This window comes from Nocardioides mangrovi (assembly GCF_020073815.1).
In the GTDB taxonomy this organism is placed as follows: Bacteria; Actinomycetota; Actinomycetes; order Propionibacteriales; family Nocardioidaceae; genus Nocardioides; species Nocardioides mangrovi.
Map to the genome: position 1 here is coordinate 56286 of NZ_JAIQZJ010000008.1, position 227089 is coordinate 283374.

Genomic DNA, 227089 nt, shown 5'->3' on the forward strand with positions numbered 1-227089 from the left:
TTCGTGCTGGGACCGCTGACGTGGGCGCCGCGCGTCGTGCTGGCGGCCGCCTGCTCCGGGCACGGGTTCAAGTTCGGACCGGCCGTCGGCGAGGCGGTCGCAGACTGGTGCCAGGGCGCCGAACGCCACGACCTGGACTTCGTCGGCGTCAGCCGCAGGACCGAGCCGGACAAGGAGGGCGCTGATGCCTGAGGTCGCGATCGCCGCACCGCACCCGGCGGCGGTGGCCGCCGCCGAGGACGCCGTCGCCGCGGGCGGCAACGCGCTGGACGCCGCGCTGGCCGCCGCCGTCGCGCTCACCGTCGTCTACCCCCACCAGTGCTCGCTCGGGGGAGACCTGATCGCCGTGGTCCAGCGACCCGGGGAGGAGGTGCCGCGCGCCGTGGTCTCCGCCGGCACCCTGCCGGCCGGGCTCGACCTCGCCGCGCTCGCCGGGGCGCCGATGCCGAGCCAGGGCACCACGCCGGTGACCGTTCCCGGGGTGGTGGCCGGCTGGCTGGCCCTGGGCGACCTCGGCGCCCGGCTGCCGCTGACCCGGGCGCTGACCCGGGGAGCCGACCTGGCGGCGAGCGCACCGCCGGTCTCGGCCGGGCTGGCCCGCGCGATCGTCGAGCGGGCCGACGCGGTCGCCCAGGACCCGGGCCTGCGCGAGGTCCTGGGGGAGCTGGTCGAGGGCGACCCGCTGCGCCAACCGGCCCTCGCCGCGACCCTGCGCGCCCTGGCCGACGACCCGCGCTCGTTCTACGACGGCGAGGTCGGCCGCGCCCTGGTCGCCGGCCTGGCCGCGCTCGGCGGCGCGCACACCACCGCCGACCTCGCCGCCCACCGGGCCGAGGTGGTCGATGCCCTCGGCGCGCCGTACGCCGGCGGCTCGGTCTGGGTCGCGCCGCCACCCTCCCAGGGCGCCGTGCTGCTCGGCGTCCTCGGCGCGGCGGACGGCACGGTCCCCGGCGCGGTGGCGGCCGCCTGGCTCGGCATGCAGGTGCGCGACCGGGAGCTCGGCGACCCCCGCACCGGCCCCGTCGACGTCGCGGCCCTGACCGGCCTGGCCCTGCAGCCGACCGCCGCCGCCCCGCCGACCGGCCGCGCGCTCGGCGACACCGTGGCCGTCACGGCGGTGGACGGGACCGGCCTCGCGGTCACCCTGATCCAGAGCGTCTTCCAGACCTTCGGCGCCGGCATCCTCGAGCCCACGACCGGGATCGTGCTGCACAACCGGGGTTCGGCCTACAGCACCGACCCGGCCGGCCCGGCCCGTCTGCACCCCGGGGCCCGTCCGCCGCACACCCTCTGCCCGGCAGTGGTCCGCACGCCCGAGCGCACCGTCGCCGTCGGCTGCCAGGGCGGCCGAGCGCAGGCCTGGATCCTGTCGCAGGTCGTGCCCGATCTGGTCGCGGGCGCCGACCCCGGGACCGTGCTCGGGCGGCCGCGCTGGGTCGTCGGCGCCCGCGACCTCGGGCACCCCTTCCCGGTCGTCGTCGCCGAGCCCGGGGCCGAGGCCGCGCTGGTCGCCGCGCCCGCGCTCGGCCTGGCCACGGCGGCGTACGACGGCCTCCACGACGACGCCGGCCACGTGCAGGCGGCCGTCCTTGAGCACGCCGACGGCCGGCTGGCCGTCGCGAGCGACCCGCGTGCCGACGGCCGCGGATCGATCACGTCCCCCACCTCCACCGAGAGCCCAGGAGCGCCCGCATGAGCAGCCCCACCCACTGGTCCGACCCGCTGACCGAGGCGGAGATCGCCGAGGTCGTCGCGCTGGTGCGCGCCGACGAGCGCATCGGTCGGCGGCCGCGGTGGTGGGGGATCGCGACCGAGGAGTCCCTGGCCCGGAGCCTCGCCCCCGGCCAGGGCCGGCCGGTGCGGCTGGTCGTCATGAACCCCGACGCCCACGCCGCCTGGGAGGTCTCCGCCTGGACCGCCGGCACCGACCGCGCGGCGTCGGTGGCGTCGTGGCGACCGGTCGACGCCCGCCGTCCCGGCGTCTCGAGCGAGGAGGCGCGGATGGTCGCCCAGGCGTGCCGCGACGACGCCGGCTTCCAGGCCGCGCTGCGGCTGCGCGGCATCGACGACGTCTCCCTGGTGTGGGTCGACCCCGAGTCGATCACCGGCTTCGAGCCCGAGGACCTCGCCGACCGCCGGCTCTCGTGGGGCACGGTCTGGCACCGCGAGAGCGAGGACGACAACGGCTACGCCCGCCCGGTCGCCGGGCTGGTGCCGATCGTGGACCTGGAGACGCTCGAGGTGGTGCGGATCGAGGACCACGGCGTCATCCCGATGGCCTCCGAGCACGGCAACTACCGCGAGGGCGCCTGGGGCCCCACCCGCGAGGTCTCCGACCTCGTCATCAGCCAGCCCGACGGCGTCGGGTTCACCGTCGAGGGCCAGCTGGTCACCTGGCAGAACTGGTCCTTCCGCGTCGGCTTCACGCACCGTGAGGGGCTGGTGCTCCACGACATCTGCTACCGCGACGGCGACGAGCTGCGTCCGGTGCTCAAGCGCGCGGCGATCAACGAGATGTACGTCCCCTACCTCGACAGCGACCCGACGGCCTACCGCAAGAACTTCTTCGACTGGGGCGAGTACGGCGCGGGCCCGCTCACGGCGTCGCTCGAGCTCGGGTGCGACTGCCTCGGCGAGATCCGGTACCTCGACGCCGCGGTCGTCAACGGGCACGGCGAGCCGCGCACGATCACCAACGCGATCTGCATGCACGAGGAGGACCACTCGATCCTCTGGAAGCACGTCAACACCCGCACCGGCTACGCCGATGTGCGCCGGAGCCGTCGCTTCGTCGTGTCGTTCTTCGCCACCGTCGCCAACTACGACTACGGCTTCTACTGGAACTTCTACCAGGACGGCATGATCGACCTGGAGATCAAGCTGACCGGCATCCTGTCGGTCTCCGGCGTCGCGGACGACACGACCCCGCCGTACGGCCGGCTGGTCAGCCCCAACGTGCAGGCCCCGAACCACCAGCACTACTTCGGGCTCCGGCTCGACACCGCGGTCGACGGCCCGCTCAACCGGCTCTACGAGGTGCACGCCGAGGTCGAGGAGGACGACGACCTCAACCCGTGGGGCAACGCCTGCACTATGGTCCGCACCCCGATCCGCTCCGAGGCCGAGGCGGCCCGGAAGGGCGACCCGAGCCGCGCCGTCCACTGGCTGGTCGAGGGCACGACGCGCACCAACCGCTTCGGCGACCGCACGGCCTACCGGCTCACGATGCCCAACACGACCCGCCTCTTCGCCAAGCCGGGCAGCGTCGTCGAGCGCAAGGCTCCCTTCGTCGCCCAGCACCTGTGGGCGACGCCGTACGCCGCGGAGGAGCGCTTCATCGCGGGGGAGTACCCCAACCAGGCCCCGCTCGGCGAGGACGGCGTCAGCGCCTGGCAGCAGGCCGACCGCTCGCTGGACGGCGCCGAGCTGGTCCTCTGGCCGGTCGTCGGCGTCCACCACGACCCGCGACCGGAGGAGTGGCCGATCATGGCCGCGCACCGGATCGGGATGCGGCTGGAGCCCGACGGCTTCTTCGACCGCAGCCCCGCCCTCGACCTGCCCGCGCCGATGCGACGGCACGCCGCGGCCGACGACTCCTGCTGCCACTGACCCGGGACGAGAGGACGGACCCCCCGATGAGCGAGACGCCCCTCCACCGCCGGAGCGCCCGCGACCTGGCCACCGGCATCGCCCGGCGCGAGATCTCGGCCGCCGAGGTGATGCGCGCCCACCTCGACCGGATCGCCGAGGTCGAGCCGGACCTCGCTGCGTTCGTGTCGATGGTGCCCGAGGCGGAGGCCATGCGGATGGCGGACGAGGCCGATCGTGCCGTCGCCGCCGGTGACCCGGTCGGCCCGCTGCACGGACTCCCGACCGGCGTGAAGGACCTCATCGACGTCGCCGGGCTGCCGACCTCGCACGGCTCGGCCGCCTACCTCGACGCGCCGCCCGCCGTCACCGACAGCGTGCTCGCCGAGAACCTGCGCCGCGCCGGTGCGCTGATCATCGGCAAGACCAACACGCCCGAGGTCGGGCTGGGCACCCTCACCTTCAACCCCGTGCGCGGCGTGTGCCGCAACCCCTGGGACCTGACCCGGCACGCCGGCGGGTCGAGCGGCGGCGCCGGCGCCGCGCTCGCGGCCGGGATGCTGCCCATCGCCGACGGCTCGGACAGCGGCGGCAGCATCCGCTACCCCGCCTCGTTCTGCAACGTCGTCGGGCTCCGGCCCACGCCCGGGACCGTGCCGACCGGCCGGCTCGGCAACGGCTGGGACCCGCACGGGGTGCTCGGTCCGATGGCGCGCGACTCGGCCGACCTCGCCCTCATGCTCACCGGCATCTCGGGGACGGACCGCCGGGCGCCGCTGTCCTGGGTCCCCGACACCCAGGTCTTCCTCGGTGCCGACGTCCCCGCCCCGGAGGGTCTGCGGCTGGGCTGGAGCCCGGACGTGGGCGGCCTGCCGATCGACCCCGAGGTGCGCGCGGTCCTCCGCCGGGCTCGGGAGCTGCTCGAGGCCGCCGGGGTCGAGGTGGTCGACCTGGAGCCCGACCTCGCGGGCGCCGACGAGTGCTGGCAGGCGATCGAGATGTTCGGGTTCGGGACCGACGGCGCCGCCCGGCTCGGCGAGGGTCGCAGCGGCTTCCGCGAGGACTACCTGCGCAACGTGAGCGAGGGCCGGGCCCTCACCGCGGACCAGTACGCCGCGGCCCTGGCGCAGCGGACCCAGATCTTCCGCCGGACGGCCGAGGTGCTCACCGAGGTCGACGCGGTGATCTACCCCGCGACCCCCGTCGCCGCGCCCGACGCCGACCTCGAGTGGGTGCCCGAGGTCGACGGGGTGGTCTTCGACCGCTACTTCCTGTGGCAGCGCGCGGCGTGCCGCCTGACCGTGACCGGACACCCGGTCCTGGCGACCCCGGCGGGCTTCACCGAGGCCGGCCTGCCCGTCGGGATGCAGCTGCTCGGCGCCTCGCGCCGGGACGCGCGGCTGCTCGCGATCGGGATGACCGTCGAGTCGGTGCTCGGCCACGTCGGCCGGGCGCCGACGGCCATCAAGCCCTGAGCTCCTGCGCCGCCGGGCGGTCCAGGAGCCGGGCGGGGCGCCCGACCAGCATGTCGTCGAGGCGCTCGGCCGCGACCCCGGCGCGGGCGAGCGCGGGGACGACGCGCCGGAGGACGTGGGCGTAGCCCATGCCGCCGTGTCGGGTGAGCTGTCCCTTGGTCCACACCGAGCAGGACAGGGTGATCGGGCAGTCGGGGCGCGCGGCCAGGAGGTCGAGCAGGAAGCGGATCCGGTCGTCGTCGTTGGCATCGCGGGCGTCGTCGCCGAAGTGGTTCTCGCTGCCGAACGCGAACTCCACGACCGCGCCCCGGTCCACGATCTCGGTGACGTAGGCCAGCTCGCGCACCTTGTCGATGTTGCAGAAGAGGATCCGCTCGGGGGCCAGCCCGGTCGCGGTCAGGATGTCGGCGACCTCGGGGCCGCGGCGCGCCGCGGCGTCGAGCCGGATGCTCACCGAGCTCCCGGTGGCCGCGGCGGCACGCCCGGCGGCGTGCAGGGTGCGCAGCTCGGCGGGGGTGATCTCGGCGCTGGTGCCGAGCAGCCCCAGCAGTCCGGCGCGGAAGTCGGTGCCGGGGATCGCGGTCTCGAGGGCGGCCCGGAACTCGTCCTCCAGGGCCGCCTCGCTGCGCTTGCGCCACCAGGCCGGAAGGGTCTTGTCGATGTAGCTGCCGTAGGCGGCGACGATCGTCATCCCGCTGCGCCGGGAGACGGCGGGCAGGTCGGCGTGCCGTGGTCCCATGCCGTGCGAGGTCGCCTCGACGACCGTGCCGAGCCCGGCGTCGACCGCGAGCCGCAGCTCGTCGGCGGCGTCGTCGGTGGAGTCGAGCGTGAGGTTGTCGGCCAGGGAGAGCCAGCTCCACCTCAGGTCGCCGAGGATCTCCGGCCGCACCGGGCCCTCGAGCCGCCCGCCCTCGCGGGTGGGCCGGAGCAGGACCGTGCTGTCGGCCAGCACGTGCTCGTTCGTGGAGACGCGGCCGAGCCGCGCGGCGGGGATGGGGCCGAGGACCGTCTCGATCATGAGATGTATCCTAAATCATTAACTAGGGATCCAATCTGAACGGCGAGAGGTGAGCGGCGTGATCATCGATGCGTACAACACGACCCAGGACGTGCGGGGGCGGTCGGACTACCTGACCGGCGTCCGGCCCGGCGAGGAGCCGCCCGCGCACACGCCGTTCGACCCACGGCGGATCCTGGACCGGATGGACGCCGCGGGCGTGGACATGGCGATGGTGTGCTCGCTGGCGCAGCGCATCGAGAACGACTTCATCATCGGGATGCAGGACGCGCACCCGGACCGCTTCATCGGCTTCGGCCAGGTGATGCCCCAGGCGGACGACGCGCTCGCGGAGATCGACCGGCTCGCCGAGGCCGGGATCCGCGGTCTCAAGCTCCACCCGAGCATGCACGGCTACCACGTCGCCGATCACGGACTGCTGGACCCGGTCTTCCGGGCCTGCGCCCGGCACGGCATGACGGTGCTGATCAACGCGCTCGACGACGCCTTCTGCGCGCCCTTCGCGATCGAGGAGATCGCCCAGGGCCACCCCGACGTGCCGACGATCATCGCCCACATGGGTGCGGTGTGGAACGTCCCCGAGGCGATCATCGTGGCCGAGCGCCGCGACCACGTCTACCTCGAGACCAGTGCGACGCTGATGGCCGACGTCAAGCGCGCGTATGCCCGCCTCGGCGGCGAGAAGATCCTGATGGGCTCGGAGTGGCCGGGCTCCGACTTCGACCTGGAGCGGCTCAAGATCGCGAAGGCGATCCCCGACGCGGGCGACCGGGCGCTGGTCGAGGGCCTCAACATCGCGCGTCTGTTGCGGATCGAGGTCGACGCGTGAGCACGCCGCGCCCGCCGCTGGCCCGTCCCGCCGCGATGGGCGACGCGGACGCCGAGCTGATGAGCGTCGCCCGCGAGCTGCTCGGACAGTGGTACCGGGAGGGCCGGCACGAGGTCGCCACCGCATGGCGGCTCGCCGACGGCGGCGTCGTGACCGGCCTGCACGTCGACGGCTCGGCCCGGCGCAGCGCCGTCTGCGCCGAGGGCGTCGCGGCCGGCAACGCGATCGCGGCCGGGGCCGGGCTCCGCGACGGGTCGGGCGTGGAGGCGATCGTGAGCGTGCTGCGACGCCCCGGGGGCACCTGGCACGTCATCGAGCCCTGCGGCGTGTGCGCCGAGCTCGTCACCGACTACTGGCCGCGGGCCCGGGTCTGGGTCGGCCGGGGCGAGGAGGTCGTCGCGCTGCCGGCGGCGGACCTGTTGCCGGCGAAGTACGAGCGAATCTGGTGATGTAATCCAAAGGAAACACGACTGGATGCATACTGACTCACATTGGATCCTATTTTGGTCGTGCGGCCCCACCCCGCGCATCCCGTCGTGAACAGAACCCCTGAGGAGACCACGTGACCGTCAAGAAGACCGTCGCCGGCCTGGCGCTCGCCGGCGCCGTCGGCCTCGTGCTGAGCGCCTGCTCCAGCAGCGACTCACCGCTGACGTCGGGCGGTGGCGGCGCCGCCACCGGCACGATCAACACCGAGCTCTGGTACGCACCCACCGTGTTCGATCCGTCCCAGGCCTCGGCCGACGCCGACACCGACGTCGCGCGGCTGGGCTTCGACACCCTCCTGCGCAAGGGGGAGTCGTCGGGCTACATCGGCGGCCTGGCGACCTCCTGGAAGGCGGACTCCAACACCGAGTACACCTTCGACATCCGCGACGACGCGACGTGCTCGGACGGCACCGCGATCACGCCCTCCGTGGTGGCGGCGTCGCTCGACTACCTCGCCACGTCGAAGAACTCCTCGGCGGCGACGAACAAGATCTCGATCTTCGGGTCGGGCACCCCGACCTTCACCCCGGACGACGACGCCGGCACGCTCACCGTCAGCCTCAGCGAGCCCTACTCCGAGCTCTTCGCCGGCCTGACCAACGCGACGTCCGGCATCATCTGCCCGGCCGGCCTCGACGACCCCAAGGGTCTCGCCAAGGGCACGGTCGACGGCGCCTGGTCCGGCCCCTACACGCTCACCGGCCTCAAGGCCGGCGTGAGCGCCACCTACACGCTGCGTGACGACTACGACGCCTGGCCGGACTGGTCCGACGTGACGGGCACGCCCGCCAAGACGATCAACATCACCGTCTCCACGGACTCCAACACCAGCGCCAACCTGCTGACCTCGGGCGGCATCGACGTCACCCGCTTCTACGACTCCAACGCCGAGCGCTTCACCAGCGGCAAGGGCTACACCTACGTGACGATGCCGAGCTCGGCGTACACGCTGATCCTCAACGAGCACCCGGGCGCCCTCTTCGCCGACGACCAGGACCTGCGCACCGCCGTCGCCCAGGCCATCGATCCGGACGGCTTCAACTCCGCGGGCCTCGACGGCCTCGGTACGTCGCTGACCAGCGTCGACCCGTCGACCGTCTCGTGCACCATCGACGGCTCGTCCATCCTGCCCGGAGTCGACGTCGACGCCGCCGAGGCGAAGCTCTCGGGCACCACGATCCGCCTGCTTGCGATGTCCAACTGGGACCCGGCGATCGACTACCTGGCCGAGGCGCTGCGCGCCGCCGGCGCCACCGTCAAGGTCTCCACGCCGGACGCCGCCGAGTGGCAGACGCAGATGCGCACCGAGCCCGACAAGTGGGACATCGCGCTCAACGCCACCTCGGTCAGCAACCCGCTGAGCGAGACCATCGCGACCTACGTCGGACCGACCTCCGACCAGGGCGGGCGCAACATCGGCGGCGCCGACAACACCGAGGGCTACCAGCACCTCCAGGCCGCGCTCGCGGCCTCCGACGAGGACACGCAGTGCTCGGAGTTCGAGGCGGCGCAGACCTCGATCCTGACCCGCGCCGACATGGTGCCGCTCATCACCGACACGCACTACGTGATCGCCCGCGACGGATTCGCCACGTCGGTCTTCTCCGGCTACTGGGACATCTCGTCGATGCGCATCACCAGCTGAGCACGCCGGACCGGACGAGGCAGGAGGCACGTCGGATGAACAGCTCCGTCGACGCGAGCATCGCGCCGTCCGGTCCAGGAGCGCCCGGGGGGCCGCCATCGGCGGCCTCCCGGGAGCCCCGGGCGAGCAGCCTCGCCGGCGCGTGGCGCCGGTTCCTGGTACGCCGCCTCGTCGGACTGGTCGTCAACCTCGCCCTGCTCGTCGTGGTCACGTTCGTGATCGTGCGGCTCATCCCGGGCGATCCGGCCGCCGCGATCGCGGGGGAGGACGCGAGCCAGTCGCAGGTCGACGCCGTCCGCGTCGAGCTCGGGCTCGACGAACCCCTGCCCGAGCAGTTCCTCCACTACGTCGTGGGCGTGCTGCACGGGGACTTCGGCACCTCGTTCCACTACCAGATGCCGGCGCTGGACCTCGTCCGCGCGGCGGCGCCCTACACGATCACGATCGCCTTCGCGTCGCTGGTGGTCTTCCTGGTCCTCGGCCTCGCCATCGGGGCCGCCGTCGGCATCATCACCCGCGGGGACCGGCACCGGTGGCTCGACCACCTCTTCAACGTCGGGGCGGGCCTCGTCGCGTCGGTCCCGGCCTACGTCCAGGCCACGCTGCTGATCGCGGTCTTCGCGGTCTGGCTCGCCTGGCTGCCGCCGGCCTACTCGCCCGCCTACGGCCTGGGGGAGTCGGCCGTGCTGCCCGTCGCGGCGCTGAGCCTCGGCTGCATCGCGTCGGTCGCACGGATCACCCGGCGCGAGGTCGCGGTCGTGCTGGAGCAGGACTACATGCGCAGCGCCCGCGGCTGGCGGCTCCCGTCGCTCCGGCTCTACGCGAAGCACATGATGCCCAACGTCCTCACGACCGCGCTGACCCTGTCGGGCATCATCCTCACCGCCCTCCTCGGCTCCGCGCTGATCGTCGAGGCGGTCTTCGCCTGGCCCGGCCTCGGGACCACGACGGTGCAGGCGATCGCGCAGTTCAAGGACTACCCGGTCATCCGCGCCGCCGTCTTCGTGATCGGCGCGATCTCGCTGCTCTTCACGCTCGTCATCGACATCGTCCTGGGCATCCTCGACCCCCGCACGCTGGGAGACAGCCGTGGCTGAGCCCGTCGCTCTCCCCCGACGGCGGGCCGCGGCCGCCCGCGGTCGCCGTGGCCGGTCGCCACTGCTCTACCTCGGCTACGGGATGCTCGGGGTGCTCGTGGTCGTCGCCGTCGTCGCGCCTCTGGTGCTGCACGACGCCGCGACCGGCCTGAGCGGCGACGCCAACTCCGGGTCGACCGGCGCGCACCCACTCGGCACCGACGGACTGGGCCGCGACATGCTCGCCCGCACCCTCGTGGCCACCCGGCAGACCCTCATCGCCGCGACCCTCTCGACCGCCCTCGCCGCCGTCCTGGGCATCGGGCTCGGCGTCGCCACCTGGCTCGCTCCGCGACGCGTCCGCGAGGTGGGGCTGCGGCTCATCGAGTTCTGGGTCTCCTACCCCACGCTCCTCGTGGCGATCATCGTCGCCGCCGTCCTCGGGCAGGGCCTCGGGCCGGCCGTGGTCGCGATCGGCATCGCCAACGCCGGCGGCTTCGCCCGCCTGACGGCCAACCTGGTCGCCGGCCTGGCGGCCCGGGAGTACGTCGTGACCGCGCGGCTGATGGGCGTTCCACCGGGCCGGATCGCCGTCCGGCACCTGATCCCGAACATGGCCGAGCCCCAGCTCATCCTGGTCGCCCAGGCCTTCGCCGGCGCCCTGGTCGAGCTCTCGGGGCTCTCCTTCATCGGGTTGGGCGCGCAGAGCCCGGCCTTCGACTGGGGCGCGCTCCTCAACGAGGGCGCGTCGAAGATCTACACCAACCCCGTCCTCATCGTGGGTCCGTCGGTCGCCCTCGTCTTCGCGTCCCTCGCCGCGCTCTTCGTCGGCGACGGGCTGGCCGCCGCCGCCAACCCCCGGACCAACACGTCGCGGTCGCGGCTGGTGCGGCGGGCGGACGCGGCGGCGGAGCCCCTGGAGGCCGACGTCCTCCTGGCCGTCGACCACCTGACCGTCCGGCACGACGCGAGCGGTCGGGACCTGGTCTCCGACGTGTCGCTCCGGATCCGGCGCGGCGAGATCCTGGGCATCGTGGGGGAGTCCGGCTCGGGCAAGTCGGTCACCGCCTCGGTCGTCTCGAAGCTGCTCGCCGAGGGTCTCACCGCGACCGCCGCCCGGGTCGAGCTGTCCGGGGCGGACCTGCTCGGCCGGGTCCCCGGCCCCGAGCTCGCCCGACGCGTCGCGATGGTCTACCAGGACCCCGGCACCGCTCTCAACCCGGCGCTGACGCTGGGCAACCAGCTCACCGACGTCCTCACCTCCACGCTGGGCTCGTCGCGCCGGGACGCGCGGGAGAACCTGGTGGGCCACTTCCGCGACGTCCTCCTCACCGACCCGGAGGGACGGATGCGGCAGTACCCCCACCAGCTCTCCGGCGGGATGAAGCAGCGGGCGATGATCGCCTCGGCGATGAGCACCCGGGCGGAGCTGCTCGTCGCCGACGAGCCCACGACGGCCCTGGACGTGACCGTGCAGCGGGAGGTGCTGGGCCTGATCAAGCGCATGAACACGACGGCCGGTACGTCGGTGCTCTTCATCTCGCACGACCTCGGGGTGGTCCGGGCCCTGTGCGACCGCGTGCTGGTGATGAAGGACGGAAGGATCGTGGAGACCATCGACGACGTCGCCCACATGACGACCGAGGCCGTCCGGCACCCGTACACGCGCCAGCTGCTCGCCGCGACCCCGGTCGTGCACACGTCGCGGCCCGAGGTCGAGGGGGCGGACCGATGAGCGGCCCGATGATCGACGTCGTCGACCTCGGGGTCTCCTTCGGCTCGACCCGGGTGCTGCACGACGTGTCCCTCCGGCTCGAGACCGGGCAGACCGTCGGGGTGGTCGGCGAGTCCGGCTCGGGGAAGTCCACCCTCGCCAAGGTCCTGGTCGGCATCGTCGAACCCGACGCGGGCGAGGTGGTCGTCGCGAACACCGACGTCCGCCGGCTCGGTCGCCGCAGCAGGCGAGCGGCCCAGGACTACCGGCGCCGCGTGCAGATGGTCCCGCAGGATCCCTTCTCCTCGCTCTCGCCCCGGCGCACCATCGGCCAGACCCTGGCCGAGGCCCTCGACCCGGCCCGCGCGAGCGTCCGCCGCCACGAGGACCGCATCGCCGCGTGGCTGGAGCGGGTCGGGCTCCCTGCGGACGCGATGGGCCGCTACCCCCACGAGTTCTCGGGGGGCCAGCGCCAGCGCGTCGCGATCGCCCGCAGCCTGATCGTGGAGCCGTCGGTCGTGATCGCGGACGAGATCACCTCGGCCCTCGACGTCTCGGTGCAGGCGCAGATCCTGGACCTCATCGCGGAGATCAAGGCCGGTCTCGGCCTCACGATGGTCTTCATCTCCCACAACCTCGCGGTCGTGCAGCGGGTGAGCGACGTGGTCGCCGTGATGTACCGCGGCGAGGTCGTGGAGGCCGGCCCGGTCGAGCAGATCTACGCCGACCCGCGGCACTGGTACACCCGGCAGCTGCTCGACGCGGATCCCGGTGCACCGGGCTTCAGCCTGGGCTGACGGCCGCCCCGCCGGAGGTGCGGGGTCAGCCGTCCAGCCGCCACAGACCCCGGGCCAGCCGGGACAGCGGGGTGAGACCCGAGGTCGTCATCACGAGCGTGTCGATCGCGGACGCCTCGGCGCCGCTGTCGGGGACGACCGTGATGGTCTCGAAGTTGGTGACGTAGCCCGGCGCGAGCCGGAGGCCGTCCGACCCGTCGTCGGAGAGGTAGCGGTGGCCGGTCCAGCTCGGGGGGAAGGAGACGCCGAGCGAGTAGCCCCCTACCCACCAGGTGTGGTCGGCGGGGACGTCCTCGGCGACCGTCGCCTGCGCCGCGGCCAGCGCGGCAGCGGGCGCGGCGTCCGGAACCGCTCGCGCGCAGAGCACCCCCTGGCCCCGCCGGCCGGCGTCCAGGTAGTCGGCGGCGCGCTGGTCCCAGTGGCCGAGCGCGAAGGTGCGCTGGAGGTTGACGTGGTAGCGGTCGACGACGGCGCAGGCGTCGACCGAGACGATCTCGCCGCGCTCGATCACCCGCGCCGACGGGAAGGCGTGGACATCGGCCCAGGCGGTCGGGCCGGAGGAGACGAGCGGGTGCTGGGCCGGGACCTCGGACCCGCGCTCGGCGAGCAGCGAGGACAGGGTCGCGGCGACCTGGAGCTCGGTGGCGCCGGGCCGGAGCAGCCCGGCGAGGGCCTCGAAGGCGTCGTCGAGGATCGACGCGGCCCGGCGTACGACGGCCAGCTCGGCCTCGGACTTCACCAGGCGCAGGTCGTCGACCAGCCGGTCGCCGCGGGTCAGGGCGGCGCCCCGGGAGCGGAGCTCGTCGGCCAGGGCGACCATCGTCCCCGGGACCGGCGTGGTCTCGTGCCACTCGAGGGCGACCCGGCCGCCGAGCCAGCCGCGTCGGTCCAGGGCGGTGGCCACCTGTGCGGGCGCCCGGCCGTCGTCGAGCAGCTCGAGCTCGTCGTGCAGCGCGACCAGCGGTACGTAGTCGCGATGCCGGCTCCAGTCGGCGATCACCAGCTCGGGCGCCTCACGATGGAGGAGGAGCGAGACGGGGAGGCGGGGCGGGTACCAGCTCGCGGCGTACCCGGTGAGCCAGCAGAGGTTCGCCGGCGAGGTGACGACCAGGACGTCGAGCCCGCGCCGGGTCATGGCCGCGCGCACCCGGGTGTGCCGGTCGCGGTACTCCTCGACGGGGAAGGGCAGCGCGTCCGGAACGTGAGTGGATCCAATCTGGATCACATTGCGTACTATATGGTCGGGGTCATGGACCTGCTCGACGACGCTCGCGGTCTCGCCGACGACCTGGTGGAGCTCCGCCGCCGCCTGCACCGCGAGCCCGAGGTCGGCCTCGAGCTGCCGCGCACGCAGGCGGCGGTGCTCGACGCGATCGACGGCCTCGGGCTGGAGGTGACCACCGGCACGGGCGCCACCTCGGTCACCGCCGTGCTGCGCGGCGGCCGACGACCGGCCGAGGGCGCGCCGGTCGTGCTGCTGCGCGGCGACATGGACGCGCTGCCGATGGAGGAGAAGACCGGCCTCGGCTTCGCGGCGGTCAACGGCGCGATGCACGCGTGCGGTCACGACCTCCACACCGCGAGCCTGGTCGGGGCCGCCCGGCTGCTGCACCAGCACCGCGACCGGCTCCGCGGCGACGTCGTGCTCATGTTCCAGCCCGGCGAGGAGGGGTACGACGGGGCGGGCGTGATGGTCCGCGAGGGGGTCCTCGACGCCGCCGGCCGGCGCGCCGACGCGGCGTACGCCACCCACGTCTCGGCCGCCGAGGTCCCGCTGCACCGGGTGACCGGCCGGGCCGGCCCCTTGCTCGCGGCCTCCCACGGCCTGACGGTCACCGTCCGCGGCGTCGGCGCCCACGGCTCGACGCCGTTCCGCGGCCGGGACCCGATCGTGGCCATGGCGGAGATGATCACCTCGCTCCAGGCGATGGTCACCCGCCGCTTCGACGTGTTCGACCCGGTCGTGCTCACCGTCGGCGTGGTGCACGCGGGCACGCGGCGCAACATCATCCCGGACACGGCGCAGTTCGAGGCGACCGTGCGCCGCTTCTCCGACGCCAACGAGGCGCGGCTGACCGAGGCGATCCACGAGACGCTGCACGGCGTCGCGCGGGCGCACGGGGTGGAGGTCGAGATCGAGTACGTCGCGGGCTACCCGCTGACGGTCAACGACCCGGCCGAGGCCGCGTTCGCCGCCCGGGTCACCGAGGACCTGCTCGGCCCGGGGAGCTACGAGTCGCTGACCGAGCCGAGCACCGCCTCCGAGGACTTCTCGCGCGTGCTCGCCGAGGTGCCGGGGGCGATGATCTTCCTCGGCGCGACCCCCGCCGGGGCGGACCCGCAGGCGGCCCCGTCCAACCACGACCCCCGCGCGGTCTTCGACGAGGCCGCCCTGCCCGACGGTGCGGCGCTCCTCGCGACGCTCGCCCACGCCAAGCTGGAGGACCTCGCCCGATGACCGGCTCGCCGATCCCGCCCCCGTCGTACCGCGTCGTCGTCGGGCGGCTGCGCACGATGGACCCCGAGCGGCCGACCGCCGAGGCGATGGCGGTGCGCGACGACACGATCGTCGCCGTCGGCACTCGCGCCGAGGTGCTCGCCGCCTGTCCGGAGGGCACTCCCGTCGAGGACCTCGGCGAGACCTGCGTGCTGCCCGGCTTCATCGACACCCACCTGCACCTGCTGCGGGGCGGTCTCAAGGTCATCCACGACCTGGGGCCCGGCCCGCACGACGCGGACACGGTCGTCGCGAGCATGCGGGAGCTCGGCTTCGAGGCGGAGTGGGGTGAGGAGCCGCCGACGCTCGAGCAACGGGTCGAGGGGATGCGGGTCTTCCAGCCGGCGCTCCACGAGCTCGGCATCACCGCGGTGATCGACCCGGCCGCGACGCGCGACGAGCTGGCGGGCTACCAGGAGTGCTGGCGCCGCGACCTGCTCACCCTGCGGGTGGTCGCGATGCCGTACGTCGACGTCGGCCAGCCGGAGGGCAGCGGGGTCGACGACGCGATCGTGCGGCTGGAGAACGTCGGTCTCGGCACCGGGTTCGGCGACGACCGGCTGCGCGTCGGCGGCATCAAGGTCTACCTCGACGGCGAGGGCATGAAGAGCCAGGCCCTGCTGCGCGACCCGTGGCCGGACACCGGGGAGCCGGGCGTCCAGCGGATCCCGACCGAGGCCTTCCAGCGGCTCCTCGACCACTGCGCGCGCAGTGGCTGGACGGTCGGGGTCCATGCGGTCGGCGGCCTCGCGGTCGAGCGGCTGCTCGAGTGCTACGCCGCCGCGGACCGGGTCGCGTCGATCCGCGGCCGGCAGTGGCAGATCATCCACGGCTACCTGGAGACGGCGGCGGCCTCGATGAGGCGCGCGGCCGAGCTGGACGTGGTGATGGCGGCGCAGCCGTCGATCATGCTCCGCAACGGTGCCGCGCTCGCCGAGCTGCTCGGCCCCTGGGCGGAGCGGATGTGCGCGCTGCGCTCCTGGCTCGACGCCGGCGTCCGGGTCGCGCTCGGCTCCGACGGCCCCTACTTCCCCTTCGATCCCCGCGAGCTCATGTGGTCGGCCGTCACCCGACGGGTGCGCGACCGCGAGGAGCCGCTCGATCCCGCCGAGGCGATCACCGTCGAGGAGGCGCTGGCGGCGTACACCCGCGAGGCCGCGGTCGCCGCCTTCGCCGAGGGCCGGTACGGCGTCCTCGCTCCTGGCCTGCTCGCCGACTGGGTGGCGCTCGACCGGGACCCGCTGACCATCGACCCGATGGAGCTGCGCGACCTGCGGGTGCTGCGCACCGTGGTCGGCGGCGAGACGGTGTGGTCGGCGTGAGCACCGCCGAGCAGCGCGTGACGGAGCTGGGGCTGGTGATCCCCGACTACGCCGACCCGCCGTACGGCGGCCGCTTCGGCACGGTCAAGGCGTTCCACCGGGTGGGGAGCCTGGTCTTCCTCGGCGGCATGACCGCCGAGTCGCGCGACGGTGTCGTGCTGCACCCGGGCCACCTCGGCGCGGACGTGTCGGTCGAGCAGGGGTGCGAGGCCGCCCGGCGGGCGGCGACCAACGTGCTCGGCATGCTGCGGCTCGCCGTCGGCTCGCTCGACGAGGTCGCCGGGCTCGTCCAGCTGCTCTGCCACGTCGCCGCGACGTCCGACTTCGACGCGCACCACCTCGTCGGCCAGGCCGCGAGCGACGTCTTCGTCGACGTCTTCGGACCCGCCGGCGTCGCCACCCGCGCGACCGTCGGCGTCCCCAGCCTGGCCGGCCGGAACTGCGTCGAGCTCGTGGTCACGGCCGAGGCAGCGTCTCCAGCCAGCTGAAGACGTCGTCGGCGGTGACCAGGGCGTCGCGCTGGAGGTAGGCGATCGCCGTGAGGGCCGCGTCGTGGGCCTCCTGGCTGGACCCGCCGATGCAGTCGGTGAGCACCCGCACCCGGTAGTCGTGCTGGTGGGCGTCGACCGCCGTGTAGTGGATGCAGACGTCGGTGAGCCCGCCGATCAGCAGCACGGTCTCGGCGCGGTAGGCCTTGAGCACGATCTCGAGCTCGGTGCCGAAGAAGGCGGAGTAGCGGCGCTTCCGGATCAGGAACTCCTCCGGCAGCGGCCGCACCCAGGGCGCGAGCTCGGTCTCGGGCCAGCCCTCGACGCAGTGCGGGCCCTCGGCGCCGTCCAGCTCGCGGCCGATGTCGACCAGCGAGGGCTTGTGCACCTCCTGGATGAAGACGACCGGGACGCCGTGCGCGCGGCACTCCTCGATCAGCCGTTCCACCCGGCCCGCCCGCTCGGCGCGGCCACCCATGGTCGGGATCTCGGAGCGGGACTCGTCGCTCGGGACGTCCCCGCCCTGGATGTCGACGACGATCAGGACGGCGGTGCCGACGACCGCGGGGGCCCCGGCCGGAGTGCTGGTCATGGACCGCATGATAGACCTGTGGATGCGAAGCCTTTGACTTTGGATCCACTTGTTACAAGCAGATGACGTTTCGGTGGCGCCCGCCGGATGTGATCCCAAGCGGCCTAGATTGGATCCACGCTCGTCGACCGCCGAAGGACGTCAATGCCGATCCACACCGTGCTGGGCCCGATCGCCCCGGAGGACCTGGGGCCGACGTCCATGCACGAGCACCTCCTCAGCGACCTGCGGATCTGGGCCAAGCCGCCGGTCGAGCCGCCGCCGCCCGGGCCGATCGGGCCCGAGACGATGGGCTACCTGCGCTGGAACGCGCTCGCCGTCCCCGAGAACCTCGTGCTCGACGACCCCGACGTCGCCGTGGCCGAGCTCGCCGACGCGCGGGCAGCGGGTGCGAGCGCCGTCGTCGACCTGACGCTGCCGGGCATGGGTCGCCGGCTCGAGGAGCTCCCGGAGATCTCGCGCCGCAGCGGCGTGCACGTCTGCGTCGGCACCGGTTGGTACGTCGAGGAGACGATGCCCACCGACATCCGGACCGCCGAGGTCGACGCGATCGCCGAGGGACTGGTCCGTGACCTCACCGAGGGCATCGACGGCACCGGCATCCTCCCCGCGCTGCTCGGCGAGATCGGGACCAGTCATCCCGTCACCGACGCGGAGTGGCGGGTGCTGCGGGCCTGCGGGATCGCCGCCGCCGAGACCGGCGCCGCGGTGTCGGTGCACTGCTCCTTCCGCGGCCAGGTCGGCCTCGACGCCCTCGACGTGCTCGAGAAGGAGGGCGTCGCACCGGACCGGGTGATCGTCGGCCACCTCGACGAGCGCTTCGACCCCGACTACCACGCGGAGGTCGCCCGCCGCGGCGCCGTCCTCGCCTACGACACGTTCGGCTCGGACTTCCTCTACGGCGACCCCTCGCTGCGCAACCCGACCGACCCCGAGCGCTTCGCGATGGTCGCCTGGCTGATCGAGCAGGGATACGCCGGCCAGCTCGTCGTCGGCGCCGACGTCTGGAGCCAGACCAACCTCAAGCGCAACGGCGGGAACGGCTACGACCACCTCTTCCGCCGCATCCTCCCCGGACTCCTCCGCCTGGCCGACAACGACGTCGAGCTGCTCCACACCATCGCCGTCGGCAACCCCCGCCGGCTCCTCGACCGTCCCTGATCCACCCGAAAGGCCGAACCGTGTCCCTGCGTCCTCTCGCCCTCTCCGCCTCGGCGGTCGCGCTGCTGACCGCCCTGACCGCCTGCTCCGGTGGCGCCACGCCCGGCGCCGACGCCGACACCCCGTCCTCGGGGAGCGCCACCCTCAAGGTCGCGTTCCTCGGCGGCATCTCGACGCCCGACCCGGACACGGCGTACGACGGGCCCGAGCTCAACCTCGTCAACAGCGCCTACGAGGGCCTGCTCGCCTACAAGCCGGGCCAGGCCGACCCCGAGCTCGAGGGGGTGCTCGCCACGGACTGGTCGGCCAACGACGACAACACCGTCTTCACGTTCACCCTGCGCGACGGCGTGACCTTCCACGACGGCACGCCCTTCACCTCCGCCGCGGTCGCGGCCTCCTTCCAGCGGCGCACCGACGTCGGCGAGGGGCCGTCGTACATGGTCGCGGGCGTCAAGAAGGTGGCCACGCCCTCGGACGACGAGGTGGTGATCACGCTGAAGTACCCGAACAGCTCCTTCCTGGCACTGCTCGCCTCGCCGTTCGGGCCGAAGATGATCAGCCCGACCGCGCTGAAGGAGCACCCGGTCAGCGACCAGGGCACCGACTGGTTCGACAGCCACGACGCGGGTACCGGCCCCTACACCTACGGTGACTTCCACGAGGGCGTCTCCTACGAGCTCGATGCCTACGACGACTACTGGGGCACGAAGCCGGGCTACTCCGAGATCGACTTCCCGGTCGTCGCCGACATGTCCACCGTCCAGCTCCAGATGAAGAGCGGCGACCTCGACGCGGTGATCGGCTACGCCGACGACACGACGTACGACGACTTCACCCAGGACTCCGACCTCGCGACGTACGCCTTCTCGAGCATGCAGACGCCGACGATGTTCGTGAACCCGCAGAGCGCGGCGCTCGGCGACGACGCGACCCGCAAGGCGTTCGTCTCGGGCATCGACTTCGCCGACCTGGCCACCTCGTCGCTGGGCAGCACCGCGGAGCCGACGACCGAGGTCTTCCCGAAGAACCTGCTGCCCTCGGACGTGGACCAGCAGGTGATCCAGTACGACTCGGGGGCGCTCGCCTCGCTGGCGGACGGTGCGTTGTCCGGCAAGACGATCACCATCGGCTACCCGGCGTCGAGCCCGTCGGGCAAGTCGTTGAGCGACCACCTCGCGGCCACCCTCAACGGCGCCGGGATCGACGCCAAGAGCGTCAGCTTCGGCTCCGGCACCTACTACTCCGCGCTCGCCAAGGGCGCCGACGCCCCGGACATCACCTTCTTCTCCGGCTTCCCCGACACCGCGCACCCCGACTCGTGGGGCTACGTCTTCTACACCCCGGACGGCGGCCTCGACCTCTTCGGCGCCGAGGTGCCCGAGGCGACCAAGCTGCTCGGCGAGGCGGTCGAGGACGACGACATCGCGAAGTACGGTCAGGCGGCCGAGCTCGTGAGCGAGTCGGCGTACTGGTACTCGGTCGCGACCAGCCTCGGCACGGTCGTGACGCAGAAGGACGTCGGCGGCGTCGAGGACTCCTGGAACCCGGTCATCACCGGGGTCCTCGACCTCGACCTGCTGCACCCCGAGTCGTGACCCGGACGGACCGGCCGGCCCTGCGCGTCGACGGCCTCACCGTCCGCTACCTGACCAAGGGCGGTCCGGTCGTGGCGGCCGCCGACGTCGACCTGCGCGTCGCCCCCGGCCAGTGCCTCGGCCTGGTCGGCGAGTCCGGCTCGGGCAAGAGCACCCTGGGCCTCGCGGTCCAGGGGCTCCTGACCCGCGAGGAGCAGGTCGCGACCGAGGGCGTCGTGGCGATCGCCGACCGGGAGCTCGACCCCGGCGATGAGCGCGGATGGGGCCAGGTGCGCGGGCACCTCGTCACCACCGTGTTCCAGGACCCCATGGCCTCCCTCGACCCGACGATGACGGTCGGGCGGATGCTCACCTGGGTCACCCGCGACAAGCAGGAGAGCCTCCGGTGGCTGGAGGAGGTGGAGATCCGGGAGCCGAAGGTGGTGCTGCGCTCCTACCCCCATCAGCTCTCCGGCGGCATGCGGCAGCGGGTCATGATCGCGATGGCGCTGGCCCGCAGGCCCGCGGTGCTGGTCGCGGACGAGCCGACCACGGCGCTCGACGTCAGCGTGCAGGCCCAGATCCTCTCCCTGCTGCGCCGCGAGCAGGACCGGCTGGGCTGCGGCCTGCTCTTCGTCACCCACGACCTCGGCGTGGCGCGCACGATGTGCGACGACGTCGCCGTCATGCGGCACGGCCGGATCGTCGAGCGTGGCCCGTCGGCCCAGGTCTTCGACGCGCCGCAGGACGAGTACAGCCGCCGCCTCGTCGCGTCGCGGCTCACGCTCGACACCGACCGGGCCCGCCCCGTCGGACCGCCCGAGCCGACGGTCGTCGCGTCGATGTCCGAGGGCCTCGCGCAGCCGGAGCCCGAGAGCCTGACCCGTCGCTGGAGCGCCGGCGAGCTCACCTGGGCCTCCTTCGCGGCACCCGAGCCCGAACGTCGACGACCACCGGCGCTCGAGCTGGTGGCCGTGACGAAGAGCTTCCGGACCGGCGGCCTGCTCGGCTCGCGCGAGAAGCAGGTGCTGCACGGCATCGACCTGACCGTCGAGCCGCGGCAGAGCGTCGCCCTGGTCGGCGAGAGCGGGTCGGGCAAGTCCACGATCCTCCGCATCGCCGCCGGGCTCGAGCAGGCCGACGGCGGGGACGTCGTGATCGACGACCGCGGCGGTGCCGGGGTGCAGGTGGTGCCGCAGGACGCGGGCGCCTCGCTCACCCCCTGGCGCACGGTCGAGCAGCTGCTCCTGGAGCGGCTCGGCAACACCCCCGAAGGCACCGGTCTCACGGATGCGGAGCGGTCGGCCCGCATCCGGCTCGCCCTCGAGCGCGTCGCCCTCGACCCCGACCAGGTGCTCCGGCGCAAGGCCGGTCAGCTGTCCGGCGGCCAGCGCCAACGGGTGGCGATCGCCCGCGCCGTCGTCGTCCCGCCTGCGCTGCTGCTCTGCGACGAGCCCACCAGCGCCCTGGACGTGTCGGTCGCGTGCACCGTCCTCAACCTCCTCAACCTGCTGCGCCAGCAGCTCGGCCTCTCGATCCTCTTCGTCACCCACGACCTGGCGGCCGCGCGGGTGATCGCCGACCGGGTCGACGTGATCAGCGACGGCCGGATCGTCGAGCGGGTGGACGCCGGCGACCTCTCCGACTCCATGACCAGTGCCTACGGCAGGAGGTTGCTCGATGCCGTCCTCCCCTGACGCGACGACGGTGCCCGCACCCACGGCGGCCGCGCCGGCGCGCCGGCGGATGCTGCCGCTCCCGAGCCGGCCCGGTCGACGTGGGCACGAAGCGCGCCCGGTCGGGGCGGTCGTCGCGCTGACCCTGCTCGGGGTCGTCGTCCTGGTCGCCCTGCTGGGTCCGGCCCTCTCGCCGTACAGCTCGATCACGGTCTCCGGTCCACCCGACCTGGCGCCCTTCAGCGCCGGCCACTGGCTGGGCACCGACCACCTCGGGTTCGACATCGCCACGCGGGTGGTGGAGGGCGCGCGGACCAGCCTGTACGCCGCCTGCGTCGTCACCCTGGGCAGTGCGGTGTTCGGCCTGGCGCTCGGCACCCTGGCCGGGATGGCCGGCGGGTGGGTCGACCAGGTGCTGATGCGACTCACCGACCTCTTCCTCGCCTTCCCGGCGACCATCGTCGCGATGGCGGTCGCCATGGGCCTCGGCCCCAGCCTGAGCAGCTCGATGATCGGCATCGCGGTGATCTGGTGGCCGCTCTACGCGCGGCTGACCCGCGGCGAGGTGCGCCGGGTCGCCAGCAGCCCGCACGTCGAGGCCGCCCGGCTCAGCGGCACCCGCGGCCTCACGCTCGTGCGGCGCCACGTCGTCCCGTCCGTGCTGCCGACGGTCGTGGTCACCGCGAGCATGGACATCGGCGGGGTCATCGCGATGCTCGCCGGCCTCGCCTTCATCGGGCTGGGGTCCCCGGAGCCGGCGCCCGAGCTGGGGCTGATGGCCTCCTCCGGCATGCAGTACATCCTCGGCTCCTGGTGGATCGCGGTCATCCCGGGCATCGCGGTGGGGCTGCTCTCGCTGCTCTTCACCTACACCGGCGACGCGCTGCGCAGCCTGCTGCGTGGAACGGGGGCCTGATGCTGCGCTTCGCCGTACGGCGCCTGGGATCGCTGGTCCTGGTGCTCCTGTGCCTCTCGATCCTCGTCTTCGTGCTCAGCCGGTACGGCGGCGGCGACCCGGTGCGCTCCTACCTCGGCAACAACGCCTCGGCCTCGGCCGTCGCGGCGATGCGCGAGAAGCTCGGTCTCGACGACCCGATGCCCGTGCAGTTCTGGGACTACGTCTCGCGGCTGCTCCACGGCGACCTCGGGATGAGCCTGAGCACCCGTCGCCCGGTGCGCGCCGAGCTCGCCGACCGGCTGCCCGCCACGCTCGAGCTCGCGATCGCCACGCTCCTCTTCTCGGTGGTGATCGGGGTCGTGCTCGCCCGGGTCTACGCGCTGCCCGGCTGCTTCGGCGGGATCGTCCGGTTCACGCTGCTGGGTGCGGCGAGCGCGCCGGCCTTCCTCGTCGCGACGGCCGGCGTGCTGATCTTCTTCGTCCAGCTCGGCTGGCTGCCCGTCTCGGGACGCACGTCGTACGGCCCGAGCGAGGGGCTCTCGGGCATTTACGTGCTCGACGGCCTGCTCACCGGCAACCTGGCCTACTCGTGGGACGCGTTGCAGCACCTGCTGCTGCCGGCCTTCGCCGCGAGCCTCGGCCCCGGCGTGGCGCTCGCGCGGGTCCTGGCCGACGGGCTCAGCACCAGCATCGGGTCGGCGTACGCGCGCACGGCTCGGTCGTTGGGCGAGTCCGAGCGCAGCGTGCTGCGGCGCCACGGGCTCCGCAACGCGGCCAGCCCCGCCCTGAGCATGCTCGGCGTCCAGTTCGGGATGATGCTGTCGAGCCTGGTCGTCGTCGAGCAGATCTTCTCCTGGAACGGGCTCGGCCAGTACCTCGTGATGGCCATCGACCGCGCCGACACCAATGCCGTCGCCACGATCAGCCTGCTCCTCGGCGCCTTCTACGTCGTCATCAACGCGCTCGTCGACATCGCGCTCGCGGCGATCGACCCGCGCGTCCGCCTCAGCTGACCCACCCCCGGAAGGAATCCCCGTGCCCCAGGAGTTCTCGCCGCTCCAGGTCCTCGACTGGACCCCGTCGGCCGACCTCACGCCGGTCGGCGAGGTCGTCCTCGTCGTCCTCGACGTGGCGCCCGGTCCCGACCACGACGCGCAGGTCGCGCGGGTCGAGGCGCTCGTCGCCGGCTGCCGCGACGCCGGTGTCCCGGTCGTCTTCGCCCGCACCATGACCGGTCCGGCGGCCTCCGTCCCGGCCGCCCCGGGCCTCGCCGACCGCCCGGAGGAGTACGTCGTCCGCCGCCACCGCCACTCGGCCTTCTACGGCACCGAGCTCGACCTGGTCGTGCACGGCTACGGCGCGCAGACGGTCCTGCTGGCCGGCGGCACCACGGACGTCTCGGTGCACTACAGCCTGGTCGACGCGCACCAGCTCGACCACCACATCCGCTGCGTCGCCGACCTCGTCACGGGCACGAACCCCGAGCTCCACGAGGCCGCCCTGCGCGCCATCAAGTACCTCCAGCGCGACGCGCTCGTCACCACCGCCGCCGTCGAGACGTGGCTCGCCGGCCGCCGTACCCCCGAGGAGCAGACCGCATGAACACCCAGGGCCGGACGGCGCTCGTCGTCGTCGACTTCCAGGGCGGCGACCTGTCGTCGTCGACCTCGGCGTACGCCACCGACCAGCTCGAGAAGGCCAAGGCGATCGTCGCCGGCTGTCGCGCCGCGGACCTGCCCGTCGTCTGGATCCAGGAGGTCCACAAGCCGCACCTGACCGACATGGGCCGGGAGCTGGACGGCTCGGAGGGGCAGCACTGCATCGAGGGGTGGGCCGACACCGAGATCGCCCACGGCCTCGACCCGCTGCCCACCGAGCACCACGTCCGCAAGCGCCGCTACTCGTCGTTCTTCGCCACCGAGCTCGACATCGTGCTCAAGCAGTACGCCGTCGACAGCCTGGTCCTCATCGGTGGCTTCACCGACATCTGCATCCTCTACACCGCCATGGACGCCGATCAGCGCGACTTCCGGATCAGCGTCGTCTCGGACGTCGTCTCGGGCTCGTCGCGGCAGGCCCACGACGACGCGCTGCTGATGATCGCCCAGCTCCAGGACGGTGCCCTCGTGACGTCCGAGGAGGTCCTGGCCTGGCTCGCGCCGGCCGAGGGGGCGGTCTCAGCCTGAGAAGACCGTGGAGGAGCGCTGCTCGTACCAGCGGGCCAGCGCGTCGCCGGCCTTGATCACGTGCACGCGCATCTCCTCGGCGGCGGCGTCGGCGTCGCCGGCGCGCAGCGCGGCGACGATCCGCTCGTGCTCGGCGAAGTTCTCGTCGCGGTGCCGGCTGTCGGTGACGATCAGCTGCGAGGAGACGTTGCGTGGGAAGGCGCCGTTGAGGTCCTCGATCGTGCGCCCGAGCCGGGCGTTGCCGGAGATCTCGGTGATGAGCGTGTGGAAGGCGTCGTTGGCGCGCCGGTGGGTGGGCGCCTGCTCGCCGGCGCTCTGCGCGGCGGAGTGCTCGTACATCTCCCGGTTGCTGACCTCGAGCTCGTCGAGCTGCTCGCGGGTGATCCGGGAGACCGCGCGGCGCGCCGCGAGCGCCTCGAGCTCGGCGCGGACCTCGTAGGCCTCGCGCACCTCCCACGGGGCGGGCACGCGGACGACCGCGCCCCGGTTGGGGTGCACGGCGATGAGGCCGCCGCTCTGGAGCTGACGGATCGCCTCGCGCACGGGGGTGCGGCTGACCCCGAAGGTGGCGGCCAGGTCGGCCTGGCGCAGCTGCCCGCCGATGGGGATCTCGCCGGCCATGATCAGGTCGCGGATCTTGGCGGCCAGGTCGTCGACCAGGGTCGCTGGCGACAGTGCTTCCTCGTCTGCCTGGTCGGGCATCCCGTCCCCTCTCGATGTCGCGCGGCGGTGCGTGTCCGGACTCTAGCGGAGGATACGGCGTGGCGCTTGAAGGATCCGAACATGTACTCTTTGGATCCAATAGTTCGAAGAGGAGGCGTCGCCGTGCTGCTGATGGGAGCCGCGATGGTGGTCGGTTGTGCCGTCCACCTCGTCCTCGTCGCCCGGTCCCACGACTGGCATCCGCTGCACGTGGCGTGCCCCGCCCTGGTGCTGCTGGCGATGGTCGACACGTGCCTGCTCGGGTCCGGCCTGCTGCCGGGCGCGGTCTGGGCGGCACTGGTCGCGCTGGCGGCGGTCGCCGCCGGGGTCTTCGCGCCGAGCGGTCGGCGCGCCGGCCACTCGTGGGGCGTGGTGGCGGCGCTGGTCGCGCTGCTCGCCCTGCCCTCGGCCGCGAGCGCCACCCCTGCCGAGGACGGCGCGGCCGACCTGCACGGCATGCACGACGCGGCCGGGATGTCCGACATGAGCGGCATGACCGGCATGACCGGCATGAGCGGCATGCACGACATGGCCGGCAGCCACGCCGCCGCCGACGTGCCGGGCTGGCTCTGGTGGGGCGTGCTGGCGGGGGTCGTCGTCATCGTGACCGTCCTGGCCGTGCGGGTCGTCCGCGCGTCCGGCCACCGGGCCCGTTCCCGCCGCGTGCTCGCCCTCGCCGGCCTCGTCGAGGTCGGCCTGATGGCGGCGATGGTCCTCCCCGCGACCGCCTGACACCCACCGAAGGAGTCCGCAGGTGCTGAAGAAGGAAGACAACGACCGGCTCACCCAGACCGGGCCGGGCACCCCGCTGGGCCGGCTGATGCGCTCCTACTGGCAGCCCGTGGCGCTGGTCTCGGAGATGCCGAGCGACCGTCCGGTCAAAGCCGTGCGGATCATGGGCGAGGACCTGGTGCTCTTCAAGAGGCCCGACGGCTGGGGCCTGGTCTCGCGCTTCTGCGCCCACCGCGGCGTCGACCTCTCCTACGGCCGGCTCGAGGACGGCGGCCTGCGCTGCCTCTACCACGGCTGGCTGTACGACGGGGAGGGTCGCTGCGTCGAGCAGCCGGCCGAGCCGGAGCACAGCCAGTTCCTCCACAAGGTGCGGATCAGCAGCTATCCCTGCGTCGAGCGCAACGGTCTCGTCTTCGCCTACCTGGGCGCTGGCGACCCGCCGCCGTTCCCGCACTACGACTGCTTCACGGCGCCGGAGCAGTACACCTTCGCCTTCAAGGGGCTGTGGGAGTGCAACTGGCTCCAGGGTCTCGAGGGCGGCATCGACCCGAGCCACGTCTCCTTCCTGCACCGCTTCATCCAGGAGGACCCGCGCGACGTCTACGGCCAGCAGTTCAGCGAGGAGGTCGCCGGGACCGGGCAGAAGCTGTCGAAGCTGGTCGGGGACCACTTCCGTCCCGACATCGAGGTCGAGACCGTCGACCACGGCCTGCGCGTCTTCGCGATCCGTCAGCTCACCGAGCATCTGCGGCACGTGCGCGTCACGAACCTGATGTTCCCCAACGCCTTCGTCGTGCCCTTCGGCAACAGCAAGGTCTTCACCCAGTGGCACGTGCCCATCGACGACGAGCACCACTACTGGTACATGATCTTCTACGACTTCGCCGAGCCCACCGACCAGGAGACGCTCCTGCAGCAGCGGCTCGAGGGCGTCTCGCTCCCGGACTACCGGCCGCTGCGCAACCGCTCCAACAACTGGGGCTTCGACGCACGCGAGCAGCAGGAGCTCACCTACACGGGCATGGGCCTCGACATCAACGTCCACGACCAGTGGGCCGTCGAGAGCATGGGCCCGATCCAGGACCGCACCCTCGAGCGGCTCGGCGTCTCCGACCGCGCCGTCACCGCCAACCGCCGCCTGCTCCTGCGCGCGCTCGACACCTTCGCCGCCGGTGGTCCGCTCCCCTCGCACCCCGTCTCCGAGGAGGAGGCGGCCGCGCTCGTCGGCCCGTACGCGGTCGACCTCGTCACCGACCACGACGGCTGGGAGCAGCGCTGGCTGGCCAGCGAGGCCGAGCGCCGCGCCGCATCGCCGTGGCACCGGGCGACCGTGGAGTCCGAGGAGCCCGTGGATGCGTAACGTCGACGAGCGGCCGGTCGCCGAGGCCGGCGGCGGTGCCAGCGCCCGACCGATGCTGAGCAGCGACCGGGGCGGCTTCGTCGACGTCCACGACCTCTGGTCCGAGCGGCAGTACGCCGCAGCCGCCCAGCTGCGCCGCGTGGTCGACGAGCTCGGCATCGAGATGGTGCGCCTCGGCTTCGTCGACCAGCACGGCATCGTACGCGGCAAGACCGTCGCCCGCGCCGCGCTCGCGGGCGCCCTGCGCAACGGCATCACCGCCCCCAGCTCGCTCCTGCTCAAGGACACGTCCGGTTCGTCGGTCTTCCCCGTCTTCCGCTCCGAGGTCGGCGTCGGCGTGGAGGGCTTCTCGGGCGCGGGCGACGTCGTGCTGGTGCCCGACCCGACGACCTTCCGCGTGGTGCCCTGGGCCGAGCGCACCGGCTGGATCCTCTGCGACGTCCGCTTCCCCGACGGCTCGGCCGTCCCCTTCTGCACCCGCTCGCTCCTGCGCGACCAGCTCGCCGCGCTCGCCGAGCGCGGCTACGCGATGACCGTCGGCGCCGAGCTGGAGCTCCACCTCTTCCGTGGCGACAGCGATCCGACGACGCCCGGCTCCCAGCTGCTCCACGAGGAGACGCTGGACGGGCTCGACGACGTCGTCCAGCACCTCTACTCCGGCCTCACCGCGCTCGACCTTCCGGTGCGCACCCTCGAGCTCGAGTTCGGCGCCAGCCAGATCGAGCTCACCCTCGACGCTGCCGACGCCGCCACCACGGCCGACGCCGTCGTGGTCTGCCGGACGGCGATCCGCCAGATCGCCCGGCGGCTCGGCTACCACGCCACGTTCATGTCGCGGCCCCAGGGCGCCGCCAGCGCGTCGACCGGCTGGCACCTCCACCAGTCGCTCCGACACCTCGCGACCGGACGGGCGGCGTTCGTGCCGGACCCCGACGGCGGCGACGAGGCGCTGTCGGTCACCGGACGCTCGTGGCTCGAGGGCCTGCTCGCCAACGCACCGGCCGCCGCGGCGTTCACGACCCCGACCGTGAACGGCTACAAGCGCTACCAGCCCTACTCGCTCGCCCCCGACCGGATCGCCTGGGGCCTCGACAACAAGGGTGCGATGGTCCGCGCGGTCCGGGCCGCGGACCCGTCGGCGACCCGTCTGGAGAACCGCAGCGGCGAGCCGGCCGCCAACCCCTACCTCTACGTGGCCGCCCAGGTCGTCAGCGGCCTGGACGGCCTGAGCCGTCGCCTCGACCTGCGCCCGCCGACCGAGAACCCCTACGAGGACACCGCCCCGCGGCTGCCGCGATCCCTCGGCGAGGCCGTCGACGCGCTCGCGTCGTCGACCGCCTTCCGCGCCGGGCTCGGGGACACCGTCGTCGACTGGTACACCCGGATCAAGCGGGCCGAGTGGGAGCGCTACCTGGCCCACGTGTCCGACTGGGAGCAGCGGGAGTACGCCGATCTCTTCTGAGCCGGCGACTGCTAGTTTCGCCGCATGCCACGCCTGGGCCGGCCTCGGGCCAAGGGCCCGTCGACCTCGGGCCTGACCACCGAGCAGGACATCCTCCGCGCCGCCGCGCAGCTCTTCTGCGAGGTCGGCTACGGCAGCACCAGCACCTACGCGATCGCGCAGGCGGCCGGCATCTCGCAGGCCACGATGTACCACTACTTCCCGGGCAAGCACGCGATCCTGCTCGCCCTGCTCATGGACACGGTGCAGCCCTCCGTCGAGCTCGCCACGTCGCTGGTCACCGGGGCCGGCGCCGACGACCCGCCCCAGGCACGCCTGCGTCGGCTGTGCGAGTACGACGTCCGACTGCTGGTCGAGGGCGAGCACAACCTGGGCTCGCTCTACCTGCTGCCCGAGCTCGGTGACGAGCGCTTCGCGCCCTTCCACGCCGAGCGAGAGCGCCTCTACGCGGCCTACCGGGACCTGGTCGCGGACGTGGCCGGGGTGGACCCGGGCGGGGCGGACGCCCTGGCCAGCCTGGTGTTCGGTCTGGTCGAGTCGGTGATCCTGCGCCGGCGCCGCGAGGGGGAGCTCGCCGCGGACACGCCCGAGTTCATCGCCGACGCGGCCCTGCGGCTGGTGGGAGCGGGCCGGAGGGACTGACCGGAAGGATTAATCCGAGTCTCCATTGGATGTAACATGGATGACATTGGATCCAACTTTCCTTGATCTGTCGCTCGACAGAAAGGTCTCGCCGTGTCCCGGTTCGTCTCCGCCCTGGCGCGTCCGCGACCGGTGGACGGACCGGTCGCCGACCTCGACGGCATGCCCCTGCGGATGCACCCGCTGGTCCTCGGGTGGGAGCCCATCCCGGAGTCGCTGTCCCTGCACGGCGGGTCCGCCTCGACGTTCCTGCTCGAGCCGGTGACCGCGGCCGTCGTGGTGTACGCCGACGGCTGGGTCCTGCTCGACAGCGGCTTCGACGTCGACGCGCTCGCCGACCCCGCGATCCGTCGCGCGCGGTTCGTGCACGGGAGCTACAACCCGGTCGTCCCGCCCGGCGATCCGCTCCTCGAGCAGGTCGCCGCCCTCGGCCTGTCGTGGCGCGACCTGCGCGCCGTCGGCATCTCGCACGTGCACTTCGACCACACCGGCGGTCTGCGACTCGTCGCGCCCGGGATCCCCGTCCTGCTCCAGCGGGCGGAGTGGGAGTACGCCGCCACCGGGGCGGTCGTCGCGGCCAACCCGTCGGAGTTCCGGCGCTCCGGTCTCGACGTCGTCCTCGCCGAGGGCGACACCGAGCTGGCGCCCGGGCTCTGGGCGCTCGACACGGCCGGGCACACCCCGGGCCACCAGTCCTTCGCCGTCAGCCTGCCCGGCCAGCGCATCGTCCTCGCCTGCGACGCCGCCGACCTGCACGTCAACGTCACCGGCCCCACCCGCTGCGGCAGCACGGAGCGCCCGGAGGACGCCGCGGCCGCCCAGCGCGCCATCGAGCGGCTCGCCGAGCTCGACGCCGCCGAAGGCACCACCGTCTGGCCCGCCCACGACCCGGACTGGCCGGGCTGGCGCGAGCACACCGTCGCCTGATCAACCTCGAGAGGACCCCATGACCACCGACCGCCCCGGCATCCTGCTCGTCCACGGCGCCGGCGGAGACCCCGCCGCGTGGCAGGACGTCGAGCCGCTGCTCCAGCAGGCCGGCTTCCGCACCCGCTGTGTGACCAACCCGCTCACCTCGCTCGCCGCCGACCTCGCGCACACCACGGCGGAGCTCGACGACCTGGCCGGCCCGTCGGGCCGGGTCGTCGCCGTCGGGCACTCCTACGGCGGGGCCGTGATCACCAACGTCGGGCGTGACGACCGCGTCGCGGCCCTGGTGTACGTCGCCGCCTTCGCGCCCGACGAGGACGAGTCGATCGACGCCATCTGCGACAGCTACCCACCGGCGGCGATGTCGCAGTTCCAGGTGATCGGCGAGGACGGCAGCTGGGAGATCGAGGACACCGAGGAGTCGCGCGCGGTCCTGTCGTGGGACCACACCCCCGAGCTCCGCGCCCGGCCGCGCGAGACCCGTGTGTGCAACGAGCTGATCTTCACCGAGCCGACCGGGGTGCCCGGCTGGCGGCTGCGCCCCAGCTGGTACGTCGTCGCCGCGGACGACCCGGCGATCCCGCCGGTCGCCCAGCGGGGCATGGCGGCCCGCGCCGGTGCGACCACCTCCGAGGTGCCCGGCACCCACATGACGCCCTGGCTGCACCCCGACCACGTCGCCCGCGTGATCATGGAGGCGGCCGCGGCCGTCGAGGCGGTGACCGCGTGATGCGCGTCCACGACATCACCATGCCGATCCACCCCGACATGCTGCACTGGGGGCGCAAGCCCGAGGTCGAGGTCGTCGAGTCGATCGAGGCCGGTCACGCCTCGAACGTCACCCGCTGGCGCCTCGGCACCCACACCGGCACCCACGTCGACGCCCCCGCCCACTTCGTCACCGGCGCGACACCCGTCGACGAGATCGACCTCGAGACGCTGGTCGGCCCCGCCGTCGTGCTGGACCTGACCGGCGTCGAGGGCGAGATCACCGCCGACCACCTCCTCGCGGCCGGCGCCGCCGGGCACGAGCGGATCCTGCTCAAGACGACCAACTCGGGCACGTCAGGTCCGATCCACGACACCGAGCGGGCCCCGGCCTGGGTCGGCGTCGGACCCTCCGCCGCCGAGTGGGCGATCGAGCACGGCGTCCGGCTGCTGGGCATCGACTACCTGACCATCGAGTGCCACACCCGCACCGACACCTGGGACGTCCACCACGCGCTGCTGCCGGCCGGCGTCATCATCCTGGAGAACGCCCTCCTGACCGACGTCGAGCCGGGCGAGTACGAGCTCGTCTGCCTGCCCGCGAAGCTGGCGGGGGCCGACGGCGCCTTCGCGAGGACGGTGCTCATCGAGCGGTGAACGGTGAGTGGTGCCGGGGACGGTGCGCGGGGGAGGGCGTGCGTGTAACGAGATTGTGCGCCGCGGGGCAGCGCCGCTGTAACACGCGCCGGGCTGAATCGTGCCCACTATCTGTCGAGTGATCGAAAGTCGCTCGCGCCCCGCGCACCTCTCCAGGAGCACCCATGATCATCACCGGTGTCGCGCTGACCGTCCTGGTCGTGCTGGTGGTCGGCATCGCCGTCGCCCGCAAGATCGACGGCGACAGCGCCAACTACCTCGTCGCCGGGCGTCAGCTCGGTGTCCCGCTCGTCGCGGTCGCGCTCACCACCTCCGCCGTCGACAGCAACGCGACGGTCGGCAACACCGACCTGAGCGCGGCGTACGGCTTCTGGGCGGGCGCGTCGCTGGCGATCGGGCTGGCGATCTGCCTGCTCCTGGCCGGCCTCTTCCTCGCCAGGCCGATGAACCGGATGGGGCTCTTCACGCTCGGCGACTTCTTCGCGCGGCGCTACAACCGTCCGGTGGAGGTCGTCGCGTCGGTCCTGATGATCTTCGCCTTCACGATCCTGCTGGCCGGCAACCTGGTCGCGATGGGCTTCCTCGTCGAGTACTTCACCGGGATGTCGTACGACGTCGGCGTCGTCCTCGCCGTGTGCCTGGTGCTCGCCTACACGATCGGCGGGGGTCTCTTCTCCGACGCCTACACGGCGGTCATCCAGGCGATCATCACCGGCGTCGCGACGATCGTGCTCTTCTGCTGGGTGGCGGGGAAGTACGGCATCGCGATCCCCGACGGGCTCGGTCCCTTCGACCTCGGTCAGCTCACCGACTCCTCGCAGGGCGCGCCGATCAACTGGGCCACGCTGGTGTCGTTGGGCATCGGCGACCTGGTCGCCATCGACTTCATGCAGCGGATCTTCGCGGCCAGGACGCCGGAGATCGCGCGGCGGGCGTGCTTCGTCGGCGCCGGGGCCACGGCGATCGTGGGTGTGCTCTGGTCGCTGATCGCCCTGACGTCGGTGGCCAAGCTCGGCCTGGCCTCCGACCCCGCCCCGATCATCTACCAGCTGCTCGACGAGCACGCGCCCACGATGCTCGCGGTCCTCTCGCTCTCCGGCATCGTGGCCGCGTCCTTCTCGACCGCCTCGGGCGCGATCCTCGCCACGTCGGCGGTGGCGGTGCGCAACATCGCGGGCGTCCGCCGGGACGTCGAGCCGGGTCACCACGACCCGCTGCTGCGCTGGACCCGGGTGGCGATGATCCCGGTCGTGGTCGTGGGCATCGTCTTCGCGATCCGGGTGAGCCAGACGGGCATCCTGCTGACGCTCGCCTTCGACCTGATGCTCGCGTGCCTCGCGGCGCCGTTCCTGATCGGGCTGTTCTGGAAGCGTGCCACCTCGACCGCGGCCCTGGTCGGCGCGGGTGTCGGCCTGGTCGTCCGGCTGGTGCTGCTCGCCCTCACCCCGACCCTGTACGGCGTCCCGAACGACCTCTTCCACGTCGACAACGACCTGGTCGGGGCCGGCTTCGACGGGTGGGCGACGCTGGTCTCGGCGGCCGCCGGGACCGCGGCGTTCGTGCTGACCGCGCTGGTGACGCGTCCGCATGCCGACGAGGAGCCCGAGCTGCGGCTGGCCGACCGGACGCTCCCCGAGGAGCCGGAGCTCGCGCCGGCCGGGTGAATCAGGGCGCGGTGACGAAGCGCTGCAGGAGCAGGACGAGACGCCGCGCCTGGGCGGCGTCGATGCCGCCGAGGCGCTCGGCGGCGGTCGACTCGGCGATCCGCGTCGCCTCGGCGAGCACCTCGCCGGCCTCGGGCTGCACCAGGTGGAGGACCTGGGTCCGTCGGTCCGTCTCCAGGCGGCGCCGCTCGACCAGCCCGCGGGCCTCGAGGTCGTCGACCATCTGGACGACGCTCGCACCGCTCACGCCGAGCTGACGGCCGAGCTCGGCCTGCGGCACCGGGCCGAGTGAGGTGAGCGTGGTCAGCACGCCGAAGTGGCGCGGCTCGATGCGCAGGGCCTCGAGCGCCGCGGCGTACGCACGGTGCATCCGCTGGTGGGCCCGGGTGATCAGGAAGCCGAGGCTCTCGAGCAGCGGCTCGGGAGTGTCCGGCGACAGCTCGCCCGCGACGATCCCGAGCAGCAGCCGGCGCAGGTCCTCGCGCTCGGCGGGGGTGAAGCCGGCGGTCAGCGCGTCCTCGAGGTCCTCGGCGTGCCGGCGCCAGCCGCGCGCGGCGGCGGCACCCTCGGGCGTCCGGGTCAGCGCGTAGGAGCGGCGGTCGTCGGGGTTGCGGACGCGCTCGACCAGGCGCTGCTCGGTGAGGTCGGCGGCGACCCGGACCATCGTGGTGCGGCTGACGTCGACCATCGCCGCGATCGCCTGCTGCGAGCGGGTGGCCCCGCCGGCCAGGGCGAGGAGGGCGGCGTACGCGTGGATGTCGACGCCGGCCGGCAGCCGGGTGCCGAGCTCGGCGGTGACCCGGGCGGCGGCCCGCCAGAGCAGGTGTCCCGGCGCGTCGGCGAGCGCCGGGAGGAGCTCACGGCTCGTGGTCGGCTCGGGCAACCCCACCGTTCGGCTCCTGATCGTTAGGCACTTGACGAATCTCCCGACCAGCGTATCGTACTGCAGGTAATCGTTTAGTCCTTGATGATTTGGTGGTTGATGATGGCCGAGACGACGACGCCCGTACCGGGCACCGACCGGGGCAGGTGGTGGACCCTCGTGGCCGTCTGCACCGGTGTGTTCATGCTGCTGCTCGACGTCACGATCGTGAACGTCGCCCTCCCCGACATCCAGAGCGACCTCGACGCCTCGCTGTCCGACCTCCAGTGGGTCATCGACGCCTACGCGCTCAGCCTCGCGGCCCTGCTGCTCACCGCCGGGTCGTTGGCCGACCTCTACGGACGCCGCCGGGTGTTCGTGATCGGCACCGTCCTCTTCACCCTCGGCTCGGTCCTCTGCGGCGCCGCGCCGAGCATCGGCTTCCTCACCTACGCGCGGGCCGCGCAGGGGATCGGCGGCGCGGCCATGTTCGCGACCGCCCTCGCGATCCTCGGGACGGCGTACACCGGTCGCGACCGCGGCGTCGCGTTCGGCGCCTTCGGGGCGACCACCGGTGTCGCCGTGGCGATCGGCCCGGTGCTCGGCGGCGTGCTCGTCAGCGGTCTGTCGTGGCGGTGGATCTTCTTCGTCAACCTCCCGATCTGCCTGGTCGCGCTCGCCATCACCCTCCGCAAGGTCCGCGAGTCGCACGACCCGCGCGCGGGCCGGCCGGACTGGATCGGCTTCGTCACCTTCACGATCGGCCTCGGCGCGATGGTCTACGGCCTGATCGAGGCCGGCCGCACCAGCTGGGGCGACTCGACGGTCGTCTGGTCGTTCGTCGTCGCGGCCGTGCTGCTCGCGGCGTTCGTCGTCGCGCAGCTGGTGCAGGAGCACCCGATGTTCGACCTCGGGCTGCTGCGCAAGCCGACCTTCACTGGCGGCCTGATCGCGGCGTTCGGCATCTCCGCGTCGATCTTCTCGCTCCTGACCTACCTGGTGATCTACCTCCAGAACGTGCTCGGCTACTCCGCCGTCCAGACGGGCGTGCGGGTGCTCTTCCTCTCTGCGGCGGTCTTCGTCACCTCCGCGATCGCGGGTCGGCTGACCGAGCACGTCTCGCCGCGGTGGCTGATCGGCCCGGGCTTCCTGATCCTCGGCGTCGGCCTGCTCCTGATGATCGGCATCGACACCGACTCGTCGTGGACCCACCTGATCCCGGGCCTGATCGTCGGAGGTGTCGGGGTCGGCCTGATCAACCCGCCGCTCGCCTCGACCGCCGTCGGCGTCGTCACCCCCGACCGGGCCGGCATGGCCTCGGGCGTGAACTCGACCTTCCGCCAGGTCGGCATCGCCACCGGCATCGCGACCCTCGGCACGATCTTCAGCCACCAGGTCGCCGACGCCATCACCTCCGGCCTGGCCGGTACGCCGGCGGCCGCCCAGTCCGACCGCATCTCCGAGGCCGTCACCGGCGGCCAGGTCGACGCCGTCCTCCAGGCCGCGCCCGCCGACGTTCGACCCGAGATCGCCCAGGTCGCCGTGTCGTCCTTCGTCGACGCGCTCAACCACATCGGCCTGGTGGCGGCCTGCATCGCCTTCGCCTCGGGCGTGCTGTGCCTGGTGCTGATCCGGGACAAGGACTTCATCCGCCACGGCGCCCCGGCGCCGGCCGCCGTCCCGGCCGCCGAGGACGCCCCCGTCTGAGGACGCCCCGTCTGAGGGGGTCGTCAGCCAGAACCCGCCGACACGCCGTCGATCGAGCGGCGTGTCGGCGGGTTTCCCCGGGCGGCCGGGGAAACCCGCCCCAGAGCCTAGCGCGGCACCCGCACCAGCAGGCGGCCGTGGATGCAGGTCATCCGCAGCTCCTTGCCGGGGCCGATGGAGTCGCCGTCCAGCTGGCGGGGGGTGTCGGCGGCGGCGCGGACCACGATGGTGTGACCGGTCATCCGGTTGACCAGCTCGTCGGTCCGCGGCCGACGCGCCAGCACCCGGTAGGCGAGCGGGATCCAGGACAGGAACTTCCGCGGGTGCAGCATCACCACGTCGAGGACGCCGTCGTCGATGGCGGCGTCGGGAAGCAGCGGCATGCCGGCCTGGAGGTAGCCCACGTTCCCGACCACGATGGTCCGGGCTCGGTGCTTGGTGAAGTCGCCGCCGTCGACGGAGACCTCGACCTTCACCGCCGGGAACATCAGCGACTTGAGCGCGGAGAGCACGTAGGCGAGCCAGCCGACCCGCTTCTTGATGTCCTCGTTGACGCCCTCCATGATCGCGGCGTCGAAGCCCATGCCGGCCATCACCATGAAGTGGGTGTCCTCGAAGCCGTCGCCGCTCACCTCGACGAGGTCGATCGCCCGGTCCTGGCCGTTCAGGGCGACGTCGATCGCGGCCCGCAGGTAGAGCGGGATGTCCAGGTTGCGGGCCAGCAGGTTGCCGGTGCCGGCGGGGATGATCCCGACCGGGATGCCGGTGCCGGCGAGCTCCGCGCAGACCTCCCGGACGGTGCCGTCGCCGCCGCAGACGAGCACCAGGTCGGCCCCGGACACCGAGGCCGCCTCGGCCATGCCGGTGCCGGGGTCCTCGACGGTCGTGTAGTGCCACGACGGCGTGGACCAGCCCGACTCCGTGGCCAGCGCCGTCACGATGGTCTTGAACTGGTCGACGTCCTCGACCTTGATCGGGTTGAGCACGACCGCCAGCTGCTTCTCCGAGACGTAGACCTCGGGCAGCGGTGAGATCGAGGCCGCGTGGCTGTGCGGCAACGGGTTGTAGACGGCGATGCCGAGCAGCACGAAGCCGATCCCGAGCAGCACCCCGCCGGCCACGTCGGAGGGGTAGTGACGGCCGAGCAGCACCCGGTCGAGCCCGACCACCACGACGACCAGGACGACCGCGGCGTACGCGAGCTGTCGCATGCTGCGCTTGCGCACCAGCATCGAGACCAGCACCACGACGATGCCGCCGAGAGCGGTCGCCCCGGACGCGTGGCCCGACGGGAACGCGTTGTTGTGGAGGACCGCCTCGAGGTTCTGCCACGGCGGCCGGTCGCGGCCGACCGCGAGCTTGACGAGGGTGGTCGCGAGCGCCGTCGCGACCATGACGCCCACGGTGTAGAACGCCGCCCGCCGGTGCTTGCGGAGGAGGAGCGCCGCGATCACGACGGTGTACGCCGTCATCGCCCACGTGCCGAACGCGATCTCGACCGCGCGGAGCACGTGGTGGAGCCACTGCTGGTCGGTCGCCCACGCCTCCGAGGACTGGCCGCGGTTGTCGAGGTCGACCAGCGGTCCCCAGTCCTGGACGACCGCGAGCGTGAGCAGCCCGAACGCCACGAAGAAGACGGCGGACCAGGCGAGCACGATGGCGCGAGGTCGGTCGAGCATGGTCGGAAGTATGCCCGGAGCTATCTGAGAGGCGTCGCCCGCGCCGCCCCGGATAACCTTGCCGGCATGATCGACCCGCGCATCCTCCGTGACGACCCCGACCGCGTGCGAGCCGCCCAGGCCAAGCGCGGTCTGTCCGACGAGGTCGTGGACCGCGCGCTGTCCGCCGACCAGGCGCGGCGTACGGCGATCGCGTCGTTCGAGGAGCGGCGGGCCGAGCAGAAGCAGCTCGGCAAGCAGGTCGCCCAGGCCCAGGGCGAGGAGAAGCAGGAGCTGCTCGCCCGCACCAGGGCGCTGGCCGCCGAGGTCAAGGAGCTCGAGGCCGCGCAGGGCGAGGCCGAGGCCGCCTGGCAGGACGCCATCATGAGCATCCCCAACCTCGCCGCCGACGAGACGCCGGCCGGCGGCGAGGACGACTTCGTGGTCCTCGAGACCGTCGGCACCCCGCGCGACTTCGCCGCCGAGGGCTTCGAGCCGCGCGACCACATCGAGCTCGGCCGGATGCTCGGCGCGATCGACCTCGACCGGGGCGCCAAGGTCTCGGGGTCGCGCTTCTACTTCCTCACCGGCGTCGGCGCCGAGCTGGAGCTCGCGCTGGTCAACCTCGCGATGGAGCAGGCCCGCGAGGTCGGCTTCACCCAGGTCATCGCCCCGTCGATGGTCAAGCCGCGCGCGATGGACGGCACCGGCTTCCTCGGCCAGGCCGCCGACGACGTCTACCGCATCGAGGGCCAGGACATGTATCTCGTCGGGACCTCGGAGGTCCCGATGGCGGCATACCACTCGGACGAGATCCTCGACGGCGGCTCGCTGCCGCTGCGCTACGCCGCGTTCAGCCCCTGCTTCCGCAAGGAGGCCGGCTCGCACGGCAAGGACACCAAGGGCATCATCCGGGTGCACTGGTTCGACAAGGTCGAGATGTTCGTCTACACCACGACCGAGGAGTCGTACGCCGAGCACCAGCGGCTGCTGGAGTGGGAGAAGCAGTTCCTCGACAAGCTCGAGCTGGCCTACCAGGTCATCGACGTGGCCGCGGGCGACCTCGGCCTCTCGGCGATCCGGAAGTTCGACTGCGAGGCGTGGATCCCGACGCAGGGCAAGTACCGCGAGCTCACCTCGACCTCCAACTGCACCGAGTTCCAGACCCGCCGGCTCGACACCCGCGGCCGGTTCCAGGCCCCTGAGGGTGGGCAGAGCGTGAAGCCGATCTCGACCCTCAACGGCACCCTCTGCGCGATGACCCGCACCATCGTGGCGATCCTCGAGACCCACCAGCAGGCCGACGGCTCGGTCCGGGTGCCGAAGGCCCTCCAGAAGTGGATGGGTCGCGAGGTCCTGGAGCCGATCGCCCCGTGACCTGGACGCCGCGGCTCGTCGCCCTCGACATCGACGGCACGATCCTCAAGTGGGTCGAGGGCGCCGGGATGACCCACGAGGAGGTCGCGCCGGCGGTCCAGGACGCCGTACGCCGGGCCGTCGCCGCCGGCGCCCACGTGGTGCTCGCCAGCGGCCGGTCGCCGCACGGCATGACCCGGGTGGCCGACCTGCTCGAGCTCCACGAGGAGGGCCGTGAGCGCCTCTGGATCGTGGCGTCCAACGGCGCGGTCGTCTTCCGCTACCCGCCCGTCGAGGTCGTCCACGAGGAGACCTTCGACGCCCGGCCCGCCGTCGAGGCGATCCTGGAGCGGCAGCCGACGGCGATCGTGGCCGTCGAGGACCGCGGCGTCGGCTACCGCGTGAGCCGCGCCTTCCCGGAGGGTGAGCTCTCCGGCGACATGATCGTCACGGAGGTCGAGGACCTCCTCTCCGCCGAGGTCAGCCGCGTGATCATCCGCGACCCGGAGGCGACCGCCGACGAGTTCGTCGCCCTCGCCGAGGAGCTCGGCCTGCACGGCACCAACTACGTGGTCGGGTGGACGGCCTGGCTCGACCTGGCCCCGGTGGGGGTCTCGAAGGCGTCCGGGCTCGACCACGTCGCACAGGCGCTCGGCATCGACCCCGCGGACGCGCTCGCCGTCGGCGACGGCCGCAACGACCTCGAGATGTTCGAGTGGGCCGGCCGCTCCGTGGCGATGGGTCAGGCGATCCAGGAGGTCCTGGACGCCGCCGACGCGGTCACCGGCAGCGTCTACGAGGACGGGCTCGCCACCGAGCTCTCGCAGTGGTTCCCGGCGTGAGCCACCCTCGATCGGCCCTGCCGGTCATGGTGACGACGGAGCGGCTCCGGCTGCCGCTCTGGACCGCCGACGACGTCGCCGCGATCCGGGCCGGCGCCAGCCGCGAGGGCTGGCACCCCGCCTACCCCCGTCGCGACGACGCGGACGCCGCGACCCTGTGGCGCGAGGGCGACACGTGGGCGCCCCGACACATCGTCCGCGGCGTGACGGCGCTCGGCTCGATCGGCTTCTTCGGCCCGCCCGAGGAGGCCGCCGACGGCGTCCCGGAGGTCGAGGTCGGCTACGGCCTGGTCGACGAGGCGCACGGCTACGGCTTCGCCACCGAGGCGCTCACCGGGCTGCTCGTCGAGACCGACACGGTCGGCGTCCGCGTCCGCGCCAGCGTCGAGCCGACCAACAAGGCCAGCATCCGGGTGCTCGCCAAGTGCGGCTTCACCGAGCTGCGCGGCGCCAACGAGGACGGCGAGCTGGTCATGGCGCGACCGCTGTGACCCCTCGACTCGTCGCGACCGACCTGGACGGCACGCTGGTCCGCAGCGACGGCAGCGTGTCGCCGTACACCGCCGAGGTGCTCGCGCAGGTCGAGGAGGCCGGCGTCCCGGTGGTGTTCGTGACCGGCCGCCCGCTGCGCTGGACCGAGGAGGTCTTCGAGCACGTCGGCGAGCACGGCCTGGCGGTCGTCTCCAACGGCGCCCTGGTGTGGGACGTCGCCCGGCACCGGCCGGCGCTCGAGCGCCCGATCGACCCCGGGCTCGGCCTCGAGATGTGCCGGCTGCTCCGCGAGGCGCTGCCCGGCACGGCGTACGCCGTCGAGCACCTGGACGGCATCGGCCTGGAGCCGGAGTTCCTCGAACGGCACGCCGTGCCCGACGGCGCGCGGCGCGCGAGCATCGAGGAGCTCTTCACCACCCCCGCGCTCAAGCTGCTCGCCCGGCACGAGGAGCTCGGTCCCCAGGACTTCTGGGACGCCGCGGAGGAGGTGGTCGCCGGTCGTCTCGTTATCACCTGGTCCTCGGCCACCTCGCTGCTCGAGATCAGCGCGCCGGGCGTGACCAAGGCGTCCACCCTCGAGCTGCTGTGCGCCGACCTCGGGATCGCGGCCGAGGAGGTGATGGCCTTCGGCGACATGCCCAACGACCTCCCGATGCTCGCCTGGGCCGGCACGTCGTACGCCATGGCCAACGCCCACCCGACCGTGCTCGAGGCCGCCACCCACACCGCGCCGTCGAACGACGAGGACGGCGTCGCGCGGGTCCTGGCTGGTGTGTTTTACCAGTGATCTGTTGAGATGGGCGCCGTGATCCGCCGACTCCTCCTCCCCGTGGCCGCCGCCCTGCTCGCGGCGACCGGGCTGGTGACGCTCGGTGCCGGGCCCGCCGCCGCCCGGTGTCCCTCCCTCGGCGGACCCTCGGCCCTCGCCAAGCGCGCCACCGACGTCTTCACCGGCGAGCTCGGCGACCACCGGCGGCAGGGCGGGAAGAAGGACCGGCGCACGATCTGGCAGGTCGACGTCGACCAGATCTACAAGGGCTCGATCGCGGACACCTCGGTTGAGGTCTCGGCGCCCGCGAGCGCGGTCGACTGCGGCCTCACCGGCACGTCCGGCGACGACTACCTCTTCTTCGCCCAGCGCGACGGCGACCAGCTGACCGTGATCCGCGGCGACGGCACCGGGCCGGTGACCGCCAAGAACGTCGCGAAGGTCGAGGACATGCTCGGGTCGCCCCACTCGCCGACGCCGCCCGCTCCGCCCCAGGCGACCTTCACCCTCGTCGCGAAGGACGCGGTGGACCTGCAGCGGCTCGCCGCGCCCGGCGTCGCCCTGGTGGTCGTCGGCCTGCTCGGCCTCGCGCTCGCCTCCTGGCGGGGACGCCGCGCCGCCGAGTAGAGGGTTTCCGCGGGTCGAGTCGAGGTCTTCCGTGGGTTGAGTGGAGGTCTTTCGTGCGCCGTACGGCGGAAACCCTCGACTCGACCGACCGAAACCCTCGACTCGACCGACCGAAACCCTCGACTCGGCGTCAGAGGTACATGCCGCCCGAGTCGCCGGGGGCCGCACCCGGCTGCTGGTCGGGTACGCCGCCGCCGGGGATCCCCGGCCCGGCGGGCAGCCCGCGCCGGATCTGCTCGAACTGCGCCCGGGCGGCCATCTGCTGGGCGTAGATCGCGGTCTGGATGCCGTGGAAGAGGCCCTCGAGCCAGCCGACCAGCTGCGCCTGCGCGATCCGGAGCTCGGCGTCGGAGGGGGTCGCGTCCTCGGTGAAGGGCAGCGAGAGCCGCTCCAGCTCCTCGACCAGCTCGGGGGCGAGGCCCTCCTCGAGCTCCTTGATCGAGGCCTGGTGGATCTCCTTGAGCCGGATCCGGCTGGCGTCGTCCAGCGGCGCGGAGCGGACCTCCTCGAGCAGCTGCCGGATCATGCTGCCGACCCGCATCACCTTCGCCGGCTGCTCGACCAGGTCGGCGACCGAGCGCTCGCCGTCCTCACCGTCCTCGCTGTCCTGGGCGGCCCCGGGGGCGAGCCCCATCGGCTGCCCGTCCGGGCCGATCACGACGACCTGCTGCTGCTCCTCGCTCATGGGGCCACGGTATCCGGCACCGGATGGGGTCAGAGCGTGAGCAGGATCTTGCCGCTGTGGTCGCCGGACTCCATCAGCGCGTGGGCCGCGGCCGCCTCCGCCAGCGGGAAGGTGCCGTGCACCACCGGCTGGACCAGACCCTCGGTGACCAGCGGCCAGACGTGCTCGACGACCGACGCGCAGATCGCCGACTTCTCCTCGGTCGGGCGACCGCGCAGGTTGGTCGCGATCACGGCGCCGCGCTTGCGCAGCAGCGCGTTGATGTCGAGCTCCCCGCGGGTACCGCCCTGCATCCCGATGATGACCAGGCGCCCCTCGGTGGCCAGGGCGTCGACGTTGCGCTGGAGGTACTTCGCCCCCATGTTGTCGAGGATGACGTCGGCGCCGTGGCCGTCGGTCGCCTCGCGGAGCACCTCGACGAAGTCCTGCTCGTGGTAGTCGATGGTGATGTCCGCGCCGAGCGCCGCACACGCGGCGAGCTTGTCGGGCGTGCCGGCCGTCGTCGCCACCCGGGCACCGAGCTGGTGGGCCAGCTGGATCGCGAAGGACCCGATGCCGCCCGCCCCGCCGTGCACCAGGACGGTCTCCTGCGGCTTGAGGCCGGCGACCATGAAGACGTTCGACCACACCGTCGCGGCCACCTCCGGCAGCGCCGCCGCGGTGACCAGGTCGACGCCGGCCGGCACCGGCATCAGCTGACCGGCCGGTACGGCGACCTGCTCGGCGTACCCGCCCCCGGCCAGCAGGGCGCAGGCCTCGTCGCCCACCGACCAGCCGTCCACGCCCTCGCCGACGGCGGCGACCGTGCCGCTGCACTCCATCCCGATCACGTCCGAGGCGCCGGGTGGCGGCGGGTAGAAGCCCTGCCGCTGCAGCAGGTCGGCGCGGTTGAGGCCGGCGGCCGCGACCCGGAGGACGACCTCGCCGGGTGCGGGCGTCGGGTCGGGCAGCTCGCCCACGGACAGGACCTCGGGGCCACCGGGCTCGGCGGCGATCACGGCGCGCATGACCGCCAGCCTAGAGAGGGCCGGTAGCTCAGCTCTCGACGTACTCGTCGTTCGTGTGGTCGACGGTCGAGTCGTCCGGGACGTCGTCGTCGACGTCGTCCGGGTCGGGGGCACCCGCCGGGCGGTCCCAGGACTCCGCCAGCCGTTGGGCACGGGCGGCGAGGGCCTCGACCTGCTCGGCGTCCGCGGCGGCCGCACCGGCCGCGACGCCGAGGAGGTACGCCGTGATCGGCGCCGCCGGCCGCGCCACGTTGTGGGCGGCCACCCGCGCCAGGTCCAGCACGAGTGCCTCGTCGACCTCGGCGTCGACATCGAGGACGTCGCTCAGCTCGTCGATCCAGTCGTGGAGGTTCACGCTGTCCAGATTCCCCGGAATCCTCGGCGTGTCGCAAGACCCTTTCGGGAGCCGGGTCACAGGTCGCGCAGGTCCGCCCAGCTGTCGACGTCGCGCGCCTCGGCGCCCTCGGCCGCGACCTCGGCCAGGTGGAGGCCGGCCAGGAGCCGGTGCAGCGCCATGCCGTGCTGCTCCTCGTGCCCGGGGCGTACGGCGTCGAGCCGGCCGGTCCGCAGCACCAGCGCGAGCTGCCGCCGACCGTCGGGACCCACGAGCGCGGCCCCGTCGACGGCGTCGTCGTCCGCCGCCTCGCGCAGCCGGCGCACCGTCGCATGGGTCAGCCGGGGCATGTCCACGGCGACGACGGCGACCAGCTCGGGAGGCCGCTCGAGGGCGTCGAGCCCGGTGAGGAGGGCGGCGACCGGCCCGCCGTACCGGGGGTTCTCGCGGGTGAACGTCACCGGCCGGGTGGTGCGCACCGGGTCGCCGACGACCACCACCTCGCCCGCGTCGACGAGCGCGTCGATCGCGTGCTCGAGGAGGGTGCGGCCGAGGTACTCGACCGATGCCTTGTCCGCCCCGTCCATCCGGACGGCGCGACCTCCGGCCAGCACGATCCCGGAGAAGTCCACGTGTGGCAGTCTCGCACCGTGACCTCGCTCCGCGTCGCCGTCGTCCAGCAGGCCTCCGGCCTCGAGCCCGAGGCCAACCGCCGGCTGCTCGCGGAGCTCACCCCGGACGGCGCCGACCTGGTCGTCTTCCCGGAGGCCTTCGCCCGCGACTTCGGTGAGGCCGGCTCCGACGTGAGCGCGTACGCCGAGCCGCTCGACGGCCCCTTCGCCCACGAGGTCGCGGCCGCCGCGGCCGAGCACGCGACGACCGTCGTGGCCGGGATGTTCGAGCCCGGGGAGGACCCCGGCCGGCCGTTCAACACGCTCGTGGTGCGCGGGGCCGCGGACGCGGCGTACCGCAAGATCCACCTCTACGACTCCTTCGGCTACCGCGAGTCCGACCGGCTGACCGCCGGCCCGACGGAGCCGGTCGTCGTCGAGGTCGGGGGGTTCACCCTCGGGCTGATGACCTGCTACGACCTCCGCTTCCCCGAGCTCGCCCGCGCGCTGGTCGACCGCGGCGCCGAGGCGATCGTGGTGCCCGCCGCCTGGGTCGCGGGCGACCGGAAGGTCGACCACTGGCGCACCCTGGTGCGCGCCCGCGCCATCGAGAACACCGTGTACGTCGTCGCGGCGGGCCAGCCCGCCCCCCGCTACACCGGCCACTCGCTGGTCGTGGACCCGCTCGGCGACGTGCTCGCCGAGTGCGGCGACGGGCCGGAGGTGCTCACCGCTGTGCTCGACCACACGGTGCTGGAGCGGGCCCGCCGGACCAATCCGTCGCTGGCCAACCGCCGTCTGTAACCTGACCTGCCGTGTCCCGAGCCGCCCCCCGTCGTCGTGCCGAGCGCGCCACGACGCCGCGGCCGGCGCGCCCGCCACGGACCTCCACGCGCGGGGCCGGCTTCGCCCGGTCGCGCTGGCCGGCGGTGATCTGGCTGGTCGTCGTCGCCGCCGGGCTGGGCGCCCTCGGCTCGTGCGTCGCCGAGACCGGCCCGACCTGGCTCTGCTCCGCCGGTGCGGTCACGGTGGCGACGGCGTACGCCTGGGCCCTCGCGGTGCGCACCGGAGGCCGACCCGTCGTGGTCGGGGTGCTCGCCCTCGTGCTCGGCCTGACCGCCGTGATCAGCGACGAGGAATCGCTGCGCACCGGCGCCGCCGTGCTGACCAGCGTCGTGTCCGCCGTCTTCGCGGTGATGGCCACGACCCCGGCGGTCCGCTACGTCCAGGCGGTCCGCGAGGTGGTGGTCGCGCTGGCGATCGCCGCGGGCGGCGCCTTCGCGACCGTCGGCTTCGAGCCCGTGGCCACCGTCGCCCGCTTCGAGTACGTCGTGCTCGGCATGGCCTTCGCCGGCACCTTCGCCCTCGTCTACCGGCTGGGCGCCGGCCTGCACGGCCTCGGCCGACGCGGCGTGGTCATCGTGCTGCTCGGCACCCTCGTCCTGGCCCTCACGCTGGTGTACGCCGAGGCGCTGCGTCGCTACGGCACCCCGGGACTGGTCTCCAGCCTGCTCGACGGCGTGCGCTGGAGCCGGGACCACCTCGGTGCCTTCCCGCGGCCGATCGAGACCGTCCTCGGCGTCCCCGCGCTCGCCTGGGGCACCCACATGCGCGCCCGACGGCGCCAGGGCTGGTGGGTGTGCGCGTTCGGCGTGGCCGCGACCGCCCCCGCCGCCACGGCGCTGGTCAACCCGGCGATCACCCTCACCGAGAGCGCCCTCTCGGTGGCCTACGGCATGGTCGTGGGCCTGCTGATCGGCTTCGTGGTGGTCCGCGTCGACCTGGCGCTGACCGCCCCGCGCGGCAGCCGCGGCCGGCGTGCCGAGGAGGCGTCCGCCGTACGACCGGAGCCGTCGCGGACCCGCGCGCTCCTGTGACCGCTCCGCGACGTCGTGGCCGGTGCCCGGGTACCGCGCGGTAACGGCTAGGTTCGCACCATGCCCCGCGAACAGGTGACCGAGATCGTGGCCGAGATGGTCGCCAACGTGATGACCGTGGCGGTCGGCCCCGGGGACCGCGTCGAGGCGGGCGACACCGTGGTGCTGCTGGAGTCGATGAAGATGGAGATCCCGGTCCTCGTCGAGGAGCCGGGCACGGTCCGGGCGGTCAAGGTCGCCCCCGGCGACGTCGTCCAGGAGGGCGACGTGCTGGTGGAGCTGACGAGCTAGTGTCCTGAGTCGGAAGTTCATGCGCACTGCGCGTGCTCAGCGTGTGTGCATCGCAAGGCGCCGGAGCGAAGCTCTACCCGGTCGTCCGGCGAGCGACGGCAACGCTGCGAGGTGCGTGCGATGTGTGCGCGAAGCGCACACGAGCTTTTGATTCAGGACACTGGAGCAGAGGGGGCGGGATTCGAACCCGCGGTGGGTCTCCCCACGACCGCTTTCAAGGCGGTTCCGATCGGCCACTCCGGCACCCCTCCGAGCCCGGACGCGGTCCGGGGCAGTGATGAGTCTAGGAGAGCGGCCGCGGACCTCTACTCCGAGCCGCCCAGCTCCAGCTCGACCTGGTCGTAGGCGAGGTCGTGGAGGCGCTGCATGTGGCGGCGTACGTCGTCGACCAGTCGCCGGAGGTCGTCGCGGAGCGCGGCGACATCGGCGCGCTCCAGCACCTCGGTGCCGAGGGCGCTGAGCCGGGCGAGCAGGGCGTTGCGCTCACGGAGGGCACCGATCTCGCGGGCCGCGGTCCAGCCGTCCGCGCCGGTGCCGGTCTCGGCGATGAGCGCGTCGCGGAGCCCGGCCATCTGCTGGCGGACCTGCCAGCGCCAGGAGTTGGGGTTCGCGTCCGGTCGGAACGAGCGGAGCACCTGCTCGAGGCCCTGGACCGCGTGAGCCAGGCCGATGGTGGTGACGGTCATGGCGACCTCCCGGCGGTCCGGTGCGGTGGGGACTTCGAGTGTCACCCCGGCGGCGTCCCACCACAACCCGCCGTCGGACCCCAATCCGGTGTCTTGTTCAATCACTCCGTGGCCTCCTCGTCCGTACCGCCGCCCGCAGACTCCGACTACCGGCTCGCCGCGGGTGTCGTCGTGCGGGTGCTCGGGGGGCTGCTGGTGCTGCTGGCCGCGCTGGTCGTGGTCGCGACCCTGCTGGTCGCCGTGGCCGGCCTCGCGACCGCGGTCCTCGTGGCCGTCGTCGTGCTGGGGGTGGCGGGGGTGATCGGGGCGGCCGGCGTGCTGACCCGGCTCTCCGTCGTCCACCTCGGCGCCGAGACCTACCGGGTCCGCCTGGGACTCCTGGCCCGCGGGGCCGGCGTACCGGAGGCGGGCTGGCGCGACGTGGTCGAGGCGGTCACCACGACCACCCCGGCCGGGCTGCCGGTGGTCGTCCTCAAGCTCGCCGGCGAGCGGGCCACCACCATCCCGGTGACGCTCCTCGCGGCCGACCGGGAGGAGTTCGTGCGCGACCTGCAGCGCCACCTCCAGCACGGCCAGGGCCTGCGACCGCTCTCCTGACCCGCCGGTGCGCCCCTGATTGGTACGCCGGCCGCCGGTCCTTGTAGCCTGTCCTGGCTGTCGGGAGGCGTCGCCTAGTCCGGTCTATGGCGCCCGCCTGCTAAGCGGGTTTGGGGCTACAACCCCATCGAGGGTTCAAATCCCTCCGCCTCCGCCAGTGATCAGCCCCCGTGGTGCCTGAGCGCCACGGGGGCTGAGTCCGTGTAGGGTCCTCCGAGGATTGTCTCGGGCTGCACCTTCGCGCACCCTGCAGGAGATTGCAGGAAGTTGCATTGCACTTATCTGAGGCAGCGATCCGTGATGCCCACACCCGCAGATCCCGGAGAATCGTGTCACCGGGCCATCCGTGGGGCCCGATCACTCAGAGGTGGGACATCAACATGAACATTGCGCGCAAGATCGCGTTCGTGGTCGCTTCTGCGGCCCTCAGCGTCGGCCTGCTCGGCATCTCGGCCCCGGCGCACGCCGACTACAGCTGGCAGACCGTCACCCGCCGCTGACGCGGCCCATTGCTCGAGGCGGGAGCCCGCACACACCCCCCACCTTCGCTGGCTCCGAGGCTCACCCCCACAGCCCGCCTCACCCGATCGAGGGCAGTAGTCCGAGGACTACTGCCCTCGATCGTTCTCAGGAGTCCTCGGGGCCGTCGTCCACACCGTCGGCGCCTTGGCCTAGGCGCCCGAGTGAGTAGCCCAGCTGGAAGCGTGTCTCGGCGTCGAACTCGTCCTTCAGGTCGGCCACGTAGCCGGCGTACGTGCGCGGGCTGACCCCGAGCCGCTTCGCCGAGACCGGGTCGGAGTGCCCCTCGATCAGCATCCGCATCGTCATCGCCCGCTGCTCGTCGGCGATGCCCTTGACCACCGAGGCCTCCTGGCTCGTGAAGGGGCGGGCCCGCTCCCACGAGCGCATGAACACGTCGACCAGGTAGGCCACGATCGTCGGCTCGCTGACGGCGAGCGCCGTCTGCATGTCGTCAGGTGACGGGATGACGGCGGTGCGGCGGTCCACGACGATCATCCGGTTGAAGAACTCGTCCTGCGTGCGCACCTCGGCACCGAGCTGGGTGACGGCGGCGACGTACTCGCGCGTCGCGGAGGCTCTCCGGGCGCTGTGCTGGTAGAGGGTGAGGATCCGCACCCCCCGCTCGAGCAGGGCGCGCTCGCCGTCGAGCACGTGCGACATGACCGCGCCGCCTCCCCGGGCAGCCTGTGGCTGGGCGGTCAGCACCTCGTGCTCCGCCTCCGGCACGGTTCCCTGGAGGAAGGAGTTGATCGTCTCGCCGCCATGCAGGTAGCGGAACGGACCCCCTTCGGTGGTCCTCGGCGCGCGACGCCACGCCTGGCCCAGTGCGGCGAAGGCCGACGTCCAGCGCGCCGACTCCTGCAGGAGATCGGCGCCCTGCTGCGTCAGCGGCGCCACGACGCGGGTGTGCACCAGGCTCGGGTCCTCGGCGACCCAGGTGTCCCGCTCGGCGTCGAGCCGGATGAGTCCCATCTCGCGGAGCTGTTCGAATGCGGGGTGCAGCTCACCGTCGGCGACGATCCGCGGATCGCCGGCGACGATCCCGCCCGAGCTCACGATCTCCTCGTAGAGCGCTGTGCCAGCGGACTCGAAGAGCACTCGGTCACTGGGGTCCTGCGTCCCCACATCCCCTCCTGGTCAGTTCACCCCCGTGCCCTTTCCCCGGTCCCGATGATTCCACAGGGCACACAACGACGCCCCCGGTCTCATGGACCGGGGGCGTCGTGGGGTCGAGCAGGGGTACGACGGGCGGTCAGCCGCCCAGGCGGGAGCGCAGGCCGTCGAGCTCGGTCCAGAGCACGGCCGGCAGGTCGTCGCCGAACTTCTCGAACCACTCCTGGATCTGCGGCAGCTCGGCCCGCCACTCCTCGGCGTCGACGTGCAGCGCGGCGGCGAGCGCCTCGTCGGTCATGTCGAGGCCGTCGATGTCCAGCGAGCCCGGTGCCGGGACGTGGCCGATCGGGGTCTCGACCGCGGCGGCCTGGCCGTCGATGCGCTCGACGACCCACTTGAGCACGCGGCTGTTCTCGCCGAAGCCCGGCCACAGGAAGCCGCCCTCGTCGTCGCGACGGAACCAGTTGACGTAGAAGATCTTCGGCAGCTTGGCGGCGTCGTTGTCCTTGCCGACGTTGATCCAGTGGCCGAAGTAGTCACCGGCGTTGTAGCCGATGAAGGGCAGCATCGCCATCGGGTCGCGGCGCACCACGCCGACCGCGCCGACCGCAGCGGCGGTCGTCTCCGAGGAGAGGGTCGCGCCGAGGAACGTGCCGTGCGTCCAGTCGCGGGCCTCGAAGACCAGCGGCACGGTCGTCTTGCGGCGGCCGCCGAAGAGGATCGCGTCGATCGGCACGCCGCGCGGGTCGTCGAACTCGGGCGCGAGGATGTCGCACTGCTTGATGGGGGTGCAGTAGCGGCTGTTGGGGTGGCTCGAGTCGAAGTCCGACTCGGGGGTCCACTCCTCGCCCTTCCAGGACGTCGCCGTGGCCGGCGGGTTCTCGAGACCCTCCCACCAGATGTCGCCGTCCGGGGTGAGCGCGACGTTGGTGAAGACCGAGTTGCCCTTGTTGATGGTCGCCATCGCGTGCGGGTTGGTGTGCTCGTTGGTGCCGGGAGCCACGCCGAAGAAGCCGTACTCCGGGTTCACCGCCCACAGCCGGCCGTCGTCGCCGATCCGCATCCAGGCGATGTCGTCACCGATCGACTCGACCTTCCAGCCCGGGATGGTCGGCTTGAGCATGGCGAGGTTGGTCTTGCCGCACGCCGACGGGAAGGCGGCGGCGATGTACTTCACGACGCCCTGCGGCGAGGTGAGCTTGAGGATGAGCATGTGCTCGGCGAGCCAGCCCTCGTCGCGGGCCATCACCGAGGCGATGCGGAGCGCGTAGCACTTCTTGCCGAGCAGCGCGTTGCCGCCGTAGCCGGAGCCGAAGGACCAGATCGCGCGCTCCTCGGGGAACTGCACGATGTACTTCGTGTCGTTGCACGGCCACGCGACGTCCGCCTGGCCCGGCTCGAGCGGGTGGCCGACGGAGTGGATGCACGGCACGAAGTCCGCATCCAGCTCGGTCATCCGGTCGAGGACCGCGGTGCCCATGCGGGCCATCACGCGCATCGAGGCGGTGACGTACGCCGAGTCGGTGAGCTCGATGCCGAACATCGGCTTCTCGGCCTCGAGGTGACCCATCACGAAGGGGATGACGTACATCGTGCGACCACGCATGCAGCCGGCGTACAGCCCGCGCATCGTGGTCTTCATCGTCTCGGGGTCCATCCAGTTGTTGGTCGGACCCGCGTCGCGCTCGTCGACGGAGCAGATGTAGGTGCGGTCCTCCACGCGCGCGACGTCGATCGGGTCGCTGGCGGCGTAGAAGGAGTTGGGCTTGATGGCCGGGTTGAGCCGGGTGAAGGTCCCGGTCGACACCAGCGCGTCGGTGAGCTCGGTCCACTCCTCGTCGGAGCCGGTGCACCACTGGATCCGGTCCGGCTGCGTCAGCTCGGCGACCTCGGCGACGAAGTCGAGGATGCCCCGGTGGGTGGTCGGCCCGGAGAGTGTGGAAGGGGTGATCGGATCTGCGGTGGCGGTCATGGCTTGCGTCCCTCTCGCGATTCGCGGCCGCCCAGGGTGGAGTGGGCGTCGCCGGCCGTCGAGCGCATCGACGGTGTGTCGTGGAGTAGTGGTGGTTCGCTCGGCGTCGTTGTCGGCGACTGGTGGAGCCGTCCCAGAGGGGCCCGGACCTGCCGCTCCGGATCTGGAATGTGGCGACAGTACCCGGCAGCCTGACAGCGGCACATTGGATCGATCAACGCGTCGTGCTGAGCGTCACATCCCTTGTTTTGAGCCGTTCTGAGCGTCGATGAATGCGTCCACGATCGACCAGGCTTCGGCCCTTTCGAGACCTAAGACGTGCGCGGTTCCGGGGTCGATGTCGAGGGGCGCGAAGGTCGCGAGCAGGTGGCCGTGGACCACCGCCACCACGACTCCGCCGAAGCCGGCCGCCGTGTCGCGCGCGCTGCGTACGGCGGCGCGGTCATTCCGGGCGAACCGCACCGTCGTCGTCCACGCGGTGTGGCCCTCGGCCGGCGCCGTCGTCACCTCGTCGGCGGTGACCGCCTGCGCGGTGCCGAGCGGCCGGAAGGCGTCCTGGTCGTCCGCCGAGCACAACGCGACCATGTCCCGGATCTGGCTGCAGTCGCCGTCGAAGGAGATCCGCAGCGCGGGCTGCAGCTCGAGGTCGAGCGGCTCGTCCATGGTCGGGACCTCCGGGAAGGCGGCGACGCTGCTCGGTCCGGCGTCGGGCTCCGTGGAGCCGCCGGAGCACCCGGTCAGGGCGAGTCCGGCCGCGACCGTGAGGCCCGCGACCAGCGTCCGGCGCTGATTTCGGCAACGTCGACCCATTCGGCTATTCTCTTCCAGTCGCTCGCGAGGGCGGCATGCGCCTGTAGCTCAACGGATAGAGCATCTGACTACGGATCAGAAGGTTTGGGGTTCGAATCCCTACAGGCGCGCAGCACGATGAAGCCGCAGGTCAGCCCGCTGACCTGCGGCTTCGTTCGATTTCACGGACGAACGGGAAGTACTCGCTCATCGCGCCGGGTGGGTCGATCGGGTCCTGGTCGAGGACCAGCCCCGGCGCCAGTCGCACGGTGACCTCGGTCCCCGCGGGCAGGGGCCCGAGCGGGTCGATGGCGTAGGTGCGCGGCCCTCGTCGGCAGGTGCGGACCGGGACCTGCGTCGCGGCCGTGTCGGCCAGGGTGACCGAGTACCAGTTGCGGATGGCCGTCGCCGGCTCGGAGAAGGTCAGGAGGATCGTCGAGTCCGGGAGGACGTCGACCGCGCCGTCCCGCGGGTACGACGACGCGAGCGCGGGCGCCTCGTCGTACGCCGTCACCACGGGCGGTCGACCGGTGATGTCGTCGGGCACGGGCACGCCCTGCGCGACCCGGATCCTCCCGCGGTTGTCCAGGCTTCCGCCCACGTCCAGGTGGCTCGCGACGTCGATCACACCCCGGTTGTAGCCGTGGGTGGCGATGCGCATCGCGCCGATGTTGAGGTCGACCCGGCCGGCCTGGCGGGGACCCGTTCAGGACGGCCGATGCGCCGCCCAGGGCGAGGCCGAGGACGGGCCCGCAGCCCGCGCTACTTAGGCCCTCGAAGGACGAAAGCCCAAGCAGGACTGGGATTTAGGGCACATCGGCCCTACCTCGGGTCCGCACCCCGGACGATCTTGGGTACCGTGCCCACACCGTCGAGGGATCCGAGAGGTTGCGTCAGCATGGTCGATGTCGAGAAGGCGTTGGACGAGGCAGGACTGCAGAACCCGCGTGTGCGGGAGTACGTCGCCCAGTGGGCGGCCGTCACGCAGCCCGACCGGATCGAGGTCGTGAGCGCCGCGGATGACGAACGCCTGCTGAAGGAGGCCGTCGCGGCAGGCGAGCTCCTGCCGGCGGGCGAGGGGCGCTACTACTCGCGCAGCTACTTCAAGGACACCGCCCGCTCGGAGGAGCGGACCGTGGTCGCGACCAGCCGCGAGGACGACAAGGGCGTCTACAACAACTGGAAGCCCGCCGCCGAGATGACCGAGCTGCTCACCGAGCGGATGCGCGGCGCCTCGGCCGGCAAGACGATGTACGTCATCCCCTACCTGATGGCGCCTCCGGGCTCGCCGCTCGAGGCGTACGCCGCGGGCGTGGAGCTCACCGACTGCCGACCGGTCGTGCTGCACATGATCCGGATGTCGCGGGTCGGCGTGGACTACCTCAACGACCTCGAGGACCCGGACAGCTTCGTCCGCGCGGTCCACGTCACCGGCGACCTGCCGAACCTCGGTCAGGGCACGCCGGACGACCAGCGCTACTTCGCGACCGTCGCCGACGACCGGACGATCCTGCACTACGGGTCGTCGTACGGCGGCAACGCGCTGCTCGGCAAGATCGCCCACGGCCTGCGGCAGGCCTGCTACGACGGCCGCGAGTCCGGGATCTTCCTGGCCGAGCAGTTCATGCTGCTCGGCATCACCGACAAGGAGACCGGCAAGCGCTGGCACGTCGCCGGCGGCTTCCCGAGTGCTTCGGGCAAGACCAACCTCGCGATGACGCTGGCGCCGGACGCCCTCGGCGACCGCTACCGCGTCGACTTCTACGGCGACGACATCGCCTGGCTGTGGGTCGGCGACGACGGTCGCGTCTACGCGATGAATCCGGAGTTCGGCGTCTTCGGCGTCGCCAAGGACACCAACGAGAAGACCAACCCGACCGCGCTCGACTCGATCGGCGACGGCTCGGGCGTCATCTTCACCAACGTCGCCTACAACCCGCAGACCGAGGAGGTCTGGTGGGAGGGGAAGACGAAGAACCCGCCCGAGGACGTCACCGGCTGGCAGGACTGGAAGGGCGAGCTCATCTCGGAGCGCGAGGAGGGCGACACCTCCCCGTGGGCCCATCCCAACAGCCGCTTCACCACGACGCTCGCCAACGTGCCCAACGTCGCCGCCGACTTCGAGGACCCGAAGGGCGTCCCGGTCGACGCGATCATCTTCGGCGGCCGCACGAGTGACCGCGAGCCGCTGGTCCGCGCGATCACCGACCTGGCCGAGGGCGTCTACGACGGCCTGACGCTCGGCGCCGAGGCGACCTTCGCCGCCGAGGGCGTGGACGGTCAGCTGCGCTACGACCCGATGTCGATGCGTCCCTTCATGGCCTACGCCGAGGGCGACTACGCCGCCCACTGGCTGAAGATCATCGGCGCCGCGACCGACGGTCCGATCTTCGCGCACGTCAACTGGTTTCAGCGGGGCGAGGACGGCCACTTCCGCTGGCCCGGCTACCGCGACAACCTGCGCGCGCTGCTGTGGCTGTGCCGCTACAAGGACGCCGAGGTCACCGGCCGGCAGACCCCGGTCGGCGTGCTGCCGACGAAGGAGGAGCTCGAGCTCGACGGCGTGGAGATCACGCCCGAGGACCTCGACATCATCCTCACCATCGACCGCGAGCGCTGGCAGCAGGAGATGACCTTCCGCGAGGCCCACCTCAAGCAGTTCGACCGGCTCCCCGAGGAGATCTGGGAGGCGCACCGCCGCGTCTCCGCCGCGCTCGACGCCGACGCCTGATCGCCGAGGTGCGGCATTCACCGGTGCACCGGTGAATGCTGCACCTCTCGGCCGATGCAACGCCTGAGAAGTGCCAGGGTCGCCTGAGAAGTCCGCTCAGCGGCGCGGCCGTACGGCGCCCCAGAGCCCGACGCCGATGCCGACGACGGCACCGCCCAGGCCGATCGCCCGCTGCGACGCCGACATCTGGTCGTGGACGGCCAGGCCGCCCAGCAGGTCGGCCGCGTCGGCGCCGCCGGAGGCGAGGAACCAGCGCCGGGTGTCGCGGCCGCGGATCGAGGTCACGACCAGTGCCCCGCCGATGAGGGCGTCGCGGTAGCCCATCGACCTCAGCAGCAGCCGGGTCGTCGGGTCCGGGTCGGACCGGTCGCCCCAGAAGCGGTTGGCCTTCAGCGGGGAGACGAGGAACGAGACTCCGGACGCGAGCCGGATGGAGCCGGCGAGGAGTCCGGCGCGGTCGAGGTTCGCCATGCCCGGAGACTAGAGGTCGCCGAGCCCCGCGTCAGCCAGAGCGCGGCGAGCACGAGCACCGAGCCGGCGATGCCGTCGAGCCAGTAGTGGTTGGCGGTGCTGACGACCACGAAGACCGTCATCGCCGGGTGCGCGAACCACAGCCAGCGCCACCGGGTCCGGCAGGCGGAGACGAGCACGATCGCGACCAGCAGGGCCCAGCCGACGTGCAGGCTCGGCATCGCGGCGTACTCGTTCGACATGCTGCCGAGCACCGGCGCCTGGTAGATCGAGATCCCCCCGGCGTGGCCGGTGTCGACCATGCCGAGCGACGACATCAGCCGCGGCGGGGTCACCGGCAGCAGCACCGTGACCACCAGCGCGACGCCGGTGGCGAGCAGGAGCGCCCGCTTGGCCCAGTGGTAGGCCGGCCGGCGGTAGCGGTAGAGCCAGACCAGCACCGCGATGGTCAGCGGGAAGTGGACCGCGACGTAGTAGCGGTTGGCCACCTCGACCAGCCAGTCGTGGCCGAGCGCCCAGGTCTGGAGGGTCGCCTCGGCCGGCAGCCGCAGCCACCGCTCGACGTCGAGCACGTCGCTCGCGTGCGCGTCGGCGCGGCCCAGCTCGTGGGTCGCGAGCATCCGCCCGAGGTTGTAGAGGAGGAAGGCGCCGAGGACCTGGGCGAGCTCCCAGGCGCCCGCCGGGAGGTGGGTACGGCGGGGTGCGACCTGAGCCGTCACCCGGGTCACCGTGCTCGTCGCCATCGTCGCCCCTCCTCGATTCTTTACAACTGTAAGATTGTGCCACAGGTCCCCGACAGGCGAAGGTGTGAGCCTGGACGCACCGTGGAGAGGAGGCCCGATGACCGCGTCAGATACCCGTTCCCCGCGGAGCCGGGCCCAGCTCGTCGAGGCACTGCAGGCCCTCCTCGGTTCCACTGACCCGGGCGACATCTCGATCTCATCGCTGTGCGCCGAGGCGGGCGTGAGCCGGCCGACCTTCTACCAGTACTTCGCGACCCTCGACGAGGTCGCCGTCGCCGGCATCGAGCGCCGCTTCGCCGAGCTGCGCTCGGGGCTGCCGACCGACCTCTGCGGCCCCGACGCGGCGCGCGAGCTGCTCACCCGCTTCCTCACCGAGCTCGACGGGGAGCGGCCCGCCTGGCGGCGCACCATCGGCAGCAGCAGCGGGATGATGGGCTCGCGGGACGCCGTCGAGAGCTGGTTCTCCGACCGGCTCGCCGACAAGGTGCCCGACGCCGACCCGGTCGTGCTCCGGTACGCCGCCGCCGGCTTCCTCGGTGCCGTGCGCGCCTGGCTCCGCCAGGACCCCGGCCCCGACCGGCCGACCCCCGAGGAGCTCGCCACCACCCTCGGCGGGATCAGCGAGCGACTGCTCAGCCCCGGGAGCCCTGCGAGCTGAGCCAGGCCAGCGCGCGCGTCGCCGCGTGATAGCCGGACATCCCGTGCACGCCCGCGCCCGGCGGCGTCGCCGACGAGCACAGGTAGACGCCGGGCGCACCGGTCGCGTAGGGGTCGCCGAGCAGCCGCGGCCGGCCGACCAGCTGGAGCGGGTCGTTGGCACCGCCGGCGATGTCGCCCCCGACGTAGTTGGGGTTCTCGGCCGCGTAGTCGAGCGGGGTGTGCACCGAGGTCGCGACGATCCGCGACCGCAGCCCCGGGGCGAACCGCTCGATCTGGTCGAGCACCGCCCCGGTCGCGTCGCCGGCGTACGCCGCGGGGACGTGCGCGTAGGCCCAGACCGGGTGCAGGTCGTCCACGGCGCGGGTCGGGTCGGCCAGCGACTGCTGGGCGACGAGCAGGAAGGGCCGCTCGGGCATCCGTCCCCGCTTCACCTCCGCCTCGGCCGCGGCGATCTCCTCGAACGTGCCGCCGACGTGGACGGTCCCGGCCCGGCGCGCGGGCTCGGCGGTCCACGGCACGCCGCCGCGGACGGCGAGGTCGAGCTTGTAGGCGCCGGGTCCGTAGCGCCACCGTCGATAGGCCCGCGCCGTACGCCGGGGCAGCTCGTCGCCCAGGATCTCGGCCGCCGCCTGCGGCCCGGTGTCGAGGAGGACCAGCGACGCGGGCGGCAGGTCGGCCCGCGACCGGACCGGGTGACCGGTCTCGATGGTGCCGCCGAGCGAGGTCAGCAGCGAGGCCAGCGCGCGGGTGATGGCCGCGGACCCGCCCTCGGCGACCGGCCAGCCCACCGCGTGGCCGGCGGCGTTGAGCATCAGCCCGACCGATGCCGTGGCGGGACCGGACAGCGGGCGGTAGACGTGGGCGGCCGAGCCGGCGAAGAGGGCGCGGGCCGCGGGCGTGCGGAAGCGACGGACGAACACCGAGGCGGGCAGGCCGGCGCCGAGTCCGAAGCGCGCCATCAGCAGCGGGTGGCCCGGCCAGCGCAGCACCGGCCCGAGCACGTCGCCGGCGAGCTCCGGGAAGCGCGCGGCCAGCGGCGCGAAGGTGCGCCGCCAGGCGGGTCCGTCGATCCCGAGGCCCGCACAGGTCGCGTCGAGGTCGCGGACCATCACGGCGGCCGACCCGTCGTCGAGCGGGTGCGCCAGGTCGACCTCGGGCCACCGCCACACGAGGCCGTGCTCGTCGAGCGGGAGCGTGGCGAGGAAGGGCGAGGCGAGGCCGAAGGGGTGCACGGCGGAGCACACGTCGTGGAGCAGTCCCGGGACGGTGAGCTCCTCGGTGCGGGTGCCGCCGCCGATCGTCGCCGCCTGCTCCAGCACCGTCACCCGGACGCCGGCGCGGGCCAGCGCGACCGCGGCCGCGAGCCCGTTGGGGCCGGAGCCGACGACGACCGCGTCCCGACTGGCCACCCCGGAGCTCACGACCCCGAGGATGTCACGTAGAGCGGGACGTCGTGGTCGGTCGGCTGCCGGTCCGCGAGCTCCGCGACCTTGACGTAGCCGCGCTCGATCTCGCCGGTCGCGACGTCGAAGAGGCGGTACTCCTGGATCCACCGGTGGAAGGGCTGCGACTCCAGGAACACCACGCGGACGGTGCCGGGCTCGAACTGGCAGCGCCTCTGCAGCGCTGCCGCGAGCTGCTCGTCGTGGAAGTGGCCGTCGCCGAAGTTCCACCCGAGCACCGTCCCGGCGACCAGCTCGCCGTCGAGGGCGAGGTAGTCGTCGTACGCCGGGTCGCAGACCCGCGGCACCAGCGTGTAGAGCGCCCGCCCCTGCGGGTGGAAGCAGCGGAAGCAGTAGCCCAGCGTCAGCGGGACCATCGCCTCCTGCATGCTGCCGTAGAGCTTCTCCAGCTGCTGGTGCGGCATCTGCGAGGCCTTGACCACGCCCGCGTCCAGCCGGTCGAGGGCGTCGCCGCGGAAGCACCACACCGACGAGCCCCAGTTGCCGGCGTAGTAGCGCATCGCCGGCAGGAAGGAGAACTTGTCGGGCCGCAGGTTGCCCCACACCACGGTCCCCACGACCACGACCATGAGGGCGATGACCGGCAGCGGGTGCTCGAGGTCGGTGAGGCCGAGCTCCGCCTGGCCGACGAAGAGCGTGACGACGCCGATCATCATGAAGACGTTCCACTCCAGCGGCACGCCCATCGGCAGGCTGCTGATGATCCCGAGGTGGAAGGCGATCATCGCGACCGCCGCGACCGTGGTCAGCCAGCCGCCGCCGCTGAGGAAGAGCACCAGCGGGACGCCGAACTCGACGACCGTCGCGACGTGCGCGACCGCCCCCGACAGCCGCGACGGGCGCAGGTCGTCGGGGAAGCCGCGGTGGAAGCGGCGCTTGATCCGGGTCGAGCGCCAGACCGGGCTGTTGCTCTGCATCGTCTGCATGACGAAGGGGAAGTGCAGGTTGATCTTGGACGTCGCCGCGCCCCACCAGATCGCCATCATCACGAGCTTCGCGGCGATGACCTGGTCGCCGGCGACGAAGAGGTAGGTGATCGACAGCGCGCCGTAGACCTCCGAGCGGGCGGCCAGGAAGATCACCTTGTCGCGCAGCCCGAGCACCGCGAGCACGCCGATCACCACGGCGACCTGCCAGCGTGGCAGTGCGCCCCACATCGCGACGACCAGGCCGACGAGCAGCGCGGCGTAGAGGACCACGTCGACGACGGTCCGGGTGTCGCCGCCGGTCAGCGGCACCCGGCGCGGCCAGGGCGCGAGCCGGATCGTGCCGGGCCGGAGCCAGTAGAGGAAGGAGCCCATCGGCGGGCTGAAGCGCAGGTTCAGCGGGCCGAAGCCGCAGCCGAGCCCGAGCACCTCGAAGAGCATCGTCCAGAGCACGAACTTGTAGAAGACGGCCGGGTCGTCCCACCAGGTCGTGACGTCGACGGCGCCGTCGATGCCCGGGGTCGTCATCACCACGCCCCAGCCGACCGCGACGTACGCGACGATCTTGAGGGCGTAGACGACGACCAGCACGTCGGGGGACCCGAAGCCGTGCTCGGCGAAGTGCCGCGCCATCGGCCGGATCTTCTCCTGCAGCGGCTGGTCGTCCCAGGTGTCGTGGTCGACGACCGGGAGGTTCGGCTGGATGAAGCCCATGACAGGTGTCTCCTCAGTCCGAGACGCGGAGCCGGACCTTGACGCAGTCGGCGCTGCGCGCGGCGACCGCCGCGTACGCCGCCGCGGCGTCGTCGAGGTCGAAGGCGTGGGTGAAGATCCCCGAGGTGTCGAGGCGGCCGTGCTGCACCAGGGGGACCAGGTCGGTCCAGCTGCGGTGGACGGGCGCGGTGGTCATCCGCAGCGTGATGCTGCGGAAGACGCCCATCAGCAGCGGGAGCGGGTAGGGCTCGAGGTCGTGGATGCCGATCACCGAGATCGTGCCGCCGGCCCGTACGGCGGCGAACGCGTCGTCCATCGAGCCGTTGGTGGCGACCGCGTCGATGACGGCGTCGGCGCCGCGGCCGCCGGTCGCCTCGAGGACCGCCTCGACGGTCGGTCCGTCGACCGGGGTCGCGCCCGACGCCGCGGCGCGCTCGCGCCGCCCCGCGACCGGGTCGACGGCGAGCACCTGGCCGGCCCCCAGCAGCAGTGCGGAACGGACCGCGCACAGCCCGACCGCGCCGAGCCCGAGCACCACGACCGTGCCGCCGGGCGGGATGTCCGCGCGCTGGGCGCCGGCCCAGCCGGTGCCGAGGTTGTCGGTCAGCAGCAGCGCCGCCTCGTCGTCGATCGCCTCGGGCAGCGGCAGCAGCTGGAAGTCGGCGGCCGGCACGGCGAGGAGGTCGCTCTGCCCGCCGCCGAGCTCGCCGGCGCCGAAGACCTTGCCGCCGGACAGGCAGGTCACGGGGTCGCCGCTCGCGCAGCCGACGCAGTGGCCGCAGCCCGCGACCGACGCGACGAGCACGCGGTCGCCCGGCCGCGTGCGCCGTACGTCGGGGCCGACCTCGACCACCGTGCCCACCACCTCGTGGCCGACGGCCACCGGGAAGAGCGGCAGGTCGCCGTCGTAGAAGTGCAGATCCGAGCCGCAGATCGCGGCTGACCCGACGGCGACGATCGCGCCGTCGGGGCCGGGCAGCACGGGATCGGGGACGGTGTCGACGCCGACCTGGCCGGGTCCGTGGACGATCACACTGCGCATGGCGCTGCAACGTAGACCTGTAGACAGATCTTGTAAAGTGTCTACTACGTCCGTAGGGTGCGGCCGTGCGCAACCCCCACGCCGGCGAGCCGTTCGAGCTGAGCGACGCCGTGATCGCCCGCCACCTCGAGGACCTCTCCGTCCCGGCCCTGCTGCTCTCGTGCGTCCACCTCGGCGAGACCGAGGAGGAGCGCCGCGCGATCCTCGACGGCCCGCTGCGGCCGCAGGGGATCTACCTCAACGAGTACCAGGGCTTCATGTCGGCGGAGGACCAGGCGGCCGCGCGCGAGCTCGCCCTCGGCGTGATCGCCCGGTGGCGCGACCGCGGCTGCCCGGAGCCCGACCCGGTGCCGCCGGCGATGCTCGAGCAGATGATGGACTGGGCTGCCTGCGAGGACGTCGGCGCCGACTACGTGCCGATGATGCTCGAGGAGATGGGCCTCGACGGCCGCGACCAGCGCGCGGTCGAGGCGACCTCCGGCGCCGCCGACTACCCCGTCGTCGTGATCGGCTGCGGCATGTCCGGCCTGCTCGCCGCGATCCGACTCCAGGAGGCCGGCTTCCCCTACGTCGTGGTCGAGAAGAACGCCGGCCCCGGTGGTACCTGGTTCGAGAACACCTACCCGGGTGCGCGCGTCGACGTCGGCAGCCACTTCTACTGCTACAGCTTCGAGCCGGCCGACCACTGGACCGAGTTCTTCGCGCGCCAGCCCGAGCTCGCGGCGTACTTCGAGCGGGTGATGGACAAGCACGACGTACGCCGCCACGTGCGCTTCTCCACCGAGGCCACCGGGGCCACGTGGGACGAGACCACCGCCACGTGGACCGTGCACCTCGAGGGCGCCGAGGACCTGGTCGCCCGTGCGGTCGTCTGCGCCGTCGGCCAGCTCAACCGGCCGTCGGTCCCGGACGTCCCCGGCAGCTTCGACGGGCCGTCCTTCCACACCGCCCGCTGGGACCACGACGTCGACCTCGACGGCAAGGACGTGGTCATGGTCGGCGCCGGCGCCACCGGCTTCCAGGTCGCGCCGACGATCGCCGACCGGGTGCGCAGTCTGACCGTCATCCAGCGGACCGCGCAGTGGATGTTCCCCAACCCCGGCTACCACGACGAGACCGGGCCCGGCGTTGGCTGGGCGATCCGGCACCTGCCGTTCTACGGCCGCTGGTTCCGCTTCCTCATCTTCTTCCCCGGCTGCGACACCGGCCTGCTCGCCGCCAAGGTCGACCCCGACTGGGAGCCGCAGCACCAGTCGGTCAGCGAGATCAACGAGATGGTCCGGGTCATGTTCACCGAGTGGATCACCAGCCAGGTCGACCACGACCCGGAGCTCGTGGCGAAGGTGGTGCCGCCGTACCCGCCCACCGGCAAGCGCACCCTGCAGGACAACGGCAGCTGGCTGCGCTGCCTGACCCGCGACAACGTCGAGCTGGTCCGCGCCGGCGTCGACCGGCTCGAGGTCGACGGGGTCGTCGACACCGACGGCACGAAGCACCCCGCTGACGTCGTCGTGTGGGCGACCGGCTTCCACGTCAACGACCTCCTGCTGCCGCTGCGGGTCGTCGGCCGCGACGGCGTCGACCTCCGCGAGTCGTGGGGCACCCGGCCCCGCGCCCACCTGGGGGTCACGGTCGCCGGCTTCCCCAACCTCTTCCTGCTCTACGGACCGAGCACCAACCTCGCCAGCGGCGGCAGCATCATCCTCGCCAGCGAGTGCGAGGTCGCCTACGCGATGAGCTGCCTGACCATGCTCGCGACGTCCGGCAAGCAGACGATCGAGCCGACGCAGGCGGCGTACGACGAGTGGTACCAGCGCGTCCAGGACGAGGTGCGCACGATGGTCTGGGCCTCGCCGCACATCGAGCACAACTTCTACAAGAACGCCGACGGCGAGGTGCACATCCTCAACCCGTTCCGGCTCGTCGACTACTGGGCCTGGACCCGCGAGGCCGACCCGGCCGACCACGTGCTCGCATGAGGACCTCATGACCGACCGGCCCACGGTCCGCGAGCGGATCCTCGACGCCGCCGAGGCGTGCCTGCGGCGCGACGGCATCCGGCGTACGTCGGTCGCGGCGGTCGCCGAGGAGGCCGGGGTGTCCCGCGCGTACCTCTACCGCTTCTTCCCCGACAAGTCGACGCTGCTGTCGGCGGCGCTGATCCGCCGCGACGAGGAGTTCTGGTCCGACGCGCGCGAGCGGATCGCGGCCGTCATCGACGACGGCGTGGCGACGATGGTGACCCAGGCCGTGCTGCTGTCCCGCAGGGCGCCGCTCGGGCCGCTCGCGCTGGAGCTCGCCGAGGCCGAGCCGGAGGCCTTCGCGGAGGTGGTCGGCACCTACGTGCACGAGATCGTGCCGGGCCTCTCGGACTTCTGGGTCGACATGCTCCGCGCCGCGCGCGACCGGGGCCGGGTGCGCGCCGACCTCGACCTGGACACGGCCGCCGAGTGGGTGATCCGGGTGCTCGTCTCGCTGGTGGGGGTGCCCGGCCGGGCAGTCGACGCCGACGACCACGAGGCCCTGCACGCCTATCTCGGGACCTACCTCGAGCCCGCCTTCCGACCCTGAGCCGCCCGTCCGACAGGAGCCCCCATGGACCCCGCCGAGTTCCCCAACCTCGACCCCGACCTGGTGCCGATGATCGAGCTGCTGCCGGACCTCGGCGACAGCCTCGACGACCTCGAGGGAGCCCGGGCGATGCTGTCCTCGCTCGCGGGCGGCGCGGAGGTCGACAGCACCGGCGTGCTCGTGGAGGACGCGTCCCTCGCGGCGTACGACAGCCCGGCCTCGGTGCGGGTCTTCCGGCCCGAGGGCCGCAGTGGTCCGCTGCCCGGGCTGCTCCACCTCCACGGCGGCGGCTTCTGCCTGGGCAACGTCGACCTCGAGCACGCCGTGTGCGTCGACCTGGCTCGCGAGCTCGGTGCGGTCGTGGTCAGCGTGGAGTACCGCCTCGCGCCGGAGCACTCCTACCCCGCCCCCCTCGACGACTGCTACGCCGGCCTCCGGCTGCTCGCCGACCTCGACGAGGTCGACCCGGCGCGGGTCGCGGTCCACGGCCAGAGTGCGGGTGGCGGCCTCGCCGCGGCCGTCGCGCTGCTCGCCCGCGACCGCGGCGGGCCGGCGCTCTGCTTCCAGTCGCTCGACGTGCCCGAGCTCGACGACCGCCTCGAGACGCCGTCGATGCTGGCCGGCGACGCGATGCCGCTGTGGAGCCGCGGGCAGGCGATCCGGTCGTGGGAGTTCTACCTCGGCGGCCGTCCGGCCGACGGGTACGCCGCCCCCGCGCGGGCCGACGACCTGGCCGGGCTGCCGCCCGCCCACGTGGTCACCTGCGAGCTCGACCCGCTGCGCGACGAGGGCATCACCTACGCGCAGCGGCTGCTGGCCGCCGGCGTCTCGGTCGAGCTGCACCAGTACCCGGGCACGTTCCACGGGGTGCAGATCGTCCAGGACGCCCCCGTCGTACGCCGGATGCGCGACGACACGCTGGCTGCGCTGACCCGCGCCTTCACCCGCGGATCGACCCGGTGATCTGAACACCTGTCCAAAGGATCGGCGATTAGCCTTGCCGCCGACGAGAACACGTTCTACTTTATCTCGGTGTGACCCACGGCACGGGCGGACGGGGAGCTCCGCTGGAGGTCACGATTCGAGCAGATCGTCCGAAAACGTCGCGCCGGCCGCGCCGGAATCGTTACGTTGACGCCGCCCGGAGTGTGGGGTCGGTCACAAGAGGGAGAAGAGATGCGGACTAGCAGGATCGCGGTGGCCGTAGCCGCCCTGGTGTTGCCCACGATGGCAGCCTGCGCCAGCACGAGCGACGGCGGGGACGGCGCCACGAGCGACCCCAACACCATCGTGATCGGTTACCTCGGCGCCGAGAGCGCGATGACCGACGTGATGGCGGCTTCGGTGAAGGCGCTCAACGACGACGGCGGCATCGACGGCAAGACCGTCAAGCTGGTCACGAAGATCACGCCGGAGCCGGCCGACGGCGTCGCCGCGGTCAAGGAGCTGATCGACGACGACCACGTGGTCGCGATCGTCGGCCAGACCAACAACGCCGACCAGCAGTGGCAGCAGTACCCCGCGCAGAAGGGCGTCCCGGTCATCGGTGGCCTGAACGTCAACGTGCCCTACGTGACCAACCCCGACTTCTTCCCGACGGGCGCCAACCTCTACGCGATGGCGTACGGCGTGATGGACCTCGCCAGCACGGTCGGCGACTCCACCGGTGCGCTCTACTGCGCCGAGTCGCCCCAGTGCGCCCAGCTGCCCACCTTCGTGGAGCTGCTCGGCGGCATGCTCGGCGTCGAGACGCCCGTGACGGTGAAGGTGTCGACCACGGGTGGCGACTGGACCGCCGCCTGCCAGGCCCTGATCGACGGCAAGGTCGACAGCTACCAGATCGCCGCCGACGGCCCGGCCGTCGTCAAGATCGCCAACTCCTGCTACGACCAGGGCCTGCGCTCCCGGGTCGTGACCGGTGACGCGACGGTCCGCAGCTCCTTCCTCAAGTACCCCGCCTTCGACGGGATGCTGGCCGCGGGCACGACGGTGCCCTTCATCGACGACTCGACCCCCGGCACCAAGGCCTACCAGGAGATGCTCGCCACGTACCTGCCCGACCTCGGCGACGAGAACGGCCCGCTGCCGATGAACTCCTACATCGCGGTGCAGCTCTTCAAGAAGGCCGTCGAGCTGGGTGGCACGGACGAGGTCACCTCGGCCTCGATCAAGGACGGCCTCTACCAGATGAAGGACGAGACGCTCGACGGCCTGACCGTCCCGATCACCTACACCGAGGGCAAGCCGACCATCATCAACTGCTACTACACGCTCGGCATCGAGAACGGGAAGTTCACCGAGCCGGACGGCCTGAAGACCAAGTGCGCACCGGACGACCTGATCGACACCATCCTCAAGGCGTCGTCCGCCGTCGTCTCGTAGTCGACCGGGGTGGCCGGCCGAGGGACCGGCCACCCCGTCGACGCACGTCCTTGCGCCACGTCAACATGCTGAGGGAGCCCCGAGCGTGGAACTGCTGCCCTACCTGATCGCCGGACTGGTGACGGGCTCGATCTACGGCCTCACCGCGACCGGTCTGGTGCTCACGTACAAGACCTCAGCCGTCTTCAACTTCGGCCACGGTGCGACGGCGGCCGTGGCCGCGTTCCTCTACTACTCCCTCACCGTGACCCACGGGATGAGCTGGCCGCTGGCGGCCGTCATCTCGGTCCTCGTGCTCGGACCGGTCATGGGTCTGGGCTTCGAGCTGCTGGCGCGCTCGCTCACCGACGCGCCGCTGGTCAGCCGGGTCACCGCGACCGTCGGCGTGCTGATCGTCGTCCAGGCCGCCCTCGGCGTCGCCTACGGCTCGGGCACCGGCCAGCTCCGCCAGGTCGAGCAGTTCCTGCCGACCCATGCCTTCCACGTCGGTGACACGATCGTCCGCGGCTACCAGCTCATCATCATCGCGATCACCGCGATCGCGGCCGTGTCGCTGTGGCTCTTCTTCCGGGTCACCCGCACCGGCGTCGCGATGCGCGCGGTCGTCGACAACGCCGACCTGCTCGACCTGTCCGGCACCGACCCGGTCCGGGTCCGCCGGCTCGCCTGGATGATCGGCACGTCGTTCGCGTGCGCCAGCGGCGTGCTGCTCGCGCCGCTGCTCGCGCAGCTCAACGCCATCAACCTCACCTTCATGGTCGTCACCGCCTTCGGCGCGGCGGCGATCGGCGGCTTCACGAACATCCCGATGACCTACGTCGGCGGCCTGGCCATTGGCATCGGGCAGGCGCTGCTGACCAAGTACTTCACCGACGGCTTCGGGTCCGGCCTCGCCCCGGCGCTGCCCTTCCTCGTGCTGTTCGTGGTGCTGCTGGTGATGCCCAAGCGTCGCCTGGTCGAGCGGCAGTCCGCGGCCCGCCTCGCGACCGCCCGGCGGATGCCGTGGCCGGTGCAGGCCGTGCTCGGCATCGCCTCGCTCGTCGTCCTGCTGCTGGTGCCGTCGATCTTCCCGGACAACGTCAACGACTGGTCCGAGGGCCTCGCCTACATGCTGGTCTTCCTGTCGCTCGGGCTCCTCGTGCGGACCTCGGGCCAGGTGTCGCTGGCGCACGTCAGCTTCATGGCCATCGGCGCCGCCGCGATGTCGCACCTCGCGGTCGACCACGGCGTCAACTGGTGGGTCGCGATGGTGCTCAGCGCCCTGATCGCGGTGCCGATCGGCGTGATCCTCGCGATCCCGGCGATCCGGCTCTCCGGCCTCTACCTCGCGCTGGCCACCTTCGGCTTCGGGATCCTGCTCCAGTACATGTTCTACGCCGAGGACTACATGTTCGGGTCCTTCGGGCTCGGCCTCACGATCCCGCGCCCGAGCGGCTTCGAGGACGACACCAGCTGGTACTACCTGATGGTCGCGCTGGCCGCGGTCACCGCGCTGGGGATGCTCGCGGTCACCCGCAGCCGCCTCGGTCGGCTGCTGCGCAGCATGACCGACAGCCCGACCGGCCTCTCCACCGCCGGCGCCTCCATCAACGTGACCCGGGTCCTGGTCTTCTGCCTCAGCGCGTTCATCGCTTCGGGTGCCGGCGCCCTGCACGCCGCGACGGTCACCTTCGTGACCGGCGACAACTACCAGCCGATCCTGTCGCTGATCCTCTTCGTGACCGTGGTGGTCAGCTTCGGCCGCGACCCCTGGTACGCCGTGATCGCGGCGTTCGTCGTGGTCGTGCTGCCGACCCTGCCGCTGGTCTTCACGCAGAGCGACAACACCAGCAGCTACATCACGATCATCATCGGCCTGCTCGCCCTCTTCATCGGCTACCGGCCGGCGATGGTCGCGTTCGCGGCGCGGCTGCCGATCCCGTCGTTCGGGGTCCGGCGCGCCGCTCCGGAGGCCGCCTCGGAGACGCCGACGGCCGAGGTCGTCAGCACCCGCCCGGCGGTCCGCACCGGCTCGCTCGAGGTGAGCGGCCTGCGCGTCCAGTTCGGCGGCCTGGTCGCGGTGGACGGCGTCACGATCTCGGCGCCGACCGGCCGGATCACCGGCCTGATCGGCCCCAACGGCGCGGGCAAGACCACGACGTTCAACGCCTGCTCCGGCCTCAACCGGCCGACCACCGGCACCGTCGTCCTCGACGGCTCCGACGCCGGGCGGCTCGGCCCCTCCGCCCGGGCGCGCAAGGGCCTGGGTCGGACCTTCCAGCAGATGGAGCTCTTCGACTCCATGACGGTCCGCGAGAACATCGCGATGGGCGCTGAGGCCAGCCGGGCCGGCGCCAACCCGTTCAGCCACCTGATGGCCTCGCGCTCCGCGAGCCAGGAGGTCGCGACGATCACCGCCGAGTCGATCGCGCTGTGCGGGCTCGAGGACATCGCGCACCGCACCGTCGGTGCCCTGTCGACCGGCCAGCGCCGCCTGGTCGAGATCGCACGCTGCCTGGCCGGCCCCTTCCACCTGCTGCTGCTCGACGAGCCCTCCTCGGGCCTCGACCGGGTCGAGACCGAGCGGTTCGCCGAGGTGCTGACCCGGGTGGTCGAGGACCGTGGCGTCGGCATCCTCATCGTCGAGCACGACATGAGCCTGGTGACCAGCATCTGCGACTACGTCTACGTCCTCGACTTCGGCAAGCCGGTCTTCGAGGGCACCGCCTCGGAGGTGATGGCGGCGCCGATCGTGAAGGCGGCCTACCTCGGCGGCGACGAGCTCGAGGCCGAGCTCGACGTCCTCGAGGCCACCACCGACACCCGACCCGGCTCCCCGACCCCCGAGGAGGTGCACCCGTGACCGCCCCCGTCCTGGAGTTCGCCGGCGTCACCGCCGGCTACGGCCGTACCACCGTGCTGCGCGACGTCAGCTTCGCCGTCGCGCCCGGCACGGTGACCGCGATGCTCGGCGCCAACGGCGCCGGCAAGACGACGGTGCTGCGCACCGCCTCCGGCCTGGTCCGGCCGACCAGCGGCGAGGTCCGCATCGCCGGCACCGTGGCCAACCGCCGGGCGCCCAACCAGCGCGCTAAGGACGGCTTCTGCCTGATCCCCGAGGGGCGCGGCGTCTTCCGCAGCCTGAGCGTCCGCGACAACCTCCGGCTCCAGGTGCCGCCGTGGCGCCGGGGCGAGGCGGTCGACGAGGCGGTCGAGGCGTTCCCCGTCCTCGGCGAGCGGATCACCCAGATCGCCGGCACCATGTCCGGCGGCCAGCAGCAGATGCTGGCCCTGGCCCGCGCCTACCTCTCGAAGCCGTCGATCGTCGCCCTCGACGAGGTCTCGATGGGCCTCGCGCCCAAGATCGTCGACGAGATCTTCGCGTCGCTGCGCACCCTGGCCTCGGCCGGGATCGCGCTCCTCATCGTCGAGCAGTACGTCCAGCGCGCGCTCGACCTGGCCGACCAGGTCGTGCTGATGGACCACGGGTCCACGTCGTACGTCGGCAGCGCGTCGGACCTCGACGAGGCCGAGCTCATGCGAACCTACCTGGGAGTATCCGCATGAGTAACTATTCGGACACGTCGCTTGCCGAAACGTCGGATTACTGGTCGAATCCGGGGTCGATCCGGGTGACCCGCTCCACATCCCACTCCGCATCCCGCTCCACCACAACCGCCGAGGAGGCGTCATGCGCAAGGTACTGCCAGGCCTGTTGATCGGGCTGGGCGCGTTCCTGGTCGCCGCGGCCATCGTCTGCCTGACCTGGGTGCCCGGCCAGGTCGAGCGCACCCCGCTCGGCACCGACAACACCACGGCGCTCTCCGGCACGGCGTCCGTGCTCGGTGACCCCGAGGGTCCGGTGCTCGCGTGGAGCGAGAACAAGGTCGACTCCGACGTCTCCGACGACAAGAACGTCGTCTTCAACACCTCGCTGTGCGTCGTCCACGACGACGGCAACATCGACGGCTGCGTGAAGGGCGACGACAAGCGCCTCATCAACGCCGAGACGGCGCAGTTCGTGGCCGACCGGCACACCGCCGAGACGGTCAAGAACGGCGACTACCTCCCGGCCGACGCCCCGCAGATGGAGGGCCTGCAGAACAAGTGGCCCTTCGACGCGCAGAAGAAGACCTACCCGGTCTGGGACGGCATCGTGGGCGCGGCGGTCGACGCGGACTACGTCGGTGAGGACTCGATCGACGGCCTCAAGGTCTACAAGTACGAGTACACCGCCAACGTCGGTCCGGTGAACCTCGTCGGCGACATCAACGGCACATACTTCGCGACGTACGACTTCTACATCGAGCCCAAGACCGGCTCGATCATCAACCAGGAGGTCCACGACCAGCGCATCGCGTCGGGCGTCGAGACCATCCTCGACCTGAAGCTGGCCTTCACCGACGACCAGGTCCAGAGCAACGTCGACGACGCCAACGACGCGATCGCGACGCTGAACCTGCTGGAGAAGACGATCCCGATCGTCGGTCTCGCCGTCGGCATCCCGGTCCTGCTGATCGGCATCGTCCTGCTGGTGCTCGGCCGGCGCCGGGGCAAGGCCGCCCCGCCGGCTGCCGCCGAGTCCAAGGAGCCGGCGAACGTCTGAGCCTCGTTCGCCCGCAACGGCGGCGAGGAAGGTAGCGTCGAGCGCGTGCAGGTCCCGGCCCCGGTCGAGTACGCGCGGGCGATCAGTGTCGAGCATGCCATCGGCCTGCTCGGACGCCTCGGCGAGGAGGCGCGGCTGATCGCCGGCGGGCACAGCCTGCTGCCGATGATGAAGCTCCGGCTGGCCAACCCGGAGTACCTCGTCGACATCAACGACCTCCACGCCGAGCTGGGCTACATCGAGGTCGGGCCGACCGAGGTGCGGCTCGGCGCGATGACCCGGCACCGCGAGCTGCTCGAGTCGGACCCGCTCGCCGCCGTGTGCCCGATCTTCCGCGACGCCGAGCGGGTGATCGCGGACCCACCGGTGCGCAACCGGGGCACCCTCGGCGGCGCGCTGTGCCAGGCGGACCCCAGCGAGGACCTCTCCTCGGTGTGCACCGCCCTCGACGCGAGCTGCGTGATCCAGGGCGCGGACGGCGTCCGGGTCGTGCCGATGGACGACTTCCACCGGGGGCCCTACGAGACCGCGGTCGGCCACGCCGAGATCCTCACCGAGGTACGGATTCCCATCCGCCCCGGGGGCAGCAGCGCCTACGCCAAGGTCGACCGGCGCGCCGGGGACTGGGCGGTCGTCGCCGCCGGCGCGGCGCTGTGGCTCGACGAGCACGCCACCATCGCCGACGCGCGGGTCGGGCTCGCCGCCGTGGGTCCCCACACCACGCATCTCCCGGAGGTGTCGCGGGCGCTGCGCGGACGTGAGCCGTCGGAGGCGGCCTGGGAGCTGGCCGGCGGGATCGCCGCGTCGGCCTGCCGGCCGGTCACCGACAGCCGCGGCTCCGCCGACTACAAGCGCCACCTCGCCGGCGAGCTCACCCGCCGTACGCTCCGCACCGCCTGGGAGCGCGCGCGGGAGAGGGGCGGCGCCTCATGGAGGTGACCGTGACCGTCAACGGGGAGGTGGTGACCCGCGACGTCGAGGCGCGCCTGCTGCTCGTGCACTTCCTGCGCGACGAGCTCGGCCTCACGGGGACCCACTGGGGCTGCGACACGAGCAACTGCGGCACCTGCGTCGTGCTCTACGACGACGAGCCGGTCAAGTCGTGCACCGTCCTCGCCGTGATGGCGGGCGGCCACGACGTGCGCACCGTCGAGAGCCTCGAGTGGGAGGGTCAGCTCGATCCGGTGCAGCAGGGCTTCATGGAGTGCCACGGCCTGCAGTGCGGGTTCTGCACCTCGGGGATGCTGATGTCCGCGCGGGCCCTGCTCGACCGCGACCCGGATCCGAGCGAGGCGACCATCCGGGAGGCGATCTCCGGGCAGATCTGCCGGTGCACCGGCTACGCCTCGATCGTGCGGTCGGTGCGCTGGGCCGCGGAGCATCCTGCGGGAGGCGTCGGGTGACGACGACGACGCCGATGGGCCACGGCCGGATGCTGCGCAAGGAGGACCGGCGGTTCGTGCGCGGCCGCGGCCGGTACGTCGACGACCTCCAGCTGCCCGGGATGCTGCACCTGGCGGTCCTGCGCTCGCCGGTGGCGCACGCCCGCATCGTCTCGATCGACACCCTCGCGGCGGAGGCGCACCCGAAGGTGAAGGCGGTGGTCACCGGCGCGATGCTCGCCGAGCGGGGGCTCGCGTGGATGCCGACCCTGTCGGGCGACCGTCAGGCCGTGCTCGCCACCGACAAGGTGCGCTTCCAGGGCCAGGAGGTCGCCTTCGTGGTCGCCGAGGACCGCTACTCGGCGCGGGACGCGCTCGAGCTGATCGACGTGGAGTACGACCTCCTGGAGCCGGTCGTCGACGTGCGCCGCGCGCTCGACCCCGACGCGGCGCTAATCCGCGACGACGTGCCGGGGAAGACCGACAACCACTGCTTCGACTGGGAGACCGGCGACGCGGCCGCCGCCGAGGCCGTCTTCGCGCGGGCCGAGGTCGTGGTCCGGCAGGAGCTGGTCTTCCCGCGGGTGCACCCGGCGCCGATGGAGACCTGTGGCGCGGTCGCCGACTACGACCGGATCGAGGAGAAGCTGACGCTCTGGTCGACCACCCAGGCGCCGCACGCCCACCGCACGCTGCTCTCGATGTTCGCCGGCATCCCCGAGCACCGGATCCGGGTCGTCTCCCCGGACATCGGCGGCGGCTTCGGCAACAAGGTGCCGGTCTACCCCGGCTACGTGCACGCGATCGTCGGGTCCATCATGACCGGGCGGCCCGTGAAGTGGACCGAGGACCGCACCGAGAACCTGGTCGCCTCCGGCTTCGCGCGCGACTACGTGATGCAGGGTGAGATCGCCGCGACCCGGGAGGGCCGGATCCTCGCCGTCCGCAGCCACGTGCTGGCCGACCACGGCGCCTTCAACGGGACGGCGGCGCCGCGGAAGTTCCCGGGCGGCTTCTTCGGCGTCTTCACCGGCAGCTACGACATCGAGGCGGCGTACTGCTCGATGACCGCCGTCCACACCAACAAGGCGCCCGGCGGCGTGGCCTACGCCTGCTCGTTCCGGATCGCCGAGGCCGTCTACCTCGTCGAGCGGCTCGTCGACATGCTCGCGGCCGAGCTCGACCGGGACCCGGTGTCGCTGCGGATGCAGAACTTCATCCGACCCGACCAGTTCCCCTATACCTCCCGCACCGGCTGGGTCTACGACTCCGGCGACTACCCCCGGGCGATGGAGCTGGCGCTGCAGATCGCCGGGTACGACGAGCTGCGCGCCGAGCAGGCCGAGCGCCGGGCCCGCGGCGCGGGCGAGCCGCTGATGGGCATCGGCGTCTCCTTCTTCACCGAGGCGGTCGGGGCCGGGCCGCGCAAGGACATGGACATGCTCGGGCTCGGGATGGCCGACGGGTGCGAGCTGCGGGTCCACCCGACCGGCTCGGCGGTCGTGCGGATCTCCGTGCAGACCCAGGGCCAGGGCCACGAGACCACCTTCGCCCAGCTGATCGCCGAGGAGCTGGGCCTCCATCCCGACGACGTCGACGTCGTCCACGGCGACACCGACAGCACGCCGTACGGCCTCGGCACCTACGGGTCGCGGTCGACGCCGGTCTCGGGGGCCGCCGCGGTGCTCGCGGCCCGTCGGGTGCGCGACAAGGCGCAGCTGATCGCGGCCGGGATGCTCGAGGTGGCACCCGACGACCTGGAGTGGAGCACCGCGCAGGGCGGGGGGCGCTTCGACGTGCGCGGGGTGCCGGGGTCGGGCGTGACGATCCAGGAGGTCGCGATGCGCGCCCACGGGGCGGGCGACCTCCCCGACGGCGTCGAGGGTGGCCTCGACGCCCAGATCTCCTACAACCCCGACAACCTCACCTACCCGTTCGGCGCCTACATCTGCGTCGTCGACATCGACCCCGGCACCGCCGTGGTCACGGTGCGCCGCTTCATCGCGGTCGACGACTGCGGCACCCGGATCAACGAGATGATCGTCGAGGGCCAGATCCACGGCGGCCTGACCGACGGCATCGGGATGGCGCTGATGGAGTTCATCGGCTTCGACGAGCACGGCAACTGCCTGGGTGGCTCGCTGATGGACTACCTGATCCCGACGGCGCTGGAGGTGCCCGACTGGGAGACCGGTACGACGGTCACCCCGGCGCCCGACCACCCCATCGGCGCCAAGGGGGTGGGCGAGTCCGCCACCGTGGGCTCGCCGCCGGCGGTCGTCAACGCGGTGATCGACGCGCTCGCGCCGTACGGCGTGCGCCACGCGGACATGCCGCTCACGCCGTCACGAGTATGGGAGGCGATGCAGGGCCGTGCCGCACCGCCGTTCTGACCACCGCGGGGCGTGCCGATGACGCCCACCCAGCTGCGCGCCTTCGCGACCGTGGTCCGCCACGGGTCGGTGAAGTCGGCGGCCGCCGAGCTCGGCGTGTCCGAGGCGGCCGTCTCGCTGCACGTCGGCCAGCTGCGCAAGGAGCTCGGCGACCAGCTCTTCAACCGCACCTCGTCCGGCCTGGCCTTCACCCCCGGAGGCCTGCGCCTGGCCAGCCGGGCCGTGGAGATGCTCGGCCTCCAGGACCGCACCGTCCTCGAGGTCCGCGAGGCCGGCGCGGGCCGACGGATGCTGCGGCTGGCGACCACCGCGCTCTTCGCCGAGTACTCCGCACCCGGGCTGATCGGGCTCTTCGCCGACCGGGCCCACGACCTCGACGTCGAGCTCAGCGTGCACCGCACCCGCGACTTCGAGCAGCTGCTGCTGACCCGCACGGTCGACGCGACCGTCGGACCCCGCCCGGCGACGGCGAACCCCGCGCTCGCCAACCGGCTCTTCCTCAACTACCAGATCCTCGCGGTGGTCGCCCCCGGACACCCGCTGACCCGGACCGGCCAGCCGGGTGCGGCGCTGCTGCGCGAGCAGACCTGGCTGCTCGGCCCCTCGGCCGCCGACGACACCGGGGTCATCCCGGGGATGCTGCACCGCATCGCCGTACCCGAGGAGCGCCAGCAGATCTTCCAGAGCCACGCCGCCGCCGTCGAGGAGGCCAAGCGCGGGGGCGGGGTCTCCCTCGCGGTCGCCTTCGCGGTGGCCCAGGACCTCGCCGCCGGCACCCTGGTCAAGGTGCCCGGGCCGGCGCTGCAGGGGCAGGGTGCGTGGAGCATCTCGACCCTCGGTGGCCAGCAGGCCACGCCGGCCGCCGAGGAGATGTCCCGGTTCGTCAGCACCCCCCGCGCCACCCAGGCCATGCTCCGCGGCCGCGCCGTCACCCACGGCCGGTTCAAGCCGGCCGTCCACGTCACCCTCTGGAGCTAGTGCCGCGGGCTAAGCGATCTATTGATTCGCTGTTGCGGCCGCCTGTGACGCGGAGCACAGTGAGCGCGTCCAGCCGACCGAGTGGAGGAGGCGCGCGTGCCGATCGAGTCGGACGGCCACAGCCGAGGCAATCCGCGGATGTACGAGCTGATCGAGGGCGCCCCGCGCGAGGGTGCGAGCCCCACGGTGTGGGCCTTCCCGCAGTTCGTCGAGTTCCTCAAGGTCGCTGGGCAGCCGGTGCAGGGACCGTGGCCGCCCCACCAGCGGCCGCGCCCGGACCCGACCGCCATCGAGTCGCTGCCCGTCGCCGTCCCCGATCCCGAGTCCGCGACCCCGCTGGCGCCCGACCACGGCGAGGAGGGCCGCTGATGTACCCGTCCCGCTTCGCCTACGAGGCGCCCCGCACCCTCGACGAGGCGATCGGCCTCCTGCACGACGGTGCCGGTGAGGCCAAGGTGCTCGCCGGCGGCCAGAGCCTGGTGCCGCTGATGAAGCTCCGCTTCGCCAACCCCGAGCTGCTCGTCGACATCAACAACCTCCCGGGCCTGGACCGCCTCGAAACGCTGGCCGACGGCACGATCCGGGTCGGCGCGCTGGTCCGGCACCGTGACCTCGAGCGCGCCGGCGACGTCCACCGCATCCAGCCGGTGGTCGGCGCAGCGGCGCCCCTGATCGCCGACCCGATCGTGCGGACCCGCGGCACCCTCGTGGGCTCGCTGTGCCACGCCGACCCGCAGGGTGACTGGGCGGCCGTCGTCACCGCGCTGCGCGGGTACGTCGTCGCCCAGGGGCCGGGCGGCCGCCGGGAGATCCCGATCGGCGACTTCGTGACGGGGCCCTTCCAGAACGTCCTCGCCCATGACGAGGTCGCCGTCGAGGCGGTGCTCCCCGGGCCCCGGCACACGGTGGCCGGCGGCTTCCTCAAGCTCGAGCGCAGGGTCGGCGACTTCGCGACGGCCGGCACCGCCGTGGCGATCGAGCTCGACGGCGACCGGGTCACCCGCGCCGGCATCGCGCTCACCGGTGTGGGCAGCCGCACCGTCGACGCGACCGGCGCCGCCGAGGCCCTGGTCGGCAGGGCGCTCACCTCGGAGGCCATCGCCGCCGCCGCGGACGCCGCCGCCGAGGCGGCCCAGCCGACCGCCGACCACCGCGGCAGCGCGGCGTACAAGAAGCACGTCATCCACACCTTCGTCACCCGGATCCTGACGAGGGTCTCCACCACGAGCGAGCAGGCCGCCTGATGACCAGTCTCTTCGAAGAGGTCCCCGCGACCGCCGACGCCGACGCCGACGTACCGGTACGCCGGGTGACGGTGACCCTCAACGGCGAGCGGCGCGCGGCCGACGTCGAGCCCCGGCTGCTGCTGGCGCACCTGCTGCGGCAAGGCTTCCGGCTCACCGGCACCCACACCGGCTGCGACACCACCAACTGCGGTGCGTGCACCGTGCTGGTCGACGGCCTGCCGGTCAAGAGCTGCACGATGCTGGCGGTGCAGGCCGACGGCCACGACGTGACGACGGTCGAGGGGCTGGCCGGTCCCAGTGGGCTGCACCCGCTGCAGGAGGGCTTCAAGGACGAGCACGGCCTCCAGTGCGGCTTCTGCACCCCTGGGATGATGCTCGCCGCCAAGGCGCTCCTCGAGGAGAACCCCGACCCGACCGAGGACGAGGTGCGCTTCGCGCTGTCGGGCAACCTCTGCCGCTGCACCGGCTACCAGAACATCGTCAAGGCCGTGCTCTGGGCGGCGAAGCGGATGAACGGGAGCGAGCAGTGACCGTCACCGAGCCGACCAGCCGGGCGCTGGACGAGATCAAGATCGGCGGCATGGGCGCGAGCCGCCGGCGCGTCGAGGACAACCGCTTCATCCGCGGCAAGGGCCACTACGTCGACGACGTCGTGCTCCCGGGGATGCTCCACATGGAGATCCTGCGCAGCCCGGTCGCGCACGCCCGCATCGTCTCGATCGATGCCAGCGCGGCCTGGGAGATCCCCGGCGTACGCCTCGTGCTCACCGGCGAGATGATGGCGACCCGCAACCTCGCCTGGATGCCGACGCTCAGCTATGACACGCAGGCGGTGCTGGCCACCGACAAGGTGCGCTTCCAGGGGCAGGAGGTCGCGGCCGTCATCGCCGACGACCCCTACATCGCCAAGGACGCCTGCGAGGCGATCGTCGTCGAGTACGAGCAGCTGCCGGTCATCGTCAACCCGACCCAGTCGCTGGCCCCGGACGCGCCACTGATCCGCGACGACAAGGTGGGGCAGGTCGACAACGTCTGCTTCACCTGGCAGGTCGGCGACCAGGACGCCACCGACCGGGCCTTCGCCGAGGCCGACGTGGTGTCGAGGATCGAGATGCACTACCCGCGCTCGCACCCCTCGCCCCTCGAGACCTGCGGCTCGGTCGCCGACTTCGACCGCGCGACCGGCAAGCTCACCGTCTACATGACGACCCAGGCACCGCACATCGTGCGGGCCGCGGTCGCGCTGATCGCCGAGCTGCCCGAGCACCTCATCCGGATCGTCAGCCCCGACCTCGGCGGCGGCTTCGGCAACAAGGTGCCCGTCTACCCCGGCTACGTCATCTCGATCCTGGCCTCGATCCTCACCGAGCGGCCGGTCAAGTGGATCGAGGACCGCACCGGCAACCTGATCTCGACCGGCTTCGGCCGCGACGTCTACCTGACCGGGGAGATGGCGCTCCGCAAGGACGGGCGGATCCTCGGCGTCCGCATGCACACCGACTCCGACCACGGTGCGTTCTTCGGCGACGCGCAGCCCAGCAAGTTCAAGATCGGCCTGCTGCACTCGGCGTTCGCCTGCTACGACATCCCGACGGCGCACCTGACCGCGCGCGGGGTCTACACCAACAAGGCGCCCGGCGGCGTGGCCTACCGGTGCTCCTTCCGCGTCACCGAGGCGATGTTCTTCCAGGAGCGGATGGTGCAGGCCGCGGCCGACGACCTCGGCATGGACCAGGCGGAGTTCCGGCGCCTCAACTTCGTGCGTGACGACGACTTCCCGCACCGCACCCCCTTCGGCTTCCTCACCGACTCCGGGCAGTACGCGAAGTGCCTCCAGGTCGGCCTCGACGCTATCGACTACGAGGGCTTCCTCAGGGAGAAGGCCGAGGCGGCGAAGAACGGCCGCCTGCTCGGGATCGGCATCTCCTGCATGACCGAGCCGCTCGGCGCCGGCAACAGCCGCGAGTACGACATCCTCGGGATCAAGATGTTCGACTCGGCCGAGCTGCGGGTGCACATGACCGGCAAGGCGATCCTGCGCACCGGCGCCAAGACCCAGGGGCAGGGCCACGAGACGACCTGGGCCCAGATCGTCGCGCACGAGCTCGGCATCCCGGCCGAGGACATCCTCGTCGAGGAGGGCGACACCGACACGGCGCCGTTCGGCATGGGCACCTACGCGTCGCGCAGCACCCCGGTCGCCGGCGCCGCGATCGCGATGGCCGCCCGCAAGGTCAAGGCCAAGGCCCGGCAGCTCGCCGCCCACCTGCTCGAGGTCTCCGAGGAGGACGTCGAGTGGGAGCTCGGGCGCTTCTACGTGCGGTCCGCGCCCGACCGGGGCGTGAGCATCCAGGAGTGCGCGATGGCGGCCTACTCCAACATGCCCGACGGCCTGGAGCCGGGCCTGGAGGCCAACGCCTACTACGACCCGCCCAACCTCACCTGGCCCTTCGGCTGCTACATCGCGACCGTCGAGATCGACCCGGCCACCGGGGTGTGGGACGTGCTCCGCTTCGTCGCCGTCGACGACTGCGGGGTGCGGATCAACCCGATGATCGTCGAGGGCCAGATCATGGGCGGCCTCACCGAGGCCTACGCCATGGCGTCGATGCAGTTCATCACCTTCGACGCCGACGGCAACTGCATCGGGTCCAACTTCATGGACTACCTGCTCCCGACCGCCTGGGAGACGCCGGGCTGGGAGCTGCACGAGGTGGTCACCCCGTGCCCGCACCACCCGATCGGCGCCAAGGGGGTCGGCGAGTGCGCCACGGTGGGCGGCCCCGCCGCGTTCGTCAACGCCGTCATGGACGCGCTGAAGGGACACGGGGTCCGCAACGTCGACATGCCGCTGCTCCCGGACCGGGTCCACGAGGCCCTGCAGACCCGCGGCGACGTCTCCGGCGCGCCGCCGATCAGGACCGACCGATGAACGAGTCCGAGCTCGACCTCGAGGGCCAGGAGTACGCCGTCGCGACGGTCGTGTGGCGGCAGGCGCCGTCCTCCGGCCAGATCGGCTCGCGGGCGATCGTGACCGCCGACGGCCGGATCCACGGCTGGATCGGCGGTGCGTGCGCGGAGCCGACGGTCGTCCGCGAGGCCCAGCGGGTGATCCGGGAGGGCGAGCCACGGCTGCTCTACCTCGGGGCGAGCGACGAGCTCGTGCTGCCCGAGGGGATGACCGCGATCCCGATGTCGTGCCAGAGCGAGGGTGCCTTGCAGATCTACGTCGAGCCCGTCCACCCGCCCGTGCACCTCGTCGTCGTCGGCCGCTCGCCGATGGCGGCGCTGCTCGTCGAGCTGGCCCAGGCCCTCGGCTGGCGTGCGGAGCTGCTGGACGGCGAGGACTTCACCAGCGGAGACGTCGACGAGCGGTCGGTGGTCGTCGTGGCCACGCAGGGTCACGGGGACGAGGACGTGGTCCGGCACGCGGCCTCGGCGATGCCGGCGTTCGTCGGCCTGGTCGCCTCGCACAAGCGCGGCGAGGCGGTGCTCGGCTACCTCGCCGAGCGCGGCGTCCCCCAGCACCTGCTGGACCGGGTGCGGACCCCGGTCGGGATCGACCTCGGCAGCACCACCCACCAGGAGATCGCGGTCTCGATCCTGGCCGAGCTCGTCCGGGCCCGGGCCGCCGGCGACCTCGCCGTCGAGGCCGGCCCGGCGGCGCCCACCGGCCGATCGCTGCCGCTCGCCACGGTGGCCGAGGCGCTCGACCCGGTGTGCGGCATGACGGTCCCGGCCGACGCCGCCCACCACCCGCACGAGCACGACGGCGCGACGTACCACTTCTGCTGCGTGGGCTGCCGCGACGCCTTCGCCGCCGACCCCACCCGCTTCCTCGCCGGATCGGAGCGCTGAGGCCATGCAGATCAGCAACGAGTTCGAGGTCGGCCAGCCCGTCGACAAGGTCTGGGAGTTCTTCGACGACATCCCCGGCGTGGCCGCCTGCCTGCCGGGCGCCGAGATGACCGAGGACCTGGGCGACGACACCTACGGCGGCACCGTCGGGGTGCGGATGGGCCCGGTGAAGCTGGAGTTCGCCGGCAAGGCCCGGATCCTCGAGCGCGACGACGCCGCCAAGCGGATGGTGATCGACGCCTCGGGCTCCGACCTCAAGGGCCGCGGCCAGGCGGCGATGACGGTGACGGCGGCGCTCACGCCGGCCGGGTCCGGCACCCGGGTGCGCATGGAGCAGGACCTGCAGCTCTCCGGTGCCGCCGCGCAGTACGGCCGCGGCATGATCGCCGACGTCACGGCGGTGCTCATGAAGCAGTTCGCCGACAACGCCCAGCGGCGCATCGACGCCCTGGAGCGCGGCGAGTCGGTCGACGCGCTGACCGCGAAGCCCGCCAGCGGGCTCGCCATCGGCATGCAGGCCGCGCGGATGGCGCTGATGCGGGTCTTCCGGCGCTTCTTCCTGCCCTACCAACCCAACCCGAGCTGAGGAGGCACCCGATGCTGTGGTGGATCGGCAACATCGTGCTGCTGGTGGTCGTCGTACCCGTGCTGGTGGCGCTGCTCAACCGGGTGCTCGCCGCGCTCGAGCGCATCCGGGCCGCCTCCGACGACATCCTCGCCGGCGGCGGCGCGCTGGCGGCGTCGTTGGAGGAGGTGCCCGACACCCTCGCCGAGACCGGTGCGACCGTCGAGGCCGTCTCGCAGGGTGCCGTCAGGTACGCCGGATCCGTCGCGAAGCTGCTCGGGTGAGGAGGTCGGGATGCCTGTCGTCGCCTGGGTGACCGTGGTGCTCGCCACCCTCATCATCGCCGCCGCCGCGCTCGGCCTGATCCGCGTCATCGGCCACCTGCTGGCCGTCACGCGGACGCTCGACGGGGTCATCGCCGGGGTGGGCGTGGTCGCCGACCGCACCGCGACCGTGCCGGCCTCGGTCGATGCCGTCAACGGCTACCTGAAGCCGGTCCGCGACTTCTGCGAGGGGGTGTAGCGGTGGCCGCCATGATCGAGACCGGATGGGCGATCGGCTACACGGTCGGCATCGTCGTGGTGCTGGTGGTGGTCGCACTGGTGGTGCCGATCCTCGTGCTCGCGCACCGGATCGGCCGCCAGGCGGGCGCGATCGACGCCTCCCTGCAGCAGTCCGTGGTCAACACCGCCGGGCTGGCAGGCCTGTCGACCACGATCGAGAGTGCCGACACGATCGTCGCGGGCCTGCGCCGCGGCCGGAAGCGCCTGGGAGGCTGACGTGGTCCTCTACCTGACCGACACCCAGGAGAGCCTGTGGTGGGGAGCGGTCGTCGCTGGCTTCGTCGTGGTGCTCGCGGTGGCCGCGCTGCTCACGATCCTGGTGGTCGAGGTGCGCACCATCGGCCGCCGCGTCACCGGCGTCAAGGCGACCCTGCTGGCTGCCGAGCAGAACACGGACGACACGGCGCTCATCGCCCGGACCGCGGCCGGCGTCGACGCGGTGCTCGCGGAGGGCCTCGAGCACCACCTCTTCCTCGGCCGGGTCCTCGGAAAGGTGCGGATGTGACCACCCTCGTCGTCTTCACCGTCGTCGACGTCCTGCTGCTCGTCGCCGGACTGGCGTTCTACCTCTACGTCGTGGGCACCCAGCTCACGAGGATCGCCGCCGACCTCGAGGAGTGCAGCGAGATCGTGCGGAGGATCCTGGCCAACGCCGAGCCGATCATGCCGGGTCTCGAGCAGATCAACCGGACCGGCGGTGTGGTCGCCGGCGCCCTGCCGCTGCTCTACGGGATGGCGGAGGGGATCGTCGCCGGGGCGACCTACGCACCGGAGCCGGCCGGCACGCCGCGGCCGCCCGCGGCGCCCGCCTCCGGACGGCGTCGCTCCCGGCTCCACGAGACCGTCGGCTACGAGCCGGTCCCCTGAGTCAGCTCCCGTCGGGCCCGGGCAGCCCGGGCCGACCGATCCAGTGGTCCTCCCAGGCGTGCTCCCGGAGCTCGGTGTTGCACCCCGGGCGGTAGACCGCGAGCAGTTCGTCGACGATCTGCTGCCGGTGGCCGGGGAGGCCGCCGGGGACCTCGTAGCTCGCGACGTGGACGCCGTACTTCCCGCCGGCCCTGCGGATCCAGCACGGGGCGGCGGGGTGGCGGAAGGGGAAGCCGGCGGCCGACAGGTCGTCGGCGTGGCCCGCGTAGACGACCGCGAACCGCTCGAGCTCGGGGTCGGGCCGGTAGAGCACGACGTAGACCCCCGCGGTCGCCGGCGGGGTCCATCCGGCGAGCACCCGAGGTCCGTCGAAGGGGTAGCCGGCGAGCGAGCCGAGCCGGATCACCGCAGCGCCACCAGCCGGCCGGCCAGGTCCTCGAGGCCGGCGAGGTCACGCGCCGAGACCGTCTCGTCGACGTACGGCGCCGCCACGGCCATGCCGAGCGACGTCCCGCCGGAGCCGGCGTGGGGGTCGAGCCACACGATCCGGTGCGAGAGGCGGGCCAGGCGCTCCATCGCGGTCTCGAGCAGCGCCGGGTCGCCGCGGTCGAGGCCGTCGGAGCAGATCACCACGACCGCCCCGCGGGCCAACCCGCGTCGGCCCCAGGTGCGCACGAACTCGTCGAGGGACGCCCCGATGCGGGTCCCGCCCTCCCAGTCGACGACGGCCTCGGCCGCGCGGGCCAGCGCGTCGTCGGGCCGGCGGTGCTCGAGCGCCCGGGTGATGCGGGTCAGCCGGGTGCCGAAGCAGAAGACCTCCACGCGGCGCGTCGCCCGGGAGGTGACGTGCGCCCACTGGAGCAGGGCGCGCGAGTAGTCGGCCATCGACCCGGACACGTCGAGCACCAGCACGAGCGGTCGCTGCCGCAGCCGCCGCTCGCGCCGGTGCAGGGTCACCGGGTCCCCGTGGGTGCGCAGCGCGGCGCGGACGGTGCGGCGCAGGTCGAGCCTCCGGCCGGTGTCGGCAGGCGTCGTACGCCGGGTCCGGCGGCGCGGTGGGGTGAGCCGCACCGTGCGCAGGATCCGGCGCAGCGCGGCCAGCTCGTCCGGGCTGCACTCGGCGAAGGACTTCGTGCGCAGCGTGGCCACCGTCGAGCCGACCAGACCCATCGGTGCCTCCTCCTGCTCGCGCTCCTCGTCGGTCTGCTCGGGCTCGGGCAGCTGGAGCTCGGCCCACGCCTCGACCGGGTCGGGTCGGTTGAAGGGGCGGGACTCGTCGGGTGGGCCGGGGACGCCCAGGAACCACTCCCGGAAGATCCGGTGGTAGGTCGGCAGCTGGTCGCGTCGGGTGACCAGCGTGGTGCGGCCGGCCCAGTAGAGGTCGAGCAGGTCGGTCGGGTCGAGAGGCTCCATCGCCGCGCAGTAGGTGAGCACGTCCCCGGTGCCGACCGGGACGCCGGCGTCGCGCAGGGCCCATCCGAAGCCGACCAGCGTCTCGAGGAACGGGTCGACCGGAGCGGGACCCGCCGCCCGGTCGGTCATCGGGTCAGCTCGTGCACCCGGTCGCGGACCACCTCGAGGTCGTCGCGGTCCTTCACGACGGCACCCAGGGTGTCGGCCACGGCCTCGGGGTCGAGGTCGTCGGTGGCGCCGAGGACCACGAGCGTGCGGACCCAGTCGATGGTCTCGGCGACCCCGGGCGGCTTCGCCAGGTCGAGCTCGCGCAACCGGTGGACCGCGGCGACCACGGCGCCGGCCAGGGCGGCGGAGACCCCGGGCTCGCGGACGGTCACGATCTCGACCTCGCGCTCGAGGGTGGGGTAGTCGACCCAGTGGTAGAGGCACCGCCGCTTGAGGGCGTCGTGCAGCTCGCGGGTGCGGTTGGAGGTGAGCACCACCAGCGGCGGCCGCTCGGCCGCGATCGTCCCGATCTCGGGGATGGTGATCGCGAAGTCGGAGAGGAGCTCGAGCAGGAAGGCCTCGAACTCGTCGTCGGCGCGGTCGATCTCGTCCACCAGGAGCACCGCGCCGTCACCGGCACGGACCGCGTCGAGCAGCGGGCGCTCGAGCAGGAACTGCGGTCCGAAGAGCGCGTCGACCGCACCGTCCTCGGCGCGGGCGCTCTCCGACAGCGCGCGGATCTGCAGCAGCTGCCGCGCGTAGTCCCACTCGTAGAGCGCCTGGTGGGTGTCGATGCCCTCGTAGCACTGGAGCCGGATCAGGCGCCGGCCGAGCACCGAGGCGAGCGTCCGGGCGATCTCGGTCTTGCCGACCCCGACCTCGCCCTCGAGCAGCAGCGGCCGGTCGAGGGCGAGCGCGAGGTAGGCCGCGGTGGCGAGTCCGCGGTCGGCGAGGTAGCCGCCACCGCGGAGGGTCTCGGTCAGCGCGGCGGGGCTCTCGGGGCGGGTCATTCCCGGTCGCGGCCGAGCACGAGGTCGCGGATCGACTCGCCGGTGCCGTCGTACTTGCCCTCCCGCTGGAGCAGGTCGCGCCAGGCGGCGCCCAGGTCCTCGCGACTGCCCTCGAACATGGCGTCGAAGGTCACGCCGCGCATCCGCTTGCAGACCTTGGGCGGAGCCGCCTGCTCGAGCTCGGCCACGGCTTCCGTGGCGTCGCTCGACTCCCACAGCTCCCGGACGACCTCCTGCCGCTCCTCCATGTCCCCCACTGTAGGTCGCCCGCGGACGGTCCGGCAGACCTGATTAAGCGAAGGCTGAGGTGCCCGTTGACGCGACTCGGTCGGGTCCCGAGGGTGAGCGCATGGGAGGCACCGGCGACGTGGTCGCGGTCGGGCTGGCCCTCGCCCTCGGGGTGGCCACGGTCCACTGCCTGGCGCGCTGCGTGGTGCCGCGCTGGCGCTCCGAGCACGGAGGCGCGGTCGACGCCTGGCACGTCCTGATGGGCGTCGCCATGATCGCGATGCTGCTGGCGCCGGTCGGCTCCGGTGCCGCGACGGTGCAGGCGATGGTCTTCGGGATCGGGGCGCTGTGGTGCGCCTGTCACCTGGTGGCGTCGCGTCGCGTCGCGCGTCCGCGCACGCGCGGCTCGGCGCGGCCTGCCTGGTGATGACGGCGATGCTGATGCCGGCCGTCGTGGTCGCCCCCGCGTCGGCGGCCGAGGTCGAGGCGGAGTGGATGAGCGGCCACGCCGGTATGGCCGGCATGGCGGGCATGTCCGACAAGAGCATGGGCGCGCCTTCCGGGCACGCCGGCCACGGGGCGATGGCGATGCCGCCGACCTGGCTCGCGGTCGCGATGCTGGCGGTCCTCGTCGTGCTCGTCGTGGCCGCGATCGCGGCCGCGGTCCGCCCGGCCCACCGTCCGACGGCGGTCCGGTGGGGTGTCGCCGGCGAGCTCGTGATGGCCGGCGCGATGGCCTACATGGCCGCGATGGCCGCCTGATCAGGCAGGGGGCGGAGCGGTGCTCTCGCGCACCACGATCGAGGTCGGGAGCAGGACCGGGTCGGGCGTGGTGCCGCCGATGACGTCGGCGATCGCGGCCACGGCCGCGCGGCCCTTCTCGCCGACCTCCTGGTGGATCGTGGTCAGCGCCGGCTGGCTGGCGGCGGCGAGGACGCTGTCGTCGAAACCCACGACCGACACGTCGCCGGGGACCTGGAGGCCGAGCGACTGGGCGGCCCGGATCGTCGCGATCGCGAACGCGTCGGAGAAGCAGAGCACGCCGGTCGGGCGGTCGGGCGCGGACAGCAGCCCGTGGGCGACGTCGTACGCCGCTGTGCGGGGGGAGTAGGGCGTGGTGACGACGGTCGGCTCGATCCCGGCGGGGTCGAGGGCGTCGCGCCAGCCGAGCATCCGCTCGCGGGCGGGGTAGTTGGGCTCGTCGGGGTCGACCTCGAGGGTGACGACGCCGATGCGGCGGTGGCCGAGGCCGACGAGGTGCTCGGCGGCGAGCCGGGCGCCGCCCCGGTCGTCGACGTTGACGGAGGCGGTGCCCGCCTCGACGTTGTGGTCGACCACGACGACCGGGATGCTGCGGCGTCGCAGCCAGTCGATGTCGGGCGCCGTCGGGTCGCAGATGTAGACGAGGGCTCCGTCGACCGCGACGTCGCGGGCCGGGACGAACCGCTCGTCCTCGGAGGAGGGCAGCAGGGTGAGTGCCATCCCGCGGGAGGACAGCTCGTCGGAGACCGCGGCCAGGAACGCGGCCGAGACGGCGTCCTCGAACGCCTCGCTGAGGCTGCCGTTGATGAGCAGCCCGACCGACCCGGTCCGGCCGCGGGCCAGGGCCCGGGCGGCCGGGTCGGGTCCGGCGTACCCGAGCTCGGCGGCCGCGGCCAGGATCCGCGCGCGGAGGTCGGCGGAGAGCTGGTCGGGGCGCGAGAACGCGTTGGACACCGTCATCCGGCTCACGCCGACGCGGTCTGCGACGGACTGGAGGGTCACCTTGGCCATGGGAGACCCAGTATCGCCGGTCGGGCCCAGGATCACCCGACCTGCGGCGTACGGCGGGGCGCGGGCTCGACCCGTCGGGCGACCGAGTGCAGGCCCCGGGCCACCCGGGTGCGGAGCGCGTCGCCGCGCCTGGTCCGGTGGCGGTCGGGCTGGACGGGGGCGTCCGGACGGGCGCTCCCGGCGGTGGCGCGGGCGGCCTTGACGGCCAGCTGGGCGGCGATGGGGTCGAACGACATGGCGGGCCTCCTCGGCACGATCAGGACTTCTGTACCGATACAGTACGCCGCGATGCTTTACCGGTCAAGCCAGCGGGCCGACGACGGCGTACTCCCGCACGTTTTCGCGGTCGATCGACCCGGCCGACCGCGAAAACGTGCGGGACTACCGAGCGTGACGTCAGCCGGCCGGCGCCACCGACGGCACGTGGCTGGCCTGGTCCCAGGTGAAGACGTAGCTGCCGCCGCCGTCCGGCACGCTCAGGGTGAGGTTGTCGCCCCCGGCCGCGCCGCCGGCGCCGTAGTTCTCGTCCCAGCTGTCGTCGATCGCGACCTTCCACTCGTAGTCGCCGGCCGGGAGCTCGAAGGTGCCGTGCCACTTCCCGTCGGAGGTGTCGAAGGCGAGATGGGTCGCGGCGCAGTCGGGCTGCCAGTCGTCGGGGCAGCCGAGCTCGGACTGCAGGCTCCCGGCGACGGTGACGCTGTCGCGCCCCGGCGTCGGCTCGGCGGTCGTCACGGTGACCGGGGCGCTCGTCACGACGGGTGAGGAGCCCTCGTGCAGGACGGCCCGGTAGGAGACCTGCGTGCCGATCGGGAGGTCCGAGACGTCGTCGACGAAGGTGTACGCCGGCGACGACGTGTCCGTGCCGAGCGTCGTCCAGGCGCCCGACCCGACCCGCCGCTGGAAGGTCACCGACTGGGTCGACCGCTCGGGGTCGACGGTCGCCTCGAGCTGGACCGGGTCGATCGCGGTGACCGTCGCGCCCGACGGCGACGTGATCGTCACCGACGGTGACGGCACCCGCGCCGCCCGCGGCGCGGTGCCGCGGGTGTGTCCGGCGTTGTCGAGCACGGCCGCCCGGTAGGCGACCGGGGTGCCGGCCCGCAGGTCGCTCACGTCGTCGAACACCTGGTACGGCGCGGAGTCGTCGGTCCCGATGCTGCGCCACGGCCCGTGCCCGACCCGCCGCTGGAAGGTCACCTCGTAGAAGGACGACCCCGCGACGTCGGCGGCCACGTGCATCCGCCCGCGGCTGACGTCGCTCGGGGCGGGCGTGCGGAGCCGGATGCCCGGGGCGTGCGTCGACCGGGCGATCCGCCGGTCGGAGACGTAGACGACCGTCGAGAGCGCGGGGACGGTCACCGGCAGCTCGCTGGCACCGCTCGTCCGCAGCCGGTCCGGCCCCTCGCCGTACAGGCGGGTGAAGCCGCCCCTGCGCACGTACGTCGGGACGTCGGCCGACGCGGCATCCTCGCTGTTGTTGAGCGCGACGACGTACTCGCGCTGGCGCTGGCGGTCGAACCGCGAGAACGCCATCACGCCGGCGCTGTCGCCCGCGACCCGGACCTGCTGGGCGCCGTCGCGCAGTGCTGGGTTGTCCGTGGTCAGCTGCGCGAGGTCGGCGATCGACCGGTAGAGCGGGTGGCTCGGCTCGAAGTTGTCGTCGGCGCCGGTGCGGTCGGTGCCGATCTGGTCGTCGGCCCGGTACTCCGGCACCTGGCTGGCGAACATCGACTGCCGCGCGAGCTGGTCGCCGCCGGTGCCCGTGAAGCCCTGCTCGTCGCCGTAGTAGACGACCGGGTTGCCCCGGGAGAAGTACATGAGCTCGTGCGCGAGGCGGTCGCGGGCGAGCAGCTCGGCGTCGTCGGCGTCCGCGTTGTCGGTCTCGAGGAAGTAGCCGATCCGGCCCATGTCGTGGTTGCCGAGGAAGGTCGGCAGCGAGTAGGCGTTGGAGTCGGCGTCGGTGTACCAGTCGTCGTTGGTGAAGAAGTCGGCCAGCTGCTGGGTCGGCAGGCTCTTCGACGCGAAGCCGCGGGCGGCATCCTGGAAGGGGAAGTCGAGCACCGCCTGCATGCCGTCGGTGGTCGTGTAGTGCGAGGTGAAGGCCTTCGACGACGGGCCGCTGCCGTCGAGGGCGACCTCGCCGAACATGAAGAAGTCCGGCTTGCCGTGCTGGTGGGCGTAGTCGAGGATCCCCGGCCCGAACGCCTGCCAGAACTCGTCGTTGACGTGCTTCATGGTGTCGATCCGGAAGCCGTCGATGCCGAAGTCGCCGATCCAGGTCTGGTAGATGTCGGTCATCCCGTCGACCACCTCGGGCCGCTCGGTGAAGAGGTCGTCGAGCCCGAAGAAGTCGCCGTACTGGCTGTCCTCGCCGGTGAAGGTCGTGTTGCCGCGGTTGTGGTACATCGTCGGGTCGTTGAGCCAGGCCGGGACCTTGAGGTCCTGCTCGTCCGGGTCGAGGACCGGCGTGTAGGGGAACGACGTCGCGGGGTCCATCTCCGGGAACGTGTCACCGCCGGCGTAGTCGCGGTCGTCGAAGGCGTTCCCGGCGGCGTCCCGGTACGGCGAGACGTCCTTCGACACGTAGCTCGTGCGCGCGCCCTCCTCGTAGCCGATCACGTCTGCGGTGTGGTTGGTGATGATGTCGAAGAAGACCTTCATCCCCTTGGCGTGCGCGGCGTCGACGAGGGCGGCGAGGTCGGCGTTGGTGCCGAGGTGCGGGTCGACCTGGGTGAAGTCGGTGATCCAGTAGCCGTGGTAGCCGGCCGACGGGCCGTCCTCGAGCTGGACCGCCTTGTTCTTGAAGATCGGGGTCAGCCAGATCGCGTCGGTGCCGAGACCCTGGATGTAGTCCAGCTGCTCGCGCAGGCCGTCGAGGTCGCCGCCGTTGTAGAAGCCCTTCGAGGTCGGGTCGAAGCCGCTGACGAGCGGGTCGTCGCCGAGGCCGCCCTCGTCGTTGCTCGGGTCGCCGTTGGCGAAGCGGTCGCCCATGACGAAGTAGAAGTCCTGGTCGGTCAGCCCGGCGCGCAGCGCGTGCCGGGCGTAGCCGCCGGAGTCGCCGTGCGGCGGGTGCGGCCGGTCCGGCGGTGCGGCCGACGCGAGCTGCCAGGGCGCGAGCGCGACGGCGACGGACAGGGCGAGGGCGGCACGCAGCAGGCGCATCTGGACTCCCGAGTGATCCAGGTCACATTCCGTGACGGAGTCTGCAACCTATGCGTCGGGCCCGTCGCCTCACAAGAGCCAGCGGGGTGGACTCCGACGAATCAGGTACGCCGCAGCGCGCCGCCGGGCTGTCGGTCGAGGGAGCGCCCGATGACCATCCGCTGGATCTGGTTGGTGCCCTCGAAGATCTGCATGACCTTAGCCTCGCGCATGTAGCGCTCGACCGGGAAGTCGCGGGTGTAGCCGTAGCCGCCGAGGACCTGGACGGCGTCGGTGGTCACCTTCATCGCGTTGTCGGTCGCGACCAGCTTGGCGACCGAGGCCTCACGCCCGTAGGGCAGGCCGGCGTCCTTGAGCCGGGCGGCGTGCAGCAGGGTGGCGCGGGCGCTCTGGGTCGCGGCCTCCATGTCGGCGAGCACGAACGCGAGCCCCTGGTGGTCGATGATCCGGGCGCCGAAGGTCTCCCGGGTCTTGGCGTAGGCGACCGCGTGGTCGAGGGCGCCCTGCGCGAGACCGGTCGCGACCGCGGCGATGCCGAGCCGGCCCGCGTCGAGCCCGGCCAGCGCGATCCGCAGCCCCTCGCCCTCCTCGCCGAGCATCCGGTCGGCCGGGACCCGGACGCCGTCGAAGCGCATCGCGGCCGTGGCCGAGCCGGTGAGGCCCATCTTCTCCTCGGGCGGGTCGGCGACCAGGCCGTCGGAGGCGGCGTCGACGAGGAAGCAGGAGATGTCGTTGCGACCCGGGCCGGTGCGGGCCATCACCTTGTAGAAGTCGGCGTGCCCCCCGTGCGTGGTCCACGCCTTGGTGCCGGTGATCACCCAGTCGTCACCGTCGCGACGCGCACGGGTCGTCATCGCCGCGGGGTCGGATCCGGCGTGCGGCTCGGAGAGGCAGTAGGCGCCGAGCAGCTCGCCGCCGAGCATGTCCGGCAGCCAGCGCTGCCGCTGCTCCTCGGTGCCCGCGGTCGCGAGCCCGAAGCAGCTGAGCGCGTGCACCGAGACACCGACGCCGACGCTCGCCCAGACCGACCCGATCTCCTCGAGCACCTGCAGGTAGACCTCGTAGGGCAGGCCGCCCCCGCCGTACTCCTCGGGGTAGGGCAGCCCCAGCAGGCCGGCCCGGCCGAGCAGCCGGAAGACCTCGCGCGGGAAGTCCTCGTCGCGCTCGGCGCGCGCGACGAGCGGGGCCAGCTCACGGGCCGCCAGGTCGCGGACGAGCTCGATCAGGTCGACGGCCTCGGCGGAGGGGAGCAGGCGGGACGCGGGCATCCTCCGACGATAGTAGGACGTCCGACTATCTCGAAGTCGGCGCCGACGCGACCTCCGGCGAGCGACCCCCGACGGCCGTTCGTCGCACCTCCATCGGGATCGCCGCGAGCGCGGCGAGGGCCGAGGCGGCGGCGACCAGCAGCCAGGCGTGCCGGAAGGCGGTCGTCGGGTCCGTGGCCGCGCCGACGACGCAGACGAGCAGGCTGACGCCGAGCACCTGGCCGATCTGGCGCGACATGGTGACCACGCCGCTGCCGGTCGAGACCTGGGTGACGGGCAGCGAGGCGGTCGCGCCGGCGACCAGGTTGGGCAGGGCCAGGCCGACGGCGACGCCGGTGACGGCCCAGCCGGGCGCGACCGTGGTCCAGTACGCCGGGGTCGGGCTGAGCAGCGCGACCATGATCAGCGCCCCGGCCGCGGCGAGCACCGAGCCGAGCGCGACCAGGCGGCCCGGGCGGGCGCGCGGCGCGATCCGGCCGGCGATGATCGCGGTGAGCGGCACGAAGACCGGGCCGAGCGCGACCGCGAGGCCGGTGCGCAGGGCGGAGTAGCCCCAGACCTGCTGCATCCAGAGGATCCCGGCGAGCAGGTTGGCGCCGAAGCCGAGGTTGAAGAGCAGCGTGGCCGCGTTGGCCCACCGGAAGGTGCGCACCCGCAGCAGCGCCGGGTCGACCACCGGCGAGGGGTGGTGAGTGGTGCGCCACGCGAACGCCGCGGCCGCGAGCACGGCGACGACGAAGGCACCGACGACGCGGCCGCTGGTCCAGCCCCAGTCGTTGCCCTCGACCAGGCCCAGCACGAGCGCGCCGACGCCCAGGGCGATGAGGACGGCGCCGGCCAGGTCGGGCCGGGGCGCCCCGGCGTTGTGGCGGACGTCGGGCACCAGGGTGGCCGCGCCGACGATGAGCGCGACGCCGACCGGGAGGTTGATCCAGAAGGCCCACTGCCAGGAGATCTGCACGAGGCCACCGCCGACGGCCGGGCCGAGGGCCGCCGCGACCGCGCCGGCCAGCGCCCAGAGGCGGGCGGCCGGGGCGCGCCGGGCCTCGGGCAGCGCGGCCAGGAGCAGCCCGAGGCTGGCCGGGGTGAGCGCGGCCGCGCCGATGGCCTGGATCGCCCGGAAGGCGACCAGCTGCCACACCGATCCCGCGAAGCCGCACGCCGCGCTGGCCAGGGTGAAGACCACCAGGCCGGCGATGAAGCCGCCCTTGCGGCCGTAGCGGTCGGTGAGCCGGCCCATCGGCACGAGCAGGGCGGCGTACACGACGGCGTACGTCGTCAGCACCCAGCTGACGTCGGCCAGCGAGGCGCCGCCGGAGGCCAGGTCGCGGCCGATCTCGTCGAAGGCGACGTTGACGATGAAGAGGTCGAGCGAGACCAGGAAGGTCGCGCCGACCAGCACGGCGGTCACGAGCAGCTCGCGCCGACGCTGACTTTGGCTAGGCATAGCCAGGAGGGTAGAGGCCTGACTATGGATCGCACAAGTCAGGGGGTAGGATCGAGCCATGCCCGTGCAGCACTCCGCCAGCCTCGCCGTCCCGGCCGCGCAGCCGCGCGGTGACCAGTGCCCGATCGACCGCACCCTCGGGGTCGTGGGGTCGCGGCCGGCGCTGCTGCTGCTGCGCGAGGCCTTCTACGGCGCACGCCGCTTCGACGACCTCGCCCGCGGTGTCGGCGTCAGCGACGCGGTCGCGGCCCAGCGGCTCAAGGAGCTCGTCGCCGCCGGCGTCCTGGAGAAGGAGCCCTACCAGGAGCCCGGTCAGCGCACCCGGCACGAGTACGTCCTGACCGAGGCCGGCCACGAGCTGCTGCCGGTCGTGCTCGGGCTGCTCGCCTGGGGCGAGCGGCACGCCGCCGGCGCGCGGACCAGCATCACCGCCAGCCACGCCGACTGCGGCGCTCCCGTCGAGCCGGTGCTGATGTGCGCCGAGGGCCACCGCGTCGCGGAGGACGACGTCCTCGTCACCGCTGCGCGGCGTCAGCCCGCCCGTCAGTCCGCGAGGTAGCTCCGCAGCGCCGACATCGTCGCGGTCAGCAGGTCGGCGAGGTCGGCGGCCGGGTCCTCCAGCCACGCTTCGTACGCCGAGATGGCCAGCGTCAGCGCGACGCCGCCGGCGGTCCGCGGCAGGAGGTCGTCAGGCCGCAGGTCGAGCCGCTCGGCGACGTACTCGGCGATGACCGACCGCCACTCGGCGTACCGGAGCACGGAGTGCGCCTGCAGCGTCGGCGTCTCGAGGATCAGCCGCATCCGCTCGCGGTGCGGCGGCTCGGCGGCCGGGTCGAACTCGTTGAACGCGAGCACGCCCTGCTGCACGACCTCGTGGACGGGCCGGTCCTGCGGCAGCTCCCGGAGGATCGCGCGGAAGTGCTCGAGCGTCTGGTCGAACTGGCCCCACGGGATGTCGTTCTTGGACTCGAAGTAGCGGAAGAGCGTGCGCCGGCCGACGCCGACCTCGGCGGCGATCTCGGACATGGTCACGGCCTCGAAGCCGCGCTCGGCGAACAGCCGGAACGCCGCCGCCTCGATCTGGGCAGGACTGGTCGCCACCGGTCTGCCGCGACTGCTCATGCACGGACCCTATCTTTGTGGCGCTCGGTGCCATTAGTGTGGCGGGCACCACATCCCAGCGAGGAGGCTCCCATGGACCCGGACCAGAACGTAGAGCAGGACGTCACCCCGGACGTGACCAGCGAGGACCTGATCGAGGAGGTCTCGATCGACGGCATGTGCGGCGTCTACTGATCATGACCGTGCAGCTCGACGAGCACTGGGCGCTCTCGCCCTCGGTGGCCCTCCGGCCGGAGCCCTTCGGGGCGCTGGCCTACCACTTCGGCAACCGGAAGCTGATCTTCCTCAAGCGCCCGGAGCTCGTCGCCGTCGTCCGCGGGCTCGAGTCCGCGAGCGACGTCCGGTCCGCGCTGGTCGCGGCCGGGATCCCCGAGGCCGGCTGGCCGTCGTACCTCACCGCCCTGGAGGGGCTGGCCGCCTCCGACATGCTCCGCCGACGGGAAGGGGAGGTCGCCGCATGAAGCTGGTCGAGCACTTCGAGCTCGGGCTGGACGCGCCGATCTGCCTGACGTGGGAGCTGACCTACGCCTGCAACCTCGAGTGCGCCCACTGCCTGTCGAGCAGCGGCCGCCGCGACCCGCGCGAGCTGACCACCGAGCAGTGCGAGGCGGTCATCGACGAGCTCCAGCGGATGCAGGTCTTCTACGTCAACATCGGCGGCGGCGAGCCGACCATCCGACCCGACTTCTGGCACCTGCTGGAGTACGCCGTCCACCACCAGGTCGGCGTGAAGTTCTCCACCAACGGGGTGCGGCTGACGCCCGAGCGCGCCGCGTTCCTGGCCTCCCCGGCCTGCGGCGGCTACGTCGACGTGCAGATCTCCCTGGACGGCGCGACCGCCGAGGTCAACGACTACGTCCGCGGGCCCGGGTCCTTCGACACCGCGATCACCGCGCTGCAGAACCTCCAGGACGCCGGCTTCACCGACGCCAAGATCAGCGTCGTCTGCACCCGTCAGAACATCGGCCAGCTCGACGAGTTCCAGGCCCTCGCCGACCGGTACGGCGCGACGCTGCGGCTCACCCGGCTGCGCCCGTCCGGCCGCGGTGCGGACGTGTGGGACGAGCTGCACCCGCTGCCGCACCAGCAGCGCGAGCTCTACGACTGGCTGATGGCCAAGGGTGACAACGTCCTGACGGGCGACTCGTTCTTCCACCTCGCCGCCTTCGGCCCTGCGGATGGGAGTGGGGCGCTGCCCGGGCTCAACCTCTGCGGCGCCGGCCGGGTGGTCTGCCTGATCGACCCGGTCGGCGACGTCTACGCCTGCCCCTTCGCGATCCACGACCAGTTCCACGCCGGCAACCTGCTCACCGACGGCGGCTTCGGAGAGGTGTGGCGGACCTCGCCGCTCTTCCAAGAGCTGCGGTCGCCGCAGACCGGCGGCGCCTGCACCCAGTGCGCCCACTACGACTCCTGCCGCGGCGGCTGCATGGCCGCCAAGTTCTTCACCGGCCTGCCGCTCGACGGTCCGGACCCCGAGTGCGTGCAGGGCCACAGCGAGCTCGCCCTCGCCGGCGCGCGCACGGTGCCGGCCGCGAGCCAGGACCACTCGAAGAGCAACCCGACCCGCAACCAGCCGGTGATGCTGAAGCTGATGACGCGGCCGCCGGTGAGCGACTGCGCCGAGAGCCCGTTGGCGGGGTTCGTGCCGTGAGCCGTCCGGAGTGGCTCCAGAACCCCTGGAAGCAGAACCCCTGGTTCGAGTCCGTGGCCGTCGCCCAGCGGCGCGCGCAGAAGCGCCTGCCGGCGCCGGTGTACGGCGCCCTGGTCGCCGGGTCCGAGCGCGGTCAGACGATCGCCGACAACCAGGCCGCCTTCGCCCGGCTCGGGCTGCTCCCGCACGTCGCCGGCCACCACGCCGACCGGACGCTGACCCGCACGGTCCTCGGTCACGAGGTGTCGCTGCCGGTGCTGATCAGCCCGACCGGCGTACAGGCCGTGCACCCGGACGGCGAGGTCGCGGTCGCGCGGGCCGCGAACAACCGCGGCACCCTGATGGGCCTGTCGAACTTCGCCTCGAAGTCGGTCGAGGAGGTCGTCGAGGCCTGCCCGCGCACCTTCTTCCAGATGTACTGGACCGGCGACCGCGACGTGATGGTGCAGCGGATGCAGCGAGCCCAGAAGGCCGGTGCGGTCGGCCTGATCGCCACGCTGGACTGGTCGTTCTCGATGGGCCGCGACTGGGGCTCGCCCGAGATCCCGGAGAAGGTGGACCTCAAGACGATGGTGCGGATGGCCCCGAAGGTCGTCACCAAGCCGCGCTGGCTCTACCAGTTCGGGCGGACCGGGCAGGTGCCCGACCTGACCGCGCCCAACCTGGCGGCGCCGGGCGAGACGACCGGCCCGACGTTCTTCGGCGCCTACTACGAGTGGATGACCACCCCGCCGCCGTCGTGGGACGACGTCGCGTGGATGCGGCAGACCTGGGGCGAGATCAGCGGCACGCCGTTCCTGCTCAAGGGCGTCGCGCGGGTCGACGACGCGAAGCGGGCCGTGGCCGCCGGGGTCGACGCGATCTCGGTCTCCAACCACGGCGGCAACAACCTCGACGGCACCCCGGCCGCGATCCGGCTGCTGCACCCGATCGCCGGCGCGGTCGGCGACCAGGTCGAGGTGCTGATGGACGGCGGCGTACGCCGGGGCTCGGACGTCGTGAAGGCGCTCGCGCTCGGCGCCCGCGCGGTGCTCATCGGCCGCGCCTACCTCTGGGGTCTCGCGGCCAACGGCCAGGCGGGCGTGGAGAACGTCCTCGACGTGCTCCGCGGCGGCATCGACTCCGCCCTGCTCGGGCTCGGGCTCTCCTCCATCGACGAGCTGACCCCCGAGACGCTGCTGGTCCCGGACGACTTCCACGTGTCATGAGCGCGCTGTCATGAGCGCGCTCGCCCGGGCCACGTCGGCGGAGGCCGCCGGGGCGGAGCTCGTGCTCGTGCCGCTCGGGTCGCTCGAGCAGCACGGCCCGCACCTGCCCCTCGACACCGACACCGTGATCGCGACCGCCGTCGCCCACGACGTCGCGGCGGCGATCGACGCCTGGGAGGTCTGGGTCGCGCCGCCGGTCGCGTACGGATCGAGCGGCGAGCACCAGTCCTTCCCGGGCACCGTCTCGGTCGGCACCGAGGCGCTCACCCACCAGCTGGTCGAGCTGGCGCGCTCGCTGCGGACCTGGGCCGCGCGGGTGGTCTTCGTCAACGCCCATGGCGGCAACGTGGCCGCGCTCAACGCGTCCGACGAGCTCGAGTGGGTCCCCTGCGCGAACGAGCCTCCGTTGAATCCTGGGGCAGACCTGCACGCCGGCTTCACCGAGACCTCGCTGATGCTCCACCTCCGGCCGGAGTCGGTGCGGCTGGAGCGAGCCGAGGCCGGCAACACCCAGCCGTTGAGGGAGATCCTGCCCGCCATGATGAACGGCGGCATCGCCGCGGTGTCGCCCAACGGTGTGCTCGGCGACCCCACCGGCGCGTCCGCCGCCGAGGGTGAGCGGGTGCTTGGGGCGATGGTGGCCGACATCGTCGGGAGGCTGTCGTGACCGGACCGACCAGGGTCGCACTCGTGACCGGAGCCGCCGGCGGGATCGGGTCGGCAACCGTCAGGACCCTTGCTGCACAGGGCTATCGCGTCGTCGGGTACGACGTCCTGGACGCTCCAGCGGCCGACGGCGGCGTGCACGTGGTCGGCGATGTCACCGATCGCGCCGAGCTGAAGGGTGCGGTCGACCTCGCCGTCGAGCGATGGGGCCGGCTGGACGCCGTCGTCGCCGCGGCGGCGGTGATCGCCGGAGGACAGCCGCTGTGGGAGACGCCGGACGAGCAGCTCGACGAGCTCTGGGACGTCGACGCCCGCGGGGTCTGGAACACCGCGGCCGCCGCCGTGCCCGCGATGCTCGCCGGCCCTGATCCCTCGCGCGGCCGGTTCGTCGCGATCGCGTCCGCCGCTGCCCATCAGGGCCTCTTCGGGCTGGCCGGCTACAACGCGGCCAAGCACGCGGTCGTCGGGATCGTGAAGGGCCTTGCGGCCGACCTGGTCGGCACCGGCGTGACCGCGTGTGCGGTCTCGCCCGGCTCGACCCGTACGCCGATGCTCGACGCCACGGCTGCGATCTACGGGCTGCCCGACCCCGAGACCTTCGCCTCCCACCAGCTGCTGCGCCGGCTGCTCGGCCCCGACGAGGTCGCGGCCACGATCGCCTTCTGCTGCTCCCGGGAGGGGGCCGTGCTCAACGGCAGCGTCGTGCACGCCGACGGCGGCTTCTCGTGATCCTGCCGGTCGGCTTTCGGGTCCGCGTCGGCGACACGGTCCGAGTGCACGACGGCGGTCGCACCCTGGTCGGCGGCTCGCCGCTGCGGGTGCTGCGGCTCAAGGAGCCGGCGCCGGCGCTGGCCCGCGGCGCCGAGCTGGAGGTCGGCGACCCGACCACCGCGACGGTCGCGGCCCGGCTGCTGGCGGCCAACCTCGCGGCGCCCGTCCTCGCCAGGGGGCCGGCCGCCGACCTCACGGTCGTCGTCCCGGTCCGCGACCGGGCCGACCGGCTCGACCGGCTCCTCTCCGGGCTGTGCCAGCCCGGGGCGGGCCTGCCGGTCGTCGTGGTCGACGACGCCTCCCGTGACCCGGCCGCCGTCGCCGCGGTCGTGACCCGGCACGGCGCCGACCTGCTCGCGCTCGGCGTCAACGTCGGGCCGGCCGGCGCCCGCAACGCCGGGCTCGAGCGGGTGCGCACGCCGTACGTCGCGTTCGTCGACTCCGACGTGGTCGTCGACGCCGAGACCCTGCGCGGCCTGGCCGGCCACTTCGCCGACCCCCAGGTCGCGGCGGTCGGTCCGCGGGTGAAGGGGGCGGCCCGGAACGAGCGGCCGCGCCGCTTCGAGCGGTGGGACGTCGACGGGCTCTCCCTCGACCTCGGCACCGAGCCCGCGCTGGTCCGGCCGTGGTCCAAGGTCGGCTGGCTGCCGAGCGCCTGCCTGCTGGTGCGGACGGCGGACCTGAGCTCCGATCAAGGAGTGGGTGCCTTCGAGCACGACCGGCGGGTCGGCGAGGACGTCGACCTGGTCTGGCGGCTGATCCGGTCGGGCCGGCACGTCCGCTACGACCCGGCGTACGTCGCCACCCACGACGCCCGCGGCACCTGGTCGACCTGGCTGGGCCGGAAGGCGTTCTACGGCTCGGGCGGCGCGTGGCTCGCCCAGCGGCACGGCGACTGGATGGCCCCGGCAGTCGTCTCCCCGGTCCCCGCGATCGGCGCAATTGCGCTGCTGGCCCAGCGCCACTGGTCGCTGCCGGCCGCTGCTGCCGCGCTCGTCGCCGTCCGACTGCGCCTGGGACGCACCCTCCCGGACACCCCGGACCGGCCGCGGCTGGCCACCGACCTGACCGCGGAGGTCGCGGTGTCGACGCTGCGGCAGGGCTCGCACCTGCTGCTGCGGCACTGGTGGCCGGGCGCCGCCGTGGCCTGCCTGGTCTCCCGGCGCGCTCGCCGAGCCGTGGTGGCGGCGATGGTGTGGGACCTGCTCGACCACCGCGACGTCCCACCAGCCAGGGCCGCCGAGGCGTTCGTGGCCCGCCGCGCCGACGACCTCGCCTACGGGGCCGGCCTGTGGTGGGGCGTGCTGCGAGCCGGGTCGGCGCGGGCGCTGGTACCGAAGGTCACCGGTCTGCGTCGCCGGCCATCGCGGCCGCCGGCGGCCTGACCGGCGCCTCCACCCGCTCGACCACGATCCGCTGCACGACCGAGGCGATCGCGGAGCGGATCAGCTCGGGGCTCTCGGTGTCCATGCCCTCGAGGTTCTCGGCGATCCAGTCGCTGAGCTCGTCGCGCAGCCGGTCGACCGTCGTCTGGCCCAGGGCGGTCAGGGTCAGGTCGTCGAGGTTGCCCTCGACGTACCCCTCCTCGGAGATGCGCCGGAAGAGCGGCACCAGCACCGACGCGGGCAGGTTGCGCGACCACGCGACCTGCGCGACGTCGCCGCGGCGGCCGGACGCGGTGAGGCCGTAGACCTGCACGATCGCCCAGATCCCCGCGGAGTCGAGGGTCGACTCGTCCGACTCCAGCAGGTCGAGCACCCGGTCGCGGCGCCGGCCGTAGAGCAGGTTGGCGATCCGGCGCGACAGGATCTCCTCGTTGGGCAGCGCTTCGGGGGCGCCGAAGCCGGGCCCGAGGTCGTTGGCGGACGGCGCGATGCTGTTGTCGAGCTGGACCTGGGGCAGCAGCAGTGCCAGCACGAAGGCGATCAGGGCGACCGGGATCGCGTAGAGGAAGACCTGGGTCAGGGACTCGGAGTAGGCGTTGACGATGGGCGCGATCACGGAGTCGTCCAGCAGGTGGAGCGCGCTCGGGGTGGACAGGTCGGCCGGGGTCACCCCCGGGCTCTCGGCAATGGCGGCTGGCAGCCGGTCGCCGAGGAAGTTGCCGTAGAGGGAGCCGAAGATCGCGGCGCCGAACGCACTGCCCATGGTGCGGAAGAAGGTCACGCCCGACGTGGCGACACCGAGCTCGGTGTAGGCCACGGAGCTCTGCACGATGATCGTGAGCACCTGCATCGACAGCCCGATGCCCATGCCGAAGACGAAGAGGTAGAGCGCCGAGACCCAGGTGCCGGTCGAGGGGTCCATCGTCGAGAGCAGGAAGAGGCCGAGCGCCATGATCAGGCCGCCGGCGACCGGGAAGATCTTGTAGCGGCCCGTCTTGCTGACGATGTTGCCGCTGGTCGTCGCGGTGAGCAGCAGGCCGAGCACCATCGGGAGCATCCGGAAGCCGGACTGGGTCGCCGTCACGCCCTCGACGTACTGGAAGAACGTCGGCAGGAAGGTCATCGCACCGAGCATCGTGAAGCCGACGATGAAGCTGAGCGCGCAGCAGTCGGCGAAGACCTTCGATCGGAAGAGGCGCATCGGCAGGATCGGCTCGGTGGCCCGCAGCTCGACGAGCACGAAGACGCCGAGGACCGCGACGCCGCCGACCAGCAGGCCGATGATCTGCCAGGAGCCCCAGTCGTACGTCGTGCCGCCGAAGCTGGTCGCGAGGACCAGCATCGAGGCGCCGAGCGCGACCGTGGCCATGCCGAGGTAGTCGATCCGCGGCTTCCCGCTCGGCGGGACCTTCGGGATCCAGATCTGCGTCGCCACGATGACGACGGCCGCGAGCGGCACGTTGATGTAGAAGCACCAGCGCCAGCTGACGTGGTCGGTCAGCAGGCCGCCGAGCAGCGGACCGATCACCGTGGCGACACCGAAGACGGCACCCAGCGCGCCCTGGAACTTGCCGCGCTCGCGCAGCGGGATGATGTCGGCGATCAGCGCGGTCGCGGTGACGGTCAGGCCTCCGGCGCCGAGCCCCTGGAGGGCGCGCGACGCGATCAGCCAGGTCATGCCCTGCGCGAGCCCGCAGAGCATCGAGCCGACGATGAAGACGGTGACGCTGACCTGGAAGACCTGCTTGCGACCGAACTGGTCACCCACCTTGCCCACGACGACGGTGATCGCCGTCTGGGCGAGCAGGTAGGAGGTGACCACCCAGGAGACGTGGTTGCCGCCGCCGAGATCACCGACGATGGTCGGCAGCGCCGTCGAGACGATGGTGCCGTCCAGGGCGGCCAGCAGCATCCCGAGGCCGATGGTCGAGAAGGCCAGGATCCGCTCGCGGCCCTCGAGGGTGATCGGCCCGACCGGGGCGGCGGCGGGGGCGTCGGCAGTGGCGGTCATGGAACCTCCCGAAAAGGTGTGACGGGAACCACCCTGCCCGACCTGCTCCGCCGAAGGCCACCACTGAGAGAGTGGCCGTCATGAGCACCCTCCCCGAGTCCCTCGCTGGCAAGACCGTCGCCGTGCTCGGCGGCACCGGACCCCAGGGACGCGGCCTGGCCCGCCGGTTCGCGGCGGCCGGCGTACCGGTCGTGATCGGCAGCCGGAGCGCGGACCGTGCCGAGGAGGCGGCGGCCACCCTGGCGGGGGCCGTCGGCGGCACCGTGACGGGCGCCGACAACGCCGGCGCCGCGGCCGCGGGCGACATCGTCGTCGTCGCGGTCCCGTGGGACGGTCACGGCGAGCTGCTCGCCACGCTGACCGCCGAGCTCGACGGCAAGGTCGTCGTCGACTGCGTCAACCCGCTCGGCTTCGACAAGCAGGGCGCCTACGCGCTGCCCGTCGAGGAGGGCTCGGCCGCGCAGCAGGCGCAGGCCATCCTCACCGGCTCCACCGTCGTCGGTGCCTTCCACAACGTCAGCGCCGTGAAGCTCGAGGACCCGGAGGTCGAGTCGGTCGACACCGACGTGCTCGTCCTCGGCGACGTGCGCGAGGCCACCGACCTGGTCCAGGACCTCGCCGGCACCATCCCGGGCGTCCGGGGCGTCTACGGCGGCCGGCTGCGCAACGCCCACCAGGTGGAGGCCCTGACCGCCAACCTGATCAGCGTCAACCGGCGCTACAAGGCGCACGCAGGCATCCGGGTCACGGACATCTGAACGGAACAATTTCCCGTCTGATGGCGTTGTGACGGCAAGATCTGTGGGTGAGATCACCGTCACGGGACGCCTCTTTTGGTCAAGATCGGTCCGAATAGGCCGATAGGATGGGCGCACCGGGTGACCACACCCCGGTCATCCAGTCGAACAACCGACGGTCGTCGCGTGCTCAGCACGCGGCGGCCGTCGTCTGTGTCCAGCAGAGCCCACCAGGGCGCCCAGAAGAGAAAGCAAGCCCGTGAACATCTCGCTCGCGACCGTCGTCGGCCTGGCCGGCACGCTCCTCGCGTTCGCCTACACCGTCCCCCAGATGCGCAAGCTCGCCCGCTCCGGCAGCGCCGCCGGCGTGAGCGTCGCCGCGCTGGCCAACTCCACGGTCAGCGGCATCGCCTGGACGATCTTCGGCGTCGTCGAGCACGAGATCTGGGTGATCCTCCCGGCGCTCCTGGCCCTGCCCGGTACGGCGGGCGCCATGCTGCTCGCCTGGCGCCGCGGCGGCGACCGGGACCGGCTCTGGATGCCGGTGATCTGGGCGCTCGCGATCGCGACGCTCACCGCACTGGTCCCGGTCTGGGGCTCGCGACCGATCATCGTGGCGCTCGGCTGCTCGATCACCCTCATGGTGGTCCCGGCGGCCGTGACCGCGTGGCGCTCGCACGACGTGTCCGCGATCGCGGCGTCCGGCTGGGCGATGCTCATCGTCGACGCGACGCTCGCCGGCGCCTACGGCCTGCTCGCCGACATCGACGCCAACCTCATCTACGCGCTGGTCGCGACCAGTGGCGCGGTGCTGATCCTGACCCGGCTCGTCGTACCCCCGCACGTGCACGCGCGCCTGGTCCGGCTGCCCGACGGCATCGACCCCGACGTGGCGCGCGACGACCTGAGCCTCGCCGCCTGATCCTCGGTCAGGGGTCCGCCTTGGCGGCCTCTGGCAGGCTGTGGCCATGCGCTTCCCCGGCGGTCGGCACGCGAAGCGGATCGTCGTCGAGACCGCGGGCTGGGTGCTCGTCGTCGCCGGTATCGCCGCGCTGATCCTGCCCGGCCCCGGCCTGCTCATGGTGGCCGCCGGGCTGGTGATTCTCTCGCAGGAGTACGAGTGGGCCGAGCGGCGCGTCGAGCCGATCAAGCGCCGCGCGCTCCAGGGTGCGGCCGACGGTGTGGCGACGAACCTCCGGGTCGCGATGTCCACGCTCTTCGCGCTGGCCCTGCTCGCCTGCGGGGTGCTGTGGCTGTGGGGGCCGCCGGTGCCGGACTGGTGGCCCGGGCCGGACTCGACCTGGCTGCCGGGCGGTTGGGCGACGGGGGTGACCCAGGTGCTGTCGGCGTTCATCGCGCTGGGCCTGATCGTGTGGAGCTACCGGACCTACCGGGTCCGGGGCGAGCCGCGGCCGGAGTAGCCCCCGACGTACGACGACGGGTACGCCGCCACTCGTGCGGCGACGTACCCGTCGAACGTCGTGCTGGCCTCAGGCGGCCGGTCTCCCGAGGATCGAGCCGTCGCACAGGCCGGGGATCGGGAGCAGGGCGCAGATCGGGTCGATGATCGTGCCCGGGTCGGGTGCCTCGCCGCCGGTGGTCGCGTCGCAGATCTCCTGCGGCAGCCCGGCGTCGCACAGCGGCTGGATCGGGCTCGAGCCGTCCTCGCCGGGCGGGTTGGCCGCCGCGTCGCAGATGGCCTGCGGCAGCCCGGCGTCGCAGAGCGCCTGGATCGGGCTCGCGCTGCCGTCACCGCTGGGGTTCGGGAGCGTGGCGAACGCGTCGCAGATCTCCTGCGGCAGTCCCGCGTCGCAGGCGGGCTGGAGGGCGTTGTCCGTGCCGCCGCTGTTGTCCTTCTGGCACTTCTTCAGCGCCTTCTGCGCCTTCTTGTGCGCCTTCTTGGCCTTCTTCTGGTGCTTCTTGGCCTTGGCGAGCTTCTTGTCGGCGGACCGCTTCTGCTTGCCGCGGTCGGCCTTCTTCTTCGCCTTCTTGGCCTTCTTCACCTGCTTGTTGGCCTTCTTGACCTTCTTGGCGGTCTTCTTGACCTTGCTCTTCTGCTTGGCGCACGCACCGGCCTTCGCCGCCGCGTGGCTCGCGCTGCTCGTCCCGCTCGCAGCAGTCGCACTCGTCGTCACGCTTCCCATGAACGACAGCGCGGCGGCGACGCTCAGGGCAACCAGCACCTTCATCAGCTTCGTCACGTCGATCTCCCTCGGCTCTGGGCCCGCTGAGCGGGCGCGCCACTCGTACCCACGGCGCTGCGAGGGGAATCGGAAAAACGTGACGGCGGTCACCCGGTCTGGACCAGTCGGCGGTGCGGGGAACGGCTGCTGGCAGCCGCAACCCGCACGACACGCCGTGGACGGTCGGCGTGTCGTGCGGGCAAGGGCTGCCAGCAGCCGTTCCCTGCGAGCGAGCCGGGTCAGTTGACCGGCGACTCCCCGAGGGTGACGGTCGCCGAGTGGGTCTTCCCGCTGCTGTCGGTCCACTTCAGCAGCGCGGAGTCGCCGGGCTCGTAGGTCGCGAGCGTGCTCTTGAGGACGTCGTACGACGTGATGGAGGTCGAGCCGATGGCGGTGATCGTCGACCCGGCCGTGACGCCGGCGTCGGCGGCGGCGCCGCCGCTCTGGACCTGGCTGACCTGGACGCTGCCGCTGGTGTCGTCGGCGGTCTGGGCGATCGCGATGCCGAGGTAGGCCGAGGGGCCGACCTGGACGTCGCCGGACTCGTCGCCGGACTCGATCTGCTCGACGATCTGCTCGGCGGTGTCGATCGGGATCGCGAAGCTCTCGGTCTCGCCGCCGCTGCTGGCGGCGGTCGTGATGCCGACGACCTCGCCCTCGTCGTCGAGGAGCGCGCCGCCGGAGTAGCCGCCGACGACGTAGGCGTCCATCTGGATGAGGCCGGTGAGGTGCTCGCCCTCGACGGTGCCCTCGGCCGCGGTGTCGATGGACTGGTCGAGCGCGACGACCGAGCCGCTCGAGGCCGAGAGGTAGCCCTGGCCCTGGGCGTTGCCGATCGCGGTGACCGCGTCGGAGACGGCCGGGTCGCCGTCGTCGTCGAGGGTGACCGTGTCCAGGCCGGACGCGCCGTCGAGCTGGAGCAGCGCGATGTCGCTCGTCTGGTCGTGACCCACGACGGTGGCGTCGTACGTCTCGCCGGTGGTGGCGACCGTGACCTTGACCTGAGTCGAGCCCTCGACCACGTGGTAGTTGGTCAGCACGAGGCCGGAGGAGTCGATGACAAGTCCGGTGCCGGCGCCCTCGCCCTCGGTGGTCACCGTGTCGATGAGGACGACGCCCTTGGACTCCTCGGCGGTCGCGTCGGTCTGCGTGCCCTCCTGGGTGCTGGTGCCCTGGCCGTAGGGGTCGGTCTGGCCGTAACCCGGGGCCTGGCCGCCGAAGTCGGGCACCTGGCCGGTGCCGTCCGAGCCCTCGGAGCCCTCGGACCCGGTGTCCGGCGAGGTCTGGCCCGGGACCTGCGGCGCGCTCTGCGACGGGGCGCTCGCGGTCGCGGTGGAGTCACTGCGGTTCAGCGCCCAGGTGACCGGGACCGCGACCGAGGCCGCCAGCACGCCGCCCGCCACCGCACCGGCGATCGTCGCCTTCCAGGCCCAGCCGTGCCGCGCCGCCGGCTGGGCTGCCGGGGGGTGCTGGAACGCCGCGGCGTACGGGTTGGCCTGCTCGGCCGGGCCGTAGGTCGGAGCGGTGTACGGGTTGCCGTACGGGTCGTGCGAGGGCGGCTGCGGTGAGCGGGGCGTCTGGTCCATGCTCCTAGTGGACGGCACGGATCTGACATACCCCCATGGGGTGCCTGAGTGCTGGCTGTGAGCTCGAGGCTCCGGTCAGAACCCGATCCGCAGACCCGCGTAGTTCTCGGCCAGGCCGGCCGCGCCGGCCTCGCTGGTCGCCACCCAGCGCAGCTGCGAGAGCTGGAGCTGGCGGTCGAACGGGTCAGTGCCCGTGTGCAGCATCGTGGTCATCCACCAGGAGAAGTGGGTGCAGCGCCAGACCCGGCGCAGGGCGGTGTCGGAGTAGGCGTCGGCCGGCGCGTGGTCGCCCTTGAGCAGCGCGGTCAGGGCCGGAGCGAGCAGGGCGACGTCGGCGACCGCGAGGTTGAGCCCCTTGGCGCCGGTGGGCGGGACGATGTGGGCCGCGTCGCCGGCGAGGAAGAGCCGGCCGTGGCGCATCGGCTGCTGAACGAACGAGCGCATCGGCAGCACGCTCCTGTCGGTGATCGGGCCGGTCGCGAGCGACCAGCCGTCCAGCCCGTGGCCGAGCCGGACCGCGAGCGCGTCCCAGATCCGGTCGTCGGACCAGTCGGCGACGTCGGTGCCGTTCGGCACCTGGAGGTAGAAGCGGGAGACGGTCGAGGAGCGCATCGAGTGGAGCGCGAAGCCGTCGTCGTGCCAGGCGTAGATGAGCTCGTCGGTCGACGGCGGGACGTCGGCGAGGATGCCGAACCAGGAGTAGTCGTAGGTGCGCTCCCAGGACTGTCGTACGCCGTCGGGGATCGCGCTGCGCGACGGGCCGAACGAGCCGTCGCAGCCGACCACGACGTCGGCCTCGAGCCGGTGCTCCTGCCCGTCCTGGTCGGTGAAGGTGACCGACGGTCGGTCGGTCTCGAGGTCGTGGAGCGCGGTGTCGCTCACCTCGTAGACGACCTGCTGGCCACGGGCGTGGGCCGCGGTCACGAGGTCCTTCTGCACCTCGGTCTGGCCGTAGACGAAGACCTGCCGGCCGACCAGGTCGACGAAGTCGAGGTGGTGCCGCTCGTGCGGCCACTGGAGGTAGATGCCGCGGTGCGGGTCGGCCTCCCGGTCGAGCCGCTCGCCCAGCCCGACCTCGCGCAGCAGGTCGACCGAGGACTGCTCGAGGATCCCGGCCCGGATCCGGCTCGCGACGTACTCCTCGGAGCGGGTCTCGAGGACGACGGACTCGACGCCGTCCGCGGCGAGGAGGTGGGAGAGCAGCAGGCCCGCCGGGCCGGCGCCGATGATGGCGACCTGGGTACGCATGGCCGCAGTGTCGTCGGCGGCAGCCCCAGTCGCGGAGGCGCTCCTTCCGCTGGGCGGAATCAGCCGAGGGCGCGGCCGATGCCGCGGGCCGCGACCTGGAGGGCGCCGACCAGCTTGGCGCGGTCCTTGAGCGAGGGCAGCACCAGGCCCAGGCTGGCGACCACGTCAGGCCCGCGGCGGATCGGGACGGCGAGCGAGCAGGCGCCGAGGCTCATCTCCTCGGTCGTCGTCGCGTAGCCGTCGCGCTGGACTCGCGCGAGCTGGCGGCGCAGGGTGCCCGGCTGGGTGACGGTGTACGGCGTGACCCGGGCCAGGTCGGAGAGCACCGCGTGCTGCACCTCCGCCGGCGCGTGCGCCAGCAGCACCTTGCCGACGCCGGTCGCGTGCATCGGCAGCCGCGAGCCCACGCTGCTGACGACCGGCACGGACGCGTGGCCGGCGAGGCGGTCGACGTAGAGGACCTCGGCGCCGTCGCGCACCGCGAGGTGCACGGTGGCGAGCGTCGCGCCGTAGAGGTCGTGGAGGTACGGCGAGGCCAGCTCGCGCAGCCCGGTCTGCACGGGGGCGAGCAGGCCGATGTCCCAGAGGCGCCGGCCGACGACGTACGCGCCGTCCTGGGCGCGGGCCAGGGCGCCCCACGCGACCAGCTCGCCGACCAGCCGGTGCGCGGTCGGGACCGGCAGCTCCGCTCGCTCGGCGAGCTCGGTGAGGGTGAGCCGCCGGTGCCGCTCGTCGAAGGCGCCGAGCAGCGCGAGAGCCCGTGAGGTGACGGTGGCGCCGGGGGCGGAGCTGTTGCCGGCCATGGGGGCAGTCTTCCACTCACCGGAAACGGATCGTCGTCAGCGACGCCGTCCCCTCCCTACCTTCCTCCCGTGACCACCCCCGTTCCCGGTCCCGCCACGGACCCCGACTCGGCCGCCGCCAGCCAGGCCGAGATCAGCGACGAGATCGCGAGCATCGCCAAGGAGTACGTCGCCGCCGGCGTCGTGGAGATCTCCCCGCGGCACGACTACCCGCCGTACCGCTCCAGCATCCTGCGGCACCCGACCAAGGCGCCGCAGCAGGTCGACCCGGAGGGCATCGAGCTGTGGGCGCCGGTCTTCGGCCAGCTCGACGTCGACCCGCTCGAGTCCGACCTCACCATCCAGCACCGCGGGGAGCCCGTCGGAGAGCGGATGATCGTGACGGGCCGGGTCACCGACGGCGAGGGCCGACCGGTGCGCCGCCAGCTCGTCGAGATCTGGCAGGCCAACGCGGGCGGCCGCTACATCCACCAGCGCGACCAGCACCCGGCCGCGCTGGACCCGAACTTCACCGGCATGGGCCGCTGCCTCACCGACGACGACGGCCACTACCGCTTCACCACGATCAAGCCCGGGCCCTACCCGTGGAAGAACCACCACAACGCCTGGCGGCCGGCGCACATCCACTTCTCGCTGTTCGGCACGGAGTTCACCCAGCGGCTGATCACCCAGATGTACTTCCCGGGCGACCCGCTCTTCGCGCTCGACCCGATCTACCAGTCGATCGTCGACCAGGACGCGCGTGACCGGCTGGTCGCGACGTACGACCACGACGTGACCACGCACGAGTGGAGCACCGGCTACCGCTGGGACATCGTCCTCACCGGCAGCCACCGCACCGTGTTCGAGGAGGACGAGCAGTGACCGCCCCCGGGATCGAGCAGACCCCCACCCCCGGCCAGACGATCGGGCCGTTCTTCGGCTTCGCCCTGCCGTACGACGGGGGCGGCGAGCTCGTGCCGCCGACCCGGCCGGACGCGATCCGCTTCCACGGCCGGGTGCTCGACGGCGCCGGCGTACCGGTTCCCGACGCGCTCGTCGAGCTCCGGCAGACCGCACCGGACGGCAGTGTGCCGCGAGCGGCGGGGTCGCTGCAGCGCGACGGCTACACCTTCACCGGGTGGGGCCGCGCGGCGACCGACCGGACCGGGCACTTCCAGTTCTCGACGCTCCGCCCGGGTGGCGGCTCGCCCTTCTTCGCGCTCGCCGTCTTCGCCCGCGGCCTGACCGACCGGCTCTTCACCCGCGCCTACCTGCCGGGCGCCGCGCCCGCGCAGTGGCCGTCGCTCGAGGCGGCGGCCGACGACCGCGGCTTCGTCTTCGACATCCGGCTCCAGGGTGAGGCCGAGACGGTCTTCCTGTCCTACCGGTAGAACTGGGCCCATGGCGGACCTCTTCTGGCCCGGCGACGAGCGCGCCGGGCTGCACTTCACCTCGGCCGCGTTCCTGCGCGCGATGGTCGCGGTCGAGTCCGACTGGGTCGGGCGCGAGCTCGAGGTGCCCGACGCCCTGGACGAGATCTCCGCGGAGGCGGAGTCCGGCGGCAACCCGGTCATCCCGCTGGTGCGCCACCTGCGCGAGCAGGGCACCGACGTGCACCGCGGACTCACCAGTCAGGACGTCGTCGACTCGGCGCTGATGCGGATGGCTGGCGCGGCGGTCGCCGACCTGCGGCGCGACCTGGCTCGCGTCGTCGGCGGCCTCGCCGACCTCGCGTCCGCCCACCGCGAGACGCCGATGGTCGCGCGCACCCTGACCCAGCACGCCGTGCCCACGACCTTCGGCTTCCGCGTCGCGGCGTGGCTGACCGCGGTCCTCGATGCCGACGAGGACCTGGCCCGGCTCGCCTTCCCGGCGCAGCTCGGCGGCGCGGCCGGCACTCGCGCGGCGATGGTCGAGCTCGGCCGCGCGGTGCCTGACGACGTGCCGCGCTGGCACACGACGCGGTCCGCGGTCACCCGGGTCGGCGACGCGCTCGCCGGCACGACCGACGCGTGCGCCCGGATCGCCAACGACGTGCTGGTCATGTCGCGGCCCGAGATCGGCGAGCTCGCCGAGGGCTCCGGCGGCGGCTCGTCGACGATGCCGAACAAGGCCAACCCGACGCTGTCCGTGCTCGTCCGCCGGGCCGCGCTCACCAGCCCCCAGCTCGCCGCGACCCTGCACCTCGCCGCGGTCCAGCAGGTCGACGACCGCGCCGACGGCGGCTGGCACGCGGAGTGGGCCACCCTGCGCGACCTCGTCCGCCGCACCCTGGTCGCCGCCTCCCAGACCGCCGACCTCGTCGCCGGGCTCGTCGTGCACGCCGAGCGGATGGCCGCCACCCTCGCGGCCGCCGGCGACGACGTGCTCGCCGAGCAGCGGAGCATGGCCGCAGCCGCCGGGCACGCCCCCGCGCCGTCGTACCTCGGCGACGCGGCGGCGTACGTCGACCAGGTCGTCGCCCGCGCCCACCGTCACCTGGAGGAGAAGCCGTGACCCCCGCCATCACCGTCGTCCGGATGACCGGCAGCCGCGACCGCGCGGAGCTGCCGCTGCTGGTGGTCGGGCCGTCGCTCGGCACCTCGGCCGCGACGCTCTGGACCGACTGCGCGGCCGGGCTGACCGACGCCTTCGATGTCGTCGCGTGGGACCTGCCCGGCCATGGCCACAACAGGTCGGTGCCCGAGGAGCCCTTCGCGATGGCCGAGCTGGCCGCCGGGGTGCTGGCCGTCGTCGACGACGTGCTCACCCAGCGCGGCCAGCCGCGGGGACCCTTCTTCTACGCCGGCGACTCGGTCGGCGGCGCGGTCGGCCTCCAGCTGCTGCTCGACGCCCCCGACCGCGTCGTCGCCGCGGCGCTGCTGTGCACCGGCGCGAAGATCGGCACCGAGGAGTCGTGGACCGAGCGGATCGGGTCGGTGCGCGCGTCCGGGACGCCTGTCATGGTGGCCGGGTCGGCCGAGCGGTGGTTCGGCCCCGGCTTCCTCGAGCGCGAGCCCGAGCGCGGCGGCGCGCTGCTGCGGGCGCTCTCCGACGCCGTCGACGAGGGCTACGTCCAGGTCTGCGGGGCGTTGGCGGCGTACGACGTCCGCGCGATGCTCGGCCAGGTCAAGGCGCCGGTGCTGGCCGTCGGCGGGTCGCACGACGTGGCCACGCCGCCCGCCTCGCTGCAGGAGATCGCCGACGGAGTGGCCGACGGGCGGTACGTCGAGCTCGAGGGCGTCGCCCACCTGGCCCCGGCCGAGGCGCCGGGCGAGGTGGCCGCGCTGCTGCGCGAGCACTTCCTGGGGGAGACGCCGCGGGTGGACGAGCCGGTGTCGGACGGGATGCGGGTGCGTCGCGAGGTGCTCGGCGACGCCCATGTCGACCGCGCCGCGGCGGCGACCACCGGGTTCACACGGGACTTCCAGGAGCTGATCACGGCGTACGCCTGGGGCGAGATCTGGACCCGCCCCGGCCTCGACCGCCGCTCGCGCTCGATGATCACGCTGACCGCACTGATCGCCCGCGGCCACCACGAGGAGCTCGCGATGCACGTGCGCGCCGCGCTGCGCAACGGCCTGACCGTGGACGAGATCAAGGAGGTCATCCTCCAGTCCGCCATCTACTGCGGCGTCCCCGACGCCAACACGGCCTTCCGGATCGCCTCCGGGGTGCTGGCGGAGGAGGGCCTGCTGTAGGCGGCGCCGCATGTAAAGCGGAGTTACGGAGTCTTCCGAGCCGTTCTAACAGGTCGGGAGACCCCATAACTCCGCGTTACATATCGCGGCGCGTCACAGGCAGGCCGCGACCAGCTCCGCGACGCGACGTACGGCCGGGGCGTCGTCGGCCGCGCGGGTCGCGAGCGCCAGGTCGATCGTGGGCGGGTCGGTGAGCGCGACGTAGGAGACGCCGGCGAGGCCGAGCGAGCGCACGGGCTCCGGCACCAGCGCGACGCCGAGGCCGGCCGCGACGAAGACGACGAGGGTCGCGGTCTCGCTGACCTCGACGACCGGGTCGGGTGAGAAGCCCGCGGCCTCGCAGGCCGCACGCACCCGCTCGTGCATCGAGGACCGGTGCCCCGACGGGTGCATCACGAAGGCCTCGCCGGCCAGCGCCGACAGCGAGATCCGGCGGCGGCCGGCCAGGGGATGCGATGACGGCAGCACTGCGACCAGTCGCTCCGACCGGAGCGTGCGGATCGCCAGATCCCCACTGTTGAGAGGGTCTGGCCGCAGCAGTGCGACATCGAACGTCCGGTCGCGCAGGCCGTCGACGAGTCGCGGGGACAGCAGCTCGCCGCGCAGCTCGAGGTCGAGGCCCGGCACCGAGGCACGCACCTCGCGCGCGACGCGGGGCAGCACGTCGTACGTCGCGGTGCCGATGAAGCCGATCGACACGCGCCCGACCGCTCCCGACGCGAGCAGTGCCATGTCGTCCTCGGCGCGGGCCACGTCGCCGAGCACGGTGCGGGCGTGCTCGGCGAAGCGCGCGCCGGCCTCGGTCAGCTCGACCCGGCGGGTGGTGCGCGTGAAGAGCGGGACGCCGAGCTCGCGCTCGAGCTGCTTGACCTGCTGGGAGAGCGCCGGCTGGGCGATGTGCAGCCGCCCGGCGGCACGGCCGAAGTGCCGCTCCTCGGCGAGGACGACGAACGACCGCAGGTGTCGCAGTTCCATTGGTCCAACTTATCAATCAAGACAGATTCAGTATTGGAGATGATCACAGGTCGCGGCCTACCGTGGACGGCATGAGCTCTGCCTTCCTGTACGCCGCGGCCCGTACGCCGTTCGGCCGCTTCGGCGGTGCGCTGGCCGAGGTCCGGCCCGACGACCTCGCCGCCACCGCGATCTCCGGTGTCCTGGCCAAGGCGCCCGGCCTCGACGCCGACCGGATCGGCGACGTCGTCTGGGGCTGCGCCAACCAGGCCGGCGAGGACAACCGCAACGTCGGCCGGATGGGCGTGCTGCTCGCGGGCCTCCCGGTCGGCGTCCCTGCCACCACCGTCAACCGCCTGTGCGGCTCCTCGCTCGACGCGGCCATCATCGGCTCGCGCACCATCGAGTCCGGGGACGCGGACGTCGTGCTGACCGGCGGCGTCGAGTCGATGACCCGGGCGCCGTGGGTGCTGCCGAAGCCGTCGCGCGCGTTCCCGGCCGGCAACGTCACCGCGGTCTCCACGACGCTGGGCTGGCGGCTCGTCAACGAGCGGATGCCGGCCGAGTGGACGGTCTCGCTGGGCGAGGCCAACGAGCTGCTGCAGGAGAAGTTCGGCATCTCGCGCGAGCGGCAGGACGAGTTCGCCGCGCGCTCGCACAACCTCGCCGACGCGGCCTGGGAGGCCGGCTTCTACGACGACCTCGTGGTGCCGGTCGAGGGCGTCGACCTGACCCGCGACGAGGGCATCCGGCCCGGCTCGACCGCGGAGAAGCTGGCCGGCCTCAAGCCGTCCTTCCGCAAGGACGGCACGATCACCCCCGGCAACGCATCCCCGCTCAACGACGGGGCTTCCGCCGTCCTCCTCGGCTCGGAGAACGCCGGGATCGGGATCGACCCGATCGCGCGGATCGCCGGGCGAGGCGTGTCCGCGCTGGAGCCGCAGCTGTTCGGCTTCGCCCCCGTCGAGGCCGCCGAGCGCGCGCTCGCCCGGGCCGGCATCGGCTGGGACGACGTCAGCGCGATCGAGCTCAACGAGGCCTTCGCCGTCCAGTCCCTCGCCTGCGTCGACGCCTGGAAGGTCGACCCCGAGATCGTCAACGCCAAGGGCGGCGCGATCGCGATCGGTCACCCGCTCGGCGCCTCCGGTGGCCGGATCCTCGGCACCCTCGCGGCCCGGCTGCAGGAGTCCGGCGGGCGGTACGGCGTCGCCGCGATCTGCATCGGCGTCGGCCAGGCGCTCGCCGTGGTGCTGGAGAACGTCTCGTGAGGATCTGTGAGTCGGCCGCCGAGGCGGTCGAGGGGATCGAGGACGGCTCGACCGTCCTCATCGGGGGTTTCGGCATGGCCGGCATGCCGGTCGAGCTGATCGACGCGCTCATCGAGCAGGGCGCCACCGACCTCACCGTCGTGTCCAACAACGCCGGCAACGGCGACACCGGCCTGGCCGCGCTGCTCGCGAAGGGCCGGGTCCGCAAGATGGTCTGCTCCTTCCCGCGCCAGCACGACTCGTGGGTCTTCGACGGCCTCTACCGCGAGGGCCGGATCGAGCTCGAGCTGGTCCCGCAGGGCAACCTGGGCGAGCGGATGCGCGCCGCCGGCGCCGGCATCGGCGCCTTCTTCTCCCCGACGGGCGTCGGCACCCCGCTGGCCGAGGGCAAGGAGACCCGCGAGATCGACGGCCGCACCTACGTCCTCGAGCTCCCCATCAAGGGCGACGTCGCCCTCGTCGGCGCCCACCGCGCCGACCGGATGGGCAACGTCGTCTACCGCAAGACGGCCCGCAACTTCGGCCCGGTGATGGCCACGGCCGCGACCACGACGATCGTCCAGGTGCGCGAGGTCGTCGAGATCGGCGACCTCGACCCGGAGCAGGTCGTCACCCCGAGCATCTACGTGGACAGGGTGGTGGCGGTATGAGCTCCGCAGCACTGACCAAGGACGAGATGGCCGCCCGCGTCGCGCGGGACATCCCGTACGGCGCCTACGTCAACCTCGGCATCGGCCAGCCCACGCTGGTTGCCGACCACCTCGACGCCGACGCCGGCGTCGTGCTGCACACCGAGAACGGCATGCTCAACATGGGCCGCGCCGCCGTCGGCGACGAGGTCGACCCCGATCTCACGAACGCCGGCAAGCAGCCGGTGACCGAGCTGCCCGGGTCGTCGTACTTCGACTCCGCCGAGTCCTTCGCGATGATGCGCGGCGGCCACCTCGACGTCTGCGTGCTCGGCGCCTTCCAGGTCAGCGCCGGCGGCGACATCGCCAACTGGCACACGGGCGCCCCGGACGCGATCCCGGCGGTCGGCGGTGCGATGGATCTCGCGATCGGCGCCAAGCAGGTCTTCGTGATGATGACGCTCTTCGCCAAGGACGGCTCGCCCAAGCTGGTGCCCTCCTGCACCTACCCGCTCACCGGCGTCGGCTGCGTCGCCCGCGTCTACACCGAGGTCGCGGTCTTCGACCTCACCCCCGACGGCGTCGTCGTGCTCGACACCTTCGGCACGACGTACGACGAGCTGGCCGAGCGCCTCGACGTCCCGCTGACCCAGGGCTGACCGGGCAGCGACCGTTGCCGCTGCGGCGCGACTGGACTGGCAGTCCTGTCGCTTGTCGGCCGTTGCAACCCCCGACAAGCGAGGGGATACCCGGTCGACCGGGTATCCCTGCACGCGGCCCCGCCGCTGCCGCGCGCGAATAGGGATACCCGGTCGACCGGGTATCCCTGCACGCGGCCCCGCCGCTGCCGCGCGCGAATAGGGGAGGCGAATGGGTGATCTCCCCGCTGTGGGGGACCGCCCTCGGGGCCGAGGGTGAGCACGTCGCCGGCACCGGGCCGGCGACGAGCACACCTGAAGGATTCCAGGAGGAATGCCATGAAGCGGTTCATGATCGAGCGGGAGATCCCGGGCGCGAGCAACCTGTCGGAGGCCGAGCTGGCCGACATCGCGAAGGCGTCGTGCGACGTCGTCGACGGTCTCGGCGTGCCCTACACGTGGGTCAACAGCTACGTCGCGGGCGACAAGATCTACTGCGTCCACGAGACCGACGACGTCGAGACGATCCTCGAGCACGCGCGGCGGGGCGGCTTCCCGGCCAACACCGTGTCGGTCGTCGCCAACGAGTTCGGCCCGCAGACCGCAGCGCTCGCCGGCTCCTGAGTGCCAGAATCGGCGCCATGGGCGCCGACCGGCTCGCGCTCGCGGCACTGCCGACCGCGCTGACCCCCTTCATCGGGCGGTCTGCGGAGCGCGCCGACCTGGCCGAGGTGCTCCGGGCGCAGCGACTGGTCACCGCCACCGGTCCGGGCGGAGTCGGCAAGACCCGGCTCTGCCTGGCCGTGGCGGAGGACCTGGCCGGAGAGTTCGCCGACGGCGTCGCCTTCGTCGACCTGGTCGGCGTCACCGACGACGCGATGGTGGTCGCGGCGGTCGCGGACGCCGCCGGCGTACCGGAGCGTGCCGGCGCGACGCGGCTCGAGGCGCTCGCCGCCACCCTGCGCGAGCGCCGGCTCCTGGTGGTCCTCGACAACTGCGAGCACCTGCTCGGCGGCGCCCGTCAGGTCGTCACCGACCTGCTCGCGGCGTGCCCCTCGGTGCGGGTGCTGGCGACCAGCCGGATCCGGCTGCACCTCGCCGGCGAGCGGGTCTTCGCCGTCCCCGGCCTCTCCGTCGAGGAGGGCGACGCGGTCGCGCTCTTCGAGGCGCGTACGGCGGCCAGCGGCGGCGCACCCCTCACCGGCGAGGACCTGGTGACCGTCCGCGAGATCTGCCTGCTGCTCGACGGCATGGCGCTGGCCATCGAGCTCGCCGCCGCCCGCGCTCCCAGCCTCGGCATCGACGGCCTCTGGCTCGCGCTCGGGCACGGCCACGACGTGCTGCGCTACGGCCACCCCGGCGACGACCGGCACGGCTCGCTGCGCGCGGCCGTCGACTGGAGCTACCACCTGCTCGACGAGGACGAGCAGGCCGTGCTCCGCACCGTGGCCGTCTTCGCCTCCCCCTTCGACCTCGACGCCGCGGCGTACGTCGTCGACCGCCCGGCGCCCCTCCTGCTTGACGTCCTCGGCCGCCTCGTCGACTGGAACCTCGTCGCCCTCCGCCCGGGCCACCCCACGCGCTACCGGCTGCTCGAGACGATCCGGCAGTACGCCGCCGAGCGGTCCGCGGAGCTCGCCGAGCTGGCCGCGATCCGGTCGCGGCACCGTGACTGGTGCGAGGTCACCCTGCGCGACCTGGTCGCCCGGATGCCCGGGGACGCCGCGTGGTGCGCCGACCTCGACCGCGTCGTCGACGACGCCCGCGCCGCCCTCGGGTGGGGCTCGGCGCCCGACCTCGCGGAGCTGCTGGCCACCGCGGTCTTCGAGCGCGGCCGGCCGGGCGAGGCCGAGCGCCGGCTGGTCCAGGTGGCCGAGCTCACCGACGATCCCGTGCGTCGGCACCGGTCGCTCTTCCTCGCCTCCCGCGCCGCGCTCGCGCGCTACGCCGGCGACGACGCGGTCGCCCTCTGCCAGCGTGCGGTCGACGCCGCGGTCGACGCGGGTGACCCGTCGACCGCTGCGATCTACCTCTGCCACATCGCGACCTGGTGGCACCGCCACGAGGGCACGATGGCCCAGCCGACCTCCACCGCCGTCACCGACGCCACCCTCGCCCGGGCTCGCGACCTCGGTGCGGGGGACGAGCGGGTCATGACGGCGATCGCGGTCGCGCAGGTCTCGCGCGGCGACCGCCCCCGCGTGGTCGCCGAGTCGATCGACGCGGTCGCCCGGGCCGAGGCGTCCGGCGACGCGCTGCTCGTCGACACCGCGCGGGACGAGGTCTGCGCCGCCCAGCTCGAGGCCGGCGATCTCGTCGGCGCGCTGGCCACGGTGCGGACCCGGCTCGCCGCGATGGCGACGGTGCCGGTCGACGCGCTGAGCGGCATGGACCACGCCGACGCCCACCTGATGGGTGCCCACCTCTGCCTCGCCTCGGGGTTCCTCGAGGAGGGGCGCGAGCACGCCGACGCCCTGGCCGCGCTGCCGTTCCTGCGCGAGGAGCCGCAGATCGGCCTGGCCCGGCAGCTGGAGCTGGAGGCGCTCGCCGGGTCGTTCGACGGCGTGCTCGACGACGCGGCCGCGTTCCGCGCCTCGTGGGAGCGCGCCGGCCGGCCGGTCGTCAACAACTTCGCGCCCGCGACGTACGCCGTCGCGATGGTGCTCGGCCTCCTCGGCGACGACGACGGTCGCGCCGAGTGGACCGCGGTCACGCGCGCCATCGCCCGTGACCCCGGCGTGTGCGAGGACCTGCGACTGGTGTGGCCGGCCGCTCTGGACGGGCTCCACCACCTGCACCGCGGCGAGGTCGAGGCCGCGCTCGCGGCGCTGCCCTTCGCGCCGGACGACGTCCCGGGCGGGTGCCGCTGGCACCAGCGCCTGTGGCTGTCCTGGTACGCCGCGGCCTGGGCCGAGGTCGGCGTGCTCGCCGGGCTCCCCGACCTCGAGGACCGACTGGACCTGGCGGAGAGGGCGGCGCGCGACAACCCGGTCACCGCCCTGCTCGTCGAGCGGGCTCGGCTGCTGGCAGCCGAGGACTCGGACGGCGTCGCCGGCCTGGCCGACCGGCTCGAGCTCGCGGGCTGCGCCTACCAGGCCCGCCGCAGCCGCGTCCTCGCCGGCCGCGCCGGGCTCGACGTCCCGGAGCTGCTCGCCACGCTGAGCGAGCGCGAGCGGGAGGTGCTCGGGCTAGTCGCGACCGGCGCCAGCAATCCGCAGATCGCCGCGGCGCTCTTCATCAGCCGCAAGACCGCCGAGCACCACGTCTCGCACATCCTGACCAAGCTGGGCGTCGCCAACCGGGCCGAGGCCGCCGCACTCGCGGGCCGGCTGGGGCTCGGCGCGGACTGAGCCCGGGGCCGGCCGCCGGGCCGCCTCGATGCCGACCCGGAGCAGCTCGCGGAGCGCGTCGTCGGTGTCCGCGGTGGCGGCCTGGGCGGTGCCGCGGACGGCGGACCGCACGATCGCCGGCGCCGCATGGCGGTGGAAGTCGCGCGGCCGGATCGGCCCGGCCGGGTCGGTGAAGGCCCGCGCCCAGCTCTCGGCCATCGGCACCCGCGCGAGCGCCGTGAGCATCGCGTCGCGGTCGGCGCGGGTCGGGTCGGCCGTCAGCTCGAGGCAGCGGACCAGTCCCACCGCGAGCGCCCGCTGGATCGGCTCCGGCGCGGCGTAGATCGCGTGCGCGGCGACCGCACCGGCGACGGCGACCTCCCAGTCGAGCCCGTCGCCGTGGACGCCGATCACGTCGGGGACCATCACCGCGAGCTCGCTGCGGCGGGCGTCGCTGCTGAGGTCGTTGACCATGCGGGCGAGGTGGGCGAGCAGGGGATCGGTGCAGAGCGGTCGGTCGCTCCACTTCTCGTTCGCCAGGACCGATGCGGTCTCCATGAAGCATGCGCCCTTGCGCGGATTGCGGTGCTTGCCCCGGGAGAGCACCGGCAGGGCGTCCGGGACGTCGTACGTCGTCGCCATCACTCCACGATCCGCCGATCCTCGCCCGGCCGCAAGCGTGTTCGCGCACGAGTACGCACAAGTGGGCATGGACAGATCCGGCGCCCGCGGGGAAGGGTGCTGCCATGAGGCGACTCGGAGCCCTGGTCCTGTCCATCCTGCTCATCGGCAGCCCCGCCGGCGCGGCGTACGCCGGCCACGGTCACAGCCCCGGCCACCCCGGCCACCCCGGCCACCCCGGCCACGGTCACGGTCACGGCCATGGTCGCGGCCACGGGCACGGCCTCTCCTGGCAGCAGACGGTCGTCGACGCCGACCAGAGCTTCCGCGGCCTCGACGCGGTCAGCAGGCGAACGGCGTGGGTCGGCGGCGGCAGCCTCACCGACGGCGGCGCCGGCAAGGTCTTCCGCACCACCGACGGTGGGCGGACCTGGGCGGACGTGACCCCGCCGGGCACCGAGGGGCTGCAGTTCCGCGACATCGAGGCGCGCAGCGCCCGCGAGGCCGTCGCCCTCACCATCGGCAACGGCGACGCGTCGCGGATCTACCGCACCACCGACGGCGGCGCGACCTGGGAGGAGACCTTCGTCAACGACGACCCGGCCGCCTTCTACGACTGCCTCGCCTTCTACCCCGGTGGCCGCGACGGCCTGGCGATGAGCGACCCGGTCGACGGCAAGTTCCGGATCCTCTCCACCAGCGACTCCGGTCGGACCTGGACCGTGCTGCCGACCGACGGCATGCCCGAGGCGCCGACCGAGTTCGGCTTCGCCGCCAGCGGTGACTGCCTCGTGACGGCGGGGCACTCGGCCTACTTCGGCTCGGGCGGCGGCGCCTCCCGCGTCTTCCGCTCCGACGACAGGGGCCTGACCTGGACCGCGATCGACTCGGCGATCCCGGCCGGCGACGCGGCGGGGGTCTTCGCGCTCACCTTCCGTACGCCGCGGCAGGGAGTCGCCGTCGGCGGCGACTTCGAGGACCCGGCCGACGGCGTCGACGCGGTCTCGACGAGCCGCGACGGCAGCACCTGGACGAGCGCGGGCGACCCGGCGCACCTCGGCGAGGACGTCTCCTTCCTGCCCGGCACCCGCCACGCGCTGGTGCTGACCGGTGAGTCCGGCGACGTGATGGGCACGAGCATCAGCCTCGACGGCGGCGCGACCTGGAAGCAGGTCAGCGACGAGGGCTACCACGCCCTCGACTGCACCCGCGACGGCTCCTGCTGGGGCGCCGGCGGCGACGGGCGGGTGGCGGTCGTCACGCGCTGAGCCGCGACGCGCGGGCTTGCCCGGCGCGACCTCTCTGCCTATATTCAGGATTCCTGATTATTAGATGGAGGTCGCGGTGCGCGAAGTCCCTGCCCTGTCCGACGGTCTGCCGCCGACCCTCGACGCCTCTCGCCGCGGCCCGGTCGCGGTGCTCACGCTGAACCGACCCGAGAAGCGCAACGCGCTCGGCGACGCCATGATCCTCGGCATCGAGCGCTTCTTCGCCACCCTGCCCAGGGACGTGCGGGCCGTGGTCCTGACCGCCTCGGGCGACCACTTCTGCGCGGGCCTCGACCTGAGTGAGATGGCCGAGCGCGACACCATCGCCGGCATCGAGCACTCCCGGATGTGGCACCGGGTCTTCGAGGCGATCGAGTTCGGCCCCGTCCCGGTCGTCGCGGCGCTCAAGGGCGCCGTGGTCGGCGGGGGCCTCGAGCTCGCCGCGGCGGCGCACATCCGCGTGGCCGAGCGATCGTCGTTCTACGCCCTGCCCGAGGGCCAGCGCGGCATCTTCGTCGGCGGCGGCGGGTCGGTCCGGCTGCCCCGCCTGATCGGCGTGGCCCGGATGACCGACCTGATGCTGACCGGGCGGCGGTACGACGCGGACGAGGGCGCCGCGGCCGGGCTGACGCAGTACGTCGTCGACGACGGCAGCGGCCTCGAGGCCGCCCTCGAGCTGGCCGCGCGGATCGCCGACAACGCGAGCCAGACCAACTTCGCCGTCCTCCAGGCGCTGCCCCGGATCGCCGAGGCCGGGCCGCGGGAGGGCTACTTCATGGAGGCGATGATGGCCGCCATCGCGCAGGGCACCGACGACGCCAAGGGGCGGATGCAGGCCTTCCTCGACGGCCGCGCGGGCAAGGTGACCGACCGGTGACCGCGGCGACTGCGGCCGGCGAGGTCGTCTGGACGCCCCCGGCCGACGTCCTGGAGACGACCCGCGTCGGCGAGTTCGTCCGGTGGCTCGCGGCGCACCGCGGGGTCAGTGCGACCGACCACGAGGCGCTCTGGCGCTGGTCCGTCGCGGACCTGGACGGCTTCTGGTCGGCGGTCTGGGACTTCTTCGAGGTCACCGACCACGGAGAGCGTCGGGCGGTCCTGGCCGATCGGTCGATGCCCGGCACCTCCTGGTTCCCCGGGTCCCGCCTCAACTACGCCGAGCAGGCGCTGCGCGGGGCCGGTGTCGACGCGGGGACCGTCGCCGTGCACGGGCGGTCCCAGGCGCGGCCCGACCGCGACCTGACCTGGGCCGAGCTGCGGGCCGAGGTCGCCCGCGCCCGCCGGGTCCTGGTGGACCTCGGCGTCCGGGCCGGTGACCGGGTCGCTGGCTACCTCCCCAACACCCCCGAGGCACTCGTCGCGTTCCTCGCCGCCGCCGGGCTCGGCGCGGTCTGGACGAGCTGTGCGATCGAGTTCGGCGCCCGATCCGTCGTCGACCGCTTCGAGCAGGTCGAGCCCGTCGTGCTCCTGGTCGCCGGCGGCTACCGCTACGGCACCAAGGACGTCGACCGCGGCCCCGAGGTGGCGGCGGTGCGCGCCGGGCTCCCCTCGGTCCGCCACGTCGTCGACATCGCGTACGGCGAGTGGCGGGTGCCGGATGCCGCGTCCTGGCCGGCGCTGCTCGACGCGGTGAGCGAGCCGCTGCCCGCGACCGTCCCGGTGCCCTTCGACCACCCGCTCTTCGTGGTGTTCTCCTCGGGTACCACCGGACGGCCGAAGGCGATCGTGCACGGCCACGGCGGGATCGTCCTGGAGCACCTGAAGAACCACGCGCTCTCCTGGGACCTCGGCCCCGGCGACGTGCTCCTCTGGTACACGACGACCGCGTGGATGATGTGGAACGCCCTGGTCTCGGGCCTGCTCGTCGGGAGCTCGGTCGTCACCATCGACGGCGACCCGGCCTTCCCGGGCCTCGACTGGCAGTGGCGGTTGGCCGAGCAGACCGGGGCCACCCTGATGGGCGCCAGTCCCGGCTTCGTGATGGCCTGCCGCGCGGCCGGCGTCGACCTGCAGGGCCTCGACCTCCGGCTGCGCACGGTCGGGTCGGCCGGCGCCCCGCTGCCGCCGGAGGGCTATGCCTGGATCGGCGACCAGCTCGGCTCGCGCGTCCAGCTCAACGTCGGCAGCGGCGGCACCGACGTCTGCAGCGGCATCGTGCAGAACAACCCGCTCCTTCCGGTCCGCGCCGGCATGATCTCGGGCCGCGCGCTGGCCGTCGACGCGCACGCCTTCGACGAGGACGGCCACGAGGTGATCGGCGTCCCCGGCGAGCTGGTGATCACCGCACCCATGCCGTCGATGCCGGTCGCGCTGTGGGGGGACACCGACGGGTCACGGCTCCGGGAGACCTACTTCGAGCCCTACCCCGGCATCTGGCGACACGGCGACTGGATCGTCTTCGAGCCCGACGGCAGCTGCGTGGTGACCGGGCGGAGCGACGCCACCCTCAACCGGGGCGGCGTCCGGCTCGGCACCGCCGAGTTCTACCGGGTCGTCGAGGAGCTGCCGGAGGTCGCCGACAGCCTGGTGGTCCACCTCGAGGATCCGTCCGGAGGCAACGGCGAGCTCCTGCTCTTCGTGGTCACCCGCCCGGGCGTGGAGCTCGACGAGGAGACGGACCGCACCATCCGGACCGCGCTGCGCACCGCCCTGTCGCCCCGGCACGTCCCGGACCGCGTCGTCGCGGTCCCCGCGGTGCCGCGCAACCTCACCGGCAAGAAGCTCGAGCTCCCGGTGAAGAGGATCCTGCAGGGTGTCCCGCCGGGGGACGTCGTCAGCCGCGACGCCCTGGCCGACCCCGCGGCGCTCGATCCGTTCGTCGCGCTCGCGGAGGCGCGGCGGTGACGGCGGTGACGGCGGTGACGGCGGTGCGGAGCGCGCCCGCCTCCGTGGCCGTCGTGGGCGCGGGCGCGATCGGTGGCAGCTGGGTGGCCCTCGCGCTCGCGCACGGGCTGCGGGTGACCGCGTCCGACCCCGCCCCCGGTGCGGAGGAGCGCCTGCGCGAGGCGGTCCGGGCCCACCTCGCCGCGATCGCCGACGACCCCGACGCCGCGCTGACCCGTCTCGACTTCGAGGCCGACCCGACCGACGCGGCCGGCGACGTCGACCTCGTGCTGGAGGCCGGGCCGGAGCGGATCGATGCCAAGCGCGAGCTCTTCGCCGTGCTGGACGCCGCCGCCCCCGCCGACGTGCTGCTGGCGAGCAGCTCGTCCGGCTTCGGGCCGAGCGCCTTCCAGGACGGGTGCCGTCATCCCGAGCGGGTCGTGGTCACCCACCCGTTCAACCCTCCGCACCTGGTCCCGCTGGTCGAGGTCGTCGGCGGTCGGGCCACCTCGGAGCAGGCGGTCCAGGCCGCGATGGCGGCCATGCGTCGGCTCGGTCGCCGGCCCGTGCGGGTGCGTGCCGAGCTGCCCGGCCACGTCGTCAACCGGCTCCAGGCGGCCCTGTGGCGAGAGGCCTACGACCTGGTCCGCCGCGGCGCGATCTCGGTCGCCGACCTCGACGCGGCCGTCGCCTCCGGCCCCGGGCTGCGCTGGGCGCTGCTCGGGCCGATCGCCACCCAGCACCTCTCGGGCGGCCCGGGCGGGCTCGACCACGTGCTCGAGCACCTGGGCCCGCCGATGGTCGACTGGTGGGCCGACCTCGGTGACCCCGAGCTGGACGCCGACCTGGTCGCTGCCCTGGTCGGGGGCGTGCGTGAGGAGCTCGGCGGACGCGAGGCTGCGGTCCGGGCGGCACGGGACGCCGCGCTGGTCGAGCTCCTCGCCACCAAGGAGCGGTGGGGCCTCGACGCGACGGCCCGGCCGGATGCGGGAGGTGAGCGGTGAGGGACCAGGGCCTCGGGTCGTGGACGCGGCGCCGGGCCCGGATGACGCCCGACCGGGCCGCGCTGGTGCAGGACGGCCGGGCGACGACGTACGCCGAGCTGCACGACGCCAGCTCGCGGCTGGCCCTCGGCCTCCGGGACCGGGGTCTCGGGCGCGGCGACCGGGTCGCCTTCCTCGGCCTCAACTCCGTGGAGATGGTGCTCGCGATGTTCGCGGCCGCCAAGCTCGGCGCGGTCTTCGTGCCGGTCAACACCCGACTGGCGCCGCCCGAGCTGGCCTACGTGCTCGAGCACAGCGGCAGCCGCCTGCTGCTCGCCGAGGACGCGCTCGCCGACGCGGTGAGGGGGTCGGCGCCGGAGCTGGTCGTCTTCGACCGGGACGCCGGCCACGGCCTGGACGCGCTCCTGGCCGACGTGGGCGCGGAGGTCGACGAGCCGATCGCGCTCGACGACCTCTTCATGATCCAGTACACCTCCGGCACGAGCGGTCGGCCCAAGGGCGTCATGCTCACCCATGCCAACGTCGTCTGGAACGTCTACAACCTCCTGGTCGACATCGACCTCGCCAGCGCCGAGGTCGCGCTCGTCACCGCGCCGCTCTTCCACACCGCCGCGCTCAACCAGGTGCTCTTCCCGACCGTGCTCAAGGGCGGGACCGCGCTGCTCGAGGCGCGCTTCGACCCGGTGCGCGCCGTCGACCTGATCGAGTCCGAGCGGGTCACGCTGCTCTTCGGCGTCACCTCGATGTACCTCGCGCTCGCGGCCGCCCCGCGCTTCGGCCAGGCCGACCTGTCCAGCCTGCGGCTGGCGCTTAGCGGCGGGGCCCCGATCCCGGAGTCGCTGCTGCAGACGTGGCTGGACCGCGGCCTGATGATCATCCAGGGCTACGGCCTCACCGAGGCCTCGCCCGGAACCACGATGCTGCGCGCGGAGGACGGCGTCCGCAAGCTCGGGACGGCCGGCACCGCCTGCTTCTTCACCGACGTCCGGGTGGTCCAGGGCGACGACCCCGTCCCACCCGGGGTGCCGGGCGAGGTGCTCGTGTCCGGGCCGAACGTCAGCCCTGGCTACTGGCGCGACGAGACGGCGACGGAGCGCGCCTTCAGCGGCGAGTGGCTGCGCACCGGCGACGTCGCCACCCTCGACGACGAGGGCTACGTCCGGATCGTCGACCGGGTCAAGGACATGTACATCTCGGGCGGCGAGAACGTCTATCCCGCCGAGGTGGAGCGCGCGATCTACGCGCTCCCGGAGGTCGCGGAGTGCGCCGTGGTCGGCGTGCCCGACCCGACGTGGGGCGAGGTCGGGCGCGCCTTCGTCGTCGTCCGCGAGGGTGCGGTCCTCGACGCCGACGCGGTCCTCGCGCACCTCGACGGCCGGCTGGCCCGCTACAAGCTTCCGCGCTCGGTGGTCTTCCTCCCCGGGCTCCCGCACAACGCGTCCGGCAAGCTGCTCAAGTCCCGCCTCAAGGAGGACCCCTCGTGACCCGCTACGAGCCCCGCATCGACGTGGCGGCGATCCGCGCGATCGACGTGCACGTGCACGTCGAGGCCGACGACCACGGCCACCTCTCGCTCGACGAGGAGCTGATGGAGGCGTCCGCCGCCTACTTCAAGGGATCGGAGAGCCGTACGCCGACCGTGGACGACCTCGCCGCCCGCTACCGCGCGGCCGGCATGGCGGCGGTGGTCTTCACCGTCGACGCGACCACCGCCACCGGCCATCCCGCGCTGCGCAGCGAGGAGGTGGCCGAGCGCGCCGCCGACCACGCCGACGTGCTGATCCCCTTCGGGTCCGTGGACCCGCACCAGGGCGAGGTCGCCGTACGTCGGGCGCGGGCGCTCGTCGAGCGGCACGGCGTCCGCGGCTTCAAGTTCCACCCGAGCCTCCAGGCCTTCTCGCCGGACGACCCGACGTACGCGCCCCTGTGGCGGGCCCTGGAGGAGCTCGGCGTCCCGGCGCTCTTCCACACCGGTCAGAACGGGATCGGGGCCGGCCTCCCGGGCGGCCGGGGCATCAAGCTGCGCTACTCCAACCCGCTGCTGCTCGACGACGTCGCCGCCGACTTCCCCGGTCTGACCGTGATCCTGGCGCACCCGTCGGTGCCGTGGCAGGCGGAGGCGATCTCGATGGCCACCCACAAGGCGAACGTCTTCATCGACCTGTCGGGGTGGCGTCCGAAGTACTTCCCGCCCGAGCTGGTCCGGGCCGCCGGCGGGATGCTGCACCACAAGGTCCTCTTCGGCAGCGACTACCCCCTGATCACGCCGGAGCGCTGGCTCGACGACTTCGCCGAGCTCGGGATCCGCGAGGAGCACCACGAGGGGATCCTCAAGGGCAACGCGGCCCGGGTCTTGGGGCTCGGTCCGCCGTCGGAGTGATCGCCCCTACGATGTGGGACCGGGAGCGACCCGGGAGGTGGCGATGGCCGAGTTGGTCGACAGCGGAGCAGAGGCGGCGGCCGGGACCGGCGCGCCGCCGACCCTGCTCTACCTGATGAAGCAGGTCGAGCTCGCGGTCCGCGCGGAGCTCGACGACCTCACCCGACCGTTCGACCTCACCGCCCTGCAGTACACCGCGCTCACGGTCCTCGAGCGGCACGCGGACCTCACCTCGGCGCACCTCGCCCGGCACTCCTTCGTGACGGCCCAGACGATGGCCGACATGGTGACCTCGCTCCTCGACCGGGAGCTGATCGAGCGGCATCGCGACCCCGCTGACCGTCGCCGCCTGGTCATCGCGCTGACCGCCAAGGGCCTGCGGCTGCTCGACGAGCTCCGTCCGCAGGTCGCCGCGCTCGAGGCGACGATGCTCGCGCCGCTGAGCGACGCGGAGTCCGAGGAGCTCCGACGCGCGCTCGAGCTGTGTCGGACGGCGCTCGCCGCCGGCGGGGCGACGTAGGAGAACTAATCATCAGGAAACCTGTACATCAGGTTTCCGTTGTGGTTTGCTCCGACCATGAGTGAGACCACCGCCACATCCGGCACGCACGCCGTCGTGCCGTCGAAGCTGACCGCCGGGACGATGCTGTCCGCGGCCCTCGCGGTCGCCGTCGCCCAGATCGGGCTCTCGATCCCCGCGGTCATCAACGGCTACATCAACCAGGACCTGGGGACCACCTCGACCCAGCTGACCTGGGTGTCGGACGCCTTCCTCGTCCCGGTGACCCTCTTCGAGCTGAGCTTCGGCGTGGTGGGCGACCTCTTCGGACGCAAGCGGCTGCTGGCCATCGGTGCGCTCCTGATGGCCGTCGGTGGACTGCTCGGCTTCTTCACCCCCGACGGCGGCGTCGGGGTGCTCCTCACCGGCCAGGTGATCGCGGGCATCGGCGCCGCGGCCATCTTCCCGACCTCGATCGCCATGCTCGCGGCGGGCACGCACGACGTCCGCACCCGCGCCCACGCGATCTCGATCTGGGCGGCCGCCCTGACCGGCGCCGGCTTCATCTCGCCGGTGCTCGCCGGCGCCCTCGCCGAGATCAACCACTCGGGCGGCGAGTTCGCCAGCTGGCGCTACGCGTTCCTCGCGATGGCGGTGATCGCGGTCATCAGCGCGGTGGTGACCCTGGTGGCGGCCCAGAACTCCTCTGCGCCCCTCGGTCGATCCCTGGACTGGCCGGGACAGATCACGATCGCCGTCTCGCTGTTCGCCCTGCTGTACGCCGTGATCCAGGGCGCCGAGGACGGCTGGGGGAGCGCCACCGTGATCGGCGGCTTCGTGCTCGCGGCCGTCTTCATGGTGGCCTTCGTGGTCGTCGAGCGGCGCGTGGACCGACCGCTGATCCAGCTCGAGCTCTTCGCCAACCGGGTCTTCACGATCTCCGCGATCGTGACCGTGATCGGCATGTTCGCCTACCTCGGCACCGCCTACGCCACCAGCATCCGGCTGTCGGCGATCCAGGAGTACTCACCCCTGAAGACCTCGATCGGGTTCTTCTGCCTCAACGTCATGGGGGTCGTCCTCTTCCCGGTGAGCACCCGGGTCATCGAGCGCTACAAGCCCGGCTGGGTGCTCGCCGCCGGGATGGGGCTGATCGGCATCGGCGATCTCGTGCTGGCCGCGATCCCGGCGACCAACATGTCCATCGCCGCTGTCGCGCCGCCGCTGCTCGTCGTCGGCGCCGGCTTCAAGCTCGCGGTCACCTCGATCACCGTCGTGGCGGTCAACAGCGTCCCGACCCCGAAGGCCGGCATGGCGAGCGGTGCGACGAGCATGCTGCGCGACTTCGGCCTGACGCTCGGACCGGCCATCGTCGGTGCGATCGCGCTCACCAACGCCGCCAACGCGATCAGCGCGAAGGTGGCGTCGACGCCGAGCCTGCAGAGCGCGCTCAACGCGTTCTACGCCTCGCCGGCGGAGGTCCCCGAGGAGCAGCGGGCGTCGGTCGAGGCCGCCGTCGGAGCCGTGCAGTCCGGGCCGCTCGGCGCCAACGCCGTACCCGCGGAGGTGCCCGGACCCGACGGCAAGATGATCCCCTTCAACCCGATCCAGGACGTCGCGTTCCACGCGCTCTCCCACGCCTATGCGATCGGCTACCTGGTCTGTGGCATCGCGGCGGTCGTGGCCGCACTGATCGCGGCCGTCTTCCTCGGTGGCCGCCAGCACCACGAGGCGTTCCTCGAGGCGGACGCCGAGCCGGTGGCGTGAGCGGGGCTGCGCCCGCCAGCGTCACGGGGAAGGTGCTCGCCCTGCTGGGCGCCTTCGACGCGGCCCACCGGGAGCTCACGCTCTCGGAGCTGGCGAGGCGCAGCGGCCTGCACCTCTCCACCGCGCAGCGGCGGGCGGCCGAGCTGGTCGCCGCCGGCGCGCTGGAGCGCGGCGACGACGGGCGCTACCGGGTCGGGCTGTGGCTGTGGGAGGTGGGCTCGCTCGCGCCGCGCAGCAGCTCGCTGCGCGAGGTGGCGCTGCCCTACCTCGAGGACCTCTACGTGGTCACCCGGGAGAACGTCCAGCTCGCCGTCCGCGACGGCACCGAGGTGGTCTTCGTCGAGCGGATCGCCGGCCGCTCGGCGGTGCCCGTCCTCACCCGGGTGGGCGGCCGCTTCGCCCTGCACGCGACCGGCGTCGGGCTCGTGCTCCTCGCCCACGCCCCGACGGAGGTGCTCGACGAGGTGGTCGCGAGTGGGCTCACCCGTTACGCCGACCGCACGATCACCGACCCCGAGCAGCTGCGTCGGGTGCTCGCGACGGTCCGGCGCGACGGCTACGCCGTCAGTCCCGGCGCGGTCACCGACGACGCGGTCTCGGTCGCCGCGCCGGTCGTCGGGCACGAGGGCCGGGTGGTCGCGGCGATCTCGCTCGTCGTGAGCCTGGCCGACGCCCGGCCAACGGCGCTCGCCCCGGTGGTGCAGACCGCGGCCCGCGCCATCTCCCGGGCCTACGCGGGATCCGGCTTGCACTGAGTGCAAACGTGGTGGCGGTCACCTCGCCGTCCGGCCGAGCCTGAGGACATGTCTGAAGCCCTCGACCGCGCACGTGTCAACGCCAAGATCTTCCCCTACCCGTTGAACGCCTGGTACGCCGTGGCGTGGGACCACGAGCTGACCCACCGCGGCATCCTGGCGCGCACGGTGGCCGGGCGGCCGATGGCGCTCTACCGCACCGAGTCCGGTCGGCCGGTGGCGCTCGCCGACGCGTGTTGGCACCGCCTCGCGCCCCTGTCGATGGGCACTCTCGTCGGCGCGGACGAGATCCAGTGCCCCTACCACGGGCTCCGCTACAACCCGTCCGGCCGCTGCACCAAGCTGCCCGCCCAGGAGACGCTCAACCCGAGCGCGTCGGTGCCGTCGTACCCGATCGTCGAGCGCTACCGCTACGCCTGGGTCTGGCCCGGCGACCCGGCGCTCGCCGACCCTTCCGACATCCCGGACATGCACCAGATGGACGACCCGGAGTGGGCCGGCGACGGGCTCACGATCGAGGCGGCGTGCAACTACCAGCTGATCCTCGACAACCTGATGGACCTCACGCACGAGGAGTTCGTGCACGGCTCGAGCCTCGGCCAGGACGAGCTGAGCCAGTCGGAGTTCAGCACCCGGCTCGAGGACGACGGGCACGTCACCGTGACCCGCTGGATGCTCGACGTGGAGCCGCCGGCCTTCTGGGCCAAGAACATCCGGGACCGTTTCCCGGACTTCACCGGCCGGGTCGACCGCTGGCAGATCATCCACTACTACGCACCCGGCACGATCTGCATCGACGTCGGTGTGGCCCCGACCGGCACGGGCGCCCCTGAGGGGGACCGCAGCCAGGGCGTCAACGGCTACGTCATGAACACGATCACGCCGGAGAGCGAGCGCACCTCGCACTACTTCTGGGCGTTCATGCGCAACTACCGGCTGGAGAGCCAACGGATCACCCACGAGCTGCGCGACGGGGTGCGCGGTGTCTTCCGCGAGGACGAGGTGATGCTCAAGGCGCAGCAGGAGGCGATCGACGCCAACCCCGACTATGCCTTCTACGCCCTCAACATCGACGCCGGCGGGATGTGGGTACGCCGCATCCTCGACGCCATGCTCCGCGACGAGGGCCGCTATCCCGACGAGCCGGCCGTCGAGGTCCCCGACGACGCCGCGTCACTCACCGGTCCGGCCGCGGCGGGCGGCCGATGACCGGCCTCGCCGACCACGACTGGCGCCGGTGCCGGGTGGTCGAGGCCGAGCCGGTCGCCGACCGGGCGCGCCGGATCACGCTCGAGCGGCCCACGGCGCTGGGCCGGCCGGCCGACCCGGGCACCCACGTCGACGTCCGGGTGCCGATCGGCGCCGGCACCGACGTCCGCTCCTACTCGGTTGTCGAGTCCGACCCGACCGGGCGCCGCCTGACCCTCACCGTGCGGCTCGCCGAGCACAGCCGCGGCGGGTCGGCGCACCTCCACGGGCTCGAGGTCGGCGACACCCTCGAGGCGACCCGCCCGCTCCAGGACTTCCCGCTGCTGATCGGAGCCGACGGCTACACGCTCCTGGCCGGCGGCATCGGGGTCACCGCACTGGTCGGGACCGCCCGGGCGTTGGCCAGGGCCGGGGCGGACTACCGCGTCGTCTACGTCGGGCGCTCGCGGTCGGTGCTGGCCTACGTCGACCTGCTCGCGGCCGAGCACGGCGACCGCTTCCAGCTGCACGTCGACGACGAGGGCACCCCGCTCGACGTCGAGGCCCTGGTCGCCGACGTCGCCGCGCGCCCGGGCCGGCAGGAGATGCTGATGTGCGGGCCGGTGCGGCTGATGGACGCGGTGCGCCGCTCCTGGGAGCACGCCGGCCTGTCGCCGGTCGACCTCCGCTTCGAGACCTTCGGCAGCAGCGGCTGGTGGGACGCCGAGCCCTTCGAGGTGAGCGTCCCCGACCTCGGCGTCACCGCGACCGTGTCCCCCGACCAGACCATGCTCGAGGCGCTCGAGGCCGCTGGCGCGAACCTGATGTGGGACTGCCGCAAGGGCGAGTGCGGGCTGTGCGAGATGGCCGTCGTCGACCTCGACGGCCGCCTCGACCACCGCGACGTCTTCCTCAGCGACCGCCAGAAGGCCGAGGGCCGCCGGGTCTGCCTCTGCGTCGGCCGCGCCGTCGCCGCGGACGGCTCCGAGGGCACCGCGCCCGCGCGGCTGACGCTCACCTTCACCTGAGTCGACCGCCGTACGCCATGCGCCGTACGCCGTACGCGACGGAGATGGCCAGGCCCGAATCCCCGATCCCGGCGATGCCCGCGGTGGCGGGACGGGACTAGCGTCGGCCCGTCCCAGATCCCCTGCGGCGGTCCGCCGCGCCCGTGACGCCCCTCGACGCCCTCGTGCCCGGCCCGCTGACGCGAGCAGCCCGAGGAGGGCCCCATGAGCATGCAGCTGGACGACCTGCGCGAGCAGGTCCGGGGTGAGGTCGTCGGTCCCGACGACGCCGAGTACGACGAGGCGCGCGTCGTCCGCAACGCGATGATCGACCGTCGTCCGGCGGTGATCGTCCGGGCGGTCAACGCCGGCGACGTGATGACCGCCGTACGGTTCGCGGCCGACCACGACCTCAGCATCGCGGTCCGCGGCGGCGCGCACAGCGTCCCCGGCTTCGGCACCGCCGACGACGCGGTGGTCGTCGACCTCTCGGCGATGCGCGGCGGGCGGGTGGACCCGCTGACGCAGACGGTCCGGGTCGGCGGTGGCGCCACCTGGGGCGACCTGAACGCGATGACCTACCCCTTCGGGCTGGCCACGACCGGCGGGATCATCTCGACCACCGGCGTCGGCGGCCTCACCCTCGGCGGCGGCATCGGCTACCTGTCCCGCGGCCTCGGCCTGTCGATGGACAACCTGCTCGCGGCCGACGTGGTCACCGCCGACGGCACCTTCCACGTCGCGAGCGAGAAGGAGGACGCGGACCTCTTCTGGGCGATCCGGGGCGGCGGTGGCAACTTCGGCGTCGTCACGTCCTTCGAGTTCCGGCTGAGCCCGGTGAAGGACATCTACGGCGGCCCGATGTTCTTCGAGCTCGACCAGGCCGGCGACGTGCTGCGCTTCTACCGCGACTTCATCGTCGACGCCCCCGAGGAGCTCGGCTGCTTCCCGGCGTACCAGATCGCGCCGCCGCTGCCGTTCATCCCGGAGGACCGCCACGGCGAGCCCTTCATCGCGATGGTGGCCTGCTGGGCCGGCGACCTCGATGCGGGGGAGAAGGCGCTGCAGCCGATCCGCGACATCGCGCCGAGGGTCGCCGAGATGGTCGGGCCGATGCCCTACCCCGCGCTCAACAGCGCCTTCGACGCGCTGATCCCGCCGGGGCTGCACCACTACTGGAAGGCCAGCTTCGTCAAGGAGCTCACCGACGACGCGATCGCCGCGCACCTCGAGCACGGGCCGAAGGTGCCGGTCGTCAACTCGACCATGCACATCTACCCGATCAACGGCGCCTGCCACCGGGTCGCGTCCGACGCGACCGCGTTCGCCCACCGCGACGCGACCTTCGCGACCGTGATCGCGGGGATGTGGCCGCCGGACGAGGTCTCCGACGAGGCGGGTACGGCGTGGGTGCGCGACTACTACGACGCGACGGCGCCGCACTCGGAGGAGGGCGGCTACATCAACTTCATGTCCGAGGACGACCAGGACCGGATCCGCGCCAACTACCAGGGCAACTACGACCGGCTGGCGTCGATCAAGAAGACCTACGACCCGGGCAACCTCTTCCGGCACAACCAGAACATCACGCCCGCGGGGTGACCGCCGCGACGATCGACGACATCGTCATCGGCGCCGGCACCACCCCGGACGACCTTCTGCCTGCACCTCCCGTCGGAGCCGGCCCTGATGCACGCGCTCATCGTCGACATCAACGAGGTCCTCGCCGGCGCCGACGACCCCGCCCTCGAGCAGGTCGGCGCCTACGGCGACCGCGCCCAGATCCGCGGCTGGATCGAGAAGCGCTTCGACCAGTGGCCCGACCTGATGCCCAAGGTCCGCGCCGCCAACCAGGCCGCCGGCACCGACCCCGAGATCGAGCTCGCCGTCGAGAAGTGGTTCGAGTCCGCCATCGGCGACATCCACCGCGGCCTCGACAAGGCCAAACGCTTCGACAAGGACTCACGCCACGTCCGCGGTGTCCTCGCCTTCGCCCAGGTCGAGTTCCTTTCCCGCCGCTGGATGCTCGAGGGCTGGGACGACAAGGTCGACCGCGACGTCGCCCACAACACGATCACCGACAGCTGGTGTGCACTGCTGGCCAGGTAGTCCTATTGGCCAGCGGGACGTCTCGGTGGGGGCAGGGCCTTGCGTCCGGATCCTGTTCGGTGGATCGTCCGTGGATCCGACCCGTGCTCATGTAGAAAGGTCCAATGCCGGTTGCCCTTGATGAAGCAGCACTGAAGCATCGTCTTCGGCGCGCCTTCCTAGCCGAGGACGCTAAGCCGATTGTGTTTGTCGTTGGAGCTGGGCTCTCTGCAGGAGCGGTGCCCTCCACGAGTCAGATGCTCGCCTACTTTCAAGGAGCTGTTTCCGACGACGCTGAGGATCTAAACGACTTCAAACGCGAGGTCCTGCAAGATTCCCCCCCACAGTATCGGTATCAGGCCGCTACGCAGTTTGTGCTTGAGCGAGCAGGTCTCGACGCCCTGAATCGAACCGTGCGGCTAGCCGTGCTCGCGGCACGGACGCCAAAGCTAAGCCCAGAGCTCGGACGACGATATGTCCGCAGCGAGGCGGACCTGAAAACGCTCGAGCTCGATGCAGGGGGCTGGGCTATTCCGCAGGGTCAGCAGGCGCTTGGCCGAATCCTCGCTCTGGTCCCTGATGAGACTCGCGGGCCGGTGCTCACAACGAATTTCGACCCGCTGCTCGAGGCTTCTATCAGCGTGGCTGGTCTCAACCCCTGGAAGGTGGTGGCGGATACTGACGGAGCTGTCCCACCTCTGCCCCGAGGTGTCTCGGGAGTTATTCCTGTCGTCCATCTGCATGGATCTTGGAGCGAAGGCGACACCCTCCATACCAGTGCTCAGCTTAGTCACGATCGCCCTAGGCTTGCCGGTAGCTTGAGGCAACTCCTAACGAGCTGCCTCGTTGTGGTCGTCGGCTATGCAGGGTGGGACGATGTGCTTACCGGCTCACTTCACCGTTTGGTAGAGGAGGGGACGGTTCACGACTTAGAGGTCCTCTGGGCTTGTCACGGCGATACGGTGGAAATGGGGGCACTGCCGCCGGCGGGACTTCCTGGTCGGCTGCAGCCGTACGTTGAGGTCAACGGAAACACTATGTTCCCGTCGCTGGAGCAGGCGCTGAGGCAGCGGCTAGGCGCACCGATAGCGACGAGTGCTCGATCGCGCGAAGCCGCCCAGTTCTCAGGCACGCGGCTATTGACGCCCGAATTCTTCGCCAAGCAGCGATCGCGGGAAGGCTCGGCTGTCGATGCGCTCTCATATTTCGATGGCCGCGCTCCTTCTTGGGTCGATGCGCTTGATCGGCGAGCCCCAATGCTGTCAAGAACTAGGGAGTGCCTTGACCTTTTACTAGATGCCGAATTCTCACATTTAGCCCTTCTCGTCGAAGGGCCGACTGGAGAGGGAAAATCAACCGCACTTCGACAGATTGCCGCCGAGCTCGCTGTCGATGGAGACTCCGATGCGTACTGGGTTGAGGCTGGCGCCGCATTTCCATGGAATGAATTGGAAGAGTCGACGGCCACTTCTCGCCGCACCTGGGTCATTGTCGACGACGCTGACATTTGGGCTCGGGAGATTCGCAATCTTGTCGTGCGCCTTCGTAACGACGGCCGCGAAGACCTTCGTTTAGTGCTGGCGTCGCGAGATACTGACTGGTTGCGTTCCACCTCTGGGGAACGCGCGATGCTGAGTACGGCCGACTTGGTTCATTTTCAGTTCCAAGGGATATCCGATGCCGATGCCGTCGAGATCGTTTCTGCTTGGGGGGTACACGGGACTGAGGGTCTCGGTGCGCTTTCCAATGTTCCCGGATCAGACGATCGCGCTCGGATCCTCCACGCTGCCAGCAGCGGCGCCGGTGGGAGCTCACTCTTGGGTGCTCTGTTAAGCGTCCGGTTCGGCGCTGCGTTCAACCAACACATTCGGGAGCTGATGGCGAGGCTCGATCGCATGCGACTTCCGGACAAAGGCACGGTTCTTGACGCATATCTGATTGTTTGCTTGGCGGGCCGCTTTGGTCTTCCTGAGGTGCTTGTGAGTCACCTAGCTGCCCATTTCCACCTATCGGAGAGCGAAGCTGACAGGCTAATCCTGCGGAGGCTCGGTCGTGAGGCCGCTGCGCAGAGACACGGCGAAGTCGTGGTGCCGCGGCACGCGCGGATCGCGGATGCTGTGATCTCGCTGATTCCTGAATTTAGGCAGGAGTCACTTGGAGATCTGCTCTCTGAGTATGTATTTGGTGTTACCTCGCGCGCCGGTGACGGACGATGGAACGAGGCGACGGTGGCGGTCGCGTACTGCAGTCAAAAGATCGAAGACAAAGACGTCGCGATCGCATGTGCACTAGCTGGTCAATCAGCCAATGGAGCGCAGCTGCGGCAGGTCGTCAATTCGATGTACGTGCTTCGGAAATTCAACGAACTTGGTCGGGCAACGGAAATCGCTACCGAGGCGTGGTCAAGTATCGACTTGTTTCGCGACCATCGGTTGGCTCTCCGCAGCTTCTTCCTTGAGTGGGCGAGGGTCGAGGGACTGCAAGGGCATGGGCGCAACAGCGCTTCCTTGAATGCTTGCGCGATCTTAGATCTACCGGGCGCTGACTTCTTAGGGCGCACGGAAGCCATATATGGTCTGAATGGCCTTGCTTTCTCATTCGGAATTCTTCCTCCGAGCGATTCGGGGTTAGAGGTGCAGTGGCGAGGTGTTCTGGCGGAGGCGGCGCTGGATCTCGGCCCTATGCGGGAACTTCGCGACCAGGCTGAACGGTATCTCGGATCTGCGACTAGAGATGGATATCAATCGGTCCGCGAGGTGCGAGACCGCCGAGGGCTGCTCAAGGCGAGCATTAAGACTGCCTTTCGCGGCGCTACAGTTGGTCCGGCGAGACGATACGGCCGCGACGCGGAAAGCGTAAATCAACTCGCGCAATTGTTGGATTTGTAGGCGCCGGCTACGGTCTGCATCTTATTGAATCAGGGTCGGAGTCGAGAGACTGTAAACGAACGGCTCCGCCCGGCGCCCGTATCCCACGCCGATCGCGCTGGAGAGCTGACGCGATAAATGATCTACGCGCACGCAGCGCGCTGGACCCGCGACCGCCGTACGCCGTACGCGAAGTAGATGACCAGGCCGAGGGCGAGCCAGGCGAGGAAGCGGATCCAGGTGTCGATGGCGAGGTTCGTCATCAGGGCGATGCAGAGGATCGCGGAGACGATCGGGAGCACGGGCGACAGGGGCGTGCGGAAGGGTCGCTTCAGGTCGGGGCTGGTGCGGCGCAGGATCGGTACGGCGAGCGAGACGATCGTGAACGCGAAGAGGGTGCCGATGCTGACCATCTCGGCGAGCTTGTCGAGGGGCACGAAGGCGGCGAGGACGGCGACGAAGACGACGGTGATCGCGGTCATCAGGTTCGGGGTGCCGAAGCGGGGGTGCAGCTGGGCGAGGCGCGGAGGAAGCAGCCGGTCGCGGGCCATGGCGAAGCCGATCCGGGGCATCGTGACGATGTCGACCAGGATCACCGAGGTGAGGCCGGCGATGGCGGCGACGTTGATGATGTTGGCGGCCCAGCCGAGGCCGACGGACTTGAAGGCCTCCGAGATCGGGGCGCCCTCGTCGAGGTCGTGGAAGTCGACCATGCCGGTCAGGACGCCCGACACCGCGACGTACAGCAGGGTGCAGATGCCGAGGGTGCCGAGCAGGCCGATCGGCAGGTCGCGCGACGGCTTCTTGGTCTCCTCGCCGAGGTTCGCGACGGCCTCGAAGCCCGTGTAGGAGAAGAACACGATCGCGGCCGCGGACAGGACGCCCGCGAGCCCGTAGATCGACGGCGAGGTGCCGGTCAGCGCCTGCCACAACGGCTGGGTGAGGCCGCTCGTGTCGGAGCCCTTCTCGCTCGGCGGGATGAACGGGTGCCAGTTGGCGGTCTTGACGTAGAACGCGCCGAGGATGATCACGAACAGACAGATCGCGACCTTGATCGCCACCAGCGTGTTGGTCACCCACTTCGACTCGCGGATGCCCACCCACGCGATGACACCGAGCACCAGCACGATGAGCACCGCGCCGAGGTTCACGGTCGACGACTCCCCGAAGAGACTCGTCGGGACGGCGTCCGACAGGCTCGCGACGTACCCGGACCACCCGCGCGCCACCACCGCGGCGCCGAGCGAGAACTCGAGCACCAGGTCCCAGCCGATGATCCAGGCGAAGACCTCGCCGATCGTCGCGTAGGCATAGGTGTACGCCGACCCCGCGGTCGGCACCGCCGACGACAGCTCGGCGTAGCAGAGCGCCGCCAGCAGGCTGACGATCCCGGCGAGCGCGAAGGAGAGCATTACGGCCGGGCCGGCGTAGTCCTTCGCGGCGACACCGGTGAGGGTGAAGATGCCGGTGCCGATGACGATCCCGATGCCGAAGCCCATCAGGTCCAGCGCGCCGAGGCTCTTCTTGAGCCGCCCGGTCTGCTCGGCGTCGCCCTCGGGTGCGTCCTCGTTCTGCTCGAGGACGGCGTCGATGTCCTTGGTACGTGTCAGCTCCACCCGCGCAGGGTGCCCCGTACGACGAGATCGCAGTCCTGCTCAGGAATGAATCCCGACACCCGATGGTTCTGGATGTCAGCTGGATCCGTTACATGCCCCCGGGCCTCACCACTTGTCGCTCCGAGCGACCACCTGCCGAGAGGCGGCTGTCGGACCAGCGAGCAGCACCACGAAGCCACCCGTCGGGTAAGCCCCGAGCCGGGTGGCTTCGTGCTTCTCGGGGGTCGTGCTGCTGACGGGGAGCGATAGCGCTCCCTGAGCATCACGACCTGGGCGGGGAGGCGCTCCGAGACAGGTAGGTCGGCAGCACGAGCAACAGCGCCGTGATCACGAGACCGATCCCGATGCCGGCGACCAGGGCGGCGGAGCGGTCGATGACCATGTCGAAGGTGAAGAAGATGATCCCGGTGATCATCAGCGAGAGCGTGGTCACCGCGGCCGCGACCAGCCGCTGAGCGGCGGCCAGGATGCGGTCCTTCACGTGCTCGCCCGACAGCCGCCGGTGGATGACGACGGGGGAGAGCAGGAAGAGGGTCGTGAGGGCGGCGGGGACGACGAGGACCAGGTACGTCGTGCGCTGGAAGTCGTCGAGGTCGCCGAACGAGCTCTGGAAGGGGAGCGTCAGCAGGAAGCCGGCGGTGAGCTGGGCCCCGGTCTGCATCACCCGCAGCTCCTGCAGCAGGTCGTCGAACTTCCGATCGAGGCGCTCCTCCTCGGTCTCGTCGCGCCCGCTCACCGGTCAGGTGTTGCGCAGCGCGTCGACCAGCTCGGACTTCTTCATCGACGAGCGGCCCTCGACGTCGAGCTCGGCGGCGCGCTTGCGGAGGTCGGCGACCGTCCAGTCGTCGTACGAGGGCGAGGAGCCACCCTTCTTGCCGACCGCCTTCCGCGAGGTGTTGGCGGCGGCGTTGGCGATCCGCGCGGACTTCTCCTTGCTGTTGCCCTCGTCGCGCAGCTTCTCGTAGAGCTCGTCGTCCTTGACGCTGGGTCCGGGTGTCTTCTTAGCCGGCATCGTTCGCTCCTGACCGTCGGGGGTGGACCTTCGCTCAGTGCCCCGATCCGTCGCCCGCGATGCGCGCCGGGTCCTGCTCGCCCGCCTCGACCGCGAACGGCAGCGTGTTGCCCGGCGGCGCCACCGGGCAGGTGGCGAAGTCGGTGTAGGTGCACGGCATGTTGCCCGCCCGGTTGAAGTCCACGGTGACGGTGCCGTCGGCGGCGGGCGGCGCGGTGAGCAGCTGGCGCATCGCGGCGTACGTCGTGACGCCGGAGGTCGCGTCGCGGAAGAGGATCCAGAGGTAGCCGTCCGGCTCGGGCCAGGCGACGAGGCGGTGCTCGGCACCGTCGTACGTGAACATGACCTGGTCGCCGTCGACGCGCGCCGCGAAGGCCCAGGCCGGGTCGGGCGGGTAGCAGGGGGTGCCGCGGTAGGCACTCAGGATCGGGGCGTCCGGGTGCCGCGGTCGGACGATGGTCCGGCCGTCGCGATCGGCGACTTCGACGGTGGCGTCGCCGAAGGAGTACGTCGTGCCGTCCTCGTCCACCTGTCCGAGGGCGTGGCTGCCAGCCGCCAGGACCACGTCGCCGGTGGTGAGCGTCTCGCCCTCGTCGAGGACGACGACCGGGCCGCGCTCGTCGTGGCACCACGTGCCCGGGGCGTCGTCGAAGCGCTCGGGGGTCGCGTCGAGCCAGTGGATCGCGGTGATCGCGAGCCAGCCGTGCGGGTCGCGCAGGCGCCGCTCGCGGCTGTCGCGCCACGCCTGCCAGGCATCGACGAAATCGGTCACCGCCCCATCGTGCACCGCCGGCGGCGCCTGGGTCAGACCAGGTCGACGAGCAGCCGCGCCACCCGGCGCGCGCCGTCGGTCTCGACCGGTCGGTACGCCGCGGTGTCGCGCGCGGACTCAGCCACGATCGCCGCGGCCAGCGCGGCGGGGTCGTGGGTGACGTCGTAGTCGAGGCAGGTGCCGGCGGCGTACTGGTCGAGGCGCCGGCGGACGTGGAAGTTCTGCTCGAAGTGGTGGCGCAGCGGCAGGTAGAGGAAGGGCTTGCGCAGGGCGGTGAGCTCCATGCAGGTGGTCAGCCCGCCCTGCACGACGGCGACGTCGGCGGCGGCGAGCCGGGCGGTCAGGTCGGAGACGTAGCCGTGCACCCGCGCGCCGTCGCGCTCGGGCAGCGACCGCGGGTCGATGCGCGGACCGGCGACGATCTCGAAGCGCAGGTCCGGTCGCAGCGCCCGCGCGTGCGGCACGGCGTCGAGTACCCGCCGCAGCAGGGGCGCGCCGACACCCGAGCCACCGACGCTCACCACGCAGACCGCCTCGTCGGGACGCCACCCGAGCCGGGCCCGCAGCTCCTCCGCCGAGCCGAGCGCGGCCGGGTCGAAGCCGGTCACGTAGCCGGCGAAGTCGAAGTTCTCCTCGGTCCACTCGCGGATCGCCGGCAGGCCCGGGCCGAAGTCGTCGGGCACCACGTCGCCGGGGTTGCCGACGAAGACCGAGCGGTCCCGCAGCCGCCGGTAGCGCGCCCGGTGCTCGATCATCTCGGCGTTGAGGTCGGCGGTCAGCGCCGCCTCCTCCGCGCCGCCGTCCGGCATCGGCAGCCAGCCGACGAAGTCGGTCAGCCAGGCGTACGCCGACCGCTTGAGCTCGGGGTTCTCGTGCAGGTAGTAGTCGACGTCCCAGGCCTCGTCGCCGACGACCAGGTCGTAGGGCTCGTCCTCGAGCAGCCGGTCGAAGACCATGAAGTTGTTGACCAGGATCTCGTCCATCCGCCGGATCGCGCGGAAGGCGTGCAGGTCGTGCTCGCCGCACTCCGCCTCGACGTGGCCGGACTCGCTCGCGAGGTACGCCGACGCCGGGTGCACGTGCTCGCCGGCGTCGTGGAGCACTCGCGTGACCGGGTCCTGGGCGAGCCAGTCGACCTGGACGTCGGGCCGCAGCTCGCGCAGGGCCCGCGCGACGGCGAGGTCGCGCCGGGCGTGGCCGAGGCCGATCGGCGAGGACAGGTAGAGCACCCGCGGCGGCCGGCTCAGCGCCCGCTGCCAGGACCGCGCCGGCGGCTTCACCGGCGGCGGGTCGAAGCGCGCCGCGAAGTCGCGGATCGCGTGGTTGACCCAGACCGGGTCGCGCCCGGGCAGGCCGTGGCCGCCGCCCTCGACGAGCACGAGCTCGCCGCCGGTCAGCTCGGCCAGCCGCTCGCCGATCGCGTGGCCGCGGACCCGGTCGTCGGTGCCGTGCACGACCATCACCGGGCAGGTCACCTGCGCGCAGAGCGGCTCGACCGACGTACACGTCGCGCCCTCGCAGCCGAGCCGCCCCGCGGTCGTGTCGACGAGCGTCTGCGGCGCGACGTCGCGCCCCCACGCGATCGCGTCCTCGATCTGCTTGGTCGAGTGCGGCTCGGAGAACATCTCGCCGAAGAAGAACTCCAGGAAGTCCTCGTAGCCGCCCTCGAGCCAGTGGTGCCGGTTGTACTTCGCCCAGCCGCGGGCGTGCGGGTAGCGCTCGGACCAGACGAACTCCTCGCGCACCGGGTCCGCCACCGACAGCCCGCACGCCGGGCCGATCGAGAAGAGCCCGAGCACCCGCTCGGGGTGGCCGGCCGCGACGTGCACCGACCAGGTGCCGCCGCAGGACAGCGACACCAGCACCGCGCGGTCGACGCCGGCGTCGTCCATCACCGCGATCGTGTCGGCGGCGTACTCCACGTCGGTGTACGCCGCCGCGCCGCTCGGTCGGCCGGACGCGCCGCTGCCCCGGCCGTCGAAGGTGACGACCCGGAAGTGCCGGGCCAGGTAAGGGACCTGGGCCTTCCACATCCGCGACGGCACGATCGACCAGGTCGGCATCAGCACGACCGTCGTCGGGCCGCTGCCGTACGACGACCACGTGAGTGGCACGCCGTCGCGCACGGCGACGCCGGTGCGGTCGGGCAGGACCGCCCGGCTCGCAGGAGAGTCGGCGTCGCCGTACCCGCCCAGAACGGTGGGGCGGTGGCTCACTTGCGCACCTCCAGCACGTTGTTGAACGGCGTCTGCGCGGCGATCCGGAACTGCGTGAACCCCGCGGCCGTCACGATGTCGCGGATCCGGGCCGGTCCGGCCTGGGTCCCGATCGCGAGCCCGACGTCCTGGGAGAGCGACGCGGGCGTGCACAGCAGCGTCGAGAAGCCATAGTAGGCCCGGCCGACGGGGTTGAAGTTGTCCTCGACCCGGTCGCCCGCAGCCGGCTCGACGATCATCCAGGTACCGTCGTCGGCCAGCAGGTCGTGCACCCGGCGGGCGCAGCCGACGGGGTCGCCCATGTCGTGCAGCGCGTCGAAGACGGTGACCAGGTCGTAGCCCGAGCCGGTGACCGACGTCGAGGTCGCGGTCTCGAACGTGACGCGGTCCGCGACCCCCGCCTCGGCCGCGCGCTCGCGGGCGACGTCGACGGAGGCGCCGTGCGCGTCCGAGCCGACGAAGGTCGAGGCCGGGAACGCCTCGGCCATCAGCACCGTCGAGGCGCCGTGGCCGCAGCCGAGGTCGTGCACCCGCGCGCCGTGCTCGAGCTTGGGCACCACGCCGGTGAGCGCCGGCAGCCAGCTCGGCAGCAGGTTGGCGGCGTAGCTCGGCCGGAAGAAGCGCTCGCAGCCCTCGTGCACGTCGTGGTTGTGGTCGCCCCAGCCGAGGCCGTCGCCCTCCCGGGCTCGGTCGAAGATCTGGGCGGCGTCGCTGATCGTGCCGAAGGCGATCTGGAAGAAGCCGGGCAGGTACGCCGGGCTCTCCGGGTCGGTCAGCGCGACCACGTGCTCGGGCGGCAGCGTGTAGCGGCCGGTCGCCGGGTCGTAGGTCACGAACGCGCCGGCGGCCTGGGCGTTGAGCCACTCGGCGGCGTACCGCTCGCCGGTGCTGGTCGCCTGCGCGAGCTCGGCGGCCGTCAGCGGGCCGCGGTCGGCGAGCGCGCGGTAGTAGCCGAGCCGGTCGCCCATCACGACGAGGGCGCAGTTGAGCGAGGCGCCGACCTCGTCGACGGCGCGGAAGACGAACGCCATGAGGGCGTCCTCGTCGAGCTCGGCGGTGGGGGCGGGGGCGTGGGTGGTCATCGGATCTCCTGGGGTCGGCCCGGCCTGGTGCCGGGGTGCTCCGACCCTCGGCCCGCGGCGGCACCCGTCGCATCAGGTGACCCCCCTGGTTCTGGGGAGGACCGGCCCCCTGGGTGCTCCTAGACTCCAGGAATGCTGGTGGGGCGTCGCCAGGCCCAACGCGACCTCGAGGCCCTGCTCGCGGGCGCACGCCTCGGGCAGAGCGGTGTGGTCGTCGTGCGCGGAGAGGCCGGCATCGGCAAGAGCGCGCTGCTCGACGACGCGGTCGACCGCTCGAGCGGCCTGCGGCTGCTGCGGGTGACCGGGTCGGAGGCCGAGCGCGAGCTGCCCTTCGCCGGGCTCGCCACCCTGCTGCGCCCGCTCCTCGACCGCGTCGACACCCTCCCGGCCCCGCAGGCCGAGGCGCTCGGCGTGGCGCTGGCGCTGCGGGAGGGGCGGTCGGCCGACCGGTTCGCGATCGCCGCGGGGCTGCTGACCCTGCTCACCGGAGCCAGCGAGGAGCGACCGACGGCCGTCGTCGTCGACGACGCCCACCTGCTCGACCGCCCTTCGGCCGAGGCGCTGGCCTTCGTCGCGCGGCGGCTGGTGGCCGACGCGCTGCTCGTCGTCCTCGCCGTACGCCCCGACGAGACGGCGTCGTACGACGGTCTGCCGACGCTCGACCTGGCCCGGCTCGACCCCGAGGTGGCCCGTGAGCTGGTGCGGGCCGCAGACGCCGCTCTGACCGAGGAGCAGGTCGCGCGGATCGTCGAGCTCGGGGCGGGCAACCCGCTGGTGCTGCGCACCCTCGCCGGCCAGCCGGAGTCGCTCGGCGACCTGGCGCCCGGGCTCGCCCAGGTCGCCGCGACCGCCTTCGGCATGCGGCTGGAGCGGCTCGACGCCGGGGCGCTCGAGGTGCTCCGGGTGGCCGCGGTCGCGGGGGAGGACCTGGCCATCGTCGGCCGGGCCTGCGTGGCGCTCGGCGTCTCCCCCGACGACCTGGGCGCGGCCGAGGACTCGGGCCTGCTGGTCACCGACGCCGACCGGCTCGCCTTCCTGCACCCGCTCGCCCGCACCGCCGTCTACGCCGGGATGCCCGCCGGCACGCGGCGCGAGCTGCATGCGCTGGTCGCCGACGTGCTGCCGCCGGGCGACGAGGACCGCCGCGCCTGGCACCTGAGCGCGGCGACCCTCGGGCCGGACGCGTCCGTCGCGGCGGCGCTCGACGCGGTCGCGGCGCGCGCGACGGCCCGGGGCGCGCATGCCGTCGCGTCGTCGGCGAGCGAGCGCGCCGCCCAGCTGTCGCCGGCCCCCGAGGACGTCGGGCGCCGGCTCCTCACCGCCGGCGAGTCCGCCTGGCTCTCGGGCGAGGACGAGCGGGCGGCGGCCGTGCTCGACGAGGCCCTGCGGCACCTGGTCGCGCCTGGTCCGCGCGCCCGGGTGCGCGCGGTCACCGGGTTGGCAGCGGCCCGCAGCGGCCGGCTCGGCGAGGCCTACACCCAGCTGCTCCGGGCCGCGGACCGCGCCGGGCCCGATGCCGTCGGCGAGGCGCTCGCGCTCTACGCCGAGGTCGTCGAGGTCTGCTGCTACCTGCTCGACGTCCCGGCCGCCGCCGTGGTCGCCCAGCGGCTGGAGCGGATGCTCGCCGACCCCGAGGTCTGCGCCCGCGCCGGCACCCGGGCCGAGGCGATCGCGTCCGTCGCGGTCGGGATGGCGCGCACGCTCGAGGGCGATGCCGGCGTCGAGCACCTGCGTCGCGGTGTCGCGCTCTTCGCCGGCCTGCCGCTCGCCGACCACCGCAGCCGGTCGGCCTGGGAGGTGCTCGGCCCGCTCTACCTCCGCGAGTCGGGCGCCGGCCGCGAGCTGGTCGACCGGGCGGTCACCGAGCGCCGCGAGGCCGGCGCGATCGGCGAGCTGCCGCACCTGCTCTTCCACCTCGCGCGCGACGACGCCACGGGTGAGCGGTGGACCCGCGGCGAGGCCGGGTACGGCGAGGCGATCGTGCTCGCCCGCGAGGCGGGCCAGGCGACCGAGCTCGCCGCCAACCTGGCCGGCCTGTGCTGGCTGCACGCCCGCCAGGGCCGGGCCGACGACTGCCGCGCCGCCGGCGCCGAGGCCCGCACCGTCGCCGACGAGCACGACGTGCACCTCGCCGCCGCGTGGGTGGACTTCGGACTGGCCGAGCTCGCCCTCTCGCTCGGCGAGGTGGCCGACGCCGCCGCGGGCTTCCACTCGCTCGCCACGTGGCTCGCCGACCGGGACGTCGGCGACCCCGACCTCTCCCCGGTGCCCGAGCTCGTCGAGACCCGGCTGCGGCTCGGCGACGACCCGCGCGACGACCCGCTCGTCTCGTCGTACCTCACCCGCGCGGAGCGCAAGGGCCGCCCCTGGTCGCTCGCCCGGGCGGCGCGGGTGCGCGCCATGCTCTGTCCGGATGAAGAGGTGGACGCGGCCTTCGGCGCGGCGCTCGCCGAGCACCTGCGCACCCCGGACCGCTTCGAGACCGCCCGCACCCGGCTCCTCTACGGCGAGCGCCTGCGTCGGCTGCGTCGTCGGGCGGACGCCCGCGAGCACCTGCGCGCGGCGCTCGACGACTTCGACCGGCTCGGCGCCCGCTCCTGGTCCGACGTGGCGACGGCGGAGCTGGACGCCACCGGCCTGACCCTGCGGCGCCGCGAGACCGGGCCGGTCGTCGAGCTGACCGCCCGCGAGCTCCAGATCGCGCTGCTCCTCGCCGAGGGGCAGACCACCCGCCAGGCCGCCGCGGCGCTCTTCCTCAGCCCGAAGACGGTCGAGTACCACCTCCGCCACGTCTACACGAAGCTCGGCATCGGCTCCCGCGCCGAGCTGGCGGAGCGGATGGCCGGGGGCTGACGACGACCGGTCCGGGTGTCGGGACGCAGCCGACGCACAGGTTCTCGTAGCGCGAATGACATCAGCGCGACACCGACCCGAAATGGGCAGTTGAGATCTTAGATCCCAGATCTTGTTTCTGGGAGGACGCGCGATGGCGGATGGTCGGCTGCTGCACCTGAACCTGTTCATGAGACTGTACGGGCACCACCCATCGGCGTGGCAGCGGCCCTCGACGACGGCCGACCAGGCCTTCGATCCCGACGTCTTCCTCGGCTTCGCGCAGACCTGCGAGCGGGGTCTCTTCGACGCGGTCTTCCTGGCCGACACGCACCTCACGGTCTACTCGGGCGCCGACGTCAGCCCGGCCTCGATGTTCGAGCCGCTGACGCTGCTCTCCTACCTCGCCGCGCGCACCGAGCGGATCGGCCTGATCGGCACGCTCTCCGCCTCCTTCCACGATCCCTACAACGCCGCCCGTTCGCTGGCCTCCCTCGACCTGCTCAGCCGCGGCCGCGCCGGGGTCAACCTGGTCACCTCCCAGAGCGACGCCGAGGCCCGCACCCACGGCATCCCCGCGCTGCCCGGCCACGACGAGCGCTACGGCCGCGCGGCCGAGTTCGCCGACGTGCTGCTCCGCCTCTGGGACAGCTACCCGCGTTCTGCCGTACGCATGGACAAGGATCAGGGTCAGTTCTTCGACCTGGACGCGTTCCGGCCGGTCGACCACGACGGCGAGTGGTTCCGCGTCGAGGGCACCAACAACATCCCCCAGAGCCCGCAGGGCCGACCGCTCCTGGTGCAGGCCGGCGCCTCCTCGCAGGGGCGCGACCTCGCGGCCCGGTACGCCGAGGCGATCTACGGGATCGGCTCGACCGTCGAGGACGCGCGTGAGTACTACGACGACATCAAGGCCCGGGCCGTCGCCTTCGGCCGCCGCCCCGAGGACATCACGGTCCTGCCCGGCGTCGTGACGGTCATCGCCGACACCGAGGCGGAGGCGCGCGACCGCAAGCGCTGGCTCGACTCGCTCAAGGCGCTGCCGCGCCAGCTCGAGGTGCTCGGCGGCTACATCGGCATGGACTGCTCGGCCCTCGCGCTCGACGACCCGATGCCCGAGCTGCCGCCGCTGGAGGACTTCGCCGGTCCGCAGGGCCGCTACGTGATGATGCAGACGCTCTCGAAGGACGACGACGGCCGCCAGGTCAGCGTCGGCACCATGCTCGAGCGGATCTCCGCCGGCGGTGGCCACTTCACCTGCGTCGGTACGCCGAGCACCGTGGCCGACGAGCTAGTCCGCTGGTTCCGCGCCGGCGCGGCCGACGGCTTCAACGTCAACGCGTCGACGCTGCCCGAGGGGATCGAGCAGTTCGTCGACCTGGTCGTGCCCGAGCTCAAGGACCGCGGCGTCTTCCGCACGGCGTACGACTCGACCACGATCCGCGGCCACTTCGCCCAGCGGCTGCCGGCCGCGAGCGTCGCCTCGTGACCGCTCCTCCGGCGAGCACCGACGACCTGCGGGACGGCGTCGGCGGGCTGTGGGCCGACCTCCTCGACCACGCCTTCCCGCGCGGGATGGCCGAGGGCCGGGTGCCGATGTCGCGCTTCCGCTTCTACGTCGCCCAGAACCTCTGCTACCTGCCCGACTACGCCCGGATGCTCGCGACGGCGGCCGCGCGCTCGCGCGACGACGCGGGCCTCGTCCACTTCAGCGCCGCGCTCGCCAACATCGTCGACGTCGAGATCCCGCAGAACCGCGAGATGCTCGCGGACGCCGAGAAGCTGGCGGGTCCGTGCGTGGCCACCGACCTCGAGCCGGCGCCGGCCACCGTCGCCTACACCTCGTGGCTGCTCGCGGTCGCGGCGCGCGGCGACGCCGACGACATCGCCGCGGCCCTGCTCCCGTGCGCGTGGAGCTACGGCGAGATCGCGACCGGCCTGATCGCCGACAGCGTGCAGCACCCGCTCTACCAGGGGTGGCTCGACTTCTTCGCCGCCCCGGCGTACGCCGCGGTGGTCGACGACCTGCGCGACGCGTTCGACCGGCGGCTGTCGGTCCTGCCGGACGACGCCCGGCGTCGGGCCGCCGAGACCTTCCGCACCGGCTGCCGCCTCGAGCGGCAGTTCTGGGACCAGGCCCGCGACGGCGCGCAGTGGCCCGACCTCACCACCACCCGCACCCTGGAAGGGGTCTGACGTGCCCGTGCAGATCGACGCCCACACCCACATCCTCTCGATGGGCACCGATGCCGCGTTCACCAAGACCTACGGGCGCGAGGGCTCGCTGTGCATCTACCGGTCCGCCGGCCGGCTGCCCAGCCACCGGTGCCCGACCGACCACGAGTGGGACGAGGTCGAGGCCGAGGACGGTCACGACGGCTTCGGCGTGATCGGGCCCGACGAGACCGTCGCCGCCCACCCCGGCTTCGACAAGATCGTCGCGCTGGCGGTCAGCCCGCAGTACCTCGACGGCGTGCTCATGGGCACCGTCGACGTCGACGGCGTCACCGACGTCACGGGTGACCCGCACCCCGAGCGCTGCAACGAGTACCTCGCCGCGTGCGTGCGCGCGCAGCCGGAGAAGATCATCGGCTTCGCATCGGTGAACCCGGCGTACCGCGGGGTCCGCGTCGCCGTCGAGGAGCTCGGCCGCGCGGTCGAGGCGGGGCTCTCGGGCGTGAAGCTCTACCCGATGTACCAGCACTGGTCGCCCGCCGACCGCGAGCTGGCCTTCCCGATCTACGCCGCCGCGCGGGACCTCGGCATCCCGGTGATGATCCACCAGGCGGGCTCGACGCGGATCGACGCGAAGCTCGAGTACGCGCGGCCCGCGATGCTCGACGACATCGGCCGCGAGTTCCGCGACCTGCGCGTGATCATCGCCCACTGCGGGACGCCGTGGGTCGACGAGGCGATGTTCATGCTCACCAAGCACCCGAACTTCTACACCGAGATCAGCTACCACATGGCGACGGTGACGCGGCGCGACCTCTTCCTCTACCTCTACCGGGCCGAGCCGTCCTTCGTGCCGCTGGAGAAGATCATGTTCGGCACCGACTTCCCGGGCTTCCTCTACGACCCGGTCGCCCTGCGGGAGAAGCTGCTGACCGTCAACGAGGAGGCCGGCCCGCTCGGGCTGCCGCCGATCCCGCAGTCCAAGCTCGACGGCGTCATGGGCGACAACTTCGCCGCCCTGCTCGGCCTGGAGGTCCCGGCGTGAGCGGCCGGATGCGGATCGTCATCGCCGGCGGCGGCAACGGCGGCCTGGTCGCCGCCCACCGGCTCGCCGACCTCGCGGACGTCGTCCTGGTCGAGGCCGGGCAGGACCCGGGCGACCCGGTGCCGCACCGCTTCCTGCACGAGCACGCCTTCCCCGACGCCGACTGGGACTACGCCGACGAGGACTCCGGACGCCACCTGGTCCGCGGCCGCGTGCTCGGCGGCGGGTCGAGCGTCAACGCCGCGGCCGGGTCCCGCGGCCAGCCCAGCGGCTTCGAGGCCTGGGGCGAGGGCTGGCGCTGGGACGACCTGCTGCCGGGCCTGCGCGCGATCGAGACCGACGAGCAGTTCGGCGACGCGGCCTACCACGGCAACGGCGGCCCGATCCGGGTCACCCGCCTCTCGCAGGGTCCGCTCGACGAGGCCTTCGCCGCCGCGTCGTACGCCGCCGGTCACCCGGCCTGCCCCGACCACAACGCGCCCGGCACCCAGGGCGTCGGCCCGTGGCCGACCAACCGGGTCGACGGCGGTCGGTGGGGCGCGCTCGCGGCGTTCGCGCCGCTCGTCCGTCACCGCGTCGACCTCCGCGCCGACACCCTCGTGCGCCGCGTGCTCATGGACGGCACGCGCGCGGTCGGGGTCGAGGTCGCCGGGCCGCGCGGGGTCGAGCGGATCGACGCCGACCTGGTGATCATCTCCGCCGGCGCCTACGGCACGCCCGAGCTGCTGTGGCGCTCGGGCATCGACGCCCCCGACATCGGCGTCGGGCTCCAGGACCACCCCTGGCTGATGATGGACGTCGACGCACGTGACGAGGCGGACGTCTTCGCGCGTCCGGTCAGCGGGTCGCTGCTGCGGGCCGGCGTCGCCGACGACCCGGCCGACGAGTTCCAGGTCTTCCCCTTCTCGACCTGGCTCTACGACCGCAGCGCGCCGCGCCGCCGCTACAGCGTCTCGGTCGCGCTGATGCAGCCCGAGTCCCGCGGGTCGGTGACGCGTGGCGACGACGACCGCGCGCGGATCCGGCTCCGGCACCTGGCCGAGGACAGCGACGCGGAGCGGATGGCGACCGCCGTACGCCGGACCGCCGAGCTCATCGACGCGATGGCCGCGACCGGCATCGTCGAGGTGCCGCGGGACGCCTGGTGGCGCACCGACGACCTGGTGCCGGCGGTCCGCGCCCGGGTGGAGACCTACAACCACCCGGTGGCCTCGTGCGGGATCGGCCGCACCGTCGATCGCCGGCTGAACGTGGTCGGCACCCAGGGCCTGAAGGTCGTCGACGCCTCCGTCATGCCGCGGATCCCGGACGGCGGACCCAACCTCGTGACCATGGCGATCGGCTGGCTCGGCGGCGGGATCGTCGCCGCCGACGCCGGACTGGCCTGAGCGGTGTTTCGGAGCGGTTACCGCTCGTAAACATCGCTCGCACGGCCTTGAGCGTCGCCCCCATCGGCACCTACGGTTCTAAATAGGATCTGAGATCTCAGATTCGACGAGGCAAGGAGGTCGGTCATGGCCCGCACGGTCATCCGCCACGGCATGGTCGTCACGCTGGACGACGCCGCGACGTACCACGAGCGCGGCACCGTCGTCCTCGACGACGACCGGATCGCCTGGGTCGGTCCCGACGACCAGGCGCCCGCGCCGGCCGACGGCGACACGGTGATCGACGCGACCGACAAGATCGTCATGCCCGGCCTCGTCGACCTGCACTTCCACACCGCGCTGGGCAAGGGCTACAACGACCACCTGCCGCTGTGGGAGTACCTCGACGAGTGCTGGTACCCGCTCATCCGCGCCCTCGACTACGACGCGGCGTACTGGGCCGCGATGGCCAGCTACGCCGAGTCGATCAAGGCCGGCGTGACCACGGTCAACGACATGTACCGCCGTCTCGACGCGCTCGCCGACGCCGCCGAGGAGATCGGCATCCGCGCGGTGCTCTCGAACGACGTGGCGCTCGACGAGCACGACCTCGACACGCTCCAGGACAACATCGACGCCTTCCAGCGCAGCCACGGCGCCGCGAACGGCCGGATCCAGGTGCGGCTGGGGATCGAGTGGCTCCCGCTCGCCTCGCCCGACCTGCTCCGCGAGACCCGGACGCTGGCGAACGAGCTCGGCACCGGCATCCACATCCACCTCAACGAGTCGATGTCGGAGGTCGAGAACAGCCTCGAGCGCTTCGGCCGGCGGCCCACGGAGCTGGCCTACGAGCTCGGCTTCCTCGGCCCCGACGTCGTCGCCGCCCACTGCGTGCACCTCAACGACGCCGAGATCCGGATGATGGCGGAGACCGGCACGCACATCTCCCACAACCCGAGCTCCAACGCGAAGCTCGGCAACGGCATCGCGCGGGTGCCGGAGATGATCGCGGCCGGCATCAACGTCGGGCTCGGCCACGACGCCGTCGAGTGCAACAACAGCGCCGACATGTTCGAGGTGATGAAGTACGCCTCGCTGATGCACCGGGCCAGCCGCCAGGACGCCAGCCTCATGCAGGCCGGCGACGTCCTGCGGATGGCGACCCGGCACGGCGCCGCGGCCCTCGGGCACGACACCGGTCGCCTCGAGGCCGGCGCGAAGGCCGACCTGATCCTCGTCGAGACCAACTCGGTCGAGTTCACCCCGATGCTGCGCGACACCGCGACCCACCTGACCAGCCACCTGGTCTTCGCCGCCAACGGCTCCGCCGTCGACACCACGATCGTCGACGGCCGGGTCCTCATGCAGGGCCGGAAGCTCACCACCGTCGACGAGCACCAGGTCGTGCGCGAGGCCAACGCGGCGTTCCGTCGCACGGTCGCGCGCATGGAAGTCGTCACCCGGACGTCCTGACCCTCTCGGGACCCCCACCACCGCTGCACCGATGAGGAGAAAGAGGAAGTGCCCATGAAGAGAACACGACGGCTCGCCATCGCCGTGGCGATCGGCGTGCTCGGCAGCCTGCTCGCCGCCTGCGGCAGCGACTCGGACGGCGCCAGCTCGTCCGGCTCCGGAGAGCTCACCAAGGTGCGGTTCGCCCTGGACTGGACGCCGAACACCAACCACACCGGCCTCTACGTCGCCATCGCCAAGGGCTACTTCGAGGACGCCGGCATCGACCTCGAGGTCCTGCCCTACAACAACTCCTACCCCGACACCCTGATCGACGCGGGCTCGGCGGAGTTCGGCATCGGCTTCCAGGACACCACCACGGTCGCGATCGCCTCGGGCGCCAAGGTCGAGTCGGTGATGGCCCTGATCCAGCACTGGGCGACGGCGATCGGCGTCCGCGCCGACGACGACGACATCCAGAGCCCGAAGGACCTCGACGGCAAGACGTACGCCGGCTTCGGCAGCCAGTCCGAGGGCAAGATCCTCCAGACCGTCATCAAGAACGACGGCGGCACCGGCGACTTCAAGAGCGTCACGCTCGGGACGTCGGCGTACGAGGCCCTCTACTCCGGCAAGGTCGACTTCACCGTGCCGTTCATGACCTGGGAGGGCATCGAGGCCGACCTCCGCGGTGAGCCGATGAAGTACTTCAAGTACACCGACTACGGCTTCCCGGACAACTACGCCGTCACTGTCGACGGCAACACCGACTGGATGGCCGACCACCCGGACGTCACCAAGGCCTTCGTCGGCGCGCTGCAGAAGGGCTACGAGTACGCCCAGGCCAACCCCGACGACGCCGCACAGATCCTGATCGACCAGAACAAGGACGTGCTCACCAACACCGACCTGGTGATGAAGAGCCAGGAGATGCTCGCCGCCGACTACATGCTCGACGACGACGGCAAGTTCGGCACCCAGACCGAGGAGCAGTGGGCCGCGCTCGGCAAGTACTACTACGACCAGGGCCTGCTGACCGACGCCAACGGCGACGCGCTCACCGAGGAGCCGGACTGGTCGACGTTCTTCACCGACGAGTACCTCTCCAGCTGACGACCCGGGGTGGGGGGGGGGGGGGCGGCGCCCGCGGGGGGGGGGGGGGGGGGGGGGCGGGGCCCCGCCCCCCCGCCCCCCCCCCCCCCGCCCCGCCCGGGGGGGGGGGGGGCCCCCCCGCCCGCGGGCGCCCCCCCCCCCCCCCGCCCGACCACCACTCGACCCGACAGAGGAGCGAGCCGATGCCACCCACCCGGGGACTCGCCGACGCGCTCAGCGCGGAGGTCACCCAGGCCGCGACGGCGTGGCTGGACCTGCCGATGCTCGCGGGGATCCGCGCGGGAGACCTCGACCCCGCGGTCTTCCGTCACTACCTCGAGCAGGACTACGTCTACCTGCGCTACTACGCGCGCATCTACAGCCGGCTTGCGGCCGCCGCGACCACGGAGGACGAGCTCGAGCTCTTCGTCCGCCTCGCGCACGGCGTGGTCGCGGTCGAGCTCGACCACCACAAGCGGGCCGCCGGCCCGTTCGGCTGCGACTTCGACGACGTCGTGCCCTCCGCCGAGACGCGGGAGTACCTCGCCTTCTACGAGTCGCTCGCGCACGACCGTGCGGCCACGCTGGTCGCGATGCTGCCCTGCATCCAGGGGTACGGCGTCGCGCTCGCGGGTCTCCGCGACGCGGCGCCCGGCCCCTACCAGGACTGGATCGCCATCTACAGCGGCGGTCAGTACGCCGACATGATCCAGCGCCACCTCACGCTCGTCGACGGCGCCGAGCTCCCGGAGGACCGCGCCCTCGAGATCCTCGCCCGGGCCGTCGAGCTCGAGCGCATGTTCTGGAACCAGCTCCCTGCCGTCGTGGAGGCGTCATGACCAGCATCGACCGCGCGGACGGCTACGTCGCCGCCGCCACACCGGCCGCCCGGGACCGCCGGCGCCGGCGCCGGATCGACCCGGTCCGGCTGCTCAGCACAGTGCTGCCGCCCGTGCTGATCCTCGCCGTCCTGCTGATCGGCTGGGAGGTGGCGGTCAACGTCACCGGGGTCCGGCCGCAGGTGCTGCCGACCCCGTCCCGCGTGCTCAGCGAGGGATGGGGCCAGCGCGAGGCGATCGAGATGCACACCAAGGCGACGCTCCAGGTCACGCTGGTCGGCTTCGCCTTCTCCCTGCTCGTCGCCTGGGTGATCGCGGTCGTCGTGGACTTCTCCGGCTGGCTGCGTCGCGGCGTGATGCCGCTGCTGGTCGCCTCCCAGACGATCCCCATCGTCGCGATCGCGCCGCTGATGATCATCTGGTTCGGCTTCGGGCTGATGCCGAAGGTCCTCGTCGTGGCGCTCGCGACGTTCTTCCCGATCGCCGTCGGCCTGGTCGAGGGCTTCAACAAGGCCGACCGCGAGGCCAGCAACCTGCTGCGCAGCATGGGCGCCGGGCGATTCACCGAGTTCCGCTACGTGCGGCTGCCCTCCGCGATGCCGAGCTTCTTCACGGCCCTGCGGATCAGCATCACCTACGCCGTCGTCGGCGCGATCTTCGCCGAGTACGTCGGGGCCGAGAAGGGCCTCGGCATCTACATGAGCATGCAGAAGAACGCCTTCCGCACCGACCTCGTGCTCGCCGCGGTGGTCGTCAGCGCCGTGCTCAGCATCGCCCTCTACCTGGTGACCTTCCTGGTCGAGCGGCTGGTCATCCCGTGGAGCTTCAAGGAGAGGAAGGCCCGTCATGCCGACTGAGCAGGAGCAGGTGACCGCGGTCCCGCGGATCGAGGTCCGCGACCTCGCCAAGCAGTTCGCCGTACGCGGTGGCGTGCGCGAGGTCGTCGACAACGTGTCCTTCGACGTCGCCCCGGGCGAGTTCGTCTCGGTGATCGGCCCGAGCGGCTGCGGCAAGAGCACGATGTTCAACATCCTCGCCGGCCTGGAGACGCCGACCTCGGGCGAGGTCCGGGTCGACGGCCGCGACGCCATCGGCCACCGTGAGCACTTCGCCTACATGCCGCAGAAGGACCTGCTCTTCCCGTGGCGCACCATCGCCGAGAACGCCGCGCTCGGTCTGGAGGTCCAGGGCGTCCCGCGCAGGAAGGCGCGGGCCCAGGCCCGCGAGCTCTTCCCCGCGTTCGGCCTCGCCGGCTTCGAGGACTCCCACCCGTTCGAGCTCTCCGGCGGCATGCGCCAGCGTGCGGCGCTGCTCCGCACCGTCGTGCAGGGTCGCGAGATCCTCCTGCTCGACGAGCCCTTCGGCGCCCTCGACTCCCTGACCCGCATCGAGATGCAGAACTGGCTCCAGGGGGTGTGGTCGGACCACTCCTGGACGGCGGTGCTGATCACCCACGACATCCGTGAGGCGGTCTACCTCTCCGACCGCGTGATCGTCCTCAGCGCCCGGCCGACCCGGGTGCGGCTCGACGTCCGCATCGACCTGGAGCGTCCGCGGGACCTGGCGGTCACGACCTCGGCCGAGTTCGCGGCGTACGAGCAGCAGCTCATCGAGGTCCTCCACGACGAGTCCCGCAAGGCCTTCGCCCAGCAGCAAGAGGGCCTGGCCAGCTAGCCACCACCCCCACGACAGGAGCGCACGATGAAGGACATCGAGTACGGCATCTTCATGCCGGTCAGCAGCGGCGGGTGGATCCCGTCGAGCACGGTGCCGGAGCTCGACGGCAGCTACGCCTACAACCTGGAGGTCGCCCGGCTCTCCGAGCGGCTCGGCTTTGACTTCACCCTGTCCCAGGCCGTGTGGCGTGGGTACGGCGGTCCGTCGCGCCACTTCGACGACAACCTGGAGTCGCTGGTCACCAGCGGCGGCCTCGCCCAGGCGACCACGGACATCGGCGTGTGGTCGACGGTCAACACCGCCATGCTGCACCCGGCCATCGCCGCCAAGATGGTCGCGACCGGCAGCCAGATCAGCAACGGGCGCACGGGCCTCAACATCGTCGCCGGCGGCAACCGCACCTCCGAGACCCAGATGGGCATCGGCCTCGACCTCGACAACAGCACGAAGTACCGCCGTGCCGCTGAGTGGGTCGAGGTCGTCAAGGCGCTGTGGACCGAGAGCACCGTCGACTACGACGGCGAGTACTTCCAGCTCAAGGACTGCCAGTCCGACCCCAAGCCCGTCGGCGGCGTGCCGCAGATGATCTGTGCCGCCACCTCCGACACCGGCCTGGCCTTCGTCGCCAAGAACCTCGACGGCGTCCTCTTCGAGGGCACCTCCCGCGACTCCGTGGTCGCGATCGGTCAGCGAGCCCGCCGGATCTCGCAGGAGAACGGCGACAACCTCAAGACCTACTGCGTGTTCATGATCGTGCCGGGCGACACCGACGCCGACGCCCAGCGCCGGATCGACCTCTACAACGAGGGTCGCGACCTGGTCGCGCTCGAGCGGATGGCGCGCGAGTGGGGCGCGGTCTCGCACGACAGCTCCGCCCACAACCCGGACAACGAGGGCTGGAAGGACTCCACCGCCATCTCGACCGGGACCGTCGCCGGCTCGCCCGACAGCATCGCCGAGCAGCTCGCCGACATGGTCGAGCACGCCGACATCGACGGCGCCGTCTTCATCATGCCGGACTTCATCGACGACCTGACGGTGCTCGGCGAGGAGATCGTGCCGAAGCTGGTGGCCAACGGGTTCGGACGGGTCGGCGCCTGAAGCGTGGCCTGAGCGTCGATGCCGGCCGGACGGTCAGAGCCCGAGAGCGGCGACCTGCTGCTCCTGGACGGACTGCAGGTGCGCCCGCAGCGCGCGGAGCGCGCCGTCGACGTCGTGCGCGGTGATCGCCTCGATGATGGCCCGGTGGTCGCCCAGCGACCGCCGGGCCGACTCGGCCGTGAGGTGGGTGCGGCCCATGCGCTGGAGATGCATGGTGAGCCGGTCCCGGATCTCGTCGAGCAGGGTGTTGTGCAGCTGCGCGAAGAGGATGCTGTCGAACTCGTCGAGGTTGTGCCCGACGGTGTCGAGGTCATCGGCGGCGAGGGCCGCCTCGGCGGCGTCGACGGTGGCCTGGAGCTGACGGGCGACCTCGCCGCTCTCGTCCTGCGCGGCGCGCCGGACGCACTCGGACTCGAGGATCTCGCGGGTCTCGAAGATCTCGAGCAGCCGCTCGCGGGTGTAGGTGCTCGCCCGGGCGCCCCGGTAGGCGGCGATCTCGACGAGGCCGTCGCGCTGGAGCCGCACCAGGGCCTCGCGGATCGGGGTCTTGCTGATGCCGTAGCGCTCGGTCAGCGCCGCCTCGCGCAGCGGCTCACCCGGCGCGATGTCCTGGTCGATGAGGGCCTGGCGGAGCCGGTCGTAGACCCAGTCCTTGATCTGGTGCGGTGCGACGCGGTCCTGATCGATAGCGGTCATGGGTGCTTCCTGGAGAGGGGGGCCGAGGACAGCCATCTTGGCATGCCCCCGGCCCTGCGGGCCCGCCCCGCCGCCGAGTCAGGCCAGGTCGATCCACACCGTCTTGGTCTGGAGGTAGGGCTCGAGCGCCTCCGCGCCGAGCTCCTTGCCGTAGCCGCTGGCCCGGAAGCCGCCGTAGGGGATCGCGACGTCGAACATCCCGTAGGTGTTGACCCAGACCACGCCGGCGCGCAGCCCCGCGGCCACCCGGTGCACCCGGCCCACGTCGCGGGTCCAGATGCCGGACGCGAGGCCGAAGGAGGTGTCGTTGCCCAGCGCGAGGGCCTCCTCCTCGGTCTCGAACGACGACACCATGCCGACCGGCCCGAAGATCTCGCGCTGCATGATCTCCATGTCAGGGCGTACGTCGGTGAAGAGCGTCGGCCGCACGAAGCTGCCGCCCGCGAGCGCCGGGTCGTCGACCGGTGCGCCCCCGACGACCGGGGTCGCGCCCTGGTCGACGCCGGAGCGGATGAGGGCGTTGACCCGCTCCTGCTGCTCCGCGCTGACGACCGGGCCCATCGTGGTGCCGGCGTCGAGGCCGTTGCCCAGCTGGATGCCGGCTACCCGCTCGGCCAGGCCGGCGACGAACTCGTCGTACCGCGACCGGTGCACGAAGACCCGGGCGCCGGCGATGCAGCACTGGCCCTGGTTGAAGTAGACGGCGCCGAAGGTGCCCTCGATCGCCTTCGCCAGGTCGGCGTCCTCGAAGACGATGCTCGGGGACTTGCCGCCGAGCTCGAGCGAGAGCCGCTTCATGTTGCCGCCGGAGGCCTGGAGGATCTTGCGGCCGGTGGCGTTCTCGCCGGTGAAGGTGACCTTGTCGACGTCGAGGTGCGCGGCGAGCGGGGCGCCGGCGCCCGGCCCGTCGCCGGTGACGATGTTGACGACGCCGGGCGGGAAGCCGATCTCGGTGATCAGCTGGCCGAGCCGGATCGCCGACAGCGGCGTCTGCTCGGCGGGCTTGAGCACGACGGTGTTGCCGGCCGCGAGCGCGGGACCGAGCTTGTAGGCGCACATGAGGAGTGGGAAGTTCCACGGGATGATCGCGCCGACGACGCCCACGGGCTCGCGTCGCGTGTAGACGTGGAAGTCCATGCCCGAGGCCGGCGTCATCGTGCCGCCCTCGATCTTGGTCGCCCAGCCGGCGTAGTACTTGAAGAGCGAGGCGACCAGCGGCACGTCGAGCGTGGCGGACTCGCCGGTCGGCTTGCCGTTGTCCAGCGTCTCGAGCTGGCCGAGCTCGTCGGCGCGGCGCTCGATCTCGTCGCCGAGCTGCCAGAGCAGCTCGGCGCGGCGTGCGGGGCCCAGGCCGTTCCAGACCGGCAGCGCGGCCCGGGCGGCGACCACCGCGGCGTCGACGTCGGCCTTGGTCCCGCCGGCCACGTCGGCGAGGTGCCGCCCGGTCGCCGGGTCGGTCACCGCCAGGGTCGCGCCGGTGGCGCCGGGGCGCTCGGTGCCCCCGACCAGCAGGCCGTGGTCGCGGTCGAGGAAGGCGCGCACCTCGGGGAGGACGGCGTCGTGCAGGTCGGTCATCGCGGCTCCGATCTGGGATCTCATATCTCATTTCGTACTCTACGGGACCGGGTCAACGCGGGGCAACGCTCCCCACGGACCGTAAGATCTGAGATACGATCCGGTTTCATCCAACGAAGGCGGCGAATGTGAGCGCAGGGATCTCCGGGGACTCCGTGGAGCCGATGCAGGTCAAGGACGTGGTCTACCGCCGGCTGCGCGACCGCATCGTCGACCTCTCCTTCGCGCCCGGCACCTCGCTGCGCGAGGTCGCCCTCTCCGAGCTGCTCGGGGTGTCGAAGACCCCGATCCGCGAGGCCTTCGTCCGCCTCGAGCGCGACGGCCTGGTCGAGGTGGCGCCCTACCGGGGTGTGAAGGTCCGCGCCTACTCCGCCGAGGCCGTCCGCGAGCTGTTCGAGGCCCGCGGCCTCCTCGAGACCGAGTGCGTACGCCGCGCCGCCGAGCGCCGCGACCCCGAGCTGCTGGCCGCCCTCGAGTCAAACATCGCGGAGACCGAGCGGGCGCTGGATGCCGGCGACGCGGAGGCCGTCGCGCGCGGGCTCGACGTCTTCGACGAGATCCTCTTCGCCAGCCTGGGCAACAGCCTGCTCGCCGACGTCTTCGAGCGGCTCACCATCCACCTGCGCCGGATCGGCAACATGGTCGCCAGCCCGGACCGGTCCCGGGAGTCGGTGGCCTTCCACCGCACGATCCTCGGCGCGATCGCCGAGGGCCGCGCCGAGGACGGGGCGCGGGCCATGGCGGAGCACATCGCGGTGGTGCGGGACGCCCACGCGAGCGTGGTCCGCGACGCCGACGGCGCGTAGTCGTCGGCAGCCCGGTCGCCCGAGGGTTTACACGTTCTTAATCGGGCGTGGCGTCGGTCGGGCCGCCGGCGTGGTTAGGATCTGAGACATTAGATCTTATCCAAGGAGTGCCGATGACCCACCTCGCCCGCCCCGACGTCGACGTCGACCTCGCTGAGCGCGTCGCCGCCCACGTGGACGTCGACCGGCTGATCGCCCGCGTGCAGGAGGTGTGCCGGATCCCGAGCATCCTCGGTGAGGAGGGCCCGCTGGCCGCCCACCTGGTCGCGATGATGGCCGAGGCAGGTTTCAGCGAGCCGCACGAGCAGCCGGTGCTGCCGGACCGGCCCAACGCGCTGGGGCACCTCGACTTCGGCCCCGGCCGCACCGTCGTCTTCACCGGTCACATGGACACCAAGCCGGTCTCCCACGGCTGGACCCGCACCGAGCCCTTCTCGGGCGAGATCATCGACGGCGCCGTCTACGGCCACGGGATCATGGACATGAAGGCGGCGCTCGTCTGCCAGATCGCCGCGATGGAGGCGGTCCGCGACTCCGGGATCCCGGTCACCGGCCGGCTCGCGATGGCCGCCGTCTCCGACCACATGGGCGACCAGCTCGGCTCGATCAAGTACTTCGAGGAGTACGACGCCGACCTGTGCGTGCTCGGCGAGCTCTCCGACAACGAGATCTTCCTGGGCCACCGCGGCCGCTACTACTACGACATCCACGTGCGCGGCATCTCCGCGCACACCTGCCACAAGCCGCTCGCGGTCAACGCCAACATGCTCGCCGCGCACGCGATCATCGAGCTGGACGCCTCCCACCTGGAGCCGCAGCTCGAGGAGTGGGTGACCTCCCTCTTCGGGACCGAGACCTTCATGGCCCCCGGCCGGGTCTACGGCGGCCTGCCGCCGGGTGGTCCGTCGATGATTCCCGACGAGTGCGTCATCCGGGTCGACTGCCGGCCCCAGCCCGGTGTCAGCCTCGAGGAGGTGCGCGCCGAGATCGACCGCTGCCTGGTCAAGGCCAAGGAGCGCGAGCCGCGCTTCGAGGCCGAGGTGGTGCTCGCGGACGTGAAGTCCGGCTACCTGGCCGAGCCGGAGGCCGAGGTCACCGACCTGATGCGGCGGGCGGTCCGCTCCGTCCGCGGCGCCGAGCCCGACCTGCAGGTGGCCGGCTGGCTCGGCGACACCGCCAGCTTCGGCGACCGCATCCCGACGATCATCTTCGGCCCCGGAGGCGAGCCGGTCTACTGCCCCGACGAGCACCTCTCCATCGACGACATCGTCGAGGCGACCCGGGTGTACGCCGCCTTCGCCGCCTACGCGCTCACCACCGGGTCCACCGAGGAGAGCCGCTGATGCGGGCCGGCGTCGCGCTGCAGCCGGTCTACCCGTCCCAGCAGTTCGGCGACATGGTCGCCGACGCGGAGGCGTGGGGGCTCGACGAGCTGTGGCTCACCGACTCCTCCCTGCACTCGCGCTACTGCTACTCCTTCCTCACCATCGCCGCGCTCCGCACGTCGCGGATGACGCTCGGGACGGCGGTCACCAACCCGGTGACCCGGCACCCCGCGCTGGGCGCCGTGGCCGCCGCGACCATCAACGAGGTCTCGGGCGGCCGCGCCATCCACGGCATCGGGGCCGGCGACCGGCCGCTCGAGGCACTGGGCTTCAAGCCCGCGCGGCTCGGGCTGCTCGAGGACGCGGTCGCCGCGTCCCGGCGGCTGTGGTCCGGCGAGACCGTCTCGTGGGAGGCCCGCGGCTTCAGCCTCGACGACGCCCACATGCGCTTCGACGTCCCTTCGGAGATCCCGGTCTACATCTCTGCCAGCGGACCGAAGACCCTCGAGCTGGCGGGCCGGATCGCCGACGGCGTCATCCTCCTGGCCGGCCTGCACCCCGACGGCCTGCGCTACGCGCTCGAGCACATCGACCGCGGTGTCGAGATGGCCGGCCGGGACCGCCGGCCGCAGATCACCGTCTTCGCCTACGGGCAGATCAGCGACGACGACGAGTCGGCGCTGGCCGCCGCGCGCACGATCGCGGCGTGGTTCCCGCAGACGGCGCCGATGTACTGCGAGCTCGCCGGCCTCTCGCCCGAGCTGGTCGAGCGGGTGCGGACGATGTACTCCGGCGGCGAGTTCCAGGAGGCCGAGGCGGCCGCCCGGCTGCTGCCCGAGGACTTCGTGCGCCGGATGGCGCTGGCCGGCGGCGCCGACGTCGTCCTGGAGCACCGGCGCAACCTCGCCGAGCTCGGGATCGACTCGATGACGGTCTTCCCGATCGGCGGTGACGTCGAGTCGCGGATCGCCACCGTCCGCGCGTACGCCGACATCGTCCGGTCCGAGCCGTGAGCGACGCGCTCCCCGAGCAGACCGTCGCCCGCGTCCTCGAGACCTGCCTCGGCGTCCGCACCGACGAGCGCGTCGCGCTGCTGTACGACGGCGGCACCGACGCCCTCGTGCTGCACGCGCTGGCGGCCGGGCTCGAGGCGCGCCGCGCCGTACCGGTCCTGGTGCCGGTGCCGCAGGCCGTCGTCCCCGGCACCGAGCCGCCCGCCGACGTGGCGCAGGCGCTGCTCGCGGCCGACGCGGCGATCGAGCTCACCAGCGTCTTCATCGGCTCGAGCCGGGCGCGGCAGGAAGCGACGGCCCAGGGCCGTCGCTACCTCGCGATGCCCGCGGTCGTCGCGGACACCTTCCGGCTCGGCGGCCCGTACGACGTCGACTTCGACGCCCTCGTCCCCGTGACCCAGCGGCTCGCCGCGGCGTGGGAGGCGGCCGGCGAGTACCGCATCGTCAGCCCCGGCGGCACCGACCTGCGCGGCTCGGTCCAGGGTCGCCGCGGCCGCGCGCTGACCGGCGTTGCCCGCAACCCCGGCGACTACATGGCGCCGCCCGACATCGAGTCCGGCACCGCCCCGGTCGAGGGCAGCTCGAACGGCGTCGTCGTCATCGACGGCGACTTCCTCTTCATGGGCCAGGGCCCGGTCCGCGAGCCGGTCGCCCTGCACGTGCGGGACGGCGCCCTGGTCGCCGTCGAGGGTCCCGAGGGCGCCCGGCTCGAGGAGATGATCGCCCGCGTCGGCGACCCCCGGATGACCAACCTGGCCGAGGTCTCGGTCGGCCTGAACCCGCAGGGCTCGGTGTGCGGCGTCCCGATGGAGACCGAGGCGACCAAGGGCAGCGCCCACGTGGCCTTCGGCAACTCCATCGCGTACGGCGGCACCGTCGACGCGCCCGCCCACCTCGACTGCGTGATGCGCGACGCGACCGTCCTCCTCGACGGCGTGCCGCGGATCGTCGGCGGCGACCTGCTGCCCGACTGAACCGACCCAAGGAGCACCCGTGACCAGCACCGCCGCGGCGCCGTCGTTCGAGGCCCTCCTCGACCGGGACGACATCGTGTGGATGGGCCAGAACACCAACCACCTCGAGCCGCTCCCCGAGGTGGTCGAGGCGCTCGAGCGCAGCGTGGCGCGACGCGAGTTCCAGGTCTACGCGCCGGCCGCCGGCCTCAGTGAGCTGCGCGCGCTGATCGCCGACGACCTCGGGCTGCCCGGGCTCGACGTGTGGGTCACCGACGGCGCCGTCGCGGGCCTGCACCACCTCTGCACCGCCCTCGCCCCGCGAGTCACCCAGGTCGTGACCAGCGACCCCGGCTGGCCGTGGCCGGTCCGCTTCGGCGCGCTCGCCGGGCTGCCCGCGCGCGTGGTGTCGGTGTACGACGAGCCGACCCGCCTGCTCCAGGCCGACCGCCTGGCCGAGGTCGTCGAGGAGCGCTCGCTGCTCTACCTGATCGACCCCCTCAACCCGCTGGGCAGCAGCTACACGCGCGCCGAGCTGGAGGCGATCGTGGAGGTCGCGCGGGCGACCTCGTCGTACGTCGTCCACGACTGCACCTACCGGCACTTCGCGGACGACCACACGCTGGCCGCCGAGCTCTACCCCGAGCGCACGTTCACGACGTACAGCTTCTCCAAGTGGCTGGGCCTGGCCGGCCTGCGCCTCGGCGCCGTGGCCGCGACCCCCGAGCTGCTCGCGGAGGTGATGGCGGTGCCGGCCAACCCGCTCGGCTCGAGCCTCGTCGGCCAGCGGGCGGCGGTCGCCGGGCTGCGCGCCCGGGACCGGTGGCTGCCGGCGCTGCGTGCCACCAACCGGGCGAACCTGCGTCGGGTCGAGGAGCTCGTCGCCGCCAGCGGGCTGGGCGAGGTCGTCGTGAGCCCGGCGCAGGGCAACTTCCTCGCCGTGGACCTCGCGGGCTCGGGCTGGGGCAGCGACGCCCTGTGCGCGGCACTGCTCGAGGACGGGGTCTTCATCCGGCCCGGGACCTACCAGTCCCCGCTGCACGGCGAGCGCTTCGTGAAGATCTCGACGTCGGTGCCGCCGGCGTGGATCGAGCGCTTCGCCGACGCCTGGACCGCGCGGGCAGGCGGACCGACCCGATGACCTATCGCGACCTCGACCTCGACACCTACCAGGACCTCAGCGGGGTCGAGCTCGGCCGCCGGGTCGCGGCCGGCGAGCTGTCGCCGGTGCACCTGGCCGAGTGCGCGCTCGCGCTGGTCGACCGGGACGAGCCGGAGATCAACGCCTACGCCGCGGTGATGCACGAGCGCGCCCGTCGTACGGCGGCCGAGCGCGAGCGCGAGGCGGCGGACGGCCGGCTGCGGGGACCGCTGCACGGAGTGCCGATCGCGTCGAAGGACAACCTCTACCTCGAGGGCGAGGTGCCCGGGAAGGGCTCCCGGACCAGCCCCGAGACGCCGGCGACGACGTCCTCGCCGATGGTCGAGCGGCTGCTCGGCGCCGGCGCCGTCGTGGTGGGCCGGACGACCACGCCGGAGTTCGGCTGGAAAGGCACCGGCATCTCCCCGCGCACCGGTGTCAGCCGCAACCCGTGGGACCCGAGCCGCAACACCGGCGGGTCGAGCGCCGGCTCCGGTGCGACCGTCGGCGCCGGCGCGGTGCCGATCGCGACCGGCACCGACGCGGGCGGGTCCGTGCGGATCCCCGCGGCCTTCTGCGGCACGGTCGGCCTGAAGCCGACGCTGAGCGCGATCCCGGTCTGGCCGGGCACCGTCAACGAGAACCTCTCGCACGCCGGGGTGCTGACCCGCCGGGTCGAGGACGCCGCGCTGGTCCTGGAGCTCACCGCCGGACCGGACCCGCGCGACCCGCAGTCGTCGTACGCCGCCCCGCTGGTGCCGCCCGTGACCGGGCGCCGGCTGCGGGTCGCCGTCGTGGCCGAGCCCTGGGGGATCGCGCCCAGCGACGAGGTCGCGGCCGTCTTCGCCGATGCCGTACGCCGGCTGCGCGCCACCGGCGTCGCCGACCTGGTCGACGCGACGCTCCCGGGGCCGCTGCCCCGGTCGGTCTTCGAGGCGCTCTGGGTCACCGGGCGCGGGCTCGGCTTCCGCGACCTCTTCGCCGAGCACGCGGCGGTGATGGACCCCGGGCTGGTCCGACTCGGCGACCTGGCGCAGGGCTACCAGGTCGCGGACCTGCTCGATGCGCTCTCGGCCCGGCGCGCCTTCAACCAGGCCATGTTCGCCTTCGCGGCGGCGTGGGACGTGGTGCTGATGCCGACGATGCCGCTGACCGCGTTCGGCGCCGAGGACGAGGTCCCCGCCGGAGGCGAGGCCGATGCGCCGCTGCCGTGGATCACGTGGACGCCGTACACCTATCCCTTCAACATCACGGGCCAGCCGGCGGTCTCGGTGCCGGTGCGCCTGGGGCCCGGCCACCTGCCGGTCGGGGTGCAGGTGGCCGGGGCCTGGGCGCAGGACCGGACGGTGCTGGCCTTCGCGCAGGTCTGCGAGGACCTGCTGGCCGGCACCGTCCAGCGCCGGGTCGCCCGGCCCGCTCGCCTCCGGTGAGTCAGCCGGTGAGCTGGTCGAGCCAGCGGTAGCGGCCCTTGAAGTAGAGCAGCGGCTCGTGGCGGTGCCACTCGGCCGGGCTCATCTCCTGCACGTGGCCGACCACGATCAGGTGGTCGCCCGCCTCGTGCTCGGCGACGATGTCGCAGTCGAGCCACATGAGGGTGTCGGCGATGACGGGGTTGCCGGCGGCGGTGGGCTCCCACGCGACGCCAGCCCACTTGTCGGTGCCGCTGCGGGCGAACTGGCTGGAGATCTCGTGCTGGTGGTGCGAGAGCACGTTGACGGCGAAGCGACCGGTCCGCGCGATCCGCGGGTACGTCGTCGAGGTGCGCATGACGCTGAAGGAGACCAGCGGCGGGTCCATCGAGACGCTGTAGAACGACTGGCAGGTGAAGCCCACCGGCTCGTCGCCCTCGTAGCCGCTGATGATCGTGATGCCGGAGGCGTAGTGGCCGAGCGTCTCGCGGAAGACGGCGGTGTCCAGGGCCGGGCGGAGGCGGGGCGTGTCGGTCATCGTCACCCTCCTCAGACCTGCGCCGGGACGGCGACGTCGGTGGCGTCGGTGGTGGCCACGGCCGCGGCGACCCGGGCCAGCCGGCCGAGCTTGTCGCGGTAGTCGGCCGCGGCCTTGCCGATGATCTCGTCGAGCTGGTCCATGTTGCCGGCGACGAAGTAGACGCCCCGGCCGAGCACCACGGCGCCGAGCTCGGTGAGCAGCGGCGCGAGGTGGACGTCGGGCCCCATCGAGTGGCTCAGGTCCGCGCCGGTGTGCACCGGGATGGCGGTCACGCCGTGCAGGCCACCGGCGGGGTAGCGGTCCAGGAACGCCTTGAGCAGGCCGGTGTACGTCGCCTTGTACGTCGGCGACGCGAAGACCGCGAGGTCGGAGTCGGCCACGCGCTGGTTGAGCTCGGCCAGGGTCTCCGAGGGCCAGTCGAACATCTGGTCGGCGTACTCCGCGAGGTCGATGACCTCGAGGTCGTAGCTGTCGGGCTCCAGCAGGTGCTCCACGAGCGACACTGCCACCTTGAGGGTCCGCGAGGCGGGCTTCGGGTTGCCCACCACGACGGTCACCGTCAACGTCATCTCTCCACTCACTTCCACTCGGGCGTCAGGGGTGCGAGACGAGGCGAGTGCCGGAGGGGGCCGAGCTCTCGGTCCGGTGGCAAGCACGCTTCGTCCACGTGTCTCACGCACCACCGAGGTCTTGTGGCCCGGTGTGCCTGCAACGGCTCACGTTGCACGTCAGATCTTAGATCGCGTCGTGTTTCGGAGGGGTAACGCGTCGTAACAACCCGTGCACGACCTCAGCCGGCGAGCGCCTCGAGCCGGGCCAGCGCCGGCTCGGCGTGCGCGCCCATCCGGGCGAGGGCGTCGTCGAGCGCGGCGGAGCCGGCGTGGCCGGGTGGGATGCGCGCGGGGTTGAGGGTGACCCGGTGCGCCCAGTCGCGGATGTCGGGCTCGCTGTTGAAGGCGCTGGCGTTGCGGAAGCCGAGCACGTTCATGGTCGCCCAGTCCTCGAGGCTGTTGCCGAAGGAGGACGGTGCGCAGAGGCGGTTCTTCTCGGCGTCGTCGGTGCGGGTCGCCTCGACGTAGCCGATCAGGGCGGCGCCGAAGCACGGGAAGCCGGCGCGCACCGGCTGGATCGTGATCGCGTCGGCCTGCCAGATCGGGAGGCGGTCCGGATGCCGGAGGCCGTCGGCGGTGCAGTGCACGACGACCGTGTCGCGCGGCACCTCGACGGACCCGTCGGTGAGCTCGAGGCACCCGGCACGGGCGGAGGTGATGTGGCCGAGGCGGACGACGTCCTCGATGCTCCGCAGCAGCTCGAGCTCCCACGGCCCGAGCGTCGGGGCCTTGGCCATCGAGGGCGTCACCGACGGGTCGATCCGCAGCATGATCCCGACCTCCTCGAGGCGCACGAAGAGCTCGGGCAGCGACGTCGCGGCCGCACAGGCGGTGAGCATGTCGGCGACCATGCCGAGGTAGATCTCCGGATCCGGCTGGATCTTCGTGCGGTTGAGCATCCACGGGTCGCGCGGCCGCACCCAGGTGATCGCCCCGGGGTCGACGCCGTTGGCCAGCAGCCAGATGCAGGTGTCGGTGGCGGTCTTGCCCGAGCCGGCCACGACGTACCGGCTCGGCGCCTCCTCGAGCAGCGGCAGGTCGCCGGAAGGTACGACGCGCGCGCCGTCGACCGCGAAGCGTGGCGGCGTCTCGGCCGGGATGTCGGGGGAGAGGTAGCGCGCGTCGACGATCCGGCAATCCGCGGGCACCTCGTAGCGACGACCCGAGACGCGCGAGACGAACGTGCGGTCGCCGTCGTACTCGCAGCCGGTGAAGAGCTCGACGCGGTCGGTGGCGACCAGGCGTTCGGCGACGTCGGCGTAGTAGGAGCAGATCGTGGACTTGCCGGCCCGCTCCTGCAGCCCCGCCTCCGGGCCGTGGGTCTGGATCCGGCCGCCGAGGACCGTCGACGCGACGCCGTAGAACGACGAGGACTGGTGCAGGCGGACGAAGGGATAGGCCTCCAGCCAGTGCCCGCCGACACCGTGGCGGCGGTCGACCAGCGCCACCCGCACGGTCGGGTCGTGGTCGACGAGCGCGTCGGTGAAGGCCAGGCCCATCGCGCCCGCGCCGATGACCAGGTAGTCGACCGCGATCGTCGTCACGCAGGAAGACAAGCACTCCGCGCGGCCCACGTCCATGACCCGGCCACGGCCCGACCGGGCCAGGTCTTGCCCGGTCAGGCGCCCGCGGCGCCCAGCTGGCGCAGGAAGCTGCGGTAGTCGGTGCGCACCCACTCCTCGGCGAGGCGTCCCCGGTCGTCGAAGCGGAAGATGTTGATCAGGTCCCAGACGACCCGTGCGCCGTTGGGCTCCAGCGGACCGGCGGGCGAGTGCGTGAAGGTGCGCGCGAAGGTGCCCTCGATCCAGGTCTGGCAGGCCATCGTGAGTCCCTCCACGACGACGATCCCGCGCCGGATGGTGCGGTCGTCGAAGGCCGCGCGGATCGAGGCGAAGTAGGCCGTGAGCCCGGCGTAGTCGGTCTCGTTGCCGTCCGGACCGTGGAAGCGGAAGCCCTCGGTGTCGAAGTAGGTGTCGGTCTCGGCGGGGTCCTCTCCCGACACCTCCAGCTCGCCGGCCCGCACCATCCGGGCGACCAGGTCGTCGCGGGTGAAGCCGGGGATCACGACCGCTTGTCCCGTCGTACCCGTCGGCGCAGCTGCCAGATCCGCAGGGTGCCGACGATCGCGGTGATGACGACGCCGACGACGACGGCGATCAGCAGCGCGACGGCGAGCGGGGCCGAGCCGTCCCAGCCGAAGAAGGAGATGTCGACGGACTCGGTGTTCTGCGCGATGAAGACGACGAGCAGCACCAGCAGGACCGCCGCCACGACGATCGCGGTCCAGGCTCCGCTGGTCCGCGACCGTCGTAGGGGGTCCTTCGGTGGGGTGGTCGGCTCGACGACCTCCTCCTCGGGACGAGACTCCGGCTGCTCCTCGCTCATGGGTGTCTCGTACCCCGTGGGCGACGCCGGAATCCGTCCCCGGTCAGTCCGCCGTCGTGATCGTGGCGCTCAGGTCGAACGTCGCGTTGGCGGTGGCCCGGTAGTTGAGGTGGGTCTCCGCGGAGATGACGTTGGTGCCGTTGACCAGCAGGCTGGTCGGGACGGTGTACGTCGGCCGCTGGGAGTTGGCCGTCGACACCGAGCTCGACGCGTAGGTGCCCGTGCCGATCGTGCCGCTGGGCATGTTGGTGCGGCCCACCTCGGTGCCGTTGACGTAGACCACGATGCCGTCGTCGGCCCGGGTGTCGAGCGTCAGCTGGACGACCGACGACGCGTCGGGGACCTGGAACTGCCGCGTGAAGTAGGCCGTCAGCGGCCGCTGCGACGTGGTCGAGAAGGTGTCGATGTTGGTCACCACCCCGACGTTGTTGCCGAAGCCGAGCACGCCGGCACCGCTGTTCCACGACGAGGCGTCGAACGTCCGCGAGTTCCAGTTGGTCGGCAGCGCGGTGTTGTCGTACTTCCAGGACCAGGTGGATCCCGCCGGCACGATCGTCGACGTGGTGGTCGTCGTCGGGGCGCTCACCGTGACGTCGTGCGAGACCGACCGCGAGACGCCGTCGCTGTCCGTGACGGTCAGCGTCACCGGGTAGGTGCCGCCGCTGGCGTAGACGTGCGACGGCGTCGCGCCGGAGCCGTGCGCGGTGCTGTCGCCGAAGTCCCAGTCGTACGACGCGATCGCGCTGTCGTCGCTCGACCCGGTCGCGTCGAACGACGCGGTGAGGTGGTTGGTCGTCGACGAGAACGCCGCGACCGGGGGCTGGTTGCCCTCGCCCCCGACGCCGGAGGCGAACATCGACTGGATCTGCTCCGGGGTCAGCGTGTAGTCGAAGGCCGTGGCCTCGTCGACCGTGCCCTGCCAGTACGACGTGGCGGGCCACACGCGCTGGTAGAAGTTCCGACCGAAGACACCGAGCTGCTGCAGCTGGGACATGTCGGCGTAGCCCACCCGCAGGTAGCTGCTGGCGAGTCCGGCCGCCGCCCGGGTGGTCACGGTGCTGCCGACCGGCTGCCCGTCGACGTACAGGCTGATCGTGGTGCCGCCGTCGTACGTGCCGACCACCTGGTGCCACTTGCCGTCGTTCCAGATCGTCGTCTGGTTGCGGTAGTTGATGCCGCGCCCGGCGAGAGCGAAGGACAGATCGCCGTTGTTGTCCATGACGATCGCCCGGTCGGTGGTGCCGCCGGCGCCGGTCTGGATGCTGCTCTGCGCGAGCAGCACGCCGCCGGTGATGGTGTCGGTCTTGAACCACACCGACTCCGAGAAGGCGCCGGGCGCCGAGAAGGGCGTGCTCGACGTGAGGTAGGCGTCGGTGCCGTTGAGGCTGACCGCGCTGTTGCCGGCGATCGCGCCGGGCTGGCCGGTGGTCACGCCGCCGATCGCCGTGCCGGCGTTGGCACCGCTGGCGCTCGAGTCCGCGAGGGAGCTGCCGGAGTCGTCGAGACGCCACCACACCTGCGGGTTGAGGCCGCCGATCGCCGAGGAGTACGGCGCGGGCGCGCTGCTCGCGACCGTGCCGGACACGGCCGTCGACTTCGCGCTGGTGTGGATGCCGTCGCTGGCGCTGACCCGGTAGGAGTGGGTCGACCCGGCGGCCAGGCCGGTGTCGTCGAAGCGCAGCGTCGGCCTGCTCCAGAAGTAGGACTCCGCGGTCATCGTCGCGATCGGCGTGGTCCCGTTGTCGCGGTAGACGTTGTAGGTCAGCGTCCCGGAGTCGTTGTCGTCCGTGGTCGGGATCAGGACCGTGAGGGTGTTGGCCTTCGTGGGCTGCACGGTGATCGCGAGGTTGGCCGTCAGCACGCCCGGGTTGCCGCCGAACGGGTCGGAGTCGAGGCTGCGACCCGGCACCGTCGGCGTGGCCTGGTCGCCGTTCGCGACGAAGCGGGTGAGGTAGGTCTGGCTGACCTTGTTCACCGTGGTGAAGTCGCCGCCGACGATGATCTGCGTGCCGTCGTTGGCCATCGCGTGCGGACCGGTCGCCGCCGAGCCGCTGCTGTTGGTGTTGGGGGTCCAGTGGACGAAGGACCCGTCACTGAGGTTCTGCGCGACCAGGAAGCGGTGGAGGAAGTCGGTGCGCGTCGTACCGCCGACGAAGCCGCCGTAGGCGCCGCCCTTGTTGAAGGCGCAGTCGTGCTGGTGCGAGCCCTTGTAGATGATGTTGTTCATGATCGTCAGGCCCTCGGAGCCGCCGAGGCAGGACGACAGCCAGTTGAGCGAGCCGTCGGAGATGGTGGCGTCGTACGTGCCCTCGTAGCAGCCCGGCGGGTCGCCGATCCCGGTGACGTAGGCGTGCGTGCCCTGGACGACGATGTCGCTCACGCGGCCGACGCAGTTGGTGTTGATCGGCTGACCGGCCGGCGCTGCGTCGTTGGCGTCCCACTGCTCGGTGGCGCCGGTGGTCGGGTCGAGGGAGGTCATGCCGCCGCTGCTGACGCCGTTGACGCCCATGAAGTTGCCGCCGGTGAGCAGCCGGCTGCCGTCCGGCGCGAGCGCCAGGGCCAGCACGTTGGGGGTGTACGTCGTGACCGTGCCGTCGCGGTTGGTCACGTCGGGACGCTGGATGAACGTCGGCGCGAAGCCGGTGTTGAGGGCGCCGGTCGCGGCGGTCACCGAGGCCAGGTAGGACTGCGTCGTGTTCTTGACGGTCGTGAAGTCACCGCCGAGGTAGACCGTGGAGCTCGTCGACTCGATCGATCGCACCGGGCGGTTGGGGTTGGGGGCGAAGGCCGTGACCAGCGCGCCCGTGGTGGCGTTGACGGCCGCGAGCTTGTTGCGACTGGTGCCGTTGACGGTCGAGAACTGGCCACCGATGTAGAGGGTCTTGTTGTCCGGCGACATGTCGAGCGAGTAGACCCGCCCGTTCAGCGTCACGTTGAAGGCCGTGTTGAGGGTGCCGTCCGAGGCGTTGAACGCCGCGATGTACGTGCGCGTCGTGGTCGACCCGGACTGGCCCGAGCCGGGCTTGACCGAGGTGAAGTTGCCGCCGGCGTAGATCAGGCCGTTGCCCGTCTCCAGCGCGTCCACCTCACCGTTGGGCTGCCAGATCGGCGAGGCGACACCGCTGACCGACTGGTCGTTGACCGCGGCGGTCGCCGGTGCAGTCTCGACCGTGACGACCGCGATGACGGGCAGCAGCAGCGCCGACGCCGCCGACGCCAGGAACGCGCGAGATCTCTTCATGACACAGCTCCGTCCGACCCGCTCCGCGGGAGTCCCCGACCGGCCCCACGCCGGCTCGGGCGAAACGCTGACACGGGTCGGAGGACTCGTCGGGTCGAGCGAGGTGCGTTCCCCAGATCAGGGGACGGCGGCCTCCAGCTGGTCCACAGACGGCACATAGAAAAGGGCGCCCGTGGTCGCACGGGACACCTCGAGCAGCCGATCGGTGGTGCCCGGAGGGTCGCCGATGAACATGTTGCGCAGCATCCGCTCGATGACGCCCGGATCCTTGGTGTAGCCGATGAAGTAGGTGCCGTACTCGCCGTCGGCCACCCGCCCGAACGGCATGTTGTCGCGCAGGATCGCCAGCTCGTTGCCGTCCTCGTCCTCGATGCTGGTCAGCGCCGTGTGCGCGCCGGGCGCCTTCTGGTCGTCGGGCAGCTCGATGTCGGAGAGCTTCTCGCGTCCGACCGCGGCCTCCTGGTGCTCCACGGCCATGGCGTTCCAGGCGTCGAGGTCGTGGAGGTACTGCTGGATGATCACGTAGCTGCCGCCCGCAAAGCCCGGGTCCTCGTCGCCGATCAGGAGGGCGGCGTCGACGGCCTGCCCGACCGGGTTCTCGGTGCCGTCGACGAAGCCGAGCAGGTCGCGACGGTCGAAGTAGCGGAAGCCGTGCACCTCGTCGACCACGCGGGCCGCGCCACGGAGCCGCTGGGTGAGCCGGGCGGCCAGCTCGAAGCACAGGTCGAGCTGCTCGGCCTTGATGTGGAAGAAGACGTCGCCGCCGGTCGCCGGCGCCGTGTGCACCGGCCCGCGGATCTCCGCGAAGGGGTGGAGGCCGGCCGGCCTCGACCCGCCGGACACCGTGCCGTAGACCGCGTCGTACGCCGCGCTCCCGATGCCGGCCACGCAGGACAGGGACGCCTCGACGTTGCGGAAGCCGATCGCCCGAGCCATGCCGGGGGCGTCGGCGAGCACCTCGCGGACGGTCTCCTCGCCGCCGGCCTCGAGGGTGAGGACGAGGAAGACGGCAGCTCGGGTGAGCGGGCTGGTGACGGGCTGCGGCTCGGGCACGGTCCCAGTCTGCCGTCTCCGGCTGCCGTCAGTCCGGGATCGCCGCGGGCCGGCCGGTGCGCAGCAGCGTGGAGATGTAGATGACGATCGGCACGGTGCCGGCGTTGGTGGCGTGGTGCACCTCGTCCTGCTCCTCGCTCAGCCACTGGCCGGCCTTGACCTTGAACGTGTCGCCCGGCCCGAGCTTCTTCACCAGCGTCGGGTCGTCGCCGGAGCCCGTGAACACCTGCGCGTGGCCGGACTCGACGGTGTAGGTGAGCGCGCCCTCCGCGACGTACCCGAGCTGGGCGCCGGGGTGGTGGTGCGACGCGAGCTCGGCGCCCGGCATCACCGTGACCTTGCTGAGGCCGAGGGTGCGCTTCGGGGCGCCCGGAGGTGCCGCCACCTCCGCCAGCGACTGGCGGGTGACGGTGACCGGTGCGGGGTCGTCGTCCGCGGCGGTGGCGGAGACGGTGATGCCGGCGGCGAGGCCGGCGCCGACCAGGGCGAGGCCGGCGAGGGGTGCGAGCACGCGCTTCATGCCTCGTCACGCTAGGGCCGGGCGTCCGGTCCCGCAGGGGTTCGGGGGATCTCGGGTCGGGCCTCGTGGCCGCGGGAGTTTCGTCGTCCCGGCGGGATGAAACTCCTCCGGCGGCCGACCGCCCTGTCCCCGCCGCCGCATAGGGTTCCCGCGTGACCCTGCAGATCCACCGCGCCGCGCGCACCGACGTGCTCGCGGACCGGCTCGCGGACCTGCTGGCCACGCCGCTGGCCGACCCCTTCGCCGAGGAGGTCGTGGTGGTGCCGGCGAAGGGCGTGGAGCGCTGGCTGACCCAGCGCCTCTCGCACCGGCTCGGCACCGGCCCGCGTGGCGGCGACGGAGTGTGCGCGGGGGTGCGTTTCCTCAACCCCCGCTCGCTGGTGAGCCTGCTGCTCGGCCGCGACCGCGACGACCCGTGGGACCCCGAGCGGCTCGTGTGGCCGCTGCTCGCGACCATCGACGAGAGCCTCGGCGCGCCCGGGTTCGAGACCCTCACCGCGCACCTCGACGGCGAGATGCGGCGCAACCGCCGCTACTCCGTGGCGATCCGGCTGGCGAGCCTCTTCGCGTCGTACGCCGGGCAGCGGCCGTCCCTCGTCGCGGCCTGGCGTGCGGGGGACGACGGCGACCTCGACGACGACCTGCGCTGGCAGGCCGAGCTCTTGCGCCGGCTGCTGCCGAAGGTCGACGCGCCCGCACCCGACGTGCGCCATGCCGAGACCTGCGCGCTGATCGCGGCCGGCGGCGGCGACCTGCCGCTGCCCGACCGGCTCAGCCTCTTCGGCCACACCCGCCTGCCGGTCACCGAGGTCGAGCTGCTGCGCGCGCTGGGCGAGCACCGCGACGTCCACCTCTTCCTGCCGCAGCCCTCGCCGACCCTCTGGGACGACCTGGCCGGGCTCGGCGGCGTGGTCGCGCGCGACGACGACCCGTCCGCCGAGCGGGTCGGTCACCCGCTGCTCGCCTCGCTCGGCCGCGACGCCCGCGAGCTGCGCCGCACCCTCGACGGGATCCCCGCCGGGCTCGTCCCGGTGCCGACCCCCGAGCCCACGACGATGCTCGGCTGGCTCCAGCACGACCTGCGCGCCAACCACGCGCCGTCGTACGCCGAACGCGCGGAGCGCCGCCTCGCGGCCGGTGACACGTCCCTGCAGGTGCACGCCTGCCACGGCGCCGCGCGCCAGGTCGACGTGCTGCGCGAGGTGCTGGTCGGGCTGCTCGCCGACGACCCGACGCTCGAGCCGCGCGACATCCTCGTGATGTGCCCGGACATCGAGACCTACGCGCCGCTGATCTCGGCCGGGTTCGGGCTCGCGACCACGGAGGGCCATCCCGCCCACCGGCTGCGGGTCAAGCTCGCCGACCGGGCGCTGACGAGCACCAACCCGCTGCTCGCCGTCGCCGGTGACCTGCTCGAGCTGTCGGGTGGCCGGGTGACCGCGGCCGACGTGCTCGACCTGGCCGGGAGCGAGCCGTGCCGGCGGCGCTTCGGCTTCACCGACGACGAGCTCGACCGGGTCAGCCGCTGGGTCGCCCGGGCCGGGGTGCGGTGGGGGCTCGACGCCGAGGGGCGGGCCGCCTTCTCGATGCAGCGCTTCGGCCAGAACACCTGGCGCGCCGGGCTCGACCGCATCCTCCTCGGCGTCGCGATGAGCGGCGACGACCACCGACACCTCGGTGGGGGCCTGCCGCTCGACGACGTCGGCAGCAACGAGATCGACCTGGCCGGGCGGCTCGCCGAGCTGGTCGAGCGACTCGACGTCACGCTGACCGGGCTGGCCGAGGCACGCACGGTCGCCGACTGGGTCAGCTGCCTGCGGCTCGGCGTCCGGTCGCTGACCGACGTGGCGGCCGACGACGCCTGGCAGCTGCCCCAGCTCGAGCGCGAGCTGGCCCGGGCCGCGGCCTCCTCCCACGAGGGCGAGGTCGAGCTGCGGCTCTCCGACGTCCGCGCGATGCTCCAGTCCCGGCTGGCCGGACGGCCGACCCGTGCCAACTTCCGCACCGGCAGCCTGACCGTCGCGACGCTGGTGCCGATGCGGTCGGTGCCGCACCGCGTGGTCTGCCTGGTCGGTCTCGACGACGGCGTCTTCCCGCGCGCCGGTGCCGTCGACGGCGACGACGTGCTCGCCCGCCGACCGCGCACCGGCGAGCGCGACGCCCGCAGCGAGGACCGCCAGCTGCTCCTCGACGCCGTGCTCGCCGCGACCGAGCGGCTGGTCATCACCTACACCGGCGCCGACGAGCAGTCCGGCGCGCGCCGACCACCGGCCGTGCCGCTCGGCGAGATCCTCGACGCCGCCGACCGCACGACCGCCGAGCCGGTCCGCGACCGCATCGAGACCCGCCACCCGCTGCAGCCGTACGACGCCCGCAACTTCGACCCGCAGCGCCCCTTCAGCTTCGACGCCGCCTCGCTGGCCGGCGCGCGCTCCGCGTGGAGCGTCCGGCACGAGCCGCCGCCACTGCTGACCGGTCCGCTGCCCCGGCGTACGACGGGTGACGTGTCGCTCCAGGACCTCAAGGCCTTCCTCGTCCACCCGGTGCGGGCCTTCCTGCGCGAGCGCCTCGACGTGGCGGCGCCCTTCGAGCCCGACGACCTCGCCGACGCGATCCCGGTGACGCTGGACAGCCTGGAGAAGTGGCAGGTCGGCGACCGGCTGCTCCGCGAGGTGCTCGCGGGTGCCGACCCGGTCGCGGTGATGACCGCCGAGCAGCTCAGCGGCACCCTGCCGCCTGGCGGGCTCGGCGCCACCGCGCTGGAGGAGGTCGTGCAGGAGTGCCAGCGGCTCTGGGCGCGCACGGCCGACGTGCGCCAGGGGGAGAGCCGGTCGCTCGACGTCGACGTCGACCTCGGTGACGGGCGGCGGCTGACCGGGACCGTGCCCGGTGTCTACGGCACCCGCGTGGTGTCGCTCGGCTACTCCCGCCTCAAGCCCCGGCAGCGGATCCAGACCTGGGTCGACCTGCTCGCGCTGTCCGCGACCTACCCCGACCAGCACTTCACCGGCCACGCCATCGGTCGCGAGCGGGCCGGCCCGAAGCGCGCCCTGTCCGGCCCGCTCGACCACCGCGCGGTCGCCTGGCTGCGCGACCTGGTCGACCTGCGCGACGAGGGGCTCTGCCGGCCCCTGCCGCTCCCGGTCGCCACCGGCGCGGCCTGGGCCGAGGCGCACGTCCGCGAGCTGATGGGCCAGGACAGCCCGCCGCGCGAGGCCGCGCGCCGCGAGTGGGAGACCGACCCGCACAACTCCTTCGGCATCACCGGCGAGGACGACGACCCCTACCACCAACGGGTCTTCGGCGTCGGCGCCCCGATCGACGTCCTGGTCGACGCCGGCCTGGGCGACCTCGCCGTACGCCTCTGGGAGCCGCTGCTCGCCGGGGCCGAGAAGGTGGGCCCGCTGTGAGCTCCCTGCAGCCCTTCGACATCCGCGACCCGCTGCCCACCGGCACCGTGCTGCTCGAGGCCAGCGCCGGCACCGGCAAGACCTGGACCATCGGCGCGCTCGTGACCCGCTACATCGCCGAGGGCGTCGCGAGTCTCGAGCAGATGCTGGTCGTGACGTTCGGGCGCGCGGCCAGCCAGGAGCTGCGCGAGCGCGTGCGCGCCCAGCTGGTCGAGGCCGAGCGGGTGCTCAGCGACGACCCGGCGGCGACCGGGGTCGGCGACTCCGAGCTGGTCGCGATGCTGCGCTCGTGGGACGCCGACCAGCGTCGGCTCGGCCACCGGCGGGTCACCGAGGCGCTGGCCGGCTTCGACGCGGCGACGATCGCGACCACCCACCAGTTCTGCTCGCTGGTGCTCGACTCCCTGGGCGTCGCGGGCGACACCGACTCCCGCGCGCGGCTGGTCGAGGACCTCGACGACCTGGTCAAGGAGACCGTCGACGACCTCTTCCTGCGGGCCTTCGCCTACGACGAGGGCGGCCCGGTCTTCACCCACGACGAGGCGATGGCGATCGCCCGGGCCGCGGTCGGCGATCCGCAGGCGCGGCTCGAGCCGGCCGACGAGGACCGCGGCACGGTCGCCGGTCGCAAGGTCAGCTTCGCCTCCGCCGTCCGCGACGAGCTCGACCGGCGCAAGCGGCGGCTCGGCATCCTGTCCTACGACGACCTCCTGTCCCAGCTCGCCGACGCGCTCGTCGAGGAGGACGGTGCGGCCGCGCAGCGGATGCGCCAGCGCTGGCAGATCGTGCTGGTCGACGAGTTCCAGGACACCGACCCGGTGCAGTGGCAGGTGCTCGACCGCGCCTTCAGCGGCCACGCCACGATGGTCCTGATCGGCGATCCCAAGCAGGCCATCTACGCCTTCCGCGGCGGCGACGTGACGACCTACCTCCAGGCCGCCGCGACCGCGCAGACCCAGCAGACCCTGGCGGTCAACTGGCGCAGCGACGCCCCGCTGCTGGACGGGTTCCAACGGCTGCTCGCCGGCGCCGCGCTCGGCGACGACCGCATCGTGGTCCGCGACGTCACCGCCCACCACCACGAGAGCCGGCTCGTCGGCGCACCCGCGGCCGAGCCGTTCCGGGTCCGGGTCGTGCGCCGCGAGACCTTCGGCCGCCGGGGCGGCTCGACGCTCACCGTCGGCCAGGTGCGACCCCACATCGCACGCGACCTCGCCCTCGACGTACGCCGGCTGCTGGCCAGCGGTGCGACGTACGACGGCGAGCCGGTCCGGCCGCGCGACGTCGCGGTGATCAGCTACCGCCACGCCGACCTCGCCGCCGTGCGCGAGGCGCTGCTCGCCGTCGGGGTGCCGGCCGTGATCGCCGGCGGCGGCAGCGTCTTCGCGACCCCGGCGGCGGTCGAGTGGCTGACGCTGCTGGAGGCGCTGGAGCAGCCGCACCGCAGCACCCGCGTGCGATCGGCCGCGCTCACCTGCTTCCTCGGCCGCACCGCCGCCGAGCTCGACGTCCGCGGCGACGACCTGACCGACGAGGTCGCCGACACCCTGCGCACCTGGGTCGAGCTCTTCACCACCCGCGGGATCGCGGCGGTGCTCGAGGCCGCCAACGTGGCCGGCCTGCCCGAGCGGGTGCTCGCCGAGGTCGGCGGGGACCGCCGACTCACCGACCTGCGCCACATCGGCGAGGCGCTGCACGAGGTGACGCTCACCGAGCGCCACGGCCTGGTCTCCCTGCTGACCTGGCTGCGCGAGCAGGTTCGCGAGGGTCGCGCCGGCCGCGGCATCGAGCGCACCCGCCGCCTCGACTCCGACGCCGCCGCCGTGCAGCTGGTGACGATCCACGCGAGCAAGGGCCTGGAGTACCCCGTCGTCTACCTGCCCGCGCTCTCCGACCGCTTCGTGCCCAAGCCGACCCGGCCGCTCTTCCACGACGACGAGGGCCGGCGCTGCCTCGACGTCGGCGGCGCCGGCGCGCACTGGGGCGGCCACTGCCGCCGCTGGGCCGACGAGGAGGCCGGTGAGTGGCTGCGCCTGCTCTACGTCGCCATCACCCGCGCCAAGTCGCAGGTCGTCGCGTGGTGGGCGCCGACCAAGAACGCCGTCGCCTCGCCGCTTCACCGGATGCTGCTCCGGCCGCCCGACGTGGCCGAGGTCCCGGACTCGCCGCCGGTGCCCGACGACGACGCCGTCGTGCGGCTCTTCGCCGAGTGGCGCGACCGCGGCGGCCCGGCGCCCGAGCCGGCGCTCCACCAGGACCCGGGCGCCGACCCGCCCGCTCCCACCGCCCCCGCCCTCGTCGCCCGCAGCTTCACCCGCGAGGTCGACACCGAGTGGCGGCGCGCGTCGTACTCCTCCCTGAGCAAGGTCGAGGCGGTCGCGTCCGTCGCGAGTGAGCCCGAGGTGATCGGCAAGGACGACGAGCCCATCGAGCCGGTCGAGGACGTCTCGGCCGCGCCGCTCGAGGGCGACGTGCCCTCGCCGATGGCCGGGCTCCCGGTGGGTGCGACGTTCGGCTCCCTGGTCCACGCGGTGCTCGAGCACACCGACCCCGACGCGGCCGACCTGCGCGCGGAGCTGCTCGGCCACATCGACGAGCAGCTCGGCTGGTGGCCGGTCGAGCTCGACCGCGAGGAGCTGGCCGACGCGCTCGTCGCGGTCTGCGACTCGCCGCTCGGACCGCTGGCCGACACGACCCTCCGCGAGGTGTCGCTCGGCGACCGGCTGCGCGAGATGGAGTTCGAGCTGCCACTGGGCGACGGTCTCCTCGGTGCGGTCGGGCCGCTGCTCGAGCGACACCTGCCCGAGGGCGATCCCGTCCGTCGCTACGCCGAGCAGCTCGCCGGTCCGCTGGGTGAGCAGACCCTGCGCGGCTACCTCACCGGCTCGGTCGACGTCGTGCTCCGGGTGCGCACCGAGCAGGGTCCGCGCTACCTGGTCGTCGACTACAAGACCAACTGGCTCGGCCCGGCCGACCAGCCGCTCACCGCCCACAGCTACCGCCCCGAGGCGCTCGACGACGCGATGGGCCACTCCGACTACCCGCTCCAGGCGCTGCTCTACGCCGCGGTCCTGCATCGCTTCCTGCGCTGGCGCCAGCCGGGCTACGACCCCGAGCAGCACCTCGGCGGCGTGCTCTACCTCTACCTGCGCGGCATGTGCGGCCCCGACACCCCGCTCGTCGACGGCGCCCCCTGCGGCGTCTTCGCCTGGCGCCCGCCGGTCGCCCTCGTCGAGGACCTCTCCGACCTCCTGGACGGTGCACCATGACCGAGCTCTTCGAGCCGACCAGCGAGCACGACTGGCGGCTGGCGACGCGGGCGGGCGGGCTGCTCGCGACGTACAACGAGGCCGGCGTGCTCACCGCGCCCGACGTCCACGTGGCGACCCGGGTCGGCGGGCTCGGCGGTGAGGACGACGAGCGGGTGCTGCTCGCGGTCGCGCTGGCGGTGCGCGCCGTACGCCGCGGCTCCGTCTGCCTCGACCTCGACACCGTGACGACCGCGGCACCCGAGCTCGACTGGCCCGAGCGCGACGCCTGGGTGGCGGCGATCGAGGGGTCGCCGCTGGTCGCCGCGGGCGTGGTGCGGTGGGAGCTCGGCCTGCTCTACCTCGACCGCTACCACCGGCTCGAGACCCAGGTGCACGACGACCTGGCCGCGCGGCTCGACCAGGCGCCGCCGCCGGTCGACGAGGCGCGGCTGGCCGAGGCGCTGGCGAAGGTCGGCACCGGACACTTCAGCGACGAGCAGCGCGACGCCGTGGTGGCCGCGCTGCATCGGCGGACGACGATCCTCACCGGCGGCCCCGGCACCGGCAAGACGACGACGGTCGCCCGGCTGCTCGCTCTCCTCGCCGACCAGGCCGGCGGCCGTCTCGCGGTTGCCCTCGCGGCGCCGACCGGCAAGGCCGCGACCCGGCTCCAGGAGGCGGTCGCCGCCGAGCTCACGGTCGTCGCGCAGACCTGGCCCGACGTCACCGACCTGGTCGGCCGCCCGGACGGTCTGACCCTGCACCGGCTGCTCGGCTGGCGCCCCGACAACGCCACCCGCTTCCGACACGACCGCTCCAACCGGCTCAAGTACGACGTGGTCGTCGTCGACGAGTCCTCGATGGTCGAGCTGACCATGATGGGCCGACTGCTGGAGGCGCTCCGCCCGGAGAGTCGGCTGGTGCTGGTCGGCGACCCGCAGCAGCTGACCTCGGTCGGCGCGGGCGCGGTCCTCAGCGACCTGGTCGCCGGCTACGAGCAGCGGCCCGACTCACCGGTCGCCGCGCTGTCGCGCAACTTCCGCTCCGAGGAGGACATCAAGGCGCTGGCCGCCGCGCTGCGTGCCGGCGACGCCGACGCGGTCGTCGACGTCCTTCGTCAGCCCTCCGACCAGGTGGAGTGGGTCGACGCCTCCGACGAGGCGACGGTCGAGGCCGCCCTGCGCCCCGACTCGCTCGCCGCCGCTCGGGCCGTCTGGTCGGCGGCCGTGGCCGAGGACCCGGCGGCCGCGCTCGCCGAGCTCGACCGCTACCGCCTGCTCTGCGCACACCGCGAGGGCCCCTACGGCGTCCGCCGCTGGAACCACCTCGTCGAGCGCTGGCTCGGCGAGGACCCGGAGGTCGACCTCTACTCCCAGTGGTACGTCGGCCGTCCGTTGCTGGTGACCAGCAACGACTACGCCCTCGACGTCTACAACGGCGAGACCGGCGTCGTGGTGCGGCGCGAGGGCCGGGCCCGGGCGTTCGTCGCGGGGTCCGAGCGGTTGAAGGAGTTCGCACCCGGCCGGCTCGACGCCGTCGAGACCATGCACGCGATGACGATCCACAAGAGCCAGGGCAGCCAGGCCGACCGGGTGAGCGTGCTGCTGCCCGACGAGGGCTCGCGGCTGCTGACCCGCGAGCTCTTCTACACCGCGGTCACCCGCGCCCGGCAGCACGTCCGCGTGGTCGGCTCGGAGGCCGCCGTACGCGCGGCCGTCGCGACCCGGGCGCAGCGCGCCACCGGCCTGCGGCTGCGTCTCGCGGAGCGGTGAGCGGGAAACCCCGTCGCAACGTCGTCCGGCTAGGGTCGAGGGCATGCCGTACCTGCTGCGCGTCGAGCTCCCCGACATCCCGGGGTCGCTGGGTCGCGTCGCGACGGCCATCGGTATGGCCGGCGGCGACATCGAGGCGATCGAGATCGTCGAGAAGCGGCACGACGGCGTGGCCGTCGACGACGTGCTCCTCGAGACCGCCCCGGGCGCCATGCCCGACTCCATCGTGTCGGCGTGCAACGCCCTCGACGGCGTCCGCGTCGTCTGGATCAGCCGGTACGCCGCGGGCGGCAACCTCTTCCTCGACCTCGAGGCCGTCGAGGAGCTGACCGCCGACCCCGAGGGCGCGCTCGACCGGCTCATCGACCTGCTGCCGGTCACCTTCCGCGCCGACTGGGCGGCCCGGGTCAGCAAGATCGACGGCGTCGTCTACTCCACACCGGCCGCGCCCCGCGAGCTGTCCTGGGTCGGCATCGACCGCGCCGACCACCTCGAGTCCGACGACGAGAACGACGTCCGCTGCGGCGCCCGGCTCAACAAGTCGGAGATCGTCGTCATCGGCCGCCGCGGCGGCCCCGACTTCCTCGACTCCGAGATCGCCCGCCTCGGCCACCTCGTCGGCCTGGCCATGTCGATCACCCGCGGCGCCAAGTCCCACGCCCACTGACCTCGCGCGGGGGCCGCTCGGGGGTCAGTGGGGTAGTCCCGCACGTTTTCGCAGATTGGGAGCGCTCCCGACCGCGAAACGTGCGGGACTATCGACCTGGGGGTCAGCGCACCGACCGGATCCGGGTCACGAAGACCGAGCCGAGCAGGCCGCAGACGAACGCGCTGAGGTAGACCACGAAGTAGCCGGTCGAGAAGGCGTCGCCGTGGGTCTCGGTGCGACCGCCGAGGCCCTCGACGAGGAGCAGCAGCGCGGCGGCGATGGCCGGGGCGAAGACCTGGGGGAGGGCGTTGGCGATGTTGATGACGCCGAGGTCCTTGGCGCGGTCCTCGGCGCCGGGCAGCACCTGGGTGATGAGCGCGAAGTCGACCGCGGTGTAGATCCCGTAGCCGATGCCCATCAGCACCGCCGCGGCGACGGCGGCCGGCCAGGTCTGCACGACCGCCAGCAGCAGTGCGGCCGTCGCGCCGACGATGCCGGACCAGATCACGAACACCTTCCGCCGGCCGATCCGGTCGCTCCAGACGCCGAAGGTCACCGCCGTCGCCATCAGCACGACGCCGTAGATCGCGGTCAGCACGAAGACCCGCCCGTCGGCGTCGTCCTTGTCGATGCCGACCGCGTCCTGGAGGTAGTAGAGGAGGTAGAGCAGCCCGAGGCTGTTGCCCAGGTTGACCAGGAAGCGGGTGATCCAGGCCCACGCGAAGTCCGGGTGCTGACGAGGCGAGACCCAGAAGGACCGCAGGAAGGCACCCCAGTCGAACGGCGGCGGGTACTCCTCGGGAGCGAGCGCGAGGTCGCGGGAGTCCAGGCTGTAGGGGATGGTCAGGACGACCAGGACGATCGTCGTGACGACGTACCCGGTCGCGATCGACCCGGTCGCTGACGCGATGCCGGTGCCGGCCACCACGCCGAAGGTCTGCGCGACGGCGAGGATGCCGCCCACCCGTCCGCGGGAGCGCGACGGCACCTGGTCCGGGATCGTCGCGGTGACCGCGGCCAGCATCGCGTTGAGCGCCGCCTGCACGCCGCACCACCCGACCGCCATCACCACGACGTTGTCCGCGACCGAGAGCACCAGCAGCGAGACCGCGCCGCCCGCCGCCCCGGCGACCACCCACGGGAGCCGCCGCCCGATCCGCAGCGTGGTCCGGTCGGAGAATGCGCCGAAGACCGGGTTGCAGATCACCGACGTCAGCGCGCCGAGGCCGAGCACGACCGCGAGGATCTGCTTCTTCGCGTCGGCGTCGATCGCCTCCGCCTGCTGGGCGAGCAGCACCTGGATCGGGCCGAAGAAGCCCGCCCACAGGCCGATGCTGGCCAGCATCAGCCACGCGACCCAGCGATCCGGCGGCTCCTCGGTCGGCTCGGCCAGCGCGGACCGACGCGCGCCTGTGTCCGTCGTCACCCGCGCATCGTGGCACTCACGACGCGGGAGCGTGCGCGATTCAGCAGCCGACGCCCGCGATGTCGCCGTCCGAGCCGACGCCGGCGAGCGAGTACGCCGAGCAGTAGCGGTCGCTCAGCAGCGCGCCGCGCTTCAGGGTGACCGGCGACCACGCGTCACCGCCGACCGGCTCGAGGTAGCGGAAGGACGTGTCGAGCAGCGGCGCCGCCGGGCCGTCCTTGAGGTAGCGGTCCAGCCAGCGCTGCACGTAGACGCTGGTGAGGTCCTGGCCGTAGCGGCTCGCCGGCAGCACCAGCGGGATGTCGGTGTACTCCAGGTGGGTCGAGGCGTGCGGCACCACGAGCATCGAGTCGACGCCGGCGTTCGTCCATGCGTCGTACCCGGTCGCGCGCTCGCGCATCGGGTCCGGCCCGTCGGGGGACGGGGTCGGGTTGAGCGAGCTGCCGCCGCTGAGCTCGGCCGGCGTGACGGTGAAGCCGTACTCCGACTGCACCGCCAGCGCGGGTACGACGGGCTTGTTGCCCGATCCGTCGAGGGGGCCGTCGGAGTCGGGGCCGGTGAGCTTGTCGAGCGCGACGACGGTCTCGACCCGGTCGTCGGTGCCCTGCACCTTCGAGACCGCGGCGGCGCCCATCGAGTGGCCGATGATCGCGACCCGGGTGTCCCGGCCGGGAGCGGTCGGCGTCGGGTCGGGCGACCGGTCGAAGAGCCGCCAGAACGGGTTGTACGGCGTCGTCGAGCTGGCACCCCCCGACTGGTCGTTGGGGTAGTGGTGGCTCGGCGTCGAGGTGAAGAAGTCGAGCGCGTCCTCGGTGCCGACCACGAAGTTGGACAGCTGCTGCGACGGCACGCCCGGGCAGCCGGTGAGCTCGCCGTCCTCCGGCGTGGCCACGGGGTTGCAGAAGGGGACCATGTCCTGGTGGAGCGGGGAGTCCTGGTGCGGCAGCGTCTCGCTGGTGCCCTGGCCCTGCACGTCGTAGGTCAGCACGACGTACCCCCGCTCGGCGAGGTCCTCGGCCAGCCAGGCGTACATGCCCTCCGAGCCCTGCACCGAGCCCTCGGTGATGACGACGCCGGGGTAGGGGCCGGTCAGCCTCGTGCCGGTGTAGGGGTCCCGCGCGCCGGGCAGCGGCTTGTAGACCGTGCCGCGCAGCAGGGCGCCGTACCGGTTGGTGAAGGCGACCGGCTTCGCGACGCCGCGGGTGCCGTTCCAGTCCGCGCGCAGCGGGTTGCCGACGTTCCAGCCCGGCACCAGCGCGCCGGCGGTCAGGGCCAGCCGGGTCGGCGAGGCGACCTGGGTGAGCAGCTGGCCGACGTACCGGGCGGTCGAGGCCCGGACCAGCGCGGGCAGGTACGCCGGGTTGCGCAGCTGGCTGCCCTCGCCGGTGATCCGGCCGTAGGCGTCGGCCATGTCCTGCGCGTCGGCGGCGGGGTCGACCGGCTTCGCCGAGGCGGGTGCGGCGACCCCCAGGGCGAGGGCAGCGGACAGGACGGCGGCACCGAGGACACGCATGGCCGCTCAACGAGCGACCACGTGCGGAGGTGACGTCAGGCGCGCTCGAGCAGGAAGACCGGGATCTCGCGGTCGGTCTTCTCCTGGTACTCGGCGTACGGCGAGTAGACGCTCACCGCGCGGTCCCACCACTCGGCCCGCTCGTCGCCCTCGGCGACACGCACCCGGTAGGTGTGCTTCTCGCTCTTGTCCTGGAGGTCGACCTCGGGGTGCTCGAGGAAGTTGTGGTACCAGGTCGGGTGCTCCGGCGCGCCGCCCTTCGAGGCGACCGCTGCGTAGACGCCGTCCTTCTCCACCCGCATCACGGGGTTCTTCCGGAGCTTGCCGGACTTCGCGCCCTTCGAGGTGATCACCACGACCGGCCACTCGGGGTGGTCGGGGAGGGTGTTGGCCTCCTGGCCGTCGGACGCCTCATAGGCGGCCACCTGGTCGCGGACCCACTGCTCGGGACTGGGCTCGTACTCGCCTTCAAGTGCCATACCCGGTCAATGCCCACTCGGGCCCGCGACATTCCCCTACGATGGGCCCATGCATCACCTCCGTGACTGACAGGCGCCGCTCGCTCGCCCTGTCCCTCCCTCGACCCTCACGGAGATCTCCCATGCCCGGCACCCGTGCCGGGAGCCCGCTGCTCGCCCGCCCGGCGGTACGGCGCACCTTCGCGTGCGCCCTCGTCGGCCGGTCGGCCTACGGCGTGCTCCCGCTCTGCTTCCTCTTCACCGTCCGTCAGGCGACCGGGTCCTTCCCGGCCGCCACCCTCGCCGCCGCCGTGCTCGGCCTCGCCACCCTGGCCCTGCCGGTCCAGGCTCGGGTGCTCGACCGCTGGGGCCAGCGCCGCGTCCTGCCGCTGGTCACCACGACCTGGGTGGTCCTGCTCGCGGCCGCCGTCCTCCTCTCGGCGGCCGGCACGTCGAGACCCGCCGTGTGGTGCGTCCTCGCGCTCGCGCTCGGGGTGACCGCGCCGGCACTCGGCCCATCGATGCGCGCCCAGTGGCGCTGGTTCGCCGAGGACGTCGCCCAGCGGCGGGCGGCGTACGCCGTCGACTCGGTCGGCGAGGAGAGCCTCTACCTGATGGGGCCGATCGTGGCCTCGGTCGTCCTCGCGACCGGGCCGGCCCGGTGGGGTCTCGTCCTGGTCGCCGCGCTCGCCGCCACCGGCACCGTCGGGCTGGTCGCCTCGCCGGCGGCCGTCGCGCGCGCTGAGGAGCCCGGACCCCTGCTCGGGCTCGGACCGGTCCGTCGCCCCGGGATGCCGCGGCTCCTGGTGTCGATGGGTCCATTCGGAGCCGGCACGGCGCTCGTCTACACGGGCGTCGCGGCCGCGGCGGACCGACTCGGTCACCCCGGCTGGGCGGGCGTCGTCGAGGCGGGGATCGCGGCGGGCTCGGTCGCCGGCGGTCTCCTCTGGGCGCGACTGCGTCGCCCGCCCCGCGTCTCGTTGCTGCTGGTCGGGCTCGCGGGGCTACTCGCGCTGGCCGCCGCGCTGCCGTTCGCCGCGGCGGGCGTGGCGCTGGCGCTCGGAGGGATCGCGTTCGCCCCGACGTACGTCTCCGCCTACCAGGCCGCCGACGCTCTCACCCCGCCGAGCGAGCACACCGAGGCCTCGACCCTGGTCAACACCGCGAGCAACCTCGCCACTGCGATCGGCACCGCGCTCGCCGGCTCGCTGGTGGCGGGCGGTGTCTCGCCGTACGCGGTCGCGGCGGTGCTGATCGTGGCCGCGGCCGCTACGTCTAATCTCGGCGCATGAGTGCGATCGAGGGAGTCTCGGAGATCTTCGACCCGGCCGCGTGGGACGCGGTCCCCGGCTTCGAGGACCTCACCGACCTGACCTACCACCGCGCGAAGGACCACGGCACTGTCCGGGTCGCCTTCGACCGGCCGGACATCCTCAACGCCTTCCGGCCGCACACCGTCGACGAGCTGCTGCGGGTGCTCGAGCACGCACGGGTCACTGCCGACGTCGGCTGCGTGCTGCTCACCGGCAACGGGCCGAGCGCCAAGAACGGCAAGTGGGCCTTCTGCAGCGGTGGCGACCAGCGCATCCGTGGCCGGGCCGGCTACCAGTACGAGGACGGCTCGGCCGGCAGTGACGACACCGGTCGCGAGGAGCCGAGCCCGATCGACAAGGCGCGGCTCGCGCGGCTGCACATCCTCGAGGTGCAGCGGCTGATCCGCTTCATGCCGAAGGTCGTCATCTGCGTCGTCCCCGGCTGGACCGCCGGCGGCGGCCACTCCCTGCACGCCGTCTGCGACCTGACCCTCGCCTCCGCCGAGGAGGCCCGCTTCAAGCAGACCGACGCCGACGTCGGCTCCTTTGACGGCGGCTTCGGCTCGGCGTACCTCGCCCGTCAGGTGGGCCAGAAGTACGCCCGCGAGATCTTCTTCCTCGGCCAGGAGTACTCCGCCGAGGACGGCGTCCGGATGGGCAACGTCAACCGTGCGGTCCCGCACGCCGAGCTGGAGAAGGTCGCCCTGGAGTGGGGTCGTCTGATCAACGGCAAGTCCCCGACGGCCCAGCGGATGCTGAAGTACTCCTTCAACGCGATCGACGACGGCCTCGTCGGCCAGCAGCTCTTCGCCGGCGAGACCACCCGCCTCGCCTACATGACCGACGAGGCCCAGGAGGGCCGCGACCAGTTCCTCGAGAAGCGCGAGCCCGACTGGTCGCCGTACCCCTGGTACTACTGACCCTTCGCGGGATCGCGCGGCGCCGGCGGACGTCCAGGTGCCGCGAAGAGCCGACGCTCGCGCCGCGTCACGCCCGCCATGATCTGGTCGCGTCGGTCCGGGGTGACGGCCGCGGCGTACTCGGGGTCGTCGAAGACGTGCTGGCCGGCGATCTCGTGCACGGCCAGCCAACGCGGCCCCGGGCCGTCGACCAGCCGGTAGCGCCGTGTCCGCCACCAGCCGTCCACCCGGTGCAACAGGGGGATGTGCCGCTCGACGTACCATCGGTGGAGCTCGTCCTCGAGCTCCGGTGGCACCTCGACGGAGACGGTGAGCAGCAGCGGTGGGCGCTCTGCATCCGGCCGGCCGGCCCGGGTGTGCTCGTCCAGCTGCTCGTAGGTGCGGACCTCGAGGGTCGCCCGAGCGACGGCGCGAGCATGGTCGCGCGCGGCGGCCACGTCCGGGACGTCGTACGTCGTCAGCCAGGTCGGCGGCCGCCCGTCCAGCGCCTGCCACCGGGCCTCGCCCGGTCGTGGTGGGAGCGCGGCCGGCTCGCCCAGGACGAGGACGAGGCCGGCATGGACACGGCGCACCGGGTCAGGCATGCGCACGCACGTGGTCGAGGAGCGCCCGGTCGAACGCGGCCGGGTTCTCCCAGGCCGGGGAGTGACCGGCGGCCGGGACGACCACGAGCCGAGCATCGGGCACGCCGTCGGCCAGTGCGGCCATCCGGGCCGGCGGCATGTAGTGATCGGCCTCGCCAGCGACGAAGAGCGCGGGGACGCGGACGGCGGCCAGCCGCGCGCGGGTGACCTCGACCCCCGGCGGCTGCAGCACGCGCCGCTCGACCGCGCGCCCGGTCAGCATCGACCAGCGGGCGGCGCCCGCGGGGTGGGCGTACCGGTAGGCGGCGGACAGCTCGCGCAGCTCGGGTGGGAGTGCCTCGAGCTCGGAAGGAACCAGCCTGGCCGTCTCGGCGACGAAGTCAGGGTCGTTCACCCCGCACAGGCTGGCCGCCAGGGTCACGCTCAGGAGTCGCTCCGGGTGCTGGATCGCCGCGGCCGCCGCAGCGAATCCGCCGATCGCCGTGCCGACGAGATGGACCTGTGCGAGCCCCAGCGCGTCGAGGACGGCGACCAGGTCTCCCGTCATGGTCCCCGCGTCGTCGGCCGGCCCGGGGTCGGAGCCGCGGTGTCCGCGACGGGACCACGCCACCACGCGGAGGCCGGCGGCGGCCACGGACTGCATCTGAGGCTCCCAGAGCTCGCCGCTTCCCCAGGCTGCGTGCACGAGGACGACGGGTGGGCCCGATCCGGCCTCCCAGACGGCCACCTGGTGGGTCGGGAGGGTGACCCGGCCGCGCCGTACGCGGAACAGGGTCACCGGGACCGCAGGTGATCTCCGAGCGCGGTCGTGGACTCGTGCGGCTGCAGGTAGGAGACGAACCGGCGATCGGGGTCGTAGGTCTCGCGCAGGTCCTCGAGCCGAGCCGCCTGCGCCGGCTCGAGACCCTTGGCCGGCCGGTCGGCCGGATTGGCGTCGGAGAACTGGGCACCCTCGTCGATGTCGGCGAAGGCGTCCAGCGACGAGTGCGCCCAGCTCTCGAGCCGGAGGTCGTCGGCCGGGTCCGTCCAGACCGCATTGGGGGAGAAGTACAGCGTGCCCTGCGTCGACCAGCAGGCATCGTCACGGATGGGGTATCCACCCCAGAGCATCCAGAAGAGGAAGCTCGAGGGCGTGGGGATGCTCGACATCGTCCCTCCACCGGCGGCGAGGATGCGGTCGATCGGCGCGCTCGTCCACACGCCGTCCAGCGCGTAGCGGTTGCCCTGGGGCATGCCGACCTCCGCCACGGCGTGGAGCTGAGCGATGCTCGACGGTGCTCGATCGACGACCGCGAGCGCGTGCTTGCGGAAGGGTGCGGACTCGAAGACCTCGTAGATCTCGTCGGCCGTCTCGTCCTGGCAGAAGCCGACACCGATGAGGCTGGTGGTCGGGCGGTCGTACTCCGTGGACCAGCCGACCTTGCCGGCGATCTCGAGCGAGCGCGAGGTCTCGGGGAGCGCCTCGTAGGACCACGCGAGCACCTCGTCCCGCATGGTCTCGGGGTAGACCATGCTGCTGCGCAGCACCTGCGTGTACGCCGGGTAGGTCCGCAGGTGGTAGCAGACCACGACGCCGAAGAAGCCGGGACCGGCGCCGCGGACGGCCCACATCAGGTCGGGGTGCGTCTCGTCGTCGGCGTGGACCAGCGAGCCGTCGGCGAGGACGACGTCCACGGCGACGATGCTGAGCGCCGCCGGGCCGAGCTTGCGGGAGTTCCAGCCGTAGCCGCCGCCGATGAGGAATCCGCCGAGCCCGACGGTCGGGTAGTGACCGACGGGAAAGGTCAGCCCGCGCGCGTCGAGGGCCGCGTTGGCGGCGCCCGCCCGGACGCCGGGCTGGACCCGGGCGACCCCCCGGTCGGCGTCGATCTGGAGGGAGTCCAGCGCCGAGAGATCGAGCAGCAGCGCGTCCTGCCGCAGCCCGCTCGCGACGAAGCTGTGGCCGCCGGAGCGGATCCCGACCTGGAGCCCCTCGCGAGCGGCGAGCCGCACCGCGGCCTGGACGTCCTCGACGCTGCGCGCCCGTACGATGGCCGCGGGTTCGCGTCGCGTCGTGCGTCCGTTCCAGATCGCGTCGAGGCGGGCGTCCTCGTAGGCCGGCTCCCCGCGGCGCAGCAGGATGTCAGTGAGTTCTGCGGTGGTCGACTTCACACGTGCCAGAGTAGGCGAGTGTCGACAGAACGGCAATGCAGGCCGGCGGATTTCCGATGCGAGTGCGATCGACGGGCGGAAACTGTCGACAGAACCCGGAAGGATGCCGCCACGATCGGGTGTGGCGCGGCTCGGTCAGAAGCCGAACAGCTCGGCCGGGTTGGTCACCATCAGCCGCTCCAGGGCCGCGTCCGTCGGCGCGATCCGGGCGAGCAGGTCGACCAGCAGGCCGTCGTCGGGGGCGTCGCCCTCGATGTTGGTGTGGGGGTAGTCGGTCCCCCACACCACGCGCTCGGGGAAACGCGCGACCAGGAGTGCCGCCAGCGCCACGGCGTCGGCGTACGGCGGGCCGGTGCGCGAGAGCCGGTCGATGCCGCTCACCTTCACCCAGACGTTCCCGCGCTCGAGCAGGTTCGTGAGCGACCGCACCGGCTGCCCGTCGAGGCCCTCGGTCAGGTCGACGCGGGCCATGTGGTCGATCACGACCGGTCCGGGGACGGCGGAGATCATCGACTCCTGGTCGACGATCCCCGAGCCCTGGACATGGATCTCGGCGTGCCAGCCGAGGTCGGCGACGGCGGCGAGCACGGACTGCTGCTCGTCGGGGAGCGGATCGTCGCCGAGGTGGGGCATGAAGTGCAGCCGGGCTCCGCACACCCCTGACCGGTCGAGCTCCTCGAGCTCGGCCGCGGTGACCTCGGGGCCCAGGATCGCGACCCCGCGGCGCCGCTCCGGATCCGCGCGGAGCGCGTCGAGCAGGGCGCTGTGATCGGTCCCGTGGCACGACGACTGCACGATCACCGCACGCTCGAGGCCGAGGAACGTCTGGAGCTCCGCGACCTGCTGGCGGGGTGCGTCGACCGGTGTGAACGTGCGATCGGGCGAGTAGGGGAAGACCTCGTGCGGCCCGAAGACGTGGCAGTGCGAGTCGGTGCTGCCGGGCGGGAGCACCAGGTGCGGGCGGCGGGGGGAGGGGTGCGGCCCGGGGTTTCCCGGGCTCGGGGCCACCGGGTCCAGGGCCGGCGCCGGGGAGACGGGCAGGATCCTAGTCACAGCGCACCGTCATCCCCCCGTCGACGACGATCTCGGCGCCGGTCACGAAGCGCGACTCCTCGCTGGCGAAGAACAGCGCGGCGTACGCCGTGTCGCGCCCGTCGCCCATGAAGCCGATGGGGATGCGGGCCTGGCGCTGCTCGAGCAGCTTCGCGACGTCACCCCCGGCGCGCTGCCCGGCGAGCCGAGCCTCGACCATCGGCGTGTGCAGCTGCCCGGGGACCACGGTGTTCACGCGGATCCGCTCGGCGGCGTACTGGACGGCCGTCACGCGCGAGAGCTGGATGATGGCGGCCTTGGCCGAGGCGTAGCCGACCTGGGCGGCGCCGGTGTAGCGCAGCCCCGAGGCGGAGGAGACGTTGATGATCGAGCCACCGCCGGCGGCGCGCATGTGGGGCACGGCGTACTTGCAGCCGAGGAAGACGCTGGTCAGGTTGACTTGGAGCTGGTCGTTCCAGGCCTCGAGGCTGAGCTGCTCCACCCCGCCGGCCCGTGATCCACCGACGTTGTTCACCAGCACGTCGAGGCCGCCCAGCTCTGCGGCGCACCCGTCGACGAACGCCTCCACCGAAGCGGGGTCGGTGACGTCGCCGACGCGGGTGACGACCGTGCCGCCCGCCTCCCGGACCTGCTTCGCGGTGACCTCCACCGACTCCTCGTCGCGGTCGACCAGGAACACCGAAGCGCCCTCCTGGGCGAAGATGACCGCCATCGCGCGGCCGTTCCCCCAACCGGGGCCGACGCTGCCGGCGCCGGTGACCAGGGCGACCTTCCCCTCCAGCCGCCCGCCGGGTCGCCCGGTCATCGGGCCACCGCCGGCGCCTCGACCTGCATGGTGACGACCAGTCGGCTGACCATGTTGTACGCCGCGACGGTCACCACCAGCTCGACCAGCTCCGCCGTCGGCAGCACGCCCGCGATCGCGTCGAACAGGGCCTGGGGCACCGCGACCTCGCGGGTCATGGTGTCGGTCAGGCGCAGCACCTGGCGCTGCAGCGCGTCGAGGGGGCCCGCTGCCGGGTGCGCCTCGGGATCCGCCCCGGTCGGCAGGTCGCGCAGCGCCTGGAGGTGGGACGTGGTGAGTCCGGCGCGGACGGCGTCCGCCTCGTGCGAGGACCACTCGTACGGGGCGTCGTTGAGGACCGCGATGCGGAGGACGACCAGCTCCCGCAGGTCCGCGCGCAGCCCGGTGCCGCCGCGCAGCGTGCCGAGCAGCGTGTTCCAGCCGTCGGCGACGCGGGGGCTGTGGAGCAGCACCTCGTCGATGGGACGGAGCGTGCCCCCGGGGCGGCGCTGGCGGATCCGCTCGGCGACCTCGCCGTCGGGGTGAGCTGCGGGAACCCGAGCCACGTTGTCTCCCTTCGTTGAAGGAACTTTCTACCGTAGTGTCGACACATTGTCGAGTTCTGCGGCGCATCACGACTAGTGCCGGGAGAGTGGCCGGGATAGTGTCGACACCGATCGCGATGATCGGATGGGTCATCGGCCCCGGAGAGAGGAACCAGCAGCGTGGACAAGCCCCCCGTCTTCACGACCGAGGAGGTCGAGCTGTTCCGGAGCGAGATCGCCGCGCGCCGCTCGCCGGGCGCCTACGAGCCGGGCCGTTGGTCGGTGAGTCCGCTCAACCGCGACCGGGGGGTGACCGGGCAGATGCCGGAGGCGATCCGGTTCCGCGACTCCACGCTGCGCTCGATCGAGACGATGCCGGGCGTGGTCGCGACCGACGACGCCAAGGCGGCGTACCTGCGTCGCTTGGTGCGGGCCGGCGTCGCCGAGGTGGTCGGTGCCGGCGCCGCCGGGCGGAGCGACGAGGCCCTGCGTCGCGAGGTCGACACGGTCAAGGAGACCAACCCGGAGTGCCGGGTGATCTGCCCGCTGGTCTTCTCCGAGGCCGACATCGACCGCGTCTCCGCCGCGGGCTTCGACGGGGTCCAGGTCTGGGTCCAGGGATTCGGGGAGACGGCGCAGATCTACAAGCGGATCTACGACACCGCTTGGGCGGGGGAGGACTGGCGCCGGACCATGCCGGTGCAGCCCCGACGCGCGGTGCTCGACACCGCGGCCCGGCTGGTCGAGCACGCGCGAGGGCGCGGCCTGCTCGCCGCCACGCCGATGCTGATGGTCTCCTACCTGACCGAGGAGCTGCTGACCGAGACCGTGGCGGCGCTCGCCGGCGCCGGGGCGACCGAGCTCACTCTCTTCGACGGCCCCGGTGCCGTCGGTCCGGAGGCGTACGCCGCGTTGGTGGGCCAGGTGCGCGAGCTGGCGCCCGGCGTCGAGATCGGGCTGCACCCGCACAACACCTTCGGCCTGGCCGTGGCGTGCGCCGTCGCGGCGGCCCGGGCCGGCGCCGGTGTCGTCGAGCTCTCGGTCAACGGCTACTGCGGGGGCCCCGGAAACGCCGACCTGGCCGCGACGACGGCGGCCTTCGAGGTGCTCTACGGCGTGGACACCGGCATCAGGACCGAGGAGCTGACGGGGCTGGCGCGGGCGGGCGAGGAGCTGACCGGCTACGCGGTGGCCTGGAACCACCCCGTCACGGGGACCAAGGCGTTCAACTGGGGTGGGATGGACATCATCACCCAGGAGGTCGCCGTCGACCCGCTGCTGCACAACTGCCTCGAGCCGACCCTCGTCGGCAACGAGCGCGCGGTGCCCTTCACTCCGTTCAGCGGCCCCTACACGCTGCTGGACAAGCTGTCCGCGCTGGGCATCGAGGTCGACCACGCCCAGGTGGACGCGGTGCTCGTCGCGGCACGTGAGCGGATGTCCCGCACGGGCGCCCTGCTCAGTGACGCCGAGCTGGCCGAGCTGGCCGCAGCGGTCACGGTCTAGCCGCCCGGCGGTGCGCGGCCAGCGCCAGCAGCCCGGCCGCCGCGATCGTGACGGTCACCGGCACCAGGCTGTGTCCGGGGCTGACCCCGGTGGCGACCGCCGCCGCGCCGGCGGCGAGGAACTGCACGGACCCCACCGCCGCGAGGGCGACGGCCGGTGCGTCCGGGCTGGCCGAGGCGGCCAGGCTGAGCGAGGCGCCGCCGACCGAGCCCTTGGCGCAGCACACGAGGAAGAAGCCCGCGAGGACCAGGGGAACCTCGCCCGTGCCGCACGCGGCGATGGCCAGGCAGCCGGCCCCGGCCAGCGTCGTCCACAGGCCGGTCGCGATCAGCCGACGGCGGCCGAGTCGGACCACCACCGCCGAGCTGAGGGCGGAGAAGGCCAGCATGCCGAGCCCGTTCACGGCGAACAGCGTGGTGAAGTCGCGGGTGCTCAGCCCGATCTCGTCGGCCACGAACGGCGCGGCTGAGATGTAGGCGAACAGGCCGGTGAAGGACGAGACCGAGACGAGCACCTGCCAGCGGTAGGCCGGCAGCCCGGCCAGTGTCCGGATCCGCGGGCCGAGGCGGCGCAGCGCCCCCGGCTCGCGGTCCGCCACCGGGAGGGTCTCCGCGGCGCTGAGGGCCATCGCCGTCAGCACGACCTGGGTGGCGGCGATCGCCCAGAAGATCGAGCGCCAGCCCGCCAGACCGGCCAGCCAGGCACCCAGGGTCGGTGCGAGCACCGGCCCCAGTGCGGCCACGGTGCCGATCGCGATGAAGGCGCGCGCCGCCCGGCGACCCTCGAGCAGGTCGGCGACCATGGCGCGTCCCGCGACCATCGCGGCCGCACCGCCCAGCCCCTGGAGCACGCGCCCGGCGCAGAGCACGGCGACCCCGGGCGCGGTCGCACAGACCACGCTGCCCTGGACCAGCAGGAGCGAGCCGACGACGACCACCGGTCGGCGGCCGCGCGCGTCGGCCACGGAGCCGGCCAGGAGCTGGCCGAGCGCGAGCGGCACGAGGTAGGCGGTCAGCGTCGCCTGCACCGTGGACTGCCCGACGCCGAGCTCGTCGGCGATCTCCGGGAGTGCGGGCAGGTACATGTCGGTCGCGAACGGAGAGACCGTCGCCAGCCCACCGAGCAGCAGGACGAGGCGAAGCCCGAGCCTGCGCTCGGCGGCGGATCCGACCGCGGCCCCCGGCGCCGCCGAGCCGGTGCTCAGAGCGGTCTCGGGAGCGTGGCGAGCGCCTCGAGGGCTGCGACGCGGGGGACGGGCTCGACCCGGAGCCGGGTTCCGAGCACCAGGGCTCGGGCCTCGGGAGTGGTGTCGAAGCCGGGCCACGCGGGGAGCGCGCCGCCGTTCGGGTCGAGGTCGGTCACGAAGCGCGCCCAGGTGTCGGCCGTGACCCGGGCGAGCTCGCGGTCCGCCTCCGTCCACGGCCACCGTCGACAGTCGAGGTTGTCGCCGGTGTAGGGGAGCTCGGCGGTGTGGAAGACCCCGTAGCCGGTCCCGCCGTCCGGGGGCGGCGCCAGGTCGAGGTCGGGAGGCAGCGGCGGCGCGTGGTCGAAGCGGTAGACCCAGGTCGGCGCGCCGGACGTGTCGACGTGGGTGCGCGCCCACCGCCACACCGGCCCGCCGAAGCGGGTCTCGCTGGTGAAGGCGCGGGCTGAGGCGGCGATCTCGGCGGGGCCGACCGGGTAGTGGGGGGCCAGCACGCGGGCGTGCGGCCCGGACGTCACCCGCTCGCGCAGCGCGTCGGCGGCCCCGGCCGGGGTGTAGAGCGCGCCCTCGTCGGAGTTCCAGCCCACCAGCAGGGGCACCGCGGCCTGATGCCCCGCCTCGAAGACCTCGGTCGTGTCGGTGGTTAGCAGGCGGCCGTCGAGCACGACGCCGAGGTGTGCGTCGAGGAGGAGGGACACCGGGGGCAGGCGACGGAGCTGCTCGAGCGGTACGGCGCCGAGCGGGCCGAGCGCCCGTACGCCCTCCTGCTGGGCCTCCTCCTGGGTGGCCATCGCGCCCTCGCCCCGGTGGATGCCGGCCGAGCTCTGGCCCAGGGCCGCCCGGAAGAGCCCCCGGGCCGCGGGGGCGGCCATCAGGTGGTTGACGATCGCCGCGCCGGCCGAGTTGCCGGCCAGGGTGACGCGATCGGGATCGCCCCCGAAGGCCGCGATGTTCTCGCGCACCCAGCGGAGGGCGGCGAGCACGTCGAGCGGCCCGTAGTTGCCGGAGGCTCCGTGCTCGTCCTCCGCGGCCAGCTCGGGGTGGGCCAGGTAGCCGAGGGCGCCGACCCTCAGGGTGAGCGTCACGACGACCACGCCGCGACGGGCCATCGACGCACCGTCGTGGATCTCCTGCCCGCCGTGGCCGAACCGGTTGCCTCCGCCCTGGAGGAAGACGAGCACCGGGAGTCCGCCACCCCCGGGATCAGGGCTCCAGACATTGAGGTAGAGGCAGTCCTCGCTCATGACCAGAGCTCGGGAGTCGGCGAAGTTGGTGTGCCACATGATGCTGTTGCGCGGCGGCTGCGGCTGCACCGGCGCAGGTCCGGGCTGCAGCGCGGGGCGATCGCCGTCCCACGCCGCGGGCGGCGCCGGTGGACGCCAGCGCAGCGGCCCGACGGGCGGGGCGGCGTACGGGATCCCGCGGAAGGCGGCCACCCCACCCGCGCTCGCTCCCAGCAGGGCGCCGGAGGCGACGCGGGTCCTCACCTGGTCGGTGCTCATCTCGCTCCTCGGGGCGGGGTCGGGTGGGCGCGTCAGTCGCGGTTGATGACCTCGATGAGGTTGCCCCACGGATCGGCGACGAACGAGACGACCGCGCCGGGGCGCGGTGAGGACATCGGCTCCTTGCGGCTGCTGCAGCCGGCTTCGAGCAACCGGGTGTACTCCTGGCGGACGTCGACTACGCGCAGGCAGATGTGCCCGTACCCCAGCGTCAGGGCTGCGTCCTCGGCGCTGGTCGGCAGCATGCCCGGCTTCGCGTTCGGTCGGTTGATCAGTTCGATCCGGAACCCGGACGGCTCGTGCAGCAGCATGATGCCGCGCAGGTCGGTGCCCGGGATCGCGAACGGCTTGTCCGGCGTCAGGGCGAAGGTCCGGCAGTACCACTCGGTCGCCGCCTCGAGGTCGGCGACGTTGAGACCGACGTGGTCGAAGGCGAGTGACTGTCGCTCGGTGGTCATCTGGTCAGCCCTCCACGAGCTCGTTGTCGATGCGACCCAGTCCCGAGACCTCGACCGAGATCCGGTGGCCGGGGGTCATGTAGAGCGGTGGGTCGCGACGGTCGCCGACGCCACCGGGGGTGCCGGTCAGGATGACGTCCCCGGGCAGGAGGGTGGTGAAGGTCGAGATCGTGGCGATCAGCTCGGGGACGGGGAAGACCATGAGGTCGGCGGTGGTCCGCTGGACCACCTCGTCGTCGTAGCGGACGACCATCTCCATGTCAGGGAAGTCCGGTGCCTCGTCGGGAGTGACGAGCTCGGGGCCGAGCGGGTTGGAGGAGTCCCACGTCTTGCCCGGCAGCCACTGGTGGGTACGCCGCTGGAAGTCGCGCATGCTCACGTCGTTGGCGACGGTGTAGCCGAGCACGTGGTCGAGGGCGTCGGCCTCGCTCACGCGTCGCGCCGGCGTACCGATCACGACGGCGATCTCGCCCTCCCAGTCGACCTTCTCCGACTCCGGGGGCACGAGGATCGGGTCCGTCGGCCCGACGAGACTGGTGGCGAACTTGGTGAACAGCACCGGGTAGGCCGAGTCCTCGCGTCGTGTCTCCTCGATGTGTGCCCGGTAGTTGAGCCCGACGCAGATGATCTTGCCCGGGCTCGGCACCACCGGGCGCAGGCGGGCCGCGCTGCGCGGGAAGGTCGCGGACCGGTCCAGCGGGGGATCGGCCAGCACGCTCGTCGGGGTCGCGGGGCCGAGCTCGGCGACCCCGCGCAGCGGGATGAGGTCCTCGCCGTCGACGAGGGCGGCGTGGCGGGACCCGCCGTGGGTGCAGGAGACGAAGCGCACGGACTCTCCGGAGATCGGTCGACAGGGCGGTACGGGTGCGGGCTGGTGGCCAGCGTCACCAGTCTTGCACAAAGTGGCGACACTTAGTCACCCTGGTGTCAGGTTGGTGGGCGAAGGTCTTTCGTCTTCGACGGGGCCGTCCTACTCTTGTGTCGACACATACCCTGATCTCCTCTCCCGTTCTCCTTCGTGAAAGGGTGCGCTCGTGAGCTCCCGTCTCATCGTCAACGCCCGTGTCTTCGACGGCACCGGCACCCCCGCCCGTCCCGCCGAGGTGCTCGTCGAGGGCAACCGCATCCGCCTGGTCGCCGATCGGGTCGACGACGCGATGCGTGCCGGCGCCGAGGTCATCGACGGGGCCGGCACGGTCTTGATGCCCGGCCTCGTCGACGGGCACACCCACCTCGGCTTCGGCTCCACCGTCGAGCACCTCTCGGACCGACGGGAGCCGGACGAGGAGAAGGCGCTGCTGATCGCCCACGCCGGACGGGTGATGCTCGACCACGGGTTCACCAGCTGCTACTCGGGAGGCAACCGGCTCCCGCAGGCCGAGGTCTCGGCCCGCAAGGCCTTCGCCGAGGGGTGGCTCCCGGGACCGCGGCTGCGGGCGTGCTCCTGGGAGGGCAGCGCCGGGATGGTCTCTCCCGGCAACTACGACTTCCCGGGCATCGACCACCGCGCGTCGGACCCGGAGTCGATCCGGGTGTTCGTGAACGCGATGGCCGACCTCGGTGTCGACTGCGTCAAGCTGAGCCTCACGGGAGAGAGCGCGGTCGTCGCGGGTACGTCGCGGATCATGCAGTTCACCGAGGAGGAGGTCTCGGTGGCCGCGGAGACCGCCCGCGATCGCGGGGTCTGGCTGACCGCTCACGCGCACTCGGCCGAGGCGATCCGCCTCGCCGTGCAGTACGGCATTCGCGCCGTCTACCACGCCACCTTCGCCGACGACGAGGCGATCGAGGCTCTGGTCGAGGCCCGCGACCGGGTCTTCGTCGCCCCGACCCCCGGCATCATCTGGGCCCATCTCCACGACATGGAGCACCCGCCGACCGAGGGGATGGAGACCCAGGAGACCTTCGAGAGCGTCTGCCGGGTGGCGCCCGAGCTGCACAAGCGGGGAGTCCGGCTCGTCATCGGCGGGGACTACGGCTTCCCGATCAACCAGGTCGGGCGCAACGCGCGCGACCTGCGCCTGTTCGTCGAGTGGTTCGGGATGACGCCGGCCGAGGCGTTGCAGTGCGCGACCCAGAACGGCGGGGCGATCATGGGGATGGAGGACGAGCTCGGCCTGGTCCGCGAGGGCTACCTCGCGGACCTGCTCCTGGTCGAGGGCGATCCCACCACCGACATCAGCCTCATGGAGGACCGGGCGCACCTCGCCATGGTGATGAAGGACGGACGACTCCACCGGCTCGACCCGGCTCGTCGCGTCGCCGTCACGGGCTGAGGCGGCCGTGTCCCCCGAGCAGGTCGACCGCACCATCTCCGAGGCCGAGGCCCGCGGCTACCGGCTGCGCACCCGGCACCAGCCGGCCGTCGAGCTGGAGGACCCCGACTGGATCGTGGTCATCGAGACCCCGGACGGTCGTGTCCTCTTCCCGGGCGCCATCGACGACGAGGAGCACCGGGCGCGGCACCGGGCCGCGGTCCGGCTGGCGGAGGAGCTCCGGGCCGAGCCCCACGACCAGAGGCTTCTCGACGCCGACCAGCCGGAGCCGAACCGGTGACGAGCGCGGTGACGAGCGCGGAGATGAGCGTGGTGATGGACGTCGTCGGCTTGGTGGGACACACTGGCGCGCGCAGACGAGGGAGACGGAGCTGATGGTGGAGCGAGCCGAGCAGGTGGCCGCGGACCAGGACCGCACGGAGGAGCTGGTCCGGTTGCTGCGGCTCGAGGAGCGCCGCGAGCCTGCCGTCGCGCAGGTCGCCACCTGGATCGGCCTGGGCATCGTCGAGGGTCGGCTGACCCCGGGCCAGGACCTCAACTCCGTGGACCTGGCCCAGCGGTTCAGCTCCAGCCGGACACCGGTGCGCGAGGCGCTGATGCTCCTGGAGTCCGAGGGGCTCGTCGAGATCCGGGCCCGCAAGCGACCCCGGGTCGCCTCCTTCACCGCCGAGCGGGTCCGCGAGATCTACTTCGTGCGGCGCCACCTGCTGGCGCTGGTGGGCGGGCTGGTCGCCGAGCGGGTCAGCGACACCGACCTGGTCGACCTGCGCCAGCGACTCGCGCGGATGGAGGAGTACGCCGCGGCCGGCGACGTCGACGGCTACTTCTGGGGGCACGTCGACCTGCAGAGCCGCTACGTCGAGATCGCCGGCAACGAGATCCTCGGGGACATGCTCGACACGCTCGCGCTCCGCACGCTGGTGCTGCGGCGCGCCTCGCTGGCCCATGCGGGCCGGCTCGGGGCGAGCGTCGCGGACCAGGTGCGCATCCTGGACGCGATCGAGGCGCGCGACGGCGAGCTGACCTCGATGCTGCTCTCCCGCGCTACCGACGCCGCGCTCGCCGCGATCGACCTCTCCCGGCTCACCCCGACGGCCTGAGCCGGGCGGCGCCTACGCGCCGGCGGGTGCGCCGACGCCGGCGGCCGCGGTCCGGGCAGCGATCCGACCGAACACCAGCGCATCGGTCAGGCCACCGCCGTGCTGGGTCAGGTGCCCCCAGACGCTGCCGTTGCCGCCGGCGGCGAGCAGCCGCGGGAGCGGATCTCCCTGGCGGTCGACCAACCGCGCGAGCGCGTCGCGGCGCGGACCACCGGCGGTCGTGGCCACCCCGGGCCACACCCGCACGGCGTACAGCTCGTCGAGGTCGAGCGGTCGCATGGAGGCGGACGGGCGGCCGTGGTCGTCGTCGCGACCGCGCGCGGCGAGCGCGTTGTAGCGCTCGAGCGAGCTCCGCAGGATGCCGGGGGCGACGTCGAGCTGGCCGGCCAGGGCCTCGACCGGCACGCCGCCCACGATCCAGCCCCGGCGCAGCTCGGCGCGGTTGTCGGCGCTCCAGCCCCAGTCGTTCGGCGTCGGCATCCGCGAGAGCGGGCCGGCGTCGAGGCAGGCCCGGTCCAGGACGTAGGCCGCGGGCAGCGCGGGCAGGTGCGGCCGGTCCGGCAGCGCCGCGCCGAGCGTGCGCAGCACGTCGTGGACCTCGCGACCGGTCTCGGCGCAGAACCGGTGGCCGCGCGGGTCGACCAGGACGTGGCCGGGCTCGGCCGGCCGCACGGCGAACAGGGTCGGATGTCCCTCCGCGCGATGACCCCAGTAGCCGAAGAAGTTGCTCATGTGCCACACCGCGGCTCCGGCCGCCTGGGCGAGTCGCAGGCCGTCGCCCGTGTTGGCCGACTGGGCCAGCGGCTGCACGCCGCTGACCGGCAGGTAGGCGTCGCAGAGGGCGGGGTCGCCCTCGAAGCCGCCGGTGGTGAGTGCGACGGCGCCCGCGAGCACCGGAGATGTCCCGGAGGGACCCTCGAGGTCGACGCCGACCGAGTCCCGACCTGGGCGGAGGTCGACGACGCGGGTGCGCACGGCGACCTCGACCAGGCCGGCGTCGACCCGGTCCGCCAGCGCCTGGGTCAGCACCGCGAGGAGCGCGGGACCGGCGGGACCCTCGGCGCCGACCCGGTAGTAACGCACGTCCTCGGCACCGGATGCGTGCGGCCAGCACTGCTCCACCGCGCCGGGTCCCGAGGTGGGGTAGGTGCTCAGGGCAGCGCCGAGGTCCGCGAGCCAGGTCGGCAGCGCGGCCAGTCCCTCGGCGTACGCGCGCAGCACCTCCTCGTCGGTCTTGCCGAACGAGAGGTCGCGCAGGTGGTCGATCCCGGACGTGGCGCCGAGCGCGATCAGGTTGCCGCCGGACCAGCGGGCCGCTCCGCCGAGCTCGGCGGTCTTCTCCACCAGGAGCGAGCGCAGGCCCAGGTCGGCCGCCGCCACGGCGCAGGCCATCCCGGCCACACCGCCGCCGGCGACGAGCAGGTCGACCCCGCGACGGGCCGCGGGGCGGCTCACGCCGAGGTGTGGACCGTCTCGGCGGTGCTCTCGCTTCGCTCGCGAGGCTCGGCGCGCCGCTCTCCCTCCGGCGCGGCGCCCGCAGCGGAGGCGGAGGGGCCCGTGCCCGGTGCCGGTCGAGCGTCCGGTGCGGGGTGCCCCGGGGAGCGCTCGCCACGGATCTCGCTGAGCACCCGGGACCGGAGCTCGGCGAAGCGGGGCAGCGCACGCGTGGCGATCTGGTCGCGCTCGGGGCCGAGGTCGATGGTGAGGTCGTCCACGACGGAGGTGGGGGTGCCGGCCACGACCACGACGCGGTCCGAGAGGTAGACGGCCTCGTCGATGTCGTGCGTGACGACCACGACCGTGATGTCGAGCTCCCGGCGCAGCCGCAGCGCCAGGTCCTCGAGATCGAACCGGGCCTGGGCGTCGACCGAGCCGAACGGCTCGTCCATCAGCAGGATCGGGGAACGGTAGGCGATGGCGCGGGCGATCGCGACCCGCTGCTGCATGCCGCCGGACAGCTGCCAGGGGTACTTGTGGCCGACGTCGCCGAGTCCCACGGCCTCCAGGCTCTGCTGGGCGCGCTCGAGGCGCTCGGCCTTCTTCACGCCCATGCCCTCGAGCGGGAAGGCGACGTTGTCGCGGACGCGCATCCAGGGCATCAGCGAGCCGCGGTAGTCCTGGAAGACGACGGCGATCTCGGCGAGGGGCTGGGTGACCGGCTGCTCGCCGATCCGGACGCTGCCCGCGGTGGGCCGCAGCAGCCCGGAGAGGCAGCGCAGGAGGGTCGTCTTGCCGGCGCCCGAAGGGCCGACGATGCACACGAACTCACCGGGGTCGACCCGGAGGGACAAGCCGCGCAGCACCTCGTGGGCGGACTCGCCCGAGCCGTAGGTCATCCCGACCTCGTCGACGACCAGGGGCTGGCCGTGCCGTGCAATCTGCTGAGTCATGAGCCTCGCGTCCTGGCTGGGTGGAAGTGGCGGTTCCACTGTAACTGTCGACACACATCGCATCAAGAGGGGATGTCGTTCGGTCTTTCTCGGCCTATCGCCCTCAAACTGTCGACAGAAGAGTGGTGTCGGAGTCCGGACCGCCGTACAGTGCCCGACGTGCGGGAGCCGAGCGGCGAGCAGCCGAGCCAGGACCAGGGTGACCGATCTGCGCGGATCGAGGAGGTCCGCGCGAAGTTCGTGCGCGAGCGCGGCTTCTTCGCGCCGCCCTTCGAGGCCATCGTGCAGGCCGACCCCGAGTTCCTCGACGACTACGTCGAGCTCTCCTCCGGCCCGTGGCGCCGGGGGACGCTGCCGGCCAAGGTCAAGGAGATGGTCTACGTCGCCGTCGACGCCTCGGTCACCCATCAGCATGCCGAGGGCACCGCGGCGCACCTGCGCTCGGCCCTCCGGCTCGGCGCGACCCGCGCCGAGCTGGTCTCGGTCCTCGAGCTGACCAGCCTGCTCGGCCTCCAGTCGCTTGAGCTCGGGGTTCCGCTCCTGGTGGAGGCGTGCGCGCCGGAGGCGGAGCCCGTTCCGTGGCTGGAGGCGCTGAGTTCCTTCGACCCCGACGGTGCCGCCGCGGTCCGCGGGTGGGCCGCGGGAGTACGCGAGCGGAGCCCGCTGGACCCGGCCGTCATCGAGCTGGTGCTGCTGGCAGCCAACGCGGCCACCACCCACCTGCACGCAGCGGCGACCCGCCGGCACATCACCGCCGCGCTCGCCGCCGGCGCTCCGCCCGCCCACGTGGTCGAGGTCCTCGAGCTGGTCTCCGTCCTCGGCATCCACAGCGCGACCATGGCGATGCCGATGCTGGCCGAGGAGCTCGACCGATCCAGGCTCAGCCCACCGTGACGACCCCACGCTCGGCCAGGGCGGCGACGTCCTCGGCGGTGTAGCCGAGCTCGTCGAGCACGTCGCGCGTGTGCTCCCCCAGGCCCGGCGGATACCGCGTGGTGGCCACGCCGCCGTCCATCCACTGCAGCGGCGAGCCGATCGTCTCGACGACCTCGCCGGCGGCCGAGGTCAGCGGGAGCGACATGCCGCGCCCGTGGCTGCGCGCGTCCTCGATCGCCTCGGGCACGCTCTTGATCATCGCCGCGGGGACCGACCGGGCGACGAGCTCGGCCACCCATGCCTCGGCCGGGCGGGAGGCGAACGCCTCCTCGAGCACGACGGCCAGCTCTCTCTCGTGCTGCAGCCGATCGCGTCCGGTGCTGAAGCGGGGGTCCTCCACCAGCTCGCTGCGGCCCAGGACCTCGCAGAGCCCGACCCACATGCGCTGCGTGTTGGCGGCGACCACGAGCTCCCGCCCGTCCCCGCCGACGAAGCTGCGGTAGGTCGGTATGGAGTCGTGGCGGCTGCCCTGCGGGCGTGGTGTGGTGCCGGAGACGGTGCTGTAGACGGCCTGGTAGGAGAGCATCGAGAGGGCTCCGTCGAGCATCGACACGTCGGCCCAGCGCCCGCCGCCGGTCCGCTCGCGCTGCACGATGCCCGCGAGCGCGGCCATCACGGCGTACATCCCGGCGACCAGGTCGCCGGCCGGGATGCCGAGCCGCATCGCCGGCGCGTCCGGCAGGCCGGTCAGGCTCATGATTCCCGAGAGCGCCTGGACGACGATGTCGTACGCGGGCTGCTCGCGCCACGGTCCGTGCTGCCCGAAGCCGCTGATCGAGACCCAGACGAGCCGGGGGTGCTCGACGCGCAGCAGGGCGGGGTCCAGGCCGAGCCTGGCGGCCACACCCGGACGGAAGTTCTCCACCACGATGTCGGCTCTCGCGACCATCCGGCGGACGACGTCGCGTCCGTCGGGGTGCTTGAGGTCGACCACCACGGAGCGCTTGCCGCGGTTGTGGCTGAGGAAGTAGGCGCTGTCGTCCCCGACGAAGTGCGGCGGGATATGGCGGCTGGAGTCGCCCCCGGGACTCTCGACCTTGACCACGTCCGCGCCGAGGTCGGCGAGGATCTGCGTGCAGAAGGGACCTGACAGGAAGGTGGTCAGGTCGACCACGCGGATCCCGTCCAGCGGCCCTCCGGGGGCGGTGCCGCTCACGCGGACCGGAAGACGTGGACGGTGCAGGCGCCATGGTCGAGCCCGGCTATCCCGCCACCCGTGACGTGGGTGAGGGCGGTGCGTGCACCCTCCACCTGCCGGTCCCCGGCTCGTCCGGTCAGCTGCCAGAACACCTCTGCCACCTGGGCGGCGCCGCTCGCGCCGACCGGGTGGCCCTTGGCCAGCAGCCCGCCGCTCGGGTTGACCACCACGCGACCGCCGAAGGTGGTCTCGCCCCGATGCAGGAGCGAGGCGGCCTCCCCCGCGGGGCACAGGCCGAGGGCCTCGTAGTAGACGAGCTCGGCGATGCTGAAGGCGTCGTGGAGCTCGACCACGTCGAGCTCCTCGGGACCGAGGCCGGCAGCCTCGTAGGCCTCGCGCGCCGAGTCGACGGTGATCTCCGGGCGCAGCATGTCGCGTGCCCCCAGCTCGAGCGTGCCCGAGTGGAGTACCGACGCCAGGAGCTCGACGGCCGGGCCGTCGAGACGGCGGCGAACGGCCTCGGAGACGAGCACGACCGCGGCTGCACCGTCGCCGGTCGGGCAGCACATGAACAGGGTGAGCGGATCGGCGATCCGTCGCGATCCGAGCACCTGCTCGGCGGTGACCTCCGAGCGCAGCTGGGCGAGCGGATTGCGCGCGCCGTGGCGACGGGCCTTGACACTGACCGCGGCCAGGTCCGCGAGGCTGCCCCGGTCGTGGAGGTAGCGGCGGGCCCGCATCGCGTAGAGCGCGGGCATGACCATCCCCTGCTGCACCTCGGGATCCTCGGCGACCAGCGGGAGCGTGCCGCCACCGAACTGGGTCAGCTTCTCGACCCCCACCACCAGGGCCACCTCGTGCTCGCCGGCGGCGACCGCCCGCGCGGCCTGGTGCAGCGCGGTCGCGCCGCCCGAACAGGCGTTGTCGACGTTGACGACCGGGATGCCCCCGATGCCGATCTCCTTGAGGATCCGCTGACCGGTCAGCATCCCGCCGAAGCTGTGTCCGAACCAGGCGGCCTGGACCTCACGACGGTCGATCCCGGCGCAGCGCAGGGCGTCGAGCACCGGGCCGACGGCGAGTCCCGCGTAGGAGCAGTCGCGGTGCCGGCCCATCGGGATCATGGCCGCCCCGACGACGTACGTCGGAGCCTCCAGCTGCCCGCTCACCGAACGGTCCCGGTGCGCCGGGAGTCGGCGAACGCCCACCCGGCGGGACTGTCGGGGTCCTGGGCGAGCTCGACCGGCTGGTCGACCTGCCAGCCGCCCCCGGGATGGGCCAGCAGCGGCGCCAGCACCCGCACCCCGACACCCTCGGGGTCGGACAGGTCGACGTAGCCGATGTCGTACGGCGTCGGACGGCTGCTGGAGACGTGCACGGTCGTCCACGAGTACAACCTGCCCCTGCTCCCCAGCGGACTGGGCTCGGGACGGGGCCGCGCGCACCGCGGACAGACCGTGCGTGCCGGGAAGGCGCGGGTGCCGCAGTCGCCACATCGCGAGCCGACCAGGAAGGGCACCGGACCGGTGGTGTCGGCCTGAGGTGGCGACGCGAGGTCAGGGATCGGGGCACTCGGATGCACGGGCCGACCGTAGTGTCGACAGTTTTGCCTCGTCAAGAGGAGAGATCGCCAGACCAGGCGCTTGGTGGCGCACCTGGGTGTAGATTCTGTCGACAGAAATGCCGGCCGGGCTCTACAGTCGCGTCATGATCCGCCATCTCATCCTGCGCACCCTGGTCGCCGGCGCTGCCGAGGAGCAGGTGGCGGAGCTCGAGAGCCGGCTCCGCGGTCTGACGGCCGTCCCCGGCGTCGGGGCCGTCGTCACCGGTCGCAACCTCGGGCTGGTGCCGCGCGACGGTGGCTTCGACCACGTCACCACCATCGAGCTCGACGATGCCGCCGCCCTCCGTGCGATGGTCGCGCACCCGCTGCACGCCGCCTGCGTGGAGGCGGGTGCTCCGATCACCGGGGGCTCGGTCATCCTCGACGTCGCCGTCGGCTGAAGGCCGGCAGCCGGGGATCAGTCGACGGGGGAGCTCTCTCCCGCCCGGGGTCGGCGCCCGGCGAAGTCGTCCATGCCGATGAAGAACTCGCTGAAGCGCCAGCAGCCGTCCGCGTCGCGGCGCAGGTCGGCGGTGTAGAAGACGCTCGAGCCCAGGATCAGTCCGTCCGCGGCGACCGTCACCGCGCCGAACGCGAGCGCCGAGGCGGTGCCGGCGGCGAGGTCGAGATCCTCGACCAGCACGTTGCTGATCACGTGGCGGCGCTGGTCGCTCATCTCCGCGAAGATCGCCGTGAGGCGCTCCTCGACGGTGGCCCGGCCGGTGAACGTGGTGAAGGGCGTGGCCGAGCCCAGCGCCACGTGGTAGACGACGTCGTCGGTGAAGCACGAGCCGGCCACGTCGGCACGGCACTCGTCGTGCCCGATGCCGAACCGGTAGAACGCCTCGGCGATCTGGGCCCGGGCGGCGAGCGCCTCCGGGCTCCAATCGGCAGGCGCGAGTGTCTTCATGGTGACCTTGCCCTGACGGTGCGCCCAGGCCTGCGGCGGGAACGTCCCGGTCTGCCCGGTCTGCTCGGTCTGCTCGGTCTGCTCGGTCTGCTCGGTCTTCTCGGTCTGCTCGGTCTGCTCGGTCTGCTCGGTCTGCTCGGTCTGCTCGGTCTGCTCGGTCTGCTCGGTGGTCATGCTCACTCCTCGGGGATGGGGGCGGTTCAGATGTCGGCGACGACGGTGCGGCTCGCGACGCGCCAGCCGTCCGGGGTCCTGACGAAACGGTCCTCGTGCACGCCGGAGATGAGCACCCGGCGCTCCTTCGTGTCGGCGTCGATCTCGACGAACAGCACGTACGACGTGCCGCGGGCATGGTCCGTGCCGGCCGCCTCGGACTCGAGCACCAGGTCGCCCGTCCAGTGCCGACCCAGCCCCTGGCGCTTCTCGACCGCGGCGGTGGCGAACGCGAGCAGCTCCTGCGGACCGACGTGGCGGAACCGGGGCTGGCGTCCGGTCGCCTCGGAGGAGACCGCCTGGTAGATCCCGTCGTCGGTGAACACCTCGACGAAGTCGGCGGGCCGGCTGAAGTCCAGGGCCTGGCACAGGCGGGCGACCAGGGTGCCGATCTCGAGCTGGTCCTCGGCGGGCAGGACGGTCGCGGGGCGGGGCTCTGGCATCGGGGGCACTCCAGGGTGAGGCGGGGCGTGCGGACCCGAGGACAGTAGGCCCGAGTGTGCCTTGTGTCCACACTTCGGTGGATAAGTGTCGACAAGAAAGGAGGAAGACGGTCGTGCCGATCGGTTGACACCTGCAATCTGTCGACAGTACGGTCCAAGCCATAGTGAGAGCGTGGTCACACGCACCGCTGTCAGACCACCACCGGAAGGACACCTCATGCAGTTCGGCATCCTCAGCGGTCGGCGCGCAGCAGCGCTCGCCGGCATCCTCGCCCTCTCGGTGAGCTCGCTCGCGGCCTGCGGCGGCGACGACTCGAGCGCGGCCACCACCTCCGACGGGCTCACCAAGCTGACCCTGTTGCGGTCGACCGGCGGCACCTTCGAGGCCATCTACATCGCCCAGGAGCAGGGGTTCTTCAAGGACGCCGGCCTCGACGTCACGATCAAGGCCGGCGCCGCGGACACCTCGCAGAACGTCCCGTCCGTGCTGAAGGGTGAGGCGCAGCTGGCGATGACCGACATCGGTGGTCTGGTCAAGGCCGGGGCCGAGGGGCTCGACGTGAAGGCGGTCGCCCAGATCCAGGCGTCCTCCGACGACATCGCGCAGAGCGACGGACTCCTGGTGGCCAAGAACAGCTCGATCAGCTCCCCGGCCGACCTGGAGGGCAAGAAGGTCGGCCTCCCGGTCCTGGGCGGGAACCTGCAGATGGTGGCGATGTACTCGGTCGAGGAGGCCGGCGGCGATCCCAGCAAGGTCGACTGGGTGGCGCTGCCGACCGACTCGCTCCAGGACGCGGTCAACAAGGGCCAGGTCGACGCGATCAGCACGTTCGCGACGTTCTACACCACCGCGGTCGCGGACGGTCTCAAGCCGATCGACAAGGGCGGTCAGGAGCTCCTGGGCGACCCCCAGTCGCTCATCTTCGCCGACAGCGGCTGGCTCGATGACAACGCCGACGTCGCACAGGAGTTCGTCGACGCCTTCTCCAAGGGCGTCGACTACGCGAACAAGAACCCGGACGCCGTGCGAGCGGTCGACACCAAGTACACCGAGATGGATGCCGACACCATCGCCAACCGGGACATCTCCCCCTTCGACTACTCCTTCGACACCGAGGCCGTGGACACCGCGGCGGCCAACTTCTACAAGTACGGCATCACCGACAACGACGTGAAGGGCACGGACCTGCTCTGGTCCGACGCCCCGACCGACTGACGATCGAGGCTGGAGCATCGTGACGACCCTCGTCGACACCACACCGGACCCGGCCGCGGCGCCCAAGCGGGCGCGGCGGCCGACCCGGAGCGGGCACGCCCGCCGACTCGCCCTGCAGACCGCGTTCGTCCTCGCCATCCTGGCGGCGTGGTCCGTGGCCCGGATGGCGGACGTGATGACCGTCGACGCCCTGCCGGCGCCGTGGTCGGTCGCCGAGCGGCTCGTCGAGGACGTGCAGACCGCCGACTACTGGACCACCCTGCTCGACACCCTGCGCTCGGCCGTCGGGGGGCTGGTGGCGGCCGCCCTGGTCGGCATTCCGCTGGGCCTGGTGACGGGGACCTACGCGTGGGCCGAGCGGTCGACGCGGGTGCTCGTGGAGTTCGGGCGATCGTTCCCGGTCATCGCGATCCTGCCGGTGATGCTCCTGGTCATGGGCACGTCCTTCATGATGAAGGGGGTCGTGGTCTTCCTCGCGTGCGTGTTCCCGTTGATCATCCAGGCCCAGTACGGCGCACAGAGCGTCTCCGAGTCCGTCGACGAGACCGTGCGCAGCTACCGCATCGGTCGACTCCTCCGATTCCGCAAGGTGGTGCTCCCGGCCGCATCGCCGTCGGTGTGGACCGGCCTGCGGATCGCCGCGACCATGGCAGTCCTGGTCTCGATCGGGGTCGAGATCCTCACCACCGTCCCGGGCGTCGGTCACGTCATCGTGACCAGCCAGCAGGACCAGAACTCTGCCAATGCCTACGCCTACATCCTGACTGCCGGGCTGCTCGGGTTCATCGTGACTCGGCTCGTGCAGCTGGCCGAGGCCCGTGCCCTGGCCTGGCGTCCGCCGACCACCCTGGAGAACTGATGATGACTGCGAGTCGACCGACGCGCTTCCTCCTCGGCGCCCTGCTGCAGCTGTGGATGCCGGCCCTGGTGGTCGTGCTCCTGTTCGTGGCCACCGCCAACAGCACGTCCTTCTACTTCCCGCCGTTCAGCGAGGTCCTGGTGGCGCTCAAGGACGCCTTCGTCGAAGGCGACCTGCTGTCGGACCTGCTGTTCAGCCTGAAGAACCTGGTGGCCGGCCTGGCCATCGCCATCGTGGCCGGGACCGTGATCGGCACGGTGATCGCCGAGACCGAGTGGTTCCGGGTGGCCAGCCAACCGGTCCTCGACTTCGCCCGGGCCACGCCCATGGTCTCCTTCACCCCGGTCATCATCCTCACCCTGGGGATCGGCGCCGCCCCCAAGATCTTCCTGATCAGCCTCGGAGCGTTCTGGCCGATCCTGCTCAACACGATCGCCGGGGTCCATGGCATCTCCCCGGCGGTCCGCGAGTCCGTGCGCGCCTACCGCATCGGGCCGCTGCTCCGGCTGCGCAAGGTGCTGATCCCCGGAGCGGCACCTCAGATCCTGGCCGGCATCAGGATCTCGTTGGCCGTCGCGATCGTGATGATGATCGTCTCCGAGATCTACGGGTCGCCCGAGGGGCTCGGTTACTTCATCCTGACCTCCGGCTCCTCCTTCCACGTGGCCGACACGTGGGCCGGAACGCTGCTGATCGGTCTGCTGGGCTACGCGTTGACCCTGCTGCTCATGGCCGTCGAGTACCTCTCCCTGGGGTGGTACGTCCAACGCGCACCGCGTACCCGGGCCCGGGATCGCCGGGCGGTGGCCTCCGTGGATCCCGCCGCGGTGCCGGCCGCATGAGCGGCCCGCGCGTCCGCGCCCTGCGCCCGTCCGAGCTCACCGCCGACCAGGCCGCGGTCTACGCCAGCATCGCGGGTGGTCCGCGGGCCTCGGGGCCGAAGCTCTTCGAGCTCACCGACCCCGACGGGCGCCTCAACGGACCCTTCAACGCGATGCTGCTCTCCCCCACGGTCGGGGACGCCCTGCAGGCGCTGGGAGCGGCGGTGCGGTACGGCACATCGCTGAGCGACCGCGTGCGGGAGATGGCGATCCTCGCGGTCGCGACCTCCTGGGACAGCGAGTTCGAACGCTATGCGCACGAAGCGGTCGGGCGGGCTGCGGGTCTCAGCGAGGAGGAGATCGTCGCGCTGCGGGACCTCCCGGCACTGACGCCCACCGATGTGAGGGAGGCCGCGGCGCTCGACGTCGTCCGGGCGCTCCTGGAACGCTCCGACCTCGACGACGCGGAGTGGGACGCCGCCAACGCCGTTCTCGGCCAGGACGAGATCTTCGAGCTGACCGCGTTGGTCGGCTACTACGCCACGCTCGCGCTGCTGATGCGCACCCACCGCGTGCCGGCGCCGCCCGCGAGCGGAGCCGGGGGCGGCGCCGGGGGCATCGGGGGCAGCGGCGCCGAGTAAGGACCGGGTGCCCGTTGACGAGATGAGTGTCGACAGTTAGTGTCGACACTCAAACCGTCAAACGCTCAGAGAGGCCGCTAAACGCGTGAATTCTTCAAGTAGTGCCGACACTTCATGGCTAGGCCTCCGTGACGTGGCCGTCGTAGTCGCTGGCGCCGGAGGGATCGGCAGCGAGTGCGTGGCCGGGTACGTCGAGGCGGGTGCGCGGGTCCTGGTGACCGACCGCGACCAGGACCGGCTCGACCAGATCGCCGACCAGCACCCCGGTGTGGAGGTGCTCGCCGCGGACCTGACCCGACCGGGCTCAGGTGAGGCCGTGGTCTCGACGGCCGTCAGCCGGCTCGGCGGCCTCGACGTGCTCCTCCACTGCGTCGGCGTCAACGACCGCCGCCCCGTGCTCGAGTTCAGCGAGGACGAGTGGGACCGGGTGATGGAGATCAACCTGGGGTCCGCGTTCCGCGTCGCCCAGGCGGCCGGTCGGCACATGGTCGAGCGAGGTCGTGGCCGGATCGTCATGCTCTCCTCCGTCTCCGGCCTCCTCGCGCACGCCCACCACGCGCCGTACGCGGCGTCCAAGGGCGGCATGAACCAGATGATGCGGGTCATGGCCCGTGAGTGGGCCGCCTCCGGCGTCACCGTCAACGCGGTTGCCCCCGGCTACGTCGAGACCAATCTGACCGCCGCGCACCTGGCCAAGCCGGGCGTGCGCGACGGGCTGACCGCCCTGGTGCCCGCCGGACGGCTGGGCCGTCCCGACGAGGTCGTCGGCCCGATCCTCTTCCTCTCCTCCCCGCACGCGGCGTTCGTCACCGGCCACGTGCTCTACATCGACGGTGGCCGAACCCTCGTCTGAACCCGCAGAACCAGGAGCCACACATGAACGACGTGAACGAGACCGAGCAGATCTTCGCCCGCTTCGCCGGGAAGAACGCGCTGGTGACCGGAGCCGGGACCGGCTTCGGTGCGGCGATCGCCTACCGGGCCGCCCAGGAGGGCGCCGACGTGGGCGTGCACTACAACCGGTCCCGAGGCGGGGCCGAGAGGACCGTCGCGCGCATCGAGGAGCTGGGCCGCAAGACCTGGCTCGGCCAGGCCGACATCTCCGACTGGGACCAGGTGCGCCGGCTCGCCGACGACGCCTTCGCCCACTTCGGGACCATCGACGTGCTGGTCAACAACGTCGGAGACTTCGCCAGTGAGACCCAGGGTTGGCGCGACCTGAACCAGGAGTCGCTCGACCGCGTCATCGACGTCGACGTCAAGGGCACGCTGATGATGACCCACGAGTTCGGCGCGCGGATGCTCGACCAGGGCCACGGGTCGATCGTCAACATCGGCTCCACGGTGGTGGTCCGCGGCAGTGCTCGCGCCCCGCAGTACGCGGCGTCGAAGTACGCGATCCTCGGCATCACCAAGTCCTACGCCAACGCCTTCGCGCCCACGGTGCGGGTCAACACCTTCGCCCCGGGCTTCATGGAGACCGAGGCGCTCGTCGCCCGCGACGACTGGAAGGCCGGACGGCGCGAGAAGCTGATCGCGGCCACCCCGATGGGCCAGATCCCGCCGCCGGAGGTGGTGGCGGGCACGGCGCTGTTCCTCGCCACCCAGGACGCCTCGCACATCACCGGCAGCTACCTGATCGCCGACGGCGGCTACAACATGGTCGGCGCCTGAGCCGGCGACCTCCCGAGACCACTCATCCCCAGAAGCGGAGCCCCACCCATGAAGCTGATCACCTTCGACGAAGGCCGCGTCGGCCGGCTCGACGGCGAGGACGTCATCGAGCTCGACGTCCCCTCCACCCGCGCGTACTTCGAGCGCGAGGGCAAGGTCGGAGAGACCGGCGAGCGCCTCAAGCTGGCCGATGTCCGGCTGCGCGCGCCGATCCAGCCCAAGAAGTTCTTCCACACGGCCGGCAACTTCGCCGACCACCACGACGAGCTGACCGCCGTGGACTGGTCGCACCCGGTGCACAAGGGCATCGTGTTCTTCCAGAACGTCGACGCGGTCATCGGGCCCGAGGACCCGGTCGTCTACCCGGAGAGCCTGACCAACGAGCTCGACTACGAGCTCGAGCTCGCCGTGGTGATCGGCAAGCCCGGCAAGTTCTTCGGCCCCGACGAGGCGATCGAGCACATCGCCGGCTTCACCGTCTTCAACGACATCACCGCGCGCGACATCCAGCGCAAGGAGATGGAGTCCGGCGTGTTCTCCTTCTCCAAGGGGATCGACACCTTCTGCCCCATCGGGCCGTGGATCGTCACGGCCGACGAGGTGCCCGACATGATGAACCTGGCCATGGAGCTGCGGGTCAACGGCGAGGTTCGCCAGACCGGCCACACCAGCCAGATGCGGGTCTCGATCCCGCACCTGGTGGCCTACCACTCTCCGCAGATCTACTCCGCCGGCGACCTGATCACCACCGGCACCGTGTCGGGGGTCGCCGCCGTGCAGCCCAACCCCTTCGACTTCTACCTCCAGCCCGGCGACGTGATGGAGGCCGAGATCGAGGGCATCGGCGTGCTCCGCAACCCGGTGGTGTCGTGGAAGGACGCCTACGGAGAGCCGGCGCCGGCGCGCGTGGACTGGTAGTCCGGTGCGGATGCCGGAGCTGCACTCCTACGAGGAGGTGCGACGGCGCGCCGCCAAGGTGCTGCCACCGACGCTGTTCGAGGACATGACCCACGGCACCGGGCGCGGCGTGACGGCACGGGCCAACGAGGCCGCGTTCGACCGGGTCGACCTGGTGCCGCGGGCCGCGGTCGGGTGGGAGCAGCGCTCGTTGACCACCACCGTGCTGGGCACGGAGGTGTCGATGCCGGTGCTCGCGGCACCGGTCGGGGGGCTCCGGATGGTGCACCCGGACGGGGCGCCCGGTGTCGCCGAGGCGTGCGGACGCGCCGGCACGATCGCGGTGGTCAGCATGATGGCGGGCCACGGAGTCGACGCCGTGGCGGACCGTGCCACCGGCCCGGTGTGGCAGCAGGTCTACCTCTCGCACGGTCATGAGCGGTGCGCCCAGATCATCGCCGACGCGCGTCGGCGGGGCTTCTCGGCGATCGTCGTCACCGTGGACTGTCCGGTCTCCCCGAAGCGCCCGGTCGGCCTCTCCATCTCACTCGCCTCGGCCCGCGCGTTCGGTCCCGAGCTGGTGCGACGCCCCGGCTGGACGGCGCGGTTCCTGCGCGACGGCGCGGACCTCGCCGCCGCCCAGCAGGCCATGGGACCGCGCCTGCGACAGACCGCCCTCTGGTCCGACCTGGCCTGGCTCAGGCAGCAGTGGGGTGGTCCGCTGGTGGTCAAGGGGATCGTGACCGCCGCTGACGCCCGCCGCGCCGCTGACGCCGGCGTCGATGCGATCGTGGTGTCCAACCACGGCGGCATGTCGCTCGACGGGTCACCGGCCACCCTGTCCGCACTTCCCGCAGTCGTCGCCGAGGTCGGCTCCGAGGTCGAGGTCTACCTCGACGGCGGGGTCCGCCAAGGCAGCGACGTCCTGCGAGCCCTCGGGCTCGGTGCCCGGGCCGTCCTGGTCGGCCGCCCCACCCTGCTCGGCCTCGCCGTCGGCGGCGCCGCCGGCGTGACCGCGGTGTTCGAGCTGCTCCGCCACCAGCTCGACGTGTCGCTGGCGATGGTCGGCGCCGAGCACATCACCGACATCGACCCCACCTACGTCCGGGCGCCGCAGAGCTGGAGCTCGGTGGCGGACCCGTCCACCCACGTCACCATTGGAGGAGCAGGATGAGCAGCACCCAGGGCCGGATGGCCGATCGCGTCGCCGTCGTCACCGGGGTCGGCTCCGGCATCGGTCAGGGCGTCGCCCTGCGCTACGCCGCCGAGGGTGCCGCGGTCGTGGCGGTCGACATCGACCTGGGCAGCGCCGAGACAACCGCCGCGCGCTCGGCCGAGGCCGGTGCGCCCTTCGCGTCCGTGCTGCGCTGCGACCTGACAGACCCCTCCGACGTACGCCGCCTGACCGGCGAGATCGACCGCGCCCACGGGAGGGTGGACACCCTGGTCAACGCCGGCGCCATCCAGCCGCACATGGGGCCGGTGTGGGAGATGGACTACGAGAGCGCCTTCCGCCCCACCATCGTGGGAGAGGTCGACCTGGTCTTCCTGCTCTGCCAGGCGGCGTGGCCCTTGCTGCGGGCGTCGGGGCGCGGGGCGGTGATCAACTTCGCCTCGGTCAACTCCTTCCGGGGCAGCCGCCACATGGGCATGGTTGCCCACACGGCCGGCAAGGGAGCGATCCTGGCCATGTCGCGCCAGCTCGCGATCGAGGGCGGACCGGACAACATCCGGGTGAACACGATCGCCCCTGGCCTGGTGCAGACGGACGCGACGAAGGCGGCCGGGGCCACCGACGGCGACCTGGCCTCGACGATCGTGGCCCGTACCCTGCTCGGACGACTCGGGGTGCCCGAGGACGTCGCGCAGTGCGCGCTCTGGCTCGGCTCGGACGAGTCCAGCTGGGTCACCGGTGCCAACGTGCCCATCGACGGTGGGGTCACCGCGGCGTGAGCATCAAGCGCTCGGTCGCTCTGGCGGTCTCCGCCTTCCCGACGCTGGCCGATGCCGGCACGCGGGCCGAGAGGGCCGGCTTCGACCGGGCCTGGACCACCGAGCTGCGCTCGCGGGACGCCGTCGCGAGAGCCCAGCACGTGGGCTCCCACACCTCGTCCCTCCTGGTTGGGACCGGGATCGCCTATGCCTTCACCCGGCACCCGATGGCCATGGTCGCCGCCGCCGTGGAGGCGTCGGCCGCTGTCGGAGGGCGACTCACGCTCGGGATCGGCGCGGGCACCGATCACACGCGCGGAGAGTTCGGGATCGAGTTCGACCACCCCGCCACCCGGCTCGCCGAGTACCTCGCCGTGATGCGGGCCGCGCTCGACAGCGACGGCGGCCTCGAGCACCACGGCCGGTTCTACGACGTATCGATGCCCGGCTTCGCCTTCGGGCACCCGCGGGAGCTGCTCGACGGGGTCCGGCTGTATGCCGCGGCGCTGATGCCCACGGCGCTCCGGCTGCTCTCGCGAGAGGCGGACGGCATCGCGCTCCACCCCTTCGGCCACGTGGAGCGGTACCTCGACCAGGTCGTGCTCCCGGTGTCCGAGGAAGCGGCCGGATCGGTCGGCCGCACGGGGCCGAGCATCGCTGCCTGGATGGTCTCCTGCGCCCTCGAGGACGGCGAGGAGGCCCGGGCGCTGGCTCGCGCCCAGATCGCGCTCTACGCCGCGCAGCCCGGGTTCGCGGCGTTCTTCGAGCACACGCCGTGGGCCGGGTGCGCCGCGTCGGTGCGCGCGCGGGTGGACCTGGTCCGCGGACGGGTGCCGTGGCGCGAGCTCGGCTCCGAGCTGGTTCCCGACGAGATGCTCGATGGACTCGCCGCGGCCGGGACCCCGGAGGAGGTGGTCGAGGCCGTCGTGGCGAAGGAGCGCCAGCTCAGCCGCCAGGGTGTCGACGAGCTGACCCTCCAGGTGCCGGGAATCGCGCTCCCCGCCGAGCGCACCGATGCCGTTCTCGACGGACTGGTCGACGCGCTGGCGCGGTGAGCCCACCGCTTCGTCGCGGTAGGAGCGAGACTCAAGGCCATCCTTGTGTCGACATTTGATTCTCCTGTGCGGCCCATGTGGGCGGCGAAGGCCGCTCATTGCCGCGGCTGTTGACCGCCAAGTGTCGACACGTTAACGTGACGGACGTCTCATCCTCGGCCGTGTTCTCGGGCTCACGGCGGTGCTGTTGCGCGCCGGTCTGGCCCTGGGCGCGGGCGTCCGCCACGATGCCGGCCGATGCGTCGGTCGGCAGTACAGGAGCCGCCATGTCCATCAGCACACCGTCGTCGCGCGCACTGCCGCCGGAGCCGACCGGTCCCGTCCCACGTCGCGTGGGACGGCGCTCCCTCATCGCCGTCGGGGCAGGCGCCGCGACGGCATCGCTCGTCGGGTGGTCCCCGGCGATCGCCAGCCGCGGCCACCGGCAGGGCGGTCACCCGCACGGCGTGTACATCGCCTCGGGCGAGACCCTGACGGTCTCGTCCACGCGCGAGCTGCGCCGGCTCGAGATCGAGGAAGGCGGCCGGATCGTCGCCCCCGAGGGCCACGAGCTCACACTGACCGTGAACGGCGTCGAGGTGGGCACCACGCTGACCAGCCTCTACGACGACGACGGCATCGACGCCTACGTCGCCGCCGGGACCTACCGGGGCAGGGTGGTGATCACGGTAGCCACGGCCAACGAGGTCGTCTTCAACTCGCACACGTGGCCGTTCCGCCAGGCCCTGTACGTCGACGGTGACGGCGTCGACGTCGATCGGTCGGTCCTGGCGGCCGTCCAGGGCGGACAGGTCCGCGACGCGTGGGCGCGCCACGTACGCCTGCGCTCGCGGGGCGAGGCCTTCAACGGGGTGTACGTCGCCGGTGGTGACTACCTCCTCGACGACGTCGACATCCGCTTCGACGGCAACGGCCGCAACGACTTCTGCGGCTACGGCGCCGCTGTGTACGCGACGGGAGCCGACACGCTCCTCCGCGTGGAGGGCTCGACGGTGGACAACGTCGGCGTCGTCCGCACCGCAGTCGTGGCTGATGGTGGCAGCCGAGTGGTCGTCAAGGACTCCACGCTCTGCTGCCTCGACGGCGAGCTGCCGGCCGAGTACGAGAACACCGGTGACACCACGTTCATGATGACCTGCCCGTGGCTGCTGGGGATGTACGGCACCGTGCGCACCACCAACCTGCTCGGGGCGGGAACGAGGGCGACGTACCTCCGGGCCAACGTGACGGTGGAGAACTGGGGCTGCCTCTCGGTCGACTCCGGCCAGAACTGCGTCCTCGTCTCGGTGAACTCCCGGCTGCGCAGCACGGGAAGCGACGGCTACGGCAGCTACGGCATCGGCAACGTGACCGAGCACTTCCTCGGCACCAGCATCGATGTCGGGTCCTACATCATGATCAACTGGGGGACCCTCGGCACCCACTACGGGGACAGCAGCCCGGCTGCGCTCCAGGCCCTGCAGGACGAGTACGACCTCGGTCTGACCGGTGCCGACATCCACTCGGTGTGGCCGCGGGCATCGACGCTGCGCTCGCGCAAGTTCGGCTTCATGTGGCAGAGCAACGGGGCCGTCGTCATCGACGGTGCGACCGCCCTGCGCACCGTGCGCACCGCCTTCCTCTCCAAGGCCTCGCAGTCGGAGGTCGTCGTGGACGGCTCGGGGGGTGCGAGCGTCGTCGCGGAGAACGGCGTCGTCTACCAGTTGATGGACAACGACAATCCGGGCGGGGTCGACTCCGTCGACAAGCCCTGGTCGCGGGTGTACACGAAGGCGTACGTCGAGCCGACCGACCCGGCGGTGAAGTCCGCGTCCTGGGACCCGACCGTTGCGAACGCCACGGACGCGCGTGGCACCTTCACGAAGCTGCGTCTCGAGGGCGACTTCTACAACTCCGTGCTGGGCGGAGGGGTCGGCAACATCCAGGGCAAGAACCTCGTCCTGGACTTCGACGACACCCGCGTGCGAGGGGTGATCTCCGCGAGCACGGCGAAGCACCGCGTGAGCTCGATCGACTTCTCCAACTACGAGGAGCTCGGGGTGGTCGACAACGCAGCCAGTCCGGTTGTCAACAACGGCGTTCTGGTCACCCTCGGCGGGGGCAGCGTCTGGACTGTCACTGGCGACTCGCATCTGAGCGCGCTGACGCTCAACGACTCCGCGGCGGTCCGATCGAAGCGGGGCGGGGCGGCGACCATCACGCTCGACGGTGACGTGCTCGACCCGGTCGCCGGCACGACCTACGTGGGAGTGATCGTCGTCTCGCCCTAGGCGTCCTGACCGCGGACGTCAGGTACGGCGTGCCTGCTGGACGATGACGAAGACCTCCGAGTGAGGTGTGGAGCAACCACGCACCCACACCTGTTGGACCTCGGAGGTCTTCGTGACTCACACCGGTGGGGCCCTGCCGCAGGTGGCACTCATGCTGAGCCTCGGTCGAGATTGAGACGGTGACCGAGGGGCAGGTCAGGCTTCTTGGCGAACGTATGCGCCGGCAGGTCGTGGACTCGTCGGGAAGCAGGCGAAGGGCCCCTTGGGTGGCCGACGGGCAGTGGTGGATCGCCGACATGGCCTATGACTGGGCCTGAGTGCGCGCGAAGATCATGGCGCCGGGCCGCTCGGCGTCCGGGTCGGTCAGGAGCTCCGCCTCGATGCCGAACCCCGCCGCACGCAGCCAGTCGCTGACCTGACCGGGCCTGCGGCGATGGCTCTCGACGTGGATCGCGCGACCGGTGTAGCCCTGGGTGGTCGTGCGCGTGCCGTCGCCGACGTGGAAGCCCACCAGCAGTGGGCCACCCGGGCGCAGGACCCGGTGGAACTCGGCGAAGACACCTGGCACCGCATGGTCGGGCACGTGGATCACCGACCAGAAGGCGAGCAGCCCGGCGATCGACCCGTCGGCCAGGTCGAGGTCGGTCATGGTGCCCACCTCGAAGCGGAGGTCGGGATGGTCCCGGCGCGCGAGGGCGACCATCTCGGGCGCGAGGTCGATGCCGAAGGCGTCCACGCCGCGGTCGGCGAGGTGGCGCGTGACGTGCCCCGGACCGCAGCCCACGTCCGCGACCGGACCGCCGCCCGCGTCGCGCACCAGCTCGGCGAAGATGCTCAGGCCGCCCCGGAGGTAGGGGCTCTGCTCCAGCAGCCCCCTCACCTTCTCGGCATAGCCGCGCGCGTCCGCGTCGTACGACGTGCGCGTGTCCGCCAGCCAGTCGCGTGTCATCGTGCCTCCGGGGTGGTCGTACGGGCTAGGCAGGGTGACCGGGCGCGCGATCAGGACTCATCGCTCGCATCGACGGCGCCCGCCTTCCTGTATGCGGGTTGAGCGCCGCGTTGCGAGCACGTCACACACGTGCCCTCTGACGCTTCCACTCTCGTTGAGACGTCGCGTTGTCACGGTTGGGCCCTCCCTGAGAGGCGGTCGCCCTGGCCGGGGAGTCCGGCTCGGGCACGAGCGCGATCGGCCGCGCCATCGGGGGGCTCGTTCCCCTGGCGGCGGATCGCCGGTCTGCGCGGCCGCGAGCTGCGCGAGCACGTCGACGGCCTCCTCGACCCGGTCGGTACCGCCCGCACCGTCGCCGGATCGCGGGCTGACCCGCCCGTCCCGGCGGGAGCGGGGGATCGCGAACCTGCCGGGGGACGCTCGCGGCGGTCCGTGGACCGGGGTCAGATGGGTGATTCTGGACTATGCTTGCCCTCGAGTATAAGTCGCAGTGAGGTGAGGTGAGTGGCGACGTGACCATGGACGCCCCGGTGGAAGAGGGACTCGATCGACGCCAGCGGCGCTGGCGCCAGCTGCACGGGACGATCTACGACGCCGCCTGCGAGCTCTTCCTCGAGACCGGGTTCGAGGAGACCTCGATGGACCAGATCGCCGAGCGTGCGGACGTCGCGCGGAAGACGGCGTTCAACCACTTCCCGCGCAAGCGCGACATCATCGCCGAGTGGGGCAACCGTCGACGCCTCGAGGTGCGGCAGGCTCTCTCTGCAGACCTGCTCGCCAAGCCGGACCTCGAAGCCGTGCTGCGGCACTACCTCTCCGGCCTCGCCCGTCAGAACGAGCGCGAGCGTGCCCTGACTCGCCGCATGCTCATGGGCTGGCGCGAGCACGGCGGCCCCTTCGACGCCGACCCACACGCCCTGGCCGACATCTTCGAGCGCTTCGTCGTGGCCGCCGTCGAGCGTGGCGACGTGGTCGCCAAGATCCACCCGCGCATGGTCGCGACGATGCTCTACGCGAGCTACTTCGGCTTCCTCTACGAGTGGTGTGCCGGCACCGACGAGGAGCCCCCCTTCGATCTCGAGGACGCCCTCATGGATGCGCTCGACGTCGTCCTGGTCGGTCTTGACGTCGACATCGCCGGTCGCCCCTGACGCTCCCGCACCGCGCGCACTCGAGCCCGGACCGACCGTCGTCGGTCCGGGCTCGAGTCGTCTGAGATCGGTTCGCTCGGAGTGCTTGACACCTGTGACCGCAGTCACCAGACTAGGTGCACGCAAGTGTAAGTACATGTTCGAGTGTAGACAGAGGTAGCAGTGAAGATTGCGCGGTTCGGTGGGTCGGGAGCGGGGGTGCCGGACGCTGCGGGTCGGCTGGCGAGGGTCGATGGTGACCGCCTCGTACCCCTTGCCGAGGGTGTGCTGCTGGCGAGCGCGCTGACCGGAGGCGGGGAGGTCGACAGCGAGCTCGACGGGCCCGCGATCTCGGAGGTGGAGCTGCTTGCCCCGACCGACGGCCTCGTCAGCCTCCGTGACTGCATCGGCTTCCTGCAGCACGTGCGCAACACCCGGCGGTCCCGGGGTGTCATCGAGCCGCTGCCGCCGATGTGGTCGGAGCGACCGGCGTTCTACTTCGCCAACCCGGCCTCCGTGCGAGCGGCGAACGCCGACATCGCCATTCCGACCGGCAGTACCGCCTTCGACTTCGAGCTCGAGATCGGGGCCGTCATCGGCCGCGGTGGGAGCGACCTCGACGCCGCTCAGGCCGCCGACCACATCGCCGGCTACGTGCTGTACTGCGACTGGAGTGCTCGGGACGCCCAGGCCGAGGAACGCGTGCTCCAGATCGGGCAGGGCAAGGGCAAGGACGCGGCCATCTCCCTGGGACCCTGGGCGCTCGACGCCGCGGAGGCAGCCCAGTACCGGGTCGAGGACGGCTTCGCGTTCGAGGTCTCGGTGAGCGTGAACGGCGAGGTCGTGCACGCGGGTCCGTTCCGGGGCATGGACTGGTCCTTCGAGGAGCTTGTCGCCTACGCGTCCGTGGGGTCGGAGATCCGAGCCGGCGACGTGATCGCCTCGGGCACGCTCCCTCTCTGCTGCCTCCTCGAGCACTCCGCGAGCGCCGACTTCCGCGGCTGGCTCCAGCCGGGAGACGTCGTCCGCCTCGATGGCGGGCCGCTCGGCGCCATCACGACCACCATCCAGGCGCCCGCCGTCGCCCGGGCCTGGCGCAGGACGCCGGCACCGGCGTCCTGACCGCACCGTCCACCAGCTCACGACCGCCTCATCGACCGAACCAGGAGACCGCACCCATGTCTGAATCGCCCGCCACCGTCTACACCGGCGCGAAGGTCCTCGTGGGTGACCCACGCCTGCGTCGGGTCGAGCAGGTCGAGCTGCGTGTCGCGGACGGTGTCATCACCGAGATCGGTCCCGAGCTGGACCGCACCGGGGCCGAGGTCGTCGACGTCTCCTGGGCCTGGATCATGCCCGGCCTGGTCGACACCCACCACCACATCTGGCAGGCCACCATGGGTGCCCTGACCTCCGACTTCACGCTCGACGACTACTTCTGGACCATCCGCCGCAACCACTCGACGGTGCACCGAGCCGACGACGTCTACAACGGCACCTTCGGTGGCGCGGTCGCGATGCTGGACGCGGGTACGACATCGACCGTCGACTTCTCGCACTGCATCCTCAGCCCGGACCACGCCGACGCCGGCATCACCGGCTTCATCGACTCCGGTATCAGGGGGGTCTGGTGCTACGGCTTCTACCACCAGCCGATGGAGGCTCCGCACTTCCACTCGCCCGAGGAGCGGTACGACGACGCGCGTCGGATCAAGTCGACCTACTTCTCGGCGGAGAGCGGGCGGGTGCGGTTCGGCGTCTCCCCGACCGAGTCGGCTCGGGTGCCGTTCGAGCAGATCATCGACGAGGTCCGGATGGGCCGAGAGCTCAACGGGCTCGTGCACCCCCACACCAACACGCGGGCTCGGATCGGCCACCCGTCCGACATCCAGGGGTGGCACGCTGCGGGTCTGATCTGGAGCCACCAGCTCCACTCGCACTGCAACAGCATCGACGCGGCGGACCTCAAGATCCTCGCCGATGCGGGAGCCGCGGTCAGCTCCACGCCCGAGACCGAGCTGGGCATGGGACTGGGACCGATGGTCGTGACCGCGTCGGACCGAGCCGGCGTCACCACCGGCCTCGGCGCGGACATCCAGGCCAACAACAGTCCCGACCTCTTCACGCAGATGCGGATCGCGCTGGGCGCGGAGCGGTACCGCTACCAGCAGCCGATCGTCGAGGAGCGCGGGACCTCGGGCCTGGAGCGGGTCACCCTGCGCACCGAGGACGTCCTGCACTTCGCGACCCTCGGCGGCGCCCGCGGCCTGGGGCTGGGTGACGTCACCGGCTCGATCGAGGTCGGCAAGGCAGCCGACCTCCTGTTCATCAACACCGACACCCCGCGCCTGCGCGCGGTGACCGACGTCGTCAACTCCATCGTCATGCACGTGACGGTGGCCGACATCGACACCGTGATGGTGGGCGGGGACGTCGTGAAGAAGGGCGGTCGACTCCGCGACGACCTGCGGACGAGGGCCGTGGTGGCGCTCGACGAGTCTGGCGCCTACCTTGCCAAGGCCGTCCAGGCCCACGGCGGCTGGACGCCCGACAAGCCCGAGTGGATGGGCACGCCTGCGGAGCACCACCTGAGCAACGCCGGAGTCTGACCCGGAACGCCACCCACGCGAGCCGCTCGGCTCACCCAGAACCCACATCACCCACCAGGGGCGCGGCGGACGCAGCGTCCTCTGGGCAGTCATGTCCGCACCACCGTCGGCTCGGCGGCACCACCACCCATCACTCGGGCGACGAGTGATCTCACGAAAGGGAACTCCCATGTTCCGTAGCCGCATGCTGGCCGCCGTCGCGGTGGCCGTGGCTGCCGCCCTCACCCTGGCGGCCTGTGGCAGTAGCGACAGCTCCTCCGGGGGCGGCGGCGCCACCGCACAGTCCGACCTCGACTGGGCGAGCTCGACGACGGCCAAGCTGTTCGAGGGCACCGACCGGCCGCTGCCGAGCAGCGGTCCCGAAGCGGTCACCGGCAAGACGGTCTGGGCCATCACCTGCGCGGCCACCGCGCCAGGCTGCGACATGCCTGCGGAGGGCTTCGCCGACGCTGCCCAGCACCTCGGTTGGACCACCAAGGTGGTGGACGGCAAGCTCGACCCGACCGTCTACAACTCCTCGATCCGCGCCGCCGGCGCCGCCCACGTCGACGCCGTCGCCCTCTTCGGTGTCGACTGCTCGTCGACCGAGGGCGCGATCAAGGCGGTCCAGGCGGAGGGCGTGAAGGTCTTCGGCATCAACGCCCTGGACTGCGACGACACCTACTCCAGCGGCGGACAGCCGCTGTTCGACGGCAGCATGAAGTGGGGTCCCGACAGCTCCAGCTACGGAGACTTCCTCGACGACCAG

At 72.5% G+C, this 227089-nt stretch carries 215 protein-coding genes and 3 tRNA genes (2 of these 218 only partly in view); 144 read left to right on the forward strand and 74 right to left on the reverse strand.

What is annotated here, in order from left to right; translation table 11 throughout:
* The 4 genes in view from K8U61_RS14350 to K8U61_RS14365 are tightly spaced (at most 26 nt apart) and all read left to right on the forward strand, a layout consistent with a single transcriptional unit that may run on beyond the window.
* A protein-coding gene (locus K8U61_RS14350) for an FAD-dependent oxidoreductase (protein WP_224123941.1) crosses the window boundary here: on the forward strand, positions 1-192 show its 3' end. The gene continues 945 nt to the left of window position 1, outside the view; 192 of the gene's 1137 nt are visible here — the last part of the coding sequence; its start codon lies off the left edge, out of view; the stop codon is at positions 190-192.
* Complete coding sequence (locus K8U61_RS14355) at positions 185-1696, forward strand: gamma-glutamyltransferase (protein ID WP_224123722.1); 1512 nt, start codon at positions 185-187, stop codon at positions 1694-1696. Before K8U61_RS14350 ends, K8U61_RS14355 begins: the two co-directional genes overlap by 8 nt.
* A complete protein-coding gene (locus tag K8U61_RS14360; RefSeq protein WP_224123723.1) occupies positions 1693-3609 on the forward strand; it encodes a primary-amine oxidase in 1917 nt (638 codons plus the stop codon). The genes K8U61_RS14355 and K8U61_RS14360 overlap by 4 nt, the downstream gene beginning before the upstream one ends.
* 26 nt (positions 3610-3635) lie before the next feature.
* Positions 3636-5063: an amidase gene (locus tag K8U61_RS14365; protein ID WP_224123724.1), complete on the forward strand. Its 1428-nt coding sequence runs from the start codon at positions 3636-3638 to the stop codon at positions 5061-5063.
* On the opposite strand, the gene K8U61_RS14370 is transcribed toward K8U61_RS14365, so the two are convergent.
* On the reverse strand, positions 5053-6081 hold the full coding sequence (locus K8U61_RS14370) for a phosphotriesterase family protein (RefSeq protein ID WP_224123725.1): 1029 nt from the start codon (positions 6079-6081) through the stop codon (positions 5053-5055). The two genes, K8U61_RS14365 and K8U61_RS14370, sit on opposite strands and share 11 nt — an antisense overlap.
* Before the next feature lie 58 nt (positions 6082-6139).
* Between K8U61_RS14370 and K8U61_RS14375 the strand changes: the two genes are divergently transcribed.
* The 6 genes from K8U61_RS14375 to K8U61_RS14400 all read left to right on the forward strand — a co-directional run bounded on the left by K8U61_RS14375 (position 6140) and on the right by K8U61_RS14400 (position 12631).
* The gene (locus K8U61_RS14375; RefSeq protein WP_224123726.1) at positions 6140-6910 is read left to right on the forward strand and encodes an amidohydrolase family protein; all 771 of its coding nucleotides are present in this window, start codon (positions 6140-6142) and stop codon (positions 6908-6910) included.
* The gene (locus K8U61_RS14380; RefSeq protein WP_224123727.1) at positions 6907-7359 is read left to right on the forward strand and encodes a cytidine/deoxycytidylate deaminase family protein; all 453 of its coding nucleotides are present in this window, start codon (positions 6907-6909) and stop codon (positions 7357-7359) included. The genes K8U61_RS14375 and K8U61_RS14380 overlap by 4 nt, the downstream gene beginning before the upstream one ends.
* A 113-nt stretch (positions 7360-7472) precedes the next feature.
* Positions 7473-9044: an ABC transporter substrate-binding protein gene (locus K8U61_RS14385; RefSeq protein WP_224123728.1), complete on the forward strand. Its 1572-nt coding sequence runs from the start codon at positions 7473-7475 to the stop codon at positions 9042-9044.
* A gap of 35 nt (positions 9045-9079) precedes the next feature.
* The gene (locus K8U61_RS14390; RefSeq protein WP_224123729.1) at positions 9080-10141 is read left to right on the forward strand and encodes an ABC transporter permease; all 1062 of its coding nucleotides are present in this window, start codon (positions 9080-9082) and stop codon (positions 10139-10141) included.
* Positions 10134-11855: a dipeptide/oligopeptide/nickel ABC transporter permease/ATP-binding protein gene (locus K8U61_RS14395; protein WP_224123730.1), complete on the forward strand. Its 1722-nt coding sequence runs from the start codon at positions 10134-10136 to the stop codon at positions 11853-11855. Before K8U61_RS14390 ends, K8U61_RS14395 begins: the two co-directional genes overlap by 8 nt.
* Positions 11852-12631: an ABC transporter ATP-binding protein gene (locus K8U61_RS14400; protein WP_224123731.1), complete on the forward strand. Its 780-nt coding sequence runs from the start codon at positions 11852-11854 to the stop codon at positions 12629-12631. The genes K8U61_RS14395 and K8U61_RS14400 overlap by 4 nt, the downstream gene beginning before the upstream one ends.
* A gap of 25 nt (positions 12632-12656) precedes the next feature.
* Here the strand turns inward: K8U61_RS14400 and K8U61_RS14405 are convergent, their stop codons facing one another.
* Positions 12657-13856 (reverse strand): M24 family metallopeptidase, encoded by a 1200-nt coding sequence (locus K8U61_RS14405; protein WP_224123732.1) that lies wholly within the window; start codon positions 13854-13856, stop codon positions 12657-12659.
* A 24-nt stretch (positions 13857-13880) separates the two neighbouring features.
* Between K8U61_RS14405 and K8U61_RS14410 the strand changes: the two genes are divergently transcribed.
* From K8U61_RS14410 to K8U61_RS14420, 3 genes are read left to right on the forward strand one after another with little or no spacing between them, the layout of a single operon-like run.
* Complete coding sequence (locus K8U61_RS14410; protein WP_224123733.1) at positions 13881-15089, forward strand: M20 metallopeptidase family protein; 1209 nt, start codon at positions 13881-13883, stop codon at positions 15087-15089.
* Positions 15086-16450, forward strand: a complete 1365-nt coding sequence (locus tag K8U61_RS14415) for an amidohydrolase (RefSeq protein ID WP_224123734.1) — start codon at positions 15086-15088, stop codon at positions 16448-16450. Before K8U61_RS14410 ends, K8U61_RS14415 begins: the two co-directional genes overlap by 4 nt.
* Positions 16447-16938: a RidA family protein gene (locus K8U61_RS14420; protein ID WP_224123735.1), complete on the forward strand. Its 492-nt coding sequence runs from the start codon at positions 16447-16449 to the stop codon at positions 16936-16938. Before K8U61_RS14415 ends, K8U61_RS14420 begins: the two co-directional genes overlap by 4 nt.
* Here the strand turns inward: K8U61_RS14420 and K8U61_RS14425 are convergent.
* On the reverse strand, positions 16907-17530 hold the full coding sequence (locus K8U61_RS14425) for a cysteine hydrolase family protein (RefSeq protein WP_224123736.1): 624 nt from the start codon (positions 17528-17530) through the stop codon (positions 16907-16909). The two genes, K8U61_RS14420 and K8U61_RS14425, sit on opposite strands and share 32 nt — an antisense overlap.
* A 144-nt stretch (positions 17531-17674) precedes the next feature.
* Between K8U61_RS14425 and K8U61_RS14430 the strand changes: the two genes are divergently transcribed.
* From K8U61_RS14430 to K8U61_RS14460, 7 genes are read left to right on the forward strand one after another with little or no spacing between them, the layout of a single operon-like run.
* Positions 17675-18691 (forward strand): phosphotriesterase family protein, encoded by a 1017-nt coding sequence (locus tag K8U61_RS14430; RefSeq protein WP_224123737.1) that lies wholly within the window; start codon positions 17675-17677, stop codon positions 18689-18691.
* Positions 18692-18711: 20 nt separating this feature from the next.
* Complete coding sequence (locus K8U61_RS14435; RefSeq protein ID WP_224123738.1) at positions 18712-20289, forward strand: ABC transporter substrate-binding protein; 1578 nt, start codon at positions 18712-18714, stop codon at positions 20287-20289.
* Positions 20286-21965, forward strand: coding sequence for an ATP-binding cassette domain-containing protein (locus K8U61_RS14440; RefSeq protein ID WP_224123739.1), 1680 nt, complete (start codon positions 20286-20288; stop codon positions 21963-21965). The genes K8U61_RS14435 and K8U61_RS14440 overlap by 4 nt, the downstream gene beginning before the upstream one ends.
* Complete coding sequence (locus tag K8U61_RS14445; protein WP_224123740.1) at positions 21949-22860, forward strand: ABC transporter permease; 912 nt, start codon at positions 21949-21951, stop codon at positions 22858-22860. The genes K8U61_RS14440 and K8U61_RS14445 overlap by 17 nt, the downstream gene beginning before the upstream one ends.
* Positions 22860-23855 carry an ABC transporter permease gene (locus K8U61_RS14450; protein ID WP_224123741.1) on the forward strand — a complete coding sequence of 332 codons (996 nt, stop codon included), beginning with the start codon at positions 22860-22862 and terminating at the stop codon, positions 23853-23855. The genes K8U61_RS14445 and K8U61_RS14450 overlap by 1 nt, the downstream gene beginning before the upstream one ends.
* Before the next feature lie 22 nt (positions 23856-23877).
* A complete protein-coding gene (locus tag K8U61_RS14455; RefSeq protein ID WP_224123742.1) occupies positions 23878-24444 on the forward strand; it encodes a cysteine hydrolase family protein in 567 nt (188 codons plus the stop codon).
* Complete coding sequence (locus K8U61_RS14460) at positions 24441-25028, forward strand: cysteine hydrolase family protein (RefSeq protein ID WP_224123743.1); 588 nt, start codon at positions 24441-24443, stop codon at positions 25026-25028. Before K8U61_RS14455 ends, K8U61_RS14460 begins: the two co-directional genes overlap by 4 nt.
* On the opposite strand, the gene K8U61_RS14465 is transcribed toward K8U61_RS14460, so the two are convergent.
* Entirely contained in the window at positions 25020-25730 is a 711-nt protein-coding gene (locus K8U61_RS14465) for a GntR family transcriptional regulator (RefSeq protein WP_224123744.1), read from the reverse strand. The two genes, K8U61_RS14460 and K8U61_RS14465, sit on opposite strands and share 9 nt — an antisense overlap.
* An 81-nt stretch (positions 25731-25811) precedes the next feature.
* On the opposite strand from K8U61_RS14465, the gene K8U61_RS14470 reads away from it, so the two are divergent.
* From K8U61_RS14470 to K8U61_RS14505, 8 genes are all read left to right on the forward strand, one after another.
* A complete protein-coding gene (locus K8U61_RS14470) occupies positions 25812-26462 on the forward strand; it encodes a hypothetical protein (protein WP_224123745.1) in 651 nt (216 codons plus the stop codon).
* A gap of 22 nt (positions 26463-26484) precedes the next feature.
* Positions 26485-27822, forward strand: a complete 1338-nt coding sequence (locus K8U61_RS14475; RefSeq protein ID WP_224123746.1) for a Rieske 2Fe-2S domain-containing protein — start codon at positions 26485-26487, stop codon at positions 27820-27822.
* Positions 27815-29284 (forward strand): glutamine synthetase family protein, encoded by a 1470-nt coding sequence (locus K8U61_RS14480; protein WP_224123747.1) that lies wholly within the window; start codon positions 27815-27817, stop codon positions 29282-29284. Before K8U61_RS14475 ends, K8U61_RS14480 begins: the two co-directional genes overlap by 8 nt.
* Before the next feature lie 24 nt (positions 29285-29308).
* A complete protein-coding gene (locus K8U61_RS14485; protein ID WP_224123748.1) occupies positions 29309-29926 on the forward strand; it encodes a TetR/AcrR family transcriptional regulator in 618 nt (205 codons plus the stop codon).
* 93 nt (positions 29927-30019) lie between these two features.
* Positions 30020-30853 (forward strand): N-acyl homoserine lactonase family protein, encoded by an 834-nt coding sequence (locus K8U61_RS14490; protein ID WP_224123749.1) that lies wholly within the window; start codon positions 30020-30022, stop codon positions 30851-30853.
* Between the two features lie 19 nt (positions 30854-30872).
* Positions 30873-31586, forward strand: a complete 714-nt coding sequence (locus K8U61_RS14495; RefSeq protein WP_224123750.1) for an alpha/beta fold hydrolase — start codon at positions 30873-30875, stop codon at positions 31584-31586.
* Entirely contained in the window at positions 31586-32221 is a 636-nt protein-coding gene (locus K8U61_RS14500; protein WP_224123942.1) for a cyclase family protein, read from the forward strand. The genes K8U61_RS14495 and K8U61_RS14500 overlap by 1 nt, the downstream gene beginning before the upstream one ends.
* Positions 32222-32385: 164 nt before the next feature.
* Entirely contained in the window at positions 32386-33885 is a 1500-nt protein-coding gene (locus tag K8U61_RS14505; RefSeq protein ID WP_224123751.1) for a high affinity choline transporter 1, read from the forward strand.
* A 1-nt stretch (position 33886) separates the two neighbouring features.
* On the opposite strand, the gene K8U61_RS14510 is transcribed toward K8U61_RS14505, so the two are convergent.
* Positions 33887-34774: a MarR family winged helix-turn-helix transcriptional regulator gene (locus K8U61_RS14510; RefSeq protein WP_224123752.1), complete on the reverse strand. Its 888-nt coding sequence runs from the start codon at positions 34772-34774 to the stop codon at positions 33887-33889.
* Positions 34775-34870: 96 nt separating this feature from the next.
* Between K8U61_RS14510 and K8U61_RS14515 the strand changes: the two genes are divergently transcribed.
* Positions 34871-36454: an MFS transporter gene (locus K8U61_RS14515; protein WP_224123753.1), complete on the forward strand. Its 1584-nt coding sequence runs from the start codon at positions 34871-34873 to the stop codon at positions 36452-36454.
* Between the two features lie 107 nt (positions 36455-36561).
* Here K8U61_RS14515 and K8U61_RS14520 read toward each other — a convergent pair whose 3' ends face one another.
* Complete coding sequence (locus tag K8U61_RS14520; RefSeq protein ID WP_224123754.1) at positions 36562-38133, reverse strand: bifunctional phosphatase PAP2/diacylglycerol kinase family protein; 1572 nt, start codon at positions 38131-38133, stop codon at positions 36562-36564.
* A 66-nt stretch (positions 38134-38199) separates the two neighbouring features.
* On the opposite strand from K8U61_RS14520, the gene serS reads away from it, so the two are divergent.
* Genes serS through K8U61_RS14545 form a run of 5 tightly spaced genes read left to right on the forward strand, consistent with a single transcriptional unit; the run spans position 38200 to position 42198 of the window.
* Entirely contained in the window at positions 38200-39489 is a 1290-nt protein-coding gene (serS, locus tag K8U61_RS14525) for a serine--tRNA ligase (RefSeq protein WP_224123755.1), read from the forward strand.
* Positions 39486-40310, forward strand: coding sequence for an HAD family hydrolase (locus K8U61_RS14530; RefSeq protein WP_224123756.1), 825 nt, complete (start codon positions 39486-39488; stop codon positions 40308-40310). The genes serS and K8U61_RS14530 overlap by 4 nt, the downstream gene beginning before the upstream one ends.
* On the forward strand, positions 40307-40801 hold the full coding sequence (locus tag K8U61_RS14535; RefSeq protein WP_224123757.1) for a GNAT family N-acetyltransferase: 495 nt from the start codon (positions 40307-40309) through the stop codon (positions 40799-40801). The genes K8U61_RS14530 and K8U61_RS14535 overlap by 4 nt, the downstream gene beginning before the upstream one ends.
* Positions 40798-41589, forward strand: a complete 792-nt coding sequence (locus K8U61_RS14540) for a Cof-type HAD-IIB family hydrolase (protein WP_224123758.1) — start codon at positions 40798-40800, stop codon at positions 41587-41589. Before K8U61_RS14535 ends, K8U61_RS14540 begins: the two co-directional genes overlap by 4 nt.
* 18 nt (positions 41590-41607) lie before the next feature.
* Positions 41608-42198, forward strand: coding sequence for a hypothetical protein (locus tag K8U61_RS14545; RefSeq protein ID WP_224123759.1), 591 nt, complete (start codon positions 41608-41610; stop codon positions 42196-42198).
* Between the two features lie 130 nt (positions 42199-42328).
* On the opposite strand, the gene K8U61_RS14550 is transcribed toward K8U61_RS14545, so the two are convergent.
* From K8U61_RS14550 to mobA, 4 genes are read right to left on the reverse strand one after another with little or no spacing between them, the layout of a single operon-like run.
* A complete protein-coding gene (locus K8U61_RS14550) occupies positions 42329-42883 on the reverse strand; it encodes a bacterial proteasome activator family protein (RefSeq protein WP_272491965.1) in 555 nt (184 codons plus the stop codon).
* Between the two features lie 29 nt (positions 42884-42912).
* The gene (locus K8U61_RS14555; protein ID WP_224123760.1) at positions 42913-43890 is read right to left on the reverse strand and encodes an NAD(P)H-quinone oxidoreductase; all 978 of its coding nucleotides are present in this window, start codon (positions 43888-43890) and stop codon (positions 42913-42915) included.
* Between the two features lie 28 nt (positions 43891-43918).
* Positions 43919-44245, reverse strand: coding sequence for a DUF6457 domain-containing protein (locus K8U61_RS14560; RefSeq protein WP_224123761.1), 327 nt, complete (start codon positions 44243-44245; stop codon positions 43919-43921).
* 56 nt (positions 44246-44301) lie between these two features.
* Complete coding sequence (mobA, locus tag K8U61_RS14565) at positions 44302-44856, reverse strand: molybdenum cofactor guanylyltransferase (protein WP_224123762.1); 555 nt, start codon at positions 44854-44856, stop codon at positions 44302-44304.
* A gap of 18 nt (positions 44857-44874) precedes the next feature.
* Here mobA and K8U61_RS14570 point away from each other — a divergent pair, with 18 nt between their 5' ends.
* From K8U61_RS14570 to K8U61_RS14580, 3 genes are read left to right on the forward strand one after another with little or no spacing between them, the layout of a single operon-like run.
* Positions 44875-45639, forward strand: coding sequence for a carbon-nitrogen hydrolase family protein (locus K8U61_RS14570; protein WP_224123763.1), 765 nt, complete (start codon positions 44875-44877; stop codon positions 45637-45639).
* A gap of 11 nt (positions 45640-45650) precedes the next feature.
* Positions 45651-46712 carry a hypothetical protein gene (locus K8U61_RS14575; protein WP_224123764.1) on the forward strand — a complete coding sequence of 354 codons (1062 nt, stop codon included), beginning with the start codon at positions 45651-45653 and terminating at the stop codon, positions 46710-46712.
* 60 nt (positions 46713-46772) lie between these two features.
* Positions 46773-47003: a biotin/lipoyl-binding carrier protein gene (locus K8U61_RS14580; RefSeq protein ID WP_224123765.1), complete on the forward strand. Its 231-nt coding sequence runs from the start codon at positions 46773-46775 to the stop codon at positions 47001-47003.
* A 166-nt stretch (positions 47004-47169) separates the two neighbouring features.
* Here the strand turns inward: K8U61_RS14580 and K8U61_RS14585 are convergent.
* Together K8U61_RS14585 and K8U61_RS14590 are read right to left on the reverse strand one after the other, a co-directional pair.
* Positions 47170-47254 (reverse strand) — tRNA-Ser (locus tag K8U61_RS14585).
* A 54-nt stretch (positions 47255-47308) separates the two neighbouring features.
* Complete coding sequence (locus K8U61_RS14590; protein WP_224123766.1) at positions 47309-47689, reverse strand: hypothetical protein; 381 nt, start codon at positions 47687-47689, stop codon at positions 47309-47311.
* A gap of 108 nt (positions 47690-47797) precedes the next feature.
* On the opposite strand from K8U61_RS14590, the gene K8U61_RS14595 reads away from it, so the two are divergent.
* Together K8U61_RS14595 and K8U61_RS14600 are read left to right on the forward strand one after the other, a co-directional pair.
* The gene (locus K8U61_RS14595; protein WP_224123767.1) at positions 47798-48286 is read left to right on the forward strand and encodes a hypothetical protein; all 489 of its coding nucleotides are present in this window, start codon (positions 47798-47800) and stop codon (positions 48284-48286) included.
* A gap of 63 nt (positions 48287-48349) precedes the next feature.
* A tRNA-Ser gene (locus tag K8U61_RS14600) sits at positions 48350-48443 on the forward strand.
* A gap of 470 nt (positions 48444-48913) precedes the next feature.
* Here K8U61_RS14600 and K8U61_RS14605 read toward each other — a convergent pair.
* From K8U61_RS14605 to K8U61_RS14615, 3 genes are all read right to left on the reverse strand, one after another.
* Positions 48914-49864, reverse strand: a complete 951-nt coding sequence (locus K8U61_RS14605; RefSeq protein ID WP_224123768.1) for a phospholipase D-like domain-containing protein — start codon at positions 49862-49864, stop codon at positions 48914-48916.
* A 196-nt stretch (positions 49865-50060) separates the two neighbouring features.
* Positions 50061-51893, reverse strand: coding sequence for a phosphoenolpyruvate carboxykinase (GTP) (locus K8U61_RS14610; RefSeq protein ID WP_224123769.1), 1833 nt, complete (start codon positions 51891-51893; stop codon positions 50061-50063).
* 234 nt (positions 51894-52127) lie between these two features.
* Entirely contained in the window at positions 52128-52703 is a 576-nt protein-coding gene (locus tag K8U61_RS14615; RefSeq protein ID WP_224123770.1) for a hypothetical protein, read from the reverse strand.
* Between the two features lie 37 nt (positions 52704-52740).
* Between K8U61_RS14615 and K8U61_RS14620 the strand changes: the two genes are divergently transcribed.
* Positions 52741-52813: transfer RNA gene (locus tag K8U61_RS14620), tRNA-Arg, on the forward strand.
* A 20-nt stretch (positions 52814-52833) separates the two neighbouring features.
* Here the strand turns inward: K8U61_RS14620 and K8U61_RS14625 are convergent.
* A complete protein-coding gene (locus tag K8U61_RS14625; RefSeq protein WP_224123771.1) occupies positions 52834-53343 on the reverse strand; it encodes an Ig-like domain-containing domain in 510 nt (169 codons plus the stop codon).
* Positions 53344-53580: 237 nt separating this feature from the next.
* Here K8U61_RS14625 and K8U61_RS14630 point away from each other — a divergent pair, with 237 nt between their 5' ends.
* Positions 53581-55413: a phosphoenolpyruvate carboxykinase (GTP) gene (locus K8U61_RS14630; protein ID WP_224123772.1), complete on the forward strand. Its 1833-nt coding sequence runs from the start codon at positions 53581-53583 to the stop codon at positions 55411-55413.
* A gap of 96 nt (positions 55414-55509) precedes the next feature.
* Here K8U61_RS14630 and K8U61_RS14635 read toward each other — a convergent pair whose 3' ends face one another.
* Positions 55510-55884: a DUF4267 domain-containing protein gene (locus tag K8U61_RS14635; RefSeq protein ID WP_224123773.1), complete on the reverse strand. Its 375-nt coding sequence runs from the start codon at positions 55882-55884 to the stop codon at positions 55510-55512.
* Positions 55803-56627, reverse strand: a complete 825-nt coding sequence (locus K8U61_RS14640; RefSeq protein ID WP_224123774.1) for a phosphatase PAP2 family protein — start codon at positions 56625-56627, stop codon at positions 55803-55805. Before K8U61_RS14640 ends, K8U61_RS14635 begins: the two co-directional genes overlap by 82 nt.
* Before the next feature lie 97 nt (positions 56628-56724).
* Between K8U61_RS14640 and K8U61_RS14645 the strand changes: the two genes are divergently transcribed.
* Positions 56725-57285, forward strand: a complete 561-nt coding sequence (locus K8U61_RS14645) for a TetR/AcrR family transcriptional regulator (RefSeq protein ID WP_224123775.1) — start codon at positions 56725-56727, stop codon at positions 57283-57285.
* Here the strand turns inward: K8U61_RS14645 and K8U61_RS14650 are convergent.
* From K8U61_RS14650 to K8U61_RS14660, 3 genes are read right to left on the reverse strand one after another with little or no spacing between them, the layout of a single operon-like run.
* A complete protein-coding gene (locus tag K8U61_RS14650; protein ID WP_224123776.1) occupies positions 57260-58708 on the reverse strand; it encodes a phytoene desaturase family protein in 1449 nt (482 codons plus the stop codon). The genes K8U61_RS14645 and K8U61_RS14650 overlap by 26 nt on opposite strands.
* A complete protein-coding gene (locus K8U61_RS14655) occupies positions 58705-60390 on the reverse strand; it encodes a DUF3556 domain-containing protein (protein WP_224123777.1) in 1686 nt (561 codons plus the stop codon). The genes K8U61_RS14650 and K8U61_RS14655 overlap by 4 nt, the downstream gene beginning before the upstream one ends.
* A 13-nt stretch (positions 60391-60403) precedes the next feature.
* On the reverse strand, positions 60404-61432 hold the full coding sequence (locus K8U61_RS14660) for an alcohol dehydrogenase catalytic domain-containing protein (RefSeq protein WP_224123778.1): 1029 nt from the start codon (positions 61430-61432) through the stop codon (positions 60404-60406).
* Positions 61433-61497: 65 nt separating this feature from the next.
* On the opposite strand from K8U61_RS14660, the gene K8U61_RS14665 reads away from it, so the two are divergent.
* From K8U61_RS14665 to K8U61_RS14770, 22 genes are all read left to right on the forward strand, one after another.
* Positions 61498-63411 carry a flavin-containing monooxygenase gene (locus K8U61_RS14665; RefSeq protein WP_224123779.1) on the forward strand — a complete coding sequence of 638 codons (1914 nt, stop codon included), beginning with the start codon at positions 61498-61500 and terminating at the stop codon, positions 63409-63411.
* A 7-nt stretch (positions 63412-63418) separates the two neighbouring features.
* Positions 63419-64003 carry a TetR/AcrR family transcriptional regulator gene (locus K8U61_RS14670; RefSeq protein ID WP_224123780.1) on the forward strand — a complete coding sequence of 195 codons (585 nt, stop codon included), beginning with the start codon at positions 63419-63421 and terminating at the stop codon, positions 64001-64003.
* A gap of 24 nt (positions 64004-64027) precedes the next feature.
* Positions 64028-64966, forward strand: coding sequence for an alpha/beta hydrolase (locus K8U61_RS14675; RefSeq protein WP_224123781.1), 939 nt, complete (start codon positions 64028-64030; stop codon positions 64964-64966).
* Between the two features lie 213 nt (positions 64967-65179).
* Positions 65180-66385, forward strand: a complete 1206-nt coding sequence (locus K8U61_RS14680) for an ABC transporter substrate-binding protein (RefSeq protein ID WP_224123782.1) — start codon at positions 65180-65182, stop codon at positions 66383-66385.
* Between the two features lie 85 nt (positions 66386-66470).
* Positions 66471-69227, forward strand: a complete 2757-nt coding sequence (locus tag K8U61_RS14685; protein ID WP_224123783.1) for a branched-chain amino acid ABC transporter permease/ATP-binding protein — start codon at positions 66471-66473, stop codon at positions 69225-69227.
* Positions 69224-69931 carry an ABC transporter ATP-binding protein gene (locus K8U61_RS14690; protein WP_224123784.1) on the forward strand — a complete coding sequence of 236 codons (708 nt, stop codon included), beginning with the start codon at positions 69224-69226 and terminating at the stop codon, positions 69929-69931. Before K8U61_RS14685 ends, K8U61_RS14690 begins: the two co-directional genes overlap by 4 nt.
* A 124-nt stretch (positions 69932-70055) precedes the next feature.
* Complete coding sequence (gene pgfA, locus K8U61_RS14695) at positions 70056-70970, forward strand: cell envelope lipid trafficking protein PgfA (RefSeq protein WP_224123785.1); 915 nt, start codon at positions 70056-70058, stop codon at positions 70968-70970.
* Between the two features lie 45 nt (positions 70971-71015).
* A complete protein-coding gene (locus tag K8U61_RS14700; protein ID WP_224123786.1) occupies positions 71016-71909 on the forward strand; it encodes an FAD binding domain-containing protein in 894 nt (297 codons plus the stop codon).
* On the forward strand, positions 71900-72373 hold the full coding sequence (locus K8U61_RS14705) for a (2Fe-2S)-binding protein (RefSeq protein ID WP_224123787.1): 474 nt from the start codon (positions 71900-71902) through the stop codon (positions 72371-72373). The genes K8U61_RS14700 and K8U61_RS14705 overlap by 10 nt, the downstream gene beginning before the upstream one ends.
* Positions 72370-74745, forward strand: coding sequence for an aerobic carbon-monoxide dehydrogenase large subunit (locus K8U61_RS14710; RefSeq protein WP_224123788.1), 2376 nt, complete (start codon positions 72370-72372; stop codon positions 74743-74745). The genes K8U61_RS14705 and K8U61_RS14710 overlap by 4 nt, the downstream gene beginning before the upstream one ends.
* 18 nt (positions 74746-74763) lie before the next feature.
* The gene (locus K8U61_RS14715; protein ID WP_224123789.1) at positions 74764-75723 is read left to right on the forward strand and encodes a LysR family transcriptional regulator; all 960 of its coding nucleotides are present in this window, start codon (positions 74764-74766) and stop codon (positions 75721-75723) included.
* Between the two features lie 96 nt (positions 75724-75819).
* Positions 75820-76092, forward strand: a complete 273-nt coding sequence (locus K8U61_RS14720; RefSeq protein WP_224123790.1) for a hypothetical protein — start codon at positions 75820-75822, stop codon at positions 76090-76092.
* Entirely contained in the window at positions 76092-76967 is an 876-nt protein-coding gene (locus tag K8U61_RS14725; protein WP_224123791.1) for an FAD binding domain-containing protein, read from the forward strand. Before K8U61_RS14720 ends, K8U61_RS14725 begins: the two co-directional genes overlap by 1 nt.
* A complete protein-coding gene (locus K8U61_RS14730) occupies positions 76967-77500 on the forward strand; it encodes a (2Fe-2S)-binding protein (RefSeq protein ID WP_224123792.1) in 534 nt (177 codons plus the stop codon). The genes K8U61_RS14725 and K8U61_RS14730 overlap by 1 nt, the downstream gene beginning before the upstream one ends.
* Positions 77497-79902 carry an aerobic carbon-monoxide dehydrogenase large subunit gene (locus tag K8U61_RS14735; protein WP_224123793.1) on the forward strand — a complete coding sequence of 802 codons (2406 nt, stop codon included), beginning with the start codon at positions 77497-77499 and terminating at the stop codon, positions 79900-79902. The genes K8U61_RS14730 and K8U61_RS14735 overlap by 4 nt, the downstream gene beginning before the upstream one ends.
* A complete protein-coding gene (locus K8U61_RS14740) occupies positions 79899-80828 on the forward strand; it encodes an XdhC family protein (RefSeq protein ID WP_224123794.1) in 930 nt (309 codons plus the stop codon). The genes K8U61_RS14735 and K8U61_RS14740 overlap by 4 nt, the downstream gene beginning before the upstream one ends.
* Before the next feature lie 4 nt (positions 80829-80832).
* Positions 80833-81414, forward strand: a complete 582-nt coding sequence (locus K8U61_RS14745) for an SRPBCC family protein (protein ID WP_224123795.1) — start codon at positions 80833-80835, stop codon at positions 81412-81414.
* An 11-nt stretch (positions 81415-81425) separates the two neighbouring features.
* Entirely contained in the window at positions 81426-81677 is a 252-nt protein-coding gene (locus tag K8U61_RS14750) for a hypothetical protein (RefSeq protein WP_224123796.1), read from the forward strand.
* A gap of 10 nt (positions 81678-81687) precedes the next feature.
* Entirely contained in the window at positions 81688-81915 is a 228-nt protein-coding gene (locus K8U61_RS14755; protein WP_224123797.1) for a hypothetical protein, read from the forward strand.
* An 11-nt stretch (positions 81916-81926) separates the two neighbouring features.
* Positions 81927-82172 carry a hypothetical protein gene (locus K8U61_RS14760; RefSeq protein WP_224123798.1) on the forward strand — a complete coding sequence of 82 codons (246 nt, stop codon included), beginning with the start codon at positions 81927-81929 and terminating at the stop codon, positions 82170-82172.
* Position 82173: 1 nt separating this feature from the next.
* Positions 82174-82461, forward strand: a complete 288-nt coding sequence (locus K8U61_RS14765; protein WP_224123799.1) for a hypothetical protein — start codon at positions 82174-82176, stop codon at positions 82459-82461.
* On the forward strand, positions 82458-82823 hold the full coding sequence (locus K8U61_RS14770) for a hypothetical protein (protein ID WP_224123800.1): 366 nt from the start codon (positions 82458-82460) through the stop codon (positions 82821-82823). The genes K8U61_RS14765 and K8U61_RS14770 overlap by 4 nt, the downstream gene beginning before the upstream one ends.
* 1 nt (position 82824) lies before the next feature.
* Here the strand turns inward: K8U61_RS14770 and K8U61_RS14775 are convergent, their stop codons facing one another.
* Genes K8U61_RS14775 through K8U61_RS14790 form a run of 4 tightly spaced genes read right to left on the reverse strand, consistent with a single transcriptional unit; the run spans position 82825 to position 85482 of the window.
* Complete coding sequence (locus K8U61_RS14775) at positions 82825-83229, reverse strand: hypothetical protein (RefSeq protein WP_224123801.1); 405 nt, start codon at positions 83227-83229, stop codon at positions 82825-82827.
* Positions 83226-84365, reverse strand: coding sequence for a vWA domain-containing protein (locus K8U61_RS14780; RefSeq protein WP_224123802.1), 1140 nt, complete (start codon positions 84363-84365; stop codon positions 83226-83228). The genes K8U61_RS14775 and K8U61_RS14780 overlap by 4 nt, the downstream gene beginning before the upstream one ends.
* A complete protein-coding gene (locus tag K8U61_RS14785) occupies positions 84362-85234 on the reverse strand; it encodes an AAA family ATPase (protein WP_224123803.1) in 873 nt (290 codons plus the stop codon). Before K8U61_RS14785 ends, K8U61_RS14780 begins: the two co-directional genes overlap by 4 nt.
* Positions 85231-85482: a hypothetical protein gene (locus K8U61_RS14790; protein ID WP_224123804.1), complete on the reverse strand. Its 252-nt coding sequence runs from the start codon at positions 85480-85482 to the stop codon at positions 85231-85233. Before K8U61_RS14790 ends, K8U61_RS14785 begins: the two co-directional genes overlap by 4 nt.
* 101 nt (positions 85483-85583) lie before the next feature.
* Here K8U61_RS14790 and K8U61_RS14795 point away from each other — a divergent pair, with 101 nt between their 5' ends.
* Together K8U61_RS14795 and K8U61_RS14800 are read left to right on the forward strand one after the other, a co-directional pair.
* On the forward strand, positions 85584-85889 hold the full coding sequence (locus K8U61_RS14795) for a hypothetical protein (RefSeq protein WP_224123805.1): 306 nt from the start codon (positions 85584-85586) through the stop codon (positions 85887-85889).
* The gene (locus K8U61_RS14800) at positions 85889-86224 is read left to right on the forward strand and encodes a hypothetical protein (protein WP_224123806.1); all 336 of its coding nucleotides are present in this window, start codon (positions 85889-85891) and stop codon (positions 86222-86224) included. Before K8U61_RS14795 ends, K8U61_RS14800 begins: the two co-directional genes overlap by 1 nt.
* Here K8U61_RS14800 and K8U61_RS14805 read toward each other — a convergent pair whose 3' ends face one another.
* The 5 genes from K8U61_RS14805 to K8U61_RS14825 all read right to left on the reverse strand — a co-directional run bounded on the left by K8U61_RS14805 (position 86225) and on the right by K8U61_RS14825 (position 93112).
* Complete coding sequence (locus tag K8U61_RS14805) at positions 86225-87235, reverse strand: LacI family DNA-binding transcriptional regulator (protein WP_224123807.1); 1011 nt, start codon at positions 87233-87235, stop codon at positions 86225-86227. It lies immediately after the preceding gene.
* A 32-nt stretch (positions 87236-87267) separates the two neighbouring features.
* A complete protein-coding gene (locus tag K8U61_RS14810) occupies positions 87268-87471 on the reverse strand; it encodes a hypothetical protein (protein ID WP_224123808.1) in 204 nt (67 codons plus the stop codon).
* Positions 87472-87631: 160 nt separating this feature from the next.
* On the reverse strand, positions 87632-90397 hold the full coding sequence (locus K8U61_RS14815; RefSeq protein WP_224123809.1) for an alpha-amylase family glycosyl hydrolase: 2766 nt from the start codon (positions 90395-90397) through the stop codon (positions 87632-87634).
* Positions 90398-90498: 101 nt separating this feature from the next.
* Entirely contained in the window at positions 90499-91665 is a 1167-nt protein-coding gene (locus K8U61_RS14820; protein ID WP_224123810.1) for an acyl-CoA dehydrogenase family protein, read from the reverse strand.
* Between the two features lie 25 nt (positions 91666-91690).
* Complete coding sequence (locus K8U61_RS14825; RefSeq protein WP_224123811.1) at positions 91691-93112, reverse strand: MFS transporter; 1422 nt, start codon at positions 93110-93112, stop codon at positions 91691-91693.
* Positions 93113-93170: 58 nt separating this feature from the next.
* Between K8U61_RS14825 and K8U61_RS14830 the strand changes: the two genes are divergently transcribed.
* Positions 93171-93671, forward strand: coding sequence for a winged helix-turn-helix transcriptional regulator (locus K8U61_RS14830; protein ID WP_224123812.1), 501 nt, complete (start codon positions 93171-93173; stop codon positions 93669-93671).
* Here K8U61_RS14830 and mftR read toward each other — a convergent pair.
* Positions 93656-94234 carry a mycofactocin system transcriptional regulator MftR gene (gene mftR, locus K8U61_RS14835; RefSeq protein WP_224123813.1) on the reverse strand — a complete coding sequence of 193 codons (579 nt, stop codon included), beginning with the start codon at positions 94232-94234 and terminating at the stop codon, positions 93656-93658. The two genes, K8U61_RS14830 and mftR, sit on opposite strands and share 16 nt — an antisense overlap.
* 72 nt (positions 94235-94306) lie before the next feature.
* Between mftR and mftA the strand changes: the two genes are divergently transcribed.
* From mftA to mftF, 7 genes are read left to right on the forward strand one after another with little or no spacing between them, the layout of a single operon-like run.
* Positions 94307-94408 (forward strand): mycofactocin precursor MftA, encoded by a 102-nt coding sequence (mftA, locus tag K8U61_RS14840; protein ID WP_224123814.1) that lies wholly within the window; start codon positions 94307-94309, stop codon positions 94406-94408.
* A gap of 2 nt (positions 94409-94410) precedes the next feature.
* The gene (gene mftB / locus K8U61_RS14845; RefSeq protein ID WP_224123815.1) at positions 94411-94695 is read left to right on the forward strand and encodes a mycofactocin biosynthesis chaperone MftB; all 285 of its coding nucleotides are present in this window, start codon (positions 94411-94413) and stop codon (positions 94693-94695) included.
* Positions 94692-95888, forward strand: coding sequence for a mycofactocin radical SAM maturase (gene mftC, locus K8U61_RS14850; RefSeq protein WP_224123816.1), 1197 nt, complete (start codon positions 94692-94694; stop codon positions 95886-95888). The genes mftB and mftC overlap by 4 nt, the downstream gene beginning before the upstream one ends.
* Positions 95885-97096: a pre-mycofactocin synthase MftD gene (mftD, locus tag K8U61_RS14855; RefSeq protein WP_224123817.1), complete on the forward strand. Its 1212-nt coding sequence runs from the start codon at positions 95885-95887 to the stop codon at positions 97094-97096. The genes mftC and mftD overlap by 4 nt, the downstream gene beginning before the upstream one ends.
* 10 nt (positions 97097-97106) lie before the next feature.
* Entirely contained in the window at positions 97107-97763 is a 657-nt protein-coding gene (gene mftE, locus K8U61_RS14860) for a mycofactocin biosynthesis peptidyl-dipeptidase MftE (protein ID WP_224123818.1), read from the forward strand.
* 23 nt (positions 97764-97786) lie between these two features.
* Positions 97787-98491 carry a mycofactocin-coupled SDR family oxidoreductase gene (locus K8U61_RS14865; protein ID WP_224123819.1) on the forward strand — a complete coding sequence of 235 codons (705 nt, stop codon included), beginning with the start codon at positions 97787-97789 and terminating at the stop codon, positions 98489-98491.
* Positions 98488-99918 (forward strand): mycofactocin biosynthesis glycosyltransferase MftF, encoded by a 1431-nt coding sequence (gene mftF / locus K8U61_RS14870; protein ID WP_224123820.1) that lies wholly within the window; start codon positions 98488-98490, stop codon positions 99916-99918. The genes K8U61_RS14865 and mftF overlap by 4 nt, the downstream gene beginning before the upstream one ends.
* Here the strand turns inward: mftF and K8U61_RS14875 are convergent.
* On the reverse strand, positions 99875-101929 hold the full coding sequence (locus tag K8U61_RS14875) for an MDR family MFS transporter (RefSeq protein WP_224123821.1): 2055 nt from the start codon (positions 101927-101929) through the stop codon (positions 99875-99877). The genes mftF and K8U61_RS14875 overlap by 44 nt on opposite strands.
* Positions 101930-102009: 80 nt before the next feature.
* Here K8U61_RS14875 and npdG point away from each other — a divergent pair, with 80 nt between their 5' ends.
* From npdG to K8U61_RS14890, 3 genes are all read left to right on the forward strand, one after another.
* Entirely contained in the window at positions 102010-102687 is a 678-nt protein-coding gene (npdG, locus tag K8U61_RS14880; RefSeq protein WP_224123822.1) for an NADPH-dependent F420 reductase, read from the forward strand.
* Positions 102688-102925: 238 nt separating this feature from the next.
* The gene (locus K8U61_RS14885) at positions 102926-103588 is read left to right on the forward strand and encodes a PQ-loop repeat-containing protein (RefSeq protein ID WP_224123823.1); all 663 of its coding nucleotides are present in this window, start codon (positions 102926-102928) and stop codon (positions 103586-103588) included.
* Positions 103589-103634: 46 nt separating this feature from the next.
* Positions 103635-104087 carry a PGPGW domain-containing protein gene (locus K8U61_RS14890; protein ID WP_224123824.1) on the forward strand — a complete coding sequence of 151 codons (453 nt, stop codon included), beginning with the start codon at positions 103635-103637 and terminating at the stop codon, positions 104085-104087.
* 69 nt (positions 104088-104156) lie between these two features.
* Here K8U61_RS14890 and K8U61_RS14895 read toward each other — a convergent pair whose 3' ends face one another.
* From K8U61_RS14895 to K8U61_RS14910, 4 genes are all read right to left on the reverse strand, one after another.
* Positions 104157-104867 (reverse strand): hypothetical protein, encoded by a 711-nt coding sequence (locus tag K8U61_RS14895; RefSeq protein ID WP_224123825.1) that lies wholly within the window; start codon positions 104865-104867, stop codon positions 104157-104159.
* Positions 104868-105088: 221 nt separating this feature from the next.
* A complete protein-coding gene (locus K8U61_RS14900; protein ID WP_224123826.1) occupies positions 105089-106435 on the reverse strand; it encodes a S1C family serine protease in 1347 nt (448 codons plus the stop codon).
* A gap of 75 nt (positions 106436-106510) precedes the next feature.
* Positions 106511-107683, reverse strand: coding sequence for a 4-hydroxybenzoate 3-monooxygenase (locus tag K8U61_RS14905; RefSeq protein ID WP_224123827.1), 1173 nt, complete (start codon positions 107681-107683; stop codon positions 106511-106513).
* Between the two features lie 59 nt (positions 107684-107742).
* Positions 107743-108486 carry an IclR family transcriptional regulator gene (locus tag K8U61_RS14910; RefSeq protein ID WP_224123828.1) on the reverse strand — a complete coding sequence of 248 codons (744 nt, stop codon included), beginning with the start codon at positions 108484-108486 and terminating at the stop codon, positions 107743-107745.
* Between the two features lie 69 nt (positions 108487-108555).
* Between K8U61_RS14910 and pcaH the strand changes: the two genes are divergently transcribed.
* The 4 genes from pcaH to pcaDC are packed head-to-tail and all read left to right on the forward strand — an operon-like array spanning position 108556 to position 112148.
* A complete protein-coding gene (gene pcaH / locus K8U61_RS14915; RefSeq protein ID WP_224123829.1) occupies positions 108556-109350 on the forward strand; it encodes a protocatechuate 3,4-dioxygenase subunit beta in 795 nt (264 codons plus the stop codon).
* Positions 109347-109859: a dioxygenase family protein gene (locus K8U61_RS14920; RefSeq protein WP_224123830.1), complete on the forward strand. Its 513-nt coding sequence runs from the start codon at positions 109347-109349 to the stop codon at positions 109857-109859. Before pcaH ends, K8U61_RS14920 begins: the two co-directional genes overlap by 4 nt.
* Before the next feature lie 10 nt (positions 109860-109869).
* On the forward strand, positions 109870-110964 hold the full coding sequence (locus K8U61_RS14925) for a lyase family protein (RefSeq protein ID WP_224123831.1): 1095 nt from the start codon (positions 109870-109872) through the stop codon (positions 110962-110964).
* Positions 110961-112148 carry a bifunctional 3-oxoadipate enol-lactonase/4-carboxymuconolactone decarboxylase PcaDC gene (gene pcaDC, locus K8U61_RS25655; RefSeq protein ID WP_224123832.1) on the forward strand — a complete coding sequence of 396 codons (1188 nt, stop codon included), beginning with the start codon at positions 110961-110963 and terminating at the stop codon, positions 112146-112148. Before K8U61_RS14925 ends, pcaDC begins: the two co-directional genes overlap by 4 nt.
* 93 nt (positions 112149-112241) lie before the next feature.
* Here pcaDC and K8U61_RS14935 read toward each other — a convergent pair whose 3' ends face one another.
* Positions 112242-113123 (reverse strand): LysR family transcriptional regulator, encoded by an 882-nt coding sequence (locus K8U61_RS14935; RefSeq protein ID WP_224123833.1) that lies wholly within the window; start codon positions 113121-113123, stop codon positions 112242-112244.
* 71 nt (positions 113124-113194) lie between these two features.
* Here K8U61_RS14935 and K8U61_RS14940 point away from each other — a divergent pair, with 71 nt between their 5' ends.
* The 19 genes from K8U61_RS14940 to K8U61_RS15030 all read left to right on the forward strand — a co-directional run bounded on the left by K8U61_RS14940 (position 113195) and on the right by K8U61_RS15030 (position 137254).
* Positions 113195-114370 (forward strand): thiolase family protein, encoded by a 1176-nt coding sequence (locus K8U61_RS14940; protein WP_224123834.1) that lies wholly within the window; start codon positions 113195-113197, stop codon positions 114368-114370.
* The gene (locus tag K8U61_RS14945; protein ID WP_224123835.1) at positions 114367-115020 is read left to right on the forward strand and encodes a 3-oxoacid CoA-transferase subunit A; all 654 of its coding nucleotides are present in this window, start codon (positions 114367-114369) and stop codon (positions 115018-115020) included. Before K8U61_RS14940 ends, K8U61_RS14945 begins: the two co-directional genes overlap by 4 nt.
* The gene (locus K8U61_RS14950; RefSeq protein ID WP_224123836.1) at positions 115017-115658 is read left to right on the forward strand and encodes a 3-oxoacid CoA-transferase subunit B; all 642 of its coding nucleotides are present in this window, start codon (positions 115017-115019) and stop codon (positions 115656-115658) included. The genes K8U61_RS14945 and K8U61_RS14950 overlap by 4 nt, the downstream gene beginning before the upstream one ends.
* A 318-nt stretch (positions 115659-115976) precedes the next feature.
* Positions 115977-116261 carry a DUF4242 domain-containing protein gene (locus K8U61_RS14955; RefSeq protein ID WP_224123837.1) on the forward strand — a complete coding sequence of 95 codons (285 nt, stop codon included), beginning with the start codon at positions 115977-115979 and terminating at the stop codon, positions 116259-116261.
* A 17-nt stretch (positions 116262-116278) separates the two neighbouring features.
* Positions 116279-118987, forward strand: coding sequence for a LuxR C-terminal-related transcriptional regulator (locus K8U61_RS14960; RefSeq protein WP_224123838.1), 2709 nt, complete (start codon positions 116279-116281; stop codon positions 118985-118987).
* A gap of 725 nt (positions 118988-119712) precedes the next feature.
* A complete protein-coding gene (locus tag K8U61_RS14965) occupies positions 119713-120855 on the forward strand; it encodes a VPS10 domain-containing protein (protein WP_224123839.1) in 1143 nt (380 codons plus the stop codon).
* Between the two features lie 76 nt (positions 120856-120931).
* A complete protein-coding gene (locus K8U61_RS14970; RefSeq protein ID WP_224123840.1) occupies positions 120932-121732 on the forward strand; it encodes a crotonase/enoyl-CoA hydratase family protein in 801 nt (266 codons plus the stop codon).
* Positions 121729-123699 carry an acetoacetate--CoA ligase gene (locus K8U61_RS14975; protein ID WP_224123841.1) on the forward strand — a complete coding sequence of 657 codons (1971 nt, stop codon included), beginning with the start codon at positions 121729-121731 and terminating at the stop codon, positions 123697-123699. Before K8U61_RS14970 ends, K8U61_RS14975 begins: the two co-directional genes overlap by 4 nt.
* Positions 123696-124682, forward strand: coding sequence for a 3-hydroxyacyl-CoA dehydrogenase NAD-binding domain-containing protein (locus tag K8U61_RS25515; RefSeq protein WP_224123842.1), 987 nt, complete (start codon positions 123696-123698; stop codon positions 124680-124682). The genes K8U61_RS14975 and K8U61_RS25515 overlap by 4 nt, the downstream gene beginning before the upstream one ends.
* Positions 124679-126166 (forward strand): acyl-CoA synthetase, encoded by a 1488-nt coding sequence (locus tag K8U61_RS14985; RefSeq protein ID WP_224123843.1) that lies wholly within the window; start codon positions 124679-124681, stop codon positions 126164-126166. Before K8U61_RS25515 ends, K8U61_RS14985 begins: the two co-directional genes overlap by 4 nt.
* Positions 126167-126183: 17 nt before the next feature.
* Positions 126184-127062, forward strand: coding sequence for an amidohydrolase family protein (locus K8U61_RS14990; RefSeq protein ID WP_224123944.1), 879 nt, complete (start codon positions 126184-126186; stop codon positions 127060-127062).
* Positions 127063-127105: 43 nt separating this feature from the next.
* A complete protein-coding gene (locus K8U61_RS14995; RefSeq protein WP_224123844.1) occupies positions 127106-127582 on the forward strand; it encodes a MarR family winged helix-turn-helix transcriptional regulator in 477 nt (158 codons plus the stop codon).
* 57 nt (positions 127583-127639) lie between these two features.
* Positions 127640-129328: an MFS transporter gene (locus tag K8U61_RS15000; RefSeq protein WP_224123845.1), complete on the forward strand. Its 1689-nt coding sequence runs from the start codon at positions 127640-127642 to the stop codon at positions 129326-129328.
* Complete coding sequence (locus tag K8U61_RS15005) at positions 129325-130083, forward strand: IclR family transcriptional regulator (RefSeq protein ID WP_224123846.1); 759 nt, start codon at positions 129325-129327, stop codon at positions 130081-130083. Before K8U61_RS15000 ends, K8U61_RS15005 begins: the two co-directional genes overlap by 4 nt.
* A gap of 48 nt (positions 130084-130131) precedes the next feature.
* Complete coding sequence (locus K8U61_RS15010; RefSeq protein WP_224123847.1) at positions 130132-131292, forward strand: aromatic ring-hydroxylating dioxygenase subunit alpha; 1161 nt, start codon at positions 130132-130134, stop codon at positions 131290-131292.
* Positions 131289-132299 (forward strand): PDR/VanB family oxidoreductase, encoded by a 1011-nt coding sequence (locus K8U61_RS15015; RefSeq protein WP_224123848.1) that lies wholly within the window; start codon positions 131289-131291, stop codon positions 132297-132299. The genes K8U61_RS15010 and K8U61_RS15015 overlap by 4 nt, the downstream gene beginning before the upstream one ends.
* 204 nt (positions 132300-132503) lie before the next feature.
* The gene (locus K8U61_RS15020) at positions 132504-133880 is read left to right on the forward strand and encodes an FAD-binding oxidoreductase (RefSeq protein ID WP_224123849.1); all 1377 of its coding nucleotides are present in this window, start codon (positions 132504-132506) and stop codon (positions 133878-133880) included.
* A gap of 87 nt (positions 133881-133967) precedes the next feature.
* On the forward strand, positions 133968-134387 hold the full coding sequence (locus K8U61_RS15025) for a hypothetical protein (protein ID WP_224123850.1): 420 nt from the start codon (positions 133968-133970) through the stop codon (positions 134385-134387).
* A 104-nt stretch (positions 134388-134491) separates the two neighbouring features.
* On the forward strand, positions 134492-137254 hold the full coding sequence (locus tag K8U61_RS15030; protein WP_224123851.1) for a P-loop NTPase: 2763 nt from the start codon (positions 134492-134494) through the stop codon (positions 137252-137254).
* A gap of 122 nt (positions 137255-137376) precedes the next feature.
* Here K8U61_RS15030 and K8U61_RS15035 read toward each other — a convergent pair whose 3' ends face one another.
* From K8U61_RS15035 to K8U61_RS15060, 6 genes are all read right to left on the reverse strand, one after another.
* Positions 137377-138849, reverse strand: coding sequence for an amino acid permease (locus tag K8U61_RS15035; protein WP_224123852.1), 1473 nt, complete (start codon positions 138847-138849; stop codon positions 137377-137379).
* A gap of 262 nt (positions 138850-139111) precedes the next feature.
* Positions 139112-139585 (reverse strand): DUF6328 family protein, encoded by a 474-nt coding sequence (locus K8U61_RS15040; RefSeq protein WP_224123853.1) that lies wholly within the window; start codon positions 139583-139585, stop codon positions 139112-139114.
* Between the two features lie 3 nt (positions 139586-139588).
* Positions 139589-139861, reverse strand: coding sequence for a DUF7218 family protein (locus K8U61_RS15045; RefSeq protein WP_224123854.1), 273 nt, complete (start codon positions 139859-139861; stop codon positions 139589-139591).
* A gap of 34 nt (positions 139862-139895) precedes the next feature.
* Positions 139896-140633, reverse strand: coding sequence for a DUF1684 domain-containing protein (locus K8U61_RS15050; RefSeq protein WP_224123855.1), 738 nt, complete (start codon positions 140631-140633; stop codon positions 139896-139898).
* 32 nt (positions 140634-140665) lie between these two features.
* Positions 140666-142849, reverse strand: a complete 2184-nt coding sequence (locus K8U61_RS15055; protein ID WP_224123856.1) for an alpha/beta hydrolase — start codon at positions 142847-142849, stop codon at positions 140666-140668.
* Positions 142846-143931 (reverse strand): class I SAM-dependent methyltransferase, encoded by a 1086-nt coding sequence (locus tag K8U61_RS15060; RefSeq protein ID WP_224123857.1) that lies wholly within the window; start codon positions 143929-143931, stop codon positions 142846-142848. Before K8U61_RS15060 ends, K8U61_RS15055 begins: the two co-directional genes overlap by 4 nt.
* Positions 143932-144063: 132 nt before the next feature.
* Here K8U61_RS15060 and K8U61_RS15065 point away from each other — a divergent pair, with 132 nt between their 5' ends.
* The 11 genes from K8U61_RS15065 to K8U61_RS15115 all read left to right on the forward strand — a co-directional run bounded on the left by K8U61_RS15065 (position 144064) and on the right by K8U61_RS15115 (position 157511).
* Positions 144064-146784, forward strand: a complete 2721-nt coding sequence (locus K8U61_RS15065) for a helix-turn-helix transcriptional regulator (protein WP_224123858.1) — start codon at positions 144064-144066, stop codon at positions 146782-146784.
* Positions 146785-146953: 169 nt separating this feature from the next.
* The gene (locus tag K8U61_RS15070; RefSeq protein WP_224123859.1) at positions 146954-148252 is read left to right on the forward strand and encodes an LLM class flavin-dependent oxidoreductase; all 1299 of its coding nucleotides are present in this window, start codon (positions 146954-146956) and stop codon (positions 148250-148252) included.
* Positions 148249-148959: a TenA family protein gene (locus tag K8U61_RS15075; RefSeq protein ID WP_224123860.1), complete on the forward strand. Its 711-nt coding sequence runs from the start codon at positions 148249-148251 to the stop codon at positions 148957-148959. The genes K8U61_RS15070 and K8U61_RS15075 overlap by 4 nt, the downstream gene beginning before the upstream one ends.
* 1 nt (position 148960) lies before the next feature.
* Positions 148961-149983 carry an amidohydrolase family protein gene (locus K8U61_RS15080; protein WP_224123861.1) on the forward strand — a complete coding sequence of 341 codons (1023 nt, stop codon included), beginning with the start codon at positions 148961-148963 and terminating at the stop codon, positions 149981-149983.
* Positions 149980-151371, forward strand: a complete 1392-nt coding sequence (locus K8U61_RS15085) for a GMC family oxidoreductase (protein WP_224123862.1) — start codon at positions 149980-149982, stop codon at positions 151369-151371. Before K8U61_RS15080 ends, K8U61_RS15085 begins: the two co-directional genes overlap by 4 nt.
* A gap of 126 nt (positions 151372-151497) precedes the next feature.
* On the forward strand, positions 151498-152823 hold the full coding sequence (locus K8U61_RS15090; protein ID WP_224123863.1) for an amidohydrolase family protein: 1326 nt from the start codon (positions 151498-151500) through the stop codon (positions 152821-152823).
* A 54-nt stretch (positions 152824-152877) separates the two neighbouring features.
* Complete coding sequence (locus K8U61_RS15095; RefSeq protein WP_224123864.1) at positions 152878-153915, forward strand: ABC transporter substrate-binding protein; 1038 nt, start codon at positions 152878-152880, stop codon at positions 153913-153915.
* A gap of 182 nt (positions 153916-154097) precedes the next feature.
* Complete coding sequence (locus tag K8U61_RS15100) at positions 154098-154733, forward strand: TenA family protein (protein WP_224123865.1); 636 nt, start codon at positions 154098-154100, stop codon at positions 154731-154733.
* Positions 154730-155590, forward strand: coding sequence for an ABC transporter permease (locus tag K8U61_RS15105; RefSeq protein WP_224123866.1), 861 nt, complete (start codon positions 154730-154732; stop codon positions 155588-155590). The genes K8U61_RS15100 and K8U61_RS15105 overlap by 4 nt, the downstream gene beginning before the upstream one ends.
* Positions 155580-156407, forward strand: a complete 828-nt coding sequence (locus tag K8U61_RS15110) for an ABC transporter ATP-binding protein (RefSeq protein ID WP_224123867.1) — start codon at positions 155580-155582, stop codon at positions 156405-156407. The genes K8U61_RS15105 and K8U61_RS15110 overlap by 11 nt, the downstream gene beginning before the upstream one ends.
* Before the next feature lie 27 nt (positions 156408-156434).
* The gene (locus K8U61_RS15115; protein ID WP_224123868.1) at positions 156435-157511 is read left to right on the forward strand and encodes an LLM class flavin-dependent oxidoreductase; all 1077 of its coding nucleotides are present in this window, start codon (positions 156435-156437) and stop codon (positions 157509-157511) included.
* 33 nt (positions 157512-157544) lie between these two features.
* On the opposite strand, the gene K8U61_RS15120 is transcribed toward K8U61_RS15115, so the two are convergent.
* Together K8U61_RS15120 and K8U61_RS15125 are read right to left on the reverse strand one after the other, a co-directional pair.
* On the reverse strand, positions 157545-158207 hold the full coding sequence (locus K8U61_RS15120) for a GntR family transcriptional regulator (RefSeq protein ID WP_224123869.1): 663 nt from the start codon (positions 158205-158207) through the stop codon (positions 157545-157547).
* 78 nt (positions 158208-158285) lie between these two features.
* Complete coding sequence (locus tag K8U61_RS15125) at positions 158286-159806, reverse strand: aldehyde dehydrogenase family protein (protein ID WP_224123870.1); 1521 nt, start codon at positions 159804-159806, stop codon at positions 158286-158288.
* A 104-nt stretch (positions 159807-159910) separates the two neighbouring features.
* Between K8U61_RS15125 and K8U61_RS15130 the strand changes: the two genes are divergently transcribed.
* From K8U61_RS15130 to K8U61_RS15155, 6 genes are all read left to right on the forward strand, one after another.
* Positions 159911-160588, forward strand: coding sequence for a GntR family transcriptional regulator (locus K8U61_RS15130; protein ID WP_224123871.1), 678 nt, complete (start codon positions 159911-159913; stop codon positions 160586-160588).
* Positions 160589-160701: 113 nt separating this feature from the next.
* Positions 160702-161931, forward strand: a complete 1230-nt coding sequence (locus K8U61_RS15135; protein WP_224123872.1) for a M20 family metallopeptidase — start codon at positions 160702-160704, stop codon at positions 161929-161931.
* Positions 161931-162926 carry an LLM class flavin-dependent oxidoreductase gene (locus K8U61_RS15140; RefSeq protein WP_224123873.1) on the forward strand — a complete coding sequence of 332 codons (996 nt, stop codon included), beginning with the start codon at positions 161931-161933 and terminating at the stop codon, positions 162924-162926. The genes K8U61_RS15135 and K8U61_RS15140 overlap by 1 nt, the downstream gene beginning before the upstream one ends.
* Positions 162923-163900 (forward strand): 2,5-dihydroxypyridine 5,6-dioxygenase NicX family protein, encoded by a 978-nt coding sequence (locus K8U61_RS15145; RefSeq protein ID WP_224123874.1) that lies wholly within the window; start codon positions 162923-162925, stop codon positions 163898-163900. Before K8U61_RS15140 ends, K8U61_RS15145 begins: the two co-directional genes overlap by 4 nt.
* A 19-nt stretch (positions 163901-163919) precedes the next feature.
* Positions 163920-165020, forward strand: coding sequence for a pyridoxal phosphate-dependent aminotransferase (locus K8U61_RS15150; protein ID WP_224123875.1), 1101 nt, complete (start codon positions 163920-163922; stop codon positions 165018-165020).
* The gene (locus K8U61_RS15155; RefSeq protein ID WP_224123876.1) at positions 165017-166450 is read left to right on the forward strand and encodes an amidase; all 1434 of its coding nucleotides are present in this window, start codon (positions 165017-165019) and stop codon (positions 166448-166450) included. The genes K8U61_RS15150 and K8U61_RS15155 overlap by 4 nt, the downstream gene beginning before the upstream one ends.
* 1 nt (position 166451) lies before the next feature.
* Here K8U61_RS15155 and K8U61_RS15160 read toward each other — a convergent pair whose 3' ends face one another.
* The 8 genes from K8U61_RS15160 to K8U61_RS15195 form a co-directional block, all read right to left on the reverse strand.
* Positions 166452-166967: a flavin reductase family protein gene (locus K8U61_RS15160; RefSeq protein ID WP_224123877.1), complete on the reverse strand. Its 516-nt coding sequence runs from the start codon at positions 166965-166967 to the stop codon at positions 166452-166454.
* An 11-nt stretch (positions 166968-166978) separates the two neighbouring features.
* Positions 166979-167539, reverse strand: coding sequence for an NADPH-dependent FMN reductase (locus K8U61_RS15165; RefSeq protein ID WP_224123878.1), 561 nt, complete (start codon positions 167537-167539; stop codon positions 166979-166981).
* 221 nt (positions 167540-167760) lie between these two features.
* Positions 167761-169125: an NAD(P)-binding protein gene (locus tag K8U61_RS15170; RefSeq protein ID WP_224123879.1), complete on the reverse strand. Its 1365-nt coding sequence runs from the start codon at positions 169123-169125 to the stop codon at positions 167761-167763.
* Positions 169126-169199: 74 nt separating this feature from the next.
* The gene (locus K8U61_RS15175) at positions 169200-169646 is read right to left on the reverse strand and encodes an ester cyclase (RefSeq protein WP_224123880.1); all 447 of its coding nucleotides are present in this window, start codon (positions 169644-169646) and stop codon (positions 169200-169202) included.
* Entirely contained in the window at positions 169643-169966 is a 324-nt protein-coding gene (locus K8U61_RS15180) for a LapA family protein (protein ID WP_224123881.1), read from the reverse strand. Before K8U61_RS15180 ends, K8U61_RS15175 begins: the two co-directional genes overlap by 4 nt.
* 43 nt (positions 169967-170009) lie before the next feature.
* A complete protein-coding gene (locus K8U61_RS15185) occupies positions 170010-173207 on the reverse strand; it encodes a PKD domain-containing protein (RefSeq protein ID WP_224123882.1) in 3198 nt (1065 codons plus the stop codon).
* Between the two features lie 117 nt (positions 173208-173324).
* A complete protein-coding gene (locus tag K8U61_RS15190) occupies positions 173325-174260 on the reverse strand; it encodes a Dyp-type peroxidase (protein ID WP_224123883.1) in 936 nt (311 codons plus the stop codon).
* 28 nt (positions 174261-174288) lie between these two features.
* Positions 174289-174780 carry a cupin domain-containing protein gene (locus tag K8U61_RS15195; RefSeq protein ID WP_224123884.1) on the reverse strand — a complete coding sequence of 164 codons (492 nt, stop codon included), beginning with the start codon at positions 174778-174780 and terminating at the stop codon, positions 174289-174291.
* Between the two features lie 152 nt (positions 174781-174932).
* Here K8U61_RS15195 and recC point away from each other — a divergent pair, with 152 nt between their 5' ends.
* Genes recC through K8U61_RS15215 form a run of 4 tightly spaced genes read left to right on the forward strand, consistent with a single transcriptional unit; the run spans position 174933 to position 183880 of the window.
* Complete coding sequence (gene recC, locus K8U61_RS15200; protein ID WP_224123885.1) at positions 174933-178190, forward strand: exodeoxyribonuclease V subunit gamma; 3258 nt, start codon at positions 174933-174935, stop codon at positions 178188-178190.
* Entirely contained in the window at positions 178187-181459 is a 3273-nt protein-coding gene (locus K8U61_RS15205) for a UvrD-helicase domain-containing protein (protein ID WP_224123886.1), read from the forward strand. Before recC ends, K8U61_RS15205 begins: the two co-directional genes overlap by 4 nt.
* Entirely contained in the window at positions 181456-183213 is a 1758-nt protein-coding gene (gene recD / locus K8U61_RS15210; RefSeq protein WP_224123887.1) for an exodeoxyribonuclease V subunit alpha, read from the forward strand. Before K8U61_RS15205 ends, recD begins: the two co-directional genes overlap by 4 nt.
* 43 nt (positions 183214-183256) lie before the next feature.
* Complete coding sequence (locus K8U61_RS15215) at positions 183257-183880, forward strand: ACT domain-containing protein (RefSeq protein WP_224123888.1); 624 nt, start codon at positions 183257-183259, stop codon at positions 183878-183880.
* Between the two features lie 103 nt (positions 183881-183983).
* Here the strand turns inward: K8U61_RS15215 and K8U61_RS15220 are convergent, their stop codons facing one another.
* The 3 genes from K8U61_RS15220 to K8U61_RS15230 are packed head-to-tail and all read right to left on the reverse strand — an operon-like array spanning position 183984 to position 187280.
* Positions 183984-185288 carry an MFS transporter gene (locus K8U61_RS15220; RefSeq protein WP_224123889.1) on the reverse strand — a complete coding sequence of 435 codons (1305 nt, stop codon included), beginning with the start codon at positions 185286-185288 and terminating at the stop codon, positions 183984-183986.
* Between the two features lie 40 nt (positions 185289-185328).
* Positions 185329-186801 carry an alpha/beta hydrolase family protein gene (locus K8U61_RS15225; protein WP_224123890.1) on the reverse strand — a complete coding sequence of 491 codons (1473 nt, stop codon included), beginning with the start codon at positions 186799-186801 and terminating at the stop codon, positions 185329-185331.
* Between the two features lie 35 nt (positions 186802-186836).
* Complete coding sequence (locus K8U61_RS15230; RefSeq protein WP_224123891.1) at positions 186837-187280, reverse strand: nitroreductase family deazaflavin-dependent oxidoreductase; 444 nt, start codon at positions 187278-187280, stop codon at positions 186837-186839.
* Positions 187281-187402: 122 nt separating this feature from the next.
* Between K8U61_RS15230 and K8U61_RS15235 the strand changes: the two genes are divergently transcribed.
* Together K8U61_RS15235 and K8U61_RS15240 are read left to right on the forward strand one after the other, a co-directional pair.
* Positions 187403-188551 (forward strand): MFS transporter, encoded by a 1149-nt coding sequence (locus tag K8U61_RS15235; RefSeq protein WP_224123892.1) that lies wholly within the window; start codon positions 187403-187405, stop codon positions 188549-188551.
* On the forward strand, positions 188548-189492 hold the full coding sequence (locus K8U61_RS15240; RefSeq protein ID WP_224123893.1) for a 1,4-dihydroxy-2-naphthoyl-CoA synthase: 945 nt from the start codon (positions 188548-188550) through the stop codon (positions 189490-189492). The genes K8U61_RS15235 and K8U61_RS15240 overlap by 4 nt, the downstream gene beginning before the upstream one ends.
* Here the strand turns inward: K8U61_RS15240 and K8U61_RS15245 are convergent.
* From K8U61_RS15245 to K8U61_RS15270, 6 genes are all read right to left on the reverse strand, one after another.
* Positions 189486-190076 (reverse strand): hypothetical protein, encoded by a 591-nt coding sequence (locus K8U61_RS15245; protein ID WP_224123894.1) that lies wholly within the window; start codon positions 190074-190076, stop codon positions 189486-189488. The two genes, K8U61_RS15240 and K8U61_RS15245, sit on opposite strands and share 7 nt — an antisense overlap.
* Positions 190069-190854 (reverse strand): alpha/beta fold hydrolase, encoded by a 786-nt coding sequence (locus K8U61_RS15250; RefSeq protein WP_224123895.1) that lies wholly within the window; start codon positions 190852-190854, stop codon positions 190069-190071. The genes K8U61_RS15245 and K8U61_RS15250 overlap by 8 nt, the downstream gene beginning before the upstream one ends.
* A complete protein-coding gene (locus K8U61_RS15255) occupies positions 190851-192227 on the reverse strand; it encodes an FAD-binding oxidoreductase (RefSeq protein ID WP_224123896.1) in 1377 nt (458 codons plus the stop codon). Before K8U61_RS15255 ends, K8U61_RS15250 begins: the two co-directional genes overlap by 4 nt.
* 135 nt (positions 192228-192362) lie before the next feature.
* Positions 192363-193280: an amidohydrolase family protein gene (locus K8U61_RS15260; RefSeq protein ID WP_224123897.1), complete on the reverse strand. Its 918-nt coding sequence runs from the start codon at positions 193278-193280 to the stop codon at positions 192363-192365.
* Entirely contained in the window at positions 193273-194085 is an 813-nt protein-coding gene (locus tag K8U61_RS15265) for an SDR family NAD(P)-dependent oxidoreductase (RefSeq protein WP_224123898.1), read from the reverse strand. The genes K8U61_RS15260 and K8U61_RS15265 overlap by 8 nt, the downstream gene beginning before the upstream one ends.
* The gene (locus tag K8U61_RS15270) at positions 194082-194630 is read right to left on the reverse strand and encodes a carboxymuconolactone decarboxylase family protein (RefSeq protein ID WP_224123899.1); all 549 of its coding nucleotides are present in this window, start codon (positions 194628-194630) and stop codon (positions 194082-194084) included. The genes K8U61_RS15265 and K8U61_RS15270 overlap by 4 nt, the downstream gene beginning before the upstream one ends.
* A gap of 159 nt (positions 194631-194789) precedes the next feature.
* On the opposite strand from K8U61_RS15270, the gene K8U61_RS25520 reads away from it, so the two are divergent.
* Positions 194790-196115: a hydroxymethylglutaryl-CoA lyase-like TIM-barrel protein gene (locus K8U61_RS25520; protein ID WP_224123900.1), complete on the forward strand. Its 1326-nt coding sequence runs from the start codon at positions 194790-194792 to the stop codon at positions 196113-196115.
* Here the strand turns inward: K8U61_RS25520 and K8U61_RS15280 are convergent.
* Genes K8U61_RS15280 through K8U61_RS15295 form a run of 4 tightly spaced genes read right to left on the reverse strand, consistent with a single transcriptional unit; the run spans position 196105 to position 200108 of the window.
* Complete coding sequence (locus tag K8U61_RS15280) at positions 196105-197319, reverse strand: Bcr/CflA family efflux MFS transporter (protein ID WP_224123945.1); 1215 nt, start codon at positions 197317-197319, stop codon at positions 196105-196107. The genes K8U61_RS25520 and K8U61_RS15280 overlap by 11 nt on opposite strands.
* Positions 197316-198821 carry a carboxylesterase/lipase family protein gene (locus tag K8U61_RS15285; protein WP_224123901.1) on the reverse strand — a complete coding sequence of 502 codons (1506 nt, stop codon included), beginning with the start codon at positions 198819-198821 and terminating at the stop codon, positions 197316-197318. Before K8U61_RS15285 ends, K8U61_RS15280 begins: the two co-directional genes overlap by 4 nt.
* A gap of 32 nt (positions 198822-198853) precedes the next feature.
* A complete protein-coding gene (locus tag K8U61_RS15290; protein ID WP_224123902.1) occupies positions 198854-199279 on the reverse strand; it encodes a VOC family protein in 426 nt (141 codons plus the stop codon).
* 4 nt (positions 199280-199283) lie between these two features.
* On the reverse strand, positions 199284-200108 hold the full coding sequence (locus tag K8U61_RS15295; protein ID WP_224123903.1) for a fumarylacetoacetate hydrolase family protein: 825 nt from the start codon (positions 200106-200108) through the stop codon (positions 199284-199286).
* A 205-nt stretch (positions 200109-200313) separates the two neighbouring features.
* Here K8U61_RS15295 and K8U61_RS15300 point away from each other — a divergent pair, with 205 nt between their 5' ends.
* The 3 genes from K8U61_RS15300 (at position 200314) to K8U61_RS15310 (ending at position 202655) form a co-directional block, all read left to right on the forward strand.
* Complete coding sequence (locus K8U61_RS15300; RefSeq protein WP_224123904.1) at positions 200314-201555, forward strand: amidohydrolase family protein; 1242 nt, start codon at positions 200314-200316, stop codon at positions 201553-201555.
* A gap of 7 nt (positions 201556-201562) precedes the next feature.
* A complete protein-coding gene (locus K8U61_RS15305; protein ID WP_224123905.1) occupies positions 201563-201835 on the forward strand; it encodes a hypothetical protein in 273 nt (90 codons plus the stop codon).
* 94 nt (positions 201836-201929) lie between these two features.
* Positions 201930-202655, forward strand: coding sequence for a GntR family transcriptional regulator (locus K8U61_RS15310; protein WP_224123906.1), 726 nt, complete (start codon positions 201930-201932; stop codon positions 202653-202655).
* Positions 202656-202667: 12 nt separating this feature from the next.
* Here K8U61_RS15310 and K8U61_RS15315 read toward each other — a convergent pair whose 3' ends face one another.
* Both K8U61_RS15315 and K8U61_RS15320 read right to left on the reverse strand, forming a co-directional pair.
* Positions 202668-204110 carry an FAD-binding protein gene (locus tag K8U61_RS15315; protein ID WP_224123907.1) on the reverse strand — a complete coding sequence of 481 codons (1443 nt, stop codon included), beginning with the start codon at positions 204108-204110 and terminating at the stop codon, positions 202668-202670.
* Positions 204107-205045, reverse strand: coding sequence for an ABC transporter ATP-binding protein (locus K8U61_RS15320; protein ID WP_224123908.1), 939 nt, complete (start codon positions 205043-205045; stop codon positions 204107-204109). The genes K8U61_RS15315 and K8U61_RS15320 overlap by 4 nt, the downstream gene beginning before the upstream one ends.
* A gap of 159 nt (positions 205046-205204) precedes the next feature.
* On the opposite strand from K8U61_RS15320, the gene K8U61_RS15325 reads away from it, so the two are divergent.
* The gene (locus tag K8U61_RS15325; RefSeq protein WP_224123909.1) at positions 205205-205939 is read left to right on the forward strand and encodes a carboxymuconolactone decarboxylase family protein; all 735 of its coding nucleotides are present in this window, start codon (positions 205205-205207) and stop codon (positions 205937-205939) included.
* On the opposite strand, the gene K8U61_RS15330 is transcribed toward K8U61_RS15325, so the two are convergent.
* From K8U61_RS15330 to K8U61_RS15340, 3 genes are read right to left on the reverse strand one after another with little or no spacing between them, the layout of a single operon-like run.
* Positions 205926-207137: a CaiB/BaiF CoA transferase family protein gene (locus K8U61_RS15330; RefSeq protein WP_224123910.1), complete on the reverse strand. Its 1212-nt coding sequence runs from the start codon at positions 207135-207137 to the stop codon at positions 205926-205928. The two genes, K8U61_RS15325 and K8U61_RS15330, sit on opposite strands and share 14 nt — an antisense overlap.
* The gene (locus K8U61_RS15335; protein WP_224123911.1) at positions 207134-208288 is read right to left on the reverse strand and encodes a thiolase family protein; all 1155 of its coding nucleotides are present in this window, start codon (positions 208286-208288) and stop codon (positions 207134-207136) included. The genes K8U61_RS15330 and K8U61_RS15335 overlap by 4 nt, the downstream gene beginning before the upstream one ends.
* Positions 208285-208701 (reverse strand): Zn-ribbon domain-containing OB-fold protein, encoded by a 417-nt coding sequence (locus K8U61_RS15340; protein ID WP_308043184.1) that lies wholly within the window; start codon positions 208699-208701, stop codon positions 208285-208287. The genes K8U61_RS15335 and K8U61_RS15340 overlap by 4 nt, the downstream gene beginning before the upstream one ends.
* Positions 208702-208826: 125 nt before the next feature.
* Here K8U61_RS15340 and K8U61_RS15345 point away from each other — a divergent pair, with 125 nt between their 5' ends.
* Positions 208827-209123: a Dabb family protein gene (locus K8U61_RS15345; RefSeq protein ID WP_224123912.1), complete on the forward strand. Its 297-nt coding sequence runs from the start codon at positions 208827-208829 to the stop codon at positions 209121-209123.
* Between the two features lie 17 nt (positions 209124-209140).
* On the opposite strand, the gene K8U61_RS15350 is transcribed toward K8U61_RS15345, so the two are convergent.
* The gene (locus tag K8U61_RS15350; protein ID WP_224123913.1) at positions 209141-209806 is read right to left on the reverse strand and encodes a nuclear transport factor 2 family protein; all 666 of its coding nucleotides are present in this window, start codon (positions 209804-209806) and stop codon (positions 209141-209143) included.
* A 26-nt stretch (positions 209807-209832) separates the two neighbouring features.
* A complete protein-coding gene (locus tag K8U61_RS15355) occupies positions 209833-210288 on the reverse strand; it encodes a nuclear transport factor 2 family protein (protein ID WP_224123914.1) in 456 nt (151 codons plus the stop codon).
* Between the two features lie 217 nt (positions 210289-210505).
* Here K8U61_RS15355 and K8U61_RS15360 point away from each other — a divergent pair, with 217 nt between their 5' ends.
* The 11 genes from K8U61_RS15360 (at position 210506) to K8U61_RS15410 (ending at position 221653) form a co-directional block, all read left to right on the forward strand.
* Positions 210506-211504, forward strand: a complete 999-nt coding sequence (locus K8U61_RS15360; protein ID WP_224123915.1) for an ABC transporter substrate-binding protein — start codon at positions 210506-210508, stop codon at positions 211502-211504.
* Between the two features lie 19 nt (positions 211505-211523).
* Entirely contained in the window at positions 211524-212363 is an 840-nt protein-coding gene (locus K8U61_RS15365; RefSeq protein ID WP_224123916.1) for an ABC transporter permease, read from the forward strand.
* A gap of 2 nt (positions 212364-212365) precedes the next feature.
* Positions 212366-213205 carry an ABC transporter permease gene (locus K8U61_RS15370; RefSeq protein WP_224123917.1) on the forward strand — a complete coding sequence of 280 codons (840 nt, stop codon included), beginning with the start codon at positions 212366-212368 and terminating at the stop codon, positions 213203-213205.
* Positions 213202-213825: a carboxymuconolactone decarboxylase family protein gene (locus K8U61_RS15375; RefSeq protein WP_224123918.1), complete on the forward strand. Its 624-nt coding sequence runs from the start codon at positions 213202-213204 to the stop codon at positions 213823-213825. The genes K8U61_RS15370 and K8U61_RS15375 overlap by 4 nt, the downstream gene beginning before the upstream one ends.
* A gap of 133 nt (positions 213826-213958) precedes the next feature.
* A complete protein-coding gene (locus tag K8U61_RS15380) occupies positions 213959-214678 on the forward strand; it encodes an SDR family NAD(P)-dependent oxidoreductase (protein ID WP_224123919.1) in 720 nt (239 codons plus the stop codon).
* 23 nt (positions 214679-214701) lie between these two features.
* A complete protein-coding gene (locus K8U61_RS15385; protein WP_224123920.1) occupies positions 214702-215499 on the forward strand; it encodes an SDR family NAD(P)-dependent oxidoreductase in 798 nt (265 codons plus the stop codon).
* A 48-nt stretch (positions 215500-215547) separates the two neighbouring features.
* Complete coding sequence (locus K8U61_RS15390; RefSeq protein ID WP_224123921.1) at positions 215548-216417, forward strand: fumarylacetoacetate hydrolase family protein; 870 nt, start codon at positions 215548-215550, stop codon at positions 216415-216417.
* A gap of 10 nt (positions 216418-216427) precedes the next feature.
* The gene (locus tag K8U61_RS15395) at positions 216428-217570 is read left to right on the forward strand and encodes an alpha-hydroxy acid oxidase (protein ID WP_224123922.1); all 1143 of its coding nucleotides are present in this window, start codon (positions 216428-216430) and stop codon (positions 217568-217570) included.
* Positions 217567-218349, forward strand: coding sequence for an SDR family NAD(P)-dependent oxidoreductase (locus tag K8U61_RS15400; protein ID WP_224123923.1), 783 nt, complete (start codon positions 217567-217569; stop codon positions 218347-218349). Before K8U61_RS15395 ends, K8U61_RS15400 begins: the two co-directional genes overlap by 4 nt.
* On the forward strand, positions 218346-219383 hold the full coding sequence (locus K8U61_RS15405; protein ID WP_224123924.1) for an LLM class flavin-dependent oxidoreductase: 1038 nt from the start codon (positions 218346-218348) through the stop codon (positions 219381-219383). Before K8U61_RS15400 ends, K8U61_RS15405 begins: the two co-directional genes overlap by 4 nt.
* 266 nt (positions 219384-219649) lie before the next feature.
* On the forward strand, positions 219650-221653 hold the full coding sequence (locus K8U61_RS15410) for a hypothetical protein (protein ID WP_224123925.1): 2004 nt from the start codon (positions 219650-219652) through the stop codon (positions 221651-221653).
* A 301-nt stretch (positions 221654-221954) separates the two neighbouring features.
* Here K8U61_RS15410 and K8U61_RS15415 read toward each other — a convergent pair whose 3' ends face one another.
* Positions 221955-222602 carry a class I SAM-dependent methyltransferase gene (locus tag K8U61_RS15415; protein WP_224123926.1) on the reverse strand — a complete coding sequence of 216 codons (648 nt, stop codon included), beginning with the start codon at positions 222600-222602 and terminating at the stop codon, positions 221955-221957.
* 518 nt (positions 222603-223120) lie between these two features.
* Here K8U61_RS15415 and K8U61_RS15420 point away from each other — a divergent pair.
* The 4 genes from K8U61_RS15420 to K8U61_RS15435 form a co-directional block, all read left to right on the forward strand.
* The gene (locus K8U61_RS15420) at positions 223121-223753 is read left to right on the forward strand and encodes a TetR/AcrR family transcriptional regulator (protein ID WP_224123947.1); all 633 of its coding nucleotides are present in this window, start codon (positions 223121-223123) and stop codon (positions 223751-223753) included.
* 264 nt (positions 223754-224017) lie between these two features.
* On the forward strand, positions 224018-224854 hold the full coding sequence (locus tag K8U61_RS15425; protein ID WP_224123927.1) for a fumarylacetoacetate hydrolase family protein: 837 nt from the start codon (positions 224018-224020) through the stop codon (positions 224852-224854).
* A gap of 56 nt (positions 224855-224910) precedes the next feature.
* A complete protein-coding gene (locus K8U61_RS15430) occupies positions 224911-226341 on the forward strand; it encodes an amidohydrolase family protein (protein ID WP_224123928.1) in 1431 nt (476 codons plus the stop codon).
* A 169-nt stretch (positions 226342-226510) separates the two neighbouring features.
* Positions 226511-227089: the 5' end (the start) of a sugar ABC transporter substrate-binding protein gene (locus K8U61_RS15435; protein ID WP_224123929.1), read on the forward strand. It continues 594 nt past the right edge of the window; the window shows 579 of its 1173 coding nt (coding positions 1-579); it begins with the start codon at positions 226511-226513; its stop codon lies off the right edge, out of view.

What these genes read in the sequence shown, in the direction of transcription:
- K8U61_RS14355 (WP_224123722.1), top strand. Translation starts at nt 185, where the DNA reads ATGCCTGAGGTCGCGATCGCCGCACCGCACCCGGCGGCGGTGGCCGCC.
- K8U61_RS14360 (WP_224123723.1), top strand. Translation starts at nt 1,693, where the DNA reads ATGAGCAGCCCCACCCACTGGTCCGACCCGCTGACCGAGGCGGAGATC.
- K8U61_RS14365 (WP_224123724.1), top strand. Translation starts at nt 3,636, where the DNA reads ATGAGCGAGACGCCCCTCCACCGCCGGAGCGCCCGCGACCTGGCCACC.
- K8U61_RS14370 (WP_224123725.1), bottom strand. Translation starts at nt 6,081, where the DNA reads ATGATCGAGACGGTCCTCGGCCCCATCCCCGCCGCGCGGCTCGGCCGC.
- K8U61_RS14390 (WP_224123729.1), top strand. Translation starts at nt 9,080, where the DNA reads ATGAACAGCTCCGTCGACGCGAGCATCGCGCCGTCCGGTCCAGGAGCG.
- K8U61_RS14400 (WP_224123731.1), top strand. Translation starts at nt 11,852, where the DNA reads ATGAGCGGCCCGATGATCGACGTCGTCGACCTCGGGGTCTCCTTCGGC.
- K8U61_RS14410 (WP_224123733.1), top strand. Translation starts at nt 13,881, where the DNA reads ATGGACCTGCTCGACGACGCTCGCGGTCTCGCCGACGACCTGGTGGAG.
- K8U61_RS14415 (WP_224123734.1), top strand. Translation starts at nt 15,086, where the DNA reads ATGACCGGCTCGCCGATCCCGCCCCCGTCGTACCGCGTCGTCGTCGGG.
- K8U61_RS14425 (WP_224123736.1), bottom strand. Translation starts at nt 17,530, where the DNA reads ATGACCAGCACTCCGGCCGGGGCCCCCGCGGTCGTCGGCACCGCCGTC.
- K8U61_RS14430 (WP_224123737.1), top strand. Translation starts at nt 17,675, where the DNA reads ATGCCGATCCACACCGTGCTGGGCCCGATCGCCCCGGAGGACCTGGGG.
- K8U61_RS14445 (WP_224123740.1), top strand. Translation starts at nt 21,949, where the DNA reads ATGCCGTCCTCCCCTGACGCGACGACGGTGCCCGCACCCACGGCGGCC.
- K8U61_RS14450 (WP_224123741.1), top strand. Translation starts at nt 22,860, where the DNA reads ATGCTGCGCTTCGCCGTACGGCGCCTGGGATCGCTGGTCCTGGTGCTC.
- K8U61_RS14460 (WP_224123743.1), top strand. Translation starts at nt 24,441, where the DNA reads ATGAACACCCAGGGCCGGACGGCGCTCGTCGTCGTCGACTTCCAGGGC.
- K8U61_RS14465 (WP_224123744.1), bottom strand. Translation starts at nt 25,730, where the DNA reads ATGCCCGACCAGGCAGACGAGGAAGCACTGTCGCCAGCGACCCTGGTC.
- K8U61_RS14470 (WP_224123745.1), top strand. Translation starts at nt 25,812, where the DNA reads ATGTACTCTTTGGATCCAATAGTTCGAAGAGGAGGCGTCGCCGTGCTG.
- K8U61_RS14480 (WP_224123747.1), top strand. Translation starts at nt 27,815, where the DNA reads ATGCGTAACGTCGACGAGCGGCCGGTCGCCGAGGCCGGCGGCGGTGCC.
- K8U61_RS14485 (WP_224123748.1), top strand. Translation starts at nt 29,309, where the DNA reads ATGCCACGCCTGGGCCGGCCTCGGGCCAAGGGCCCGTCGACCTCGGGC.
- K8U61_RS14495 (WP_224123750.1), top strand. Translation starts at nt 30,873, where the DNA reads ATGACCACCGACCGCCCCGGCATCCTGCTCGTCCACGGCGCCGGCGGA.
- K8U61_RS14500 (WP_224123942.1), top strand. Translation starts at nt 31,586, where the DNA reads ATGCGCGTCCACGACATCACCATGCCGATCCACCCCGACATGCTGCAC.
- K8U61_RS14505 (WP_224123751.1), top strand. Translation starts at nt 32,386, where the DNA reads ATGATCATCACCGGTGTCGCGCTGACCGTCCTGGTCGTGCTGGTGGTC.
- K8U61_RS14515 (WP_224123753.1), top strand. Translation starts at nt 34,871, where the DNA reads ATGGCCGAGACGACGACGCCCGTACCGGGCACCGACCGGGGCAGGTGG.
- K8U61_RS14520 (WP_224123754.1), bottom strand. Translation starts at nt 38,133, where the DNA reads ATGCTCGACCGACCTCGCGCCATCGTGCTCGCCTGGTCCGCCGTCTTC.
- serS (WP_224123755.1), top strand. Translation starts at nt 38,200, where the DNA reads ATGATCGACCCGCGCATCCTCCGTGACGACCCCGACCGCGTGCGAGCC.
- K8U61_RS14550 (WP_272491965.1), bottom strand. Translation starts at nt 42,883, where the DNA reads ATGAGCGAGGAGCAGCAGCAGGTCGTCGTGATCGGCCCGGACGGGCAG.
- K8U61_RS14555 (WP_224123760.1), bottom strand. Translation starts at nt 43,890, where the DNA reads ATGCGCGCCGTGATCGCCGCCGAGCCCGGTGGCCCCGAGGTCCTGTCC.
- K8U61_RS14580 (WP_224123765.1), top strand. Translation starts at nt 46,773, where the DNA reads ATGCCCCGCGAACAGGTGACCGAGATCGTGGCCGAGATGGTCGCCAAC.
- K8U61_RS14590 (WP_224123766.1), bottom strand. Translation starts at nt 47,689, where the DNA reads ATGACCGTCACCACCATCGGCCTGGCTCACGCGGTCCAGGGCCTCGAG.
- K8U61_RS14610 (WP_224123769.1), bottom strand. Translation starts at nt 51,893, where the DNA reads ATGACCGCCACCGCAGATCCGATCACCCCTTCCACACTCTCCGGGCCG.
- K8U61_RS14615 (WP_224123770.1), bottom strand. Translation starts at nt 52,703, where the DNA reads ATGGGTCGACGTTGCCGAAATCAGCGCCGGACGCTGGTCGCGGGCCTC.
- K8U61_RS14625 (WP_224123771.1), bottom strand. Translation starts at nt 53,343, where the DNA reads ATGCGCATCGCCACCCACGGCTACAACCGGGGTGTGATCGACGTCGCG.
- K8U61_RS14630 (WP_224123772.1), top strand. Translation starts at nt 53,581, where the DNA reads ATGGTCGATGTCGAGAAGGCGTTGGACGAGGCAGGACTGCAGAACCCG.
- K8U61_RS14635 (WP_224123773.1), bottom strand. Translation starts at nt 55,884, where the DNA reads ATGGCGAACCTCGACCGCGCCGGACTCCTCGCCGGCTCCATCCGGCTC.
- K8U61_RS14640 (WP_224123774.1), bottom strand. Translation starts at nt 56,627, where the DNA reads ATGGCGACGAGCACGGTGACCCGGGTGACGGCTCAGGTCGCACCCCGC.
- K8U61_RS14645 (WP_224123775.1), top strand. Translation starts at nt 56,725, where the DNA reads ATGACCGCGTCAGATACCCGTTCCCCGCGGAGCCGGGCCCAGCTCGTC.
- K8U61_RS14655 (WP_224123777.1), bottom strand. Translation starts at nt 60,390, where the DNA reads ATGGGCTTCATCCAGCCGAACCTCCCGGTCGTCGACCACGACACCTGG.
- K8U61_RS14660 (WP_224123778.1), bottom strand. Translation starts at nt 61,432, where the DNA reads ATGCGCAGTGTGATCGTCCACGGACCCGGCCAGGTCGGCGTCGACACC.
- K8U61_RS14670 (WP_224123780.1), top strand. Translation starts at nt 63,419, where the DNA reads ATGACCGACCGGCCCACGGTCCGCGAGCGGATCCTCGACGCCGCCGAG.
- K8U61_RS14675 (WP_224123781.1), top strand. Translation starts at nt 64,028, where the DNA reads ATGGACCCCGCCGAGTTCCCCAACCTCGACCCCGACCTGGTGCCGATG.
- K8U61_RS14680 (WP_224123782.1), top strand. Translation starts at nt 65,180, where the DNA reads ATGCGGACTAGCAGGATCGCGGTGGCCGTAGCCGCCCTGGTGTTGCCC.
- pgfA (WP_224123785.1), top strand. Translation starts at nt 70,056, where the DNA reads ATGCGCAAGGTACTGCCAGGCCTGTTGATCGGGCTGGGCGCGTTCCTG.
- K8U61_RS14705 (WP_224123787.1), top strand. Translation starts at nt 71,900, where the DNA reads ATGGAGGTGACCGTGACCGTCAACGGGGAGGTGGTGACCCGCGACGTC.
- K8U61_RS14715 (WP_224123789.1), top strand. Translation starts at nt 74,764, where the DNA reads ATGACGCCCACCCAGCTGCGCGCCTTCGCGACCGTGGTCCGCCACGGG.
- K8U61_RS14725 (WP_224123791.1), top strand. Translation starts at nt 76,092, where the DNA reads ATGTACCCGTCCCGCTTCGCCTACGAGGCGCCCCGCACCCTCGACGAG.
- K8U61_RS14730 (WP_224123792.1), top strand. Translation starts at nt 76,967, where the DNA reads ATGACCAGTCTCTTCGAAGAGGTCCCCGCGACCGCCGACGCCGACGCC.
- K8U61_RS14740 (WP_224123794.1), top strand. Translation starts at nt 79,899, where the DNA reads ATGAACGAGTCCGAGCTCGACCTCGAGGGCCAGGAGTACGCCGTCGCG.
- K8U61_RS14745 (WP_224123795.1), top strand. Translation starts at nt 80,833, where the DNA reads ATGCAGATCAGCAACGAGTTCGAGGTCGGCCAGCCCGTCGACAAGGTC.
- K8U61_RS14750 (WP_224123796.1), top strand. Translation starts at nt 81,426, where the DNA reads ATGCTGTGGTGGATCGGCAACATCGTGCTGCTGGTGGTCGTCGTACCC.
- K8U61_RS14755 (WP_224123797.1), top strand. Translation starts at nt 81,688, where the DNA reads ATGCCTGTCGTCGCCTGGGTGACCGTGGTGCTCGCCACCCTCATCATC.
- K8U61_RS14760 (WP_224123798.1), top strand. Translation starts at nt 81,927, where the DNA reads ATGATCGAGACCGGATGGGCGATCGGCTACACGGTCGGCATCGTCGTG.
- K8U61_RS14780 (WP_224123802.1), bottom strand. Translation starts at nt 84,365, where the DNA reads ATGACCGACCGGGCGGCGGGTCCCGCTCCGGTCGACCCGTTCCTCGAG.
- K8U61_RS14785 (WP_224123803.1), bottom strand. Translation starts at nt 85,234, where the DNA reads ATGACCCGCCCCGAGAGCCCCGCCGCGCTGACCGAGACCCTCCGCGGT.
- K8U61_RS14790 (WP_224123804.1), bottom strand. Translation starts at nt 85,482, where the DNA reads ATGGAGGAGCGGCAGGAGGTCGTCCGGGAGCTGTGGGAGTCGAGCGAC.
- K8U61_RS14795 (WP_224123805.1), top strand. Translation starts at nt 85,584, where the DNA reads ATGGGAGGCACCGGCGACGTGGTCGCGGTCGGGCTGGCCCTCGCCCTC.
- K8U61_RS14800 (WP_224123806.1), top strand. Translation starts at nt 85,889, where the DNA reads ATGACGGCGATGCTGATGCCGGCCGTCGTGGTCGCCCCCGCGTCGGCG.
- K8U61_RS14805 (WP_224123807.1), bottom strand. Translation starts at nt 87,235, where the DNA reads ATGGCCAAGGTGACCCTCCAGTCCGTCGCAGACCGCGTCGGCGTGAGC.
- K8U61_RS14810 (WP_224123808.1), bottom strand. Translation starts at nt 87,471, where the DNA reads ATGTCGTTCGACCCCATCGCCGCCCAGCTGGCCGTCAAGGCCGCCCGC.
- K8U61_RS14815 (WP_224123809.1), bottom strand. Translation starts at nt 90,397, where the DNA reads ATGCGCCTGCTGCGTGCCGCCCTCGCCCTGTCCGTCGCCGTCGCGCTC.
- K8U61_RS14820 (WP_224123810.1), bottom strand. Translation starts at nt 91,665, where the DNA reads ATGCCCGCGTCCCGCCTGCTCCCCTCCGCCGAGGCCGTCGACCTGATC.
- K8U61_RS14825 (WP_224123811.1), bottom strand. Translation starts at nt 93,112, where the DNA reads ATGCCTAGCCAAAGTCAGCGTCGGCGCGAGCTGCTCGTGACCGCCGTG.
- K8U61_RS14830 (WP_224123812.1), top strand. Translation starts at nt 93,171, where the DNA reads ATGCCCGTGCAGCACTCCGCCAGCCTCGCCGTCCCGGCCGCGCAGCCG.
- mftR (WP_224123813.1), bottom strand. Translation starts at nt 94,234, where the DNA reads ATGAGCAGTCGCGGCAGACCGGTGGCGACCAGTCCTGCCCAGATCGAG.
- mftA (WP_224123814.1), top strand. Translation starts at nt 94,307, where the DNA reads ATGGACCCGGACCAGAACGTAGAGCAGGACGTCACCCCGGACGTGACC.
- mftB (WP_224123815.1), top strand. Translation starts at nt 94,411, where the DNA reads ATGACCGTGCAGCTCGACGAGCACTGGGCGCTCTCGCCCTCGGTGGCC.
- mftC (WP_224123816.1), top strand. Translation starts at nt 94,692, where the DNA reads ATGAAGCTGGTCGAGCACTTCGAGCTCGGGCTGGACGCGCCGATCTGC.
- mftE (WP_224123818.1), top strand. Translation starts at nt 97,107, where the DNA reads ATGAGCGCGCTCGCCCGGGCCACGTCGGCGGAGGCCGCCGGGGCGGAG.
- K8U61_RS14875 (WP_224123821.1), bottom strand. Translation starts at nt 101,929, where the DNA reads ATGACCGCCACTGCCGACGCCCCCGCCGCCGCCCCGGTCGGGCCGATC.
- npdG (WP_224123822.1), top strand. Translation starts at nt 102,010, where the DNA reads ATGAGCACCCTCCCCGAGTCCCTCGCTGGCAAGACCGTCGCCGTGCTC.
- K8U61_RS14890 (WP_224123824.1), top strand. Translation starts at nt 103,635, where the DNA reads ATGCGCTTCCCCGGCGGTCGGCACGCGAAGCGGATCGTCGTCGAGACC.
- K8U61_RS14900 (WP_224123826.1), bottom strand. Translation starts at nt 106,435, where the DNA reads ATGGACCAGACGCCCCGCTCACCGCAGCCGCCCTCGCACGACCCGTAC.
- K8U61_RS14905 (WP_224123827.1), bottom strand. Translation starts at nt 107,683, where the DNA reads ATGCGTACCCAGGTCGCCATCATCGGCGCCGGCCCGGCGGGCCTGCTG.
- K8U61_RS14910 (WP_224123828.1), bottom strand. Translation starts at nt 108,486, where the DNA reads ATGGCCGGCAACAGCTCCGCCCCCGGCGCCACCGTCACCTCACGGGCT.
- K8U61_RS14925 (WP_224123831.1), top strand. Translation starts at nt 109,870, where the DNA reads ATGGCGGACCTCTTCTGGCCCGGCGACGAGCGCGCCGGGCTGCACTTC.
- K8U61_RS14935 (WP_224123833.1), bottom strand. Translation starts at nt 113,123, where the DNA reads ATGGAACTGCGACACCTGCGGTCGTTCGTCGTCCTCGCCGAGGAGCGG.
- K8U61_RS14940 (WP_224123834.1), top strand. Translation starts at nt 113,195, where the DNA reads ATGAGCTCTGCCTTCCTGTACGCCGCGGCCCGTACGCCGTTCGGCCGC.
- K8U61_RS14950 (WP_224123836.1), top strand. Translation starts at nt 115,017, where the DNA reads ATGAGCTCCGCAGCACTGACCAAGGACGAGATGGCCGCCCGCGTCGCG.
- K8U61_RS14955 (WP_224123837.1), top strand. Translation starts at nt 115,977, where the DNA reads ATGAAGCGGTTCATGATCGAGCGGGAGATCCCGGGCGCGAGCAACCTG.
- K8U61_RS14960 (WP_224123838.1), top strand. Translation starts at nt 116,279, where the DNA reads ATGGGCGCCGACCGGCTCGCGCTCGCGGCACTGCCGACCGCGCTGACC.
- K8U61_RS14965 (WP_224123839.1), top strand. Translation starts at nt 119,713, where the DNA reads ATGAGGCGACTCGGAGCCCTGGTCCTGTCCATCCTGCTCATCGGCAGC.
- K8U61_RS14995 (WP_224123844.1), top strand. Translation starts at nt 127,106, where the DNA reads ATGGCCGAGTTGGTCGACAGCGGAGCAGAGGCGGCGGCCGGGACCGGC.
- K8U61_RS15000 (WP_224123845.1), top strand. Translation starts at nt 127,640, where the DNA reads ATGAGTGAGACCACCGCCACATCCGGCACGCACGCCGTCGTGCCGTCG.
- K8U61_RS15010 (WP_224123847.1), top strand. Translation starts at nt 130,132, where the DNA reads ATGTCTGAAGCCCTCGACCGCGCACGTGTCAACGCCAAGATCTTCCCC.
- K8U61_RS15015 (WP_224123848.1), top strand. Translation starts at nt 131,289, where the DNA reads ATGACCGGCCTCGCCGACCACGACTGGCGCCGGTGCCGGGTGGTCGAG.
- K8U61_RS15020 (WP_224123849.1), top strand. Translation starts at nt 132,504, where the DNA reads ATGAGCATGCAGCTGGACGACCTGCGCGAGCAGGTCCGGGGTGAGGTC.
- K8U61_RS15025 (WP_224123850.1), top strand. Translation starts at nt 133,968, where the DNA reads ATGCACGCGCTCATCGTCGACATCAACGAGGTCCTCGCCGGCGCCGAC.
- K8U61_RS15030 (WP_224123851.1), top strand. Translation starts at nt 134,492, where the DNA reads ATGCCGGTTGCCCTTGATGAAGCAGCACTGAAGCATCGTCTTCGGCGC.
- K8U61_RS15045 (WP_224123854.1), bottom strand. Translation starts at nt 139,861, where the DNA reads ATGCCGGCTAAGAAGACACCCGGACCCAGCGTCAAGGACGACGAGCTC.
- K8U61_RS15060 (WP_224123857.1), bottom strand. Translation starts at nt 143,931, where the DNA reads ATGACCACCCACGCCCCCGCCCCCACCGCCGAGCTCGACGAGGACGCC.
- K8U61_RS15065 (WP_224123858.1), top strand. Translation starts at nt 144,064, where the DNA reads ATGCTGGTGGGGCGTCGCCAGGCCCAACGCGACCTCGAGGCCCTGCTC.
- K8U61_RS15070 (WP_224123859.1), top strand. Translation starts at nt 146,954, where the DNA reads ATGAGACTGTACGGGCACCACCCATCGGCGTGGCAGCGGCCCTCGACG.
- K8U61_RS15090 (WP_224123863.1), top strand. Translation starts at nt 151,498, where the DNA reads ATGGCCCGCACGGTCATCCGCCACGGCATGGTCGTCACGCTGGACGAC.
- K8U61_RS15095 (WP_224123864.1), top strand. Translation starts at nt 152,878, where the DNA reads ATGAAGAGAACACGACGGCTCGCCATCGCCGTGGCGATCGGCGTGCTC.
- K8U61_RS15100 (WP_224123865.1), top strand. Translation starts at nt 154,098, where the DNA reads ATGCCACCCACCCGGGGACTCGCCGACGCGCTCAGCGCGGAGGTCACC.
- K8U61_RS15105 (WP_224123866.1), top strand. Translation starts at nt 154,730, where the DNA reads ATGACCAGCATCGACCGCGCGGACGGCTACGTCGCCGCCGCCACACCG.
- K8U61_RS15110 (WP_224123867.1), top strand. Translation starts at nt 155,580, where the DNA reads ATGCCGACTGAGCAGGAGCAGGTGACCGCGGTCCCGCGGATCGAGGTC.
- K8U61_RS15115 (WP_224123868.1), top strand. Translation starts at nt 156,435, where the DNA reads ATGAAGGACATCGAGTACGGCATCTTCATGCCGGTCAGCAGCGGCGGG.
- K8U61_RS15120 (WP_224123869.1), bottom strand. Translation starts at nt 158,207, where the DNA reads ATGACCGCTATCGATCAGGACCGCGTCGCACCGCACCAGATCAAGGAC.
- K8U61_RS15125 (WP_224123870.1), bottom strand. Translation starts at nt 159,806, where the DNA reads ATGAGATCCCAGATCGGAGCCGCGATGACCGACCTGCACGACGCCGTC.
- K8U61_RS15135 (WP_224123872.1), top strand. Translation starts at nt 160,702, where the DNA reads ATGACCCACCTCGCCCGCCCCGACGTCGACGTCGACCTCGCTGAGCGC.
- K8U61_RS15140 (WP_224123873.1), top strand. Translation starts at nt 161,931, where the DNA reads ATGCGGGCCGGCGTCGCGCTGCAGCCGGTCTACCCGTCCCAGCAGTTC.
- K8U61_RS15155 (WP_224123876.1), top strand. Translation starts at nt 165,017, where the DNA reads ATGACCTATCGCGACCTCGACCTCGACACCTACCAGGACCTCAGCGGG.
- K8U61_RS15160 (WP_224123877.1), bottom strand. Translation starts at nt 166,967, where the DNA reads ATGACCGACACGCCCCGCCTCCGCCCGGCCCTGGACACCGCCGTCTTC.
- K8U61_RS15165 (WP_224123878.1), bottom strand. Translation starts at nt 167,539, where the DNA reads ATGACGTTGACGGTGACCGTCGTGGTGGGCAACCCGAAGCCCGCCTCG.
- K8U61_RS15180 (WP_224123881.1), bottom strand. Translation starts at nt 169,966, where the DNA reads ATGAGCGAGGAGCAGCCGGAGTCTCGTCCCGAGGAGGAGGTCGTCGAG.
- K8U61_RS15185 (WP_224123882.1), bottom strand. Translation starts at nt 173,207, where the DNA reads ATGAAGAGATCTCGCGCGTTCCTGGCGTCGGCGGCGTCGGCGCTGCTG.
- K8U61_RS15195 (WP_224123884.1), bottom strand. Translation starts at nt 174,780, where the DNA reads ATGAAGCGCGTGCTCGCACCCCTCGCCGGCCTCGCCCTGGTCGGCGCC.
- recD (WP_224123887.1), top strand. Translation starts at nt 181,456, where the DNA reads ATGACCGAGCTCTTCGAGCCGACCAGCGAGCACGACTGGCGGCTGGCG.
- K8U61_RS15215 (WP_224123888.1), top strand. Translation starts at nt 183,257, where the DNA reads ATGCCGTACCTGCTGCGCGTCGAGCTCCCCGACATCCCGGGGTCGCTG.
- K8U61_RS15225 (WP_224123890.1), bottom strand. Translation starts at nt 186,801, where the DNA reads ATGCGTGTCCTCGGTGCCGCCGTCCTGTCCGCTGCCCTCGCCCTGGGG.
- K8U61_RS15230 (WP_224123891.1), bottom strand. Translation starts at nt 187,280, where the DNA reads ATGGCACTTGAAGGCGAGTACGAGCCCAGTCCCGAGCAGTGGGTCCGC.
- K8U61_RS15235 (WP_224123892.1), top strand. Translation starts at nt 187,403, where the DNA reads ATGCCCGGCACCCGTGCCGGGAGCCCGCTGCTCGCCCGCCCGGCGGTA.
- K8U61_RS15240 (WP_224123893.1), top strand. Translation starts at nt 188,548, where the DNA reads ATGAGTGCGATCGAGGGAGTCTCGGAGATCTTCGACCCGGCCGCGTGG.
- K8U61_RS15245 (WP_224123894.1), bottom strand. Translation starts at nt 190,076, where the DNA reads ATGCCTGACCCGGTGCGCCGTGTCCATGCCGGCCTCGTCCTCGTCCTG.
- K8U61_RS15265 (WP_224123898.1), bottom strand. Translation starts at nt 194,085, where the DNA reads ATGACCGGGCGACCCGGCGGGCGGCTGGAGGGGAAGGTCGCCCTGGTC.
- K8U61_RS15285 (WP_224123901.1), bottom strand. Translation starts at nt 198,821, where the DNA reads ATGAGCACCGACCAGGTGAGGACCCGCGTCGCCTCCGGCGCCCTGCTG.
- K8U61_RS15290 (WP_224123902.1), bottom strand. Translation starts at nt 199,279, where the DNA reads ATGACCACCGAGCGACAGTCACTCGCCTTCGACCACGTCGGTCTCAAC.
- K8U61_RS15310 (WP_224123906.1), top strand. Translation starts at nt 201,930, where the DNA reads ATGGTGGAGCGAGCCGAGCAGGTGGCCGCGGACCAGGACCGCACGGAG.
- K8U61_RS15320 (WP_224123908.1), bottom strand. Translation starts at nt 205,045, where the DNA reads ATGACTCAGCAGATTGCACGGCACGGCCAGCCCCTGGTCGTCGACGAG.
- K8U61_RS15345 (WP_224123912.1), top strand. Translation starts at nt 208,827, where the DNA reads ATGATCCGCCATCTCATCCTGCGCACCCTGGTCGCCGGCGCTGCCGAG.
- K8U61_RS15350 (WP_224123913.1), bottom strand. Translation starts at nt 209,806, where the DNA reads ATGACCACCGAGCAGACCGAGCAGACCGAGCAGACCGAGCAGACCGAG.
- K8U61_RS15355 (WP_224123914.1), bottom strand. Translation starts at nt 210,288, where the DNA reads ATGCCAGAGCCCCGCCCCGCGACCGTCCTGCCCGCCGAGGACCAGCTC.
- K8U61_RS15360 (WP_224123915.1), top strand. Translation starts at nt 210,506, where the DNA reads ATGCAGTTCGGCATCCTCAGCGGTCGGCGCGCAGCAGCGCTCGCCGGC.
- K8U61_RS15370 (WP_224123917.1), top strand. Translation starts at nt 212,366, where the DNA reads ATGACTGCGAGTCGACCGACGCGCTTCCTCCTCGGCGCCCTGCTGCAG.
- K8U61_RS15375 (WP_224123918.1), top strand. Translation starts at nt 213,202, where the DNA reads ATGAGCGGCCCGCGCGTCCGCGCCCTGCGCCCGTCCGAGCTCACCGCC.
- K8U61_RS15385 (WP_224123920.1), top strand. Translation starts at nt 214,702, where the DNA reads ATGAACGACGTGAACGAGACCGAGCAGATCTTCGCCCGCTTCGCCGGG.
- K8U61_RS15390 (WP_224123921.1), top strand. Translation starts at nt 215,548, where the DNA reads ATGAAGCTGATCACCTTCGACGAAGGCCGCGTCGGCCGGCTCGACGGC.
- K8U61_RS15395 (WP_224123922.1), top strand. Translation starts at nt 216,428, where the DNA reads ATGCCGGAGCTGCACTCCTACGAGGAGGTGCGACGGCGCGCCGCCAAG.
- K8U61_RS15400 (WP_224123923.1), top strand. Translation starts at nt 217,567, where the DNA reads ATGAGCAGCACCCAGGGCCGGATGGCCGATCGCGTCGCCGTCGTCACC.
- K8U61_RS15410 (WP_224123925.1), top strand. Translation starts at nt 219,650, where the DNA reads ATGTCCATCAGCACACCGTCGTCGCGCGCACTGCCGCCGGAGCCGACC.
- K8U61_RS15415 (WP_224123926.1), bottom strand. Translation starts at nt 222,602, where the DNA reads ATGACACGCGACTGGCTGGCGGACACGCGCACGTCGTACGACGCGGAC.
- K8U61_RS15420 (WP_224123947.1), top strand. Translation starts at nt 223,121, where the DNA reads ATGGACGCCCCGGTGGAAGAGGGACTCGATCGACGCCAGCGGCGCTGG.
- K8U61_RS15430 (WP_224123928.1), top strand. Translation starts at nt 224,911, where the DNA reads ATGTCTGAATCGCCCGCCACCGTCTACACCGGCGCGAAGGTCCTCGTG.